The organism is Alterotamlana spongicola (assembly GCF_035818475.1).
GTDB lineage: Bacteria > Bacteroidota > Bacteroidia > Flavobacteriales > Flavobacteriaceae > Cognatitamlana.
This window is the reverse complement of sequence record NZ_JAYMGV010000003.1, coordinates 230685-412019: the sequence shown is the minus strand read 5'-3', so window position 1 is coordinate 412019 and position 181335 is coordinate 230685. Positions and strand designations below refer to the sequence as shown.

The window sequence follows — 181335 nt, the reverse complement described above, 5'->3', positions numbered from 1 at the left end:
TTGTCGTAATCTACTTTATATTTTAACCTTACGAAAGTTAATTTGATATATTTAAAATAAAATCGGGGTTCACAAATCGTCAACATCTCTTGATTATATCACAACAAATATCTATTGCCGAAGAAGTGGTTAAGAAATTAGGTTCAAATCTATAAGTAGGATATTATCCAAAATCAAAACCTTGCTAATTATATAATTAGCAAGGCTTTTTAGTTTTTAGACGATCATTTAATTTGATATGATTTAGTTTTAAAAAGGGATCAATTTCGGGTCATGCCTAAAAGTTGTGTTTTAGGCAAAAATTTGAGCTAATCTAAATGAGGAATTCACCCGCATTTATCCTAATCACATATGAATGATATGCTCCATGAGGTGAAATCATATATATCAATGACCCAAATAATCATTATGCTATGTAGTTAATGATTATTTGGGCTAAAGCAAATTCATTTTCAATATTTATAATTTTGGTTCCCAACCGGGTTCATACTCACGCTTCCAATAGGACATCGCTTCTGCGTCATTAAGAATTCTTCCTGTTTTAGTATCAAGATTTAAAGTACGTTTTACATCTTGTGCAATATTACCCAAATGGCAGATCATTGTAGTGACGCTTGCATCATCAATTGGAGAATTCTGTTTTTTATCAACTTTAATGGCTTCAAAAAAGTTGGCTATATGAATGCTGTCTAAACTTCCTGCTCCCATAGTATTAGTGGTGGCACTTTGTTCTGATTCTTCCTCTTTTTTAATAAGGTTACCACCAAGGTCATATAACTCATAACTGTTTCTGGTTAATGTTATTGCTCCTTTACTTCCGTAGATAGTCGCTCCTCTACCAGGCCTTTCGGGTTTCATCATACCACGGCTATGACCTGTCCAGGTAATGAATTTCTCATCTTCAAATTGAAACGTAACTTGCTGATTATCGGCAAATTCCCAATCATCATTATAAGCATATTTTCCTCCGTATGAAGCTACGCTCTTCGGGATTGAAACGCCTAATGCCCATCGACAGACATCTATTTCATGAGTACCGTTATTATGCAATTCGCCTGTTCCCCAATTACGAAACCAGTGCCAATTATACGGGTGAATATTATCTTTATATTTTGTTCTTGGTGCCGGCCCCTGCCATAAATCCCAATCTAAAGTTTCAGGTACGGGTATTTCTTTTCCAATACCTATAGATCCGCGATTATTAGAATAAAAAGCTTCTCCTTTATATACTTTACCAATAATACCGTCTCTTATTTCTTTAACGGCCTTTATAGAGGTAGGTGCTGAGCGTTGTTGGTTTCCCATTTGTACCTTTTTGCCATATTTCTTTTGCGCCTCAACTAATAACTCATTCTCATGAAGATTATGACTACAAGGTTTTTCCACATATACGTGCTTTCCTACCTGTAGAGCCATAATCGCCATAGGGGCATGCCAATGTTCCGGTGTTGCAATAAATACGACATCTACATCTTTATCTTCCAATACTTTTCTGAAATCTTTTTCTACTTTAGGGACATAGCCTATGTTCGCTTTACACCATTCGTTGTTTTTTTCAATAATAGTATCATCTACATCACAATTGTAAATAATCTTAGCTCCGGGATATTTATGAATCCCTAGCACAAGGGCTTTTGCCCTGCTTCTTACGCCTATTATAGCTACATTAATGCGGTCATTTGCTCCTAATATATTAGCATAACCTATACCAGGAAGCACCAACCCTCCTACAGTTCCTACTGCTGTTTTCTTTATAAAGTCTCTTCTTGATCCCATCTTAAATTAGTTTAAAGGTTTTATCTTAATATTTTTAAATGCTACCCGATCTCCATGATCCTGTAATAAAATATGTCCTCTTTCAGCTTCTCCAAAATTTGACCAAACCTTATATTTACTTTCGGCCACAAGCTTTTTATAAGCTTCACTACCTCTATCAAATTCCAATACCTTGGTCCTGTTAAGATAATGTGTTACGTGGCCTTCTTTAGAAACTATCCGGGCACTGTTCCACTGCCCTACCGGATTCATATGCTTTTCATCACTGGCTTTGATTAAATCATAAAGTGACGCTGCTGTACGACTTCCTTCATGGTTTCCTTTTTTAGCATCAGGGTGTTTTGCATCATCCAATATCTGAAACTCTAAACCTATAGATGAACCGGCTCCCTGATTTAATTCTGTGTCTACATAATACTTAATACCACTATTGGCACCTTCGGTGATTTTAAAATCAACTCGCAGTTCAAAATCACCATATTTTTCAGTGGTTACAATATCTCCTCCTGCTGTAGATTCTGCACCTCCTGTGGCTAATACGATTAACTCGCCATTTTTAATAATCCACCCTTCTTCCGGGAACTTATTTAATTTAGCACCTCTCCATCCATTGGTAGTTTCTCCGTCCCACAACATTTTCCACCCTTCATGTTCTTCTGCATCGGTCAAACGGTTTTTGGTATAAATAGGTTTTACAGAGATTTGCTTACTGTATCTAGCTAAATCTTTTGTGAGAATGCGGATATTCTTCCACTTGATCTCCGTTCCTTCTTTTTGCTCTTTATGAATACTATGTACTTGTAAACCAATAAACCCATTCGCCGTTTTATCATCTATTAAATAAGCAGCCGGCACATTATTTACCCAAGTTTTAATAGTATCTCCTATAGCCTCTATTCTATAATGGTTCCATTCATTTTGCTTAAAGGCTTTTTGCGCTTCAGAATTATTTTTTAACGGATTCAGCCAACCTCTTCTGCCTTCTTCATATATACCACCACTCCAGGCTCTCTCAGACGGGTCAATTTCCACCTGGTAGCCATGTACACGTCCGTTTCTATAGTATGGAAAACTATTACTACGAATCTGTATCCCCGAATTCATGCTTGAATCAACTAAATATTCCAATTCAAGAATAAAATCACTATACAGCTTATCTGTAGTCAGGAAGGTATTAGGAGTATTTGCCACAGTAGTACCAACAATAACTCCATCTTCAATTTTATACGTTGCTTTTCCACCTTCTATTGACCACCCTGTTAAGGTCTTGCCATCAAAAAGAGATTCCCAAGGGGTTTTATCTTTTTTGATATTTGAACATGCTGAATTTAATAATATCAACAGTAACAAAATACTTAGCTTCCCTGTCTTTTTCTTTAAAATCATATCTATCATCCTTATTTTTTAATTTACAATATATTTATAATTAATCTTTACTATCCCGATAATACGCTATCACTGACTTCCTGTCAAACACCAATAAAAAGTGTTCATTTTAAATCTAATTTACATGAAGCTGTACTTTAGCTTGATTTCTTAATACCGTTACGGGAATATCATGTCCTCTTGGCCTGCTCTTATAATTAACCAGAAGGATCTTAACATTTTCAAGTTCACCACCCCACCATTCAAAAATGACATCACCTTCTTTAAAGCCCAATTCACCCATTTTGCTATCCTTGGGCACAGAGGTTAGGATAACGCCTATTTCAGCATGCATTCCTGTGGAGGAAACCTCTCCCATACCGACCAGGTTTTTTACTTTACCCCCCATCCAATCGTACTCCGTATTGTCTCTTTTTGGTTCTTCACCAGCATTTAAGCCGGGTGTATATTTCGGTAATACAGGGGTTTCTGCTTCTGCTTTTAAATGTTCTGAAACCACCCCGAAGTTATCCATATCAAAATTATGGACCCCTAAGGCTAATGCCGGAGACGTTGGTGCTATACGGTAGTCGCCTTTTGCCGGATCTAAAAATTGAGGGTTTCCTATTATTGAATGTGTATCCCGGCCTCCATCATTTAGGTGAATTGGTTTTTCTGTCATATCGAACAGGTTGTAATCAAGCATGGTTCCCCATACTTCCGGGAGTCGGATAGTCCAGTACCAGGCTCCAAAAATATTATTATAAACAAGGTCTCCGGAATTGTCATACCATACGTGCATATGCATGGAATTGTTCACAGTGATATTATTGAACGCTTTCCGGTAAAATCCTTCACGAAGCTTTATACCATTAGAAAGACATAGGTTATTATACACCTCATAATTAGTAGACCCATCATCCAGATCAATATCCCACCCATGGTCACAGCGGAATCGATTATTGCGGATGTGGGTTGTTTTGATGGCATCCAGTAATGGTAGTTCAGGATGTTCTTTGACATAGGCATTTACCCTCTCGCGGCTGGAACTCCAAAAACGGTCACGTCCCCAGGAATTAAACGAACCATGATCACTGGTTTCACGTACTGTATTGAACACATCATTATATTCAATAATGTGACCTCCCCAGGTACCATCGCCTACATTAATACCGGCTCTTGGCGCTTTATAAATAGAATTATGACTTGCTGTAATGCTCATAGCCATGTCTATCTGCACACCTGCTGTTTGCTTTTCTATCTGTCCGAAATCAAAGATAAGATTGTCATGGGCAATACAATTTGCCGGATATAAATTGTTTTTTGGTCCAATGACCTTGTCCATGTCCTCATAAGTAACATACTCAGAGTATCCAAAAACCGGAGAACGAACTGCTGTTGTATCTCCTACAAAACATATAGCCGAAGCTCCTATACGGGTGATTCGGTTATGGCTGATCTCTACTTTTCTGGCATAATCATTCACAAATACAGCATTACCGCCAAGATCTTCAAAATTGGAATGTTTTACGCTCACATGTTCAACACCATCAATAAATACAGCCCCACCTCTATAAATGGCCCAATCACTTCTAAGTAGTCGCTCATCGGCTTCCATAAAGGTACGGGTACTATGCTTGAAATGAATGCCCTCAATATGCAGATGTTTTACAGGATTGGCTTCTGTTCCTTTAATTTCTATTAAATGCTTTGTTTGCGGAACTTCTATTTTAACATTTTTAAGGTTAACACCTGTTGACGGTTTCCAGTAAAGCGTATTTTTTTCTTTGTCCAAATACCATTCATTGATCGTATCTAACTCTTCTTTTATATTCTCTACAAAACGGAACTTTTTATGCATTCCCTTTTCAGGTCGATTGTTTTGCCAACCGCCTTCCAGTATAACTTCTCCCTTATTATCTACTCCGGTAATACGATAGTGATAGCCTCCCCATTGGGCACCATGTAATACGTGCAGGTAAGCGCCTTCTGGCCTTTTCCAGGTTTTTATCCTTTCTGGTGCTATGGCATCTTCAGCCCATCCGTTGAAAGGCAATACATCTTCATTATAATTAGGGTAACGGGCAAGTATTTGCTTTTCTCCATTAGCGTACAGTCGTTCAAAGTCAAGAGTTTTGTCCACTTTAGCAGTATAAACACCACCTTTTCCTTTTTTCCATTTTAAAGCCAACGCTTTACTACCTAAAAACACAGGTATTTCTCCGGGATAGGCCTTATAGGCTACAGGGTAAATTTCGGTTCCCGAATCTTCAGGGGTAAACACAACGGGTTTCGTCATTCTGTATTCTCCTCCCCTTATATAAACGGTAGCTCCATATTTTTTGGAGGTCCTAACCAATTGCTGTGCTTTTCCAATAGTTTTTACAGGCTGGTTAAATGTACCGGGGTTATTGTCATCACCATCCGTAGCCACATAAACGAAGTTATGGGCATTGCTATTTTGGGCACCCCCTTGAAGGCTAAAAAGAACTAGGAACAAAAATAGATATCTCATTTTTTTTTTATATAATTATTTAATTGTTATGAATAGTTTTATCTTTTAAAGTAAAGGTTACAAGAGTGTCTTTTCCCTTTTCATTATGCCATGCTATAGATTCGGGGATGATGTTATATTTTTCAGAAACCGGCCTTAAAGTCATTTTTTCACCTATTTGAGCAGGTAAATCGAAAAATTGGGATAGCTTAAATGTAGTGATTTCTTCTTTGTATTCTCCTCCTTCATATATACAAATCCATTGAATATCTCCATCTTCAAAAGGATTTTTGGAAGCTACCTCTACAGTTCCGAAAAGACGGTTATTTTCATTTAATTCATTGACCACTTTAAACACATTACCTAATGATGGAAAGTCAACAATGACCTGACCTGGTATACGTCCGTTAAGTCTCCAGGCCCTTATTGCTAATTTTTTCAGATATGTCGGAGTATTGATTTGTTGGGAATACGAACGTACACCACGTCCTCTTTTATCTAAAACTACAGCCGTAAGACGTAATCCGGCTTGGGGCTCAATACTTTTCTTTTCTCCTCTGTACACATAAGGTTCCCATAACAAATCCAGGCTTCCTTTATTTCCTACCTTAGTACCTCTATAGGTCAATGGCGCATTCATATTCCCCGCACTTCCGGTAGTGATCAGTCGTTTATCTGTATCTATAAGCTCTTGCACAGTAGGCACTTCTCCTTCTTTTCCTCTATAAATATATTTACCTAAAATCCTATTAATGGTATTTTGAACTTTTTGCTGATCGGCATGACGCTCTATCTTCATAAAGAATATTTCTGTGGGATATTCTTGAATGCCAATGGCAAGCGTGTTCAAAATATCTTCAAAGTCCCATTTCCCGGTCCATGAAACCCCATGATAAACACTAAGCTTATCTCCATCATCATAGACATCGATTTCAAAAAAGCGGACACCTAATTTAATCTGATCTTCTATAGAGATATCTACATTGGTATTTTTAAAACCCGTATTATACGAATTATGAGTTCCCGGTAAGGATACTTGTGTAATGGGCCTATTCCACCATTCGGGTTTGATGGCAAACTGTTGCTCAACGTCTATAACTTTTGCTCCTTTATTAGTATAATAATACAATATAGCCAAAAGTACTGGTACTAAAAATGAAAGTAACTTGATCTTATGTCTTGCAAAAAACTCTCTCATCAAATTCTTTTTAATTATCTAATAATTCTATCAATGGTCTACCGTCAGCTGCATTAGGTAAAGGCACACGAAGCATCATAGATAGTGTTGGAGCTATACTTGTAATGGTTTTGTACCTGGCAGACTCGCCCTGGGGAACTTTCCATCCATACCAAAGCATTGGCACATGCGTATCATAAGTATATGCGGTACCATGATTGGCTGCCAGATACTGCGACTGCCATCCCGGTTCATGAATAAAGATAATATCACCACAGCGTTTAGGATAGACGCCACGTTTTAGCATACCCCGTATTTCATCATTGTGATAATAGCCGTTTTCCAATTCCTTTATACTTACCACATCACGGATACCTTTTTGTTGTAAAAACCATTGTTTGGTAAGGGCTATTAGTTTATCTTCTTCAATTCTGGTTTTGGCTTTTTCCATATCGAGATACACCTGTTCATCTCGCAGCCTGATAACAAGTTCATCCAAACCGGTTTCTGTCCTCAAATATGTATTTAATTTTTCTTTAAGTCTGTTTTTATAGGTAAAGCCTGAATTCATTTTTTGCTCTTCCAAATGTTCTGCATTATGCATGCCACCATGATCTGCAGAAAGCACTACTACATAATTTTCCATACCTACCGATTCATCCAGTTTTTGTAATAATCTGGCAATATCACGATCGAGTCGTAAATACGTATCCATAATCTCTAATGAGCCTGCTCCATAACGATGCCCTATATAATCTGTAGCCGAATAACTAATCGTAATAAAATCAGGCACCTCCTGTTTCCCTAATGATTCGGCTTCAATACACCGAATAGCTACATCTGTTAGATAAGAATTTCCAAATGGTGTAGAACCAATCGCTCCGTTATCATTTGACGGAAATGAATAAGGAAATTCAGGTTCCTGATCTGTAATACTTCTTTCAAAATGGCGGTTGTCTATAAGCTCTTCAGGATATTCTGACCGATCTAATAGTAAATTCCACCCATCTCTTAAATAGGTTGCAGCTATACCCTTATCATTAAAACCGGTTAACCATTCCGGTAATTCCTTTTGATAATAAGAACTGGTCACAAACTTTCCGTTACTTAACCAATAAGCTGCATTGGCTGCGTGTCCGGCTGTTAATATGGCACCTCTTTCTTTAATAGAGAAACCAAATACTTTGGATTTACCATAATGAAACAGTTTTAATTCATCGTTAACGGTTGAAGCCATTAAGTTTTGTGGTGAATATGATGTGTTCTTACTATTTTCTAAACCAACCGTATAAACGGTAGTGTCTGCTATAGAAAACACGGAACTTTTTGTGGCTCTGTTGTACCAATTATTGGAAGTTATTCCATGGCGTGCAGGTGTAGTTCCTGTAAATAGTGAAGCATGTCCCGGAGCTGTTCGGGTGGGGATATAGTTATAGTGAGTATTTCTAAAATTAAATCCTTTATTTATTAATCGTTTAAACCCTTCTTCTTCATAATAATCATAAAATCGTTCAAGGTAATCATAACGCATTTGGTCTACAACAATACCTACTACCAATTTAGGAGTTTTAGGTTTTTCTTCTATTTCAGTACAGGATGAAAACCCTATACTTAAACATAAAAACAAGAATAACCTAATAAAAAAGTTCTTGTTTAATCTCTTTATATACATTGTATTCAATACCTTCATTTCTCTACTACCAGTAAAATTTTCTATTTAATATTATTTACCAATTGATTTTCTCAGGACCTAAATACTTCTCTATTATAGGTTGATAATACGCCTTAATCTTATCCGGGTTAAAGGTTTCCTCTCGCTTAGTATAAAGATCATATTTGTTAAAATCTATAACCCACACTTTATATTGTTTATCCTTTTCAGTTAGAAACTGGCCATAACTATTGCCTGTATGCCATGGGTAGAAAGAGTGATATCGAAGCATTACCATACCTGCTTCCGGAATTTTGTTATCCGGATGGTTCTTTAGTACCTGATACAAGTATTCATCATGCCCCCAGGCCAAGTGAAGGTTATCCAAACCGCAGCCTTCTTCATAAACCCCCAGATCAGTGTTATAACGTTCATCCTGCATATCTGAATTCAACCGGTTGAACTCAGGATACACACAAGTCTCCGGAAATTTAGCGCCTACTACAAAAATATCGCCTACTAATCCCCATTGTTCCGCCTGACTTGTCCCGTCGTCATCACTCCCCCACAGATACATTACTTTTCCAAGATCGTGTATAAGCCCTACCAATTGCATCCAATCCGGACGTCCTTCTTCACGCATGGCTTCAGCAGACTGTACCAAGTGATGTACATTAGGTAATGTAATATCAGGATCACTTACATCTATCAGATCATTTAACTTTTCCATAGCGTCCCATATGTGCATGGATTTATCGTATGTCAGATATTTAACTTTCATGCGCTTTACATAATCTAATGTTTGCCTGGTACGCATTTTACGGTAATGTTCTTTTACCGCTGCTATAATCTCACCTTGATCATAGTTGCGAAAATCTTTTTTTTCTTTTGCCGGTGTTGCCATATCTTTTAGGTTTATCTTAAATTATATTGATCATTAGAAAAACAGAATATATAAACCAAGTGTTGCTACTACTATAGCCATACCCCATATTTTGACCAATCTTGGCAATTTTTCTGTCTTAATATTTGTTATTTCTATGTGTCTTGTTGTTTTTGAAGGGAACATATATGAATACGCCAGCATCCAAATTACAATTGCTATAAACGAGATCATCATATGATGCAGAAAAGCTATATTGGGTAATAGCCACAATAATATCCCATAAACAGGAATATTTAATAGCATTCCTGTAAAGGCTGCTTTGCCATGTATTTTTTTGAATAGCATCCCCAATAAAAAAGCCGCTAATATCCCTGGTTGTACAAAACCCCAATATAATTGGATAAACAAGTATAACCCGCCTTCAAATGACGTTAACACAGGGGCCCAAATACAAGCTAAAACTGTAAAAATTAAGGTTGCTATTCTTCCTATTTTAATTTCTTTTTTACTGTTGGCTTTTGGGTTTATAAAAGGTTTATATATATCTACTGTGAAAATTGTAGCTGCCGAATTTAGTAATGAATCTAATGTACTCATAGTAGCTCCAAAAAGCGCAGCCAAAAGAATTCCAATCAACCCTGAAGGTAACAATTTTGTTATTAATATTGGAAAAGCCGCATCCGGATTATTAATGTCATCACCATATAATTCAAAAGCTATAATGCCCGGAAAAATGACTATAAAAGGGATTATCAATTTTATGGTGGCTCCAAACAGAATACCCTTTTGACCTTCAATTACACTTTTGGCCCCCAAAGTTCTCTGGGTAATAAACTGATTAAGTCCCCAGTAGAATAAATTCGGAATCCACATGCCTCCTATAAGAACTGCTGTCCATGGTAATTCGGGATGGTCTGCCGGTAATATAGTATGCAACCTTCCTTCTGATAGCTTTACAAACTCCTCTATGCCTCCAACAGCTTTAAATCCTAGCAGTGTTACTATAAGCCCTCCTAGCAACAATACAGATCCCTGAATAACATCTGACCAAACCACAGCCATTAACCCTCCATAAACCGTATAAGCTCCGGCTATTAAGCCTATAGTCCAAACACCATAATGTAACGGAATATCAAATATAGTATGCAATGTGAACGCCCCGGCATACAAAACAGTAGCCATGGTTACACCTATGTAAAACACTAACATCATAACCGACATAAATGTTCTTGTTGGTGTATCATACCTTTTTCCAAGATATTCGGGCATAGTATAGATACCTGACTTTAAAAACCTGGGCAAAAAGAAAAAAGCAACAATCACCAATGCAATAGCAGCTATCCATTCGTAACTGGCTATAGCCAAACCAACAGTACCTTTAAATCCCTGGCCCGCCTGCCCGATAAAATGCTCTGTAGAAATATTTGAAGCGATAAGTGACAGCCCAATAACCCACCATGATAAACTTCTGCCTGCCAAAAAGTAATCTTCTGATGTTTCTTCTTTTCTTGAAAGGTACACAGAGACAAAAATGACTAAAAGAATAAAAACTATAAAGGCTGTTATATCTATAAAATTGAGTGTCATGAGTGTTATTTTAAATTTAGTCCTTAAAGGCTATTAATTAACAATGAGCTTCTTAGAACAAATGCCATTTTTTTCAAATGTTAATGCATATGTGGTATATCAACATTAAGGCCTTACTTTATTAATATTTCCATATAATTTTCCATATTTTGTTTGAAGCACTACACGAAATTCATACTCTTTATCTTTAACCAATGACTCCATTACAACTCTAAATTCTTCAGCTTTGTCCAAAGCCATCCAATGTGTACTTTCCCAATCCTTATAATATATACTTTCGTGAAATCCAGGATATACCCTATAATCAAAGCGCACCTGCACTTCCTCAAATGCCTTTAAGTCATTGACCTTCCCAAGAAAATATACCTTGTCATTTTTCTTTTCTGCTTCCAGTGTAGTGAATTCCGGAACTTTATATACAGGTTCTACATTGGTTAATTTTACGACGACTGCATTAGGCCAAAAATTATTGTTATAGATACGTTGTGCTCTAATTACCGATAAATGCAATCCATCTCCTTTTTGTACAGCATACGATTTTGGATCTTTATCTGGTTGATATTCTACCACCAGGCCATCATGCCCAACAACTTCTATTTTAGTTTTCTTAGTGGCCTTTACAGATTTTAACACAAACTCTTTTCGGTCACCACGCTCCCACGATTTATGTCCTGTCAGGTGAACATAGACTGTATTTTCATCTTTTGCTTTAGTGAACCAAATATTATCCTCGTGGCTTACAATCCACGGACGAACATTATAAATAGCTTCCTGGTTAACAAACATCCAGGCCGCCAATTCTCGTAAGGGCTCTTCTTCATCAATATCCAGTTCTCCACTGGGTTTTGGCCCTAGGTTCAACACCAGGTTTCCGCCTTTGGCTCTACTTTCTATTAAAATCTCAATTAGCTTTCTTCCTTCCTTTATGAATTTCTGACTTGGCTTGTATTGCCATTGGTTATTAATAGTAATAGCGGCTTCCCAGGGGTGGTCCATAACTACATCGGCTACTGTTTGTTCAGGTGATTCCATAGCTCCACGTGTAATAATAATGTCCGGTTGTAAACTCCAACACGCTTTTTTTGCCGGTGGCCAGTGTCCTCCGTCTAAAAACATCATATCAATCTTACCGTAATTGGTCAACAATTCAGTAAGCTGATCAACCATATATTTATCATATGCTTTCCGGAAAGATTTTGAGATTTTATCTCTGTCTACCCTTTTAACCAAAGCGCCTTGCTTGTCTACAAACAACCAATCTTCTGGTGAGTAGTAGAACCCTACAGCCAGGCCTTGTGCCCGTACGGCATCAACAAACGCTTTTACAATGTCTTTACCATAAGGCGTGTTCATAATATTAAAATCCGTAGTTTTAGTATCCCACAGGCAAAACCCTGAATGGTGCTTGGTGGTTAGTACCACATATTTCATACCCGACATCCGGGCAATCCGGGCAATCTCACTGGCATCAAATTTTGTTGGATTAAACGTTTTGGGAAGCTCCTTATAATAACGATCCCTGTAATCTTTTGATGAGCCTACTATACTATGGCTGATCACCATACCCAACTGGCTGTCTAAACTCCAATGTAGCATCATACCTAACCCGGCATCTCTAAACCATTCTTCTCTTTCGGGTTTGTTTTGATTGTAATCTGATCTTTTTGCATCTTCACTAATTTGTGCAAAAGCTTCTGAAGTAAGTAAAATTGCCAGAATACAAACGGTTATTAAATTTCTATTCTTCATCTCTTATCTGGTTATTTTATATTGTTCTTGTTTTTTATCATAGTAATTCTTTAGTACCCAAAATGCTTTTTTCTTCACACCGGTTTCTCCTATCAGACCTTTACGATTCCAGCCATCTTGTATTACCGGGAGCATTCTTCTGGGCGACCTGAAGTCGGCCAATATCCAGGGAGTCATCCCTCTTAATTGTGGTATCTTTTCTAACATGCGTAAGGAACGTACATACATATCCTCCTGGTATTCTTCACTCCAGCGGGTTAATGCATCACCGTGAAATCCCTGTAATGCACCGCCTCCAAATTCGCTAATGACTACAGGTTTATTATATGGGATTTTCCATCTAACCTGATCGCAATATTCCGGTAATCCGTCGTACCATCCCACATATTCATTGAAAGCTACTATATCTGTGATATCTGCAAATACATCCTCAACAATTTGTAAATCACAGTCGGTTTTATCTCTATGCTTTTCCATGGCTGCACTTACTAAACGAGTGTTATCCAGTTCCTTTACCCGTTTGGTTAAATCGGCTAAAAATTTATTTCTGGCCGCTCCCGGAGGGGTTTCATTGGCTACGGACCAAATAATAATACTAGCCCTATTTTTGTCTCTGGTAACCATTTCCGTAAGTTGATTCATGGCATTTTTATGTGTTCCCGGATTTCCCCAGGTTATGGTCCAGTATACCGGAATTTCAGACCAAACCATCAATCCCATTTCATCAGCTAGTTGCACCATGTCTTCACTATGTGGATAATGTGCCAAACGCACATAATTGCAATTGAGTTCCTTGGCCCATTGCAGCAATATGCGGGCATCTTCTTTGGTGTGTATTCTTCCCCCGCCTTTTAGCGGACTTTCGGCATGGATACTTATGCCTCTAAGAAATATGGATTCTCCATTAAGCAAAATATCCGGGCCGTCTGTTGTAATAGTCTTAAATCCTATGTTATCGGTTGCTTTGTCTTCGTTAGTATAAATAGATACCCGGTATAGCTTTGGGTTTTCAGGCGACCATTTTTGTAGTTTTTTAACTTTAAACTCAAAGGCAGCTACCCCTTTAGCATCTGTAGTGATTGTTTTTATCGGCTTTAATTCAGGAATTTCTATAGTAACATTTTGGTTCTTTTTTTGATGTCCATCTAAAACTATAGTGCCGGCAATAGTATTATCTCCTTCAAGTTTAAACGTATAATCTTTGATATAGGTTTGTGCAACTTCCTCAAGTGTTACGGACCTGGTAATACCTCCATAATTAAACCAATCTGTATTTACCGTAGGTACGGCATCTCTTTTCCTGTTGTTATTTACTTTTACTATCAGGCTGTTGACTGCCTGTAATTGGTTTGTTATTTCAAAGCTAAACGGTGTAAAACCGCCTACATGTTCTCCCAGTTTTTTTCCGTTCAGGTAAACTTCCGCATGATAGTTTACTGCGCCAAATTTTAAAAAAACGCGATTACTTTGTTGTTTTTTATTATAGCTGAATTTCCTTCTGTACCATAGGGTCCCTTCATAATAAAATAATTTTTCTACTTGTGTATTCCAATCACCAGGAACAAGTATGGTTTGAGAGGTATCAAAATTGTATTCTAAACCATCTGTTTTATGCTCTGGTTTATCATCCATAAAATAAGCACTTCTGGGTACTTCATCCATTTGATCAAATGCTTCATATCTATAGTTATAATGGCCATTTTCATAAGGATCAACTATATAGCGCCATTTTCCATTCAATGAGGTATTTATATGCTCGGATTGCGCTCCTGAGCTTAATTGAAAACAAAATAAACCGCATAGCACCAGGTAGAAATACCATGTTCTTTCTTTATAAAATTTTAAATTCATTTTGCTTAAAAACTGAAAGTAAAGTTGTAATCTATTTCTCCTATTTCCAAGGAAATAATATCCTATACAAAAAGTAAAGGGCAAAACTAATGATGAGGATTATCCTTGTCTTGCCCTTTGTTATAATAAAAAAATTAACTACCAGACTGTTTTATTAATCTACATCCCACCAAAGCTTAGAAGCTATAACTTGTGGATATTTACTATTGGCCATGTCATAATTCTCAGCATTGAATGTAGCCTCATTTTGAGGGTAATCCAACCTTGTTGGCATTTCACCATTGGTATCACCCTGAAAATATCCAGGAACACCTGATCTGCTTGGGTATTCAGGATAATCCAATCGTCTTACTTCTGACCATAATTCTGTTCCTGTAAGGAACAAAGAGACCCATTTTTGTTCTCCAATTTGTTTTAATTTTTCTTCATCACTTCCGGTAAGCGTCGTAAAGCCTTGCGCCAGGAAAGTATTCACATCTGCTTCTTCTACACCCCAATATTCCAGTGAGGCTTTAATTCCGGCCCGATATGCTTCATTAGCTGCATTATCATCTTTGCTAACTCCATTTCCAAACAGATAAGCCTCTGCTTTCAAAAACTCAGTCTCAGAATACATTAGTACAATATCTTCCAAAGTACGCTGGAATAGATTGTCTGCACTCAGCCTACTAAAATTATCATTATCAGGGAAATCAATCAAGCTATTATCTACTCCAACAAGCCCTCCCCCATTTACAGCCGGATCAGCCCAAATAGGTAATCTCGGGTCATTTGTATTATTAAGATAATCAACTAAAAACTCAGCCATTCTGAAAGGCTCATTTCTCATTTGAAAAATTGAATGTTCCGGACCTGCTCCATCAAAGTTTTCAATAGTTGCTGATTGATCATGACTTGAAATCAACCCTCCGTTATGTTCAAGTGCTTCTCTTGTTCTATCGGCAGAAGTTGTATTATCAACAGCTCTAAGGCGCATAGCCAATCTCAGCTTTAATGAGTTTGCAAATCTGATCCATTTAGCAACATCTCCTCCGTATACTCTATCATCCGCAGGTAACTGGATACCAGCTGAAATTTGTGATGTAAGACTCGCTATGGCCTGATCAATCAAGACAAAACCATCATTATAAATAAACTCTTGAGTATCATACTTAGGGAACTGAACAGCTACATCTCCGGATTCAGAATACGGGATATCTCCATATAGATCAGATACGCCTGTAAAAAGATACACTTTAGATATTTTTGTAATTGCTCTAACAACTATATCTACAGGATCTGTAGCTTCTGCTGTCTGATTAAGTACATTATTAATTGTTGGGTTTAACAAGTAAACTTTATTCCACATAGCGTTATACTGGGAAGCTACCAATTCTGAAACCCTGTAGCTACTGGTATTATAAGAAAACTGTCTTGTATATTCCGGAGCTACCTGATTAGAAATCTGTCCTGTTGCTTTTAAGGCATCTGTTATTGGCCCCAATTGAAACCTTGGAATAACTTCATCAGATTCTACCTGAGCATTTAACGGATGTGTATTGTACTCATCAAAGTTTTCCTCGCAGGAGAAAACCATTAATGAAACTAATAGTAAGTATATTATATTTTTTTTCATCATATTAAATTTATTTGTTTTTAAGATATGAGATGAAATTCATCCCGGATAATCGGGACTCACTTCATAATCACCAAGTTTTAAAATTTAACTCTCAAGTTAAACATATAAGTTCTCATAGATGGAAGTGCTCCATTACGCTCATATCCAAGGGAATTAATTGCTGTACCTTTTCTATATGCATCCGGGTCAAAGAAATCAGATACATTATTAAAATAAAACAAGTTTCTTCCTATTGCACTAATGCTTACTGCTTCAAACCCTGTTCCTTTTAACCACTTGTTTGGAAGGTTATAAGTCAAATTAAGCTCTCTAAGTTTAACAAAAGTAGCATCTTCAAGATACTCTTCAGTGGCTCCGTCTTTACTTCCTGCTACAGCTCTATATCCTTGTCTTGCAGCTTCACCCCAATATCTTTCAGGGTTTATATACATGGCGTTATCACCTTCATTAGGTGCTCCTGTAACAGGGTTTCCATTATCATCTAACACTATAAAGCCATCATCATCAAATACTCCAAACACTGAGTTTCCAACCCATCTGTCATAACCTCCAAGAGGAGACCCAACATTTCTGTCTCCAAGTTCTCTTAAATTTCTGGGATCGTTATCTAAAGCAAATATCCAGCCTTCTCTGCCTTCCAGTGATTCTTTTGAATACCCATTTCTATTCAACTCTCTTTTAGTGCCACTAAACACATCACCTCCAAAGCTTCCATCAATCAAGAATGATAAACTTACATTCTTGTATGTCAAAGCACTTTGGATACTAGCGGTAAAATCTGGTTGAATATTTCCTACTTTTACTTCTGAATCTGAACCTTTTCTATTATCTATAATTGGATATCCTTGCTCGTTTACAATAACGGTTCCATTATTATCTCTTAAGTATCTATACCCATAGATATCTCCAAATTTCTGACCAACATATGCTCTGGAACTATATTCAATATGGTCCTCTACTCTAAAATATGCTTCTCCCGGTAAGTTTAACTCTTCAAGTACCATCTCGTTAGTTGCATAATTGAAATTTAAATTCCAGTTCCAATTATCTGTGACAATTGGTTTAGTTGTTAAAGACAATTCCAGGCCTGTATTTGAAATCTCTCCTACATTAAATAACAGATTTGTATACCCGGTAGATATAGCTTGTGGGTAATTACCAATAATTTGATTTACAGTTACAGACCTATACCACGCCAGGTCTAATCCAATCCTGTTCTTTAAGAATCTAAAATCGGCTCCTAACTCTAAAGATTTATTAATCTCTGCATCAATATTTTCATTTCCTAAAGTATTTTGCACAGTGGCTTGTAATCTACCTTGTGGGTCTGTTCCGTAGTTATAATACGTATTAAATCTATAAGCAGGTAAATCATTTCCAACCTCTGCATACGAAGCTCTGAATTTAGCATATTGCAAAACATCTGATTTCAATGCATCAAATGCATCTGTAGCTATAAAACCTAAGTTAAATGACGGATAAAAGTAGCTTCTGTTCTTGGCAGGTAATACAGAACTCCAATCGTTCCTTCCCGTAATATCTAAAAATAAATAATTATCGTATGAAAGTTGCGCACTTCCATAAAGTGAATTCAGAGCCTTCTTTTCTGTTCTTGACTCAAAATCCCTATTTTCCAGGTTATTTGTACTGGTTCTATCATCAGTTTTAAAGTTTGATCCCCAGGCACTGTGTAAGTTAGCTTCGTCATATCTTCTGTTTCCTCCAAAGTTTGCAGTTACTCCTACTTTACCAAGATTTTTTTGATAAGTCAGGTAAAAGTCAGTATTGGTCTCAAGGAATGAATGTTTTGAAATATTTAAACTACCCAAGGTGTAAGCTTCAGACCTGGCCCTAATGGTTTCAAAATTAACTTCTCTGTTATCCCACCCAACTCTGGCAAAACCTGTTAGTGTTCCAGCACCTTCAGGATCATTCAGCAGATTCAGGTTTACTTTTCCAAAACCAATAATTCTTTTAGTAACATCATTATTTTGGTCTTCAAAAACTGTCCAATATGGGTTGTTTCTTCCTCTATTCCAGGCTACTTTATTACCATCTCTAAAATACGGATGGGAATAATCCTGTCCTGAAAAAGGATACCTATGTGGCCTTAGGTCATTAAGAGAAATACTTCTTGGCATCTGTAGCAACGTATAATACACACTTTCTCTACCGCCTACTGTTGGCCTGTTATGGGTTTTTGAATAGCTGTATGAAACTCTACTCTCTAATCCTACATAGTCATTAATATCGGAGCCTAACCTAAGCGCTATATTGTACCTATCCTGAGTAGATTCAGGTTGTACATCTTCAGCGTCTTCATACAACATAGACAAATTGTAGTTTAGCTTATCACTACCACCGGTCACGTTAAGGTTTTGAACGCTAGTTACGGCAGTTTGAAAAAAATCTTTATGTTGATCTCCATGTGATACCCATGGCAATATAGGCTGATCTCTTAACCAGTCTTGCCTAACCAACTGTCCTTGGTTCAATCTTGGCCCCCAGGATTTTTCATCATAAAGCGCTGTATGTGCTTGTCCGTTGTCATCTAAGAATAAACCAAATCTATCAGGGCTTCCTGAGCCTGCTCCATATTCATTTTGTATTTCAGGGAAATACATAATTTCTGTTAACCTCAATTGAGACGAAAACGAGACTTGTGGTTTACCGGATTTTCCTTTCTTGGTAGTAATCATCACCACACCATTAAGTGCACGCGAACCATAAAGAGCTCCTGCATTTGCTCCCTTCAGTATAGAGATAGACTCTATATCCTGCGGATTTAAATCTGCAATACCACTACCAAAGTCAATATCTCCTCCTGAAAACGAAGCGTTAGAAAATGGCACACCATCTACAACGATCAAAGCTTCATTTGATCCCTCCAGGGAAGATCCTCCCCTTAATACAATTGAAGTAGACCCTGTAACACCGGCTCCGGTATTGGTGATGTTAATACCTGCCCCTTTACCTTGTAGTGAAGTTAATACGTTTGAAGATCCTGTATTGGCTACTTCTTCTCCTTTTACCTCTTCAACAGCATATCCTAAAGCTTTCTTCTCTCTTTCAATACCAAAAGCAGTAACCACCACTTCATCAAGAGCTGAAGTATCCTCCTCTAATGAAATAGTTAAGGTTGTTTGATTATCAACGGTTACTTCTTTAGACTTAAAACCTAAATAAGAGATAACCAACACAGCATTTTGATCCCCCACACTTATAGAAAAATTTCCGTCAAAATCTGTTTGCGTTCCATTAGTGGTCCCTTTTTCTAATATATTGGCTCCTGGTAAAGGCTGCCCATTAGCATCTGTCACTGTACCAGAGACTTGCTGTTGCCGTTCTTCTTTTATAATATTTGATACTTCTTTTTCCTTGATAAGAATTTCATTATCATCATTTATTATAATGTTAATATTGGCATTGGATAAACTTCTTCGTAATAACTTACTTGTTCTTATTATTCCTTTTTTTACCGGTACTTTAGGAGCATCTTCAAACAAACCCGCTTCATAAAAAAATCTGTAATCTGTTTGAGTCATGATCAGATCGAATACCTCATCAACCGATAGTATTTTATCTTCTTCTATTTTTATTTTGGAATTTTGCGATATAACATGGTCAGGTGTTAATGCAAAAATGGTTGAACAACATAAGAAAATAAATGTTTTCATAATGATTGTTAATAGCCGCTTTCTAAATAAGAAATGGGCACTAATTAATTTAATTTCCATAAATTTGTGCGTTATTAGTTAGTTAAACGTTTTTAATTAATTGATAATGATCTAAGGGGATAGAGTTTTATACTTTTGCGGGTTAAACTTTATCCTTCTTTTTTTTACATAATTGTTATTTTATTTCATAGGCGATATGTTATTATTTTAATATTATGGTTTTATCTTTTATTTCATAATTATTAATTGTACTGGATTTCATAATTGATAAAATTCTGTCTATTCCCTGTTGTTTATCCAAAATGCCTTTGAACTTTATGGACTCCAACTCTTTATTTTCAAAGACAACATCAATATCATACCATCTGGAAATTACCTTCATGATCTCTTTTAATGATTTTTCTTTAAAACTAAAGATTCCATTTTTCCAGGAAATTTCAGGGTTTACATCTACTTTAGCAATTGCAATAGTATTGTTTTGGGTATTTAAATTTGATTGCTGATCGGGTAATAAATCATGTTTTGTATTGCCATTATCTATAACTACATGGCCTTCTACCAAAGTGGTATAAATATTTGTTTCGTCTTTGTAAGCTTTAACATTAAACTCTGTTCCCAAAACTTCTATCTCCTGAGATTGGTTGAGCACCTTGAATTTGTCTCCGTGATGTTCTGTACTTGGAGATACATCAAAGTAGGCCTCTCCATAAACAAGTTCAACCTGACGGGTCTGCCCTTTTATAAAATTAACAGGATATTTTAGCTGGGATTCTGAGTTTAACCAAATCTGAGTGCCATCAGATAGCTTAATAAAAAACTGCCCGCCTCTTGGAATGGTCAAATAATTATATTTTATTTCGGTAGTATTTTGTTCTTTATCGGTATATACAATTTGTTCCCCGTTACTATTCACATTTTGTGCCTGATAGGTATTACCCTTATCCAATTCTATAACAGAACCATCTTCTAAGGTTAAAGTTGCTTTGTCAACACCCGGAGTAATTACATTTGTATCTACTACGGTTGGAGTTGCCCGGCCACTAAAAAAACCTTGCTGGTAGAAATAAGCTATACCTAATAATAAAATGATTGAAGCTGCAATTTTTAATATCGGATACGAGATTTTTTTAACACTTTGCGATTTAGATTTTTGCAAAGATTGCTCAATATGCATCCATATATTGTTGAGCTTTTCATCATCTATTTCGTGATCGTATTCTGAAATTGTTTGCGAGTGTATAGTACGTAATAGCTCTTTTGCTTGGTCTATTTTTGCTTTCTCTTGTGCATTTTCTTTTATGAACTTACTCCATTTAATATCCAATTCTTTATTGGGTTGAAGCACCCATTGAATAAAACTATCATCCGTTAAATAATCTTCTAAAGCGTAGCTAGGCATCCTATTTTAATTATGCATTCACTACTATAATACAAGAACTTCGTTTTTGTACTATACTTTTTTTATTTTTTTTTATTATTGGTTATTTATGCTCCTGTTTTGTGGTTATCGGACTACTTTTATCAAAAAGCATAATAAAAAAGAAATTCAGCATTTTCATAGACTTGCGGAGTTTTTTAAGAGCAGTTACTAATACATTACGTACCGTTTGGTAATTAAGATCAAGAATCTCTGCGATTTCCTTATTATTTAACGAATTAAAATATTTTAAATAGATTATTTCTCTTTGTTGATGACTTAATTGATTGATGACCCCAAAAAGTTTTTCTCTATATGCAGCGTTAGTGTTGGAAGTAATAGATTCATATGTTGAAGGCCATTCAGCAAAAGTAAAATCCAGGTTTAGTGTTTTTTTTTCCTGCTGTAATCTTCTTATTATTTTTCGTTTGATTGCCTTAAGCAAATACAAGCTAATGTTATTTGTATCCCCCAGGTTTTCCCTTTTTTTAATAAGGTCTATATATAAATCCTGAACACAATTTTCAACCAGTTCTTTATCAGACGAAAATTTACGCCCGTAATTATATAAATGTTTAAAATGATTATAATAAATAGTTTTTAAGGCCTCATCATTGCCTTCTTTAAAGGATTTCCAAAGTTCGAAATCACTCCTATTTATTTGCTCCTTTTTCATTAAAATCATAAAAAAATGAGGTTAAAGATATAATAATTATAAAACAATTAATTAAGGAATTTTAAATAGAATATACGCATGCTAAATTAGTAACTTTAACTTTACAATTTACTGCCTTTTTAAATAAACCAGCAAGATGTTGAAAACGAAAGCTATATCAAAGCAAACCTTTATAAAATAGTTGTCTTACTCATATCAATATTTTAAAAAAACATACTCATATTTTAAAATAAAACACAAGCATGTTTACACTAAAACAAATTTTACCTGTTAATATGTTCCTTAGTGAAAGTTCCGTTAACCAATCGCCATATATTATGTGTATTTGAATCTTTAAGACTCTCTGGTAAAAGGCTATCGGGAAAACCCTGATAACAAACAGGGCGCACAAAGCGCTTTATTGCTTTAGTTCCAACCGATGTTGTCTGTGGTGCTGTCGTTGAGGGATACGGCCCGCCATGGGTCATGGCATGACATACTTCTACTCCTGTTGGAAAACCATTAATGATCAACCGGCCTGCCTTTTGCTCTAAGATTTGAAATAATTCCGCAAAAGTTTCAAAATCTTCAGGTGTTCCATGTACGGTAGCTGTAAGGTGCCCCTCTAAGTTACGGGCAATCTCCAAAACCTGTTCTTTTGTCTCCGCTTCAACTAATACACTACATGGTCCAAAGACTTCTTGTTCAAGCTGATTGTTATTTAAAAGCTCTGTACCACTCACTTTAAAAACAGTGGAAGCTACATTATTAGGTGCATCATCATTTTTTCCGGACGATAATATCTCAGCTCCAACACTATTCCGTAATATATCAACTGTACTTTTATATGCATTGGCAATACCCGGAGTTAGCATGGTTGCCGATGGGGATTGCGATATCTTGTCTGCTACTTGATCACAAAAAGACGCTATCCCTTTATCTTTAGGAATAATAACCATTCCCGGGTTTGTACAAAACTGCCCAACACCCAAGTTAATGGAGCTTACCAGTCCTGCCGCAATGCTATCTCCTCGTTCTTTTAATGCCTTTGGCAATATAAATACCGGGTTTGTACTGCCCATTTCAGCAAATACAGGTATAGGTTCTTTCCTCGAGTTTGCCAGATCAAAAAGAGCTTTTCCTCCTTTAAATGATCCTGTAAAAGCAACTGCTTTAATAGCCAGATGCTTTACCAGTGTTTCTCCTACTTTAGTAGTATTGCCTTGTACCAAAGAAAAAGTCCCTTCTGGCATATTACAGGTTTTTACTGCCTTTAAAATAGCTCTAGCTACCAATTCTGTTGTACCGGGATGTGCGGGGTGGCCTTTAACAATTACCGGACAAGATGCCGCTAAAGCAGATGCTGTATCTCCACCAGCAACAGAAAACGCTAAAGGGAAGTTACTGGCTCCAAACACCGCTATTGGGCCTATTGGCCGTAGCATTTGCCTCAAATCGGATTTTGGTACCGGTGCTCTATTCGGCTCTGCCGTATCTATAGTAGCATCTACCCATGAGCCCTCTCTTACCAAAGCGGCAAAAAGCCTTAATTGCCCTACTGTACGCCCTCTTTCCCCTATAAGTCGTGCTTCGGGTAAAGCCGTCTCTTCATTACAACGCGTAATAAGCGTATCTCCCAAAGCCATGATCTCTTCGGCTATTTGCTCAAGGAAAGCTGCAATATCCTCTTTATTTTTGGTCTTTAATATTTGATATGCCGCTACCGACTTTGTTGTAGCTGTATCTATTTCCTGGGTAGTTGCATTAAAAAAAACTCCCGGTAAGGTTTTATTATTTACAGGGTTAACAGCTGAAAAGGTTTCTATCCCATCCCCCGAAACCTTATTTCCTATGAAGTGCTGACCTGTTATTTCCATTGTAGTTTAATTTTTTAATGCAATTGTGTTTGTTAGTGTTCCTATACTTGTAATGGTAATATGCACAATATCCCCCACTTCTAATGTGAATTCATCGGGTGGAACAAGCCCTGTTCCGGTCATTAAGAAGCTTCCATGAGGGAAATCACATTCTCTGTATAAAAATTCCACTAATTCCTGGTGTGAACGTTTCATTTGGTTTATCCCCACTTGTCCGTTAAATACCTCCTCTCCGTTTCTTTCTATTCTGAGTCGGATAAGCGCATCACTACTAATACCATCTTCCGGAAGATATATGCACGGACCTAAACCGGCACAACGTTCGTATACTTTTGCCTGAGGTAAATACAGGGGGTTTTCTCCCTCAATACTCCTGGAACTCACATCATTTCCTATGGTATATCCTTCTATGGTTCCTTCACTTGTTATAAAAAGTGTTAACTCAGGCTCCGGGACATTCCATGTTGAATCTTTTCTAATATTAACAGTATCATGAGTTCCTACAACTCTGTTCGCCATTGCTTTAAAGAATAGTTCCGGCCTCTCTGCATCATATACTTTGTCATAAAATGTATCACCACCACTTTTTTTAGACTCTTCCATCCGAGCTTCTTTACTACGGAGATAAGTTACGCCTGAAGCCCAAATTTCCTGACTCCCGATTGGCGCTTCCGGAATAAACTTTATATCATCAATTACTTCTGCTTTAGTATATTGATTTTTTTCAATAGTATTTATAATAGTACTACGCAAATTTTCCCTATTAATAAAAGCATCCCAATTTACATTTTCAAATAGGTATCTTTTTTCCAAGTAGTCTACATATACTGAAGTGCCTTGTTTGTATATTTTCATCTGTTTAATATTTTTAGTTTAAAAAAGAAGCCGTTATAAATTGGCTAATGCAAAATCAGAGCGATATTTAAATTTGACTTTTAAAGCTGACGCTCCTCTTACTCAGATACAGGTTTAATTATATAGCTAAATTCATAATTCTCTGGTTGCAAAGTATACTCCTGTAATGGCCTTGCTCCCCAACTATCCAGTCCCCCCACACCGGTTTGTCCAAAATCTACTTTAACTTCTACAAGTGACCTTTGAGGAATCTCTGAAATGTGTTTGCGTTTTTCATTAAGCTTTTGATCGAAATCTGTAATTCTCTGGTGATGTGCACTAAAACTTAATGCCCCCTGATTGATTATTTTCAAACCATTTCCTTGCTTATTTTTAAATGACACCCAGCGTATGTCGGTTCGGTTTCCATTTTCTTGTGGGCGTACATACGCTTCATACAAGTCTTTAACAGAAGCTTTGTATCTCCCCATAAATGAAGCATCCTTTCTATCCCAATAATTTTCATAAGGCCCTCTGCCATACCATTCTACCTGATCAAATGCTTCAGGCATTACAAAAAGAGTTCCAAATTTTGGTAGCTCAGGAAGTTCTTTGGAAACTCCAGACAAGCTGGTCTTTATTTTTATTTCACCAGTTCCGTTGATATGATAATCAAGAAATACTTTAGCATTTACGTCAGGCAATCCAAACACAGTTTTAACTATAACTGTGCTTATACCTTTCTTGCGCTTCTCTTCTTTCCCCTGTGCATTTTGCTGTATAACTTCAACGTGTATTAACTGCTGTTCAAAAGACGCTTTTCTCCATTTAGCCAACCTGTTTGGCATACCATTACCTAAATCGTTATCATTAGGTGCACGCCAAAAATTAACTTTTAAAGGTTCTAATAACAATTGTTCTCCTTTATAGCTATAATTGGTTAGCTTCCCGGTTTTCTTGTTAAACACGATTTGAAAGTCATTACCTTTTACTTCTATATTATCATCTTTTTTATTTACGCTAATATTTTTTCCTGTATTACTTTTGAATACTGCCGGCAATACTTCGCTTAACTGAAATTGTTGCCTTGCTACCAAATGCCCTGAAGGTACTAATGGTTGCTCTATAGTTGTATAAGCCTCAATGTTAATAAAATACTCGCTTTTATCATCCGGTTTTGGAAGTGGTAACTCTAATACCTGATCTTCTCCCGGAGCTAATTGATTTACTTTAATATCTTGAGTTTTTATAACTTTCCCATCTTTAAGTAACTGCCAGTTAAATTTATATCTGCTATCAACGGGAGTAAAATCGTAGTAATTAACCACTTTAATTTTTCCTTGTTTTATATCTACAGGTAAAAAACGTATAAATTGATGTACTTTCTTTACCTCATATAATGAAGGGTTAGGGCTACGATCCGGTCTAACCAGGCCATTGGCAAGGAAATTATGATCATGTTCGTATTTTTCTGCACCAAGATCACCTCCATAAGCCCAATATTTCTTTCCGTTTTCATCTTTAGCTTCTAACGCCTGATCTACCCAGTCCCAGATAAAACCACCTTGCATTCGTGGATATTTATAAATAATATCTTCCCAATAATCTCTAAAATTACCAAGACTATTACCCATAGCATGAGCATATTCACTCATAATAACAGGTTTATCAGTCAGGTGCATGGCCTCCAGCATTCTACGTTTCCACGGATACTGTTGACAAATAATATCTGTGTTCCACTCCAATTCTGCTCTTTCATATTGTACAGGTCTTGAAGGGTCTCTTTCTTTAACCCAATCGTACGTGGTATAAAAATTAATGCCGTTACCTCCTTCGTTTCCTAAAGACCATATAATGACCGAAGGGTGGTTTTTATCTCTTTCTACCATACGCCTTGTACGTTCTATATGAGCTGCCATCCAGGTTTTATTATTCCCTAAAGTATTGTACAGCCTGTACCCCATACCATGAGATTCTATATTGGCTTCATCAACCAGGTATAATCCGTATTGGTCACATAGCTCATACCATCTCGGATCATTAGGATAATGTGCTAATCTAACCGCATTAATATTGTTTTGTTTCATAAGGCGGATATCTTCCAGCATGGAAGCTTCAGAGATTACATGACCGGTAACCGGGTCATGCTCATGCCTGTTCACACCTTTAATATAAACAGCTTTACCATTTACTAACAACTGGCCATTTTTGATCTCTATCGCTCTAAACCCTACTTTTGAAGAAACGACCTCAATTATATTTCCTTTTCTGTCTTTAATCGTTAACAGTAAGGTATATAGATTTGGAGTTTCAGCTGTCCAGTGTTTTATACCAGGAAGTATTTTTTTATACGTGATTTTATTGGCTACAGTTGCTGCGTTAATGTCGGTAATTTTAGTTTCAGCAACAAGCTGTTTTTCATTATCTATAAGTTCCATAAAAAGGCCTCCTGCATGCTTTTTAGTTACCATTCCTTTTAGATCAATATCTAAATTTAGCTCACCATCTTTATAATTATTAGTTAATCCCGCTTTAGTAAAATAATCGAATATATGAACCGAAGGTGTACTGTATAAATATACATCTCTTTCTATACCACTAAACCTCCAAAAATCCTGACATTCTAAATAACTCCCATCACTCCAACGATATACTTCAATAGCCAGTGTATTTTCACCTGAGCGAACATACTCAGTGACATCAAATTCTGCTGGTAGCTTACTACCCTGACTATATCCTACCTTTTCACCATTAATCCATAAGTAAAATGCCGATTTTACCGCTCCAAAATGCAGTATGATTTTACGGCCGTCCCAATCTGAGCTAATGGTAAACTGTTTTCTGTAACTCCCAACCGGATTATCATCTTTAGGGACAAATGGCGGTTTAGGGTCTTTAGATGCCCAGGGGAACCTGGTATTGATATAGATGGGGATGCCGTAACCATTAACTTCCCAATTGGCAGGTACTTGGAAATCATCCCAGGTGCTATCATCATAATCTTTGGCATAAAACCCTTCCGGCTTTTTTGAAGGGTTTTCTACCCATTTGAATTTCCATATACCGTTAAGTGACTTATAATAATTTGAAGCTTCTTTCTTATTTGCTATAGCTAAATCACGATTTTCATATGGAAAGGCAGGCACATGAGGCGCCATCTTATTAATCTGAAAAACAGCCGGATTTTCCCAATCGTATTCCTGAGCATTTACTTTTAGCATCATTAAAAGTAAAATCAACATGCTAATAGCTATTTTACAAAAGTGAGCTTTTTTAATATTTTCAGATTGCTTCATGATTACTACTTAAAATTCAATTGTTTATTATTCAATAATTCCTATTTCTGCAATGGAGACATTGGTACTGCCTTCTACTTCAGATTTTGCGACAAAGCGTAAATACCTGGCCTTGGTCTTATTGAATGTCTTCTCCTGTAAAATAGGGTTATGTTTAATATTTGAGAATTCGCCTTCAGATTGTTTTGTCCAGTTCTTTCCATCATTGCTTGTATAAAACCCGTAAGTCTTCACCAAATGCAAACCATTACCGGTTTGTTGTGGCATATAGGTAAAACCTGTAATATCATTAGTTTTTCCCATATCAATTACTATTTCATGTGGAAGTTGCTTATTTCCGTTAGTTCTCCATGTTGTAGCAAAGTTTCCATCTATAACCCTTTCGGCGCCTTTCTTATCGCCTCCCTTCACTGATACTATTTTCCAATTCGCTTTAGACACACCATACTTAACGGTTTTCATAACACTATTAACCTGCTCTTCTTCATTTCTGGCAATGGCATTTATGGTTGCCGAGCCTTCCAATTTAAATGGTTTTTCAAATTTATCAGAGGCTTGAGAAGGTTCACTTCCATCCGTTGTATAATAAATGACATCTTCTTCATGAGCTTTCATCTCTACCATACCTTCTTTATTTCTGTACACTTCAGGGGCATGCACCAATGTTGATGCATTATACGCCTGTACGGTAGAAATAACCGGACTAGCTTTTGAATCGGTAATATTAATTTTTAACGCTGTAGCTGTAACTCTATCTGTACGTAAGATACGTTTATAACCAATAGTTGTTTCATTGGCAATAGCTTGCCATTGCCCGTTTACTTCTGCCTCCACATTAAATTTGCGAACACGCTGCCCTAATTTCACATATTCCTGAAGTAAAATACGATTTACCGGTGTTGGTGCTCCAAATCTAAATTCTAAAGAAGCTGTCTTTACCGTATCGTCTGTTGCCCAATAGGTCTCTTTATTATCATCTAATACATTCTGAACTCCATACTTTTTACTACCTCCTCTTACATTATCTGCACTGGCTTTGGTTTTTGAAAGTAATTCAGTTTTAAAATCTTCCTTAAGAACAGCTACCAGTTCTTTTAATCTGGCTTCATCATTTTCATGTACAATACCTCTCCTATCCACAGGCAGATTTAATAAAAGGTTGGCATTACGCCCTACTGAATGATAATAAATATCAACTAACTCGCCTATAGACTTTACTTTATCATCTTCAACAGCATGATAGAACCACCCTGGCCTGATAGACACATCTGCTTCGCCGGGCACCCAGCGTTCTCCATCTTCATGACCCGACATAAATTCTTTATAGTGCACTTTTCCGGCTAATTCATCTTTTTGACGTAGTAAGCTCCAATTGGTCTTATTGGCAAATCCCTCTTCGTTACCAATCCAACGTGCTTCTGATGGCCCTACACCCCAAACCAAAGTATTAGGGGACCACTTATAAATAGAATCATAGGTGGTTTGCCAGTCATAATACTCTAAGGTATTAATCTTACGGGTTTCATTAGCTCCGCCATAATACCCGTTACCTCCGTTAGCGCCATCAAACCACATTTCAAAAACATCGCCATAATTAGTTAGTAATTCTTTAAGCTGATTTCTAAAATAGGTCACATAGTCTTCACGTCCGTATTCAGGATGGTTCCTGTCCCAAGGAGAAAGATATAATCCCAGTTTTAGTCCATATTCTTTACATGCATTAGCCAACTCACGTACTACATCCCCTTTACCTTCTTTCCATGGCGAACGCTCTACAGAATGGTCTGTATACTCCGATGGCCACAGGCAAAACCCGTCATGATGCTTAGCAGTAAGGATAATCCCTTTCATTCCGGCTTCTTTTACCACACGTGCCCATTGACGGGTATCTAAAGCTGTAGGATTAAAAATCTCCGGAGACTCATCTCCAAATCCCCATTCCTTATTAGTAAATGTATTGGTTGTGAAATGCACAAAAGCATAAAACTCCAACTCATGCCAATCCAATTGTTTTTGAGTTGGCAGCGGACCAAAAGGAGTTGGTGGAGCAACTTTCTCTTGACAAGATAAAGTTAACATTCCAACGATTGAGAAAAGGGCTATTTTTTTTATCAGTCTCATTTTTCCTGTTTTTAGTATTATTATACTTATAAGTTTTCTTTGATTTTTATTTATGCAAAAACACAATAATCATTTACATAAAATGTAGGCAAGCAAGTTACATCATCCCACTAAGGCTATCTAGGACAATATTTACATTTATCAATATTTATTTTGCTTATATCTATTTCACAAAATACTATTAATCATCATTGTTTATCAAAAAAATTAATACGTTGTACGATCTGTATCCTGGTATGCTTCTTGTAGTTTTTGTAATTGCTGTTTTAAATCAACAATCACTTCTTTATATGAAAGGTTATGATATAAATTGTTCATTTCGTTAGGGTCTTTTTGAAGGTCATATAATTCCCATTCATCAATATCATTATAAAAATGAATGAGTTTATACTTTTCTGTACGTATCCCATAATGCCTTTTCACCATATGCTCATTAGGAAATTCATAATAATGATAGTAAAGCTCTTTTCTTACGCGGTTTTCAGTACCTTCAATAATACTATGCAAAGAGTGCCCTTGTACTTCTTCGGGTATTTCAGCTCCTGCATAATGTAAAAATGTCGGGGCATAATCAATGTTTTGCACCAATGCTTCAATCTCCCCTGTTGTTTTTTGAATGTGCTTTGGAAATTTCATCACTAATGGAGTTTTAAAAGATTCTTCATACATGAATCGTTTATCAAACCAACCATGCTCACCCAAATAAAATCCTTGATCTGAAGTATATACGATAATGGTATTATCCATTAAATTATTTTCTTCCAGATAATCCAATACGCGACCTACATTTCGATCTACGGAATTGACAGTAGCTAAGTAATCCTCCATGTAACGTTGGTATTTCCAAAGCGCCAGGTCTCTTCCTGTATATCTTTTTTCTTTAAAATCCTTAATAATAGGATCGTACTTTATATCCCAAGCCTTTCGCTGCTTTTCATTCATCCGATCATATTGCCCCTGAAAATGTTTTCTTAAAGTGGTCTGTATTTCTTGTTCTTCATCAAGCATTTTTAGATCATACACTACATCCATATCTTCAATAATGCTCATTTTTTGTTCTCTGGCCGCTAGCCTACCTTCATAAGAGTCAAAATAGGTTTCGGGAACAGGAAATTTTACTGTATCGTAAATATGAAGGTCTGTAGTATCGGGCATCCAGGTTCTATGTGGTGCTTTATGGTGCAGCAGCATACAAAATGGTTTACTGGTATCTCGTTTATCCTTTAACCAATCTAATGCCTTATCTGTAGTAATGGTTGTCACATACCCTTCGTATCGTTTTGTACCGTTTTCGGTTATAAAATCCGGGCTATAATAATGGCCTTGTCCGGTTAGTATTTCCCAATAATCAAACCCCGTGGGCTGGCTTTTTAAGTGCCATTTACCAACAAGAGCTGTTTGATAACCTACCTTCTGCAATGCTTTAGGAAACGTCCACTGCAGACTATCAAAACGAACTGTATTGTTTATTTGCCCATTAATATGTGTAAACTTACCGGTTAACATAGTTGCTCTACTAGGTGCACAGATGGAGTTAGCTACAAAACTATTATTGAACACTAACCCGCCAGCTGCAATCCTGTCTAAATTAGGTGTATGGTTCAACGCACCTTCATAAGCACTCAATGCTTTTATGGCATGATCATCTGTCATAATGAATAGGATATTTGGCCTTTCTATTTGCTTTTCCGATTGCTTTTTTTCACAGGAAACCAATAAAATTAATAATAGTACACGTATTGAATATACTTTGAATAATTGATTCATAACCAGCTCTTTTAATCTATAATTTTAATATTTTATCTCCAAATCATTGGTTCTTACCTCCTTTAATTTTTGTTTTAGTTTTTGCTGGAAACTCTTTACCGTATCTCCAAATTCAGGAAGTAATGCTAAGTTGGTGTATTGCCCCGGGTCTTCTTCCATATCAAACAGTTCTATTCCCAATGAAGCATCTTCTCCATATTGGATGTATGCCCATTTATTGGTTCGCAATAAAAACGTTTGCCCATTTTGAGTCACAGAAAAAGCCATGTCACGCACCTCATTAGTTGGGTCTTCTAAGGTTTTTACCAAACTTTTTCCCTGAATATATTCTGAATAGGAAAGCCCTGCTAATTCAGCAACAGTAGGATATAGATCAAGCAACTCTACAAAAGATCCACATACAGCAGGCTCTTTTCCCGGTACTTTTATGATTAGCGGCACCTTTGCCGACTCTTCTTTTACGCTTACTTTCATCCAAAATTCATGCTCTCCTAAATGAAACCCATGATCTGAAGTGAAAACAACTATGGTATTATCCTCTAAACCTTCCTCCTCTAATGTCTTCAGCACCTTGCCCACTTGCCTGTCCATATAGCGTACCGACGCATAGTACGCAGCAATGGCTTTTTGCTTTTGCTCTTGAGTCATTTGAGCATTCTTACTAGTTACATAATTAATTCCCCGTTTCGGAATATCATCCCAATCTCCCTCAAAATTGTAAGGCAGTTCAATGTCTTCATACACATATCGTTCAAAATCTTTTTTAGGGGCCACAAAGGGCACATGAGGCCTTACAAAACCTACTGCCAAAAAGAAAGGTTCCCCTTTGTGTTTCCGTATGAGTTCTGAAGCTTTTACTGCTGTTCGACCATCTGAATGCACTAAATCATCACCATCGGATTTCACAATGGTCATTACATTACCTCCCCTAATAGGCTTAGAACCATCCGGGTTGTTCTGCACCAATTCTCCCTCTCCTACAGCTTTCCATTCCGGCCCTTGACTGTTGTAGCGTTCTGTCCAGGAAGCTTCATCATCCATACCATTACTGCCTTTCTCAATATCAATTGGAACTCCCATATGATAGATCTTACTTACCCTTGCTGTATAATAGCCATTCTTTTTAAACAATTGTGGCCAGGTGCTTCTGTTATCTCCAATATTTTCCCGTCCGCTCACATAACCATAGGTTTGAGTGGCATTAGGATAATATCCAGAAAGAAATGAGGCTCTTGAGGGGCCACATACGGGATATTGACAATAAGCCCTGGTATATCTGGTTCCCTGATCTGCCAAAGCATCAATATTTGGGGTATGAGAGATCTTGTTCCCATAAGAAGACACCGCAGTAGTTGTCAAATCATCTGCAATAATAAAAAGCACGTTCATTTTTTTGCTCTCTTGATTTTTTCTTTGACAAGACATTAGCATCATGCTTATTGCTAAAAAAACAAGGTACTTTTTGTTCATTACATGTAATATATTTATGGTTATGAATAGTCGCTTTGCATAATTACATCACTACTGCTTGCTTTCATTATTTTCAGTCAGCCACCAAAGTTGTTTCCAAGTTTCCGGGCCGTCATTGCTTTGCGGACTTCCCGGGGTACTCCTCCCTTTTTTGATATATTGGGTTAATAACCCTTTTAATTCTTCAACTTTATCCGGATATTCTTCTACAAGATTTTTAGTTTCTTGAGGATCATTTTTTAAATTATACAACTGCATAGGAGGCAAAGTATCCACTACTTCTTTATTTTCCGGTCTAGGAAAACTCCATCCTCCTGACCCCGGGCACATAGCTAGTTTCCAATGCCCTTTTCGAATAGCAAAATAGCCATGTCCGGAATGGTGAACAGTAGCTTCCCTCAATGGTTCATTTAGTGTTTCTCCTGTTAAAACAGGCAACATATTATAACTATCTTCTGCTTCATTATCCTGCAGGTTATAACCGGTAACGGCTGCTACAGTAGCCATAAAATCATTCAGGCAAACGATTTCATCACTAATACTTCCTGCTTTTATCTTTTCAGGCCATTTTACAATAAATGGCACACGATGCCCGCCTTCAAAAATATCAGCCTTATGCCCCCTGTAAATTCCATTAGGGTAATGTCCTTTATCTTTTAATTGCTTGATATCTGCAGCCGGTGAACAACCATTATCACTAGCAAATACAATCATAGTATTTTCTTCTATCCCGGATTCTTTAATGGTATGCAGAAGCTCTCCCATATAATCATCAATCATCAGCATAAAATCAGCATAGGGATTCAACCCGCTCTTTTCCTGCCATTCTTCTAACGGGAGTATAGGAGTATGGGGAGACGGTAAAGGTAAATACAGAAAAAAAGGTTTATCGTCATTCGCTTTTTCTTTAATATAATTTCTGGCTCTGTCAAAAAAATTGGGTGTTACCTGCTCGTGAACAAAATCCGGAGCCGTGGGCCCTTCTCTCCACCAACTATATGCTCCTTTATTAACCGTATTGGTTACCGGAACGGCTGTAGGTTGCCCATTTTCCACATATACATATGGCGCCATATCCAACGACCCGTTATGTCCATAAGAATAATCAAATCCTCTATCGTTAGGGGAGTTACCAACAGGTTTTGAGAAATCGATATCATTGAAATTCTTTTCATTTTTAGCATTCCAAACCACATCAGGGTTTTGTGCCCAATCCCATCCTAAATGCCATTTCCCAATAAAGGCTGTCTGATACCCCTGCTTTTTTAACATAGAGGCTACCGTGGTTCTTGTAGAGGGGATCAATGCCTTTGATTTCCCGTTAAGAGTCCATTGTTTGAGTGTAGAACGCCAATTATATCGTCCTGTCATTATACCATACCTGGTAGGCGTACATACTGATGAGCTGGTATGTGCATCTGTAAAACGCATACCTTCCGAGGCCATTTTGTCCAAATTTGGAGTTTTAATCTTGCCATCTGGATTATACACACTTATGTCTCCATAGCCCAAATCATCAGCCAATACATAAATAATATTAGGCGCCGTTTCAGTGGGTTTCTCTTCTTTAGAAGCACAGCTTATCACAAGACAACTCGATACAATAATGAGCTGGTTGAAAATTTGTTTTATAGGTTTCATATGTTATTTGTTTACTGTTTTATATGTTATTTTTTCTTAGCCACTAATCCAGTTTACCGGCCTTCACTTTAACCAAATCCTCCGGTTTGTCTTTACTCCAATAGTAAATCTGCATAGCTTCATATCGAGGGAGCTGTTTTTTTATCAATACCTCATCCCGCCATGTTTGCCAGTCTGGTTTTTTAGGGTCGTTCTCTATACTTTGCCCCCAGGCCTTTTCTGTCAAAGCTGCAATACGGGGAAATGTCCGCTCCTGAAATCCTTTAAAGTCATAGATAATCTCACTCCATGTACATCCGATAATGCCTTGGGCCAGATGACGTTTTGTTGGATCGGCATCAACCAAATCCCTGAAAGGTTCCCAGTTATAAATCTTATCTACAGAAACAACTCCGGCCCATCCCTGTCCAGGATAGCCTTCGGCATTTTTCATATCAAAATATGTCCAGTTAGCGGGAGATAAGATATAGGGTTGATCTAACTTCTGTACTTTCTGATCTATGGTCATTTCCAGATGGCTCCACCAGTGCATTTTTCCGGGACGCCACCAATGTACCAGAGTTTCTTTATCCTGCAATCCTTTTTCAAAAGCATCGTCCCATACAATAGGAGTTACGCCCAATTTTTCTTTCACATAAGTGGTTAGTGCTTGGGCAAATGCGGTAATCTTTTCGTCGGTATAGATAGGATCTTTGGAGCCCAGGTTTATTTCATCAAAGCCAATGTGAATAGGGACTTCTCCGAAAACGTCCCGTACTTCTTTCAATACATTTCTACAAAACTCAAGTCCTTTTTCATCTCCTCTAATAACTTTGGCAGGCTCCCGTAAGTCTTTGGGACTTTTTAAATGGGGATAAGCCTTTATGGTTGCCATCATGTGCCCTGGCATATCAATCTCCGGAAAAACCTTAATATATCTGGACTTAGCATAAGCAATAATCTCTTTTAAGTCCTTTTGAGTAAAAAATAAAGGTTCACCCTCTCCTTCACTGCCGTGTTGCCCAATGGCACCTATTTCCGTAAGCTTTGGATAGGCTTTTATCTCTATACGCCATCCTGCATCATCGGTAAGATGAATGTGCAGCGTATTCATTTTATGCATAGCGAGATAATCTACAACTTGGAGCATCTCTTCTTTGGTACGGAAATGACGGGAAACATCTACATGTAAGCCTCTAAATCTTGTAAATAACGGTTCATCTAAAATCTGTACTGATGGAATTTCCCATTCAACATCAGCTTTTATTTTTGAAGCATATACCTCTCCAGGTAGCAACTGCAACAATGTTTGTACACCGTAGAACAATCCGGCGGGGCTTTTACCAATAATTTCAATCCGATCTTTATTGCTGGTAAGTGAATAGCCTTCTACCTCCTTAGTCTCAAGTTCCTTATCTACACGAAGTATGATGCCTTTGGCTTTTACCTTTTTTAATTTTTCAGACTCTAACGTATACCCTAGGGGTGCTTTTAAAAAATCGGAAAGGTATTGTGCTACTGCTTTTCCTTCGGCATCATAAAAGAGCTTCGTATTATCTTTTAATTGATACGTTTCTTCTCCAATGACCTGTACGGATTTAGGGCGGGGTACTATACCCAAACGGGTAGCTATATCCGATGCCTGAGCATGTAATGCAAGCATTCCTATTATTACCCACACTAAAAAAGTACTCTTTATTGTATTCATATTTTATTCTTTAATATAACCTTTTACTTTAAAAGCATATGCGGCAGCTTCAGCATTGTTCTCTGTCGGAAGATCGTCTGCTTTTACTTGTAATATAATTTTATCACCCTGTTGTTCCCATATTACTTTTTTATTGCCATTTACCAATGTGATTTCAGTTCCTGTTTCAGGCATCAGGCCTTTTACTATAAAGCCATCTTCGGGTTGATTTAGGAACAGCACATACAGGTCATTTCCTTTGATGGTGTAACGAATATCGTCATAACCAAAGGTGTTCCATGTTCTGGTTCCATAAATGGCATCTCCATTAACAGCAAGCCAATCACCAATACCTTTTAACCTACTCTGTACTAAAGGCGTAATCGTTCCATCTGCTTTTGGCCCTATATCCAGCAAAAAGTTTCCTCCTTTACTCACTACATCAATCAAGGTTTCCACCAATTTCTCTGAGGATTTATATTTACCTTCATCATCTTCGGTACGGTCATAACCATAAGAATGAGCCATACCACCACTACTTTGCCATTTTACCGGAGGAATGCTATCTAAACGTAAATAATCTTTTTCATCTACCCCTGCTCCGGCCGGATAATTATTACGCGACCAACGCTTGTTGTTCCAATATACTTCTTTACCCCAATCTTTAGCCATATATACATATTCGGCAATCATTTCCCGGTGATAAGTATTCATAAACTTATCTACTGCCGGAGCCTCTGGCTTTTTACTGTTAGATGGTGCATCGTCAATCCACATAAAATCGGGTTGGTATTTGGTACAAATCTCCAGGAACCGCTTTTTGTAATCTTCCATAAATGCTTCAGTCAATCCAAATGGGCCATATAATAATTCGGCCTCTGGGTTTGCTATAATTTCTTGTTTCACATATTCATTAGGTTCAACATCTTTTCGGTAATCGTTTAAGCTATTGGTATAAAACCCCCAGTGTCTTTCCCGATGGTACGAAACGCCGTATCCCATACCTGCTTTACGTACTGCCTGGCCCAATGTACCAATGAAGTCCAGATTAGGTCCTCTGTCCACCGAATTCCAGGGTGTTAAATCCGTATCCCACATAGCAAAGCCATCGTGGTGTTCGGCTGTTGGTATCACATATTTGGCTCCCGAGGATTTAAGAATCAAAGCCCATTCGTCTGCATTGTACTTTTCTGCTTTAAACATGGAGATGAAGTCCTTATAACCAAACTCTCCCAATTTCCCATAATTTTCTTCGTGATACTTTTTAAAATCTTCATCTATGTACATCGCAGTAGAATACCATTCCGAATAATAGTGACCATTACTCCATCCGGGTACGGCATAAGGCCCCCAATGGATAAATATACCAAATTTGGCGTCTTCATACCATTGTGGAATGGGTACCGCTTTCAGGTACTCCCAGGTTTTCTCTTGTTCTGTTATAGGCTCCGAGTCTTGCCTGGTTTCTTTTTTAGCTTCATTACATGAGGTGAAAATCACTATGATAGCTAGTAACAGATAATCGAATTTATATTTATTTAGAGGCATACGTGTAATTACAGGGTATTATAGAGTTCATTTAAATCAAGCGGATCGTTCATTTTTTGCTGTAAAGCCATTAAATCAGAAAACAGTGTTTTTATTTTTTCTTTGTGCTCCGGATGCTCCGCTAAATTCACAGTTTCCAGGGGGTCTTCCTCCAGGTTAAACAACAGTACTTTATCGATTTTAGGATATACAATCAGTTTATATCCATCTTTACGAATCATACGCTGTGATCCTTTTTCAAAGGCACCATATACGCCATCATCCAAATGCCCCTGTGTAGTTTCACCTTTCGCCAAGGGCAGTAAGTTATGGAATGTAACATGAGCCGGTTTTTCAATGTTGGCCAGCTCCAGGCTGGTAGCCATAATATCTTGCAGATAGACATCGGTGTTTATTTTTTGGCCTTTTGGAATATCCGGCCCCATCATCATCAATGGCACTCTAATACTGTGATCAAACATGTTTTGCTTGCCTAATAATCCGTGGTGCCCAACAGACAAACCATGATCTCCGGTAAAGAAGATATAGGTATTATCCAGTATCCCCGAAGCTTCCAGGGCATCCAGTATTTTACCTATTTGCTCATCGAGATGTGTGATGATAGCATAGTATTCCCTTAAATGGGTTTTAATAGCAAAGGGGGTACGCGGAAAAGGTGCCAGTGCTTCATCCCTCATGGAAAATCCACTATTCATGGCATCTTTGTAGGGGTATTCAGGAAGCCAGTTTTCTGGTAAAGGAATATCCTTTATATCATATTTATCCAAAAAGGATTGTGGTGCCTGACGTGGATCGTGTGGTGCGTTAAAAGCCAGATACATAAAGAAAGGATCTTCTTTTTGGGTAGCATCTTCCAGAAAGGCCAAAGCATCATCCCTAACCACTTCACTCCAATGTTTACCGCCTTCCCAGAATCCTTTATGTTTAGGATCAGTTGGTGACCACAATGTATCATTCTCATCAACCGGCCTGAAATATGCAGGAGGTGTCATGGATTTTACGTCTTTCCCTTCACTGAAAGCCTTGCGTATCTCTTTCCAGTTGGCTTGGCTTCTCAGATCGTCTGGCATTCCCGGACGGATATTTCTAGCCGTATTAAACACGTAATCAGCAGGAGCATTCACATGCCATTTTCCGGTCATATAAGTGTTATAACCTTTTGAAGCCATTAATCTTCCCCAGGTATTATTAAGTGCCGTAGAGTCTTTTTCTCTCCATTTTGCGGTAGTGCTTTGGGCATTCCAGATAGAAGTACCGGAAATAATCATGGATCTTGAAGCTACACAAATGGCCCCGTTCCACCCCCCCATATTATAGGCATGAGTAAAGGCTGTTCCTCTATTAATAAGCCTGTCCAAGTTAGGTGTTTCAATCACACTATTACCCAGGGCATGAATGGCTTCATAGGTATAGTCATCTGCAAAAAGAAAAACGATATTAGGGGCCTTTGTTTCCTCTTTTGGCCTCTCCTGGCATGCAATGCACATAAATCCAAATAAAATAATGCTCGCAATCGATTTAATAGTTCTCATAATATTCACTTTGATTCAATATTCATTTAATTCCGTTAAGCCTCAATCCAAATTGGGTTTTGTCCATTCCGGAATACCTGTTGACTTTTCTTGTTTGTAATATTCTACCCAATAAGGCTTTTCTTTAGCCAAAGGCACACTTTCATTTACCAAAAAAGATTTGATACTGTTCCACCACTCATTATAGACCTTTTGCATTTGAGCAACTACTTCCGGATGTTCTGAAGCAATATTGACTTTTTGTCCCGGATCTTTGATTACATCGTACAATTCGTTATTGTCCACAAACCGATATTGTTCGCTACGGACTGCAAAACCTTTGTATTTAGAGTTTTCCGGATCGGATTGCTTTTCATCTTTCCCTATAAACTGGCTATTTTTAATGTTCTGCCTATCGATATTACCCAGGTTGCTGATATGCTTTGGATTAAGGGGCCATCTTCCCCTATGTACAAAACGATACCTATCCCTATGTTCAAAATCTTCCCCTATCAACAAAGGAAGAAAGCTTTGTCCGTCTAAATCAGGAACATCAGAAATATTAATACCTACAATATCAGTGAGAGTCGGTAATATATCATAATGGTTCAGCAAGACATCAATCTTTTTGCCTTCAGCAAACTTTTTGGGCCATCGTATAAAAAAAGGCACCCTTGTCCCTCCTTCATGAACACCTCCCTTGAAGCCCTTCATGCCTGCATTATAGGTTATTTCTCCATGTACCTTATTCTGTCCTCCCCAGGTTTTTCCGTTGTCTGACATAAATATCAATATCGTATTATCAGCAATACCCCAGGTGTCCAATTTCTTCATCAAACTCCCCAGGTTGTCATCTATGTTTTCAATCATAGCATAAAACCCCTGAGCATTGGGTGGATAACCTTGTTCAATGTATTTTTTCTTATAGCTTTCCGGAGCAATAAAAGGGCCGTGTGGTGCATTTGTTGGAATGTACGCAAAAAAAGGTTTATCCTCTTTTGATTTCTTTTTAATCCAGGATAATGCCTGAGCAAAAAAGATGTCCGTACAGAACCCTTTGGTCTTGACAAAAGTTCCGTTGTGCTTGATTGTTGGATCAAAATATTTGTTATCAGGAACATCGGCACATGAACCGGGATATGCCTGACCTATTCCCCCTCCCCCGTGTATAAACACCTCATCAAATCCTCTGTTTTGAGGCTGATATTCAGTCTCATCCCCTAAATGCCATTTACCAAATATACCGGTAGTATAGTTCCCTTTTTTAAGAATTTCAGGCAAAGTGATGATACCTAAAGCCATTCGTTCCCTTTCCAAAATGGTATGTGTAATTCCATTCTTAAAAGGATGCTTACCTGTCATAATTGCCGACCTTGTTGGCGCACAGGTAGGACTTACCTGAAAATCGTCCAGGCTGATTCCCTGTGATTTAAGCTTGTCCATATTTGGGGTCAGTACATCCGGACTGCCATGTGAAGATATATCACCATAACCCTGATCATCAGTCAGTACCAAAATGATATTGGGTGAAGTTAGTTCCGTTGTTACTTTTTGACTACGAGAACCACAGGAAGCAATGAATAATAGCAATCCCAACAGGGAATACCTTTGTATGTTTAGGGTTTGTTGCAAGTTCATTCTTTTTTTAATTTTAACACATAAGATATAGGAATTTAAATACTCTGAATTTATTACTTATTTTTATCATTCACGTTTTTGTTCTTTCTGTATTCTATCCGGGTATTCCACCGGCTTCCCTGTTAACTTATCAACCGGCATTTGTGCTTTGACACTCCTCAAATAATCAGATAGCAATCCAGCTAGTTCTTTTACTTTGACCGGGTTTGAAACAAACAGATTGTTCTCTTCACTGATATCGTCCTGTACATTAAAAAGCTCCATCCTTCTGTCGACATGATGATAGATAAGTTTCCAAGGCCCCTTCCTTATCGCGCTGTAGGGAGTATGGTCATAGGTATTAGGAAAGTGCCAGTATATAGGCCGATCTTTTGGATATGTTCCTTTTCCTGTAAGCAATGGTTTAAAACTAATACCATCAATACTCTTTTTCGCTTCTTTATTCAGTCCTGCCATTTCAAGAAACGTTGGAAATATATCTTCTATAATCAGGTATTGATTATTTATTGTAGTTGCTTGAGTAACACCGGGCCATTTTACCAACAGTGGTACACGGGAACCACCTTCATAAGGTGTTAGTTTATGCCCTCTGAGTGGTAAATTACGAGCGGCCTGTTTGGGCACTCCGTTATCAGACATAAAAACGATGATGGTATTGTCATACACTCCCTGCTGCTTGAGATTTTCCATTATATCTCCCAGGGATTTATCCATGCCCTCTATCATTGAAGCATAAACGGCGTCAAATTTGTTTAAACCTGCATCTCTATACTTCTGATAAAATCGATCGTCCTTTTCCCAGGGGGCATGAATGGCATAGTGAGACATATACAAATAAAACGGTTTGTTTTCCTCCACGGCCTGGCTGATGGCTTCATTGGCTTCAAGAGTCAATGCTTCAGTCAGGTGAATATCCTGCCCATGGTATTTGTCTAATCCGGGAACATCCCAAACACGCATGGCATTTCTCCAGGCTCCGCTAAAATTGTTCTTTCCTAAATAACTACCGGGTCCACCAGCTGCATGCCCTGCAATATTAATATCAAATCCAAGGTTACGAGGATCTTCTCCCGAGGTCTCCCTGGCTCCAAAATGAGCCTTACCTGTATGAATGGTTTTGTATCCTGCTTTTTTTAGCAATTGAGGCAAGGTTTCTGTATAAATAGCCTGGTCCTCTCCCGGTACAGCACTCAATCCGTTTACATTCCAGTTTGGTGCCGTGACTTTATCATGGTTAGAGTCCGTAGATTTATCTTTGAACAATGTCCAATTGGTTACTCTATGCCTTGCTGCATTCATCCCCGTCATTAAACTAATACGGGATGGAGAACAAACTGATGTGGCATAAGCTTGGGTAAACTTCATTCCTTCTCTGGCAAGTTGCTCCATATTAGGCGTATGATATTGATTGTTAAGTTGGGTTATTTCTGTATGGAAAGGCACGGAAGTGTCCTGCCATCCCATATCATCAACAAAGAATAATACAATATTAGGAACTACATCTTCTTTTGGCATACTCTGGCATGCCATAATAATTGATGTCAGCACAAGTACAACAACTTTCTTAAAAATATTCATAATAATAACTATTATTTATGCCCCAACATACTTACCGGTACTGGCTTCTTCTCTTTTTCTTTTCCTTTTAAGTGATATTGAAAACTCAAAGATTCACCTCCTGATCCTTCAAAATACTTGATATGGATAGGGTGCTTGCCTTTTTCTAAAGCAATCTGCCCTCTCACTTCTATCACACCATGTCCGCCATCATTATCCACAACTGTTTTATCTCCTACTTTCAGAGTACTACCATCGTCAGAACGCAAATAAAATGAATAAACACCTATTTCCGGCGCATCTAAATAACCTTTGAACTGTAATCCAAATCCATTTTCTTTACTCCAATCAGGAATATCTACTACTGTTACAATGGAGGATTTTGCTACTTTTTCCCCATCCATATCAGCCACTTTTGAAAATTCACCTTCATAGTAATTCATTTTAAGGCCCGGTTGAGTATTTACCTCTTCTGCTTTGCGGTAGGTTTGTTGTTCATACTCGGCCTTATAAACTTTGACCCTTCTTCCTTTACGGAACGTAGCTATTTTGAAAACAGTAGGTTGAGTGACAACAATAGGGCTCTCATACAAGGCAGATCTGATACCTGGTATGGAACCATCCGTCGTATACCTAATCTCATCAATGATACCAGGCTTTTCCAATTCTAAAGTATCTGACTCTACAAAAGCATCATAGCTAGGCAAACTTGGAATATCGGGAAGGCGATACTTAATCTCCATGGCATCCAACCGCGAATAGATATTATCTACCCTGGACAAAAAATTGGCTTCGTCTTTTTCTTTATTGCTCCAACCAACTTCTGCCATAGACATCATTCGGGGCATAGACATATAGTCCAGCCTTGCCATAGTGGGTATATATTCACTCCAAAGATTAGCCTGTACGCCTTTAATATTTTCTTCATGCTTACCTCTAAGTGCCTCGGGAATCGGATCAAAATTATAGACATGGGAAACACTTTCGTTATTGGGCTCATAATCAAAATAACTGTGCGATGTAGGGGTCATAATCACATTATGACCACCTTCCGCAGCTTCAACGGGTGCCTGTGGAACCCAACCACGCCAATACATAATGGTAGTACTGGGGTTAATGCCTCCTTCCAAGGCCTCATCCCAACCGATCATTTTTTTTCCTTTACTATTAAGGTACTTCTCTACCCGCTTTACAAAATAACTTTGAAGTTCTTCAACAGATTCCAGACCTTCTCGTTTCATAAGCTCTTTACATTGTAAAGCATCTGCCCAGGTAGATTTTTCTACCTCATCGGCCCCAATATGTATATATTCTCCGGGAAAGAGTTCCACCACTTCTTCCAATACATTTTCTACAAACTCATATACGCCTTCTTCACACGGGCAAAGCGGAATTGAAAATGTTTGCCCCCAGCCGGCTCCTTCTACACAAGAAAGATCCGGGTACGAATCTATGGCAGCCTTCATATGCCCGGGCATATCAATTTCAGGGACAATGGTAATTCCTCTTTTAGAAGCGTAGGCTATAACAGCTTTCATTTGCTCCTGAGTATAGAAACCTCCGTACACTTCTATCCCTTCTTTTTCTTTAAAATGTTTTTTTGGCAGTTCAAATGCAGGATCAGTTTCTGCTCTTTCAATACACACCTTATCATGACTGTTCATGGTTCTCCAGGCACCATTATCGGTCAATTCAGGGTAACGATTGATCTGCAAACGCCACCCCTGATCGTCAGTTAAGTGAATGTGAAACCTGTTAAATTTAAAAAGTGCCAATCTATCAATAAAGGTTTTAAGCTCATCTACATCAAAAAAATGACGTGATACGTCCATTTGCATGCCTCTATATTCAAAACGTGGTTCGTCCTCAATCTCAACTGAAGGTATTTCCCAGGACACATTACTTTGCACTTCTTTTGCTTCAATGGCATCGGGCAATAGCTGTCGTATGCTTTGTATCCCATATAATAGCCCTGAAGCATGATTTGCAGTAATTGTTATATTTTCAGAAGAAACTATCAATTGGTATGCTTCATCATTACCTTCAATAGCTGTGTCCAGACTTAGATATATGTTTCCTTTTCCTGCTTCTGTTCCTTGTGTTGGATTCAAGGAGAATCCTGCAGCTCTACTGAACATATCCGATAAATAATTTCCTAAAAACCGTAATTCTTCAGAATCCTCAGAGAGGATAATTTGCGTATTGGCCGTAAATTGGAATGTACCGTCTTTCGGGGTCAGTTTTTGAGGTTGTGGAATAATATGATAAGCTTCCCGGGCATTGGTTTTCTCTTTTGTTTGACAAGAATATAAAGCCGTTGCTACCAAAAACACTACGATGATGCGGTAAACTGATTTAGTCATTATAATTGATTATTTTATGATGATTCTACTATCTTTTGTTGGGTCAACAAGTTCTCCCTTAACTCTTATAGGGGGTAATTCTTGCCCTTTTTCCGATACTATGATACAGGAGACCAGTTGTCCGTATCGCCATTCAATATCAACTTTAAATCCGCCACGTGCTATGAGCCCTTTGACTTTTCCTGCAGGCCATTCTATGGGTACAGCCGGCAATATATGAATTTCTCCCTGATGTGATTGCAGCATCATTTCGGCCATAAACCCCGGAGTAGACATAGAACCATCTACCTGCATATTGTTACTTTCATGAGCCATCAGGTTTTCAAAACCTACCTGTGTTACCATATCATTAAAGATTCTGGCTGCTTTTTCACCGTCCAAAAGCCTGGTATAGCACCAAATACGCCATGTTCTGTTCCAGTTACCTCCCATATGTGGCCATTTGGGGCCATATAATGTATGCCCTCGCATATTCAGGGAAATTTCTGCTGCTTTAGCCAGTTCCGGGGTTTTGTATGGATCAATTTGCCTTCCCGGCATAAGCGCATACATATGGGCTATATGGCGATGGTGGTCTCGTGGGTTGTCCATATCCCACGCCCATTCCTGTATTTGCCCGTATTTACCAATTCTCATGGGTAACAATCGGTCTCTGGTCGCTTTTACTTTAGCTCGAAAACCTGTATCAATACCTAATATTTCTGAAGCTTCCATAACATTGCTATAGAGGTCGTATACCATCTGAATATCCTGATAAGCTCCCGGTAAGTTCAGCCATTTATCTTTTGTGACTTCACCGTTAGTAAGGGCGTATTCTACAGGCTTTCCATCCCTGATATCTACACCATGTTCTGATGACACGGTTGGAGCAATGATGTATTTGCCTTCGTATTCTACCATGTTTTGCAACCAAAACAGGGCAGCTTCTTTCATAATGGGGTAGGCTTCCTTTTTCAGGTATTTTTTATCTTGAGTAAATTCGTACTGACTCCAAAGGTGTTGACAATGCCAGGCTGCTCCTGACGGGTACATTCCCCAAAGCATATGCCCTCCTGGAGACGCAAAACCCCAGATGTTTCCTGTGGTATGGCTCACCCATCCGTCAGTTCCATAATAGGCTTTGGCTACTTTTCTGCCTGGTTCTATCAGGGTTTTTATCCAATTGATATAAGATTCCTGAACTTCCGGCAGGTTGAGTGGCCCGGCTGTCCAGTACATTTCCTGTAGATTAATATTACTTTGGTAATTTCCGGCCCAGGCAGCTCTTTCATCAGTTACCCACACCCCCTGAAGCCCTGAAGGTAATGTTCCTGATCTGGATGCACTTAGAAGCAGGTAACGTCCTAAATTGAATAACAATACTTTTAAACCGGCATCATCTGTCATACCGGTTTTCAACATTTCATAACGCTTGTCTGTAGGGAGTTTTTCCAATGTAGGATCTCCGTCCATTTCCAGGGATACTCGATCGTACAAACTTCTATAATCTGCAATATGATCAGCTTTTAATTGCTCATACCCCTTTTTTACAGCTTTATCTATACACTTGCGCGTGATAGCTACAGGGTTTGCTCCATTATACAACGGAGCAACGGCTTTATATTCTGTGGCAGCCGTATACAGCAAGATAGCATTATTTGCTCCTGTAAGGGTTAAAGTCCCCTTTTCGTCGGATAGTTTACCACCATCGTGCAGCACTTTGATTTTGACTTCGTACTGACGGTTATTCCCATTTATTTTACCTTTTACATGAATTTCATTACCCTCAACAATTATTTCATTAGACTCCTGTGTAAAGGCTTGTCTAATGCTAAAACCTATCTTACCTCGGGCATCACTTTTAAGGTGTACGGCCATCACTCGGTCCGGATAACTGCAAAAATATTCTCTAGAATAGTTAATATTATCCATGCTGTAAGTTACGGTAGCCAAAGAATTAGCTACATCCAGTGTACGTTTATAATCACTTACTTTACCATCATGGTTTTCAAAATCAAGGTATAACTGCTCTATGGAAGTAAGGGCTCCAAAGTTTTCAGTGTTTCCGGTAAAATGCTGTTGTACTAATTTATCAGCCTTTCCAATGTCTCCACTAACAATTGATTCCCGGATGTCTTTCAGGTAATTATTAGCCCCTTCACGGATACCATAATTATAATCAGGGTTTTCTCCCGGGCCACCAAACCACATGGTTTCTTCGGTAATATCGAAACGTTCAGATTTTATCCCTCCGTAATAAGACGCTCCCATATAACCGTTCCCAAGGTGTAAGGCCTGAGTACGCCAATCTTCTGCGGGATGTTCATACCATAACGTTGTATTATGGTTCTGTGCCCATGAATAGGCTCCAATTAAACTAAATAATATACTAAGGGATTTTATTTTTAATTTCATGAAAACTGTGTTTTTGTTCTTCTGATATTTTAATTAATTCTCTAATACAAATACGCTGTTAATTGTAAAATCAGGAACGCTATAGTACACCTGATTATCTCCTTCTTTTATTGGAGCAAGTTCTTTAAGGTTGTCGGTTACTATTTTAAGGGTTCTGCCTTTTACCAGATCTTTATTGATTTTCAATAAGGTGCCCCGCACTATTGGGAATTCATTAATAATCGGTTGGGTATCTTCTGATGCTATACGAGTCTGAGGTGCATGTACCAGATGAATTACCGTACGTGTTTCCTTCTGCATTACAGAGACTTCCAGATTGGTTTTTCCTGTAACTTCCACCAAGCGTTCTTCCGAAGTTACCACTTTTTGGAACATATCTTTAAAAATATGACGCATTTGTGTAAATCCGTCTTTGACATAGGCTTCCATGATGGACAATGGGGAGTAGATGATTTCTCCTTTGCCTAATTTTCTGTGGGTAATAGCGGAGTAGTCAGAGGCTTCATCCATAGGCGGACTTTGGCGGTGCGACAATCTATGTGTTGTTCCATGGTTCATTTGCCAAACTAGCGGAGCAACTTCTTTGGTATCTCCTACAGGCTTCACAGCTACAATGGAATGTCTTACCAAAATATCCATAGCTGCTGCAGTTGGCAATACTTTATCCCTGTTTCTTACAAAGGCACCTTCGAGATCATCTTTTTCACTGGCTTTTACAAGATTAATTTCATATTTTTTAACTCCCAAAAGGGCTTGCAGCTTTTCAGACGGGTTACCATAAATAATTAACTTCCCTCCATTCTTTACGAAAGCTTCCAGCTTTGGCAGATAATCATCAGGTAATTTATGAGCCATAGGGATAACCAATGCTTTATATGGGGCAAGTGGCATTTTTTCGTCCACAACATTGTAATGAATACCGTTATCGACCAGTGATGCAGATGCTTTAAGGTTTTGACGTAAATAGGCTACATAGGGTACAAAGGAAGCTCCGTTTACATACGGTTCAATAGTTTTAGCCAAATCCATTGCCTTTCCAATGACTTCATACACGGCTGGTTCCAGTCTGCCATTAGGGTGCAGTTGATCACCTATGGTAATCCCGGAACCATTGGCAAAACTTACTGCCGTTTCATATTTAAGCATCGCTTCATCACTAACAAGCCCAAAATCCCCCCATGTTCTCCAAAAGCGAGTGGTCATTCCTACAATTGGTGTAGAGCCATGTGCATAACGGGCAATATAGGACATGCGATAAAGCGACTGTGAGTGTAACCAGGCTTCAATCTCCATAATATCTTGTTTGGCTAACTCTTTACGAGGTTTTTCAAACTGGTGATTATACGCTGAAATAAGGTTGGGTTTGATACTACGTATCATATCAATAGTTTGAGCTACAAACTCATCATAACCAGGAAAATCAAACCAGAAACCATCAATATCATAGTTTTCTACGACTTCCCGAATCATTGGCCAGGTATAGTCTTTTATATACGACTTTTCAGGGTTGGCATCCACTTGCTGAAACTTCTCCCAATTGGGGTTCACGCCTTCTTCTGTAGTTGCCCAAAGCTCATCCACATTCACAGAAAAATAGGCCAGTACTTTAATCCCGCGTTTGTGGCAAGCCTCAATTTGTTCTTTTAACAAGTCAAAATCCAAACCAGGATGTATGGTTCCTATTTTGGTATTGTAAAAGGCAAAACCATGATGCCCTTTGGCAAAAACGGTTACGGCATTTAGTCCGTTATCAGCCAGGGTCGCTGCAAACTCATCCGGATTCCACTTGGTTCCTATTTTATCTACATAAGCCGCAGTATGGAAGTCAAGGTGGATTTTACGGCTGACATCATACTCCCATCCCTTTTTGGCAGTGGATGGAATACCTCTCCTAACTGGTGCTGGAGAGGCAGGTGCAACAATATTTTTCACTTTTTCCAGCTTTAGGGAAATGCTCTTGATGTTAGGCACTGGTGTGTTGAGCTTATCAGAAGTCAGCCGGATATAGTGCATGCCTTTGTACAAGGCTACTTTCTTTACGGTTTGTTGCCCCGTTTCGGGATTTTCAAAAAGTGTTGCTTTTTTTTCACCATCTACGGTCAAATGCATAGCGGCATTCTCTGAAAAGACTGCTTCCGAACTGATGGTATAGGTTCCCGAAGTTGCCACATACACACGGTACTCCACCAAACCGGGTACGTGTTGGGCTTTAGGGCGTTTTTCGGTAGTAATGACTCCGTGTTTTATAAGCAGGTTACTTCTCCAATAATTCTGAAGGTCTAAGCTTATAACTTTACCCGTAGCTACATCTAAGGTCTGTACTCTCCCACGGATATCTGGGATATGCTTTTCCTTAAGTTTTTTGGCATATTCATTTTGTGCATATAGTGAAACTGAACATGTCAGGCAAAACAGTATAATGAAAAATCTATTCATTTAGTAATAATTTATATAATAGGTTTCTATTCTTCTCTTTATTTATCGTGGTTAATTTTTAGTATGTAGCATACAGAACGTTTACCGCCCTCTATGTTCCAACCGGAAGGTGCAAAGAAATAGGTAGGCTTCCCGTTCTGTATTAATATTTTAGGACGCTCAAATTTTGGCCAGCCACTATATATTTTAGTCACTTTTGATTCATCGTAACCTTTGTTATAGGAGGGAATCAAATCATAGGCTAATTGTATATTTTTAACATCGAACTTACGCCAATCATCACTTGCCCACAGGATACCGCCTCCCTCTACTCCGGTTACTGTTCCGTGATTATCTGTAGTCAGTAAGTAATATTTATCATCCCATGTAAATGCAGTGGCATCTTCCAGGTATGAGTCATTATCGGTAATAGGTTCGGACATAGTATAAGGGCCTTCAATGCTTTCTGCCGTTGCGTAAGCATATTTAGCCTTGATACCTCCATCTTCTTCTTTTAAGCGTGCTTTAAAATATACTATAGGCTTACCATCTACTTCGTTTAGACACGGGTTATCTACACCTAGTTTTGAACCATAGGTCCAGTGATTAGAGTCTTCCGAAACTTCTATAATCATTCCTTCTTTACCGGCTTTTTTCCAAGGACCATAAAGGGATTTGGAATACACCAATCCTACTTTTTGATTGGCCGGATGTGGAGGTTGGCGGTAATCACTATTGGCCACAAAGGTAATGGCATAATACTCACCAATCTTTTGTATTTCAGGATTGTGAGGCGCATAGCGGTTCCAGGTTCCTTCCACACCACTGCCTTTTATGGCTACATCAGAAAAAGTAAAAGGCCCTTCAGGCGAATCAGCCACATAATGAGCTACTTCAGAGGATTTACGCCATGCAGGATCAATATTATACTCCGGCCACCGGGCAGAAAACACATGAACTTTGCCATCATCTCCCATAATGGGCGAGCTACCCCAAATACTATAATTTTCATCTTCCAATTTTGCTTCTGTCCATTCCAAACGGGAGGCAAAAGGTTTTACTTCAGCTGTTATTTGTTCTAAAATGGCAGTATCAGCCTTTTGCTTCTTTTGTTCTGTTTTACATGCTACAACTATTAGGCCTGTTAATATACTTATCGTAAAAATCTTTATTTTTTTCATTTATGGTTATTTATAATTTAAGAAGCTGATGAAATTTATAAGAGCTCCTGATACCTCTTTAATTGCATTCAGGGCGTAGTTTAGGTTGATACGACACTCTATGATAATGGACTTCAATTACTTTTTTAAAGTAAATTCAATACTATCACAATGGTTATCTCCTAAAAACACGTTTAATAAATTCAAAAAAGACTGCCTTTTCAAAATTAATGATAATCGCAGGGACGCTCCCACTACTATTTTTACCCGATTAGATACTTAATTTGCAGGGAACAGGTGGTATATTTTATATTTTGATAGTATTTAAAAAGATAACCTTTATTCGGTATTAAATTTACCAACAGGCCTTATTTCTTTAGTTAACTGTTCATCAAAATTGGCAATAACTGTTTGTAATTGATCTACAATTTCCGGATGCTTATCTGCCAAATTATTCTTTTCTCCAACATCATTTTGCAAATCATACAAAGTCACAGAGAAGTTTTGATGCGCACGTTTCGCTATATGTAGCTTCCATTTACCCATTCGCACTGCTTCAACTTCTCCATTAGTAGCATAATAAAAGAAGGGAGATTCTTCAATCTTTGACACAGGGTTCTTTAGAAAATGTTCAATGTTTCTCCCATCAACCGGCTTATCATTTGGTAAAGTACCTTTAGTTATAGCTGCCAGAGTTGGCATTAAATCCATAGTTGTTATAAGCTCATCTGAAACTATTTTTGACGGAATTTCCTTGGGCCAGGTTATAATTCCCGGTACACGTTGTCCACCTTCCCAAGTTTGAGTTTTCCATCCCCGGAGTGGTTTTGCTGAACCTTCATTAACAGCTTGATGTGGGCCATTATCAGATGTATATACAATAATGGTATTTTCAAACAATCCTTCTTTCTTAAGAAAGGTTACAAGTCTACCTACATTCCAGTCTAACTCTGTGATCACATCTCCATACAACCCGTAAGAAGTTTTACCCTCAAAATCTTCAGAAGCATGTAATGGAATATGAGGCATAATATGAGCCAAATAAACAAAGAACGAAGCTTCTTTGTGTTCTTTAATATAGTCTATGGCTACATCGGTAAAGCGTTTGGTCAGATAACGCTGATCCGGACCGGCTTCAATCTGTTTCTCATTTTCATATAGTGGTAACGGCGGTGATTGAAAGTTAACTGTACTATAATAATATGAATCCATATCATTGGAATAGGGAACTCCAAAATAATAATCGAATCCCTGATTATTTGGCATAAATTCCGGGTGGTGCCCCAGGTGCCATTTACCAATACAAGCCGTTTGATAGCCTACATCCTTTAACATTTCGGCCATGGTATATTCATCCGGGGAAAGGCCTGTATCTGAAAAAGGGCGTAATACTCCTTTATGCATTCCTACGCGTTTAGGATAAGCTCCTGTAAGCAGTGCTGCTCGGGAAGGTGTACATACTGTGGCCGGCACATAAAAATCTGTAAAACGAATACCTTGTGCCGCCAAATGATCTAAATGCGGTGTCTGATATGCTGTTGCTCCATAGCAACTTAAATCGGCATAACCTTGATCGTCTGTAAAGATGATAATTACATTAGGCTTACTTCCATCTTTGTTATCTGGTTTAATCTGACAAGACATTGTTAGCAGTGCAAAAAGTAATAATAGGTAGAAAGGTTTTTTCATCTCAACGTTTGAGTTTTATTTTTCAGTTTTTAAAGGTATGACCATATTCCAAGTATTTTCAAACTGCCATGCTTTTGGTCCGGAACCGACTGCCGCAAACAAATGTGTTGGCTGCCCATCTTCTATTAATAAAAAAGGCCTTTCAAAATGGTTTTGATGAGTACGGGTGCCATCTTCCCAAAGAATATTACGGCTGTAGGCTTTTACTTTTTCAAACAGTTCCCATTTTACACCATCTTTGGACCATGCATGTACACCACCTCCTTCTTCACCACATATTTCTCCTGACCTGTCCTTTACTATAGCTTCATAGTGGTCTCCAGCCCACCAAATATATGGGTCTTCTACATCAATATGGTTATTATCAGGAGTTTCAAATCTAAAAATAGGATCTTCACTCAGCCTTTTATATTCTCCTCTAGGACTATTAGACATTGACACGCCTAATAACAACGGTGGAATTAATCCATTTGTAGAGGATTTATACATTAATAATATTTTACCTGTTTTGGGATCTACAGCAGGTGCCGGGTTGGATGTAATGGAAGCATCCCAATGCCCCGGCCTAGGTTCTATTACCGGACGATTTACTCGCTCCCAGGGTCCATAAACGGAATCACTAATAGCCAATCCCACACGTTTGTTCATCCATGCTTTACGCCAATTATCTTCTCCCATATCCGGGTTTCCCTTATCTGGTAACGGAAAATCGTAAGTCGTTCCAAAATGATAGAGCAAATACTTATCTCTATATTTAATAATACGTGGATTATGGGTACACATGCCATCAAAAAATTCCGGTCCACGCCTTTTTAACACCACTTCTTCAAAAGTATAAGGTCCGGCCGGAGTATCAGATACCGCACGAACAACTTCTGAATTGGAAACCCAATTCCCAAAGCCTACATCTTTTGACCATCTTGAGGCAAACATATGGTATCTGCCGTCTTCTCCCTTAATAACAGAAGATCCCCAAATCCAATAATTATCATCTCTAAATCCTCCGTTTTTTGGGGCCGGTAATATACGGTCAATAAATGCTGTAGGTTCTTGATTTTTTGTTGAAAGACATGATAACAGATTACCTGATAAGGTTATACCTGCAACACCTTTTAATGAGTTTTCTATAAAAATTCTTCGTTTCATCTGTTTTAGACTTTATTGTTTATAGTTGTACTATAATTCTCCACTAATAAACTCAAGTGACACCAAAGGGTATTATATTTTTATCTTCTTATTCTATCTTTTTTAAATCATTATTTAAAATAATGGAACCGGACTCCCCTATTTTATAAGACACTTTATGATCACCATATTGTAAATTTAAAACCTTTGAAGTTTTGGATGTAATTTTGGTTTGTTTTAACCTTCCGTTTTCCCATTCTATATCAACTTCAAAACCTCCTCTGGCTTTTAAGCCTTTAACAACACCTTTGTTCCAAGCACCTGGAAGAGCCGGTAATAACCGGATGTTATCATCATGAGATTGAATTAGCATTTCTGCTATTCCTGCTGTTCCTCCCATATTACCATCTAATTGAAAAGGCGGATGCGCACAAAGTAGGTTGCTATAAGTACCTCCTCCAATAACCATTTCAAACCCTTCATCTGTAGTAGTCTTTAAAAGCCTTCTAATAATTTTATGTGCTCTGTTTCCATCCTGTAACCTGGCCCAAAAATTAATTTTCCAACCTAATGACCATCCTGTTCCCTCATCGCCACGGGCGTTTAATGATACTTTGGCCGCTTCAGCTAACTCAGGTGTTTTTTCTATGGAAATTTGTTTCCCGGGGTGCAAAGCAAATAAATGGGACACATGCCTGTGCTTGCTTTCCGGGTCATCTACATCTTCTTTCCATTCTTGTAATTGTCCCCATTTACCTATTTTAGGAGAAAGTATTTTTGATTTTGCCGCTACAACTTTTTGCCTAAACTCATCGTCTATTCCTAATGCCTCACACGCGCTTATACAGTTAGTAAACAAATCCCAGGCAATTTGAAGGTCCATAGAAGCTCCTGCAGAAATACCACCATGTTCCGGCGAATACGATGGAGAAGACACCAAATACCCTTCTTTATCCTGAACTAAATAATCCAGCCAAAACAGTGCTGCTTCCTTCATAATAGGAAATCCCTGTTGCTCCAAGTATGCTTTATCGCGGGTGAAATCATAATGTTCCCAGGCATGTTGGCTTAACCAACCAGCTCCTCCCGGAAAAAATCCCCATGGGAAGCCCCAACCCGGAGCTGTATACCCAAACGGATTATTCATAGTATTAACTATCCAACCATCTGCATTAAAAAAGTTTGAAGCCGATACTTTCCCAGGCTCGATTAATGTTTCCACATAGTCAATTAAAGGCTCATGGCATTCACTTAAATTAGCAACCTCTGCAGGCCAATAGATCATTTCTATATTGATATTCATATGATAATCTGATGCCCAGGGTGGTGCCACCTTATCATTCCATTTACCTTGTAAATTTGCAGGCATAGAACCTGGTCTTGAACTGCTTATTAATAAATACCTTCCATATTGAAAATACAAAGCTTCAAGGGATGGATCTTCTTTACCGGTTTCATATACCTTAAGTCTTTTATCTGTGGGCCATTCTGAAATAGCTGATGTTTCAAGCTCTAATACCACTCTGTTAAAAAGTGACTGGTAATCCTCTTTATGTTCTTCTTTTAAAGTTTTGAAAGATTTCGCCTTTGCACTATTTATCTTAGTTATATTTTTAGACATAAAATCGTTTCCAACATAAGTAGGGTAATCTGACTTATATTCTGTTCCGGCAACCAATCTTAAGGTTAGACTTTTAGTCCCTTTTATTTTTATTTTCTCTTCTTCAAATACAATTTGTCCGCCTTCAATTTCAACATGCATTCTGGATCCGAACCGCATTCCATTGTTCTCTAGCGCTCCTTCAACAATTAATTGATTGTCTTCAAAAGTATAGTTTACATTTTTGTGGGGTGTTGTGAATTCAATACCGTAGTCCACACCCTCTTTAGCATCATTCTCAAATTTAAATACCAACACATTATCTGGGTGATTCGCAAAATAGGTTCTTTTATGACTGACCTCATCGGCTGTATATGCTACACTTGCTATGGCATTATCAATATCCAGTTCTCTTCTATAATTACTAATCTTACCGGAATTATCTACATCAATATAGAGGTCCCCAAAAGCCTGATAGGCTCCGAAACCTTCCCAAAATTGATGACTGTTATTCTTTTTTATTATTCCTGTTAATTCAGTACTTGCTAACTGGTGCGCTTCTTTAAATTCCCCTTCATTTAATAATTGACGAATTTTTGGTAAATGCTTATAGGCATCTGTTCTATTACCTCCATTATATTCATCCCATTCTCCAGGGCCACCCACCCATAAGGATTCTTCATTGAACTGAATACGTTCTTGTTCAATGCCTCCAAAAACCATGGCTCCCATATAACCATTGCCTATAGGAAGTGCTTCGCGCATCCATGATGTGGCAGGTTGTTCATACCATAATTTCAATGCAATTGCATCATTTCCTTTTACATTTGCGGTTCTTTTGCTTTCAGAGCAACTGAATAATAAAATAGCACATAACAGAAACATACATTTTAATATCTTCTTACTTTTACTCAAAATTCTCATAGGGTTTTCAAAAAATATTTACTTTAAATTTAAGAGTAGCAAATTAGTAAAACACATACTGACAATCTTCAAAGCCTTTAACCATTGCCTGTACTTAATTTGCATCTTAGCCCCTAATGTCCATCCGAAAATATGCTAATACAAATTCGATTCATTTATTAAACCCCTAATTAATTAAAAAGTGTTAAGCTTAGATAATAAAATTTATAGTATGTGCTTGTTTATTATTTGAAGACTTACCCAAATAGTTAGAATAGTGCAATTAAGTATACTTTTAAAGCTTTGCTATTGGCTTTATTTTGCTAATAACTATATGTTAAATTTGAATTATGCCACAACCTTAATTATACTCAGTTATATCATTATCTTTGAAGCCTTGAATATAGAGTTTGACTGTTAAATTGTCTTTAAATTGAAAATCAATACCTTTTACTTTCTTTACAAAAGGCAGATTAGCATCAATGATAATATTATTAATAATTGAACCACAATCAATGCAACATAACTTACAATAAAAAAGTGCTTAATTAATAATTCTAACTTTTTAATCATACTTTTAACCTATTTAGATTATTTGCCTTATTTAATATCTTCATTCATAAAGACATCTTCTTTTCTTTTGTAAGGCGTAAGATTTAAATTCTTAATTTTCTTATTATAACTTGCACTGACTATGGTATTATATGGTGCATGCAGTTTAAAATCAACCTGCCACTTTTTGGGCCATGAGGGTAAAATTCGAATTTCTTTTCCATCAGTTTGCAATAACATTTCCTGAAGCCCTATCATACCGGCCCCTCCCCAATTATGATCAGGAACCCAATCATGTCCCGGGCCCCAAAAAACCGGAAACCGCCTTTCGGAATCTTGCATTTTTTTTATGGTTAGCGCTTTAGCTTCATCTGTCAAACCCAACCGAGCACAAAAAATATTATCTTGATGCCAACTCACATAATTTTTTTGTATGGGATCGTCTATACCATATTTCCAGGTATCTATAGCCACTTGTAAATCGGGTTTTCCCAAGCCATAAATTCCATAAGGATATACAGGATATAGTTGTGGAATCTCTTGATTTGAAAAGTATTCCCACGACGTTGCCGGAGCAATGGTTTTATGTCCGTTCATATCCCGGAATTGAATTGATGGAACTGATTCTAAAAATGTCTTATAATATGCTTTTCTTTCCTGCGACAAATAAGCTTCCGGAAGCTCCAAAAGCCGCTTGACAACTGTTTTTAAGCCGGCAATAGTTTGTACTGGGTTTTTGGCTATTTTATAAGTTTCACAGGCTGTGCCTGGATAAATTACCAAGTGTCCATTTTCATCGAGTTCTTTTCCGTTTAGCTTTTTATTCCAATAACGATAATGATTATCAAAAAAGCTGAGTGTACTTTCTATCAGCGGAATATATTGATTAATATCCTGTCCTGTAAATTGCTCTGCGTCCAATATCATCAAGCAAAACTCCAAAACTGTATCATATTGATCGGACACCCATGGATTGTTTAAATACCCGGGATCCATTACTTTAAGGGAATCTCCATTACTTTTTTTCAGATATCGGGTACTGTATTTTTCTTTTCTTGGCCCTAAACCCTCATCCCCCCATTTGTATTGGTAAATACCGGCATATGGCAGTCCGAATGTTTGAGGGTGTTCAGGGAAGGCGGCTCCTTTATGCCCCCAGTAACTTTCTGTTCTTAATTCAACATTTTTTAGAATGCCTTTATAAAAATCAAACTGGGTTTGCATCATATCAAAATCCCCTGATTTTAACATGGGCCAATAGATCAAACGCTGATTTTGTGCCGTAAAACTCCCACCTCCCCATTGTCTGAAATCTGGTGTAGCATTGGGATAGTAATCCAACACCAAATGGGGATCGTAAGTAAACAGCCCTCCATTAAACTTGGTGGGGTATTTTCCATAGGCATTGCATCCTAGCATATAACGGAACAATTGATAGTTTCTACCTATCTGCCAGCCTTTGTTATTTTCTTTATCTTTTGCATTTTCATTAATTACAATATGGCTCCTGTCCCAAAACTGTTGCCACCAATCCAGGTTTTTCTGCCATCTTTCAAATTTTGATATTTTTGATTTTGATAGCTCTTCTAATCCATCTTGCCAGCTTTTCTCTGTTTCTGAATTGGCTATGTTGAGTTGAATAGTTATTTCTTGCTTAGTCTGCGGTGTATTACTTACTAGCATCCAACCCTTAAAATCCGTATTTAAGTAACGCCCGGATACCGTTTTTGAAAAAGACATATGCTCTCCCTGCATACTTCCCCCAAAAGTCAAGTCTTTTTGTGGGTTCCACAATTTTTCTTTAACAGGAACAAGATGCTGTTGTGTTACTTCTTTATCAAACACCAAGTCATTATTGCGATTTCGATGATACCAAATTACTTTTTTATTGCTATGTCTTATCGAATCTTTATAAGTGGTTACTGAGATCTGCTCTGGGGTAGTCGTATTAAAACTCATACATTGCATACGTTCATTTGCCGCTAATTCATGATCTTCAGCACGCCAGGTTTCATATGTACTTTTTACTGAAATAGGTATAGAACTTTCTATATCTACATGAATTTCAGGACGGAAAACCTCAACCCATAATTTTATAGTGGCTTCTACTTCTTTATTTTTTCCGGTAATATATATGCAGCCTTCGCGTAGGTTTAACTCTTGTTTAAACGTAGCTCCTGTTCCTTTAAAGGGATTGGGTTCCAATTGAATTCTGGTTCGCCCCAGTTTGAGCATGGTATTGTTCTCATCAAACGTACCGCTTCGAGACATATAGAAAAGCATATCTCCTTTTTCTACCCACACATTACAGCCTATATCTCCTCCGCCTACCGGCATAGATTCGGAAGAATTTTTACTTTGAGTATCCCATATTACATTGTATTGATCTATGTAATCAATGTTAATATCCTTGATCTCATTCTTACATGAAAGCACGATAAAGCATAAGATTAAGTATTGGCTTATTTGTTTCATTATAACATTTTTTTTAATCTAAGTTTCTCTCCTAGTTTAGTATCAATTTCTAGCATATCTCCTTTCATTTTCCTTGTTTTTGACATATTACTCTTAACCTCTACATCTTTGCCGGCCCAGGGATTTTTAAATTTTAAAGTCTTCCCTTTCTCACTTGTAATTTTCACATAGGTAACCTGGCTATCCGATAACTCAGAAGAGACAAGGAAAGCTCCAAAAGTTCTCAGGTTATAAAAACGGGCGTCTTTATCCTTTGGCCAGACAGGAAATACTCGCAACACTCCTGCATGCCCCATACATAACATCTCGTTAATAGTATTGGGTACAGTACTGAAGTTTTCTATGCCATGGGGGTTTTCGAGTTGAAAACCATTGGAATATGTGTTTTGGGAATACCTGCGTAACTCCTGGAGTATGATATTCGGTTCATAACCTACACGTACAGCGGCGGGAAAAAAACTGTTGGAACCATTATTATCGATCCATCGTTGCATAGCTTCGATGGTATTATAAGCCACCTTTAATAATTCCGGATCACTATCCAAATGTATTTGGCCGGCAGGGTAAATATGTTGAATTCCCAACGTATTACCTTCAGCCCATGCCATTCCCTTTTCGGTATATCTAAATACACTTTTTCCATCATGCTCCTGGTAAGTGTAATTCGATAAATTGTCAAGGATATGTTGCCACCGATTGTTACGATCTTGATCTACTCCTAAGTCTTTGCTCATATCAATTGCCGTTTGCATTACTAGACGAACCAGCCCTAACGAAAGAATTGGGTTCTTATCACCTACTGATCCCTCATGTATAGCATCTTTGTAAATCACATATCGATTACCTTCCCAGGTCAAGTAACCTTCCCAGAAAATGGCTACTCCTTTTACAAAAGGATAATATATTTTAGTATATTCCTTATCATAAGTTGAATAAAAGTGTTGCGCCATATTTACTATGCTGTATGACGAATTACTTTTTTGTCCAAAAAACAACCCTTCATCTTCTACATTTCCTTCTTCAATCCAATTGGAACGCTGCTTCGTCATCAATTCATTTTTTCGGGTTGTTTCAATGCCTAAAGGCCCAGCTCCCACAGGTAACAGGATTCCATCTTCTATGCCACAGATTGTTTTAGCATAATACTCACCCCGTTCCTGCTGTGCTAGAATAGGCATATTGGATGGAACCGCCTGTTCGATATGATTAGAGGAAAACAATCCATAAAACGGAGCGAAATGATTATAATTTAAATGATAATCACCATTCCAATGTGGACGTTCTTGTGTAATACATGTTCCAAAAATTGCGGGTGGAAAGTCTTTATCGCGACTTAAACTCCCCATACTATAATTTGAGAGATAGTATTGTTTTTCTATTACGGATTCTCCTATATCTATATAGGATTTTGACCAAAAGTCTTTCCACCAGGTTTCATGACGGGCTTCAACAGCTAGTAAATCTCTGTTATTTATGGCTCCTGCTCTTTTTACAACAGCCTTTAAACAGTCATCACTCTTAAAATTACTGGAAAAGGTAACTACAATAAAAACTGGTTTTCCTTCTTTAAGTTTAAAGCTATTTGTATTACTTCCCAAGATGGAAAGAGCACAGGCAGCTTTGGATGGAATATCTACATCTTCTTCAAACCCTCTTGAAATATAACTTATACCTTCATCGGTCATCCCCTGTTTGGTTGTTGCAGGGAAAATTAAATCTAACGGTGGGTTATTGATTAGTTCATGGCTATCAGGAAGGTCAAGATGAACATTCCCTACTAATTCTCCTTTACCACTAAGGCTTACCTCAACCACCATAAGATCCTCGATAGCAGAAACATAAGTCTTTAAGCGAACCTTCTGTTTTGCTTTAGAGAAAGATGAGTAGGTTTTCGCATCGTACAAATTCTGTTCAACTAAATACGACGCTCCCTTCAATTCAGGAATATCAATGATTATTTTCCCTAATACAGCCGGAAAAGATTGGTTAAAGGATGACTTTAAGCGCCAAAAATCGTTTCGAGCTAAATAATAGGTTTGGCTTTCGGGGTTTCCTGATAGTGCCTCCCCTGTAAACCCGTTTCCAAGCATGGGTGCATCAACAGAATAAGGAACCGGAATTCTAGCGGGTGGTTTTGAAAAAACTGCTGAAATACCTTGAACAGGAGATCTATTCTCTTCATAGACATCCATAGCAAAAATATCCTTTTCTTCTTTTACCTCCTTAATTTTGTTAATACATGATACCAAAATTAAAAGAAAACAACCTGTAAGCGTTTTATTCATTTTATATCTTTAATGTGTTTCTTTATTCCTTTTTTCAAGTATCTGACTGGTTAGTTTAGCCCTTTTAGCATTTATCGGATATAAATAAACGGCTACAATAGCCAGTAATGCTGTAATGGTTGGCCCCCCCGATAAAAACAAGCGCATTTTTGTAAATGTTTGCGGTGCCTGATTTGCTCCTAAATCAGGATTGAACGCAGCAAAGGCAAGTGCCAAACCTGTGCCTAAATACGCAAGTGATACCACCATTTTTTCCAACCAAGAGAATACAGCTCCAAAAATCCCTTCCCGACGCTGCCCATAATGGAGTTCATCTTCATCACAGATATCTGCCATCATAGACCCCAGCATAATCTTAACAGCTACCCACATAGGACCACATAACAAAGGATCAATAAGAATGATTGGGTCTAATTGCAAGATAGTAAAACCAAGGTTGAGATTATAAATAGTATGTCCTGGTGTAAAAATATACCACTTCATAATCCCTCCAAAGGCCATTAGAGAATATACAAAAAACAAAGCTCCTTTTTTGTCAAATTTTTTAGCCAGAAACGAAATAACAGGAATGGAAGCAAAACCTACTACACCATATCCGGTAGTCAATATTGCTTTTTGTAACAACCCGTTGCCCAAATTACCATCATTCATAAAATAGATTAATAAATACTGATCTATGCCCATGGCCAATACCCCTGAAAGCACGTTAAGCACAACGATGATGACCAGCAATACAAAGGGTTTACTCGAAAAAGCACCTTTAATACTGTTCCAAAGTTTTACTTTTTGTTTCTTTTTCACTTTGGGTTTAAACCGCTCTTTTACAAATAAGCCCGGTAAGACACCTGCCAGAGCCATAAAAACAACGCCTACAATCAAGGCCATTACAGTAACGCCTTCCATATTCAAGTCGGTTGCACCTGCTACCAGGACAAGGCCTATGGTAGTAGCGAAGGGAAGCATCCAGCCTCCCAGCAGTTCACCCAATTTGTGAAAAAAAGCCATAAAGGACATGACTTTAGTTCTTTCATGATAATCTGGTGTCATTTCATAAGACAGGGCTGTCAATGGTACAGAAAAAATAGTGTAAGCTGTAAAAAATAACAGTTGTAACACAATAAAATAGGTCAGTTTTTCACCCTCACTCCAACTTTGAGGAGCCAACCAAAGCAATGCAAACAATATACCCATGGTAATGGCACCAAATACAATGAACGGACGTCTGCGCCCCCATTTGGATTGGAAATTATCAGATATTTTCCCCATAAGCGGGTCTGTTATGGAATCCCAAATTCTGGGTACCATAAGGGCTACTCCTATCCAAGCAGTATTTACCCCTAAAAGGATGTTGTATACAGGGTATGCCAAAATACTAATGGATGCATAACCAAAAAACATAGACAATGCACCTATACCCAAAACTATTTTTTCGTAAAGAGGCACTTTATGTATTATATTATCAATATTAGAATATGTTTCCTGCTTACTCATACTTTTTCTTGTTATTTGTATTACTCTTCAATAAAAACCTCTATATTTTGTTTCTCCAAGCCATCTGAAATAGCACTCACTTTTACAATACCGCTGGTAGTACCTCCTTTTAAAAGTATAGTTGCTATCCCTGCTTCCGAAATGCTTGGGTTATCTCCAATGAGTTCTGCATCGCCTTCTACATCAAACTTCACTTTATTGGTTGCTAATGGTACATAGTTCTCATTTTTATCCATGATTTTAGCATATATAAAAACCGCATCGTTACACCCTGACTGTAAAGGTTTATTGGATTTATCTATAAACAGCTCAATTTTTGCCGGTTTCTCCGGTGTGGTTACACTTGTTTCTGCTACCTGTTTTCCGTTTGCAAAACCTTTTGCTGTTAAGGTTCCTTTTTGATAGGCTACATTTTTAAACGTAAATGGAGGGTGTTTGAGATTTGTTGAATTCTTATCTGTATCCGGTTGTCTTTTTTCAATACGTTTGCCATTAAGCCATAGCTCTATTGTATCACAATTGCTATAGATTTTCACGCGATTATATGATGGATCGTTCCAATAATTAGCAATAAACAATACGGGATCTTCTTTATCTAACACTTGTTGGCTACTATAGAAATAATAGGCAAATTTTGGTAGCCTGAAAATGTCCATGATTCCTGAACTTTCTATATCCGGAGCATAACCCCGGTTATAATCAAACATCAGCCAATTAGCATCTCCGGCTGCTGTATTATATAAATTATCATTGTGTGATTCCTGATAATTATAAGCCTGCTGTGCCAAACATTTTTGTCCTTCTGCTCTTAACTGACGGGAGTTGCGCTCATTATCTTTTAAATCACTAAAGGCCGTTTGATTAAAGCCTGCATTTTGGGCATAGTATTCCCAATCTCCATACTCTGCAATTAACAATGGCCTATCATTATCGTATTTTTTCCAATAATCCGGTGCTGTTGCATGTTGCCTGGCCGGAATAAATATATCATAAGCATAATCTATCCAACCACAACTATAGGTCTGATTTCCGGGAAATTCCTCATGTACAATAGCATGAGCTTTGTCCATAAAGGGCTTTGACATATCCGATTCATTTAGTGATGCCTCCCATAAAATAACACAAGGATGATTTCTATCGCGACGTATTACCTGACGTATATCCTTATAACAATTTTCCTGAAAGGTTTCATCTCCAAAAAATTGCCACCCGGGAATAGCATCCATGACTAAAAGCCCCAGCTTATCACAAGCTTTCATAAAAGACTCTGATTGTGGATAGTGGGACAATCTCACAAAATTGAATCCTGCTTGTTTTATTTTATAGGCATCCCGATATTGGGCATTATCAGATAAAGCATAACCTATATAAGGATATTCCTGATGGCGGTTGGTACCTCTTAAGTTGTATTTTTTTCCGTTTAAATAAAATCCTTTTTTGTCAAATTTTATTGAGCGGATTCCAAAAGTGGTTTCCTTACTATCTACAATAATATTGCCTTTTAATAAAAAAGTTTTCAGAGTATATAATTCCGGAGACTCAGGAGACCATAAATCCGGATTTTCTATATCAATTTCTGTAACAAAACAATCAGATTCCTTACTTAAAACATCTTTGAATTGACTTGTTTGAGTTTGCACTAACTTACCTGAAGCGCTATAAATATTGCTTTGAATTTTCAAAGCTTCCGAAACTTCGGAATCATTTAAAATGTCAGTTTTTATATTAAGCTTTGCTTTGTTAGCTGTTGCTTCCAAGGTTTGAACAAAAACACCTCCACCAGCTACAATATTGGTCTGAATTGGGTGGGTTATATGAATCTTATCTTTTATAATTAAGTGAACATTGCGATACAAACCACTAAACCAGTTAAAATCCAATTCAGCAATTGGTTTCCCCGGAGGTACTTGTAGATTGTCCTCATTATTTAATTTTACGGTTATTACGTTTTCCTTATCAAAATAGATTTTATCCGTTAACTCTACATAAAATGGCAAGTATCCCCCATCATGGCGCATTATTAATTTATCATTCAACCATACTTCTGCTAGTTGCATAGCTCCTTCAAAATATAGAGCAATATGTTTTCCCTGGTGTTTGGAATCTACTTTAAATCTTTTTCTGTACCAACAGTTTCCTTGCCATTGTTGTTTATCAATTACAGCCGGCTCTATATTAGCTGTATGTGGCAGAGAAGCATTTTTCCAATTTTCATCTCTTTGTTTTTTAAATTTCCAGTTTTGATTGAAACTATAAATTTCTCTTTTTGTAGCTTCTTGTGTTTTAGTAGCGCAGCTATAAATCAGTAGCCCCATAAGTAATAGTGTTATTTGTCTTTTAAGTTGAATGTTATATGCAATTTTTATCATTTATATTTTTTTGAAATCGCTCTTTTAGAGGGTTTATAATTAGCCTATATAATATTTCTATACTTTATGAAATCTTAAGACTTGTTAATATTTATAGCCTTAAAACTTTTTGAGAACCAAAAGAGTCATTCTTATTTCCAATAAGCAATATATGTTGGATGCGAGCGGGCAATAATTTATTAAGGAAGATTGACTTTAAATTTTTCATTATGAATTACTAATTGACTTTAATTAACTGTACAGCATCATTATTTTTAGTTACGATTAGTGCTTTTTTCCCTTGTACCTTTTCTCCAATATGTATTATAGCGGCATCTTTTACATCACCTTTTATAAACAACCCCGATTTTTGCCCAGGGATCACCTTAAAATCCCCTTGCCCGTTTCCTTTTAAAAAATGACCGTAACTTGCATCGTTTCTGGGTGTTTCTACTTCAGACTCATAAAGGTTTCCTAACAATACTAAATCTTTATACCCGTCGTCATCAAAATCCTCAACCAAAATTTTATTGATTGAAGATATTTGTACTGCATTGTCAAAAGGTGTGAATTCTAATTGAGTATGGTCATGACATCTAAAAATGCCACTTGCAAAATTGGTAACTTTGTGTACTATAGATTCATTTAGTGCCTCTCCGTAAACATCCTTTAATTCTGCCTTTCCAAAGGCATCATAGGTTTCAAACTTTTCCTTAATGAATGGCATCTGGTTAGAGCTGCATTCACGTCCCCGTAAGGGAAATACTTTTTGATCTTCATGATAAGCTAGGACAATATCTTCAGAATTATTTTTGTCAAAATCGTTAATATACATATAAAATGGAGTGTCCTGAGATGCTTTATATTTATAGTTTAATCCCAAATTTCCAGCAATAAAATCAGTATCTCCATCACCATCAATATCATTAGCCGCAATACTGTACCACCAACCTTTTTGATGTGCCATACCATATTGCGATGTTTTCTTTATAAAACCGGGGTTTTGGTTTTTGAAAATATCTATGGTTCCCCACTCATTGGTTAGTACCAGATCCAACATATTGTCCTTATCGAAATCTACCCATAAAGCATCTGTTACCATAGTATAGTTTGTTATTTCCGGTGCAATAATCTCTGTTTTGTCTACAAATTTTATATGCCCCGGTTCACTTTTATTTTCTAAAATGAAACTTTTAGAGAATTGTCCGTAATGCATAGGTTTTACCCGGCTTCCAACAAACAAATCTAAGTCGTTATCATTATCATAATCACCAGCTGTAACCTTTAATCCACTAGTTGTAATTTGTGGAATGGCACTGTTTGATCTCACCAAACGCCCATTTCCCATGTTTTCATAGAAGCGGTCCTCGTAATACCGAGCATTGGGTGTACTTTCATTACCTCCACTTACAACATATAAATCCTGATCACCATCACCATCGGCATCAAAGAACAAGGCTCCCGTATCTTCATGTTGTTTGTCTTTTTCAAATATCGGTATGACTGACTCTTCAAACTTTCCGTTATTAGTTTGTAGATACAGGGCTCCTGCTTGTCCCTTACCTCCTCCAATATAAAAATCGTCCAGGCCATCATTGTTAACATCGGCCACACCCAATCCCGGTCCTATTTGTGACATTTTATGGGGTATTAATGGCTCTACCTTAAAGTCGTTATACTTATTCTCTCTATGCTGAAATGCAACACCAAAAGCTTTCGTAGCATCTTTGAACAAATAGTTGCTTTTTCTTAAGTTTTCTGGAATAAATTTGCCTGTTGGTTTATATTGAATTGTTAAAGTCTGATTTGCTTTTATGTTATATTGATATTGCAAATTTCCATCCGGCCACCTTACAATAAGGGTATCAATTTTTTCACCTGTTCCAAGTCCAAAATGCAAAGCATCTGCCATGGCAGATTGAAACCCTCTGGAAATATAATTCTCGGCTATTTGAAGGGCTCCCTGACTAATAATTTCTACTCGTGCTCCTATAGCATTTTTATTTTGATTTGTTCCTTCTAATCTTATTTTGATGTAGTTATTGTTATTTCCTGAATTATTTCTGTAGATAAAAGCTTTATCATCTGAATTATTAACAACCATATCGATATCGCCATCGTTATCAAAATCGGCATAAGCCGCACCGTTTGAACTTGTTTTGGGTTGTTTTATACGAATATCATGAAACGTAAAATCCCGGTTGTTTAATTTGAAAATATTTTCCTGTTTTCGAGTAGGCATTTTTTTTAAGAGGTCCCTTATATAAGCTTTCTTATCTAACTTTCTTTTCCTTTTTGCCTCCTCTTGTTTTTCTTTTTTATAAACAGCAAAATCGTTATTTCTAAAATCCCGTTTAATTCCGTTTGAAACAAATATATCTTTGTACCCATCATTGTTCATATCAAACAACAAAGGCGACCAACTCCAATCTGTACTACTTATACCAGCCAATTGAGCTATATCTGAAAACAGCGGAATACTATCCTCCCTGTTTATACCATTGTTGATTTGCAAGGCATTGTACATGTATTGATGATGTAATCCCAATGCAACAGTATTCTCAAATTTTTTGGTATCCATACCACTCATACTGATCTTTTGGGAATAATTATCTTGTGCCATCATATCTAGAGACATGATGTCCAGCAAACCATCATTATTAATATCTGCTATATCACTGCCCATGGAAAAGTTAGATACATGCCCAAAACTTTGTAAGGACACTTCTTTAAATGTGCCATCTTGATTGTTTAAATACAAATGGTCTTTTTCTGAATAATCATGGGCTGTATATATATCCGGCCAACCATCATTGTTTACATCACCTATAGAACACCCCAAAGCAAAGCTTAGCCGATTATTAACTATACCCGATTTTGTGGTTACTTCCTTAAAAACACCTTTTTCATTCTTATACAATTGCTCTCCGGAATCATTTGAACGCTGTGAGATTAAAAGGGGTATATCTTCATCATCATAAACATCCAATTCATGATTTATCAAGAATAAATCCAAATCGCCGTCCAAATCATAATCAAAAAAGTTTGCCTGTGTTGATTGTGCCGAAATATCCAAGCCATATGTTTGAGCCTCCTCTTCAAAATGCGGAATCCCATCCTTATCAACTCCTTTATTAACTAATAGCTCATTTTTTTTATGTTCGGAATTGGGTATTCTTCCCGATTTTGAGATGTAGATATCCCATAGCCCATCATTATTGATATCTACTACTGTAACACCAGTAGGCCAACCAAAGCCCCCTTTGGTATTAGACGCTTTTGTAACATTTTGAAATTCTAAATCACCTTTATTTAAGTACAAGTGATTTGCTCTTCTATTGCTTACAAAGTAAATATCTATTAAACTGTCATTATTAAAATCAGCTGTGGCCACTCCTGCACCATTGTAATAGTATTCATAAAAAAACCCATTCATATAAGTGGTTTCATCCAATTGATTATGGAATGTAATATCTGTTTCATTTTCAAACAAAACGGTAAAGAAGTCCTGCTTAGAATTTGTCCTTTTACATGAACTTAGCAGAACACAACAAAAAAACAGCGATACAAGAATTCGAATCATTACTGATCAATTAATAATAGGAAAGAAAAGCCTTCTCATTATATCTGAGTAAATAATGAAAAGGCTTACTTTTAAGATTAAATAAAACTACTTAAAAACAGAGCTATTAATAGGTGTTTTGTTCTAAACCATCAATTTGATCAACCTCTGTTGCCGGTTTAGGCAACCAACCATAATTTTGATTGATATGCGGGTACTCCCCTCCTTTAACCTCTACCAATAGTTCTCTTCTTACTAAATCAAACCAACGTTTATCCTCAAAAGCTAATTCCCAGGCTCTTTCCTCTATAACTGCGGTATCAAAGTCTGCAGGTCCTACTGTGGGCCAATCTACAGAATTATCGGGTGTATTGATATCCAAACTATTAGCTCGTCTTCTGACTTTATTCAGGGCTTCTACACCTTCTGATGTACTGCCTGCTGCTTCAGCATAAATTAACAGCACATCAGCAAAACGCATATGTACATAAGAGGCTGTTCCTGTATTTGGTGCTCCTGCCAAATCAGTATCTTCATAAGCAATAACTCCGGCACCGCCATCTCTAAACTTTGCTACATAAGGCACTGAAACATCAGCCGGAAACGAAGTCCCGTCTGGCCAACTAGTAGTAAAGGATATATCTTTTCTATAGCTATCCGGAAATTTGTTAAAAAAGGCCGCTTCACTATGCCAGTTACCCCACCCACCTTCTTTTGGATGTCTTGTTGAGTGATGAAAATGACTTCCAAAGTCTAATGGCCAGGCACCAGGTACTCCTTTGAAAAAGAAAATATATTCCGAATTTGTTAAATTATTTGCTTCTAACCATAGGTCTTTAAAATCAACCTCCAAACTGTAAGGTCCATCATCCATAACTTCTTTTGCCTTAGCTGCTGCCAATGCTTTAGTAGAACCATCTTTTAACGGCCAACCCGACATTGTTAAATAAACTTTTGCTAAAAGTGATTTTGCTGCCCATTTTGTAGGTTTGATTCTCTCTGGAAAACTATCTGGCAATCCATCTTCAGCATCTTTTAGATCCTGAACAACTATAGCATAAATATCAGCAACAGGTGATTGTCCGACCATATCTGCATTACCAACGTTTTCAGTAGTGATGATAGGAACTTCCCCAAAGTATTGGGTTAATTGGAAATAAGCAAAGGCCCTCCAAAATTTTGCCTGACCTACCAATTCGCCCAGTTTTTCCTCTGAAATCCCGTCGGCATTATCTGCACTACTAATTAATGCATTGGCATTTCCTATGGTGGCATAATGTATTTGCCAGGCACCAGATACCAAACCACTATTGGGGTCTGGATTAAATCGCTCAAAAGGAGCAAACGCATCAGCTGTACTTCCTACATCATCAGCTCCTCCTCCAGGAATAGCCATCATTCCCCAATCAAAAGTATAGCCAGACCATGCTTGCCACATAGGTGCTGTTATACCAATCAAGGCCGCGTCAAAGTCAGATTCTGTTTTGAAAAAATTTGTTGGACTTAAAATACCTTCTGGCTCCTCATCTAAAGTTGTACATCCGTTAAAACCTAATAATGCAATTATTATTAGCAGTACATTAATTTTATTTTTCATAATCTTCATTTTTAAAATTTAATATCTAATCCGAACGTGTATATTTTTTGAGATGGAAATGATGCCAAATCAATTCCGGCAAATGTATCTACACCTGTACTAGCTTCCGGATCATATCCTGTATAATCCGTTATTGTAAACAAATTAGTTCCCGTAAAATAAAGTCTAAACGAATCAACACCTAAAGCTGAAACTGCACTATCAGGTAAATTATAACCCAGTGTGATATTTTTAAGCCTTAGATATGAAGCATCTTCTATCCATCTGCTTGAATTACGAATAGGAAAAGCCGCATAACCTTCAAAAGATGGTACATCAGTATTTTCATTAGTTGGTGTCCACCTGCTGGAAATACGCGTACTAGTAGCATCAGAATCATTAGAAGTAGTCTCTACTCTCAAACGCGCCACATTAAAATTTTCTTTGCCTTGTACCCCTTGAATGAATACATTCAAATCAAAGTTCTTATAGCTAAACGTATTGCTCCACCCTATGGAGAAATCTGCTTGTGCATTTCCTATATTTACGATATCGCTCGCGTCTATGACATTATCTCCATTTTGATCTACAAATTTAGGTGCCCCTGGGAAAAATGCTGTTCCACCACTTGAAAACGTTGCTGCTTCAGCAGCCTCACTGGTTTTCCAAACACCTGCATATTCATAACCTCTAAATAACCCTAAAGGCTGTCCTTCCTGTAACCATATTGAATTATCAAACCCAGGTACAGGTGCACTTCCTATAACCATTTCGGTAACGTCTCCTAAATCGGTAACTTTATTCTTGTTTTTAGCAAACGTTACACCGGTACTCCAATTAAACTTGCCTTGAACTGGTGTTCCTCCAAGATAAATTTCGAATCCTTTGTTCTCTACCTTTCCAATATTTCTCAGTACTTCAGTACGCGCAGAGGTATTTGGTAAACCGGCCAACTGCAATAAATCTTCAGTTTGTTTATCATAATAATCAAAGTTTGTCTGAATCCTTCCTTTTAAGAAATCCATATCAAGACCTATATTGGTCTGTGTAGTGGTCTCCCATTTTAAATCCGGATTCTCTGCTCTGGTGTCAATATTCACACCAACTGATGTGTTAAGACCATCTATCGGAAATGCAGCTAAACCTCCGGCATTTAACCTAGATAGGGATCCATAAGGGGGAATAGCCTGATTCCCAACTTTACCCCAACTGGCTCTTAACTTTAAATTTGTTATAGTTTCATTATCCTTTAAAAAATCTTCATTTGAGATATTCCAACCTATAGCTGCCGATGGGAAAAAGGCACGTTTGTTATTCTCTCCAAATACCGAAGCTCCATCTGATCTTCCTGTAAGTGTTATCATATATTTGCCGTCATATACATAATTTAACCTTCCCATATACGACAATAAACTTCGTTCTTGTCTAATAGATCTTGGATCAAAAACTGTTTCCGCAACACCAATATTGTTAAATGTACCCGTGTTCACCAAGGACCCTTCACCAGAAATAAATGATTCATTGAATTCTTCATATTGCTGCTCCAAAACCCCAGTAACAGTAATATTATGCTTATCTATTTCCTTTTGATATGTTAAAATATTAGTGTTTTGTAAAGTTGTAAACCTACCATTTAGAATAGAAGCAAATTCTCTACCGAAGTTTTGACTGACCTTGGCATTATTAAAAGTATTGTGTTCATAGTCAATCAATCGATAGCCTCCCATAACACTAAAGGTCAAATCATTGGTAATATTATAGGTTATTTCTCCGTTTAATGATGTTGTATTATCAAAATCATCAACAACAGGCTCTATTGCTGAACCAACAGGGTTAGTATTAATTGTTGGGCCATACCCTCCTCCCGGCAATGTATAGTTTCCATTGTCATCAAAAACAGATTTAACCGGTGCCCACACCTGAGCTGAATAAATTGGGCTTCCCCCAAAACTATTTTGAACGGTTGGATGGTTTGTTTCTTTAGAAAAGTATCCTCTTAAACTAACACTTAATTTATCGTTTACATTTACTTTTAAATTTGGTCTCAGAGCATATCTTCTATAAGATGTTCCAATAACAATCCCTTTTTGATCAACTACCTCTCCGGCTAAATAATATAAAAAATCTTCATTGCCCCCACCAACACTTAAATGATGGTTTTGAGTAAATCCTGTTCTATAGATTTCATCTTGCCAATCTGTACCTCCATTAGCTCTAAAATCTGCAATCTCAGAGGCAGTAAATATTGCCGATCCTCCTGTTTCATCTCTATGCGCATTTACAGTTTCTGCATAATCCCCTGCATTTAATAAGCTTAACTTTTTATCAATTTTATTAATGCCTAAAAAGCTACTATATCCTACTGACGGCTTCCCTGTTTTTGCTCCCTTTGTGGTAATCAGCACAACTCCATTAGCTCCCCTAGAACCATAAATAGCTGTTGCCGACGCATCCTTTAAAACTTCAACAGATTTAACATCATTCGGATTTATTTGATTTAAAGCCCCTCCTACAATTGTGTTTGAATCAAAGTTTTGAACACCTACCTGAAATCCATCAATAACAATCAACGGGTCATTTCCACCCTGGATGGAGTTGGAGCCTCTAATTCTTATGGTTGTTCTACCATTTGGAGCGGCATCGTTGTTCTGCACTTCAACTCCTGGAATACGCCCTTGTATTGCCTGATCTACACGCGCTACCGGTAATTCTTTTAAGGCCTTTGGTGTTATTGAAGCTACTGCTCCGGTTACATCGCTTCTCTTTTGCTTTCCGTATCCTACTACAACCACCTCATCAAGCAGTGCAGTATCCTCTTCCAAAGAAACATTAATGGATGACTGCCCATTGACAGCTATTTCTTTACTTAAAAAACCTACAAAAGACACTATCAAATTAGCATTTTGACTACTAACCTTCAATGAATAATTGCCATCAAAATCTGTAGTTGTTCCGTTTGCTGTTCCTTTTTCTATAACATTTGCTCCGGGCAAGGGCTGTCCGTTAGCATCTGTAACTGTTCCTATAATTGTATGTTCTTGAGTAATAGTTTCAATATCTGACAGGTTATCTGCTATTGATGCATTTACATTTATGACCAGGCACAATAGCATTAAAACTATAATACTGTATTTTAATTTCATTTTACCAGTTTTTTTCATGTTAAATTCTTAGTTAGTTTAATCATTGTTTAAATTCATTCGTTAATAAAAGATTTGTGTAAAATTCATACCATATATAATTGTTTTTAAAGGTTACTTCCTAAAGCTTATTAGAGTTGACAAATTTGAGGTAAGGTCAAAATAACAAAGAAGAGGTGTTTTGAAAGCCATAAATCACCTCCTCTTTCAATTAACTAAAAACTAATTCAAACATTCAATTCTATTTTGAATGCAAGTACCGTATTTAAACCAATTATTTTGAGGGGAATATTCGTTTTTATATGGGGGAAATATTCGTTTTATACGAGTAAAATCTATTTTTTATTTAGAAAAGATGAGGGGTTTACCCCAAAACGGGATTTAAAAAGTTTTCTAAAATGCTTACGGTCAGAATACCCTATATAATAACCTGCATTTGTTACAGAAACGCCATGGTATTCAATGAGTTTTTTAGCAACTTTTAATTTATAATCTGTAATAAACTGAATTAACGTTAAACCAGTTAAGGTCTTTATTTTTTTATATATTACCGAATGACTCATCCCCATGGCTTTGGAAATAAAATTAGCATTAAGGCTATCTGAATCAATATGCTTATGAATTAACTCTCCTAATTTTTTAAGAAACTCCTTATCGGCATCATTTTTAGAAATTTCATTAATGGGAACTATTTCTTCAGTTCGAAACTTTTCATGGAGCAATGTCCTGTTTCTAAGAAGATTTTTTATACGGCTCCTTAGTAACTGCTCATTAAAAGGTTTTGTAACATACTCATCTGCGCCTGTATTATATCCTTCCATTTGTTGCATCACTGATGCTCTTGCAGTTAACAACATTACCGGAATATGGCTTGTCACCATATTATTTTTTAATGCTTTAGTTAAATCAATACCATTCATTTCCGGCATCATAACATCACTAATAATAAGATCGGGCGCTATATTTTTAGCCATATCTAGGCCTGTTTTTCCATTTTCTGCTTCAAAAACATCAAACTCATCTTGAAGTAAATCTTTTATATATCTTCTTATTTCTAGGTTATCTTCTACTATTAATAGTTTCTGCCTTTCAGTTAACTCTAATATTATGTTTTCCTTTTTTATATCTGATTCAACATTATAGTAATTCTCTATCCTTTCTGAGTTCAATTCATTTCCACCTAGGTCATCTTTACTAAAATGCTCATTACCTTTCTTTAATTCAATTGTAAATTTTGTTCCCTTACCTTTTTCGCTTTCAACACATATATCCCCTTGGTGCAGTTCAATAATTTCCTTGACAATAGATAAGCCCAAACCATAGCCTTTATTCTTAAAACTATTTTTTATTTCAGTCTGATAAAAGCGGTCAAATATTTTAGCTATTTTATTTGAAGAAATTCCAAGGCCTGCATCTTTCAGGATTAACACAACTTTATCATCTGTGTCCTGAATTTGTAGTGTTATTGTTCCTTTTGGGTTTGTAAATTTAAAAGCATTTGAAATTAAATTATATAACACCTTATCCATCTGTATTTTATCAAACCACAGATGTATATGAGAACTTTGACAAATGAATGAAAAATCAATATTTTTTTCCTTTGCTTCTTCTTGAAATGCAGAAAAGGTTTCTTTACAGAACGTAACAATATCCTCTTCTGTGGCTTTTATCTTAACTTCACTACTTTCTAATTTCCTGTAATCTAATAATTCATTTACCAGATTTAGTAGGTGTTTGCTATTCTTTTCCAGTGCTTCTACCTGGCTTGATTCCTTTTCCCTGGAATTGCTTCTTTCTCTTAAAATTTTATTTACAACACCAACTATAAGTGTAATTGGTGTTCTCAACTCATGAGAAATATTAGTAAAGAATTGCTGTTTTATATTATATAACTCAATATCTTTTTCATGAGACAACCTTTCAAACTCCAGGTTTGATTTCATTTGTTCCCAAGAAATAATATATTTTCTAAATACATAAAAGATTAAAATAACGACCAAAGCATAAACTACATAAGCCCACCATGTTAGCCAATATGGTTTTTCTATCTCAATTTGTATAGAGGTAAAGTTATCCTCCCATGTACTTCCGGAAGTTTTACTTTTTACTTTAAAAGTATAAGTACCATGCCGTAGATTGGTATATGTAGTAGTTCTCTCGTGCCCGATCTCTCTCCAGTCTTTATCAAAACCTTCTAATTTTATAGCGTATTCACAATTTGTTGAAAAAGGGAATTGCATAGCCGCAAAATCAAAAGTAATTACGTTCAAATTGTGTTTTAAGCTAATCGATTTAGTAAATGAAATTTCGTTTTGTAATATTCCTTCTTCTTCTATGGGAACTTCTTTATTATAAAGTTTGAAACTTGTAAGCTTTACATCCGGGTTTACATTTTCAGCAACCACCGTTTTGGGGTTAAACACCATAAGGCCTTTAGATCCTCCAAAACACAAAAAACCGTTTTCATCTTTTATAACCGCATTGATATGATACTCTCCTCTGAAACTTTCAAAACTTTTAAAGCTATTCGTATTGTAGTCATAATTATAAATGCCTTCCTTAGAACTAAACCAAATTACTCCTTCATTATCTTCTACAATGGCAGTAACGGTTTGAAAACGAATATTTTCGTATTGCTCAAAACGATTCATTTTTCCTGTAGCTTTATTAAATAAATTAATCCCCGCTCCAGCAGTTCCTATCCATATATTATCCTTGGAATCCTTTAAGACACTAAACACATAATTACTACTAATTGAATTCGTGTTAGAATCCGAATACATATACCTCTTTACCTCTTTGGTTTTTGTATTAAATAGATTCACCCCTCCGCCAAATGTACCCAACCATAGATCTTCGGCATCTTTTTGCATTGATATTATATTATTACTACTTAAAGAAAGGGAATCGGATTCTATACTTTTATATCTTGTAAATGTTTTAGTACTAGTATTTAAATGATTCAGTCCTCCGCCCCATGTTGCTATCCATAAGTTAGAATGATCATCCTCAGTAATGTATCTAACATCATTATAACTCAGAGATTGCGTATCATTTACTTTATATCTGTAACCTATAAAGGATTCTGTTTCTGGGTTAAAATTTACTAATCCATTAATAAAAGTACCTATCCAATACGTTTCATTACCTCCTTTTTTAATATACTGTATATAATCTGCTCCAATATATTTTTCATGAAGTTTACTATAGCGTTTTTTTATTTTACCATTATTATGTACAACCGAAAGCCCTTTCCCATCTAACCCTAAAAGATAATCCTTGCCTTTATACACAGCTAAAACTGAAGATGGAGGTTCATTATTTTCTGTTCCTATTAAAAGAGCGTGATTATCCTCCTGACTCAGTACATTTATTCCATTCCAGGCTGTACCAATCCATAGATTAGAATTTTCATCTTCTATAATATCATAAATCGAGTTACTGGAAATTGAAGATTCTAATTTTGAGCTATACCTATAATTTAAAATTTTACTTTTTGATAAATTAATATTTTCAATTTTAAAAAGACCACTACCATCTGTGCAAACCCAAATAGCACCATAGCTATCTTTCATTATACGCCTTATTATATTGACAGGGTCATTAGGTAACAGTTCAACTTTGGAAAATTCCAAACTTTTCATATCCAAAACTAATAGCCCTGCTCCATTAGTTCCTATAAGTAGTTTATTGCCAATACTTTGTATTGAATAAATATAATCTGATGTAACTCCAGCAAGTGATTTTATATATTCAAATTTCTTCTGCTTAATATTAAATTTATTTAGCCCCCCTCCCATAGTTCCAAGCCACAAGTTGCCATTTTGATCTTCAGTTATACTTCTAACATCATTATACCCTATAGATTGATTATCATTTCTTTGATGCCTATAATTAATAAACCTGTTTTGCCTTTCATCATAAAATGACAAACCATTTTTAGTTCCAAACCATAAATTAAAACTTGAATCTTCAAAAATGGTATAAACTTCATTGGACAGGATACCATTTTCATCTTCTTTTTTAAAAGTTACAAAAGTATCTTTATGAGCATTATATAAATTTAAGCCTCCTCCAAAGGTGGCTACCCAAATTCGATTTTTGTTATCAATTAATAAATCAGATATATCATTAGATGAAATAGAGCTATTCTGTTTATTATAGACTACAAATTCTTTTCCATCATATCTGTTTAATCCGTTTGTTGTTCCTATCCAAATATAACCACCAGCCTCTTTTACAACACAGCTAACCCTGCCATTTGATAATCCGTTAGATTGATCAATTTTTTTAAATATAGGTTGTGATTGGGAACTACAGTAAAGGGAATTACATAAAATAAGTATAAAAAAAAGTACTATATCTGCAGAGTTAACTCTCATAACTTATCTAGGTACAAATAAATGATCATTTACAAAAATAACTTCATCTTGCAGTAGTAAAGATATCAATGAATCAGGATAAAAAAAAACCAACACCTCACACAAATATTTTAAAATCAACAAACTATACGTGTCTCGGAATTTACTTATATAAAACTCAAAAGAGTCAATCATATTAACTAATAACATTTTTCATATGATAAATAAGAAATAAGTTGTCTTATCATACGGGTATATATTCTATCATTATACAAAATCTGCACTCATTCCTGGTTGTTGTGGTATTTGATACCTGCCATCAATTATCCGAGCCGGATATTTAAAATACTGTCTTAAATGGGGTATATGCTCTAAGAAAAGGGCTTTATGCCCTATAGAAATATGGTTGAACAACACCAAATGTTGATGAATCTGTCCCATATCCCCTACATGCGGAACTACAGGAATACCAAACTTTTTAGAGAGCAAACTAATAGTTATAAACTCTGAAATACCTCCAACTCTAACCGCATCTACCTGATTAAAGCTCATACAGCCTGATTGTAAAAAATTTTTAAAGATAATCTTATTGGGAACATGCTCCCCTAAAGCCAGCTTTATTGGAGCAATTTCTTTTGCTAATGTTACATGGGCAGCAATGTCATCAGGATGTGTAGGCTCTTCAACCCAATATGGGTTAATCGCTTTTAGTTCATTACAGATCTCTATGGCTTTTGATAAATGCCATTGTTGATTAGCATCTAACATAATTGTGGCTTTATCTCCGGCTGTTTCTCTAACCAGTTTGGCCCTGCGGATATCCCTTTTTATATCCTTTGATCCCACTTTGAGCTTCATTGCTGTAAAACCAGCATCTATAGCTTTAGATACATTTATTTTTATTTTTTCATCCGTATAATTAAACCATCCTACTGAAGTATCATATCCCGGGTATCCTGTATTTAAAATACCGGTTCGTTCATGTTTGGTTATTGCATTATTTGATAAAATAGCAACAGCTTCGTCTCGCGTGAGAACCTCCTCCAAATAAGAAAGATCCAATGTATTTACAATATCTTGGGCAGGTAAGTCGATAAGCAATTTCCAAAGGGGTAGACCTCTGGATTTTGCCCAGAGATCAAAACAGGCATTTACAACAGATGCCAGTGCTAAATGTACTATGCCTTTATGAGGGCCCAGCCATCTATAGTTGGGATCTTCAGCCATAGCCTTATAGGTTGATCCAAAGTTAGCCATAAGCTCATTAATGTCTCTGTTTTCAACATGCTTTGTTAAATGTTCAATGGCCTGGCAAACCAAATTATTTCCCATCCCCAAAGTAAAGGCTAAACCAATACCTTCCATGTTTTGATCAGTCTGTAATTTACATACGGCATATGCATAAATTGGAGTGGTATGTATGGCATCAGAACCGGCTCCATCATTTAATTTAAACCGTACATCTGATGCGATTGCTCTTTTTATGACTACTGTTTTCCCCATCTGGTATTTAATAATTTATTCGACTTATTACTTCAATGTTTAATGTTGGTTTATTTAATTCTAAAACAATTACCGAAGCAATATCATTTGGTTTCTGTTCGGGTAAACTAATATTTATAGTGTTTTTATCCTGACTATACAATAAAGGTATATTCCCGTCCAAAAAGTAAGCTTTATTAATTTTTACATTTTTAGGAAAAGGCAGTTTCAAATGTGTCTTTGTACTATTTAAGAGATGTATGTAGATTTTGTTATCTTTTCGGGTTGTAACCATGTAATCTGTTGGCTGGTATGGCCCTCCCCGGGTACCGTAAACCGCTTCTTTGTTTATTTTTAACCAATCTCCCATGGTTTTCAATCTATCTATTTGGCGTTGTTCAATACGCCCGTCTGCCATTGGCCCTACATTAAATAGCAGGTTACCATCTCCACCAATGGTTTGAAGTAGAGTTTGAATACATTCTTTTTCAGATTTTAACTTATCATTAGCTTTCCAGGCCCATTGATTAGCAATGGTCATACAGGTTTCCCAGGCATTTTTATTATCAAATTTCCCAATTTGTTGTTCCGGCGTTGCATAATCTCCGGCAAAAATTTCACTTTTTGTTATGCCTCGCATACCTTCTCTCCCTTTATCTACTCTATTATTAATGAGCAGGTCATCTTTAAGTGTACGTAAATAAGCATACATGTCCATGCCCATTTCATGAGTCCACGCCCACTCCCATTCTCCATCAAACCAGATCATAGTTGGATCATAATTTTCAATCAATTCTTTCAATTGATTCTTCATATACTGAACATATCTATCCATTTTAGCCTTAAGAGCCGGGTCGGTTATTTGTTTCTCTATATGAAACTTGTAATCAGGGGAAGGGTATTCTACAGGATAGTCTTTATGCCACCAATCACAAATAGAGTAATATACACCAAAGTCAATATTTTGTTTTTTACACTCGTCGGCTAATTCTTTTACAATGCCTTTCCCATAAGGTGTAGCTGCCATATCATAATCAGAATAATTACTATCCCAAAGACTAAATCCGTCATGATGTCTTGTAGTTAATACGATATATTTCATTCCTGCATCTTTGGCGGTCTTCACCCACTCCCGGGCATTGAACAATACCGGGTTAAATTCTTTATAAAGATTATCATAGTCTTCTTTCTGAATTTGATTTCCTCTTGACCAGGATATTTCCTTACCACGAAGTGTCACAGGCCCCCAATGAATAAACATACCAAATCGATTATCCTGAAATTTTTTCAATGCCCCGGAGTGTGTTTTTAAATTAGGATTAGCTTCTCCTCCACCAAGGGATTGTGCATTGACATTAATGGTTATTAATAATATTAAACCAGTCATTTTTAATAGCTTCATAATTAATTATGTTTAATTTGTTATTGTATAATAATTCCTCCTTTTTCACTGGACTGATAGGCTGCTTCTACTAATTTCATTGTTTCATAGACGTCTGAAGTATGGTGAGGTAATGGCACACTTTTATCCAATGTGTGTCTTTGTAATCCAGCCATAGTACCAACAAAAGCTTCCGGAAACCAACCGCCTTTAATATCTATTTCTTTCCATGTTTCCGCCTTGTCTTCAAGTAGCTTATACTCAAACTTTGCAGGAAGTCCCCTGGGGTAATCCATAGACAATCCAATACGTATTTTTATAGCACCTTTTGTGCCTTCTATTTTAAAATATGAACGCTGATGTTGTAATCCGAAATCATGACCATGGTTAGTTATAACTCTGGCTTGAGTACATTCATCATAATCTAAAATCATAGTTGAACGGGTAGATGCCAATGTTTTCATTTTAGGGTGTTTTACAGTACTGGCGTAAATCTTTTTAGGGCTTCCCAGAAAGCTTCGTATTAAGTCTAAATAATGTATACTGTGATATAAAATCTCTACTCTAGGTAACTGAAATAAGAAATCCCATAAATGCCAAGGGGTATATACACATACCATAAGTTCCATATCGTAAATATCTCCCAGTAAACCTTTATTAATCATTTCTCTTGCTGTAATGATATAGGGAGCATACCTTAGCTGAAAATTCACTGCCGAAATCAACTTTTTCCTTTGACAGATTTCCAGAATTTGTTTAGCTTCTGCAAGAGTGTTCCCCATAGGTTTTTGAATGAGTACCGATGCACCGTCCGGAAGTTGTTCTAATATTTCTGCATGGAGACTTGCCGGAAGTGCCAAATCATATACCGCATTATATTGATGTCCCTCTGCAATTAATTCCTCCAGAGTATCATACACTCTATCTACAATATCAAATTCATTTTTTAAGGCTTCCGCCTTTGATCTTATTTTATCATAGACTCCCAAAACTCTAAACCTGGCCATAGTATATGCCGGCAAATGGGCATCTTTAACAATGCCTCCCGCTCCAATAATTACTATAGGAAATGGTTTTTGGGGTAACTTAGGTTGTTGATTTATATTCATAGTTATCCTATTTGTGTCATAATCTTCCATTTTTCAAGAGCTTTACTTTTTGGGGCTACCTTTTGAAATTTGGCCACATAGTTTTGCCATTCTTGTTCTTTGGGCAAGTTGCCCCATTTTTCCCCATCCCTTTTAGGGTTATAATAAGGCGGAGTATCCATCAACAAAAAAGCATGGTTCTTATAAAGATATAGTTCCATGTCTTTTACGCCCATTGTATTCATGTTTTCTATAATCTGTGGCCACATTTTATGTGGCTTGTGTATTTCTTTATAAGTGTTTAGAAGTTCTATATCATCTTCCAATTCCAAGGTCATCACAAGTCTTTTATAGAGATTATCCTTTATTGGTCCATAATTACTATAATCAAGGTCTTTTTTAAAAATTCGATCTATTACAATGATATTGGATAAGTCTAGCTCACCCAAATGGACAAACTTGTTAAGAATTTCATCAATCTTAATGATGTCCTTTGCCTTCATATCTATTAATCCAAAATAGATATTGTCAAGTTTATAATATTCAAAATTCAGAATATCAAAACATGATTCTGTATCCGTAGTCTTAAAATCTACTGAAAAGGAAAACAAAAATTGTTCTGCTATGTTGCTGTAAGGAAGCACAAAACAATATCGTTTAGTATGTTTTTCAGTTTTCATTCGCTTCGGTTAATAGAAATATAGGCTTTAAATATTCTCTCTCCATGGAGAATCAACCCATTTGGTGTTAAATGAGTCGTATCAGATTTTGGTAACCCGATCATTGAAGTAAAAACAACATTTTCAACATTTTTTGCAATTTTTTTATGGGCACTAACTACTTTAGGATGTTTAACAACCCACGGGTGTTGCTCATCTACTCCCAAGATCACAGGTATTGATTTATTTTTCAATACCCTATTTCGTAAGTGATTAACTATTTGCTTTAAGTTTTTATAATAGGCTTTAGCATTTTTAGGTTTATCCGCATCCGATTCTCCCTGTATCCATATAAAACCTCTTATTAATACTTTATACCCCTGGCTTTCTAATTGATGGATTGCTGCATGAAGATTAATAATCATATCGTCATAATACCCTCTTTTTCCCGGCTTTTTCCAATCGGCATAAATACTTGTTCCCCCCTTAGTATATTTGAAAATAGCAGGGTTGAACCCTGCCTTTATAAGTTTTCGCCCAAACATCACTTCAGGGCCAAAATGACCTTTTGGAAAGAGTCCTGTTTGTGGTTGCATAGTCTCCCAACCATTTGAACTTGAATTATCAATAAAAGTCCAATGCAATTTGACCTGATTGTCTAAATTATCTACATCGGCAGGATAAAAATTTGCATCCCCCGTCCAGCTCTGTGCATTTGACTGTCCTGCCCAAATAAATAAATCTATGGTTTCATTAGAAAAAACACTTGAAGATATTCCCAATGCAATGATTGTGACTATAATAGTATGATTGATCTTATTTTTCATTCTCAATAAAAAATTACATAAATAATTAGCATAGTACCAATCAGTAATAAACTTAAACGGTTTACAATTTTAGATGATTCCCGGGTTTTTAAATAAAAAGTATCAGGTATATGCTGTACAGATTTATCAAAGTAAGCGACTATACCATAAATTACAGATGATATAATGAAGTAAAGGTAGGTTTGCCTTAACCAGTTTATTCCAAGACCTTCCGGGTTTGAAATGTAATTCTTAATCCCATAAACTGTTCCATATTTTTCAATAAGAAATATAACCGCTGCAAATAAACTTCCACCTATCAATGTCCAAAATGAAGCATTGGCTGTTCCTTTTTTAGACAATATCCCCCATAAAAAAACAGTTACTATAGATGGTGCAAAAACACTAAACATTTGATTTATTAACTCAAAAATTGCTCCTAAATTTCCTAGAAAGGGTGACCAGGTTACTGCCAATATCAAAACAACAACACTGGTGATTTGGCCAATCTTTATTTTTTTAGAATCCGATAACCCAGGTTTTAACTTATCAAAAATATCATAAACTATAAGTGTAGAACAACTATTTAATGCTGCTGCAACACTACTCATAACTGCTGCTAATAACGCTGCCACCATAAGCCCTTTTAAGCCTATTGGCATGAGTTCCAATATCATGACAGGTAATACACTTTTGGTATCTTCTCCAATAGTTTCACTAAATAAAGCAAATGCTAAAATACCGGGCACTACCATAATAAATACCGGTAATATTTTAAGAAAACCGGCAAATAAGGCTCCTAATTTGGCTTGTCTTTCAGATTTTGCCCCAAGCACACGCTGCACAATGGTTTGATCTGTACACCAATACCATATACCCAGTACCAGATGCCCAAGAAAAATATCTAAAAAAGTAAACCCCTTTTTAGTTTCATCAAAACTTACTGCTTTTAACCGATCCGGGTCTACGACTTCTTTTAAATCTTCATAAGAGTGGATACCAACTTCCGGAAGTTGATAAATGGCTAAAACAGTAATGGTTAAGGCTCCTAAAATAAGTATAACGGTTTGCACTGTTTCTGTAATAACCACTGAAACCAGTCCTCCAATTATTGTATAAATACCTGTAGCTATTGCAATAATGATTATTGATGTTAATATGTTAAGGTCAAACATTCTTTCAAATACAACGGCGCCGGCATAAAAACTAACTCCTATATGCATAAACAGAGCAGCCAGAATACTAAATACTGCTAATATAACCCTTGAACGGCTATCATATCTTTTTTCAAGGAATTCAGGGAGGGTTGTAATTTTGGTCCGTAAATAAAACGGAACAAAAATGAAAGCCAGAATTATAAGTTCAAAAGCAGAAAACCATTCAAAATTCCCCCAGACTATACCATCTTTGAAACCCGATTCCGCCAACCCAACCAGATGTACGGTTGATATATTTGATGCAAAAAGGGAAGCTCCTATAACTGTCCAGGTTAATGACTTTCCTGCTAAAAAATAACCTTCGCTGGTATTCTTTCTTTTGCGACTATACCACAGGCCTATAAAAACAATGGCCAGTAAATATATTACAATAATTGCTAAATCTATACCTGATATTGAATTCATGATTTTGTTGCTGTCTGTTTAAGTTTATAATAAGCTTCAACTCCTTTTTCCGTCATATGAGGTAGTAGCAGGTCCCATACATAGACTGACATGGAATGCTTTTTAGTGGATTCAAAACACGGAAGGATTTCCTTTTGTGAACTCCAGAATGTAATAAGTATTCTAATTGTATGCTGTAACCGTTTATGCATTCCAGGTTTAAACTCATCTTTAAGATAGCCCTGCTTTACAAGTCTTGTATAAAAATGGCTCATTTGCGATTTACGTATCTGAAATGTTTTATTTAGCAGCGTACTTACTTTATCATATTTTCTTGAAATTTCGAGGACATCCAGATTAAAGAATGAATATTTTTCATGAAAGGTTTCCAGTTTAATTAGTAATTTGTTAAAATGCATAATGGGATCATGTAATAAATTGACTTCTTCATACATTTCTGATGCTTCATCCTTCATTTGAATATAGATAGCCAGCAATAAAGATTCTTTAGTGGGAAAGTGATAATCTAAATTACCGTGACTTATACTTAAAGTTTTTGCAATATCCCTGCTCGAAACATTCATAACCCCTAAAGTATTGTACGATTCTATTGCCTGGTTTATTATGCGTTGTTTGGTTTTCATATTGTAAGTGTTGAGCAAATATAAACAAAATTAGGTCTCAAGCCCTAATTTGTAAATAAAAAAACTGATATACAGTCATTTAATTTAACAAAAGTTAAAATTATTATTAAACAAAATAGTATTAATGAAGTAAAAAGATATAGAAATCGGTATGTAGTTGTTTATAAAAACGCTTTAACTTCTATAACAAAAAAAGCCTTTCAATTTCTTGAAAGGCTTGGTCTTTTTGGGTGGAAGATCGGTCTCGAACCGACGACCTCCTGAACCACAATCAGGCGCTCTAACCAACTGAGCTACAACCACCATTTTGGCATTTTTATAATGCGTGTGCAAATGTAATTGATTTCAACCTTATCTACAAAGACTTTTTTTAATAATTTCTATTTGAAATAAAAAAATTTCATCCCGCTACACACTACTTTAAGTCAAATAAACTATTTACAGCCACATAGCGTTCAACCGTAAAACCTTCGGCATATTCTACTCCAGTCAATCGCCCCAGATCTCTTGCTCTATAAATAATACTATCTGTAAAGTTTTTACTTGATATGGGCGTTTCCGGTTCCTTACTGTTAGCATCATAAAACTGTGTTTTATAAGCCAATACAGATTGCATTTTAACATCAATAAAATCAGATATATCTACCACAAAATCCGGTTCAATATTTTTCCATTGCATATAATGGTACACTTGCTTTGGCCGCCATGGTTTCTGCAATTCACCATTTTCATTACGTGTTTCAATTTTAACAAGTCCGCTTAAAAAACAGGCATCACTGGCTAGCTTACTGCCTTTACCATGATCTATATGCCTATCGTCTACAGCATTACAAAGCACTATTTCTGGTTGATATTTTCTTATGATCTTAATAATTTCTATCTGATGTACTTTATCATTACTAAAAAAACCATCGGCAAACCCAAGATTTTCCCTTACTGCTACACCTAATATTTCAGCAGCTGTTTTGGCTTCTGTATCTCTGGTTTGAGCTGTTCCCCTGGTCCCTAATTCTCCTTTGGTCAGGTCTAAAATCCCTATGCTTTTACCTTTAGCTACTTCTTTTGCTATGGTTGCTCCACAGCCTAATTCCACATCATCAGGATGAGCGCCTATGGCAAGAATATCTAGTTTCATTTAATCTATCTATTTTTTAATCTCGTAGTATTTCTTTTTGGCAATTTAACCTAAATCAATCACATTTCTGTTAAATTTATTAAGAATACCTGAAAACCCGGTATTACTATTACGTTTTAGTCTTCAAAGTTTCTACTTAAACCTCATAAAAAATCATAATAATTGAAAAATAACAGCACCTTTGAAAGCATGACATTCGTCATAATAAATAGTGGTGGTCGAATGTAATTTTACCTAATAAAAACATGGTACTCTATAAGGGTACCTAACACGAAAAATTTACAACATATGATCTATTTAATGCTTCTCATTTTAGTTATTACCATTGGTCTTTTTGTTTGGGGAAAGTTTACACCGGATATTGTAGCATTAATCTCTATGCTTAGTTTATACCTAACCGGAATTCTAACGCCTACTGAAACATTAAGTGGTTTCAGTAACCCTACTGTAATTATGATAGCTGCACTTTTTATAATTGGTGAAGGGATTGCTCAGACCGGTTGGACAGCCATGGCCGGTAAAAAGTTTGTTGAATGGGCCGGGAAAAGTGTTCCTAAATTATTGGTTATCGTTTCTCTTGGTGCCGGTGTGCTATCCGGGTTTGTTAGTAATACAGGAACTGTGGCCACATTGATGCCACTTACTATATCGTCTGCCTGGAGTATAGGCACCCTACCCTCTAAAATGCTTATGCCTGTTGCTTTTGGCTCTAATACTGGGGGCTTGCTGACTTTAACAGGTACCCCCCCTAATATTATTGCCAGTAATGCTTTAATTGAAGCCGGGTTTGAGGGGTTTTCATTTTTTGAATTTGCTCTAATTGGAATCCCTTTATTGATAATAGCATTAGTCTATTTCAGATATATTGGATATAAACTTTTGCCTAAAAATAAAACAAACAATAAGCCTGTTAACATAGAATCTACGCTACACAACTGGATAGGTGCTTACCAAATTGATAACGGATATTATCGCTTACGTATAAGAAGTCTATCCCCTCTTATTAATACGAAGTTAGAGGAGTGGCATTTTGAAAAGGATTATGATGTAACCATTATCAGGCTAAAACGAAGGCATCCAAATTTATTAAAAGGCATACATCAATTTGAAGAATTCCCAGATCCCAGTACTGAATTGCGTTATCATGACATTATAACCGTTAAAGGAGATACCGAAGCCATCAACAAAATGATGATCACTTTTAGATTAGGTCTTTTACCCCTAGAACCTATTACCGATGAACTTAAAAACAACCTGATCAATCAGGAAGTTGGTATGACTGAAGTGATTGTAAATCCAAATTCTTTATTGGTGGGTAGGAAATATAAATTAGGTGAGTATTTCAAACGATTTGGTATTCAGCTACTTGCTGCTTCCAGAAACAACAACCCGTTACGCGATAAAGAAATCACTGTTAAAGCTGGTGATGCCTTTTTACTAAGAGGCACATGGGAACATATTGATGATTTGAAAAAACAGCACGAAAACCTGGTAATTATTGGTAGCCCTGAAGGTATGGCTAAAAATGTTGATAGTTTAAACTCCAAATCGTTTATAGCCTTAGGGGCTTTGGTTCTTATGATTGCTTTAATGGTTTTCAAAATTGTTCCGGGGTCTATTGCGGCTTTAATTTCTGCCGGTGTAGTACTTCTTACCGGGTGCGTACCAATTGCTAAAGCTTATAAAGGCATTAGCTGGACCAGTGTTGTTATGATTGCAGCAATGATACCCATGGGTGTTGCGCTTCAAAAAACAGGAACCGCTCAATTAATAGCCAATGGGCTTGTTGATTATTTGGGTGCTATTCACCCCATATTTTTACTGGGTGGTGTCTTTTTACTTACTACAACATTCAGTCAGGTAATCAACAACTCTGCAACCGCCGTACTTATGGCTCCAATTGCTATACTGGCCGCAAACTCATTAAACATATCACCTGCTCCGTTTATGATAGTAGTGGCTATTAGTGCTTCAACGGCATTTTTAACACCTATAGGAACCACAACAAATGCTATGGTAATGACTGCCGGAGGTTATAAATTTATGAATTACTTAAAAGTAGGAGCTCCGTTATTATTTCTGTTCTTTATTATAACCCTAATATTAGTTCCCATAATATGGCCTTTTTAAAATTAAATGGTTAAACGTAAAAAAGCGAGATTCAAAAATGGGTCTCGCTTTTTACTTATTAAGCAAATATTTTTTATTCAAATCTCCAGACTACAATTCTGGACACCTTATTACCTTGCCCCATATTAATAGTTTTAACCTCTGTGGCTCCAAGTTTTTTCAATGATGCATAAATTCCGGGAATCAGATCTTTTTTAGACACCAAAGAGGTGAATATTTTGCATTGCTTTTTGAATATTGAACTTTCATAGAGGTAGTTATGTATAAAAGCTTTTTCACCACCTTTATACCATAGCTCATTACCTGTTCCTGAAAAATTTCTAATGATTTTGTCCTGTTTCTTATTTAATCCTCTTAGCTTTTTGGTAGTCGCTTCAAAGGCCTCTTTTTCGGATTTATAAAATGGTGGGTTACACATCACTATTGAAAACCTGTCACCTTCTGTCAAAATATCTTTTAAGATTTGCATTTTGTTAGTCTGATATCTCAATGAAATGACATTATCCAGTTGATTTTTATTGATAATCTTCTGTGCATGGTCCAAAGAAGTCTTATCAATATCTGTTCCTACAAATTTCCACTCATATTCTGCATGTCCTAAAATGGGATAAATACAACTTGCCCCGGTTCCTATATCTAAAACACTAATGTTTGATTTTATATTATTCTGTTTTAATACATCTGCCAGACCATGGATATAATCAACACGTCCTGGAATTGGCGGACATAAATTAGTTTCAGGAAAATCCCAATATGTAATTTTATAATGCCTAAATAAAAGTGCTGTATTTAATGCTTTAACAGCTTTTGGGTTAGCAAAATCAATGGTTTTAATTTGATAATTATTTTCAAAAACATAAGGTTGTAAATCCGGATAGGCTTTACATAATGCTTCTAAATCATATCCTGATTTGTGTTTATTGTTCGGATGAAAATTTGTATTTGTCTTGATGATTTTATTCTTAGTTATTATACTTCCACTTGTTTCCAATTTCCTTTTTTAAACCAAACAATAGCTACAAGTGCTATTATGATTTCTGCTAAAGTAATAGCCCAAAATACTCCTAAAGGTCCAAAATCTAATGTAATAGCCATTACATATGCAAAAGGTAATTGTAACAGCCAAAAACAGACAAAATTTATATAAGTTGGTGTTTTAGTATCTCCTGCTCCGTTAAATGCATTAATTACTACCATGCCATAGCCATAAAAGATATACCCCGCAGCAATAACCCTTAAACACAAACTTCCATATTTAACAACATCTGGAGTAGCATTGAACAATACAATGATTTGAGGTGCAAATAATAAATAAACAATAGAAACCAGCCCCATAAAAACGGAACTGTATTTCCCTGTTTTCCAAACAGATTCTTCTGCTCGTTCTGGCTTTTGAGCTCCCAAATTTTGACCTACCAAAGTTGCAGCGGCATTACTCATTCCCCATGCCGGCATTAAGGTAAACATCATAACTCTTATAGCAATAGTATAACCGGCAAGCACTTCACTACCAAACTCACTCATTATTCGCATTAAAAATACCCATGACGAGGTTCCTATTAAAAACTGTCCTATACCTCCCAAAGATACTTTGATTAAATTAAGCATAACACCAGCCTGAAAAACTAAATCTTTGACCGCTATTTTTATCTTGCTATATCCCCAAAATAATATTCCCAGTTGAAATAAAACGGCTGTCCCTCTACCTATAGTAGTAGCTATAGCCGCTCCCTGTACACCAAAGGCCGGAATAGGTCCAAAACCAAAAATAAACATGGGGTCTAAAATAATATTAAGCCCATTGGACAAGACTAACGTCCACATAGCTACCGATGCATCACCTGCTCCCCTAAAAATAGCATTTATAAGAAACAATAGCATAATGGTTAAATTCCCACCCAGTAGCACCTGTGTATAACCATAGCCTTCTTCAATCAGATCCGGTTCACCTCCCATAAGCCCTAATATTTCTTTAGGGTAAATAATACCTATAACGCTTATAACAGCCGCCACAAAAATCCCAAGAAAAATAACCTGAACTGCAGCATTTGAAGCTCCCTTTAGGTCCTGTTCACCTACACGCCTTGCCACTACTGCCGTTGCTGCCATACTTAAACCTATAGCTACCGCATATACCAATGTTACTACAGACTCTGTCAATCCTATTGTTGCCACGGCATTTACACTAACTTTAGAGACGTATAAAATGTCTACCAAGGCAAAAATAGATTCCATGAGCATTTCCAGAATCATGGGTATAGCGAGCATAAAAACAGCTTTCCGAATGCTACCTGAGGTAAAGTCTTGCTCTTTGCCTGTTACAGCCGTTTTAAAATATTGAATAAATTGTTTTAAAGAAATTTTATTTGATTGCATTTTGATTTATTTAAATATGAGGTATTGCCAAATGCACTAGACATTTAGCTTTTGTTAGCCCGGGAGAAACCCGGTACGGTACGGAAGTCAAATTAAACAATCATAAGTCGCAAATATTGGAAAAATAATTTAAAACTACAAAATAGATTTCTAGGGTGTTACCATCAATTCTTCTATATTCGCAAAAAAAAATCGACAATGTTAAAAGCTGTTATTTTTGATATGGACGGGGTTATTATTGATAGTGAACCTATGCACAATAAAGCCTATCATGATATGTTTGATGAAGTTGGCATTAAAGTATCAACTGAACTCTATGAGTCTTTTACAGGCCAATCAACTATTAACATCTGTAAACGTTTATGTGACCATTTTAATCTTAGTGAATCTCCGGAAACCCTGGTGGCCATAAAACGCAAACATTACAAACAGTTTTTTGATAGTAATTCTGATCTTGGACTTATTGACGGAGTTTTAGATTTAATAAAAGACTATCACCATAACGGATTAACGTTGGTTCTAGCTTCCTCTGCTGCTATGACCAGTATCAATCAAATTTTTGACCGATTTGATTTGAACCCCTATTTTATTGCCAGATTAAGTGGCGGTGATTTAAAAGCTTCAAAACCCCATCCTGAAATTTTTATTAAAGCTGCTGAAGCTTCAGGTTTTTCTAAAAATGAGTGTATGGTTATTGAAGACTCTACTAATGGTATTGAAGCTGCAAAGGGTGCCGGTATTTTTTGTGTAGGTTATGATAGTTTTCATTCCAAAAACCAGGATTACAGCAAAGCGGATTTGGTCATTAAGGATTTTAAGGAGATCGCATTCAATAAAATTTCTTTTTTTAAGACTACTACTGTTTAGATAAAGCTCTGACAGCCTGATCATATACCTCACATTCCTTTTCTAACTTTGTTGGGTTATTTTTAATCCTATTGACTATTGTACTCATATTAGCAGACATTGGCCTATCGGAATAAATGCAAAAAACTTCGATACACCAATATTTCCAAATGTCATCCTCTCCATTAAGAATATCCATAATTTCAGGTTCAATTTTATCAGAGATACTGATTAAATAATCAGCTACAACTTTAGCAACCGGCCAATTCATATCTTGGATCCATTCTAATAAATCCGGAACAATTGGTTTTATTTTCTCGAATGAAAATTCTTTTAACTTTTCTGCACGTTCAATATCAAATTTATCGCTTGGAATTAAACTATAAATATCCATTTTCTGTGACATCCTAAACGTCCTCTTTACCTCCAAACAACTTCTTTCGGAACGCACTAAACAATGCTACAGCTCCAATCGCAATAAATTTCCAAAACTTAAGAAGAATAGCAAAAAATCCTGCCTTTGCTAATATTTTACCGGCTATTAAACCACCAATACCATAAGCAGCAACTTTATCTATATCCGGATTAAAGTCTGAATACCTATTCCCCGGAGAAAACTCAACACTATGCAAAATATTATCTCTATCTGTATTAAAAGTATTTAACATATTAATATCTCCAATAGCATTTAAATTTAAATAGCCTTTACGCCCCAGTACACGTATATTATAGTTAAGTGTATTCATGTCTGTATCTTCAAACTTTAATTCTTTAGCCCAATGAAGTTTTTTGTTTTCCTGATCATAATAAGGAGGAGACGCCCAACCTACCAACTCCATAGTTGGATAACCTTGAGCGGTACGCTGTGGATTTGCAGTTTTTATATCTTCCTGCATCTCTTCAAGTAAATCGTCATAATCTAAATCTTCAGCATCTTCATCTTCAATATATCCGTCTTCAGAATATTCTATTTCAACGGCATAGGTAAAGGCATCATGCATGGGTGTCATGTCTTCAGGAAATAGCAATCCTAATGTTTCACCCGGTGGATTCCCCCATAAATCTGTTAATACGCGTTTACTTTGCTCACTATCTAAAAATTTAAACCCTTCAGGAACATTCAATATTGCAAGGCCATCATTAAGAGGTACTTCTCCATATTGATATGTAAATGATTTGTTTATACTGTCTAAAGCCTTTTGGTATAGTTCTAAATTAAGAGTTAAGGAGTCTACCTCTTCCTGTGCATTAATTTGAAAAGACAATAAAAGCGTTAAAACTATAACAATTTTTCTCATGATAATTAGGGTTAATAGGTTTTGGTTTTAAGTCCTAAATTTAATCCTTATTTTTAATTGCCCCGTCTTTTCTTGCAATTTTTTGATGATATTTCTTAAAGGTTTTGCCTATGAGGCTTTCTGTTTTCTTTTAAAAATCAGCATTATGAAGTATCTGCACACTTAATTATTAGCTTAAAAACTAATATTTTTAATTATTAGTCAAAAAACTAATATTACATATTATTAGCCAAAAAGCTAATAATTTTGTTATTTTAGATGAAAATCAATACTTTTGGGTGTATATTCAACCACATATGACCAGTATAATAACAGGAGACATCATTAATTCTAAAGAAAGTTCCCCAAAACAATGGCTGGAAGCACTAAAATATGTTCTAAACAGCTATGGTAGTTCTCCCCTGACATGGGAAATCTATAGAGGTGATAGCTTTCAACTGGAAGTCAATCCAACAGAGGCCTTAAAGGCCTGCCTTCTTATAAAAGCAAGTATAAAGCAATTTGATCATCTGGATGCTAGATTGGCCATTGGTATTGGAGAAAAAACATATGCTTCTGAAAAGATAACAGAATCCAATGGCAGCGCCTTTATCAACTCAGGAGAATGTTTTGAAAACCTAAAGAAAACAACTCTTGCTATAAAATCTCCTTTTGGTGATTTTGACAGATCCATGAACATCATGTTGGAATTAGCTCTTTTAACATTGAATAACTGGACCAACATATCATCCGCATTTGTAAAAACAGCTTTACAACATCCGGATTTAAATCAAAAACAATTGGCCGGTCTTTTAAAAAAAACCCAAGGCAATATAAGTCAGGGGCTAAAACGTGCCGGTTTTGATGAACTATCAAAATTATTAGATTTTTATAAAACCCAAATACAAACCTTATGATTTCCTTAATCATTAAATTAACTCTTGCTCATGTTATTGGTGATTTTTTGTTTCAGCCTCAAAAATGGGTAAGCCACAAAGAAACCTATAAGCATAAATCTAGGTTTTTATACTGGCATATTTTAGTGCATTTATGCGCCTTAATTATAATATTGCAATTTAATTTCACCTATTGGTTGGGAATCCTTATAATCAGTGTTTCTCATTTTATTATTGATAGTATTAAACTACACCTTAAACCCCTTCTTAACCGCAGACTTTTGTTTGGCTTAGATCAACTGGCACATCTGATTGTCATACTGTTTGTTGTAAAAATATATGAGCCTTTTACTTTTAGTTTCAGTATGCTGTTTGAGCCTAAACTTTTACTATTTATAACTTGTATACTTTGCATCACAAAAGTATCCTCTATCATAATGAAGACCCTGATTTCAAAATGGGATTTAAAAGAATATATGGAAGAAGCTTCACTTAAAAACGCTGGTGCTTACATAGGTATGCTGGAACGCTTATTTGTTTTTGCTTTCATCATTACCAATCATTGGGAAGGTGTTGGTTTTTTAATTGCCGCAAAATCAGTTTTTAGATTTGGAGATTTATCAAAGGCCAAAGATCGAAAGCTAACCGAATATATTTTAATCGGGACCTTACTTAGCTTTGGTTTAGCTATTGTATTTGGGTTGGGTTATCAATATATTTTTGATCTTATTGAATAATGCATATCCGACAGACCTTATATTTGAAACCATTTACACAGATCCGGTTAGACCTTTCGACTGTGCTCAAGGTGACCTACTAAAAACAATATGCTTTACCTAATTAATTATTTTTTATAAAACCTGGCATATCCGCGGTAAGCAAAACTTCCTAAAACAATTACAATGACACAAGCTATCGCAATAAATTTAAGGCTTACAATTTGATCGCCACTAGCATAACTATGAAGCCCTGCTAAATAGAAATTCACACCAAAATACGTCATTAAAATACTTGAAAATGCCACGATTGACATTAGGTTAAAAAACCAGCGACTTCGCAATCCGGGCACCAAACGCATGTGAATTACAAAGGCATACACCATAATGCTAATTAATGCCCAGGTTTCTTTAGGATCCCATCCCCAATAGCGTCCCCAGCTTTCATTGGCCCACATACCTCCTAAAAAGTTACCAATAGCTAACATCACTAATCCCACTGTCAATGCCATTTCATTAATAATAGTAAGTTCCTTAATATTTAAATCCATTTTAGTTTTATTGGATTTAGTAGTAAAAGCCATTAAAAATAAGGAGACAACCCCTAATATCATTCCTAAGGTAAAAGGGCCGTAACTGGCTACAATAACAGCTACATGAATCATTAACCAATAACTATTTAAAACAGGTTGCAGGTTTGCAATTGCCGGGTCCATCCAATTCCAGTGTGCAATCATTAAAATCATTGATGTTACAAAAGCACCAGCTGCTGTTGTTAAATAAGACGTATTTTTTCCTCCAAAAAGATTATATAAAACTGACAGTATGTTCCCATTTGAAGTATTAGACAGTAATAATCCAAAGAGCATGGTTGCCCAGGCCACATAAATCATAGATTCATAAGCATCACTCCATGGCGCATGCCCTGAAATGTACCAGCGAGTTATTAAACCTGCCGTATGCAAAAGAAACAACCCTACAATAATCCATTTAAAAACTTTTACAGCAATATTAAGCGTTTTGTTTTTATCATTAAATATTTGAACAATAAGTAAGATAAACATCAAAGCCCCCGTATACATATACCAGCTGAACAGCTTTTTAAAAATATCGTATTTATTATACAGCACTTCGGTTTTTACTTTATCGTCACTAAGCATAACATCTCCACCATACTTATGCTGCGTTTTCTTAAAAGCGGCTAAAAGTTTTTCTGTTTCAGAAAAATCTCCGGTTTGTTTTGCTTTATTTAAGGTAAATAAATACGCACTGAATCCATTTTTCACAAAATTGCCATAAAGTGAATCCTTTATAACCGAAATATCCTGGCGGTAATCATATGTTGAAATCCATTTATTATTGAGGTTTTCAGGAATAGGGAATATTTTTAAAGACATGCCTTCTATAGCATTGTACAATAAACTCACCCGCTGATCTGTTTCTTTAAACTCTTTTTGAAATCCATTGGGTACCTGAGCTTTATATGCTTCATCTAAAAAAGGCGCTAACTTATACTGCCCCCTATCTGTAAAGAAGTCGGCTAAGGCTGCATATTTTTCTTCCTTTGATATACCAATAAGGTTTCTAATTGAATCTCCTTTTTTGGGTTTTAAATAAATAACAGGAACATTATACCACAACATTGGGCTTTCCTGTATAGATAAAAACACCTGATTGGCATCAAATGATCCATAAGTGTTATGCTTGCTCAATTTTCGTAACATTTCAGAAGCATAAGTATTTACCGGCATCATACGTCCGCTTAAATCCTGAATCACTAAATGCCCAAATTTATCGGCATGCGCCTTAGGCGTAATGTTGGCTGCTAAAACAGAATCTATTTGCGTTTTTGTTGGTTTGGAATGGTTATGTCCATCACCTTCTGAATGTTCTTGAGCAAAAATATTTATTCCTAAAAACAGTAAAAATATGGTTAACAACTTTGCTTTTTTTGCTTTTACACTTTCCAGATGTCTTTTTAAATCCCCAAAACGCGAACCTTTAACAAATAAAATCGCCATCAATCCAAAATAGAGCATAAAATAACCGATGTATGTAAGCAGAGTTCCCCAGTAATCATGATTTACAGAAAGAATGGTTCCCTTTTCATCAGGGTCAAAACCAGATTGAAAAAACCTGTAACCATCATGGTCCAAGATATTATTCATATAAATCTTATAATCAAAATCATCTGTTCTTTCATCAATAACAGTAACTTCACTTGAATAAGCGGAAAACCCACGTTCTGTTCCCGGATAGCGTTCCGCCTCAAAATCATTAAGCTTTATAGAAAATGGTAATTCCAAAACTTTCGAGCCATATTTAAAAGCAAAATCTAACCCTCCAACTTGTACCTGTTTAAATCTGCCATTAGAACCTTTTCCCCCTAATAAACCAACACTCTTAGTCTCACCATTGGTAGTTACTTTTAATTTGACTCCATCCTGGTCATTTTTTAATAGTTGTGATTTTTCAACCACATCAAAAACACCTTTAACAACCGGCTTGGGAAACACCATTTGCATATTTCCTATCACATATCTTGAACGCAAATGTAAAGGCTGTAAACTATCTCTATACAACTTACCTTGAGCACTTGTTGCCATGGTCATATATTCTCCTTTAAACGGTGAATTAATTGTTAGTTTATTATTCTTATAGGTAATATTTATGGCGCCTTCTGTAGGCTTATTCATTGCAAACAAAATATTATGAATGCTCTGTATTTGCCCGACCTTCAAAAAATGGTTATGAGGCCCGTTACTGCCCGCCTCAACAATCTTCAAATATTCTTCACCATTTTCATCCGGAACAATATCTTCTTCAGCTCCAACTATAAACTTTTCCAATTCAATGGTGACCGGTTGTGTATTATACTTTGAACTTATTTTAAACTTATTTTTCAGGCGGCCTGAAAAATCAACTTCTCTTTCTATAGGTAGCCTTTGAGGTACGCCGTCAATTTCATAGTCGCCGTCAATATAAGTGGTGAGATATGTTTTTTGTGAAAGAAACGTGTTTTCAGTAGCGCCTTCCCTAATAGCCATCATACCTTCAAAACTGGCATAACGTGTAATAAAAGCCCCTAACAATATAAAAATAAAGGCTAAATGCAGTAAAAATGTTGCCCATTTTTCTTTCTTGTAGAGTCGATATCTAAAAATATTACCTGTAAAATTAATGACAAAAAACACCATAATCGCCTCAAACCACCAGGCATTATAAATAAGAGTTCTGGTATAAGCTGTAGGTGATGTTTCCTGACCTACATCAAGAAAAGTTCCTGTGGCCATAGCGGCAGCAAATAGTATAAATAAAACAGCAGTAAGTCTGGTAGAAAAGAAAATGTTAGCGAGTTTTTTTTGCATAATAACAACCCTTTTTTAGGTCGTGCAAATTTAAGGATTTAAGTTTATTACTTCATGTTAAAGTATTTAAAAAAGAAACGGTTTTTACAGAAACATGAACAACTTATCAGTTCTAATTAAAAGCTAGTTTAAAAAACTAGGGATTATTATTAAACCCTATAAATTACTGTTGCCTGGCTTCAAAAATTTTCAGGTATAAAAATGTCCCCATTTTTCTTGCACGATGTTTTGCATTTTCAGCATAATCACCTTCAAAAAGTTCATTAACAGTTTCAAACCAAAGATTTAACCAAAGCCCAAAATGCTGCTCTGTAATACTATGATTGTTTTCTTTATCTACTTTAACATGTACATCTAAAGGATTCCCCAAATACCTGGTCTTTAAAAACAAGCTGGACTCCCAAAAATCGGTTAAATTATCAATATGTGCATCCCAATCCTTAATAAGCTCATTAAAAAAAGGCCCCAAAACTGTATCTTTCCTTATTTTTGTATAAAATGATGACACCAATAAAAATACATCTTCCCTGGTTTTAATATCTTTTTTATCCATAATTCAAAGTTATACTTTTAATTTCAATCTATATCTGCCAAAAAATTGTGAATCGTAAATCATAAATCGTATTTCTTGCTTATTTTAGCGCTTATGATTTCAGTAGTAATTCTGGGTGCCGGTAATGTTGCCACCCATTTATTTAAAGGACTTAACAAAGCTAAAGATGTTTCAGTAATTCAATGGTACAACCGTAACCTTGAAGCTATCAATCCTTACAAAAATTTGGTAGATATCACCAGTGACTTAAACACTTTAAAAAAAGCCGATGTTTATATTTTAGCAGTTAGTGATGACGTTATTGCTACGCTGTCCTCAAAATTGCCATTTGATAACCGATTAGTTGTACATACTTCAGGTAGTGTTAATATTCATGATTTAGATAAAAAACACAAACGCGGTGTCCTTTATCCATTACAAACATTTAGCAAACATGCCGAAATAGACTTTAAGAATGTGCCTATTTGTATTGAAACCATTGATAAAAAAAGCTACCCGTTATTAAAAGAATTAGCTCTTAGTTTAGGTAGTCCAACTAAACGGGTAAACAGTAATCAACGTCGTGTTTTACATTTAGCAGCTGTTTTTGTAAACAATTTCACCAATCAATTATACCGCATTGGCCATGAAATTACTGAAAGTGAAAGTACCGAGTTTGATTTATTAAAACCGCTTATTTTGGAAACCGCAAAAAAAGTTCAGGAGATGTCGCCTTACATGGCACAAACCGGTCCGGCAAAACGAAATGACAAAAAAACCATAAAAGCACATTTAGGCCTTTTGCAAAACCAGGAACATAACGAGATATATAAATTACTAACCGATTCAATACAGCATACCCATGGGAGAAAAAAGTTATAAAGAATATTTAGAACATATTACTACATTTATTTTTGATGTTGACGGTGTATTAACTGATGGCTCTGTGTTGGTGACCTCATCTGGTGAAATGCTGAGAACCATGAATATTAAAGATGGATATGCATTGAAAACCGCAGTTGATAAAGGGTTTAATGTTTGTATTATTTCCGGAGGTTCAAATGAAGGTGTCAGGGCTCGTTTAGAAGGGCTGGGAATAACAGATATATATCTTGGAGCACATAACAAAATTGAGCAGCTTGATGACTACTTTAATAAAAAAGGGGTTACCTCTGAGAATGTACTGTACATGGGGGATGATATTCCTGATTATCCAATTATGAAAACTATTGGTTTACCATGTTGCCCCCAAGATGCGGTGCCGGAAATAAAGAACATTTCAAAATATATTTCCCATAAAAATGGTGGTAAAGGGGCAGTACGTGATATTATTGAGCAAGTCATGAAAGTTCAAGAAAAATGGAGTGGTAATTTTGGAGCTAAGTATGATTGATAGTTTTTGATTGTTAAAATAGCATTTTCATCTGCTCTTAAACTCTAAATTTTTGAAATTTTTAATCTTAATCCGTTACAAAAACCTCTTAATGATTGCCCTAGTGCAGTTATTGATAAAATATGCATTTTTAGAACCTTTTGGAGCCGTAACAAGTTTAGACGGTTTTGGTATTTCTCTTTTAATTATGGCTACTGTTTGCATTGCAGCTGCCGGAAATATTATCAATGATATTAATGATATTGAGACAGATCTGGTCAATAAGCCGGAACGCATCATTATTGGAAAAGCAATTTCTGAAAAATTGGCTTACAACCTATTTATCGGTCTAAACTTGACAGGAGTTGCCCTTGGGTTTTATTTATCACATAGAGTTGGGAGTCCTTCCTTTTTTACCATATTTATCCTGGTTTCTGCATTACTGTACATCTACGCCACTTATTTAAAACAAACATTTTTAATTGGTAACCTTATTGTTTCCTTACTTGTTGCCATAAGTATACTTATTGCTGGGTTTTTTGAATTATTACCGGTTATGACAATATCAAATAGGCCAACCCAAATAGTATTCTTTAAGAGCATCCTTGACTACGCTATATTTGCCTTCACTTTAAATCTATTGCGTGAAATAGCAAAAGACATTGAAGATATTGATGGTGATTATAAGGCCGGCATGAACACCTTACCAATTGCATTAGGTAGAGATCGTGCTAAAAATATCCTATCGGTTTTAAATTTCATCCCTTTGGCAGGAATCATTTATTACATGATTTCTAATCTCTATAAACAGCAAATAGCAGTAATCTATTTCTTGTTATTGATCATAGCTCCCCTAATTTATATATGCATTAAAACCTTTAATGCTCAATCAAAAAAAGAGTTTCATCATATTAGTAGTATGTACAAATTAGTTATGCTTTTTGGCATGCTTTCATTACTTTTATACAAGTATGTAATCCTTAACTAATGCTAAACGAAAAACTTAAGAACCATCATATTATACTGGCATCCGGATCGCCCAGGAGACAAGAGTTTTTCAAAAACCTGGGATTGGATTTTGAAATTCGTCTAAAACCTGTGATAGAAGAATATCCACCCCGATTAACACATTTTGAAATCAGCAATTACCTCGCTCAACTAAAGGCCTTACCTTTTAAAGACGAATTAAAACCAAATGATATCTTAATAACCAGTGACACTATTGTTTGGCATAACAATAAAGCATTGGGAAAACCCATTGATGAGCAAGATGCGTTTAATATCTTAAAAACATTAAGTTTGGCCACACATGAAGTTATTTCTTCTGTATGTTTTACCACTTCTAATTATGAAAAAACACTTCATAACACCACTAAAGTTACTTTTAAAGAACTTACAGATGAAGAAATTCTGTATTATTTAAAAACCTGTAAGCCATTTGATAAAGCTGGAGCTTATGGTATTCAAGATTGGATAGGCCAAATAGGCGTTACAAAAATTGAAGGTTCTTATTTTAACGTCATGGGTTTACCTACTCATCTTGTTTACAAAACGTTAAATGCTATTGCCAAAACGGTATAACATTGTAAATTTATAGTATGGATATACTTAAAACATTAAAGAAAATCATAAAGGCCGAAATTCTGTTTTGGCTAATTGTTGGCTTAGTTTTACTGATTAGCTCCTGTAAAGAGCAGTCAGCATCCAAAGATTTGGCAGTACATTCAAAAGACATGTCAACAGCACCTATAACTTCTGAAGCTTCTCAAACTTCCCCGGAATTCAATGCCTACTGGTACAGTGGAGAGGCCGAAATTTCGTCTTATAAACTCGAACAAGCTAGATATGGTGAACTAAGAGAAGGGCAGGCCGTTTTAATTTATGTTACTGAAGACTTTCTGCCAAACGCCCAGGTAAAAGCAGATCAACAGAACTCTAAAAACATATCGGTATTAAAACTAAACGCTACTAAAAATTTTAATACAGGTATTTATCCATATTCTATAATGCAAAGCGTTTTTTACCCGGTTTCAAATAACAGACATGCCATTAAAGTGTCAAGTTCAATACAGGAATGGTGTGGCCATGCCTATACACAGCTTAATAACAGGGCTGAGTTTGAAGTTATGCTACATTCCTATTTTGAAGGAGAAGCCGATAAAACCTTTAAATTAAAAAAGGCTGTTTTAGAAAATGAGTTGTGGACTCAATTACGTATCGCTCCTAAGTCTTTACCAACTGGCAGTTTAAAAGTTATTCCTTCTTTTGAATTTAGCAGATTAAAACATATCCCTATAAAAGCTTATAAAGCTGAAGCTACATTAAATGCCGGAACGTATACTATAAACTATCCTGACTTAAACAGAAGGTTATCAATAACATTCAATCCAGATTTTCCCTTTGATATCTTGAGTTGGGAAGAAACTTTTAAAAGTGGTTTTGGTTCACAAGCTAAAGAATTAACAACTAAAGCCACCAGGTTAAAAACAATAAAGTCTTCATATTGGCAAAAGAATAGTAATAAAGATGAGGTTTTAAGAGAAACCCTGCTTTTAAACTAACTTAATTAGCACTTACACTGTATCTTTGCACTGTATTTTAATTCAAACCATATGTTTTTTGAAATTCACCGAAAAGAACTCATCATTACCGGGTTTGTTCTTTTATCCTTGTTAATAATAAGGTTTATCACCAATTTCACCATTACTAAAGTGGCTAAAAAAAATGGAATCAATAAAGCCAGAACAAGGCTTATTTGTAGATATGTAACTGTCACTATTATACTGGTAGCTCTCTTAATAGAAGCTTTTGTTTTTGGTGCCGAATTCAAAGAACTGGCAGTTATTTTTTCATCAGTTTTTGCTATCCTTGGGATTGCCCTTTTTGCCATTTGGTCTATATTAAGTAATGTGACTTCAGGTATTATCATGTTCTTTTCTTTTCCCTATAAAGTTGGAGACAAGGTAAACATTCATGATAAAGATTTTCCAGTCGAGGCGGTAATTGAAGATATTAGAGCTTTTCATCTACACCTAAGGTTAAACAATGGTGATTTAGTGACTTATCCCAACAATATGATGCTTCAAAAGGCAGTAACACTTGTTGAAAAAGATGCCATAGAAAAAAGCTACTGAACAGGCACTCTACAAAATCACACAACATAGGTTTTAGCAAAGCGTTAAATAAAAATTAAAACCAGTACTACTGCTGGTTTCTTTATTTATATTTGATTTCAGCTAATAAAAAATCATGAATAAAAAACTACTTTTTTTAATGATAGCGGCCTTTACGCTATCAAATATTATTGCCCAAAAACCTCAAACACCATCATCATCAGAAATTTACGAATCCATTCAGAAATTAAACTTTTTGGGTTCGGTACTTTATATTGCTGCTCACCCTGATGATGAGAACACGCGTTTAATTGCTTATATGTCTAATCGCATAAAAGCCAGAACCACATATTTATCATTAACCCGTGGTGATGGCGGACAAAATCTTATTGGCCCTGAGATTAGAGAGTTATTAGGTGTAATAAGAACTCAGGAACTGCTTGCCGCTAGACGGGTTGATGGTGGTGAACAATTATTCACCAGGGCAAATGATTTTGGGTATTCAAAACACCCCGATGAAACTCTGGAAATATGGGACAAAGATCAGGTATTAAGTGATGTAGTTTTGGCCATTAGAAAATTTAAACCAGACGTTATTATCAATAGATTTGACCACAGAACCCCAGGATCTACCCACGGGCATCATACAACTTCAGCTATGCTGAGTATGGAAGCTTTTGATCTGGCCGGAGACAAATCTGTATTTACAGACCAACTAAAAAGCACAAATGCATGGCAGCCAAAACGCATATTTTTTAATACCGGTTGGTGGTTTTATGGCAGTAGGGAAAACTTTGAAAAGGCTGATAAAAGTAACTTAGTACGTTTTAATATAGGCACCTACTACCCACTAAAAGGACTTTCTAATAATGAACTGGCCTCATTAGCCAGTAGTCAACATTTATGTCAGGGCTTTGGACGTTTATCACAACGCGGTTCACAAGACGAATATATTGAATTTCTTAAAGGCCAACCACTTATTGATAATGAGAATATTTTTGCCGGTATTGACACCACATGGAACAGAGTTAAAGGCGGACAGGCTATTGGAAATATTCTAAGTGACATAGAAAACAATTTTAATTTCAAAGATCCAGCACAGCATCTTTCGCAATTATTAAAAGCATACAAACTGCTTCAAAATATTGAAGATGAGCACTGGAAAACACAAAAAACAAAAGAGCTTAAACATATCATTGAAATGTGTGCCGGTTTGTATTTAGAAGCTTCTGCAACAAACAATTGGGCAACACAAAACGAATCCGTTGATGTAAATATAGAAGTCTTAAACAGAAGCCATTTTCCTATTGTTCTACAAAACATTGTTAACACTAACGGTTTGAGTATATCAAAGGATATAACGCTAAAGAACAATGCTAAATTTACTTTTAAAGAACAGCTTAAAGTTAATAGTAATGCCGCTCCAACAACACCATATTGGTTAAACAAGAAAGGTACTTTAGGGATGTATCAGGTAGAAGATATTACTCTTATTGGTTTACCCGAAACACCACGAACTTATAACATAAATTTCAATCTTTTATTTGATAAGGTCCCAATTACAATTACTAAAAATATAATACAGCGTTTCTCAAAACCTGATAAAGGTGAATTATACCGTCCGTTTGAAATTATACCCGAAGCCTCAGCTAAAATCACTGAAAAAGTAATTATTTTTAATTCCGATAAACCCCATGAAATTAGTGTTATAGTAAAAGCCGGACGAGATAATTTAGAAGGTTCGGTTGAAGTTTGCCATCCTAATGATTGGTCAGTTTTTCCAAAATCACAAAACGTATCCATTCCGCATAAAGGAGAAGAGCAAACTCTAGTATTCACAGTGACGCCTCCCAGTACCGGCAGTGAAGGCTATATTAGCCCCATAATTCATATTGGTGATAAAAACTACACTAAAGAGCTTATAGAAATAGATTATGAGCATATTCCTTTTCAAACCGTTTTATTACCCAGTGAAAGTAAAGTTGTTAGGCTGGACATAAAAAAGCGTGGCGAAAATATTGGTTATGTTCAGGGTGCTGGTGATGTGGTACCGGAAAGCTTAAAACAAATGGGTTATAATGTTAGAATTATAAAACCAGAAGAAATCAACCAGGAAACTTTAAATAGATTTGATGCCGTTGTTGTGGGCATTAGAGCCTATAACACTATTGAAGATTTGCAATTTAAACAACAGCAATTATTTGACTTTGTAGCCCGTGGCGGAAATATGATCGTACAGTATAATACCAGTTACCGTTTGAAAGCCGAAAACCTTGCACCTTTTGACTTGAAATTATCCAGAGACCGAGTGACCAATGAAAATGCAGAAGTTCGCTTTTTAAACCCAGAGCATCCCGTTTTAAATTACCCTAACAAAATAACCACAAAGGATTTTGAAGGCTGGACTCAGGAACGTGGTTTATATTTTCCTGATGAATGGTCAGAAGCATTTTCTCCTATTTTATCAATGAATGATAAAAACGAATCGCCAAAAGACGGTAGCTTACTTGTAGCAAAACACGGTAAGGGATATTATATATATACCGGATTAAGTTTCTTCAGAGAATTTCCGGCCGGGGTTTCAGGTGCCTACAGGTTATTCGCCAATATGTTATCTCTGGGAAAAGATAATATAAATCAATCCTCTAAACTAAACGATTAAAAAATGAGCAAGGATCAACAACAACCTAAACAGGCCTGGCTTAAGCTTTATACTATTGTTTTAATAGCTAATGCTATTTACTTTATAATCTTTTATCTTATCACAAAATCGTTTTAGTTTATGCAAGTTTTAAGTTGGATTGATTGGACGGTATTGTGCGTAACTCTAATAGCTATAGTAACTTATGGCACGCTTCAAACAAGAGGCAGTAAAAATGTAAAAGATTATTTAAGGGGAGGAAACACATCAAAATGGTGGACCATAGGTTTATCTGTAATGGCAACACAAGCCAGTGCCATTACATTTTTATCAACACCAGGACAGGCTTTTAATGACGGGATGGGCTTTGTCCAGTTTTACTTTGGACTTCCTATAGCCATGGTGGTTATTTGTATGGTTTTTATTCCACTCTATCACAGGTTAAAAGTGTATACAGCCTATGAGTTTTTAGAAAATCGTTTTGACTTAAAAACCAGAACACTGGCGGCCATATTATTTTTAATACAACGCGGATTAGCCGCCGGAATTACCATTTTTGCTCCGGCCATAATTTTATCGGTTGTATTGGGTTGGGATTTATTAACGTTAAATATTATTATTGGTTTCCTTGTTATTATTTATACAGTTTCAGGAGGAACAAGAGCTGTTAATGTAACACAAAAGCATCAAATGGTTGTTATATTTATTGGAATGCTGGTCGCCTTCTTTTTAATAGTAGATAAACTTCCGGAAGACATCACATTTACTAAAGCTCTTGAAATAGCCGGTGCCAGTGGCAAAATGGAAGTTCTGGATTTTTCTTTTGATTTAAACAACCGATATACATTTTGGAGTGGTATTATAGGAGGAACCTTTTTAATGCTCTCCTATTTTGGAACAGATCAAAGCCAGGTACAGCGTTACCTTTCAGGGAAATCAGTAAAAGAAATGCAACTGGGATTGATCTTTAATGGTCTTCTAAAAGTTCCCATGCAATTCTTTATACTATTGGTTGGTGTCATGGTATTTGTATTTTATCAATTCAATGAAGCACCGGTAAACTTTAACCCTATTGCCACAGAGGTGGTTTTGAATTCAGAATACGCAGAGGATTATAAAACACTCCAAAAAGAGCAAAAAGAGATTTTTAATGACAAACAGAAAATCATTGAGTCGTTTATAACCTCAGAATCTGATAATGCTTCAAAATACATATCATTTGCTAATCAGGCCAATGATGAATTAAGAAGTGAAGCTCGGGAACTTATTGAAAAAGCAGCTGATGGCCAAAATATAAAAGTAGAAAGTAATGATAAAGATTATGTTTTTATACATTTTATACTCACCAATTTACCACGCGGATTAATTGGTTTGTTGCTGGCTGTTATTTTAAGCGCTGCTATGTCTAGTACAGCAAGCGAATTAAACGCTTTGGGGTCAACAACAACCATAGACCTTTACAAGCGAAATACCAGTAAAAAGTCTGAAGAAGACATGGTAAGAGCCTCAAGGTGGTTTACGTTTGCCTGGGGTATCATGGCTATTGGTGTAGCCTGTATAGCCAATCTTGCTGAAAATTTAATCCAATTGGTCAACATCATTGGTTCCATTTTTTATGGCAATGTATTGGGTATATTTTTACTTGCATTTTTCTTTAAATTTGTGAAAGGAAATGCTGTATTTGTTGCGGCACTAATAACACAAGTTGTTGTTATAGGGCTATTCTTTTTAAATGAATATGAACTAATAAACCTGCCGTTTCTATGGCTAAACTTTGTAGGCTGTCTTATTGTAATTGTTATAGCTTGCCTACTACAACTTATAAGTTCAAATGACGAATCAACCACCACGTAAAACCATTAACTGGGGCATTATTGGTTTAGGCAATATTGCCCATAAATTTGCTACAGACCTATTGACTGTGAAAGAAGCTCAACTATATGCAGTAGCTTCAAGATCTGTAGAAAAAGCTAATGATTTTGCTTTAAAATATAATGTAGAAAAAGCTTTTGACAGCTATGAGGCATTGGTTAAAGATAAAAATATTGATGCTGTATATATAGCAACACCCCATGCTTTGCATAAAAGTAACACCATATTGTGTTTAGAACATGGTATTGCTGTTTTATGCGAAAAACCCTTTGCCATGAACGCTGATGAAGTCGCGCAAATGATAGCAAAATCCAAAGAAAAAAATGTGCTTCTCATGGAAGCCCTTTGGACTTACTTCTTACCACATTACCAATACGTTTTAAATCAAATAAAAAAGAAAACACTTGGCAAGGTTATAAAACTTGAAGCTGATTTTGGATTTTACAGGGCGTTCAATAATGATTCCAGATTATTCAATAAATCATTAGGAGGAGGAAGTTTGCTGGATATTGGCATCTATCCCATTTTTGCTGCGCTTTCTACCTTAGGGACACCTCAACACATAGAGGCAAAAGCCACATATTTTGAAAACGGTACTGATGCTTCATGCCATATGATTTTTAAATATGATGAAGTTACAGCTTATTTAAAAAGCACGCTTACAGAGGACACTCCAACAGAAGCTATATTTTATTGTGAAAGAGGCACCATAAAAATCAATACGAGATTTCTAGCACCTTCCACAGTAACCATAACATCGGATAAAGGAGAAGAAGTTATAGACTTCAATTGCAAAACTTTGGGTTACAACTATGAAATCATGCACTTCAATGAACTTATCCGACAGAGAAAAACCGAAAGTAATATCATGACTTTTGAGTTTAGCAGGCAACTCATCCAGACACTTGATCAGGTTAGAAACCTTATTAATTTATACTATTAAAAAAGCGCAACACTACAGGTTGCGCTTCTATTTTATATTTGAGATTTAATTTTTTAAATCTTTATAACGCCCCCCATTCTTTTAAGGAAGCCTCATTCATTTTTACATATCCTGTATTACCTGCTTTTTCAGCATGCTTCATAGAGGCTTTAGCTGCAGTTATAGCACCTTCAGTATTACCTGCTTTAGCATGAATTAAAGACTGTTGTCTTAAAAACCAAAAACGTGGTTTTTCAGAAGTCATTTCAACAGCTTTATCAATCCACTTCTGAGCTTGTTTGACATCTTTACCTTCCTGTAAATAGTAAACGGCAGAAGCGTAAAAATCATTAGCATTAGGCCCTCCCAAAATATTATTAATACTAGCTAAAACAGCATCGTCTGTAGGTACAGAAAAAGGAATCGCTATATACGTTTTCTCCCAAATAAAATCAATAGTAGCAGTACTATTAGTAATGTTATTAATGTCTAAAGTCATAGTTTCAACACTAAAAGGAACAGCATGAGCCTTTACTGTAGTTTTAGCAGCAACTTTGGCATCATCCCATTTTTGAGGCGTTCCCCAGTTATTGGTATCTGAGTAAAAATAAACATCCCAGGTCTCTTTTCCCGGTTTCGTAAAAATGGCGTAAGATCCAGCTTTTAAAGTTTGTCCGTCAACAGTTGCATCCGTACTAAATGTAATTGTAGTATTCTTATTTGCTCCGGTTCTCCATATTTTGTCATAAGGTTCCAAACCTCCAAATATTTTTCTTCCTTTCACTCCTGGTCTGGAATATTCAATGGTAATATCGGTCAAACCAACTTTCTGTTCCAGTTTGGAAGCAGGACTTGGTTGCGGTGTAGTCACCTGTGCATTAACAGAATAAACCGTAGCACAAGCCATAAAAAGTAATAGTAGTTTTTTCATTTTAATTTTGATTTAATAATTAGGTAATTACTTGGCATAAATTTACATATCCAAAATTCGTTTATTGTTAACAAAAGCTTAAAATAAGACATTGTATATTTGCCACATAATTAATTTGGGCGTTACCCAAGGGTCGGGCTTTCACTACTCGCTGCCTCCTCTGTCAGCGAGCTCAAACAAACCGTTCAATCCCTAACGCAAAACACATATAATAATGAAACAATATATTTCAGAAGCCATAGGTACATTTGCATTAATCTTTTGTGGTTGTGGAGCTATGACCATTAACGAAATAACAAACGGAGCCATCTCCCATGTAGGTGTTGCAGCTACGTGGGGACTTATAGTCATGGCTATGATTTATGCCTTTGGGGAAATTTCCGGAGCTCACTTCAATCCGGCAGTAACCATTGCCTTTGCATTTGCTAAAAAGTTTTCATGGCAAAACGTTCCAAAATATATACTGGCCCAAGCCATTGGAGGTATTTTTGCTGCATTTCTATTGTGGTTTTTGTTTCCAGACAGTCAATTCTTAGGAGAAACCACTCCGGCAGAAGGGTTTCCATCATACAAAGCAGCTATTCTGGAATTTATTCTAACATTCTTCTTAATGGTTGTTATTATTAATGTGTCTACCGGAAGTAAAGAAATTGGAACTATGGCTGCCATCGCTGTTGGAGGCGTCATTCTTTTAGAAGCTATGTTTGCAGGTCCAATGACTAAGGCCTCTATGAATCCCATTCGCTCAATTGCCCCTGCTATCTTTACAGGTAATTTTCAATACTTATGGCTATATATTACAGCACCAATATTAGGGGCTATTACTGCCGTGTCCAGTTGTAAATTGGTTAAAGATGATAATTGTTGCTAGAATTTTTAATTTATTTTGTTTAATATTTTTTTAAAATAATTAAACATTTTTGTATATTTATCAAATATAAAACGTATTGGTAAATAGGCTAGTTTCCTGATATCAAGAAAATACAACACAATTATGACTATTCTGGTAACAGGAGCCACTGGTTATATAGGCAAACGCCTGATTCCTTTATTACTTAAAGAAGGGCATACTGTGGTATGTGTCGTTAGGGATAGGTTGAGAGCTGATAGTCATTATACGGAAGACGATAAAGTATTTGTTATTGAAGCCGATTTTTTAAAACCTGAAACACTTAAAAACATCCCAAAAGACATTGATGTCGCTTATTATTTAATTCACTCTATGTCAAGTCCATCAAAAGACTTTAAATCACTAGAACAACAATGTGCTGTAAATTTTAAAACCTATATAGAATCTACTAAAATCAATCAAGTAATTTATCTAAGTGGTATTACTAATGAAAAAGAATTGTCCAAACATTTAAGCTCCAGAAAACAGGTTGAGAACACCCTTAAATCTGATGTATATGCCCTTACCACATTTAAAACAGGCATCATTGTTGGATCCGGAAGCGCATCATTTGAAATCATACGGGACCTGGTTGAAAAATTGCCATTTATGATTGCTCCAAAATGGTTAAACACCAAAACACAGCCAATAGCAGTAAGAGATATGTTAACATTTTTATACAGAGCAGCAGGAAACAAAACCCTATATAATACATCTTATGATGTTTTTGGTCCGGAAATCATAACATATAAAGGCATGCTCTTGCAATTTGCAAAAGTAAGAGGTCTTAAACGTTATATTTTAACAGTACCCGTTATGACGCCCAAGCTATCTTCATATTGGTTATATTTTGTAACCTCTACGTCCTATAAGTTAGCCATATCATTGGTTGATAGCATGAAGGTACAAATTATAGGAAGACCAAGTCAAATAAATGATATACTGGAAGTCAATCCAATACCATACGATGAAGCCGTAAAATTGGCTTTTGAAAAAATTGAACAAAACGGCATCATATCCAGCTGGAAAGACTCAATAATTAGTAGCGGAAGACTGCAAAGTAGTGGTCTTCACAAATACATAAACGTTCCTAAATTTGGCTGTTTTAAAGACTACAAAGAATCCTTTGTCAAAGACCCCGGAAAAACTCTCAATAAAATTTGGGCTATTGGAGGTAAAACAGGGTGGTACTACGGAACACTTTTATGGCAAATTAGAGGATACATTGATAAGCTTTTTGGAGGCATTGGCTTGCGACGAGGACGTACCAGTCCTACCAACATAAACGCCGGCGATGCCTTAGATTTCTGGCGTGTTATTTTTGCCGATAAGGCTCAACAAAAACTGTTACTCTATGCAGAAATGAGATTACCGGGAGAAGCATGGTTAGAGTTTAAAATAGAAAAAAACAAGCTTAAACAGACTGCAACTTTCAGGCCTCGTGGGATCTGGGGCAGACTCTATTGGTATAGTGTATTACCCTTTCATGTCTTCATCTTTAAAGGCATGATCAATAAACTTTCTAAAGCATAATAGAACTTACTTATAGTTCAATAGATATTTTTTGTTTAATATTTCAAAACATTAATTAAACATTTCATATATTTGAATGAGCCGGTAATTAAATCTTAGATGTAAAAAGTAGTTTAATAAATCACACAACATCTTTTGAATTAAAATTTATGATTATAATAATGAAAGTTAGAGCATTGAAAAGTGACAGAACTACAAAACTTTAAACAATTAATACCATGGATTTAATAAACAGAGCACTGGAATTTGAACAAAGAAAAATGAGGTCGTTATCAACTAGCGATCGTGTAAAAATCTCTAGAGAAGCTAAAGCTTTAATTTTAGATTTAAACCAAATTTATAAAGAAAAGAAGGATGAAAAAATTATGGATATCATGAAACGTTTAACAATCATTAAAAGAAAAGTAGAGAAACGTTTAAAAGGCCCTTTAGTAAATTAAAACTTTATATTATGTCAAAAAACAACGTGAAAAATGGCCAAATATTAAAATTTACATAATAATTCTTTATAAAAATCAATAATAATATAGATTTTACTATATTGTCAAATTGTGAAAGTATACCATAATTTCACAACAAAATAAACCAGATTAAAGATTTAAAAAACTATGGAGCTTATTGACCGTGCTTTAGAATTTGAGCAACGCAAACACACCTTTAAAACAACCAGTGAACGTATTGAATCCTCTAGAGAAGTAAAAGACCTTATTTTAAGTTTAAATACTATTTATAAAGAAAATAAAGATCCCGAAATTATGGATCTGATGAAACGTTTAACTGTTATTAAACAGAAAATTGAAAAAAGGCTAAAGGGCAGGCCATAAACTAAATTACGCCCTGAAACCAAATGAAAACAATAATTATAGTTGGTGGTAGTAAGGGTATAGAAAATGCTATTCTTAAAAAATTAACTGGAGTTTCTAAAGTTGTAAATATTAGTCGAACAACTCCTAAAGAGCTATATGCTAATTTAGTTCACTTTTTTTGTGATACACTTCAAAATGACTTACCTAATCTGGATGCTGCTGATGGGTTAATTTATTACCCCGGAAGTATTAATTTAAAACCAATTTCAGGGCTAAGTCTCGATAATTTTAAAAATGATTTTGAAATTAATGTTTTGGGAGCTATAAAAGCTATCCAATACTATCTGCCTGTACTAAAAATGACTTACGCCCTTTATTTTATTATTCAGTGCAGTAGCCGCAAAACTTGGTGTGCCCTTTCATGCTAGTATAGCCACAGTTAAAATCAGACAAGGCGTCGCCTATATTCGGACAAATATTTGAAATAGATTGTGGTATAGTGAGTTTTAAAATTTAGCTCTAAACCTCTTATGGAAGAACTATTTGACAAGTATTAATAATGAGTATAGCAATCAATATTTTTTGGTTTAGAAGAGACTTGAGACTGGAAGACAACCATGGTCTTTACAACGCATTAAAAGGGACATTAAAGGTCCTTCCCATTTTTATATTTGACTCAAATATTCTGGATGGTCTTCCAAAGGATGATGCCAGAATCAGTTTCATTCATAAGACACTTCAAACACTAAACACCAGACTCCAAAACAAAATAAACGGTGGCATTAATATCTATCATGGTAATCCTTTAGATATTTTTAAACAATTAATCAAAGCCAATACTATTAAAGCAGTATATACTAATCATGACTATGAACCTTATGCAAGAAAAAGGGATTTAGATATAGTGCAATTTTTAAAAGCACACAGCATTGGTTTTAAAAGCTATAAAGACCAGGTAATCTTTGAAAAAAATGATATTACTAAAAACAATCTAAGCCCTTATCAGATATACACACCATATATGAAACGCTGGAAAGCAACCTATAGAAACACCGAGCAACAAAGTTTCCCATCTGAAAACAGACTCAACAATTTTATTTCAAACTTTACATTTCCTAATTTAAGTCTTACTGAATTAGGCTTTGAAACATCCAGACATTATATAAAACCATATAGAATCACACCAGAATTTATTCAAAACTATGAAGACACCAGAAATTTCCCGGCAAAAGATAGCACTTCAAGATTAGGCCCCCATTTAAGATTTGGAACTGTAAGCATTAGAAGCGTTATAAAAAAAGCGGTGTTAGAAACAAATGAAATATTCTGGCAGGAACTCATATGGCGTGAATTCTTCATGCAAATTCTGTGGCATTACCCGGAAATACAATTCAAAAGCTTCAAACCTAAGTATGATACTATTGTTTGGAGGAATAATGAAAATGAATTCAAAGCCTGGTGTGAGGGCAAAACAGGTTACCCTTTAGTTGATGCCGGTATGAGGCAATTAAATCAAACCGGGTATATGCACAATAGGGTTAGAATGTTGGTTGGTAGTTTTTTATGCAAACATTTACTCATAGACTGGCGTTGGGGAGAAACCTATTTTGCGAAAAAGCTTCATGATTATGAAATGGCCAGTAATATTGGAAACTGGCAATGGGTGGCCGGTTGCGGTGTTGATGCTGCTCCTTACTTTAGAATCTTTAATCCCTTAACCCAAATCAAAAAGTTTGATAAAAATTTAGACTATATAAAAAAATGGGTGCCTGATTTTCAGGAATTAACCTACCCCTCTCCTATAGTGGAACATAAATTTGCCAGAGCACGCTGTTTAGACGTTTACAAAAAAGCTTTGGGATAAAATCTCCAAAAAAAGGGAGTTCATAACATTTTATTAAGATTTACATACTCTAATTTTCGCTAACTTTATAACTCATCAATAACAACTAAATAATGAGTACACAAGACGTAGCAAACAAGTGGGCACAAATGTGTCGCGAAGGTAAAAACTTAGAATGCATAGATGAGTTATATGCCGACAATGTAACCAGTAAAGAAATGCCGGGAGTTCCATATGGTGAATTTGTAGCCGGAAAACAAAATGTCTGGGATAAAAGTAAACAATGGCTTGATAATGTTGTAGAGTTTCATAGTGGAGAGATTTCAGATCCTGTTGTTGCTGATAACCATTTTACCAGTAAAATGAGCTTTGATGTAACCTTTAAAGATCGGGGCAGACAACAAATGGAGGAAGTTTGTGTTTTTGAAGTCAATAGCGGTAAAATTGTTAATGAACAGTTTTTTTATACCCTGTAGATTAATCATAAAAAATTAAAAACAAAAAGCTTTAGTTATAACAATTAAAGCTTTTTGTTTTTGAATAATATACAAAAGAAACCATTTTAAATGTTAAATTGCTTGAATTTATTTCTTACATTTGGAATAACGACCAACTAATTTTCTTTTTGAAAAAGTTAATTTTCATACTTTTAATAACATTGAGCTCCGGCAGTTTTGCTCAAAATAAATCATGCCATAATTTTCATACCGGTCAGTTTGAATATACATCTCCTAAATATGCTGAATGGCAAGTAACAAGAACCGATACCACTCAAATAGAAACGAGTAGCAAAAGTGGTTTAGAGATTTATAGTGTCATTTCATGGCAATCAGACTGTGAATACACCTTAACTTGTAGTAAAGTCTCTAATCCTGACTTCCAAAAATTGGTTGGAAAAGTTTTTAATGTGACTATAACTAAAACATTTGGTGACAACAGGTATACCTGTATATCAAAATGTAAGGCTATGGAGATCCCAGATCTAAAGCTGGAAATGGTAAAGGTAAATTAACATACCTCCCCGTTCTATTAAATATCTCCTTTATAAAAAATAAGCGTTTTCCCCTTTTAAAAGCAAAAATACATTTATGGTAAAAATGACATAAATGGTTTTTAAATTTCATATTTTTAAGAGATCAAAATCATGCCATATGACCGATTTACAAATCGCAAAGACCATTACGTTAAAACCTATTTCAGAAATTGCCCAAAAATTTGGAATCCACCCGGAACATATTGAAATGTACGGAAAATTTAAAGCAAAATTACCGCTAAACGCTATTGACAAAACAGTAGCAGCTAAAAGTAATCTCATACTGGTTTCGGCTATCTCTCCAACACCTGCCGGAGAAGGAAAAACAACCATGTCCATAGGCCTGTCTGAAGCATTAAACCGCTTAAACAAAAAAACTACGGTAGTATTAAGAGAACCCTCATTAGGTCCCGTGTTTGGAATTAAAGGTGGGGCTACCGGAGGCGGATACTCTCAGGTATTACCAATGGAAGATATAAACCTTCATTTTACAGGTGACTTCTCCGCTATTGAAAAAGCGCACAATCTACTGGCTGCTATCATTGACAACAATATTCAAAGTAAAACCAATTCGTTACGTATTGACCCCAGAACTATCGGATGGAAACGTGTGGTAGATTTGAATGACCGTGCATTAAGACGTGTCATTGTAGGCTTAGGAGGAACAACATCGGGGGTACCCAGAGAAACCGGATTTGACATTACAGCTGCCTCAGAGATTATGGCCATTCTGTGCTTAGCAGAAAATCTTTCCGATTTAAAAGCCAGATTAGGAAACATCTTTGTAGGGTATACCTATGATAAACTTCCTGTTTATGCTAAAGACCTGAAGGCAGAAGGCGCCATGACCGTACTTTTGAAAGAGGCCATTAAACCAAACCTGGTTCAAACTATTGAAGGAAACCCCGCCATAATCCATGGTGGCCCATTTGCTAATATTGCTCAAGGCACCAATTCAGTTATTGCCACGCTAATGGGCATGTCACATTCAGAATATACGGTTACTGAAGCTGGTTTTGGATTTGATCTGGGGGCTGAAAAATTCTTTGATATCAAATGCCAAAGTGCCGGATTAAAACCAAAAGCTGTGGTATTAACCACCACCATTAGAGCTTTAAAATATCATGGGGGAGCCGATTTAAAGTCATTAACCATTCCTAACCTGGAAGCTTTAGAAAATGGATTGCCAAATTTAGAAAAGCACCTGGAAAACATTACAAAATTTAATGTATCACCAATAATTGCTATTAATAGATTTACAACTGATAGCCATGAAGAAATTCAATTAATTAAAGATTTTGCAAAGTCAAAAAATATCAAAGTGGCTTTGGCTGATGTTTGGGCCAAAGGAGGAGAAGGTGCTATTGAATTAGCGCAATCTGTTATAGATATTGTTAATTCAAAAACCTCAGACTTTAAACCTTTATACCAATGGGCTTCAAAAGTAAAAGACAAAATAGAAACCATTGCTACAGAAATTTATGGTGCCGAACATGTAGATTACACTTCAAAAGCAAAAGCTCAGCTCAATAAAATCTCAAAATTGGGTCTGGAACATCTTCCTGTTTGTATTGCAAAAACTCAAAAATCATTATCAGACAATCCCAAATTATTAGGGCGTCCAAAAGATTTTATAATAACTGTAAGAGAAATTGAAATAGCAACGGGTGCTGGATTTTTAATCCCCATTACCGGTGATATTATGCGTATGCCGGGATTACCTGCGCACCCTGCCTCAGAACACATTGATATTAATGATGATGGCGAGATTTCCGGGTTATTCTAAATTCAAAAATAAGTTAATCTATCCTTTCAATCCGGGCACCAATAGCACGTAAACGCTCATCAATGTTTTCATAACCACGATCTATTTGCTCAATATTTTGAATAGTTGAGGTGCCTTTTGCTGAAAGTGCTGCGATCAATAATGATACCCCGGCACGTATATCCGGAGAGGTCATTGTTGTTGCCTTCAATGTTGATTTATAATCATGACCAATTACAGTAGCTCTATGCGGATCACAAAGTATAATTTTTGCTCCCATATCTATTAGTTTATCTACAAAGAACAATCTACTTTCAAACATTTTTTGATGTACCAATACACTACCTCTGGCTTGCGTTGCAACAACCAAAATAATGCTCAATAAATCTGGTGTAAATCCTGGCCATGGTGCATCAGAAATGGTTAAAATGGAACCATCAATAAAACTTTGGATTTCATAACCATCTGTATGCGCCGGAATATGGATGTTATCTCCTTGTCTTTCAACAGTGATTCCTAATTTTCTAAATGTTTCCGGAATTATACCTAAATCCTCCCAGGATACATTTGTAATGGTTAGCTCACTCTTGGTCATTGCCGCTAGGCCAATCCAACTGCCTATTTCAATCATATCAGGAAGCATAGTATGGTCTGTACCACCTAAACTTTTAACACCATCAATAATTAGCATATTGGATCCTACACCACTAATCTTAGCCCCCATTCTATTTAGCATCTTACATAGTTGTTGTAAATAGGGTTCACAGGCAGCATTGTAAATAGTAGTTTGTCCTTCGGCTAAAACAGCGGCCATTAAAATATTTGCCGTACCTGTTACCGAAGCTTCTTCAAGCAACATATAGGTACCTTTTAATTTTTCAGCTTCAACACCATAAAACTGTTCTTCTCTACTGTAGCCAAACTTAGCTCCCAGTTTTATCAAACCATCAAAATGAGTATCTAGACGGCGTCGGCCTATTTTGTCTCCACCAGGCTTTGGGATATACCCTTTACCAAAACGTGCCAGAAGCGGCCCTACAATCATTATGGAACCACGTAAACCACGGCCATCAATTTTAAATTGGTCAGATTCCAGGTATTTTAAATTAACCTCATCAGCCTGAAAAGTATAGCTTCCCTTTCCTAACTTTTCAACTTTTACTCCAAGTTTTTTAAGTAAAGTAATAAGCTTATTAACATCAACAATATCTGGTATGTTATGTATTGTAACTAATTCGGGGGTTAATAAAACAGCGCATAAAATTTGTAAGGCTTCGTTTTTTGCTCCCTGTGGCTGGATACTACCTTTTAATTGGTGTCCTCCTTCAATTTTAAATGTTCCCATGAACTTCTAGTAGCGTTTTCTTTGTCTGTTAGAACTCTTTTTATGATGCCCCTTCTTGCTGCCTGAAAATTTACTTTTTGATCGCATTAAACTTGATGCATCTGATAATGCTTCTTCAGAATTTTTTAAATTAATTCTTCCGCCGGAAAGCTCAAATAAGTGATCATAAATCACAGGATCTTCTACAGTATCTTTGTTCCAGTTCAAAAAGCACTTCTTCATGTGATTTGCTATAGTAAAAGTTAATGCTTCTTTCAATTCACCTTCTTCCCAAGTATTGGCCACATCAATCATGGTTTTAATATTATTTCCGTAGAAACGGTATTTTGGGAAATTTTGTGGGTACTTTAAAGGATCTGGCCTTTCCTCAAAAAGTTCTTTTGTTGGTTTTTCATAGGGGGAATCAACATCTAATTCAAAATTAGACATAATAAAAAGCTGATCCCAAAGTTTATGCTGAAAATCTGGAACGTCCCTTAAATGAGGCTGCATATTTCCCATTACTGAGATAATAGCCTTAGCCAATTTATTACGCTCTTCTTTACTTTCAATGGCCTTGGCATGATTAATCATTTTTTGCATATGTCTCCCATATTCTGGTATGATTAAATGCTCACGCTCTGTGTTGTATTCTAAATTATCTATCAAAATAAATATGTAGAGTTAAAAATTGTTACATGAAGTTTCCAAACGGCAAAATACAAAAAAAAACTAAAGACTTATGACGCCTTCTACTTTTTCTGCAACTTCTTTATACTTATCTATTACAGCATCTGGATCTTTCATTGAAACATTGATAGACACACTGGTATATTTACCATTTTTTGATTCTTTAGTTTCAATTACTGCTCCTAAATTATCAAAAAGGTCTTCTATTTGCTGTATTTTATCCCTATTTGAAATAACAATAAATTTATATAAATACTCTGAGGGCCATAATGCTGTATCGTATAATTGAGCCCTTAACTTTTTATAAAATTCTTCTGAATTTGGAGGTGTACCCATAGCTATTTTTTAGATTGCAAATATACGGTTTCATCTGTTCTTTCTTATCATTTTTATCAATGAGATATACCTTTGATTTAATAATCATATGATGCTGCAAAATCTTTAGTTATTAATGTTTGCTTTTCAATTTTTTTTATAGCTGTTAAATTCCGATTTTTACAGCAAATTTCATTAATTTGGGAACAAAAAGAATAGTTATTACCGGTGGCCCCGGTACAGGAAAGTCAACTCTTATTAATGATCTAATTAAGAGAGGTTATAACTGTCTTGAAGAAATATCCAGGCAAGTCACTTTAAAAGCCAAAAAGGAAGGTATAGACCAACTATTTCTAACCAAGCCCTTATTATTCAGTGAGCTCCTTTTAGATGGTAGAAAGCAGCAATTTGCTGACGCTAAAAAGTTTGGAAATCAAACTGTATTTTTTGACAGAGGCATTCCTGATGTATTGGCCTATATGGATTATATTGGAGATACTTATCCGCAACCGTTTGTTGATGCCTGTTTAGAGTCTGTATATGATACCATTTTTATATTAAAACCCTGGCAAGCTATCTATACTAGCGATAATGAGCGTTATGAAAACTTTGATCAAGCCTTAAAAATTCATGAATACCTGGTAAAGACTTATGAAAACTATAATTATCAGCTTATTGATGTACCTTTTGGTACTGTTGAGAACCGTACTGACTTCATCTTAAAAACACTTAATATGTAATATGGGGCACCCAATACACATATTAGAACGTTATTGGAACTTCACAAGTTTTAGACCTGAACAGGAAAATATTATTGAAGCCGTTATTGCCGGAGAAGACACTTTTGTTTTACTGCCTACAGGCGGCGGAAAATCACTATGCTTTCAAATACCCGCTTTAGCCAAAGCTGGTATTTGTATTGTTATATCGCCTTTAATTGCTTTAATGAAGGATCAGGTAGAATCTTTAAAAAATAAGGGTATAAAAGCTATGGCCTTAACCAGCGGGATAAGCTATGAACAATTAGATACCATGCTTGATAATTGTATTTATGGAAATTATAAATTCCTATACCTCTCTCCTGAGCGATTACAACAAGAATTAGTTCAGGGCAGGATCAAACAAATGCATGTCAATTTAATAGCCGTTGACGAGGCGCATTGTATCTCACAATGGGGAAGCGATTTTAGACCGGCATATAAAAACATTGCACTTTTAAGACAATTACAACCAAGTGTAAATATTGTTGCACTTACCGCATCGGCTAAACCAGAGGTAGTTACAGACATTACTAAGGAATTGGATTTTATTCAGCCAAAAATATTTAAGCACTCTTTTTTAAGGCCTAATCTGGCATATATGGTTTTTCATGAAAATGATAAATATTACAGACTTGAGGCCATTTTAAAAAAACACAAAGCTTCATCTATAATTTATGTAAGAAACAGAAGGCTTACTTTAGAGGTTTGTCAGTTTTTAAAATCTAAAAATATTTCTGCAACATATTACCATGGCGGGCTTTCAAATATTGAAAAAGAAACAAATATGACATCATGGTCACAAAACCAAAACCAGGTAATGGTAGCAACCAATGCTTTTGGTATGGGAATTGATAAACCGGATGTTAAAACTGTTATTCATTTAAACTTACCAGAGAGTATTGAAAGTTATTTTCAGGAAGCTGGCCGTGCCGGACGAAATGGAAAAAAGGCTTTTGCCATTATTCTAAAAAACAATAATGATGAATTATTGGTTAAAAACCAATTTCTGAATGTTTTACCAACAGTTGACTTTGTAAAATTGGTATACAGAAAATTATGTAACTATTTTCAAATATCTTATGGTGAAGGTGAATATCTGACCTTCGATTTTGATTTTAATACGTTTTGTAAAACTTATAAATTTCAATCTGTTTTATGTTACAATACCTTACTACTACTAGATAGAAATAGTGTAATTACCTTATCAAAGCAGTTTAAGAATAAAATAACGGTTCAATTTATAATATCAAACAGTGCCATATTTGGTTATTTAGACACGCATCAAAACTATAGTATTGTAGTTAAGTCAATATTAAGAATGTATGGTGGGATTTTTGATCATGTCACTAAAATTGATGTGAGCAAAGTTGCAAATAAAGCTTCTGTAAGTGAAAATACTTTAATTGAAGTGTTACAGCAATTAGAGAACGATGAAATCATAACATTACATTTAGCAAAAACAGATGCTCAAGTCACATTTATTGAACCCAGAGAAGATGACAAAACCATTAACCGCATAGCTTCAATAATCGAGCAGCAAAATAAATTAAAACAAGATCAGGTCAGCGCTATGCTTGACTATATTGAAAATGATTCGATCTGTAAAAGCGTGCAACTTCTCTCCTATTTTGGTGAAAAAAATGCAAAACCTTGTGGCGTTTGCTCTGTTTGCCTTGAGTCTAAAAAGAAAAACGCTACACAGGATGTAGGCCACATCAAAAAACAAGTTATAAAATTACTTGAAAGCGGAGATCAATCGTCCAGGTCTATTGTAAAGCACCTCAACTGTACTGAAGAAGAATTAAAAACGGTTCTTAAATTGTTATTAGAACATGAAATTATAAGCATAACATCAACCAATACATATAAGTTAAGTCATTTATAAAATAAGTAAACAGATCATTTAATAGTAAAAAAACACAGCTTTAAATAACTGTATTTCAAACAAGTAAAACAAAACAAACAGTACAAATAGATGAAAGCATTGCGAATAGTATTTATGGGAACACCAGATTTTGCTGTAACCACTCTAAAAGCATTAGTTGAAAACAAGTATAATGTTGTAGGTGTTATAACCGCTCCTGATAAGCCTGCCGGGCGCGGGAGAAAGTTAAACGAAAGCGCTGTAAAACAATACGCCAAATCTCAAGACTTAACCATTTTACAACCTACTAATTTAAAGGATAATCACTTTTTAGAGGAATTGAAAATGCTAAAAGCAAATCTTCAAATTGTTGTAGCTTTTAGAATGTTACCTAAAGTAGTATGGCAAATGCCTGAGTACGGTACTTTTAATTTACATGCCTCACTATTGCCCAATTACCGTGGTGCAGCACCTATTAATTGGGCAATCATTAATGGGGAGGCCAAAACCGGAGTTTCAACATTTTTTATTGATGAAAAAATAGATACCGGAGACATGATCCTTCAGAAAGAAATACCTATTGAACCTGATGAAAATGCGGGCAGCCTTCATGATAAATTAATGCACATGGGAAGTCAGTTAGTTTTAACAACCGTTGCTGCAATAGAAAATGGAACGGTTAATACAGTACCTCAAAGAGAAACTGAAAATATTAAAACAGCATATAAACTCAATAAAGATAATTGCAAAATAAACTGGGATGCTCCTATAGATAATATCTACAATCATATTAGAGGGTTAAGCCCTTACCCTGCAGCTTGGTGTACTTTGATAAATGGTAAAAATGAATTAGACATTAAATTATATCATGCTGAAAAAGAATTAAGCCGTCACAATCTTTCAAATGGTAGCATTATTTCATCCAAAAAGGATTTAAAGATAGCCGTATCAGAGGGCTATATAATACTAAAGGAAATAAAACTTCCCGGAAAGCGAGCCATGGATATAAAATCACTTTTAAACGGATATACTTTTGAAACAAATGCTAAAATGCTCTAAACCCTTATTATCATTGATATCATAAAATATCCGATAAAATACACAGCCTTTATTAACAAATACTTTAAGTTATTAACAAAACTATGTATTTCCCTTGCTGTTACTTGCACGATTGCATAATCCGTATAAATTTGTAGAGGATTTAACAAAAAACGTTTAACCAATTTATTAATAATTAAATTTTATATTATGAACAAAACAGATTTAATCGACGCAATGGCAGAACACGCAGGAATAACTAAAGCAGCTGCAAAAAAAGCTTTAGAGTGTGCGCTAATTGAAATTGAAGGAGCTTTACAAAAAGGTAACAGAGTTTCTTTAGTAGGATTCGGATCTTGGTCAGTATCTAAAAGAGCGGCTAGAGACGGAAGAAACCCACAAACTGGAGAAACTATCAAAATCAAAGCTAAAAACATTGTAAAGTTTAAAGCTGGTTCTGATTTATCAAATGCTGTAAACTAAGAATTTACTTCTTTTACAATAATATAAAATGTCTTCACAACGTGAAGGCATTTTTTTATAATATGACTAAAGCTTTGGTTTTTTAACAAATAAATATTAGATTTAGTTATTAATTTCTCAAAGTATGGTTAAGACTAACCCAAAAAAAGGAGATTTATTAATTGCCGAACCTGCAATTATAGGTGATGTTTCATTTAACCGTTCTATAGTTTTACTTGCTGATCATTCTGAAGAGGGTTCTATTGGCTTTATTCTAAACAAACCTCTTGAATATACCATTAATGATTTAATACCTGAACTGGAAGCTACTTTTAAAGTTTATAATGGAGGCCCTGTAGAACAAGACAATTTATACTTTATACATAAAATACCTCAGCTTATACCTAACAGTATAGAAATTTCCTTAGGGATTTATTGGGGTGGGGATTTTAACAAAGTAGCAGAGCTTATTAAAGACCACACCATTAAAGAAAGTGATATTAAATTTTTCTTAGGGTATTCCGGTTGGGCATCAAGTCAACTGGAAAGTGAATTAAAATCCAGTTCCTGGGTCATTTCAGAAAACACCTATAAAAAAAACATTATTGAAAAAGATTATGAATTTTTCTGGAAAGAAAAGATGCTGGAATTTGGAGGTGAATACAGTATTTGGTCTAATGCCCCTGAAAACCCCAGCTACAATTAGTTTAATCTTATTTTTACGTTTAATTTCTGAAGTAAATACTTTGCCGCTTGATCAGTAAATATTTTTTTCCTGTATTTACTTATAGGTTGTATTCCCATAATGACATTGGTTATAAAAAGCTCATCAGCCTTTTGTAATTCAAATGGTGATATAGAAGTTTCTTCCAATTCATACTCAGAATCCGTTTTAAGGATATTCAATAGTTGCGTACGCATAACACCTTTTAAACAACCATCACTTAACGGAGGCGTTTTTATTGTTTTGCCTTTAACTAAAAAGAGGTTTCCATTAAGCACTTCAACAACTTGTTTGTTTGTATTTAAGAGCAGACAATTATTCAACCCGTTCTCTTTGGCATAAATACCGCCAACTACATTAAGCGCCTTATTATTAGTTTTTAAAGTAGATAACAAGCTGGGAGAAATATAATAATCCTTAAACAGGTCTACTTCATAAAAATCGTCATTAATGGCATAAAATGCTTCTTGTATTGACTTTACAGTAATAACAAAACTTACAGCATTGGTAGTAGGAGTATACAACCCTCCTTCATTTCTATGGACCATCAATTTAATTCTGGACGAAGCGCTCGTCAAGCCATTTGCTTCAAGTGTTTTATAAATCTCACGCTCTAAAAACTCCATAGTAAAAGTCATAGGAATCTCCATACGCATAATTCGCATGGAAGCCATCAACCTAAAATAATGATCCTCCCAAAATAATATTTTACCAGTACTAATTCTTATGGTTTCAAAAAGGGCGTCACCATAATTATAGCCTCTGTTTTGTATTGATATAATACTATCTTTTTCTAAAAGTGTTCCGTTAAAATTTGTCATAAAAAAACCCGCCATCATTGATTTTTGAAAGCGGGGCAAATATAATTTAAATTATACTATTCTAAATTAAGCAGAGCCTAATACTTGCTTTAAACTTGAAATTTGATTTACCCAAAGCATTTTTGCTTCTTCCACCTCATCCTCTTCAGCAAAGTCAGTGACCATTAAAGAGACATCCTTTGTAATTTCATCAACCTGAATTCTAATTTCAAAATAATACGATTGCTCATCCTCTTCATCTTCAAGCCATCTAAATTTAACACGCTCACCACTCTTTTTGTTTAAAAGTTTGGCCTGTTCTTCACTACCGTCCCAAATAAAAGTAAACAATTCTCCTCTTGAATTAACATTATCGGAAAACCACTCTGATAAACCTGATGGTGTAGATATATATTGATATAGTAATTGAGGGGATGCATGTATTGGGAATTCAATATCAAATCTAATTTTATCGTCCATAAGTCACTTTGAAATTAATTTTGTCCAATATATACATTAATTGATAAGAATGATAATAATTTTTAATAATAATTTACCCGAGTTATGTTTGCTTACAATAATTTTGTTTTTATATTTGCAGCCTTAAATTATGGCGAGGTAGCTCAGTTGGTTAGAGCGTCGGATTCATAACCCGGAGGTCTCGAGTTCAAATCTCGATCTCGCTACAATAGTCAAAAGCTTGATACAGTGTATCAAGCTTTTTTTATGGCTAGAACTCAGTATTTACTCTTAGGAGAAATTGATATAAAAAATGAAGTTTATACTACACATTAGCCTTTAACTTCTTCTATTCAATTTACAGAAAACATACTCAGGTTATACAATTATTATAATTCTATAAAAACACTGCTTAGATTTTAGTATGAATAATATTTATATTTATCAAAATAAATAATAGTGTAAGCAATGAAAACTAAGTCTTGAAATGAAATTTTTGAAAAGAAATCTTGGAAAAATTCTTGTTGCAATAATCTTGATTCCCATAGTCTCTGGTCTAATTTATCTCATTTGGCTGAATTCAATATTTAGTGGTAACGAACCCAGTGACAAAAGACTTAAACAATTATTTGAATCTTATACTAAATCTGAATTCCCAAAATCTGGTAGAATAATCAATAAAGATTATTTAAGCGGAATAAACGATGGATGGGAAACTGGAACTATTAAAGTTAATGACACGATTGAATTTGAACATTTACTAAATAATTTAGAGCAGAAGAAATTAATGACTAGAAGATTAAGAGGTAAATATGGTTTTGGATTCTCTTCTAAATTAGCTACTGAAAAAACTATTTTATTAGACTCTATCTATTATACAAAGGAAGGTTTTATTTTAGTATATATAAAAAATGAAAACATTATTATTTTTGAAAAAGATTGGTAAAAGCCTACATACAACAATATATAACCGCAATTATGGCGGACTCGACCACGTCCAAATCCACGAGGAATTGCTAACAACAGTTCTAAATCGAAAAACAATGATTTTTAACCCGTAACGGACGGTTATATGAACCCTTATGTATAATTTAACGCAACCAAAATCAGGTTTGAACATCTAAATAAAAAATATAATTATGAAAAATCGAATTTATTTTTTTGTTCTGATTTTAGGAATGATTTCTTGTAGTTCTGAAGATGAAACTCGAAATAAGGAATATGAATTTATAACTGAATATTCAACTGAGGTGACTGTGGGAGGTGTTGTAGGAGTAACTGAACGGACTTTTGAGATTGGAGAAATATACACTGGAACTGATCAGGGTGGAAATGTGATAACTATAATAATATCAGAACATTCGGAATTAAATAATGATTGTCCAAATAGCTGGTGCTACCAAGAATTATTAGACGTTCCTCGCGAGCTTCTAAAATTAGTGGAATAATAACTGACCTTTAATAAAATTAAAAAAACTACACACGACAAAGAACTGAGTTAAAAAACAAGTATCTTTAAGTTAATTTAGAAACAAAGTTCTCATCATATGGTAATCTTGATTTTCCTGTAGAAAATCCTATAAAATTCTCTTCCGATTCATTCCATTTTAGTAAGTTAGTTGCTTAATCACACAACTATCCTAGCCATTGACAACAATTTGAACAATGAGCAAGGCAACAGTATATTTTGGGATTATTTTATTGTTGGCGGTAGTAATTTACTTTTCGCTTGGCTCTAATTTTCATAATTCTACAACAAGTGATTTAAATTTTGGTACGTTTTCAATGAAAATTCCGAGATACTGGAAAAAAATCGAATTTGATGGAATTGACAGCTATATTGGTGGAATTACCAATGAAACAGACTCATTGACCTTTGACTATGGCTGGTATTCTTATAACTTGAGTTATGAGAATAGAGAAAAGCAGCTATTCGCTACTGACACAATTAACGGAAAAATAGCTCTTATTACAAAACCGAAAGAAGTTGGAAACGGAACACTTGGAATTTACATAGAGGAAGCCTACAAGAAAAATCGCTTTAATTTTTTGGGCAAAAATATTTTGGACGAACAAATTGTATTTGAGATTTTCAAATCAATCAGATTCAAGGATAGCGATACAACTTTAAACTCGAAATCATTCGGATTTACTGATAAAATAACGCCATATTCAGGACGTAGTTTATTTTATACCCATTGTGCATCTTGCCATCACAGAAATAAAAATCTGTTTGGTCCAGCATTCGCATCAATAAATGAATTGGACTTTAAAAAGTGGATAATTGACACAACCAATTTAGGACTAACAGGTATGGCAAAATTTGGAATTAGATATCATCAAAAAGCATTCAAAAAACTATTAATGGATAACGACATTGAAAAACTAATTGAATACAGTAAAGTCAGTACCTAAAAACGACTATAATTCATTATTTCACTGTTCTACTCCAATTAAAAAATTAGTATCTTTAATCCTGCTTGATCTCTACATTGATAATCCTACGGATTTTAACGCAACAAATCATACACAAAGCGTTAGCAAAAATTAAAACGGACAAATCAATTTAATAATTAAAAAACAAAAAATGGGAACAATAGCAGCAAACCAAATCAATCCTTCTAAAATAATGCAAATTGGAATGGGGTTTTGGGCATCCAAAACATTGCTTACAGCAGTAAATATGGGATTGTTTACTCATCTGGCAAAAGGGGAATTGTCAGGGCAAAACATAAAGGAAAAATTAGGACTACACCATAGAGGACTTTATGATTTCTTAGACACTTTAGTTGCATTGGGTTTTCTTAAAAGAAGTGGACTAAAAGAAACTTCTATATATAGCAATACAGAAGATACCAACCTATTTCTTGATAAGAATAAACCAAGCTATGTTGGTGGAATGCTTGAAATGGCAAATAATCGTTTATATCCGTTTTGGAATGACCTTGAAGAAGGATTAAAAACAGGAAAACCACAAAATGAAACAAAAAGTGGTGGAGCTCCAATCTTTGAGGCATTATATGCTGATGATCAAAAATTAAGAGAGTTTTTAAAAGCTATGGGTGGTATCCAAATGGGAAATTTCATAATGCTTTCTAAAGCGTTTGACTTTGCCAATTACAAAACACTTTGTGACGTAGGAGGCGCAGGAGGGTATCTTGCGGTCCAAGTAGCCTTAAATAATGGTCATATGAATTGCGTTTCGTATGACTTACCTCCAGTAGAAGCTGTTGCTAAAGAAAATATTGATTTGATGGGATTAAGCGATAGAGTATCCACAAAATCAGGCAACTTTTTAAACGAAGATCTCCCCAAAGCTGATGTAATTACAATGGGAAACATTCTTCACGACTGGGGAGCAGAAGACAAAAAAAAGCTAATTAAAAAAGCATATGACGCTCTATCTCAAGGAGGAGCGTTGGTTGTTATTGAGAATATTATTGACGATAAGCGAAGAGAAAATGCTTTTGGTTTAATGATGTCGTTAAATATGATCATAGAAACTCCTGAAGGGTTTGATTTTTCCGCAGCAGATTTTGATGCTTGGGCTAAGGAATGTGGTTTTTCAAAAACCTCTATAATGCCTTTAACTGGACCTTCAAGTGCAGTGATCGCAATAAAGTAAAACCTTTATAAAAAAATAGCTACTGATGATTATAAGTATTGAAATTCTTACTTTTTATAAACAAATCCTCCTTTATGCTAAAAATACTTTGAATTGAAAGCAAAACAAACCTACTTAAAAGGAAAATCTGTTTTTATAGTTTCCTTATTCGTAATCGGAATTACAATTCTAACGGTGTATTTTACCGGGATAAATTATAATCGGAGTTTGACTTCAAACCTGTATTTGTCACTAGGAATTATCGCTATAGCCTTATTTTTGTTTATGACTTACGGACTATATATCGGAATTGGACTGATAGATAATTTTCCTAAATTTCAGAATTTTAAAAGCGGAGATATTTTTACTCAATCAGCAGAGTTTCCCGATTTACCAAAAATTGATGTTGGAGATGGAATTGGCGGACTGATACTATCGATACTATTATGGATTGGAATGACAATATTATTTATTGTTTTGTTAGTTCTACTGGAAGCTGTTTTTTGGTTCTCGATTTTTATAATTTCAGCAATGCTTTATTGGGTCTTCTTTAGAGCATTGAAATTTGTTTTTAATAAATCAAAAGACACAAAAGGAGACATTGGATTTTCAGTAGTTTACTCGCTAATTTACACGCTACTCTATGTTGGTTGGATTTTCGGAATTGTTTATCTAACCGAAATAATTACATAAAGTTGTTACTACAATTTGAGAAATAAAAACTTCACATAAAATCATACGTTATTGAGCGTTCCTTAACAAAACCTTATTTGTGTGTTTTTATTTCTCAGATACTATTATCTGATTTTTGGTAAATCATACAATACTCCAAATAAGACATTTTATACCAGTTATATTTTGGAGACATAACTGATATAGGTATAATAGACTCCATACTTTTCTTTACCTTCTATAAAGTCATTAACTAACAAGGTCTTGCCTTTAGACAGTCGTACAGAAAAAACAATAGCTTCTTCATCTCCGCTAATTACCTTTTCATGTATTTGATTAGCTATTTGGATACGTACTTTTTGAGGTTTTATGGTTTTATAGGTATAAAAGTTTTTAGGGTTATTTTCGGGAATTCCCCAAACCGGTCCCGGGCATTCTTTAGGCCATCTCCTGCATTCAATAGTATAGACGCCTTCTTTTTCTACTTCAATAGCGTGGGTATTGTTACATTTTTCATACCTGCCGCTACTTGTTCTGCCTTCCAAATACCTCTATCCTCACCTATAGCGTGCTGAATGGTTAAGATAACTTCATTTTGCTTTTTATTACCAATAACACTTACAGGAAACTCATTATACTCAAGATTGGTTTTGCTTTTCTTTACAAATACCTGATTATGTTTTAATAGCTCTGAAACCACTTCAGGGTATTGTTTTGATACATCATGACGTTGCTGGCGGTCTTTTTCAATATCAAATAAGCCTTTACCATCTATCAATCTCCAATCATCTTTAATAATGCATGTTTTATCCACATCTGTTGGGGGACGCCAATCCTGACGGTTATGAACAAAAATGGTTCGGTCTTTCAAGGCTTTCTCCTTTTTTGTTAACAAACCGGAAAGATCCACTCCGTCTATCTTCTTTTCTTTTGGCATATCCAAACCACATAATGAAGCTAATGTTGGTAACAAATCTACATGCGCCGCTTCTTCATTAATATCTTTACCTCCTGATATTTTGCCATCCTTCCAACGCATAAAAAACGGTACCCTATGGCTTCCTTCCTGCTTTCCTCCTTTTCGCCCTCTAAAACCATGATTATGCCCTAATGTTCCATTGGCACTATAGCCATTATGTGTTCCGTTGTCAGTCATAAAGATCAAAATAGTATTATCGGCCAATTTTGTCTTTTTAAGAAAAGCTTCTAGCTTTCCAAAGTTCTCATCTATGTTTGCAATCATCCCGTAGAATTCAGCGCTTATGATTTGTTTTCCAACCAGGGATTTATAGGGTTCCGCATACTGTTCTGCCACATATAATGGACCATGCGGGGCATTGGTAGGCAGGTATACAAAAAACGGTTTCTCTTTATTGATTTCAATAAACCGCATAGCTTCCTGAAACCAAACATCTGTACAATACCCTTTAAACTGTGTAGGTTGATTATTTACCCAATAAATGTCATCAAAATAAGTATTTCCCCAGTAGTCTGACAGCTCCCCTACACCTCCGGCTTTATGATGAACGGCTACATCAAACCCGCAATCGGTAGGACGTACAGGGTAATTGTCTCCTAAGTGCCATTTACCAAATATGCCGGTAGTATACCCGTTAGCCTTAAAAACATCGGCCATGGTCATTGCATTTCCGGATAGCGCGTCCCTTCCTTTATAAGTTGACCAGGCTCCATTATTAATGGGGTAACGCCCGGTCATAATAGCGCTTCGTGTTGGTGTACATACTGAACTCACATGAAAATCAGTCATGCGTACTGCATGTTTATAAAACCTGTCCAAGTGAGGCGTTTTAAGCCAAGGATTACCATGGCAACCCAGATCTCCAATACCTTGGTCATCAGTTAAGATGAGAATAACATTAGGTAACTTTTGGGCTTTTGCTATATTTTGGGAATTGGAAATACTGTACACTAGTACCAACAGTCCGATAAAAATGGTATTTTTCAGATTCATCACATATAATTTGCTTATATAAAAGTTAAAGTGAAGTATTTTATTTTAGTTGACCTATTTCCCTGTTTTCGGTTCCTTTTTCTATACCTACGTTTAGATCTCCTAATTCCTGTCTTGCCTGATCTACAACAGCCATGAGCTCTTTAACTTTTTCCGGGTAATATGCTATGACATTGTACTGTTCTCCCGGATCACGCATCATATTATATAATTCTGGTTGCTTTACGGTTTTCTTAATTCTTTTGCCTCCTGCACCATTGTTTGCCGGTTTGGCATCATAAGAGCTCCAGGTATGCGGTAATACCAGTTTCCAATTCCCTTTGCGCACACCATTTAAATTGTTCTTTCCAAAATAATAAAGAATGGTTTCTCTTGGAGTTGATTTAAAATCACCTTTCCAAAGTGAGGAAATATCAACACCATCAATCGTATTGTCAGATAATTTGCCTTTAGTAACTGTAGCTAATGTAGGAAGCAAATCTATGGCACAGGCTAATTTACTACATACGGTTCCGGCAGGTATGTTCTCCGGCCATTGAATAATAAAGGGTACACGCTGTCCGCCTTCCCAACTGGTGGCTTTCCCTTCACGAAGCCCTCCTGCAGAACCTCCATGGTTTCCAAAATTTAACCAGGGTCCATTGTCCGTTGTAAAAATAAAGATGGTATTATCTGCAACACCGTTCTTTTCCAATGCTTTAACAATTTCTCCAACCGACCAATCTACCTCCATCATAACATCACCATACATCCCCTGCTTACTTTTTCCTCTAAATTTATCTGAAACCCCAAGCGGAATATGAGCCATAGTGTGCGGGACATATAAAAAGAATGGTTGATCTGCTTTTCTGTTTATAAAATCAACCGCTTTTTCTGTATAAAGTGTTGTTAATTTATCCTGATCTTTCAGGCTGGTAATTTCTCCAATTTTATGGTTACCTTCTATTAAAGGTAATTCCGGCATATCAGCCCGGCTACTTCCTTCCGGCAACTTTTCTCCCGTAACGTTATTATGCGGCCACATATCATTTGAATAGGGAACTCCAACATACTCATCAAAACCATGTTGCAAAGGCAAAAACTCTTTTTGCCAACCCAAATGCCATTTACCAAAACAAGCCGTGGCATAGCCCTGATCTTTAAACATTTCGGCTATGGTATACTCCTTAGTATTGAGTCCAATCTCATGATGAGGAAACAAGGCTCCTGAAAAGCCTATCCTATTTGGATAACATCCTGTTAAAATACCCGCCCTGGATGCACTACAAACCGGTTGTGCGGCATAAAAATTAGTAAACCTCATACCTTGAGAGGCCATGTGATCCAGATTAGGAGTTTCAAACCCTGTGGCTCCGTAACATCCCACATCGCCATATCCTTCATCATCAATAAATACAAGAACCACATTGGGCTGTGACTGATTACGGTTTTGGGCCTGTGAAAAATTTACGATTATGGCAAAACATAGAAATAGAATCGTTTTTTTGGTCATCAAAATATCTGGTTTATAGGGTTAATATTTTATTCAGTTAAGTTTCTTTGAAAGCATACTATAACGCTAAAATAAGAGTTCCAAATTTAAGAAGCAGAATCTTTAAAATCAAACTATATAAACATTATACAACTCAAATTAAGAGCGCCACTGATCAATTAAAATTGTTTCCAACCTAATCGTAGCTGGTTTTCAATAAGAGCTTTAGTTATTACAAGAAGAAAAAAGATTCTATGATGATGATTGATTGCCTAGCCAATACGTCAGAAATCCAGCTCATTAAAGGGCGATATGACCTATTTTTTGATCACTCCCAGAAAGGCTTTATTTCTTAACAAACAATTTTGAGGTTGTAAAGCGGGTTGTCTTTATTTTAACAAGGTACATCCCACTTTTTAAGCTAGAGACCGGAATACTAATTTTATAATCGTTATTTGACTCCAGTTGTTTAGTCATTCGCCCCTGTATATCATAAATACCAATACTGATTGGCATATGATCTTTAAAAGATATATTTAAAATCTCCTCTACAGGGTTTGGAAAAACCTTAAAATCAATATTCTGGGGTGATCTATTATCTGCTACGGACAAAGCTGCAGTACTAGGTGCGGGATCGTTTGATAAATAAATATCATCAATAAACACTTCAACAGTTCCTGATCTTGATGAAATATAATCTACCTGAAAAGTAATTTTATTGAGTAAGCCTGTGTAAGTTGAAAAATCAAAAACCATATCTTGCCATTTGCCAGAATTAGAATACGGTACCGTACTTTCCTTAACCACCTTGGTACTTGCTGAGTTTGATGCATCTTCAAATTTACCTCTTGTAGTACTTGTATTGGGTTTAAAAACTTTATAATGCAGGTATTTAAAATTATTATTGAAAGGTGTAAAATCTTCGGTAGAAGTTCCAGCATAAACTTGTGCACTGCTGGGTATGGTTATTTTTAAAACCTTATTACTATCATTTTCACCGGCCTTATTACTATTACTTACAACTTCTACTTCTACACCGTTTCCATTCTTTACAAACTCCAGAGTAGTTTCATTTTCAAAGGTTTCCAGTACCATATCGGGGTCACTGGTATTAGTAGTAACATTCAATGGAGCGCTTAAATTTGTTAACTGGCCATTAGCACTTATCCCTTGTATAGTATATGTGTAGGTTTGATTACTGGTTAAACCACTTACTTCTAATTTTTCGGTATTTGCCGTTGCTATAAGTATATCATCTTGAAACACATTGTAATCCGTAGCTCCGTCCAGCTTATCCCAGGTTAAGGAGAACCGTATTTCTTCAATAGATTGGGCGTTAAGCCCAGTGGGACTGGTGTTTGAAAAAGGAACGGTTCTGGGAGTTGGATCATCACTAAAAATAATATCATCTACATACATGGTGTGTAGTGCTCCAACTTCAAAATCGGGATGAATGGTAATTCTATTTACGGCTCCTGAAAACGTGTCAAAATCAAAAACCAAATCTTCCCACTCGTTAATTTTTGTTTGGGCTGATATGCTTGATTGTGTCATTGGTGTTTCCCCGCCTTTTTCTATGGTTATTTTTACAGGGCTCAACCTTTCTTTATATACTTTCATATGCATATATCTCATTTTTCTTTGAAATTGAGATACTTTGTTTGTTACTCCGGCCTCATCTGGCGCACTAGTATTAAGCCTTGTTATGTTCAGCACCTTATTGGAGGTATTAACACCTGATTTATCCGGATTATCAGTTATAGCAACAGTTACATTGCTTTTATATGGTAAAAAACCGGGCAGGGCTATGTTATCAAACGTAAATTCGTGATGCCTAACATAAGAACCTATACTAGTTCTCCACCCCCATAATACCCCGGGTAGTGTTGTACTCCATTCATTAAATTTATCTTGCAATCTTGTTGCTTCTGCCGAATTTGTTAGGTATAAATCTATTGCTTCTTCCTTATCACTTAATATATTAAAAAGTTTAGGCGTAGAAGAGTCATCATTAAATACCAGTTTCCAGTTGGCATCTCTAATGGCCCATTTATCTCCTAATTTCCAATATAAAAATTCATGAGGGTCGGTATTATTGGTTCCATCAATAAATGGAATAAGATTAGTTCCATGAAAGCCATTGCTGGCATCTATAGTTCCTCCTGCGGCTACTATTGCGGTAGGCAAGAAATCTATTGTGCTGACCGGTTTGTCATAAATTACATTAGCCGGTACATGACCTGGCCATTTAATACAAAATGGCAACCTTATACCACCCTCATACAACTGCCCTTTTTCTCCAAAATATGGGGTATTTAAGGAATAGTTGCTTCCCGGTTTACCGCCATTATCGCTTACAAAAAAAATAAGTGTATTATTAGTTAACCCTGTATCTTCAAGTTTTTGTAAAACCCGGCCAATATTTTCATCCATTTCATATTGCATCGCCACCATTTTACGCCGGTTTTCATCAGTAATACTAGAAAACAAATCTATGGTTGCCTGGGGAGCCTGAATGGGGCCATGAACCGCATTAAAAGGCAAGTACAAAAAGAACGGTTGTGATTGATTGCGATCAATAAAATCAGTGGCTTCCCTTCCAAAAGCATCGGTTAGATATTCACCTTCGTAAGCTACTGGTGAATTATTTTTCATTAGTTTGTTTTCCTCATTATTTTCGGGAAAATAATTTGCAGCGCCTCCCAAAAAACCAAAAAATTCATCAAACCCCTTATTTGTAGGATAAAAATCATCATGTTCATCACCTCCAACATGCCATTTACCTACCATTCCCGTTGCATAACCTAAAGACTTTAAGGACTCCGCAAACGTTGGGATTTCATTAGGAATTCCGGTTATAACACTGGGGTTAGCTCTAAAAGGCCCCGGGTTGTCCTCAAACCCAAAAGATTGTTGGTATCTACCGGTTAACAATCCTGCTCTTGAAGGCCCACAAACCGGAGCGGTGACATAACCAGCAGAAAACTGCGTGCCTCCTTGTGCCAACAAATCAATATTTGGTGTAGGGATATCTGTAGATTGATTGTGATAGCCCACATCGGCATTTCCCAGGTCGTCTGCAACAATAACAATAATATTAGGCTTTTGTGCGAACGCTACTTGCACACCTAAAAACAAACAAACAAATAAAAGTGCTATTAAAATCTTTTTCATCTAAATATTAAAACTTAAAATAACCAGATCGGGGTTCAATCTTATGGTGATAAAGCAAAATTACTGGTAAAGATTTAAAAACGCACTACTTCTTAATTACGTCAAAAGCTATTCAAACCAATTAAAATGGGCTCATTAAAGGTTTTTAACAAAGTTGATACCCCCTCAAAAACAAGTTTTTAAGTCGTTATTTTAAAAATTTTCTCACTTTCACCTATTTTATTAATTGCTAAACTGAAGATTTCGCATACCCCTAATTCATACCAAAAATTAAAATAGTAAGCTTACATTTGTAAAAACCCGGAAATTTAAATGTTTCTAATGGACAAACACATTGAAAGCATAATTCTTAACCATACCAAAGCCTCAGGAATTGGTAAGCAAGAAATCATTCAATCCCTTTGGAGTGGGTATGGAAAGATTATTAGATATTATCTTGAAAACTCACAATATAAAAGCATTGTTGCCAAACATATTAAGTTGCCAAATACGAGCCAACATCCCAGAGGTTGGAATACAGACTTATCTCATCAAAGAAAACTCAAGTCTTATGCCATTGAGATGACATTTTACCGTAACTGGAGTGCATCCTGTAAAACGTTTTGCTATGTTCCTGAATGCATTCATATTGAGGATATGAATCATGAATCACTAATCCTTCTAGAGGATTTAAATGATGTCGGTTTTCCAATTAGAAAGACCTCTGTCAATTTACATGATATGAAATTATGCCTGAAGTGGCTTGCCCATTTTCACGCTTGCTTTATGGGACGGAACCCTGAAGGTTTATGGCAGACCGGTACATATTGGCACCTGGATACCAGACCCGATGAGCTAGGTGCATTAAGTGATTTGCCTCTTAAAAATGCTGCGGCCTTAATTGATGAAACATTAAACAAATGTAAATACAAAACCTTTGTTCACGGTGATGCCAAACTGGCCAATTTTTGTTTTTCTGAAGACGAAAAACGGGTTGCTGCCGTAGATTTTCAATATATAGGGGGAGGTTGTGGTATGAAAGATGTTGCTTATTTTATGGGAAGTTGTATGTATGAAGATGATTGTGAAAAACATGAAAAAGCGCTTTTGGACTATTATTTTGACGAACTGTATAATGCATTAAACGTTTATGGCAAAGCTATAAATTACAATGAGCTAGAGTTTGAATGGCGGCAACTATACCCTATTGCCTGGACTGATTTTCACAGGTTCATTAAGGGCTGGAGCCCCGGACATTGGAAAATACATTCTTATAGCGAAAGACTTTCAAGAGCGGTTATCCAACAGCTTAAAAGCCCAAAACGCTACCAATAATTTATGCCAATTGAAGTACCATGACTTTAAACCCCAATCATCTTACCTCCCTTTCAAAACTTGCCATTCAAGCTGCTAAGTCTGCCGGAGCTTTAATTAGCAGTTATAAGGATCAACATATAACCATTCTCAAAAAAGAAAGCGGAAATAGTCAGGCCTCCCAAGTGGTAACAGAAGTTGATTTTAAAAGTCAAGAACTTATCTTAAATATACTTCAACCTAGTATTGATCAATACGATTTGGGTATACTAACTGAAGAAAGCAACAACTCAAAAAACCGATTGACAAAGGACTTTTTCTGGTGTATTGATCCTTTAGACGGCACATTACCTTTTACCGAATCTGTTCCGGGATACGCCGTTTCCATAGCATTGGTCAAAGCCAATGGTGAACCTCAAATTGGTGTTGTTTATGACCCTATAACACAAAACTTATATCATGCTATAATAAACAAAGGAGCTTATAAGAATGAAGTCTCTTGGCATTTACCTCCTGCAGATAACAAAAAACCGCTCCAGTTTTATTTCAACAGAAGCTTTGAGACATTAGATTGCTTTTCGGACGTACTAACAGAACTCAATAAAACAGTCAAAGGTAAATATGCTAATGGAATAAATTCCACCCCTTCTTATGGTGCGGTAATGAATGCCTGCTCTGCTCTGGAAACCGTTCCTTCCTGTTTCTTTGCTTTTCCAAAAAACACTGCCGGAGGAGGCAGTACATGGGATTATGCGGCCACGGCCTGTATCTATAAAGAAATTGGGGCCTCTGTCTCTGATATGTTTGGAAATCCACTTCAGCTAAATCAGCCCCATACAACTTTTATGAATGAAGCCGGTATACTTTTCGCCTCTAATACTAATTTAAGTGAATCCATCCAGAAGATGTTTAAACTTTATTTTTATTAGAATATTGCACATAGTATTCAAAACCTTTTAGTTTAGTATATTTAAAGAGTAAAATAACTCATTTTGTGCCAAACGCATAGCCAATTTAGTTTTACTCCTACACTTAACAACCGGTTTGGTTTTTCTTCCGAGAGAAAAAACGGAAATTACCTCTTCCCTTTTGCACCAATTTTATGTTCGTTAGAATTACACACTGTAATTATAAACATAACTCCCATTGCTATATATACATTTTTTTACTCCCAACATTTTAATCATACTAATATTTTATAGAATTGTTTTTAACTAAACTTGTTTATTAAATACTCCTTCATTCTCATTATATAATTATACTCGCTTTGATTTTTCTTACTGAACTCTAATTTACTGATCAAAGGCATTAATTCTTTTCCAGATTCTCCCATCCAATCCACAATATTAAGTATGGACAGCATGGCGTATGATGACTGTTCCATTAGAGATTTTAAAATCGCTAAACCTAACTCTTTATTTCCTGAACGAATTAAAAGGTATGCTGCCATGGCTTGTATTTCATGAGATTCATCTTCAATAACTTTCAATCCACCTGCTTCATTATTGAGCAGCAAGCACCCTATTAACCCCCAATAACGCACCCCCAGATGCTCATTGTTCAACATTTCATGCAGTTTGTTAAGATTCTCAGGGCTTTGTTCTAAAGCTATGTCTGCAGCACTTAACAATTCTGAAACATCATACAATTGTGAGTTACGAACCATTTCAAAAATTGTTGTTTTATGTTCTGCTGCCAAACGAACCATTTCTGTTTCCGGAAGTAAGCCACTATCATAAACCTCAATTTGTTCCTTTCGTAGTTCTGTCTTCATAGTAGACGCCACTTTTTGATAGGCTGGTTTTGCTATTAAGTTTTCTGTACAATCCGGATCGTTCTGCATATCGTAAAGCTCTTCGGTCCATTGCTTAGGTTTAAAAAAGCGAGATTGCAATTCATTTGCACGCCCTTCTTCAACTTCTTTAGCCCATGCTTTTGTCGCTTTCATTTTCCACAGGTACATTAAATGTTGCATCCATGGTACATAAGGCATATAATTTCTAATGTACAGATAGCGTTTATCACAAAGTGCCCGGGCATTATCTATCCGTTCGTCCATTCTCCCTCTAAAGGCGAAATGATATTCTTTTTCAGCTTCTGCTTTTGAACCTAAAAAAATATTACCCTGCATATAATTTGGAATGGAAGCTCCGGCAATACTAAGCCAGGTTTTAGGCATATCTGCAAAACTAACCATCCTATCTATCTTTGATCCCAATCTGGAAGCCGGCCATAATGCTTTATAGCGCTCTGGTATTCTAACAATTAAAGGGCAGTGAAGACTATTTGCAAATAAAAACCGTTTGCTTCTGGGCAATACACCACCATGATCTGAAACATAAATAACAATAGTATTTTCTGCCAACCCCATGTCTTCCAGTTTTTTTAATTTGGCTCCAACATCTACATCCATTTGTTTTAAGGCATCATAGTACTTTGCGTAGTTCTTTCTTACATCGGGTACGTCCGGGTGGAATTTGCGTAATATGGTTTTATTAGGGTCATGATTTGTGTGGTCAACATCGCCTTGAGCTCTACTTTCGTGAGAATTCCCTAGATTAATGACTTGAAAGAACGGTTGGTTATTTTTTAACGCCTCCCAGTCTTCTGAACTGGAATTATCCCAGCAATCGGTTCCATCTCTTCCACTAATATTGTAGTCCGTTTTTTTGTAATTCCCAGTATAATACCCTTGTTCATTTAAAAAATCCGGATAATAATTAATACTATCATGGGGAATGCGATAAAAACTCCTCATATTGTGCGTTCCCATGGAGAGTGCCAAAATGCCAGTAATCCATGTACTCCTTTGAGCTGCACATACAGGAGCATTTGCATAGGCATTTGTATATAAAAAACCTTCACTGGCCAAATGATCAATGTTAGGAGTTTCAGCAAATGGATTACCATAACAACCTAACCAATCCGCACTATTGTCTTCACTGGTAAGCCAAAGTATATTTGGTCGTTCCTGATTCTGTCCAAAAAACGTCTTGGAAACAATAAGAAAAAAAACTAATAATAAGGTTAAACTGTATCGACTCATTAGTTTTTTATTAGTTTTGAATACATTCATAATATTTAATTTCTTTTTTCTTATTAAATTCCAACTTACTAATTAGAGCATTAGTTTTTTCATGTTTCTCTCATCCAATCCACAATACTAAATACAAATGGCATAGCCCTAAGGAGGCTTTATAATTTCTTTAATCTATCAAATACCCTTTATTTATTTCCTGTTTAAGTAACTTTTCCATTTTGGCTATTTTATCCGGGTGCTGGAGAGACAAATTCACACGTTGTTCAGGGTCTTTTTCAAGGTTGAATAGTAAATTATCCGTATTAAAATCTTTATACCCTTTAAGTTTTTTAAACGAATCCGGCATCTTTGAATGCTGTCCCGTTTTTTTATTGATATATAACCACTTACCTTCCCGAATCCCCCAAGTGTCTTTGTAAGTGTTATGAACAATAACATCTCTATATCCTGTTTTGTTTTTATCTTTCAAAACCGATAAAAAACTCTTACTATCAGGAGCTACATTTGTATTTACTGGGGTATTTGTTATTTCCGCAATTGTAGACATAATATCTATTTGAGATACCAATGCATTTGATACCGTGCCTTCCATAATATGTCCTGGCCATTTTACAATAAAAGGCACATGATGTCCTCCTTCCCAAACGTCTCTTTTTAACCCCCTAAAATCTCCCATACTATAATGGTCAAACTTTTCAGCTCTGGTAAAAGCATATTTTTCCGGTCCGTTATCTGCACTAAAAATTACAATGGTATTTTGGTCCAATGCTTTTTCTTTTAGTGTTTTCAATATCTGGCCTACAACCCAATCGGTTTGAAACATGAAGTCACCATAGGGGCCTGCTTTAGATTTATCAACAAATTCATCATTAGGTATGATTGGTGCATGTGGTGATGGTAATGCCATATACAAGAAAAACGGTTTGTCCTTTTCTTGTTTTTGTATATAGGACACTGTTTTTTTTGTAAGTGCTGGTAATACCTCATAGGGGTTCCAGCCTTTTACTTTAGGCCCGGGACGGAACTCCCAACTTCCTTCGTTTATACCATAGCCCACATTATTCGGATCCATATCAGTATTGGGTAACTTGACGAAATTTTCATTTTCTATCCATGCGTATGGCGGAAAATTAATGGTTCCATCTCCAAAATAATAGTCAAAACCCTGACCCAAAGGCCCTCCTTTTATCGGATTAGTCCAGTCTACATCTTCAGGCTTATAAAACTTACGTTTCTTTCCCCATTGTAACACCTCTCCTGTAGGTTCTCTATTAAACTTCCAATCCCAACCTAAATGCCATTTTCCTATGGCCGCTGTCACATATCCTTTGGTTTTTAATAACTCGGGAATAGTAACATCTGAATCGTTAAACATAGGTTTACCAAAGGCGTTTACAATATTATGAGTTCTTCGCCAATGGTATGTTCCTGTCAGTAATGCAAAGCGACTTGGAGAACAAATTCCCGATGAACTATGGGCGTCTGTAAAACGCATCCCTTCTGCTGCCAATTGATCTAAGTTTGGTGTAGGTATTTTTGAATTAGGATTCTGACAATTTAAATCACCATACCCCATATCATCTGCATAAATTATAATTATGTTGGGTTTGGAAGTCTGAGCATTTATATTAGATAGCACACAAAGTAATAAAGCAACAACATTTAATATTCTATTTTTCATAAATAAAAATTAATAATCTCTTTCTTTTGAACTATTCTCCACAGAGCTTAACCAGGTATTTAATTCACTCTTCATTTCCTCAACCCGTTTAGAGTTAAAAGCCGCTATATTTTTCTCTTCACCTTCATCTGCTATGATATCATATAGCTCATAATTATTACCGTTATCTTTTGTAATCAATTTATACCTGTGATTTACCCATGAGATTTGATTTTTTAAACGAAACCCCATAGGCTTGTTCCGTTCTTTTTTAGTCTTTTTTATAAATGGCATTAAATTAATACCATCTATAGGCCTGTCATCTGGGTAATCTATATTTAAAACACTTAAAAGCGTTGGTAAATAATCACTAGTAAATGCGGGGACATCTAGCCGCTTCTTTCCTTTTAATTCTCTTTCCCAAACTACAAATGCCGGTGTACGTAGCCCACCTTCATATAAACTTCTTTTTCTACCTTTTAAATGCCCTGCACTTCCCGGTGTTTCATTCTCAGGCCCATTATCACTACAAAACCAGATCATGGTGTTTTCAGATGTTCCGTTACGCTCCAGTTCTTTCCATAGTCTTCCTATTTGATCATCTAATGCGGTAATGCATCCATAATACAGTTGTTCTTTATTAGATAAATCAGGGTATTTAGACTTATAATAATCACTGGTTACAACGGGTAAGTGTGGTGAATGGGTCCAAACCGTAGCAAAAAAAGGCTCGCCTTGAGAAAGTGACCTTTCAATAAAGGACACTACTCTATCCATTATAAGCTTAGTGTCATCTCCAGATAATTCCCCCTCTGCTTTTTGCTCATCTCCTACCCAATAAGCTGTATTAAAATCTTTTGCTTTCTCACCTTTTTTAATGGCTGACCATCCATACCTTTTTGATTCACCATTTTTAAACTCTTCAGGGTAGGCCATAGGATCATATGTGGGGACCTTTGATTCCGTACAGAAATATTCATCATAACCGTGCATAGAAGGAATACTGTAATGCTTAAAGTGCTTTTCTCTACCTCCCCGATTGGCATCCGGTTCTTTTTTAGTATGAATACCTAAATGCCACTTTCCAAAATGCCCTGTGGCGTACCCTTCTTTTTTTAAAAGTTCAGCTATAGTTATTTCCTGGGTTTTTAAATGCCCCGTATTGGCTCCCGGAATTTCCATTCTATAAGGATTTCTACCCGTAACCACACTTGCCCGAGTGGGAGAACATACTGCTGAAGCCGAATAAAAACGATCAAAAATGATCCCCTTGGAAGCCAATGCATCCAAATGAGGTGTTTGAAGAATCGAATTACCATTAAAACCGGCATCAAACCAGCCTTGATCATCAGTCATTATTAAAATAATGTTAGGTCTTTCTGGCAACATTTTTTGTGGGTAAACCAAATTAGTACCACAAAAAATTAACAATGCATAAAAAATTTTATTCATTGTAGCAATTTATATAATTTTTTACTCTATTACTAAAAGTTTTTCTTTTTAGCCTTTTCTTTATAGGTTCCGGTTAAAAATTCTTTTTTATCAGTTACTTTGGCTTTCCTATCAAATAAAACCTTATACTTTTCATAATCATTATCCAATGTCATGTTTTTGATCATATAATTATATTGCTGATCATACAAACTTCTCATTTTCTTCAATGCTTTTTCATGAGTACGTTTGTTTGCAACATTTTCCATTTCATACTTGTCATTGCTAATATTGAATAGCTCTTCTGTTGGTTCCATATGTTTATCTGCATATTGCCAATAAATGTATTTCCAATCTTTGGTAACAACAGCCATTTCCTGAATCTCATCATTCCCCCACATGTTTGTTAATGTAATGACTCTATTTTTATAATCACTAGACCTTTTAGCTATTTGTCTTAAGTTTACACCGTCCATATGGTTTGGAACCTTAATTCCTGCATAATCAAAAATTGTAGGGGCTATATCAATATTTCCGGTAACACTCTCTATAATTTTACCTCTTTTAGTTTCCGGCAGTCTTGGGTCATAAACAATAAGGGGAGATTTAGACGCTTCTTCATATGGCAAAACTTTACCTCCAAAACTATGAGCTCCGCAACTATAGCCATTATCACTGGTAAAAATAATAATCGTGTTATCACTAACTCCAAATTCTTTTAAAGATTTACGAATCATTCCCAAGGCATAATCTACACCATGAATTAACTGATTGTATTTTTTAATGGCATCTTGATAGGATTCTTCTGAATCTCTCCAAAACGTATATTCATTATACTGACGACCGGACTTAGATTGCGGTGATAAATACTTGGCATTTTCTTTACCATAATTAGGTCGCTTTTTATAGGTTTTATTTTTATATACATAATCAAAATACTTATCTGGTGTAAATGGTAAATGTGGTGCTTTGAAACTGATAGACATACAAAACGGCTTCCCTGATTTTTGGGCTTCCTTTATGAAATCATTCGCCCATGCTCCATAAGCTCTGGTGCTATGCGGATATTTTTCGGCATAATGCGCAATAGATTTATTTTTTGCAGTTTCATATTGTGTTTGTCCCGGGCCACCACCCCAAACATCAAATGCCGCTTTTGGAATAACACTCATGTTCCTTTCACTCCAATCCTGACCTTCTGTTACGGCAAATCCAAATTTACCTGCAAAACCGGTAAAATACCCAGCATTCCTTAAAATAACAGGATATGATTGCTGAAATTTTTCTGGTTTAAGCGGCCCATGCATAAAGTTACAACCTGTTTTATATTCATACATCCCGGTCATAATTGTTGCTCTGCTAGCCATACATATAGCTGTAGTGTTATAATGATTTTTAAACATGATCCCTTCCTGAGCCAATAAATCCATATTAGGTGTGACTACCTGATTATTACCATAACAGCCTGTTGCTATACTTGTTTGATCATCTGATAAAAGAAAAATTATATTAGGCTTTTCTTGAGCATATATACCAGTCATTAAATGAATTATGCATATAAAGGAACCGTATTTCAAAAAAGTATTGAATAAATTATTCATATTAATCTTAAATGGCTTTGTGTTTTTTTATTGTGAAATTACTCTTTATCAAGTTACTAATATATGGTAAACAAAGGGAATAATGTAACATATGATTATTCTTTTGACCTAATACAGGAAAGTAAACTAAATTGTATTAATTATACAATTACTAAAATTTTATGCCCGTCACCCGGGTGGCTATCATTGGTATATCTTAAAACTTTAGGAAGCCCTGTTCTTTTAGCCTTTTTATTTCTGCACTCTATAAAGTACATTTATAATGTTTTTGCTTATGCTATTGAGATTAATGAGGTCATACCCAAAGTGATTTTTTAAGATAAGTTGTTTAATTCCCTCAATATATTCATAGTGCTATAGCCCTCTGTTACCCCCAATCAAATATTATTTTTTCGTCAATAACAAAGGATTACGAGTACATATCTACCAGCTTAGTTTATTTAAGTATTTTTCCTGTATTTTTAGTTATCAAAAAATAGCCTATTAAATATACCAATTAATAACTCACTGTGCTAATTCTTTCCAATATAACTAACTCCGCCGTTAAAAGTTTTATCTGGATTAATGTAACTGCCACGAAGATTAATGCTTAATTTTATAAATTGTAAACCAAACAACACACCTTAAATGACATCAAGACTTATTCTGATATTATTTACCATTATATTACAATTTAATTATTCCTGTACTTCCCAAACGACGACGACACTACCTCCTCCTAATATTGTATGGATTACTTCTGAAGATAATTCAAAACATTATATGGACCTGTTTGATGAACACGGTGCCAAAACGCCTAACATAGAAAAGCTGGCTGAGAATGGTGTTATCTACTCACATGCCTTTTCAAACGCAGCAGTATGTAGTGCGGCCAGATCAACCTTAATTTCTGGTTCATATGGCCCCAGATTGGCAACACATTATCACAGAAAACTACAGAAAGTGCCTATGCCAAATGGTATAGAAATGTTTCCTTATTATCTTAGAAAAGCAGGGTATTACACTACTAATAATGCTAAAGAAGACTATAATATCATAAAATCTGATAGTGTCTGGGATGACTCTTCAAAAAAAGCCAATTGGAGAAATCGAAAAGAAGACCAACCATTCTTCCATGTATTCAATATTGGAACGACTCATGAAGGAAAACTCCATTTTACCGAAGTGGACATGAAAAAAGGTACAAAAACTGATCCTGACTCTTGTTTTGTTCTACCTAACCATCCGCAAACACCCCTATTTAAATACACCAATGCCTATTATCATGACAAAATTAAAGAAATGGATACAGAAGTTGGTGAGGTTCTCAATCAACTTAAAAAAGACGGCCTTTTAGAAAATACATTCATTTTTTATTTTGGAGACCACGGTGGGGTGTTGCCCGGAAGTAAAGGCTACATTAACGAAATGGGGGTTCATATCCCTTTGGTAGTCTATATTCCTCCCAATTATAAAGGTTTAGTAGATGAAAAACCAGGGTCTAAATCCGAAGGTTTTGTGAGCTTTATAGATTTTGGGCCTACGGTTTTAAATTTAGCCGGAGTTACTATCCCTGAAAATATAGATGGGAAACCTTTTTTAGGGCACAATATTACAAACAAAGCTGTTTCTGCAAGAGATGAAACGTTTAGCTATGCTGATAGATTTGATGAAAAATACGATATGGTTAGAGCCCTTAGGAAAGGGAAATACAAATACGTAAGAAATTATCAAACATTTAATTATGATGGTTTAATGAATCAATACAGATACAAGCAATTAGGCTATAAGGAATGGAAGCAGTTGTTTAAAGAAAGGAAGCTAAATGCTGTTCAGTCTCAATTCTTTCAGGTTAAACAACCTGAAGCGCTCTATGATATTGAAGCTGATCCGTATGAAACCAACAATTTAGCTAATAACCCTGAATTTGCTCCTGTTTTAAAAGGATTGCGTGACAAACTTAATGCCAGAGTGGAAAGTATGCCTGATCTTTCTTTTTATCCGGAATTTTATTTGATAAAAAATGCTTTTGACAACCCGGTAGATTTTGGTCAAAAGCACAAATCTGACATTAAAAAGTATATTGATATTGCTAATCTTTCTTTGCAGGAATTTGAAAACGTAAAAGACAACATTAAAAAAGGGCTAAGTTCTAATGATGCCTGGGCGCGTTACTGGACTTTAATAACATGTAGTAATTTTGGTGAGCGAGCCAGTATTTTTAATGAAACAATAAAGTCTATTGCTCAAACAGATACAGAACAAATTAATAGAGTGCGTGCTGCTGAGTTTTTAGGTTTAACAGGGATTCAAAATCCGGTTAACACAATGACCAAAGCATTATATACGGTTACCGACGGCGCAGAAGCCTTATTAATACTTAATTCTATGGTATTGATGAAAGATGGTATAAACAGATCCTATACGTTTAATATTATTCCTGAAAAGCTAAAAAAGCAGGTTTCAGAAAATCAGCAGGTCATGAGGCGAATTGAGTACTTTACTCAATCTTAATTGAATCATTTATTTTTAACATTAAAAAAGTGTCTGGGTTTTATTCCGGACGCTTTTTTGCTTTGCCTTAATAACATTTTTAATCATTCCAATGTTCATCAATTACTTTTTGAATATGTGGGAACTTATCATTATCATCTTCATTCAGTGCTTCTCGTTTTGCTTTTAATTGGGTTTTCAGATCAGCTATGATCGATTTATATTGAGGATCATTATAGGCATTATTCATTTCTTTAGGGTCTTTTGTTAAATCATAAAATTCCCATGCCACTGGTGTATGCCATGTAAATCTATTTCCCCAACTTTTCTTATTCCACTCATTATCAGAATTATCTGTATCCACCCAATACTTCCCATAATAAAAAATGAGTTTATGCTGTTTTGTACGAATTCCAAAATGAGCAGGATTTGCATGGGCATGAGCCATATGCATCCAATATCGGTAATAGGTAGCTTGTTGCCAACCTTCCGGTTCTTTTCCGGTTTCAAGTATCTGCTTAAAGCTATTACCCTGCATATAATCCGGAGCCTTTCCTCCTGCCAGTTCTATTAAAGTAGGCGCAAAATCTGTATTGTTAATTATAGCATCTGTACGGGTTCCCGCTTTAATGGTTTCAGGGTATCTCACAAAGAAAGGCATACGCATGGATTCATCATACATCCACCTTTTATCAATATAATCGTGCTCACCTAACATAAAGCCCTGATCGCCTGTATATACTATAATGGTATTGTCATATAATCCTTCTTCTTTCAAAAATTTCACCAATCTGGCTATATTATCGTCAACACCTTTCACACATCTTAAATATCTTTTTAAGTACTCCTGATAGGTCTTACTGGTATAAGCATCACCTTCTAATTGCTCTACTTGTTTAGGGTCAAAATCGGGATTATTCCTTTTAGTATATTTCTTACTCCATAAACGCATCCCCATATGTCTTATGGTATTTCTTTTAGATACAGATGATCCTATATCATGAATTAAAGCATCATGCTCTCCCCTTGTAGCTACAGATCCGTGATTACCATATTTGTACAAACTTTCCGGTTCTGGAATAAATGTGTCTTCAAGATAGTCTCTATAACGCTCGGCATATTCAAAATCATCATGAGGAGCTTTGAACTGGTGCATTAAAAAGAAAGGTTTGTTTTTATCTCTTTTGTTTTTTAACCAATCTAAAGTAATATCAGTAATAACATCAGAGCTATGCCCTTTATGTTGTTTGCCTTCATAGTTAGCCCTTTCGTTAAACGGCTCATAATGCATACCGGACTCGGTTAAGTAAGGATCATAATAAGACCCTTGCTGATGATGCTGTGTAAAAATATTATAATAGTCAAAATTTGGTTGATGTGTTAAATGCCATTTTCCAACAACCGCCGTTTGATAACCCAATTTTTTTATTTCATCAGGCAAGTATTGATTTTTGGTTTCTACTGTACCTTCTAAATCCAACACACCATTAGCCTGGCTATACTGCCCACTAATTATAGTGGCTCTGCTGGGTGTACAAATTGAGTTTGTAACAAAACAGTTGTCAAAAATAATGCCCTCTTTGGCCATTTCATCTAAAGCGGGTGTTGGATTTAAACCTGCTAATCTGCTTCCATAAATACCAAATGCCTGGGAGGTGTGGTCATCAGACATAATGTAAATTATGTTGGGTTTTTGAGTAGTTGAAACGGCCTTATTGTTTTCTGCCTCTGTATTACTTTTGCAAGCCAGAATTGTAGTCGCAAAAAATATTGCGACTATAAACTTTCTAAGTCTTCTTTTAACCTTCATGAAATATAGATGTGTTATTTAGTGATAAACAAATATCGCCATTAACAATTCTAATAACTATCACAAATGGTCAAAAAAAAGGTAGCAAATGTTTATTATTTAATAATTCTTGCGTTTTCAGGAACCTCAAAGCGTGTAGCATCAGGTTTTTCTTTAGAAAGCTTAATATTAGTAAACTGCACATTGTTTCTCAAAGTTGTGGGCAGGTTATTCTCCACATTATACCAGGATATGGTCTCCGGTAATAATAACCCATCTACCTCTTGCCAATTACCATATTGAATAAAACGAAAATCTTTACTCTTTTCTTTTGAAAAGTAAGTCACTGTATAAGCCAACCATGACATTTGATAAGTATCGGGGTCATAATAAAGGATATATTCATCATCCGGAGACTCCCCAATACCGCTTTCATAAGCTATTTTTATTCCGGGATAGGATTTGTCTTCAAATACTAAAGGTTCTGCCTCTTCATAAATAATACCATCATCTGCCAAAACAAAAGGCATGGCATAAAAATAAAACATCAGGTTGTAATAAAATTTAGGGTTTCCTTTGTACTGTGTTGTATCCTTGTCTTTTAACCAAATATCCTTTCCGTTAAAACCCAAAATATGGTTTGGCATATCAATCAATGACTTTCTGTACTTTAAATCTGTAGTAGTCACTTCTCCTCCATTGGGATTTGGTATTGTGAATGTCAATGACTGCATTTTATTCCAGTTCTCTACACCGCCATGAGCTTCAAATACTTTTGAAATATTTTCCGGATAAATGCTTGTTGTAATCTCCAAGTTTTCTTTTGAATAATCTATGGATTCTTTTTTATTGTTCTTACAGGAAGTAAGTGATATAGCAATTACTAAAAGTAGAATATTTTTCATGATATATTTAATTGATTAAATGCTTTTGTCGTTTATAACATAAATATATTACAATAAAAAACACTATCATTTATACCCTTTGATAATTATGAAAATGAATAACAAGGAAATAAGGATCGTTTTTTCATTTTTATGCTAAATTTGCACAAACAAAACTAGTCAAAAATTGCCTACAACATTAATAACCAGCACTCAAAATTCATTTATTCGACAACTTATACAATTACGGGATAAGTCGCGTGAGAGAAGGAAATCCGGGCAGTTTTTAATTGAAGGGCAGCGTGAAATTTCATTAGCTTTAAAAGGCGGATATGAGCTGCAAAACATTTTATTTTACCCCGATTTATTCCCTGCTAAAGCAGTAAAGCAATTAACAGATCAGCAAATAAACCTCATAGAAATCTCTAAAGAAGTATATCAAAAATTAGCCTACCGTGACACTACCGAAGGTATTTTAGCCGTAGCTAAGTCTAAAAACCTGTCATTAGACCATTTAAATTTTGAGACCACCAATCCGTTAATCCTTATTGCCGAAGCTCCTGAAAAACCAGGTAATATTGGTGCTATTTTAAGAACTGCAGATGCCGCAAATGTAGATGCCGTTATTATTGCTAACCCTAAAACCGATTTGTATAATCCTAACATTATCAGGTCTAGTGTAGGTTGTGTGTTTACCAATCAAATAGCCTCAGGAAGTACTACAGCAATTATTGATTTTTTAAAAACCAATAGCATTAACATTTACTGCGCTGCCTTACAAGCCTCAGTAAACTATCACACCCAGGATTTTACTAAACCTACTGCTATTGTTGTAGGAACTGAAGCTACCGGACTTAGTAATGAGTGGCAGGAAAATGCCAATCAAAACATTATTATTCCCATGCAGGGTGAAATAGACTCTATGAATGTATCTGTTGCCGCGGGAATTCTTATTTTTGAAGCGAAAAGACAGCGTAATTTTGAATAACATGTCATTCAGGGCGCAGCGAAGAATCTCTTAGATTAAATGTAAAATTAAACAGATTGCCTCGTTGCTTAAAAGCTCCTCGCAATGACAATAGAAAACTAAATATGACAGCAAGTACCCTTTTTTATATCATTATAGGCATTATCATACTTAACTTTTTAGTTGACAAGATTCTGGACGCCTTAAACGCAAAACATTTTAATGATGAGCTTCCGGAAGACCTCAAAGATGTGTATGATGCTACTGAATACAAGAGGTCTCAAAGTTATAAGGCTACAAAGTATAAGTTCGGATTATTAACTTCAACGTTTTCAATTGTATTGACTTTGGGCTTCTTATTTTTTGATGGCTTTGAATTTGTTGACAATATGGCCAGAACCTTTAGTGAAAACCCTGTTATAGTCGCGTTAATATTCTTTGGTATTATTATGATTGGTAGCGATATTTTGACCACCCCCTTCTCCTATTACAGCACCTTTGTTATTGAGGAAAAATTTGGATTTAACAAAACAACAAAAAAGATCTTCTTTTTGGATAAGGTTAAAAGCTGGCTTATGATGGCTATTCTTGGTGGTGGTATTTTAGCCCTGATTATTTGGTTTTATCAAGTTACCGGCACAAGCTTTTGGCTGTATGCCTGGGCATTGGTTGCGGTTTTTACTTTATTTATGAATATGTTCTACTCAAGACTTATTGTTCCATTATTTAATAAGCAAAGCCCTTTAGAAGCCGGAGACCTTAGAGATAATATTTCGGCTTATGCCAAAACAGTCGGGTTTAAACTCAACAAAATATTTGTTATTGACGGTTCTAAACGCAGCACAAAAGCTAATGCTTATTTTTCAGGATTTGGAAACGAAAAGCGTGTTACACTATATGACACTTTGATTAACGATTTAGAGGTAGATGAAATTGTTGCCGTTTTAGCCCATGAAGTGGGACATTATAAAAAAAAGCATATTATTTTTAATTTATTTGCTTCTATTTTATTAACTGGATTGACGCTTTATATTTTATCTTTATTTATTTCAAATCCTTTATTATCAAATGCTTTGGGAGTTGAACAACCAAGTTTTCATATTGGACTAATTGCTTTCGGGCTATTATATTCTCCCATCTCTGAAGTTACAGGTTTGATTATGAATGTATTTTCCAGAAAGTTTGAATATCAGGCTGATGACTATGCCAAAAACACGTATAAAGCCGAGCCATTAATTACATCGTTAAAAAAGCTCTCTAAAAACAGTTTGAGTAATCTAACTCCGCATCCCGCTTATGTATTTATGCATTATTCGCATCCTACTCTTTTGAATAGGATTAAAAATTTGAGAAAATAGGCTATACCTAAATTCTATAGCCTTTCGAATAGAATAAAAGTATTTACCACTGTTGTGATTCCTTATACAACCTCCCTAAATGTCAATGCGTTAGGGATTGAGCGGCTTGTTTGAGCTCCTTGAAAAGAGCGAGTAGCAAAAGCCCGACCCACAGGGAAACGCCCAAATAAAAAGGATTTAGGGCCTCTATTTTAGCTATTCTTTGCTACACTCTGAATGACAAATAAAAATAGTGTATCTTTGCCGCTTGAAACTCAGAATTATGAGTATAAATTCCTCAGGGTGAGGATGTGTTACTAGAAGTTTAAGGTTAAGTATGTCGATGCACTTCTTTATGTAACACTACATAATATAATCGCATACATAATACAAGAATGAGCACATTCCACGATTTAGGTCTTAATGAAGATCTTTTACAAGCTATTACTGATTTAGGTTTTGAAAAACCAAGTGAAGTACAAGAAAAGGCAATCCCTATTTTATTAGAATCAGAAACCGATTTAGTTGCTTTAGCACAAACGGGAACCGGTAAAACGGCAGCGTTTGGTTTTCCTATGTTAGAGAAGATAGATGTTAATAGCAGAACTACACAAGGTTTAATATTATCTCCAACCAGAGAGCTTTGTTTACAGATTACCAACGAAATGAAATTGTACGGTAAATACTGTAAAGGGCTTAATGTGGTTGCTGTTTACGGTGGGTCCAGTATTACGGATCAGGCTCGTGAAATAAAACGCGGGGCACAAATTATTGTCGCTACTCCCGGACGTATGAAAGATATGATTAGCCGACGTTTGGTAGATATCTCTAAGATTGAATATTCCGTATTGGATGAAGCTGATGAAATGTTGAACATGGGCTTTAAGGAAGATATCACTGATATTTTATCACATACCCCTATTGATAAAAATACCTGGTTATTTTCTGCCACTATGCCCAGAGAGGTGGCTGCTATTGCTAAGAATTTCATGCATAACCCTCAGGAGATTACAGTAGGACGCAAAAATGAAAGTACAACCAACGTTTCTCATGAATACTATTTGGTAAATGCCAGAGATCGTTATCAGGCCTTAAAACGCCTGGCTGATGCTAATCCGGATATTTTCTCTGTAGTGTTTTGTAGAACAAAACGTGATACTCAAAAGGTTGCTGAACAACTTATTGAAGATGGCTATAATGCCGGTGCATTACATGGTGATTTAAGCCAGAATCAGCGTGATTTGGTTATGAATGCTTTTAGAAAAAACCAGATTCAAATGTTGGTGGCTACTGATGTTGCTGCTCGTGGTATTGATGTAGATGATGTTACCCATGTCATAAACTATCAATTACCGGATGAAATTGAAACTTACACCCATCGCTCCGGGCGTACCGGACGTGCAGGAAAAACAGGAGTTTCCATGGTTATTGTCTCAAAAAGTGAAGTGCGAAAAATAAAAAGTATTGAACGCATTATTAAACGCCAATTTGAGAAAAAGGATATTCCTGATGGTATGGAAATTTGTGAGGTACAATTAATGTCCCTTGCCAATAAAATTCATAATACAGAAATCAACCATGAAATTGACAAGTACTTAGCAAGTATTAATGCGTTGTTTGAGGATACCAGTAAAGATGAATTAATTAAAAAATTCTTCTCCGTTGAGTTTACACGCTTTTATAATTATTATAAAAAGGCTAAAAATCTAAATGTTTCTGAAAGTTCTGGTGATAGAGAAAGTGAACGTGACCATAAAGGTGGAAAAAGTGATTCTACACGATATTTCATTAATGTTGGCGGAAAAGATGGTTTTGACTGGATGAAGTTGAAGGACTTCTTAAAGGAACAATTAAACCTAGAGAGAGATGATATCTTTAAAGTAGAGACAAAAGATGCTTTTTCATTTTTTAATACAGAAAATGAGCTAAAAGAGAAAGTACTTTCCCATTTTACTGATTTTAAACACGAAGGACGTTTTGTAAACGTTGAAGTTTCTGAAAACCGCGGACGAGGTGGAAGACGTGACCGAAAAGGAGGCGGAAAAAGAGACGGGCGCGGCGGAGGAAGACGCAATGATAGAAAAGGTAATGATGGAAATAGAAGTGACAGAAGACGGTCTGAAGGAAAATCTAAATCAAGACGTTCTAATTCTAATGATTTTGGAAATTCCAGACCCAGGCGTTCCAGGCGATAAAATGCCTTGTTTTGTTAATTTTTAGTCAAAATAAAAACCCTTAAAGCATTACTAAAAATTTCTTTAGTACTTTTATATCAAAATTGGTATTAAAAATTCTATGAAGAACTATCTGCTCCTTATTTCTTTTTTATTTATCTCTGCTATATCCTTAGCTCAAGAGACAGATAGTGTGTTTGGAGTTATTATTAATTCTTCTGATAACACGCCGCTTGAAAGTGTAAATATTGTTAATTTAAACCAAGTTATTGGTACTACCACAAACAGCAAAGGTGAGTTTTCAATTTCTGCAAAAGTTAATGATACACTTCATCTTTCTTATTTAGGATTCAAATCTATTAAAGTAAGAGTAACCAATGACTGGTTAAAGTTTGGCAGTGCTGAAATTGAGCTTACAGAGTTGGCTTTAGCTCTTGAAGAGGTTGTTGTTAACCAATTAAAATTAACAGGATATTTAGAGGTAGATATTAAGCAAGTACCGGAAATAAATGACAATTATCGTTATAGTATTTCAGGTTTGGAAGGTACAGGTTATGAGGCATCCAGTAAAAAGTCTGGCTTAACCAAGGTTATAGGTTCTATTTTTAATCCTGCTGATTTTTTACATCGTATGTTTGGCAAAAAACCCAATGAGCTCAAAAAGCTTAAAAAAATGAAGCAGGATGATGAAATAAGAAATTTGTTGGCTTCACGCTTTGATAGAGAAATGCTCATGGTTTTACTTCAGGTAGATCGTGTAGATTTGGATGAAATTGTAAACCAGTGTAATTATTCAAAAGGCTTTGTTCAAAGTGCCAATGACCTACAAATCCTTGATGCCATTAGCGAATGCTATGAAGAATATAAACTACTTAGCAGAGGCAGAAGTAGAAAGATTTAATTAAAATAAAAAATCAAGAAAAAAGGAAAATAACATTTGTTTTCCTTTTTTTATGCTTTAGAATGTAATGCTATTCTGTTGCCTTCACTATCTATAAACACACCCATATAACCATATTCCGGAGAAATCTGTGTTTTGGGCTGGTATATTTGCCCTCCGGCATCTTCCACCCTATCCAATTCATTTTGTACATTGTCACTAATAAAATAAATGAGAACTCCTTCTTTGCTTGGGATATAAGATTCTTGTTTAATCAGAGTGCCCGCTGCACCTTCTTTTCCTTCTGTAAACGGAAACCATCCCATTAACAAACCTCCCAAATTATGAATGGCAATATCCACTTTAAAAACCGTTTCATAAAATGTTTTGGCCCTGTCCATATCTGATACTGGAATTTCAAACCAGCCTACCATATTTGTTTCCATAACGCTTAATTTTCTAAAATTGTCTTTAGGCTGGAAAGCCCTTCTTCAAAATCTTTTCCAACAGTTTTATCCATGTTAAAAAACAAAAAGAACACATTTGTTGGTGGCTTACTTTCGCCTGAAAAGCCCCAAATTACTTTAGTCTTTCCTAAATCTGCTTCTTCTACTTTCAAGTAAGCTTCTGACTGTGATTTCCATGGCTTGAAGAACCTTAGTTGGGATTCAATGATCTCATTTTCTACTATTCGGGTCAGCTCTTGTTCTCCAGTACCTACATCTTTATTACCCTCCCATTTAGACAAAAAACCAACCTCCCCATCCGTGCCCTGATACTCTTGTTTCATCTGCGGATCCTTCTTTTTCCAAGGGGACCATTCATTTTGATTTTTGATGAGCTTTATATATTGAAAAACTTCCGGCAAAGGTTTATCTATAAGTACACTTCGATTAACATCATACTTTCTTGGCGCCACCAGTAGCAAAATAATAAATAGTCCAATAAGGATTAAAACGATATAAAGAAAAATCATGGCTATAAAATTTATATTGTTCTATAAATATAATTATTTTTTTCCTTCATAAAACCGTTCTACAATCTCATCATAGCTCTTAATTGTTTTTTTACACCAATCTAAACGCTTTGCATTCACCTCTTTTTCAGAGAGTTGCCACAACACATTAGTTTGTTTCAACTTTGTAGTTACATGTTGTAATATGATAGCTGCCGAAACAGAAATATTTAAACTTTCGGTAAAACCACACATCGGGATTTTTAAAAAACTGTCGGCTGAATTTAAAACCTCTTCAGACAGGCCTTCTGTTTCCCTTCCAAAGAAAAAACAGGATTTTTTGGTCACATCAAAGTCATGTAATTCACAATCATTGGTATGTGGTGTGGTAGCAACGATCTGGTAACCTTTTTGTTTTAAATCCGTAATGCAGCCTTTTACCGTATGATAACGGTTTAAATCCACCCATTTTTGTGCACCCATAGCTATTTCTCTGTCAATACGCTTGGTGTTTTGTTCTTCAACAATATTTATTTCCTGGATTCCAAATACGTCACAACTCCTTATTACTGCACTGGTATTATGCAGCTGATAAACATCTTCTGTGGCTACCGTAAAATGTTTGGTGCGCTGTGATAATACTTTAGCAAACTTATTTTTACGTTGTTCTGTAAGATAAGTTTCTAGGTGTTCAAGAAGTTTTAGATCGATCATATTTCAAAATTAAGAAAGTTTTTGTCATTGCGAGAAATAAAGTACAAATGACAAAGTAATCTTTTTTTAAATTGAATATAAATTGAAACAGATTGCCACATCGTATCTCCTTGCAATGACATAAAGTTAGTATCTTTATTACATGAAACACATTGTAGTACTTACAGGAGCAGGCATAAGTGCTGAAAGTGGCATTAAAACCTTTAGAGATGCTGATGGCTTATGGGAAGGTCATGATGTTATGGAGGTGGCTACTCCTCAAGGTTTTGCTGCAAACCCTGAACTTGTTTTAGATTTTTATAACCAAAGACGAAAACAACTTTTTGAAGTTATGCCCAACCAAGCACATTATGCTTTAACTAAATTGGAAAACGATTTTAAAGTAACTATTGTCACACAAAATGTGGATGATTTACATGAAAGAGCGGGAAGTACAAATGTGATTCATTTACACGGAGAATTGCTAAAAGTAAGAAGCACGACAGATGAAAGCGATATCCAAGAATGGAAAACGGATTTAGTTTTAGGAGATACCTGTAAAAAAGGAGCGCAATTAAGGCCCCATATTGTTTGGTTTGGAGAAGATGTCCCTATGATTGAAAAAGCTGTAAGTATTTGTGAAACAGCAGATATTTTGGTTATTATAGGTACATCCATGCAAGTATATCCCGCAGCCGGATTAATGCACTATGTTCCTGAAGATACGCCTATTTATTTTATTGACCCCAATCCACAAGTATCTAAAAAACCGCATTTGACAGTTATTACTGAGCCTGCTACTATTGGTGTAAAACAGTTGATTGGGTTGTTACATAAATAACTTTTCAATCTTTATTTTTCGCCTCTATCCATTTACTCATATACTTTGTACTTTGCATTGTATGATGTTGTAACATTTGCCCGGTAAAATTGTTTAATCGTATATCGTGGAGCTGTTCCTTAATATATTGAACACTTTTTAAAAGCTTTTCCTGATGTCCTTTTTCATTAAAACGACTATTTATAATATGAAACCCATTTTGTTGAAATGTATTCCATAGCTTTTCATCTTGATATAATTGCACTGCCTTTTCTGCTAAGTTCTTAGGTTTATCTTCAATAAAACCATTAGCCGGTAAATTTCCATACATTCCCTCAGCTCCAATAGATGTTGTTACACAAGGTGTTCCATTCTGCATAGCATCAATCAGCTTACCTTTTAATCCGGCACCAAAACGTATCGGGGCCAAGCAAACTTTGGCTTGTTGCATCACTTGGTTAACATCATCTGCAAATCCTTTAACCAGAAACCCTTCCTTTTCATTATGTAACTGATTTACTTTTTGAGATGTATAAGCCCCATAAATATGTAATTCTACTTTAGGCAGTTGCTTTCTAATTAGAGGCCAAATAACTTCCTTTAGATATAATACCGCATTATAATTAGGGGCGTGTAAAAAATTACCAATACTTATAAAATGTTGACGTTCTTCAAACTGTATAACATTATTAGAAATTCCTTCTAACATAAATGGCAAATACAATAAAAGTGATTTGTCAACCTTAAACTGATCTGTAAGAACCTCCATTTCTGCTTCAGATATGATCAAACTTAAATCACATCTGTATATACTTGCTATTTCACGTTTAGCTATAGTACTGAACAAATAGGTTTTATCAAAAGCCTTCTGATTTTTAAAAGCCTGATGTCTTCCTTTACGTAAACAATGTAAATCCTCTGTATCTAAAATTCTAATAGCGGTGGGGCAATGCTCAGCTATACGCCATCCAAATTGTTCTTCCATCATAAAACGATCAAACATCACAATATCAGGGTTTAGTTTTTGAACAAAAACATCAAAATCAGAATCATTTAATGCTATAGCTTTTTGAGAAACCCCAATGTGGTTCAAATTAAAAGCATTATCACTTTTAGCACATGGACTGGCAAAAGTAATTTCACTACCTTCAGATTGAAAGGCTTCAATCAATTGTAGCATCCTGCTTCCGGCTGCAGAACTTTTAGGTTCCGGCCATACGTAACCAATAATTAATACTTTCTTTTTTGCCACAAACCAGATAATAATTATTATAAATACAAATGTAGTTTCTTATTCAGGCTTTGGTTGCAAGCCATATTTTAGTCTAACCAAATTAGCCCAATCTATAACAGCTTTAATTTGACTTTCGGTCAAGTTTGCTTCAGCATGTGTCCAGGTATAAGACTTCAAGGGCATGCTTTTTTCTTCAACCATTTCAATGAGTTCTTCAAATTTATGATCTTTTCTTTTTATAGAATTGCCTTTCCAGTTAGACACATTAAAATGCTCTTTTCCATGTTTAATATGACCGGACAACCAATAATTTACTGGTGTTATAGTATTATACCATGGGTATCTGGTTACATCACTATGACAATCATAGCAAGTTTCCTTTAAAATTCTTTTGACATCTTCAGGTGGGTTAGTCTCACTTAAAAACGGTTCTATAGAAGCTAAATCTCCCGCATTTTTATCAGGTCTAAAAAATTGAGCGATCAAAAATACTAGTAATATAAACCAAAGTATCTTTTTTATTATCTTCATTTTAGTAATTTTAGATTCTAAAAATACTAAAATTCATTTGACTACAGAGACACTCTATAAAGAATTAAGCAACGTAAATCATTCACGTGAAAAGCGTTTATACTACGCTAACTTAATTGCAAATAATCCAAATTTAGTTCCTAAACTTTTAGAAATTCTTTTCAGAGTTGATGATAAAGCATCACCACGTGCCACCTGGGTTTTTGAATTTATGTGCAGTAATAATATTGAAAGTATTGTTCCCTATTTAGATATATTTACTAAACACATGCATAAAGTACATTTAGATTCTGCGGTCAGGCCAGTTGCCAAAATTTGTGAGCTTTTAGCCAAAGCCTATTATTCAAAAACTAAAAATACCATACAAAAAGCGTTAACCCATATGCATAAAGAGCGTATCATTGAAACCTGCTTTGACTACATGATCAATGATGAAAAAATAGCGCCTAAAGCCTATTCAATGCATACTTTGTTCTTATTTGGGCAGGATTTTGATTGGATCCACCCGGAATTAGCACTTATTTTAGAACGTGATTTTCAAATGCAAAGCTCAGGGTTTAAAGCAAGAGCCAGACATATTTTAAAGAACATAAAGAAAAAATAAGTTGCAAAAAACTTATCCTTTCTTTCCTCTGCCTTCAGACGAAAAAACTATCTTTGCATTTTCAAAAAATTTACATAAAATATGTCATTATCAGCATTAAATGCCATCTCGCCAATTGATGGACGTTATAGAAGTAAAGCCAGTGAATTAGCTCCTTATTTTTCGGAAGAAGCCTTAATAAAATATCGTGTTTTAGTAGAAATAGAGTATTTTATTGCACTATGCGAAATCCCGTTACCACAGCTTGAATCTGTTGACAGCACTATTTTTGATAACTTAAGAGCCATCTATAAAGATTTTTCTACTGAGGATGCCCAGGCCATAAAAAACATTGAATCTGTAACAAATCATGATGTAAAGGCCGTTGAATACTTTATAAAGGAAAAATTTGATGCTTTAGGATTATCTGAATACAAAGAGTTTATTCATTTTGGATTAACCTCTCAAGACATAAATAATACAGCCATACCTTTAAGTATTAAGGACGCTATGAATGACGTTTATGTTCCTGAATATTTAGTACTCCTAAATAAATTAAAAGCGTTATCTAAAGACTGGGCAGCTATTTCAATGCTTGCAAGAACTCATGGTCAGCCGGCCTCTCCTACAAGGCTTGGTAAAGAAATTGAAGTTTTTGTAACCCGTCTTGAAGAACAGTTTAATTTATTGAATGATATACCAAGTGCTGCTAAATTTGGTGGAGCTACCGGTAATTTTAATGCACATCATGTGGCTTACCCTAATATAGACTGGAAAGCTTTCGGCGGACAATTTGTTCAGGAAAAATTAGGTTTATACCATTCGTTCCCAACTACACAAATTGAGCATTATGACCACATGGCTGCATTGTTTGATACTTTAAAACGTATCAACACCATAATTATTGATTTAGACAGAGATATCTGGACCTATGTGTCTATGGATTATTTTAAGCAAAAAATCAAAGCCGGAGAAGTGGGTAGTTCTGCAATGCCACATAAAGTTAATCCTATAGATTTTGAAAACTCTGAAGGGAATTTAGGAATTGCCAACGCTGTTTTTGAACACCTTTCTGCAAAATTACCTATCTCCAGATTACAACGCGATCTAACAGATAGTACTGTTTTACGAAATGTTGGTGTACCTTTTGGCCATACTATAATTGGTTTTAAATCTACTTTAAAAGGATTGAACAAATTATTATTGAATGAAAGTAAGTTTGCTGAAGACCTGGAAAATAATTGGGCTGTAGTTGCTGAAGCCATTCAAACCATATTAAGACGTGAAGGTTATCCTAATCCTTATGAAGCTTTAAAAGGGTTGACCAGAACCAATTCTAAAATAAATCAGGACTCTATTTCTAATTTTATTGATACCTTAGAGGTTTCTAACACAATAAAAGACGAATTAAAACGTATTACTCCTAGTAATTATACCGGGATTTAGATTTATTTTATGTTAAACGACAAACAGATATTAATATTAAGCGGCTTTATGGTTGCTGGTATTTTTATATTTGGAATATTAAATATTCTGGAGAACTTTGTTGTTTTAACTATACTGACCATTATATTTTTCACTATTGTGATTAATATTTTTAGTCTGAAGCCTAAGCCTAAAGAAAAGCCATACGAACAAAATGATAAATAAAAAAAGCTTCCCAATGGGAAGCTTTTTTTGATATTAACATCATGCTCTAATTACTTAAAGAAATTCATCACATTTTCTATTTGATCGCTTTGGATATTTGCTTTTTGCAAAACTTCTATTAAAGTTACCATTTTGTCAGGGCTCATATCATTACCTAACACCCTAACAACACCAAACCCTGTTTCTTTTGAGCTTCCAAAAAGAATGACCTCATCGGCTTCATCATCAGTTCCAATATATTTAACACTGATTTTGTTTCCTCTGTCACTAAATTGCATCAGGTCATTATATTTACTATTACTTAAAATAGTTTTAACTTTTGCTAATTCAGCATTATACTCTTCAACATTATTATCATTTACTTTATATCCCAAAAAATTCAATTTATTTACAGATTCATAGGCCTCTTTCTGTGCTTCTGTAAACTGAGATTTATCAATCTCTATCATAGATAAAGGTAAATCCTGGGAAATAAAGTTTTTAGCTTCCTGATGATCTACATAATAACGTTGTAAACTTTCACCATTACCACAGCTAACTAATATAACTGTGGTAAATAATGATAATAGAAAATATTTGATTGTTCGTTGCATGATTGATGTCTGGTTTATTTATTCTTTTCAAGGTGTTTACCGCCTGGGATATTCATCTTATCGGTAAGTTTAGAAATCTCATTTAAGTCAATGTTTCCTGTAAGAGAAACAACTACGGTTTCAATCTTTCTGTTTTCTCCATTAATTTCAACGCCTTTTCCTTTCATAGCCTTGTCAACACCGTTTACAAATATTAAAAGTTCCTTTACATGATCAGCATCTTTACCTTCTTTCACATAAAACTTCACATCGGTACCATCATCTTTAACCTGCATTAACTCTTCTAAAGAACTTGAACGGGAAGACACCCATTTTGAAATATCTGAAGATATGGACTTATTATCTGTTACAATAGTTTTAAAGCTAGTAATACTCTTAATCATGTCCATATAAGCCTGTGCCTCTTCATCATCAACATTAATCCCCATTTTTGCTATCATTTGAAACATTTTTGGTTTAATGGAAACATAAGTAACATCGGCATTATCATTATATTTTTCAAAAATATCTTTTTGAGCCATTCCTGTAAACGGTAACAACATAATGGCCATTACCAATACTATTAATCTATTCTTCATTGATTTGCTATTTAATTTATTTAAAATATTCATTGTTTTTAGTTTTTAAAAATTATACTTGTTGTGTTTTCAATCTCATTAAGATACCCTAAGGTTGAAGTACCTTTGTTTACCTCATTTAAATATCCAACGGTTGAAGTGCCTTTATTGAATTTTTGAGAAATCAATTCCATAGATTTTGAAAATTCATTAAAAGCTAATTGCGGATCTTCATAAGTACCTAATTCACTTTTAGTAGGCGAGGTACTAAAATAAAATCCTAACATAAGAACTGCTACTGCTGCGACAGAAATCCATTTGTAATTAAAATTTCGCTTAGTTTTTAATGGAACGTCTTTAGTAAATTGTTCTTGACGGTTTCCCAAAAAATACGCAAACAAGGGTTTATACACTTCTAAATGTGGAGCTATAGTATCGCTGGAAAAATAGTTTTTCAACACTTGCTCTTCTTTCAATGTAGTTTCACCGTTCTCGTACTTTTCAAGTAACTTTTCTATATTATTTAATACCATAATTATGTGTATTAGTTAATTTTTCTCTTATTGTCTTTCTTGCTCTTGATAAGGCAACACGTACTGCCGTATTGTTCATGTCCAACATTTTTGCTATCTCATCAAAATCATATTCTTCTATATCTCTTAGTTGAATAATCATTCTTTGTTGTTCTGGTAAATCTTCAATGATGCGTTCTACCCAGTTAACACTATCATTTAATTCAACCTGTTTTTGTAAAGCCGTTTGCTTGTCTTCATAATTACTATGAACAATTTTTAAATTTTGGGCCTGCTTAGACTTTAATTTATCAAAACAATAATTCTTAGTCATAGTCATTGAAAACGCCTCAACGTTTTTATACTCCTGAATTTTAGCCTTATTATTCCACAGCTTTATAAGGACTTCTTGTGTGGCGTCTTCAGCTTCTTCTGTAGATACCAACAATCGTTTTGCTAAACGAAACACTTTATCTTTAAAAGGTGTTACAATATTCAAAAACTCTATTTGAGTCATTACTTTTGGTTTGGTTAAAAATGGCTTAATTATTGCTATTTGAAATTACGACGAACGATTATCTCTTTTGTTACAAAAATTTTTTATTACACAATAATGTAAGTAAATTTACGGTTTAACAGACTACTTATAAAAATAAGACCCTATGAAGAATTTAAAAACCATCTCATTCCTGTTTGTTTATATACTATTTTTATCCTTATACACCAGTTGTAGCAATAATGATGATACCAATGTAGAAGAACCAAACGTACCGGTTACCCTTGAAAACGAGGTTAATGACTTTGTTTGGTCAGGGCTTAACTTTTATTATTTATGGCAAGATGATGTTCCAAATTTAGCAGATGATAAATTTTCTACTCAAGATGAATTCTATACTTTCTTAAACTCCTATAATGCTCCTGAGGATATATTTGATGCTTTGCTGTATAAAAAAGATGAAGTAGATAAATTTAGTTTTTTAGTAGATGATTATGTTGAACTTGAAAACTCTTTTCAGGGCACATCAAAAACCAATGGTCTGGATTTTAGACTGGTAAGACTCAGTGGGTCTGATGATATTTTTGGATACGTAAGATATGTAGCTAACAACTCAGATGCTGCCTCAAAAGATATAAAAAGAGGTGATTTCTTCTTAACCGTTGATAGTCAACAATTAACTATCAATAATTATACTGATCTTTTGTTTGGCGCTAATGATTCATATACTCTAGGCATGGCATCCATAACAAATAGTACTATTGCTTCTAACGGGAAAACCGTAGCCCTTACAAAAACAGATTTTACTGAAAGCCCCATACATATAAATAACGTTATTGAAACTAACGGAGTTAAAGTAGGGTATTTAATGTATAATCAATTCATTAGGAATTTTGAAACCGGATTAAATGACGCCTTTACTCAATTGAAAGCTGAAGGGGTTTCAGAATTGGTTTTAGATTTAAGATATAACCCAGGTGGATCTGTTGCCACAGCTGTATCATTAGCTGGTATGATAACTGGTCAATTTGAAGGGCAAATATTTTATAAGAATGAGTATAATTCTAGAATTCAAGAATATTACGAAGTCAATAGGCCGGATTTTTTAGTTGATAAGTTTAGAAATACATTAACTGATGGTTCATCATTAACAAACCTTAATCTAAATAAAGTTTATGTGCTTACTACTAGTGCCTCAGCTTCTGCTAGTGAGTTAATAATCAATTGCCTTACTCCTTACATAGAAGTGGTGCATATTGGCACTAATACAACAGGGAAATTTCATGGTTCTTTCACTTTGTATGACTCTCCTAATTTCACTAAAGACAATGTCAATCCGAATCATTCATATGCTATACAACCATTAACTGTAAAGCTTACAAATGTAAATGGTGTATCTGATTATTATGACGGTTTAGTACCAAATCACATTATTACCTATCAAACTAGTTCAGGATCTATAGCACAAGGAGAAAATATCGTTAATTTGGGTGTTTTAGGAGATATGAACGAACCCTTTTTAGCTAAAGCATTATCCCTTATTACAGGAGGAACCACAAAATTTGGAGAAATATCTAAGTCTGTAAAAGGTATAGATATAGAACCTATTACCGATTCTAAAGACTTCACACCTCTAGGGAAAGGTATGTTTTTTGAGTTAAAAACAATGGAATAAAATAATTAGCTTATAACCTAGAAAATGAAACGTATACCCCAAATAGTTTTACTTGTTTTAATTTCCTTTTCTGCTATTGGTTGTTTTGAAGATAATGACGATACCCCAATTACTACTGAGCAAATAAATGACTTTGTATGGAGAGGTATGAATCGTTTTTATTTATATAAAGATGATGTTCCTGACCTGGCTAACGACCGGTTTTCTAATAGCAGCAATGAATACACAGATTATTTAAATAGTTTCAGTTCCCCTGAAGAGCTATTTGAAAATCTTATATACAAAAGAAAGGCTGTAGATAGATTCAGCTGGATAGTTGATGATTATATTGCTCTGGAAGAATTTTTTAAAGGTATATCAGTAAGTAATGGTATGGAGTTTCAACTATTCAGGTTTGCTTCATCTGGCAGTGACCGTTATGGGGTTGTTACTCATGTGCTTCCCAATACCAGTGCTGAAGCAAATGGAGTAAAACGAGGCGATATCTTTTATGGCATTGATGGAACACAACTGACAAGCAGTAATGTATCGCAGCTCGTTAATCAAAATAATTACACAATTAATATTGGTACTTATAACGATAATGGTACGCCTGATACAGATGATGATTTTGTTGAACCAACCACTCAGAGCATTTCCTTAACTAAGGCTCAGTATACTAAAAATCCTATTTTAGTTAATGACGTTTTATCTGTTAGCGGAAAAAAAATTGCCTATTTAATGTACAACGGTTTTACCGGAACTGATCAATTTAACTCAGAACTTAATAGTGCTTTTGGAACATTTAAAAATGCAGGAGCAAATGAATTGGTATTGGACTTAAGATACAACCCCGGAGGGTCGGTAAAAACGGCCATTCTTTTAGCCGGTTTGATAACAGGCCAGTTTACCGGAGAAATCTTTAGCACCGAAGAATGGAATGATGAATTTCAGGAAGCCTTAGAAAATGAAGACCCTGAATTGCTTATCAACAGGTTTGTAAATAACAATGATGGTGCTCCATTAAACAGTTTAAATTTATCTAAAGCTTATATTTTAACAACAGGTAGAAGTGCATCTGCCAGTGAGCTGGTAATAAACTCTCTAAGGCCTTATATTGAGGTGATTCAAATAGGAACAACTACGGCTGGAAAGTACCAGGCATCAACTACACTATATGACTCTCCTGATTTTAGACGCGATGGTGTCAATCCAAGTCACACCTACGCCATGCAACCACTAATTTTTAAATCATTAAATGTTAATGGTGAAACGGATTATTTTGAAGGGCTTAGTCCCAATATAGTGGTTGGTGAAAAAGTGAACAATCTTGGTATTTTGGGAGATGTAAATGAACCGCTTTTAGCTGCAGCAATTTCACACATAGACGGTACGTCTAAATCTTTTTTACATAAACCTGATTATCTTGAAATCACAAATGGCAGTGAAGACTTTGATGATTTTGAAATTGGTATGTATCAAGATAAAGAGCTTCCTCTTAATGTATTAAACATAAATTCATTTGAGTAAATACAAAACCTACTTCAACTGGAGTACAGGAAAGGATTCGGCTTTAGCCCTATATTATTTACAACAAGATAACAATTACACTGTAGATGAATTAATTACCACTGTAAATAGCCACTACAATCGTGTATCTATGCATGGGCTAAGAAAAGAACTCTTAGTTGCCCAAACCAAGGCTTTAGGAATAACATCCAGCTTAATTGAATTGCCAGAAATGCCCAGTATGGCAGTTTATGAGCAAAAAATGCTTGAAACAGTTACCAGATTAAAGAAGGATGGATTCACACACAGTGCCTTTGGAGATATTTTTTTAGAAGATTTACGTATTTATCGTGAAGAACAACTTGCAAAACAAGACTTAAAAGCAGTATTTCCCATTTGGAAAAAAGATACCAAAGCATTACTCCGGGAGTTTTTAGAATTAGGATTTAAAACCATAATTGTTTGTGCCAATTCCAAATACTTTGGAAAAGATTTTGTGGGCTCAATAATAGATGAAAATTTTATTGATAATTTACCGGACGGCGTTGACCCCTGTGGTGAAAATGGGGAGTTCCATACTTTCTGCTTTGATGGCCCTATATTTAAATTGCCTATTGAATTTAGTATTGGAGAGAAAGTTTATAGAGAATATAACCACCCAAACACTGATGACTCGGTATGTTCTGATAATGCATATGGCGTTTGGTATTGTGATTTGATTCCATAAAAAATGCCACTAAAAAAGTGGCATCTAATAAAGTGGTTAAGTGGCAGAAAATCATTGCCTTTAAAGTGTTAACTGAAAACCTACTCGTGCATTCCGGCCTCTGGTTGTATACTGTGCGATCTCCAAATAATCTTCATTCAAAAGATTATCAATACCGGCAAAAAATTTAATTTTATTATGCATCGCCGTATGACTTACATAAAGATTGAAAAGGTTAAAGCTATCAAGGGTTACATTTCCATTATCTAATCGTTTTCCTGTATGTTGGTATGCCAAAGACGCAAACGTTTTTTGAGAAAAGTCATACCCTAACAATAAATTCCCCTTATGCTTTGGAATTCTTACAGGCGCATCATCTTTGTTTTCTACAAATGTGTAATTAGCTGTTATATTTAAACCTTTAACCGGATTCGTATTCACCTCAACCTCTACGCCTTGAGTTCTTACCAAATCTGCTGCATTAAGGTAACCAAGGGTAAAATCATAAATAACAAAGTTTTTTTCCTCTCTGTTAAAGTACAATCCACTAACTCTTAACTTATCAGACACTTTATATTCCACACCGCCTTCAATAGTCTTATTCTCTTCAGGTTTTAAATCTGGGTTTGGTCCGTAAAAACCAAATAACTGAGACAAAGTGGGAGCTATATATGATGTACTATAAGACCCAAACAATTTACTATAAGATCCATTATCATATTTCATGACATAAGAGGGGTTCAAATTATACGTGAAATGAGAACCATATTCACTATGATTATTCATTCTTGCTCCAGCATTAACGTTTAAACCAAAATCAGACACATATACAAAATTGGCATAGGGGTCAATAATGTTAAACCTTTTCTCTTCACTAAACACCCCTTTGTTTTCAATAGTGTTTATACCAATTATAGCATAAAAGGTCTTATTAAAAACATATTTATTATAAGCATCTAATACATAATTTTTAGATTCAAATAATGTGGTAGAACCGGATATAAATTCTCTTTCATATTCTGAATAAGCCGCATTTAAATGTATACTCCCATTTGTATACTTAAACTCAGAGGACAAACCTACTCTTGATTGTTTGTTAGTAAACCTGTCATCAGTATCCGTTAAGCTGAAATTTGCATCATACCCATCAATATCCGATTTGATATCTGTAATATTACCAAATACATTGAATGAAAAGGCATGGTTAAATTTATAACCCAAATTGACATCAACACCATACTTTGAAAAAGCATCTTTCTCATTAGTGTCTGTAATAACTGCCGACATACCATCAGCAAATTGCTGACTAAAAGCTGTACGATATGTGAACTTGTTTAAGGTGCCTCCCAAAGCAACGCTATTATTAAAATCGGCCAAATTATAATTTTGATCTTTTTGAGACTGATTAGTTCCTATACTTGAAGCAAATACGCCACTTACCTTATTTGAACTGGCTTTTTTTGTGGTTATGTTTATAACCGCTGTGGCTGCACCACTACCATATAAAGTACTTGCTGCTCCTTTAATGATTTCGATAGACTCTATCATACTTAAGTTCAATAACCTTAAATCATATTCACCATTAAGCTGAGTAGGATCTGAAGTTTGTACACCATCAATCATAACAAGTACTTGACGGTTTCGTCCTCCACGCACATAAGTACCTATATTTTGACCAAGGCTACTTCTGCTACCATTAATTTCAATACCCGACTGGGCATTAATTAACTCTGCAACCGTTCTTCCCTGGTTTCTTTCAATCTCTTGCTGAGAAATTTTAATAACCGTTTTTCCTGAATTTTCACGTTTCAATTTAAAACGTGAATCTGTAACAACAACCTCTTCAAGTTGTTCTACTTTTGTTGAATCTACTGCCTGTTGCGCAAATCCAATCAGAGATACCCCTAAACACAGAGCACCAAAAACATACGTTTTTTTGTTCATTTTAATGACTAATTACTCGAGAATTGTATGGATTAACATACTCAAACTTTTATCCCGAAAGTTTAACTTATTTGTTTTTGAATTTGGCAGGTCTCCTGACTTGCGTCTTCATGTTGGTCTTCCCAAAGCATATCTCTTCAGTGACTAGAAGTTGAACATGAAGCTTTATAGCTTACAGTTGCGGGAACAGTTCAAGAATGAAGATTAACTATAATCTTTTCACTTGATTCCCTTTTAATCCATTTCAATTATTAAAATTGCATAGAACCAAAATTCGCTGCAAATGTACTACCTATTTTTATAATCAAAACTATTTTATTGGGTTATTTCTCAAAAAAAGAACAATCTTTGTGCTTCAATTTAGTACAAATCAGCTTATGATTTATTATATCACAGGAGGGGAACGCTCCGGTAAAAGTAGTTATGCACAAAATTTAGCCTTATCGTTTTCTCAATCGCCTAAATATGTAGCCACTTCACGTATTTGGGATGAAGACCATAGAAAACGTATAGATCGTCATATAGCAGACAGAGATGAAAGATGGACTTCTAATGAAGAAGAAAAAAATCTGGCTTCTGTAATTAAAACTAATGACGTCGTTGTAATTGACTGTGTCACTTTATGGCTCACCAACTTCTACATGGATACAAACTATGATGTTGAAAAAAGCCTGGAATTAGCCAAAATAGAGTTTAACAAACTACTAAATATTGAAGCCCAAATTATTATCATCTCAAATGAAATAGGCATGGGCGTTCATGCACAAACCAAAATGGGCAGAAAATTCACAGAACTTCAAGGTTGGATGAATCAGCATATAGCCAAACATGCTTCTAAAGCAACCATGATGGTCTCTGGAATCCCATTAACTCTCAAATAAAGATAATAATGAACATTGAATTAAAAAAAGCGCTTCAACATAAAATTGATACCAAAACAAAACCATTGGGAGCTTTGGGTAAATTGGAAAAGCTTGCTTTTAAAATAGGCTGTATTCAAGGTACAGAAACACCAAAAATATCTAAACCAACTATAGTTGTGTTTGCAGGAGATCATGGTATAGCCAAAAAGGGAGAGGTCAATCCATTTCCGCAAGAAGTAACCGCACAAATGGTTTATAATTTTGTTAATGGAGGCGCTGCCATTAATGTATTTAGTAAGGTTAATGCTATTGATTTAAAGATTGTTGATGCTGGTGTTAACCATACTTTTGAATCTAATTTAAATATCATAAATGCTAAAATTGATTTTGGTACAAAAAACTATCAGGATGAGCCTGCAATGACATTAGATCAATGCCAAAATGCAATAACTAAAGGAGGCAGCATTGTTATTGATGCCCAAAATCAGGGATGCAACACTATTGGTTTTGGTGAAATGGGAATTAGTAATACCTCATCGGCAGCACTTCTTATGGCTCATTTTACAAAAACACCTATTGCAGATTGTGTTGGTTCAGGTACCGGGTTAGATTCTGAAGGTATTAGTAAAAAAAGCCAAATCCTTTCGGATGTCAAAGAAAAATATACTCCTAAAACTCCTCAAGACGCTTTAGCCATTTTTGGCGGTTTTGAAATTGCTATGCTATGCGGAGCCATTTTAAAAGCAGCTGAATTGAATATGATTATAGTCATTGACGGGTTTATTGTAACTGCTGCTCTTTTGGCTGCTCAAGCTATTAACTCAAGTGTTTTAGACAACTGTGTGTTTGCTCATAATTCTAATGAACAAGGACATCAAAAAATGCTAAGCTTTTTAAATGCCAATCCCCTGCTTTCATTAGACTTACGTTTAGGGGAAGGGACAGGAGCTGCATTGGCCATACCATTACTAACAGCGGCTACTAGTTTTTTAAATGACATGGCAAGTTTTGAAAGTGCCGGGGTAAGCGGAGAAACAGAGTAATTGTATGGGGTTATGATTTATGAAAGTTTAAAATAAATACATCTATATACTAAAAAGCTAAACGCAACACTACTACCTGACAACTAACAACCAACTGGATTAAAATGAAAAAAGAACTTCAAATATTTCTGACTGCCATCATGTTCTTTACCAGAATTCCTTGTCCAAAATGGGTAAATCATGATGCTGAATATTTAACAAAAAGCTCAAAATATTTTTCACTGGTTGGTATACTTGTGGGAAGCATAGGAGCGATTGTTTTTTATGGAGCCTCCTTTATTTTTTCAACAGAAATCTCTATAGCCTTAAGCATGGTAGCTACTATTTATATTACCGGCGCTTTTCATGAAGACGGTTTTGCAGATGTTTGCGATGGCCTTGGCGGGGGTTGGACCAAAGAAAAGATACTTCTCATTATGAAAGATTCTAGGTTAGGTACTTATGGAGCTACAGGTTTATTTTTAATACTGTCTATTAAGTTTCTGGCATTAAGAGAAGTCCCTGATTACTACATTCCACTGATTCTTATTTCAGGCCATAGTTTGAGTAGATTTATTGCAACTACTTTGATTTACACCCACCCTTATGTTAGAGATACTAATGATAGTAAGGCAAAACCTGCTGCAAAAAATATGACCCTTTCAATGCTTATGGTAAGTATGCTATTTGGTTTAGCGCCTCTATTCTTATTTAAATCGGTTTTTATATTTATAGTACTTATCCCCTGCTATTTATCCAAAATGTATTTAGCTGTTAAATTTAAAAAATGGTTAGGAGGGCAAACAGGAGATTGTGCCGGTGCGGTTCAACAACTAACTGAAGTAGTTTTTTATTTAAGTGTTATTGGATTATGGAAATTTATCTGATAAGACACACCACTCCTGATATAGAAAAAGGGGTTTGCTACGGGCAAAGTGATTTGGACTTAGTATCCACGTACAATGATGAATTTAATGCTGTAAAAAGTAAATTACAAAATTTTAAGAATTACCAGGTTTTTTCAAGTCCACTAAAACGATGTGCTCTTTTGGCTAAAGCATTTAGTAAAACTGTAGTTTTTGATAACCGACTTAAAGAACTAGATTTTGGAGATTGGGAATTAAGAGCATGGCATGATATCTCTGAAGATGAGATTAACCCATGGATGGAAGATTTTGTTAACGTTGTAGTTCCTAATGGTGAATCCTATATGCAATTGGCTTCTAGAGTAACATCATATTTAGAAGAAATTATTCATTCTACAAATAATCAAAATCTTATTATAGTGTCGCATGCAGGCCCCATTAGAGTTATTTTAGCATCAATTATGAATATTCACTTAAAAGACTCGTTCAAAATCAAAGTGAATTATGGTGACGCTTTTCATCTTAAAAAGACCAATGGGAAACTAAAACTTATTACAGAAATCAATCTTTAAGAGTCAAGTTTGCAAAATGATAATTGCTTGATGTCTCTTTATTTTTTATCTCTACCTGAACCCTATTCTTAAAAAAAGGCGCATTAACTACTAAGGTATGGAACTCCCCGTTTTCACCACAGGCATCTATCCCCATGTTTTCCAGTATTTCCACCAATTCTACGTTAATTGTTTTTCCTAAAAAATCTGGTCCCAGATCTGAATTGCAAGACACAATTATAGCTTCTATACCGGCATCAATCATCTCTAAAACCAGTTGTCTTCGGTTACCTTGCCATAATGGTAAAACAGCTTCAAGGTTGGCTGCATGAGATACCTTTTCTTCCCATACCCTGTGGGATTCAATATCTATATCTCCAAAAACAGCATGCGTAATAGGATATTGCCCTGTAAGGTGATTTAAATGTTTTATGTAATTAGCCTCATAGGCTGCCCAGGTACTGCTAAAAAAATGAATAGGAAGGTTTAAGGCATCGGCTTGCGCCTGTAATACTTCCTTTGGAATACCATGTGACCTTGATCTATCTCCAAACTCATTCATTACATTTAAAAGTACCGTGGGTTTATATCCTGTCTGCATAGCTTTATATAAAGCGTAACAACTATCTTTCCCTCCACTCCAGGAACACATAAATCTCATTTCGAATTTAATTTTATTACTCAAAAGTAATCTTAAGTATACGGTATTACAAAAAAAATAAAGACCTTTGGAATTCAATTTTATAACATGCGCCAGATAATTGTATTTTCTTTTAGTCTGCTTTTTTTAATTTCCTGTAAAGAGAAAAAAAATCAATCTTCTACTTTAACTGAAACTATTACCAAACAGGAATCTATAAAATATGCTAAAGGCTTTTCAATACAATACTATGATGGCTATAAGGAAATTATAGTGACCTCTCCCTGGCCTGGAAGCCAGGACGTGTATCGTTATCTTTTGGTGAACAAAGGGCAAACTCCCCCCAAGTATAATACTGAAAGTGATATTATTATTCAACTCCCTATCGAAAAGATTGTTGCCATGTCTACCACCAATATTCCTGCATTAGAATATCTGGAAGTGGATACTAAATTAGTAGGGTTTCCCAGTACAAAGTTTATTTCCTCTAAAAAAACGAGAGCTCGGATTGATAAAGGTGAAATCAAAGATTTAAATAATGATTTAGAGATTAACATGGAACAACTTCTTGACTTGCAACCTGAATTGGTTATTGGTTTTTCGGTTAATGGTAATGACAAAACTTTAAATCAGATAGAAAAATTTGGAATTCCGGTTGTTTTAGACGGGGCATGGACAGAACAACACCCTTTGGGTCGTGCCGAGTGGATAAAATTCATAGCTGCTTTTTTTGACAAACAAGACAAAGCAGATAGTATCTTTAACACTATTGAATCCAATTATCAAAAGGCTAAACAAATGGCCCTAAAGGTCAATGAAAGACCTATAGTATTTTCAGGCTCAATGTTTAAAGATGTCTGGAATGTTCCCGGAGGAAAAAGTTTTGTTGCTAAATATTTAGAAGATGCCAATACAGATTATCTTTGGAAAGCTAATAAAGCCAACGGAAGCCTTCAATTAAATTTTGAAAATGTATTGGAAAAAGCCCATAAAGCTGAATTATGGATTGGTGCAGGCTCTTTTGAAAATAAAACACAAATGACAAATCAACATAAAGGTTATAGTTACTTTGATGCTTTTAAAACCAATCAAATCTATACTTATACTAATAAAGTTGGACCAGAAGGTGGCTTGCTTTATTATGAATTAGGGCCGTTAAGGCCAGATATTATTTTAAAAGATATCATTAATATAGCACATCCGGGGTTATTGACTGATTATAAGAACTTCTTTTTTAAACGTTTAGAATAATTGCAATTTTCTAATAGATATACCATTTCATTTATTTTACTGGCTCTACTGCTGGTTATCTGTTTTTTTGTCAATATTAGCTTAGGTTCCATATCTATACCAAATAAAGTCATATTCAACAGTATATTTGGCACAATTGATAATACCTCATGGCAACATATTATTGTGGATTACAGATTACCTAAAGCTTTTACGGCAATAATTGTAGGTTCCGGCTTAGGAATTTCAGGACTCATGATGCAAACCTTATTTAGAAACCCATTGGCTGGTCCTTTTGTTCTCGGTATAACATCCGGGGCCAGTTTAGGTGTTGCTATGGTTACTATGGGCGCTTCATTATTTGGGGGTGTATTAGTAGGGATTTTAGCTTCAAAATGGAGCCTTGTAATTGCTGCTACTCTTGGGAGCTTTTTAGTACTTCTTACCGTTTTAATAGTATCAACAAAGGTAAGAGACGCCATGGCTATTTTGATCATAGGGCTTATGTTTGGCAGTATTTCTGCGGCAGTTGTAAACGTACTTTCCTATTTCAGCTCCGCAGAAGAATTACAACAGTATTTCTTTTGGGGCTTTGGAAGCCTGGGGAATTTATCATGGAACGAATTGCTTATACTTTTTATACTTTACCTGATGGGTATTCTATTAAGCTTAACAGCCATAAAACCTTTAAATTCTTTGTTGTTAGGCGAAAATTATGCAAAAAGCTTAGGGTTAAATATCAAACAAAGCAGGTTACTAATAATAATATCAACAAGTTTATTGGCCGGAACCATTACTGCTTTTGCCGGACCTATTGCATTTATAGGACTTGCCATACCCCATATTACACGTCAGGTATTTAGTACATCAAACCATAAGATCTTACTACCTGCGGTGTTTTTATTTGGTGCCATAATCATGCTGATTTGTGACAGTATTGCCCAACTTCCGTCAAGTGACTATACCTTACCCATTAATGCTATTACCTCATTAATAGGCGCACCGGTTGTTATTTGGTTATTGGTAAGAAAACGAAAAATGATGTTTTAATTAGAAAAAATATAAAAATGAAAATCCCAAAAGAGCTAATACCGCTAGCTTATCAACTTTCAAAGAAAGTCTACGAAAATAGTTTGTCTCTTAAAGAGGCAAAAAGTTTGATTGTTGGTGATAACAAAATGAATTCAAATTCAGCTGCTGATTATATTAATAACTTCAGATGTCTAATTGAAGGCAAAAAGTTTACTAGAACTTTGAATGCATTTTCAATGGAATATTTCTTTGATAATATCTTTAAAGATTATGGCTTAAATGGTCTTTCCAATGCCTTAATTGCATTACAGACACATATTGAATATTATGAAAATATCCAAAATGTAAAAATGCATAAAATGAGAGAGATATACACTAAATATTCTTCGTTATCCATTGAAGATATTGATATTTATGAACAGAATGAAATTATAAAAGCTCTCAATTTAGAAGAAAAAAACAGGAAACAAATAATAAAAGAATTAAAAAGTTTAAAACCTACTGATCCAGAAATAGTAACAATAAACAGTAAATCATTTAAAAGGAATAATAAAACTATTGCACAAATAAAACTTTTACGAAAGTTTAAATGTCAAATATGTTCAACATCAATTAAGAAAAAAGATGGAACATTATACATTGAAGCTGCACACATAAAACCTAAAAATAAAAAGGGGCATGAAACATTAGATAATATACTATTACTTTGTCCTAATCATCATAAAGAATTTGATTATGGAAAAAGAGAAATTCTAGAGCATACCCAAGAAATGATTCATTTCAAACTTAATGGAACAGAACATAAAATACCGCTTTTAATCGAATAGACTTCAACAAATCAGTGAGTTTAAAAAACAAACATATCGTTCTTAAAACAGAAGATTTATCCATTGGATATGCCTCAAAAAAGAACACCAGAGTTATCGGTTCTAATATTAATATTGAACTTCTTAAAGGTGAGCTTGTCGGATTGGTAGGTGCCAACGGTATAGGAAAGTCAACTTTACTACGTTCGTTGACAAAAGTACAACCTAAGCTAAGTGGAAAAATATCAATTAATAACAAAATACTGGAAGCCTATTCAAATCTAGAATTAGCTAAGGTATTAAGCTTGGTTCTAACCGAACCTTTATCTTCAAAAAACCTGACGGTATTTGAACTTGTAGCATTAGGCAGACAGCCTTACACCAATTGGATTGGTAATTTTTCAAAAACAGATATTGAAATAGTAAACCGGGCACTTTCTCAAGTAAACATTGAAGCATTAAAAAACAAAAAGTGTTTTGAATTAAGTGATGGTCAACTTCAAAAAGTAATGATTGCCCGCGCTTTGGCTCAAGATACCGATTTGATCATTCTTGACGAGCCTACAACGCATTTGGACATGTATCACAAAGCATATATTTTAAAACTACTTCAAAAGCTAGCCAAAGAAACCAATAAAACCATTTTATTCTCATCACACGAAATAGATCTAGCCATCCAACTTTGTGATAAAATGATTGTCATGGGAAATAATACTGTGGTTTCAGATGAGCCTTGCCATTTGATTTCTAAAGGTACTTTTGATACTTTATTTCCCAAAGATTTAATTGCTTTTGATGAGAAAACCGGAAGTTTTAGGGTTAAAAAATAAGAATGTAGAAAAACAACTTTCCAAATATAAATCTTCTATGACCTCGGTTTAAAGTTCGAACTAAAAAAATTATATTTGAATATATTTCTTTTTTTAAATGAATGACAGTATAATTCTTATTATCTCTATCTTAATAGCCACAGGTATTGGAGGGTACTTTGGCATGCTCATTAATAAATTAAAAAATAAAAGTGAAAAAAGTACTTTAGAAGAGCGTCAAAATCAATTAGCTAATACCATAGCTGAATTAAAAAATTCTATTTCTAATATAGAAAATGAACGTGATAGATTAAGAGATGAAAGAGAAGCTCTGAATATAGAACTCGTTCAAAAAAGTACTGAATATGAAAACCTTGAACAGCTTAATACAAAACGTGAAGCCGAGTTAGAAGAACGCCAGGAACAATTACGAAAAGATTTTGAACTTTTGGCCAGCAAAATTTTGGAGGAGAAATCAAATAAGTTCACAGAACAGAACAAAGAGAATATCAAGAATATATTAAATCCGCTTCAAGAAAAAATACAAGGGTTTGAAAAGAAGGTTGAAGCTTCACAGAAAGAAAGTATTAGTATGCATTCTGCTTTAAAAGAACAACTACTCGGACTAAAAGATTTGAACCAACAAATGACCAAAGAAGCCACCAACCTGGCCAGGGCGCTTAAAGGCGATAGCAAAATGCAGGGAAATTGGGGGGAATTAGTTTTAGAACGTGTTTTAGAAAAATCAGGCCTTGAAAAAGACAGAGAATATTTTGTTCAGCAAAGCTTTACTCTGAATAATGGTTCAAGAGTTTTACCTGATGTTGTTTTGCATTTACCAGATGGTAAGAAAATGATAATAGACTCAAAGGTATCTTTAACAGATTATGAACGGTTGGTAAACGCTAATGAAGAAGATAAAGCACCATATTTAAAAGCACATGTCAATTCTATAAAAAAGCATGTTGATCAGCTCTCAGAGAAAAACTATCAGGATTTATATGATATAGCATCTCCAGATTTTGTTTTAATGTTCATCCCCATAGAACCAGCATTTGCAGTAGTAGTCAATGAAGATAATTCTATTTACAACAAAGCTTTTGAAAAAAATATTGTTATAGTTACACCTTCCACTCTTTTAGCTACTTTACGTACTATTGACAGTATGTGGAATAATGAAAAACAACAGCGTAATGCTATTGAAATAGCAAGGCAGGCAGGAGCGCTTTATGATAAATTTGAAGGGTTGGTTACCGACCTAACCGGGGTTGGTAAAAAAATTGATGCTGCTAAAAATGATTACTCATCTGCTATGAATAAGTTGGTTGATGGCAGGGGCAACCTTATAACCAGTGTTGAAAAACTTAAGAAAATGGGAGCCAAAGCAAAAAAGTCTCTCCCGGAATCCATTATTAGACGTGCCGAGGAGGATGAAAGTTAAAATTAGTATTACTATGAAAATACTTATTAAACTAGGTATTGGCATTTTTCTTGTATTAGCCGGATATTTCTGTTTTATTTATTTTGCACATTACAGTGAAGGGGTAAGAGCAGGAAAACTCATTAAATTTAGCAGGAAAGGCGTGTTTTTCAAAACTTTGGAAGGCGAAATTAGTCAGGGTGTTTCAGAATCCCAGTTTTTTATCTTCTCTGTTGAAGATAAAGAAACCCAAGTTATAGAAGACCTTAATAAATTTCAAGGTCAGTTTGTAAAATTACATTACTACGAACGCTATAAAACACTCTTTTGGCTGGGGGATACAAAATACTTTATTACTAAAGTTGAAAAATATCAGGAATAAGAACGAATAATTTTAAGAACACATGCATAAACACACAAAAGAGTCGCAGGTTGCTATTACACAACTCATGCTTCCGTCACACTCAAATTTTAGTGGTAAAATACACGGCGGACATATTTTAAATTTAATGGATCAAATTGCATTTGCCTGCGCTTCAAAACATTCAAACCATTATTGTGTAACAGCTTCGGTAAATCGTGTGGATTTTTTAAACCCTATAGAAGTTGGAGAATTGGTAACTCTAAAAGCATCTGTTAACTATACAGGAAGAACATCAATGGTTATTGGCCTTAGAGTTGAATCAGAAAATATACAAACCGGAAAAGTAAAACACTGTAATTCCTCCTATTTTACCATGGTAGCCAAAGACGAGAACGGAAGAAATGCGCCAGTTCCCGGTTTAATTTTAGACTCAGAACAAAGTATAAGACGTTTTGCACGAAGTATTGCCAGACAGGATCAGGCCAAAAAAAGATCTACAAAATTTAAATCTT

At 35.5% G+C, this 181335-nt stretch carries 137 protein-coding genes, 2 tRNA genes and 1 riboswitch (1 of these 140 cut by a window edge); of the genes, 57 read left to right on the top strand and 82 right to left on the bottom strand.

The features are described 5' to 3' along the window. Positions 1-459: 459 nt before the first annotated feature. The 49 genes from VOI54_RS15865 to bshB1 all read right to left on the bottom strand — a co-directional run bounded on the left by VOI54_RS15865 (position 460) and on the right by bshB1 (position 87064). Positions 460-1776, bottom strand: a complete 1317-nt coding sequence (locus VOI54_RS15865; RefSeq protein WP_326284064.1) for a Gfo/Idh/MocA family protein — start codon at positions 1774-1776, stop codon at positions 460-462. A 6-nt stretch (positions 1777-1782) separates the two neighbouring features. Beyond that, entirely contained in the window at positions 1783-3162 is a 1380-nt protein-coding gene (locus VOI54_RS15860) for a 3-keto-disaccharide hydrolase (protein ID WP_326284063.1), read from the bottom strand. 115 nt (positions 3163-3277) lie between these two features. Further along, the gene (locus tag VOI54_RS15855; protein ID WP_326284062.1) at positions 3278-5656 is read right to left on the bottom strand and encodes a right-handed parallel beta-helix repeat-containing protein; all 2379 of its coding nucleotides are present in this window, start codon (positions 5654-5656) and stop codon (positions 3278-3280) included. Between the two features lie 19 nt (positions 5657-5675). Then, positions 5676-6833, bottom strand: a complete 1158-nt coding sequence (locus tag VOI54_RS15850; RefSeq protein ID WP_326284061.1) for a phosphatidylinositol-specific phospholipase C domain-containing protein — start codon at positions 6831-6833, stop codon at positions 5676-5678. Positions 6834-6843: 10 nt separating this feature from the next. Next, entirely contained in the window at positions 6844-8484 is a 1641-nt protein-coding gene (locus tag VOI54_RS15845) for an alkaline phosphatase family protein (RefSeq protein ID WP_326284060.1), read from the bottom strand. Between the two features lie 55 nt (positions 8485-8539). Further along, on the bottom strand, positions 8540-9367 hold the full coding sequence (locus VOI54_RS15840; RefSeq protein WP_326284059.1) for an inositol oxygenase family protein: 828 nt from the start codon (positions 9365-9367) through the stop codon (positions 8540-8542). Positions 9368-9400: 33 nt separating this feature from the next. Then, entirely contained in the window at positions 9401-10936 is a 1536-nt protein-coding gene (locus VOI54_RS15835) for a solute:sodium symporter family transporter (RefSeq protein WP_326284058.1), read from the bottom strand. Between the two features lie 105 nt (positions 10937-11041). After that, entirely contained in the window at positions 11042-12685 is a 1644-nt protein-coding gene (locus tag VOI54_RS15830) for an alpha-L-fucosidase (RefSeq protein ID WP_326284057.1), read from the bottom strand. 3 nt (positions 12686-12688) lie between these two features. Beyond that, positions 12689-14536 (bottom strand): glycoside hydrolase family 2 protein, encoded by a 1848-nt coding sequence (locus VOI54_RS15825; protein WP_326284056.1) that lies wholly within the window; start codon positions 14534-14536, stop codon positions 12689-12691. Positions 14537-14690: 154 nt separating this feature from the next. Further along, entirely contained in the window at positions 14691-16151 is a 1461-nt protein-coding gene (locus VOI54_RS15820) for a SusD/RagB family nutrient-binding outer membrane lipoprotein (protein WP_326284055.1), read from the bottom strand. 80 nt (positions 16152-16231) lie between these two features. Then, positions 16232-19831 (bottom strand): SusC/RagA family TonB-linked outer membrane protein, encoded by a 3600-nt coding sequence (locus VOI54_RS15815; RefSeq protein ID WP_326284053.1) that lies wholly within the window; start codon positions 19829-19831, stop codon positions 16232-16234. Between the two features lie 202 nt (positions 19832-20033). Next, on the bottom strand, positions 20034-21230 hold the full coding sequence (locus tag VOI54_RS15810) for a FecR family protein (RefSeq protein WP_326284052.1): 1197 nt from the start codon (positions 21228-21230) through the stop codon (positions 20034-20036). An 82-nt stretch (positions 21231-21312) separates the two neighbouring features. Next, positions 21313-21933: an RNA polymerase sigma factor gene (locus tag VOI54_RS15805; protein ID WP_326284051.1), complete on the bottom strand. Its 621-nt coding sequence runs from the start codon at positions 21931-21933 to the stop codon at positions 21313-21315. Positions 21934-22187: 254 nt separating this feature from the next. Further along, positions 22188-23780 carry an aldehyde dehydrogenase (NADP(+)) gene (locus tag VOI54_RS15800; RefSeq protein WP_326284050.1) on the bottom strand — a complete coding sequence of 531 codons (1593 nt, stop codon included), beginning with the start codon at positions 23778-23780 and terminating at the stop codon, positions 22188-22190. A gap of 6 nt (positions 23781-23786) precedes the next feature. Then, positions 23787-24635, bottom strand: coding sequence for a fumarylacetoacetate hydrolase family protein (locus tag VOI54_RS15795; RefSeq protein WP_326284049.1), 849 nt, complete (start codon positions 24633-24635; stop codon positions 23787-23789). Between the two features lie 98 nt (positions 24636-24733). Continuing rightward, the gene (lacZ, locus tag VOI54_RS15790) at positions 24734-27910 is read right to left on the bottom strand and encodes a beta-galactosidase, LacZ type (RefSeq protein ID WP_326284048.1); all 3177 of its coding nucleotides are present in this window, start codon (positions 27908-27910) and stop codon (positions 24734-24736) included. A 27-nt stretch (positions 27911-27937) separates the two neighbouring features. Further along, on the bottom strand, positions 27938-30031 hold the full coding sequence (locus VOI54_RS15785; RefSeq protein ID WP_326284047.1) for an alpha-L-fucosidase: 2094 nt from the start codon (positions 30029-30031) through the stop codon (positions 27938-27940). A 207-nt stretch (positions 30032-30238) separates the two neighbouring features. After that, positions 30239-31798 (bottom strand): sulfatase family protein, encoded by a 1560-nt coding sequence (locus VOI54_RS15780; protein WP_326284046.1) that lies wholly within the window; start codon positions 31796-31798, stop codon positions 30239-30241. Positions 31799-31822: 24 nt separating this feature from the next. Then, positions 31823-33187: a sulfatase gene (locus VOI54_RS15775; protein ID WP_326284045.1), complete on the bottom strand. Its 1365-nt coding sequence runs from the start codon at positions 33185-33187 to the stop codon at positions 31823-31825. 132 nt (positions 33188-33319) lie between these two features. Then, a complete protein-coding gene (locus tag VOI54_RS15770; RefSeq protein ID WP_326284044.1) occupies positions 33320-34909 on the bottom strand; it encodes a sulfatase family protein in 1590 nt (529 codons plus the stop codon). A 43-nt stretch (positions 34910-34952) separates the two neighbouring features. Further along, positions 34953-36596 carry a beta-N-acetylhexosaminidase gene (locus VOI54_RS15765; protein WP_326284043.1) on the bottom strand — a complete coding sequence of 548 codons (1644 nt, stop codon included), beginning with the start codon at positions 36594-36596 and terminating at the stop codon, positions 34953-34955. A 3-nt stretch (positions 36597-36599) separates the two neighbouring features. Beyond that, positions 36600-38123 (bottom strand): alpha-L-fucosidase, encoded by a 1524-nt coding sequence (locus VOI54_RS15760; RefSeq protein ID WP_326284042.1) that lies wholly within the window; start codon positions 38121-38123, stop codon positions 36600-36602. Between the two features lie 8 nt (positions 38124-38131). After that, positions 38132-39655 (bottom strand): sulfatase family protein, encoded by a 1524-nt coding sequence (locus VOI54_RS15755; protein WP_326284041.1) that lies wholly within the window; start codon positions 39653-39655, stop codon positions 38132-38134. 42 nt (positions 39656-39697) lie between these two features. Further along, positions 39698-41272, bottom strand: a complete 1575-nt coding sequence (locus VOI54_RS15750; RefSeq protein ID WP_326284039.1) for an arylsulfatase — start codon at positions 41270-41272, stop codon at positions 39698-39700. 66 nt (positions 41273-41338) lie between these two features. Beyond that, positions 41339-42850, bottom strand: a complete 1512-nt coding sequence (locus tag VOI54_RS15745) for a sulfatase (protein ID WP_326284037.1) — start codon at positions 42848-42850, stop codon at positions 41339-41341. A gap of 11 nt (positions 42851-42861) precedes the next feature. Next, a complete protein-coding gene (locus VOI54_RS15740; RefSeq protein WP_326284036.1) occupies positions 42862-45192 on the bottom strand; it encodes a family 20 glycosylhydrolase in 2331 nt (776 codons plus the stop codon). A 9-nt stretch (positions 45193-45201) separates the two neighbouring features. Beyond that, entirely contained in the window at positions 45202-47586 is a 2385-nt protein-coding gene (locus VOI54_RS15735; protein WP_326284035.1) for a glycoside hydrolase family 95 protein, read from the bottom strand. A 33-nt stretch (positions 47587-47619) separates the two neighbouring features. Then, positions 47620-50022 (bottom strand): alpha-L-fucosidase, encoded by a 2403-nt coding sequence (locus VOI54_RS15730; protein WP_326284034.1) that lies wholly within the window; start codon positions 50020-50022, stop codon positions 47620-47622. A gap of 38 nt (positions 50023-50060) precedes the next feature. Continuing rightward, positions 50061-51182 carry a glycoside hydrolase family protein gene (locus VOI54_RS15725; protein ID WP_326284033.1) on the bottom strand — a complete coding sequence of 374 codons (1122 nt, stop codon included), beginning with the start codon at positions 51180-51182 and terminating at the stop codon, positions 50061-50063. Positions 51183-51500: 318 nt separating this feature from the next. Beyond that, positions 51501-52850, bottom strand: coding sequence for a sulfatase family protein (locus VOI54_RS15720; RefSeq protein WP_326284032.1), 1350 nt, complete (start codon positions 52848-52850; stop codon positions 51501-51503). A 15-nt stretch (positions 52851-52865) separates the two neighbouring features. Beyond that, entirely contained in the window at positions 52866-53996 is a 1131-nt protein-coding gene (locus VOI54_RS15715) for a glycoside hydrolase family protein (protein ID WP_326284031.1), read from the bottom strand. Positions 53997-54084: 88 nt separating this feature from the next. Further along, on the bottom strand, positions 54085-56460 hold the full coding sequence (locus VOI54_RS15710) for a glycoside hydrolase family 95 protein (RefSeq protein WP_326284030.1): 2376 nt from the start codon (positions 56458-56460) through the stop codon (positions 54085-54087). A 618-nt stretch (positions 56461-57078) separates the two neighbouring features. Further along, entirely contained in the window at positions 57079-59505 is a 2427-nt protein-coding gene (locus tag VOI54_RS15705) for a DUF5703 domain-containing protein (protein ID WP_326284029.1), read from the bottom strand. Next, positions 59505-61790 carry a glycosyl hydrolase family 95 catalytic domain-containing protein gene (locus VOI54_RS15700; protein ID WP_326284027.1) on the bottom strand — a complete coding sequence of 762 codons (2286 nt, stop codon included), beginning with the start codon at positions 61788-61790 and terminating at the stop codon, positions 59505-59507. The genes VOI54_RS15705 and VOI54_RS15700 overlap by 1 nt, the downstream gene beginning before the upstream one ends. A 9-nt stretch (positions 61791-61799) precedes the next feature. Next, positions 61800-63281: an MFS transporter gene (locus VOI54_RS15695; protein ID WP_326284026.1), complete on the bottom strand. Its 1482-nt coding sequence runs from the start codon at positions 63279-63281 to the stop codon at positions 61800-61802. Positions 63282-63301: 20 nt separating this feature from the next. Continuing rightward, positions 63302-65650 carry a glycoside hydrolase family 2 protein gene (locus VOI54_RS15690; RefSeq protein WP_326284025.1) on the bottom strand — a complete coding sequence of 783 codons (2349 nt, stop codon included), beginning with the start codon at positions 65648-65650 and terminating at the stop codon, positions 63302-63304. Positions 65651-65867: 217 nt separating this feature from the next. Continuing rightward, a complete protein-coding gene (locus tag VOI54_RS15685) occupies positions 65868-69212 on the bottom strand; it encodes a VCBS repeat-containing protein (protein WP_326284024.1) in 3345 nt (1114 codons plus the stop codon). Between the two features lie 106 nt (positions 69213-69318). Then, positions 69319-70788: a RagB/SusD family nutrient uptake outer membrane protein gene (locus tag VOI54_RS15680; RefSeq protein ID WP_326284022.1), complete on the bottom strand. Its 1470-nt coding sequence runs from the start codon at positions 70786-70788 to the stop codon at positions 69319-69321. A gap of 11 nt (positions 70789-70799) precedes the next feature. Further along, complete coding sequence (locus tag VOI54_RS15675) at positions 70800-73910, bottom strand: SusC/RagA family TonB-linked outer membrane protein (protein ID WP_326284021.1); 3111 nt, start codon at positions 73908-73910, stop codon at positions 70800-70802. A gap of 332 nt (positions 73911-74242) precedes the next feature. Beyond that, positions 74243-78289: a hybrid sensor histidine kinase/response regulator transcription factor gene (locus VOI54_RS15670; protein ID WP_326284020.1), complete on the bottom strand. Its 4047-nt coding sequence runs from the start codon at positions 78287-78289 to the stop codon at positions 74243-74245. 246 nt (positions 78290-78535) lie between these two features. Next, positions 78536-79771 carry an enolase C-terminal domain-like protein gene (locus VOI54_RS15665; protein ID WP_326284018.1) on the bottom strand — a complete coding sequence of 412 codons (1236 nt, stop codon included), beginning with the start codon at positions 79769-79771 and terminating at the stop codon, positions 78536-78538. A gap of 7 nt (positions 79772-79778) precedes the next feature. Further along, on the bottom strand, positions 79779-81152 hold the full coding sequence (locus VOI54_RS15660; protein ID WP_326284017.1) for an alpha-L-fucosidase: 1374 nt from the start codon (positions 81150-81152) through the stop codon (positions 79779-79781). A gap of 20 nt (positions 81153-81172) precedes the next feature. Continuing rightward, the gene (locus VOI54_RS15655) at positions 81173-82240 is read right to left on the bottom strand and encodes a Gfo/Idh/MocA family protein (RefSeq protein WP_326284016.1); all 1068 of its coding nucleotides are present in this window, start codon (positions 82238-82240) and stop codon (positions 81173-81175) included. 2 nt (positions 82241-82242) lie between these two features. Then, positions 82243-82899 (bottom strand): L-rhamnose mutarotase, encoded by a 657-nt coding sequence (locus VOI54_RS15650; RefSeq protein WP_326284014.1) that lies wholly within the window; start codon positions 82897-82899, stop codon positions 82243-82245. Then, positions 82896-83705 (bottom strand): sialate O-acetylesterase, encoded by an 810-nt coding sequence (locus tag VOI54_RS15645; RefSeq protein ID WP_326284013.1) that lies wholly within the window; start codon positions 83703-83705, stop codon positions 82896-82898. Before VOI54_RS15645 ends, VOI54_RS15650 begins: the two co-directional genes overlap by 4 nt. Positions 83706-83707: 2 nt before the next feature. Next, positions 83708-85306, bottom strand: coding sequence for a sodium:solute symporter family transporter (locus VOI54_RS15640; protein WP_326284011.1), 1599 nt, complete (start codon positions 85304-85306; stop codon positions 83708-83710). Then, positions 85303-85929 carry a TetR/AcrR family transcriptional regulator gene (locus VOI54_RS15635; RefSeq protein WP_326284010.1) on the bottom strand — a complete coding sequence of 209 codons (627 nt, stop codon included), beginning with the start codon at positions 85927-85929 and terminating at the stop codon, positions 85303-85305. The genes VOI54_RS15640 and VOI54_RS15635 overlap by 4 nt, the downstream gene beginning before the upstream one ends. A 228-nt stretch (positions 85930-86157) precedes the next feature. Further along, positions 86158-86233: transfer RNA gene (locus VOI54_RS15630), tRNA-His, on the bottom strand. Positions 86234-86344: 111 nt separating this feature from the next. Further along, a complete protein-coding gene (gene bshB1 / locus VOI54_RS15625; RefSeq protein ID WP_326284009.1) occupies positions 86345-87064 on the bottom strand; it encodes a bacillithiol biosynthesis deacetylase BshB1 in 720 nt (239 codons plus the stop codon). 288 nt (positions 87065-87352) lie between these two features. Between bshB1 and VOI54_RS15620 the strand changes: the two genes are divergently transcribed. Continuing rightward, positions 87353-89194, top strand: coding sequence for an SLC13 family permease (locus VOI54_RS15620; protein WP_326284008.1), 1842 nt, complete (start codon positions 87353-87355; stop codon positions 89192-89194). A 73-nt stretch (positions 89195-89267) separates the two neighbouring features. On the opposite strand, the gene rlmF is transcribed toward VOI54_RS15620, so the two are convergent. Together rlmF and VOI54_RS15610 are read right to left on the bottom strand one after the other, a co-directional pair. Next, positions 89268-90185, bottom strand: a complete 918-nt coding sequence (rlmF, locus tag VOI54_RS15615) for a 23S rRNA (adenine(1618)-N(6))-methyltransferase RlmF (protein WP_326284006.1) — start codon at positions 90183-90185, stop codon at positions 89268-89270. Next, complete coding sequence (locus tag VOI54_RS15610; RefSeq protein WP_326284005.1) at positions 90164-91570, bottom strand: MATE family efflux transporter; 1407 nt, start codon at positions 91568-91570, stop codon at positions 90164-90166. Before VOI54_RS15610 ends, rlmF begins: the two co-directional genes overlap by 22 nt. 198 nt (positions 91571-91768) lie before the next feature. Between VOI54_RS15610 and VOI54_RS15605 the strand changes: the two genes are divergently transcribed. Then, a complete protein-coding gene (locus VOI54_RS15605) occupies positions 91769-92437 on the top strand; it encodes an HAD family hydrolase (protein WP_326284003.1) in 669 nt (222 codons plus the stop codon). On the opposite strand, the gene VOI54_RS15600 is transcribed toward VOI54_RS15605, so the two are convergent. Further along, positions 92427-92822: a DUF5071 domain-containing protein gene (locus VOI54_RS15600; RefSeq protein WP_326284002.1), complete on the bottom strand. Its 396-nt coding sequence runs from the start codon at positions 92820-92822 to the stop codon at positions 92427-92429. The two genes, VOI54_RS15605 and VOI54_RS15600, sit on opposite strands and share 11 nt — an antisense overlap. 1 nt (position 92823) lies before the next feature. Continuing rightward, a complete protein-coding gene (locus VOI54_RS15595) occupies positions 92824-93714 on the bottom strand; it encodes a DUF2167 domain-containing protein (RefSeq protein ID WP_326284001.1) in 891 nt (296 codons plus the stop codon). Between the two features lie 296 nt (positions 93715-94010). On the opposite strand from VOI54_RS15595, the gene VOI54_RS15590 reads away from it, so the two are divergent. Both VOI54_RS15590 and VOI54_RS15585 read left to right on the top strand, forming a co-directional pair. Further along, complete coding sequence (locus tag VOI54_RS15590) at positions 94011-94610, top strand: transcriptional regulator (RefSeq protein ID WP_326284000.1); 600 nt, start codon at positions 94011-94013, stop codon at positions 94608-94610. After that, complete coding sequence (locus VOI54_RS15585; RefSeq protein WP_326283998.1) at positions 94607-95326, top strand: DUF3307 domain-containing protein; 720 nt, start codon at positions 94607-94609, stop codon at positions 95324-95326. The genes VOI54_RS15590 and VOI54_RS15585 overlap by 4 nt, the downstream gene beginning before the upstream one ends. 107 nt (positions 95327-95433) lie before the next feature. On the opposite strand, the gene VOI54_RS15580 is transcribed toward VOI54_RS15585, so the two are convergent. After that, on the bottom strand, positions 95434-98673 hold the full coding sequence (locus VOI54_RS15580) for a cytochrome c biogenesis protein CcsA (RefSeq protein WP_326283996.1): 3240 nt from the start codon (positions 98671-98673) through the stop codon (positions 95434-95436). Between the two features lie 163 nt (positions 98674-98836). Then, complete coding sequence (locus VOI54_RS15575) at positions 98837-99226, bottom strand: group III truncated hemoglobin (protein WP_326283994.1); 390 nt, start codon at positions 99224-99226, stop codon at positions 98837-98839. 93 nt (positions 99227-99319) lie between these two features. Between VOI54_RS15575 and VOI54_RS15570 the strand changes: the two genes are divergently transcribed. The 9 genes from VOI54_RS15570 (at position 99320) to VOI54_RS15530 (ending at position 109146) form a co-directional block, all read left to right on the top strand. Then, on the top strand, positions 99320-100087 hold the full coding sequence (locus VOI54_RS15570; protein WP_326283993.1) for a Rossmann-like and DUF2520 domain-containing protein: 768 nt from the start codon (positions 99320-99322) through the stop codon (positions 100085-100087). After that, on the top strand, positions 100068-100598 hold the full coding sequence (locus tag VOI54_RS15565) for a KdsC family phosphatase (protein ID WP_326283991.1): 531 nt from the start codon (positions 100068-100070) through the stop codon (positions 100596-100598). Before VOI54_RS15570 ends, VOI54_RS15565 begins: the two co-directional genes overlap by 20 nt. A gap of 52 nt (positions 100599-100650) precedes the next feature. Then, a complete protein-coding gene (locus tag VOI54_RS15560; RefSeq protein WP_326283989.1) occupies positions 100651-101565 on the top strand; it encodes a geranylgeranylglycerol-phosphate geranylgeranyltransferase in 915 nt (304 codons plus the stop codon). Further along, entirely contained in the window at positions 101565-102158 is a 594-nt protein-coding gene (locus VOI54_RS15555; RefSeq protein WP_326283988.1) for a Maf-like protein, read from the top strand. Before VOI54_RS15560 ends, VOI54_RS15555 begins: the two co-directional genes overlap by 1 nt. Before the next feature lie 17 nt (positions 102159-102175). Next, positions 102176-103138 (top strand): septum formation inhibitor Maf, encoded by a 963-nt coding sequence (locus VOI54_RS15550; RefSeq protein WP_326283987.1) that lies wholly within the window; start codon positions 102176-102178, stop codon positions 103136-103138. Positions 103139-103189: 51 nt separating this feature from the next. Continuing rightward, positions 103190-103711 carry a mechanosensitive ion channel domain-containing protein gene (locus tag VOI54_RS15545; protein ID WP_326283986.1) on the top strand — a complete coding sequence of 174 codons (522 nt, stop codon included), beginning with the start codon at positions 103190-103192 and terminating at the stop codon, positions 103709-103711. 115 nt (positions 103712-103826) lie between these two features. Beyond that, entirely contained in the window at positions 103827-106352 is a 2526-nt protein-coding gene (locus VOI54_RS15540; protein WP_326283985.1) for a PIG-L family deacetylase, read from the top strand. 120 nt (positions 106353-106472) lie between these two features. Further along, positions 106473-108185 (top strand): sodium:solute symporter family protein, encoded by a 1713-nt coding sequence (locus VOI54_RS15535; protein WP_326283984.1) that lies wholly within the window; start codon positions 106473-106475, stop codon positions 108183-108185. Beyond that, positions 108163-109146 carry a Gfo/Idh/MocA family protein gene (locus VOI54_RS15530; RefSeq protein ID WP_326283983.1) on the top strand — a complete coding sequence of 328 codons (984 nt, stop codon included), beginning with the start codon at positions 108163-108165 and terminating at the stop codon, positions 109144-109146. The genes VOI54_RS15535 and VOI54_RS15530 overlap by 23 nt, the downstream gene beginning before the upstream one ends. A 61-nt stretch (positions 109147-109207) precedes the next feature. Here VOI54_RS15530 and VOI54_RS15525 read toward each other — a convergent pair whose 3' ends face one another. Beyond that, on the bottom strand, positions 109208-110056 hold the full coding sequence (locus VOI54_RS15525; RefSeq protein ID WP_326283982.1) for a DUF2911 domain-containing protein: 849 nt from the start codon (positions 110054-110056) through the stop codon (positions 109208-109210). A 214-nt stretch (positions 110057-110270) separates the two neighbouring features. Here VOI54_RS15525 and VOI54_RS15520 point away from each other — a divergent pair, with 214 nt between their 5' ends. The 9 genes from VOI54_RS15520 to VOI54_RS15480 all read left to right on the top strand — a co-directional run bounded on the left by VOI54_RS15520 (position 110271) and on the right by VOI54_RS15480 (position 117946). Further along, positions 110271-110927, top strand: a complete 657-nt coding sequence (locus VOI54_RS15520) for an MIP/aquaporin family protein (protein WP_326283981.1) — start codon at positions 110271-110273, stop codon at positions 110925-110927. Positions 110928-111050: 123 nt separating this feature from the next. After that, positions 111051-112478, top strand: a complete 1428-nt coding sequence (locus VOI54_RS15515) for an SDR family oxidoreductase (RefSeq protein ID WP_326283980.1) — start codon at positions 111051-111053, stop codon at positions 112476-112478. A gap of 218 nt (positions 112479-112696) precedes the next feature. Further along, on the top strand, positions 112697-112918 hold the full coding sequence (locus VOI54_RS15510; protein WP_326283979.1) for a hypothetical protein: 222 nt from the start codon (positions 112697-112699) through the stop codon (positions 112916-112918). 168 nt (positions 112919-113086) lie between these two features. Further along, a complete protein-coding gene (locus VOI54_RS15505) occupies positions 113087-113302 on the top strand; it encodes a hypothetical protein (protein WP_326283978.1) in 216 nt (71 codons plus the stop codon). Between the two features lie 23 nt (positions 113303-113325). Next, complete coding sequence (locus VOI54_RS15500) at positions 113326-113712, top strand: Rossmann-fold NAD(P)-binding domain-containing protein (protein ID WP_326283977.1); 387 nt, start codon at positions 113326-113328, stop codon at positions 113710-113712. A gap of 131 nt (positions 113713-113843) precedes the next feature. Next, complete coding sequence (locus VOI54_RS15495; RefSeq protein ID WP_326283976.1) at positions 113844-115148, top strand: cryptochrome/photolyase family protein; 1305 nt, start codon at positions 113844-113846, stop codon at positions 115146-115148. A 92-nt stretch (positions 115149-115240) separates the two neighbouring features. After that, positions 115241-115603: a SnoaL-like domain-containing protein gene (locus VOI54_RS15490; RefSeq protein ID WP_326283975.1), complete on the top strand. Its 363-nt coding sequence runs from the start codon at positions 115241-115243 to the stop codon at positions 115601-115603. Positions 115604-115752: 149 nt separating this feature from the next. After that, on the top strand, positions 115753-116139 hold the full coding sequence (locus tag VOI54_RS15485; protein WP_326283974.1) for a hypothetical protein: 387 nt from the start codon (positions 115753-115755) through the stop codon (positions 116137-116139). A 139-nt stretch (positions 116140-116278) separates the two neighbouring features. Next, on the top strand, positions 116279-117946 hold the full coding sequence (locus tag VOI54_RS15480) for a formate--tetrahydrofolate ligase (RefSeq protein ID WP_326283973.1): 1668 nt from the start codon (positions 116279-116281) through the stop codon (positions 117944-117946). Between the two features lie 13 nt (positions 117947-117959). Here the strand turns inward: VOI54_RS15480 and murA are convergent, their stop codons facing one another. The 3 genes from murA to VOI54_RS15465 form a co-directional block, all read right to left on the bottom strand. Beyond that, a complete protein-coding gene (gene murA / locus VOI54_RS15475; RefSeq protein WP_326283972.1) occupies positions 117960-119270 on the bottom strand; it encodes a UDP-N-acetylglucosamine 1-carboxyvinyltransferase in 1311 nt (436 codons plus the stop codon). 6 nt (positions 119271-119276) lie between these two features. After that, on the bottom strand, positions 119277-119918 hold the full coding sequence (locus VOI54_RS15470) for a DUF4290 domain-containing protein (RefSeq protein ID WP_326283971.1): 642 nt from the start codon (positions 119916-119918) through the stop codon (positions 119277-119279). Positions 119919-119981: 63 nt separating this feature from the next. Next, complete coding sequence (locus tag VOI54_RS15465) at positions 119982-120275, bottom strand: DUF493 family protein (RefSeq protein WP_326283970.1); 294 nt, start codon at positions 120273-120275, stop codon at positions 119982-119984. Positions 120276-120454: 179 nt separating this feature from the next. Between VOI54_RS15465 and VOI54_RS15460 the strand changes: the two genes are divergently transcribed. The 5 genes from VOI54_RS15460 (at position 120455) to VOI54_RS15440 (ending at position 125085) form a co-directional block, all read left to right on the top strand. Continuing rightward, the gene (locus tag VOI54_RS15460) at positions 120455-120994 is read left to right on the top strand and encodes an AAA family ATPase (RefSeq protein WP_326283969.1); all 540 of its coding nucleotides are present in this window, start codon (positions 120455-120457) and stop codon (positions 120992-120994) included. Between the two features lies 1 nt (position 120995). After that, positions 120996-122900: a RecQ family ATP-dependent DNA helicase gene (locus tag VOI54_RS15455; protein WP_326283968.1), complete on the top strand. Its 1905-nt coding sequence runs from the start codon at positions 120996-120998 to the stop codon at positions 122898-122900. A gap of 90 nt (positions 122901-122990) precedes the next feature. Then, entirely contained in the window at positions 122991-123938 is a 948-nt protein-coding gene (gene fmt / locus VOI54_RS15450; RefSeq protein ID WP_326283967.1) for a methionyl-tRNA formyltransferase, read from the top strand. Positions 123939-124127: 189 nt separating this feature from the next. Beyond that, the gene (locus VOI54_RS15445; RefSeq protein ID WP_136482828.1) at positions 124128-124400 is read left to right on the top strand and encodes an HU family DNA-binding protein; all 273 of its coding nucleotides are present in this window, start codon (positions 124128-124130) and stop codon (positions 124398-124400) included. A gap of 124 nt (positions 124401-124524) precedes the next feature. Continuing rightward, positions 124525-125085: a YqgE/AlgH family protein gene (locus tag VOI54_RS15440; protein ID WP_326283966.1), complete on the top strand. Its 561-nt coding sequence runs from the start codon at positions 124525-124527 to the stop codon at positions 125083-125085. On the opposite strand, the gene VOI54_RS15435 is transcribed toward VOI54_RS15440, so the two are convergent. Together VOI54_RS15435 and VOI54_RS15430 are read right to left on the bottom strand one after the other, a co-directional pair. Next, on the bottom strand, positions 125082-125924 hold the full coding sequence (locus VOI54_RS15435) for an aminotransferase class IV (RefSeq protein WP_326284069.1): 843 nt from the start codon (positions 125922-125924) through the stop codon (positions 125082-125084). The two genes, VOI54_RS15440 and VOI54_RS15435, sit on opposite strands and share 4 nt — an antisense overlap. A 66-nt stretch (positions 125925-125990) precedes the next feature. After that, the gene (locus VOI54_RS15430) at positions 125991-126383 is read right to left on the bottom strand and encodes an START-like domain-containing protein (RefSeq protein ID WP_326283965.1); all 393 of its coding nucleotides are present in this window, start codon (positions 126381-126383) and stop codon (positions 125991-125993) included. A gap of 132 nt (positions 126384-126515) precedes the next feature. On the opposite strand from VOI54_RS15430, the gene VOI54_RS15425 reads away from it, so the two are divergent. The 6 genes from VOI54_RS15425 (at position 126516) to VOI54_RS15400 (ending at position 130659) form a co-directional block, all read left to right on the top strand. Further along, positions 126516-126589, top strand: a tRNA-Met gene (locus VOI54_RS15425). 269 nt (positions 126590-126858) lie between these two features. After that, on the top strand, positions 126859-127308 hold the full coding sequence (locus VOI54_RS15420; RefSeq protein WP_326283964.1) for a hypothetical protein: 450 nt from the start codon (positions 126859-126861) through the stop codon (positions 127306-127308). Between the two features lie 193 nt (positions 127309-127501). Next, positions 127502-127810, top strand: a complete 309-nt coding sequence (locus tag VOI54_RS15415; RefSeq protein ID WP_326283963.1) for a hypothetical protein — start codon at positions 127502-127504, stop codon at positions 127808-127810. Between the two features lie 217 nt (positions 127811-128027). Beyond that, positions 128028-128777 (top strand): c-type cytochrome, encoded by a 750-nt coding sequence (locus tag VOI54_RS15410; RefSeq protein WP_326283962.1) that lies wholly within the window; start codon positions 128028-128030, stop codon positions 128775-128777. 172 nt (positions 128778-128949) lie between these two features. After that, entirely contained in the window at positions 128950-129987 is a 1038-nt protein-coding gene (locus VOI54_RS15405; RefSeq protein ID WP_326283961.1) for a methyltransferase, read from the top strand. 93 nt (positions 129988-130080) lie between these two features. Further along, positions 130081-130659 (top strand): hypothetical protein, encoded by a 579-nt coding sequence (locus VOI54_RS15400; RefSeq protein WP_326283960.1) that lies wholly within the window; start codon positions 130081-130083, stop codon positions 130657-130659. 158 nt (positions 130660-130817) lie between these two features. Here the strand turns inward: VOI54_RS15400 and VOI54_RS15395 are convergent, their stop codons facing one another. From VOI54_RS15395 to VOI54_RS15380, 4 genes are all read right to left on the bottom strand, one after another. Then, a complete protein-coding gene (locus tag VOI54_RS15395) occupies positions 130818-131183 on the bottom strand; it encodes a hypothetical protein (RefSeq protein ID WP_326283959.1) in 366 nt (121 codons plus the stop codon). Beyond that, entirely contained in the window at positions 131120-132610 is a 1491-nt protein-coding gene (locus tag VOI54_RS15390) for an arylsulfatase (protein WP_326284068.1), read from the bottom strand. Before VOI54_RS15390 ends, VOI54_RS15395 begins: the two co-directional genes overlap by 64 nt. 40 nt (positions 132611-132650) lie before the next feature. Continuing rightward, the gene (locus VOI54_RS15385) at positions 132651-134102 is read right to left on the bottom strand and encodes a sulfatase family protein (RefSeq protein ID WP_326283958.1); all 1452 of its coding nucleotides are present in this window, start codon (positions 134100-134102) and stop codon (positions 132651-132653) included. 324 nt (positions 134103-134426) lie between these two features. After that, on the bottom strand, positions 134427-137255 hold the full coding sequence (locus tag VOI54_RS15380; RefSeq protein ID WP_326283957.1) for a sulfatase-like hydrolase/transferase: 2829 nt from the start codon (positions 137253-137255) through the stop codon (positions 134427-134429). 321 nt (positions 137256-137576) lie between these two features. On the opposite strand from VOI54_RS15380, the gene VOI54_RS15375 reads away from it, so the two are divergent. Further along, positions 137577-138569, top strand: coding sequence for an oxidoreductase family protein (locus VOI54_RS15375; protein ID WP_326283956.1), 993 nt, complete (start codon positions 137577-137579; stop codon positions 138567-138569). A gap of 20 nt (positions 138570-138589) precedes the next feature. Further along, entirely contained in the window at positions 138590-139477 is an 888-nt protein-coding gene (locus VOI54_RS15370) for a 3'(2'),5'-bisphosphate nucleotidase CysQ family protein (protein WP_326283955.1), read from the top strand. A 281-nt stretch (positions 139478-139758) separates the two neighbouring features. Here the strand turns inward: VOI54_RS15370 and VOI54_RS15365 are convergent, their stop codons facing one another. The 4 genes from VOI54_RS15365 to VOI54_RS15350 all read right to left on the bottom strand — a co-directional run bounded on the left by VOI54_RS15365 (position 139759) and on the right by VOI54_RS15350 (position 146220). After that, a complete protein-coding gene (locus VOI54_RS15365; protein WP_326283954.1) occupies positions 139759-141594 on the bottom strand; it encodes a sulfatase family protein in 1836 nt (611 codons plus the stop codon). Positions 141595-141754: 160 nt separating this feature from the next. Beyond that, positions 141755-143269, bottom strand: a complete 1515-nt coding sequence (locus VOI54_RS15360) for a sulfatase family protein (RefSeq protein ID WP_326283953.1) — start codon at positions 143267-143269, stop codon at positions 141755-141757. A gap of 9 nt (positions 143270-143278) precedes the next feature. Continuing rightward, a complete protein-coding gene (locus VOI54_RS15355; protein ID WP_326283951.1) occupies positions 143279-144700 on the bottom strand; it encodes a sulfatase family protein in 1422 nt (473 codons plus the stop codon). 32 nt (positions 144701-144732) lie between these two features. Continuing rightward, complete coding sequence (locus VOI54_RS15350; protein ID WP_326283949.1) at positions 144733-146220, bottom strand: sulfatase family protein; 1488 nt, start codon at positions 146218-146220, stop codon at positions 144733-144735. 687 nt (positions 146221-146907) lie between these two features. On the opposite strand from VOI54_RS15350, the gene VOI54_RS15345 reads away from it, so the two are divergent. Further along, positions 146908-148773, top strand: coding sequence for a sulfatase family protein (locus VOI54_RS15345; protein WP_326283947.1), 1866 nt, complete (start codon positions 146908-146910; stop codon positions 148771-148773). A gap of 79 nt (positions 148774-148852) precedes the next feature. On the opposite strand, the gene VOI54_RS15340 is transcribed toward VOI54_RS15345, so the two are convergent. Next, positions 148853-150562 carry a sulfatase family protein gene (locus VOI54_RS15340; RefSeq protein ID WP_326283945.1) on the bottom strand — a complete coding sequence of 570 codons (1710 nt, stop codon included), beginning with the start codon at positions 150560-150562 and terminating at the stop codon, positions 148853-148855. A gap of 95 nt (positions 150563-150657) precedes the next feature. Beyond that, positions 150658-151446 carry a DUF6503 family protein gene (locus VOI54_RS15335; protein ID WP_326283943.1) on the bottom strand — a complete coding sequence of 263 codons (789 nt, stop codon included), beginning with the start codon at positions 151444-151446 and terminating at the stop codon, positions 150658-150660. 166 nt (positions 151447-151612) lie between these two features. Here VOI54_RS15335 and VOI54_RS15330 point away from each other — a divergent pair, with 166 nt between their 5' ends. The 4 genes from VOI54_RS15330 (at position 151613) to VOI54_RS15315 (ending at position 156804) form a co-directional block, all read left to right on the top strand. Then, complete coding sequence (locus VOI54_RS15330; protein WP_326283941.1) at positions 151613-152413, top strand: TrmH family RNA methyltransferase; 801 nt, start codon at positions 151613-151615, stop codon at positions 152411-152413. Positions 152414-152517: 104 nt separating this feature from the next. Next, the gene (locus tag VOI54_RS15325) at positions 152518-153750 is read left to right on the top strand and encodes a M48 family metallopeptidase (RefSeq protein WP_326283939.1); all 1233 of its coding nucleotides are present in this window, start codon (positions 152518-152520) and stop codon (positions 153748-153750) included. 374 nt (positions 153751-154124) lie between these two features. Next, positions 154125-155924 (top strand): DEAD/DEAH box helicase, encoded by a 1800-nt coding sequence (locus VOI54_RS15320; RefSeq protein WP_326283937.1) that lies wholly within the window; start codon positions 154125-154127, stop codon positions 155922-155924. A 100-nt stretch (positions 155925-156024) separates the two neighbouring features. Then, positions 156025-156804, top strand: coding sequence for a carboxypeptidase-like regulatory domain-containing protein (locus VOI54_RS15315; protein WP_326283935.1), 780 nt, complete (start codon positions 156025-156027; stop codon positions 156802-156804). A 50-nt stretch (positions 156805-156854) separates the two neighbouring features. Here the strand turns inward: VOI54_RS15315 and VOI54_RS15310 are convergent, their stop codons facing one another. Genes VOI54_RS15310 through VOI54_RS15300 form a run of 3 tightly spaced genes read right to left on the bottom strand, consistent with a single transcriptional unit; the run spans position 156855 to position 158452 of the window. Further along, positions 156855-157229, bottom strand: coding sequence for a VOC family protein (locus tag VOI54_RS15310; protein ID WP_326283933.1), 375 nt, complete (start codon positions 157227-157229; stop codon positions 156855-156857). A 5-nt stretch (positions 157230-157234) separates the two neighbouring features. Next, the gene (locus tag VOI54_RS15305; protein ID WP_326283931.1) at positions 157235-157759 is read right to left on the bottom strand and encodes an SRPBCC family protein; all 525 of its coding nucleotides are present in this window, start codon (positions 157757-157759) and stop codon (positions 157235-157237) included. Positions 157760-157792: 33 nt separating this feature from the next. Further along, positions 157793-158452 carry a TrmH family RNA methyltransferase gene (locus VOI54_RS15300; RefSeq protein ID WP_326283930.1) on the bottom strand — a complete coding sequence of 220 codons (660 nt, stop codon included), beginning with the start codon at positions 158450-158452 and terminating at the stop codon, positions 157793-157795. Positions 158453-158594: 142 nt separating this feature from the next. Here VOI54_RS15300 and VOI54_RS15295 point away from each other — a divergent pair, with 142 nt between their 5' ends. Further along, entirely contained in the window at positions 158595-159272 is a 678-nt protein-coding gene (locus VOI54_RS15295; protein ID WP_326283928.1) for an SIR2 family NAD-dependent protein deacylase, read from the top strand. Between the two features lie 4 nt (positions 159273-159276). Here the strand turns inward: VOI54_RS15295 and VOI54_RS15290 are convergent, their stop codons facing one another. Together VOI54_RS15290 and VOI54_RS15285 are read right to left on the bottom strand one after the other, a co-directional pair. Next, a complete protein-coding gene (locus VOI54_RS15290) occupies positions 159277-160503 on the bottom strand; it encodes a glycosyltransferase (RefSeq protein WP_326283926.1) in 1227 nt (408 codons plus the stop codon). Positions 160504-160542: 39 nt separating this feature from the next. Continuing rightward, positions 160543-161016 (bottom strand): heme-binding domain-containing protein, encoded by a 474-nt coding sequence (locus VOI54_RS15285; RefSeq protein ID WP_326283924.1) that lies wholly within the window; start codon positions 161014-161016, stop codon positions 160543-160545. A gap of 37 nt (positions 161017-161053) precedes the next feature. On the opposite strand from VOI54_RS15285, the gene VOI54_RS15280 reads away from it, so the two are divergent. Both VOI54_RS15280 and purB read left to right on the top strand, forming a co-directional pair. Further along, positions 161054-161620 (top strand): adenylosuccinate lyase, encoded by a 567-nt coding sequence (locus tag VOI54_RS15280; RefSeq protein ID WP_326283922.1) that lies wholly within the window; start codon positions 161054-161056, stop codon positions 161618-161620. Positions 161621-161701: 81 nt separating this feature from the next. Continuing rightward, a complete protein-coding gene (gene purB / locus VOI54_RS15275) occupies positions 161702-163045 on the top strand; it encodes an adenylosuccinate lyase (protein ID WP_326283920.1) in 1344 nt (447 codons plus the stop codon). Between the two features lie 254 nt (positions 163046-163299). Here purB and VOI54_RS15270 read toward each other — a convergent pair whose 3' ends face one another. From VOI54_RS15270 to VOI54_RS15255, 4 genes are read right to left on the bottom strand one after another with little or no spacing between them, the layout of a single operon-like run. After that, positions 163300-163842: a GFO_1091 family lipoprotein gene (locus VOI54_RS15270; RefSeq protein WP_326283918.1), complete on the bottom strand. Its 543-nt coding sequence runs from the start codon at positions 163840-163842 to the stop codon at positions 163300-163302. Between the two features lie 14 nt (positions 163843-163856). Then, positions 163857-164420: a GFO_1090 family protein gene (locus VOI54_RS15265; RefSeq protein ID WP_326283916.1), complete on the bottom strand. Its 564-nt coding sequence runs from the start codon at positions 164418-164420 to the stop codon at positions 163857-163859. Between the two features lie 38 nt (positions 164421-164458). Continuing rightward, entirely contained in the window at positions 164459-164932 is a 474-nt protein-coding gene (locus tag VOI54_RS15260) for a PG0215 family putative anti-sigma factor (RefSeq protein WP_326283914.1), read from the bottom strand. Continuing rightward, positions 164919-165428, bottom strand: a complete 510-nt coding sequence (locus VOI54_RS15255; RefSeq protein ID WP_326283912.1) for a GFO_1088 family ECF-type sigma factor — start codon at positions 165426-165428, stop codon at positions 164919-164921. Before VOI54_RS15255 ends, VOI54_RS15260 begins: the two co-directional genes overlap by 14 nt. 145 nt (positions 165429-165573) lie before the next feature. Between VOI54_RS15255 and VOI54_RS15250 the strand changes: the two genes are divergently transcribed. From VOI54_RS15250 to VOI54_RS15240, 3 genes are read left to right on the top strand one after another with little or no spacing between them, the layout of a single operon-like run. Further along, entirely contained in the window at positions 165574-167082 is a 1509-nt protein-coding gene (locus tag VOI54_RS15250) for a GFO_1087 family putative carboxy terminal peptidase (RefSeq protein WP_326283910.1), read from the top strand. A gap of 24 nt (positions 167083-167106) precedes the next feature. Continuing rightward, positions 167107-168591 (top strand): GFO_1087 family putative carboxy terminal peptidase, encoded by a 1485-nt coding sequence (locus VOI54_RS15245; RefSeq protein ID WP_326283908.1) that lies wholly within the window; start codon positions 167107-167109, stop codon positions 168589-168591. After that, positions 168584-169297 carry a Dph6-related ATP pyrophosphatase gene (locus tag VOI54_RS15240; RefSeq protein ID WP_326283906.1) on the top strand — a complete coding sequence of 238 codons (714 nt, stop codon included), beginning with the start codon at positions 168584-168586 and terminating at the stop codon, positions 169295-169297. Before VOI54_RS15245 ends, VOI54_RS15240 begins: the two co-directional genes overlap by 8 nt. 60 nt (positions 169298-169357) lie before the next feature. On the opposite strand, the gene VOI54_RS15235 is transcribed toward VOI54_RS15240, so the two are convergent. Further along, positions 169358-171220: a TonB-dependent receptor plug domain-containing protein gene (locus tag VOI54_RS15235; RefSeq protein WP_326283904.1), complete on the bottom strand. Its 1863-nt coding sequence runs from the start codon at positions 171218-171220 to the stop codon at positions 169358-169360. A 68-nt stretch (positions 171221-171288) separates the two neighbouring features. Continuing rightward, positions 171289-171507, bottom strand: a riboswitch (cobalamin riboswitch). A 90-nt stretch (positions 171508-171597) separates the two neighbouring features. Between VOI54_RS15235 and VOI54_RS15230 the strand changes: the two genes are divergently transcribed. The 4 genes from VOI54_RS15230 to cobC all read left to right on the top strand — a co-directional run bounded on the left by VOI54_RS15230 (position 171598) and on the right by cobC (position 174543). Beyond that, entirely contained in the window at positions 171598-172101 is a 504-nt protein-coding gene (locus VOI54_RS15230; RefSeq protein WP_326283902.1) for a bifunctional adenosylcobinamide kinase/adenosylcobinamide-phosphate guanylyltransferase, read from the top strand. Between the two features lie 8 nt (positions 172102-172109). After that, the gene (gene cobT / locus VOI54_RS15225) at positions 172110-173126 is read left to right on the top strand and encodes a nicotinate-nucleotide--dimethylbenzimidazole phosphoribosyltransferase (RefSeq protein WP_326283900.1); all 1017 of its coding nucleotides are present in this window, start codon (positions 172110-172112) and stop codon (positions 173124-173126) included. 104 nt (positions 173127-173230) lie between these two features. After that, the gene (locus VOI54_RS15220; RefSeq protein ID WP_326283898.1) at positions 173231-173992 is read left to right on the top strand and encodes an adenosylcobinamide-GDP ribazoletransferase; all 762 of its coding nucleotides are present in this window, start codon (positions 173231-173233) and stop codon (positions 173990-173992) included. After that, positions 173977-174543 carry an alpha-ribazole phosphatase gene (cobC, locus tag VOI54_RS15215; protein WP_326283897.1) on the top strand — a complete coding sequence of 189 codons (567 nt, stop codon included), beginning with the start codon at positions 173977-173979 and terminating at the stop codon, positions 174541-174543. Before VOI54_RS15220 ends, cobC begins: the two co-directional genes overlap by 16 nt. Here the strand turns inward: cobC and VOI54_RS15210 are convergent. Then, positions 174533-175183, bottom strand: a complete 651-nt coding sequence (locus VOI54_RS15210; protein ID WP_326283896.1) for a Dph6-related ATP pyrophosphatase — start codon at positions 175181-175183, stop codon at positions 174533-174535. The two genes, cobC and VOI54_RS15210, sit on opposite strands and share 11 nt — an antisense overlap. A gap of 87 nt (positions 175184-175270) precedes the next feature. On the opposite strand from VOI54_RS15210, the gene VOI54_RS15205 reads away from it, so the two are divergent. From VOI54_RS15205 to VOI54_RS15175, 7 genes are all read left to right on the top strand, one after another. Further along, positions 175271-176413: an ABC transporter substrate-binding protein gene (locus VOI54_RS15205; RefSeq protein WP_326283894.1), complete on the top strand. Its 1143-nt coding sequence runs from the start codon at positions 175271-175273 to the stop codon at positions 176411-176413. Then, positions 176414-177442: a FecCD family ABC transporter permease gene (locus VOI54_RS15200; RefSeq protein ID WP_326283892.1), complete on the top strand. Its 1029-nt coding sequence runs from the start codon at positions 176414-176416 to the stop codon at positions 177440-177442. A 17-nt stretch (positions 177443-177459) separates the two neighbouring features. After that, a complete protein-coding gene (locus VOI54_RS15195; RefSeq protein ID WP_326283890.1) occupies positions 177460-178251 on the top strand; it encodes an HNH endonuclease in 792 nt (263 codons plus the stop codon). Between the two features lie 14 nt (positions 178252-178265). Next, positions 178266-179060 (top strand): ABC transporter ATP-binding protein, encoded by a 795-nt coding sequence (locus VOI54_RS15190; RefSeq protein WP_326283888.1) that lies wholly within the window; start codon positions 178266-178268, stop codon positions 179058-179060. A 97-nt stretch (positions 179061-179157) separates the two neighbouring features. Continuing rightward, entirely contained in the window at positions 179158-180480 is a 1323-nt protein-coding gene (locus tag VOI54_RS15185) for a DNA recombination protein RmuC (protein ID WP_326283886.1), read from the top strand. 13 nt (positions 180481-180493) lie between these two features. After that, entirely contained in the window at positions 180494-180841 is a 348-nt protein-coding gene (locus tag VOI54_RS15180) for a 6-phosphogluconate dehydrogenase (protein WP_326283884.1), read from the top strand. Between the two features lie 22 nt (positions 180842-180863). After that, positions 180864-181335, top strand: the 5' portion of a protein-coding gene (locus VOI54_RS15175) for an acyl-CoA thioesterase (RefSeq protein ID WP_326283882.1). It continues 71 nt past the right edge of the window; 472 of the gene's 543 nt are visible here — the first part of the coding sequence; its start codon is at positions 180864-180866; the stop codon falls past the right edge of the window.

Bases quoted from the DNA above. Each gene is read 5' to 3' on its own strand.
- VOI54_RS15570 (WP_326283993.1), top strand. From the start codon at position 99,320: ATGATTTCAGTAGTAATTCTGGGTGCCGGTAATGTTGCCACCCATTTA.
- VOI54_RS15315 (WP_326283935.1), top strand. From the start codon at position 156,025: ATGAAGAACTATCTGCTCCTTATTTCTTTTTTATTTATCTCTGCTATA.
- VOI54_RS15320 (WP_326283937.1), top strand. From the start codon at position 154,125: ATGAGCACATTCCACGATTTAGGTCTTAATGAAGATCTTTTACAAGCT.
- VOI54_RS15440 (WP_326283966.1), top strand. From the start codon at position 124,525: ATGGTTAAGACTAACCCAAAAAAAGGAGATTTATTAATTGCCGAACCT.
- VOI54_RS15380 (WP_326283957.1), bottom strand. From the start codon at position 137,255: ATGAAAAAGATTTTAATAGCACTTTTATTTGTTTGTTTGTTTTTAGGT.
- VOI54_RS15740 (WP_326284036.1), bottom strand. From the start codon at position 45,192: ATGACTAAATCAGTTTACCGCATCATCGTAGTGTTTTTGGTAGCAACG.
- VOI54_RS15850 (WP_326284061.1), bottom strand. From the start codon at position 6,833: ATGAGAGAGTTTTTTGCAAGACATAAGATCAAGTTACTTTCATTTTTA.
- VOI54_RS15775 (WP_326284045.1), bottom strand. From the start codon at position 33,187: ATGAACGTGCTTTTTATTATTGCAGATGATTTGACAACTACTGCGGTG.
- VOI54_RS15730 (WP_326284034.1), bottom strand. From the start codon at position 50,022: ATGAATAGATTTTTCATTATACTGTTTTGCCTGACATGTTCAGTTTCA.
- VOI54_RS15210 (WP_326283896.1), bottom strand. From the start codon at position 175,183: ATGAGATTTATGTGTTCCTGGAGTGGAGGGAAAGATAGTTGTTACGCT.
- VOI54_RS15375 (WP_326283956.1), top strand. From the start codon at position 137,577: ATGGACAAACACATTGAAAGCATAATTCTTAACCATACCAAAGCCTCA.
- VOI54_RS15270 (WP_326283918.1), bottom strand. From the start codon at position 163,842: ATGCAACGAACAATCAAATATTTTCTATTATCATTATTTACCACAGTT.
- VOI54_RS15180 (WP_326283884.1), top strand. From the start codon at position 180,494: ATGAAAATACTTATTAAACTAGGTATTGGCATTTTTCTTGTATTAGCC.
- VOI54_RS15370 (WP_326283955.1), top strand. From the start codon at position 138,590: ATGACTTTAAACCCCAATCATCTTACCTCCCTTTCAAAACTTGCCATT.
- VOI54_RS15540 (WP_326283985.1), top strand. From the start codon at position 103,827: ATGAATAAAAAACTACTTTTTTTAATGATAGCGGCCTTTACGCTATCA.
- VOI54_RS15690 (WP_326284025.1), bottom strand. From the start codon at position 65,650: ATGATAAAAATTGCATATAACATTCAACTTAAAAGACAAATAACACTA.
- VOI54_RS15745 (WP_326284037.1), bottom strand. From the start codon at position 42,850: ATGAATATTTTTAAGAAAGTTGTTGTACTTGTGCTGACATCAATTATT.
- VOI54_RS15480 (WP_326283973.1), top strand. From the start codon at position 116,279: ATGACCGATTTACAAATCGCAAAGACCATTACGTTAAAACCTATTTCA.
- VOI54_RS15750 (WP_326284039.1), bottom strand. From the start codon at position 41,272: ATGAACTTGCAACAAACCCTAAACATACAAAGGTATTCCCTGTTGGGA.
- VOI54_RS15760 (WP_326284042.1), bottom strand. From the start codon at position 38,123: ATGCCTCTAAATAAATATAAATTCGATTATCTGTTACTAGCTATCATA.
- bshB1 (WP_326284009.1), bottom strand. From the start codon at position 87,064: ATGAAACTAGATATTCTTGCCATAGGCGCTCATCCTGATGATGTGGAA.
- VOI54_RS15735 (WP_326284035.1), bottom strand. From the start codon at position 47,586: ATGAAATTAAAAATAAAATCCCTTAGTATATTATTTAGTTTAATTGGA.
- VOI54_RS15265 (WP_326283916.1), bottom strand. From the start codon at position 164,420: ATGAAGAATAGATTAATAGTATTGGTAATGGCCATTATGTTGTTACCG.
- VOI54_RS15835 (WP_326284058.1), bottom strand. From the start codon at position 10,936: ATGACACTCAATTTTATAGATATAACAGCCTTTATAGTTTTTATTCTT.
- VOI54_RS15620 (WP_326284008.1), top strand. From the start codon at position 87,353: ATGATCTATTTAATGCTTCTCATTTTAGTTATTACCATTGGTCTTTTT.
- VOI54_RS15250 (WP_326283910.1), top strand. From the start codon at position 165,574: ATGAAGAATTTAAAAACCATCTCATTCCTGTTTGTTTATATACTATTT.
- VOI54_RS15500 (WP_326283977.1), top strand. From the start codon at position 113,326: ATGAAAACAATAATTATAGTTGGTGGTAGTAAGGGTATAGAAAATGCT.
- VOI54_RS15465 (WP_326283970.1), bottom strand. From the start codon at position 120,275: ATGGGTACACCTCCAAATTCAGAAGAATTTTATAAAAAGTTAAGGGCT.
- VOI54_RS15495 (WP_326283976.1), top strand. From the start codon at position 113,844: ATGAGTATAGCAATCAATATTTTTTGGTTTAGAAGAGACTTGAGACTG.
- VOI54_RS15855 (WP_326284062.1), bottom strand. From the start codon at position 5,656: ATGAGATATCTATTTTTGTTCCTAGTTCTTTTTAGCCTTCAAGGGGGT.
- VOI54_RS15235 (WP_326283904.1), bottom strand. From the start codon at position 171,220: ATGAACAAAAAAACGTATGTTTTTGGTGCTCTGTGTTTAGGGGTATCT.
- VOI54_RS15260 (WP_326283914.1), bottom strand. From the start codon at position 164,932: ATGGTATTAAATAATATAGAAAAGTTACTTGAAAAGTACGAGAACGGT.
- lacZ (WP_326284048.1), bottom strand. From the start codon at position 27,910: ATGAAGCAATCTGAAAATATTAAAAAAGCTCACTTTTGTAAAATAGCT.
- VOI54_RS15430 (WP_326283965.1), bottom strand. From the start codon at position 126,383: ATGGACGATAAAATTAGATTTGATATTGAATTCCCAATACATGCATCC.
- VOI54_RS15825 (WP_326284056.1), bottom strand. From the start codon at position 14,536: ATGAATTTAAAATTTTATAAAGAAAGAACATGGTATTTCTACCTGGTG.
- VOI54_RS15845 (WP_326284060.1), bottom strand. From the start codon at position 8,484: ATGTATATAAAGAGATTAAACAAGAACTTTTTTATTAGGTTATTCTTG.
- VOI54_RS15410 (WP_326283962.1), top strand. From the start codon at position 128,028: ATGAGCAAGGCAACAGTATATTTTGGGATTATTTTATTGTTGGCGGTA.
- VOI54_RS15535 (WP_326283984.1), top strand. From the start codon at position 106,473: ATGCAAGTTTTAAGTTGGATTGATTGGACGGTATTGTGCGTAACTCTA.
- VOI54_RS15515 (WP_326283980.1), top strand. From the start codon at position 111,051: ATGACTATTCTGGTAACAGGAGCCACTGGTTATATAGGCAAACGCCTG.
- VOI54_RS15550 (WP_326283987.1), top strand. From the start codon at position 102,176: ATGGATATACTTAAAACATTAAAGAAAATCATAAAGGCCGAAATTCTG.
- VOI54_RS15230 (WP_326283902.1), top strand. From the start codon at position 171,598: ATGATTTATTATATCACAGGAGGGGAACGCTCCGGTAAAAGTAGTTAT.
- VOI54_RS15575 (WP_326283994.1), bottom strand. From the start codon at position 99,226: ATGGATAAAAAAGATATTAAAACCAGGGAAGATGTATTTTTATTGGTG.
- VOI54_RS15815 (WP_326284053.1), bottom strand. From the start codon at position 19,831: ATGAAAACATTTATTTTCTTATGTTGTTCAACCATTTTTGCATTAACA.
- VOI54_RS15490 (WP_326283975.1), top strand. From the start codon at position 115,241: ATGAGTACACAAGACGTAGCAAACAAGTGGGCACAAATGTGTCGCGAA.
- VOI54_RS15565 (WP_326283991.1), top strand. From the start codon at position 100,068: ATGGGAGAAAAAAGTTATAAAGAATATTTAGAACATATTACTACATTT.
- VOI54_RS15245 (WP_326283908.1), top strand. From the start codon at position 167,107: ATGAAACGTATACCCCAAATAGTTTTACTTGTTTTAATTTCCTTTTCT.
- VOI54_RS15710 (WP_326284030.1), bottom strand. From the start codon at position 56,460: ATGTTTCTGTTATGTGCTATTTTATTATTCAGTTGCTCTGAAAGCAAA.
- fmt (WP_326283967.1), top strand. From the start codon at position 122,991: ATGAAAGCATTGCGAATAGTATTTATGGGAACACCAGATTTTGCTGTA.
- VOI54_RS15255 (WP_326283912.1), bottom strand. From the start codon at position 165,428: ATGACTCAAATAGAGTTTTTGAATATTGTAACACCTTTTAAAGATAAA.
- cobT (WP_326283900.1), top strand. From the start codon at position 172,110: ATGAACATTGAATTAAAAAAAGCGCTTCAACATAAAATTGATACCAAA.
- VOI54_RS15335 (WP_326283943.1), bottom strand. From the start codon at position 151,446: ATGAAAAATATTCTACTTTTAGTAATTGCTATATCACTTACTTCCTGT.
- VOI54_RS15365 (WP_326283954.1), bottom strand. From the start codon at position 141,594: ATGAGTCGATACAGTTTAACCTTATTATTAGTTTTTTTTCTTATTGTT.
- VOI54_RS15355 (WP_326283951.1), bottom strand. From the start codon at position 144,700: ATGAATAAAATTTTTTATGCATTGTTAATTTTTTGTGGTACTAATTTG.
- VOI54_RS15810 (WP_326284052.1), bottom strand. From the start codon at position 21,230: ATGCCTAGCTACGCTTTAGAAGATTATTTAACGGATGATAGTTTTATT.
- VOI54_RS15655 (WP_326284016.1), bottom strand. From the start codon at position 82,240: ATGAATATAAATCAACAACCTAAGTTACCCCAAAAACCATTTCCTATA.
- VOI54_RS15675 (WP_326284021.1), bottom strand. From the start codon at position 73,910: ATGAAATTAAAATACAGTATTATAGTTTTAATGCTATTGTGCCTGGTC.
- VOI54_RS15830 (WP_326284057.1), bottom strand. From the start codon at position 12,685: ATGAAGAATAGAAATTTAATAACCGTTTGTATTCTGGCAATTTTACTT.
- cobC (WP_326283897.1), top strand. From the start codon at position 173,977: ATGGAAATTTATCTGATAAGACACACCACTCCTGATATAGAAAAAGGG.
- VOI54_RS15220 (WP_326283898.1), top strand. From the start codon at position 173,231: ATGAAAAAAGAACTTCAAATATTTCTGACTGCCATCATGTTCTTTACC.
- VOI54_RS15555 (WP_326283988.1), top strand. From the start codon at position 101,565: ATGCTAAACGAAAAACTTAAGAACCATCATATTATACTGGCATCCGGA.
- VOI54_RS15310 (WP_326283933.1), bottom strand. From the start codon at position 157,229: ATGGAAACAAATATGGTAGGCTGGTTTGAAATTCCAGTATCAGATATG.
- VOI54_RS15510 (WP_326283979.1), top strand. From the start codon at position 112,697: ATGGATTTAATAAACAGAGCACTGGAATTTGAACAAAGAAAAATGAGG.
- VOI54_RS15695 (WP_326284026.1), bottom strand. From the start codon at position 63,281: ATGAGTAAGCAGGAAACATATTCTAATATTGATAATATAATACATAAA.
- VOI54_RS15795 (WP_326284049.1), bottom strand. From the start codon at position 24,635: ATGAAAATATACAAACAAGGCACTTCAGTATATGTAGACTACTTGGAA.
- VOI54_RS15325 (WP_326283939.1), top strand. From the start codon at position 152,518: ATGACAGCAAGTACCCTTTTTTATATCATTATAGGCATTATCATACTT.
- VOI54_RS15340 (WP_326283945.1), bottom strand. From the start codon at position 150,562: ATGAAGGTTAAAAGAAGACTTAGAAAGTTTATAGTCGCAATATTTTTT.
- VOI54_RS15455 (WP_326283968.1), top strand. From the start codon at position 120,996: ATGGGGCACCCAATACACATATTAGAACGTTATTGGAACTTCACAAGT.
- VOI54_RS15640 (WP_326284011.1), bottom strand. From the start codon at position 85,306: ATGAATTCAATATCAGGTATAGATTTAGCAATTATTGTAATATATTTA.
- VOI54_RS15305 (WP_326283931.1), bottom strand. From the start codon at position 157,759: ATGATTTTTCTTTATATCGTTTTAATCCTTATTGGACTATTTATTATT.
- VOI54_RS15520 (WP_326283981.1), top strand. From the start codon at position 110,271: ATGAAACAATATATTTCAGAAGCCATAGGTACATTTGCATTAATCTTT.
- VOI54_RS15725 (WP_326284033.1), bottom strand. From the start codon at position 51,182: ATGAAAAAAATAAAGATTTTTACGATAAGTATATTAACAGGCCTAATA.
- VOI54_RS15350 (WP_326283949.1), bottom strand. From the start codon at position 146,220: ATGACTGGTATATATGCTCAAGAAAAGCCTAATATAATTTTTCTTTTA.
- VOI54_RS15345 (WP_326283947.1), top strand. From the start codon at position 146,908: ATGACATCAAGACTTATTCTGATATTATTTACCATTATATTACAATTT.
- VOI54_RS15665 (WP_326284018.1), bottom strand. From the start codon at position 79,771: ATGGGGAAAACAGTAGTCATAAAAAGAGCAATCGCATCAGATGTACGG.
- VOI54_RS15300 (WP_326283930.1), bottom strand. From the start codon at position 158,452: ATGATCGATCTAAAACTTCTTGAACACCTAGAAACTTATCTTACAGAA.
- VOI54_RS15705 (WP_326284029.1), bottom strand. From the start codon at position 59,505: ATGAAACAAATAAGCCAATACTTAATCTTATGCTTTATCGTGCTTTCA.
- VOI54_RS15585 (WP_326283998.1), top strand. From the start codon at position 94,607: ATGATTTCCTTAATCATTAAATTAACTCTTGCTCATGTTATTGGTGAT.
- VOI54_RS15765 (WP_326284043.1), bottom strand. From the start codon at position 36,596: ATGAATACAATAAAGAGTACTTTTTTAGTGTGGGTAATAATAGGAATG.
- VOI54_RS15635 (WP_326284010.1), bottom strand. From the start codon at position 85,929: ATGAAAACCAAACAACGCATAATAAACCAGGCAATAGAATCGTACAAT.
- VOI54_RS15360 (WP_326283953.1), bottom strand. From the start codon at position 143,269: ATGAAAAATAGAATATTAAATGTTGTTGCTTTATTACTTTGTGTGCTA.
- VOI54_RS15545 (WP_326283986.1), top strand. From the start codon at position 103,190: ATGTTTTTTGAAATTCACCGAAAAGAACTCATCATTACCGGGTTTGTT.
- VOI54_RS15805 (WP_326284051.1), bottom strand. From the start codon at position 21,933: ATGATTTTAATGAAAAAGGAGCAAATAAATAGGAGTGATTTCGAACTT.
- VOI54_RS15505 (WP_326283978.1), top strand. From the start codon at position 113,087: ATGGAGCTTATTGACCGTGCTTTAGAATTTGAGCAACGCAAACACACC.
- VOI54_RS15610 (WP_326284005.1), bottom strand. From the start codon at position 91,570: ATGCAATCAAATAAAATTTCTTTAAAACAATTTATTCAATATTTTAAA.
- VOI54_RS15715 (WP_326284031.1), bottom strand. From the start codon at position 53,996: ATGAAACGAAGAATTTTTATAGAAAACTCATTAAAAGGTGTTGCAGGT.
- VOI54_RS15755 (WP_326284041.1), bottom strand. From the start codon at position 39,655: ATGAGAACTATTAAATCGATTGCGAGCATTATTTTATTTGGATTTATG.
- VOI54_RS15205 (WP_326283894.1), top strand. From the start codon at position 175,271: ATGCGCCAGATAATTGTATTTTCTTTTAGTCTGCTTTTTTTAATTTCC.
- VOI54_RS15700 (WP_326284027.1), bottom strand. From the start codon at position 61,790: ATGAATAAAACGCTTACAGGTTGTTTTCTTTTAATTTTGGTATCATGT.
- VOI54_RS15645 (WP_326284013.1), bottom strand. From the start codon at position 83,705: ATGAAAAATAAGATCAATCATACTATTATAGTCACAATCATTGCATTG.
- purB (WP_326283920.1), top strand. From the start codon at position 161,702: ATGTCATTATCAGCATTAAATGCCATCTCGCCAATTGATGGACGTTAT.
- VOI54_RS15660 (WP_326284017.1), bottom strand. From the start codon at position 81,152: ATGAAGCTATTAAAAATGACTGGTTTAATATTATTAATAACCATTAAT.
- VOI54_RS15295 (WP_326283928.1), top strand. From the start codon at position 158,595: ATGAAACACATTGTAGTACTTACAGGAGCAGGCATAAGTGCTGAAAGT.
- VOI54_RS15650 (WP_326284014.1), bottom strand. From the start codon at position 82,899: ATGAAAACTGAAAAACATACTAAACGATATTGTTTTGTGCTTCCTTAC.
- VOI54_RS15595 (WP_326284001.1), bottom strand. From the start codon at position 93,714: ATGAGAAAAATTGTTATAGTTTTAACGCTTTTATTGTCTTTTCAAATT.
- VOI54_RS15680 (WP_326284022.1), bottom strand. From the start codon at position 70,788: ATGAAAAATAAAATTAATGTACTGCTAATAATAATTGCATTATTAGGT.
- VOI54_RS15670 (WP_326284020.1), bottom strand. From the start codon at position 78,289: ATGAGAGTTAACTCTGCAGATATAGTACTTTTTTTTATACTTATTTTA.
- VOI54_RS15770 (WP_326284044.1), bottom strand. From the start codon at position 34,909: ATGAAACCTATAAAACAAATTTTCAACCAGCTCATTATTGTATCGAGT.
- VOI54_RS15525 (WP_326283982.1), bottom strand. From the start codon at position 110,056: ATGAAAAAACTACTATTACTTTTTATGGCTTGTGCTACGGTTTATTCT.
- VOI54_RS15195 (WP_326283890.1), top strand. From the start codon at position 177,460: ATGAAAATCCCAAAAGAGCTAATACCGCTAGCTTATCAACTTTCAAAG.
- VOI54_RS15785 (WP_326284047.1), bottom strand. From the start codon at position 30,031: ATGAGACTGATAAAAAAAATAGCCCTTTTCTCAATCGTTGGAATGTTA.
- VOI54_RS15720 (WP_326284032.1), bottom strand. From the start codon at position 52,850: ATGAAAAAACCTTTCTACCTATTATTACTTTTTGCACTGCTAACAATG.
- VOI54_RS15415 (WP_326283963.1), top strand. From the start codon at position 127,502: ATGAAAAATCGAATTTATTTTTTTGTTCTGATTTTAGGAATGATTTCT.
- VOI54_RS15605 (WP_326284003.1), top strand. From the start codon at position 91,769: ATGTTAAAAGCTGTTATTTTTGATATGGACGGGGTTATTATTGATAGT.
- murA (WP_326283972.1), bottom strand. From the start codon at position 119,270: ATGGGAACATTTAAAATTGAAGGAGGACACCAATTAAAAGGTAGTATC.
- VOI54_RS15820 (WP_326284055.1), bottom strand. From the start codon at position 16,151: ATGAAAAAAAATATAATATACTTACTATTAGTTTCATTAATGGTTTTC.
- VOI54_RS15435 (WP_326284069.1), bottom strand. From the start codon at position 125,924: ATGACAAATTTTAACGGAACACTTTTAGAAAAAGATAGTATTATATCA.
- VOI54_RS15405 (WP_326283961.1), top strand. From the start codon at position 128,950: ATGGGAACAATAGCAGCAAACCAAATCAATCCTTCTAAAATAATGCAA.
- VOI54_RS15860 (WP_326284063.1), bottom strand. From the start codon at position 3,162: ATGATTTTAAAGAAAAAGACAGGGAAGCTAAGTATTTTGTTACTGTTG.
- VOI54_RS15390 (WP_326284068.1), bottom strand. From the start codon at position 132,610: ATGAATCTGAAAAATACCATTTTTATCGGACTGTTGGTACTAGTGTAC.
- VOI54_RS15185 (WP_326283886.1), top strand. From the start codon at position 179,158: ATGAATGACAGTATAATTCTTATTATCTCTATCTTAATAGCCACAGGT.
- VOI54_RS15285 (WP_326283924.1), bottom strand. From the start codon at position 161,016: ATGAAGATAATAAAAAAGATACTTTGGTTTATATTACTAGTATTTTTG.
- VOI54_RS15580 (WP_326283996.1), bottom strand. From the start codon at position 98,673: ATGCAAAAAAAACTCGCTAACATTTTCTTTTCTACCAGACTTACTGCT.
- VOI54_RS15445 (WP_136482828.1), top strand. From the start codon at position 124,128: ATGAACAAAACAGATTTAATCGACGCAATGGCAGAACACGCAGGAATA.
- VOI54_RS15865 (WP_326284064.1), bottom strand. From the start codon at position 1,776: ATGGGATCAAGAAGAGACTTTATAAAGAAAACAGCAGTAGGAACTGTA.
- VOI54_RS15780 (WP_326284046.1), bottom strand. From the start codon at position 31,798: ATGAATCAATTATTCAAAGTATATTCAATACGTGTACTATTATTAATT.
- VOI54_RS15385 (WP_326283958.1), bottom strand. From the start codon at position 134,102: ATGACCAAAAAAACGATTCTATTTCTATGTTTTGCCATAATCGTAAAT.
- VOI54_RS15590 (WP_326284000.1), top strand. From the start codon at position 94,011: ATGACCAGTATAATAACAGGAGACATCATTAATTCTAAAGAAAGTTCC.
- VOI54_RS15800 (WP_326284050.1), bottom strand. From the start codon at position 23,780: ATGGAAATAACAGGTCAGCACTTCATAGGAAATAAGGTTTCGGGGGAT.
- VOI54_RS15685 (WP_326284024.1), bottom strand. From the start codon at position 69,212: ATGATTCGAATTCTTGTATCGCTGTTTTTTTGTTGTGTTCTGCTAAGT.
- VOI54_RS15600 (WP_326284002.1), bottom strand. From the start codon at position 92,822: ATGTCACAGAAAATGGATATTTATAGTTTAATTCCAAGCGATAAATTT.
- VOI54_RS15530 (WP_326283983.1), top strand. From the start codon at position 108,163: ATGACGAATCAACCACCACGTAAAACCATTAACTGGGGCATTATTGGT.
- VOI54_RS15840 (WP_326284059.1), bottom strand. From the start codon at position 9,367: ATGGCAACACCGGCAAAAGAAAAAAAAGATTTTCGCAACTATGATCAA.